This is a genomic window from Stenotrophomonas acidaminiphila, assembly GCA_002951995.1.
GTDB classification, from domain to species: domain Bacteria; phylum Pseudomonadota; class Gammaproteobacteria; order Xanthomonadales; family Xanthomonadaceae; genus Stenotrophomonas; species Stenotrophomonas acidaminiphila_A.
Genome location: CP019797.1, coordinates 542501 through 773186 on the forward strand (window position 1 = coordinate 542501; position 230686 = coordinate 773186).

A 230686-nucleotide genomic window follows, 5' to 3' on the forward strand; every position below is an offset into this window, starting at 1 on the left:
TTGGGGCCTTAGCTCAGCTGGGAGAGCACCTGCTTTGCAAGCAGGGGGTCGTCGGTTCGATCCCGACAGGCTCCACCACTAAGCTTCGACAGAACTTGGGTCTGTAGCTCAGGTGGTTAGAGCGCACCCCTGATAAGGGTGAGGTCGGTGGTTCGAGTCCTCCCAGACCCACCACTCTGAATGATTGGCGCATACGAAAGAATTGATTGGATACGGCATTGTGGCCGTTTCCTGTTCTTTTAAAACTTGTGACGTAGCGAGCGTTTGAGATGTCTATCTCGACGTGTCGTGAGGCTAAGGCGAGAGACGCAAGTCTCTTTATTGATTGAGTCGTTATATTCGTGCGTGGGCTTTGTACCCCCATGCGCATATGATCCAAGGCAACTTGCGGTTATATGGTCAAGCGAATAAGCGCACACGGTGGATGCCTTGGCGGTCAGAGGCGATGAAGGACGTGGCAGCCTGCGAAAAGTATCGGGGAGCTGGCAACAAGCTTTGATCCGGTAATGTCCGAATGGGGAAACCCACCGCTCCGGCGGTATCCTGCAGTGAATACATAGCTGCTGGAAGCGAACCTGGTGAACTGAAATATCTAAGTAACCAGAGGAAAAGAAATCAACCGAGATTCCCTGAGTAGCGACGAGCGAACGGGGAACAGCCCTTAAGCTGGTATGGTTCTAGAAAAACGGTCTGGAAAGGCCGGCCATAGAAGGTGATAGCCCTGTATTTGAAAGGGCCATTCCAGTGAAGACGAGTAGGGCGGGGCACGTGAAACCCTGTCTGAACATGGGGGGACCATCCTCCAAGGCTAAATACTACTGACCGACCGATAGTGAACCAGTACCGTGAGGGAAAGGCGAAAAGAACCCCGGAGAGGGGAGTGAAATAGAACCTGAAACCGTGTGCGTACAAGCAGTAGGAGCTCGAAAGAGTGACTGCGTACCTTTTGTATAATGGGTCAGCGACTTACTGTTCGTGGCAAGCTTAACCGTATAGGGGAGGCGAAGGGAAACCGAGTCTGATAAGGGCGCATAGTCGCGGGCAGTAGACCCGAAACCGGGTGATCTAGTCATGCCCAGGGTGAAGGTGCGGTAACACGCACTGGAGGCCCGAACCCACTCCCGTTGCAAAGGTAGGGGATGAGGTGTGATTAGGAGTGAAAAGCTAATCGAACCCGGAGATAGCTGGTTCTCCTCGAAAGCTATTTAGGTAGCGCCTCATATGTATCCTCTCGGGGTAGAGCACTGTTATGGCTAGGGGGTCATCGCGACTTACCAAACCATTGCAAACTCCGAATACCGAGACGGACTGTATGGGAGACACACGGCGGGTGCTAACGTCCGTCGTGAAAAGGGAAACAACCCAGACCCACAGCTAAGGTCCCAAATTTTGTGCTAAGTGGAAAACCATGTGGAAAGGCACAGACAGCCAGGAGGTTGGCTTAGAAGCAGCCACCCTTTAAAGAAAGCGTAATAGCTCACTGGTCGAGTCGGTCTGCGGGGAAGATTTAACGGGGCTAAGCACAGAACCGAAGCTTGGGGTGCATAACTTTGTTATGCGCGGTAGAGGAGCGTTCCGTAAGCCTGTGAAGGTGAGTTGAGAAGCTTGCTGGAGGTATCGGAAGTGCGAATGCTGACATGAGTAACGATAATGCGGGTGAAAAACCCGCACGCCGAAAGCCCAAGGTTTCCTTGCGCAACGTTAATCGGCGCAGGGTGAGTCGGCCCCTAAGGCGAGGCAGAAATGCGTAGTCGATGGGAAGCAGGTTAATATTCCTGCACCTCGCGTAAGTGCGATGGAGGGACGGAGAAGGTTAGGTGTACCAGGCGTTGGTTGTCCTGGGGAAAGGCGGTAGGTTTGGATCTTTGGCAAATCCGGGATCCTTCAAGACCGAGCACCGAGACGAGTCTTTAAGACGAAGTCACTGATACCACGCTTCCAGGAAAAGCTCCTAAGCTTCAGCTTACGCAGACCGTACCGTAAACCGACACAGGTGGGTAGGATGAGAATTCTCAGGCGCTTGAGAGAACTCGGGTGAAGGAACTAGGCAACATGGCACCGTAACTTCGGGAGAAGGTGCACCATTGCCGGTGGCCCATGCGGGCTATAGCTGGCGATGGTCGAAGTGACCAGGCCGCTGCGACTGTTTATCAAAAACACAGCACTCTGCAAACACGAAAGTGGACGTATAGGGTGTGACGCCTGCCCGGTGCTGGAAGGTTAATTGATGGGGTCAGCCGCAAGGCGAAGCTCTTGATCGAAGCCCCAGTAAACGGCGGCCGTAACTATAACGGTCCTAAGGTAGCGAAATTCCTTGTCGGGTAAGTTCCGACCTGCACGAATGGCGTAACGACAGCGGCGCTGTCTCCACCCGAGACTCAGTGAAATTGAAATCGCTGTGAAGATGCAGCGTTCCCGTGGCAAGACGGAAAGACCCCGTGAACCTTTACTATAGCTTTACACTGAACGTTGAGTTCGTCTGTGTAGGATAGGTGGGAGGCTATGAAACTGTGGCGCCAGCTGCAGTGGAGCCATCCTTGAAATACCACCCTGTCGTGCTTGACGTTCTAACCTAGGCCCGTTATCCGGGTCGGGGACCGTGTATGGTGGGTAGTTTGACTGGGGCGGTCTCCTCCTAAAGAGTAACGGAGGAGCTCGAAGGTACGCTCAGCGCGGTCGGACATCGCGCACTGTGTGCAAAGGCATAAGCGTGCTTGACTGCAAGATCGACGGATCAAGCAGGTACGAAAGTAGGACTTAGTGATCCGGTGGTTCTGTATGGAAGGGCCATCGCTCAACGGATAAAAGGTACTCCGGGGATAACAGGCTGATACCGCCCAAGAGTTCATATCGACGGCGGTGTTTGGCACCTCGATGTCGGCTCATCACATCCTGGGGCTGTAGTCGGTCCCAAGGGTATGGCTGTTCGCCATTTAAAGTGGTACGCGAGCTGGGTTCAGAACGTCGTGAGACAGTTCGGTCCCTATCTGCCATGGGCGTTGGAAGTTTGAGAGGGGCTGCTCCTAGTACGAGAGGACCGGAGTGGACGAACCTCTGGTGTTCCGGTTGTCACGCCAGTGGCATTGCCGGGTAGCTATGTTCGGAAGCGATAACCGCTGAAAGCATCTAAGCGGGAAGCGCGCCTCAAGATGAGACTTCCCGGGGCACAAGCCCCCTGAAGGAACCATGTAGACTACGTGGTTGATAGGTCAGGTGTGTAAGCGCGGCAACGCGTTGAGCTAACTGATACTAATGATCCGTGTGGCTTGACCATATAACCTCAAGTTGCCTTGGCCGACATGACATGTCGATAGACCCAAGTGCACGCTACGTCACAAGACCTACGAGAGGCTGGCGCTTTATCCTGCTCCAACGGATAGCGACCCTCCAACCCTCTCCCTGGTGAAATTAGCGCTGTGGAACCACCCGATCCCATCCCGAACTCGGAAGTGAAACGCAGCTGCGCCGATGGTAGTGTGGCTCAAGCCATGCGAGAGTAGGTCATCGCCAGGGGCTTTACCCCCAAACCCCCGCTGCTCACGCAGCGGGGGTTTGCTTTTGCGCGCAGGAAAACATCCGGCACCGCGTCCGGCTCGCGGTGCCGTTGCTGCCTGCGGCGCCCTGAAGATCAGCGTTGCTCCGAGCGCTGCCGCGCCGCAATGGCCCAGCGGGCGGCCAGATTGGGCGCGGTGATACACTCCGCCTTGTCCGTCACCGTGGTCACCGCCCGCTCCAGCAACTGGATGTCCGCCTCGTGCTGACGCGCCACGTGCGGGTCCTCGAAGAAGATCGCACGCTGGCAACGGCCTTCCAGGACACGGTCGGCGATCTGCGCATCGCCCCCCAATGGGCCGCTCTGGAAGCGCTGGATCCAATCCTGGTCGCGCGGCCAGCCCCGGCTCCAGGCCAGCTCGTTCAAGTGCTGCCCTGTCGTTCCCGTGCCGATGCGCTCCCCGAACCGCGACAGTACGTCCGGCACCAAGAGGGGAGAGGTTTCATGCCTCCCGCCTAGGCGGGAGAGGCTCTTCGGTGTGCCCGAAAAGTACAGGGTGCAGTGACACCGCGCTTAGATGTCGCAGATGACGCTCCCGTCACTCTGATCTGGCGTCCGACCCAGAGGCTTGGAAAGCGCTACCGTCCGCAGGCATGCGCCGGCAGAGATGCACGCCGGTGGATCTGGTCGTTGCTGGGTCGAGGCAGCAGCTTTGCTGGCGGTTGCCTCGGAGAACGCGCGCCACTTGCCGTGGATGAACCACGTTGACCGGCCTTCCGCGCATACGACAACGGCGCCCATAGGCGCCGTTGCTTCAATCGCTGTCGCTGGAACGCGAAGATCACACCCGGCCGAATACCAGCGTTGCGTTCGTGCCGCCGAAGCCGAAGCTGTTGGACATCACCGTCTCCAGCGCCGCCTCCTGCGTCTGACGCAAGATCGGGAAGCCCTCGGCGCGCGCGTCCAGCGTCTCGATGTTGGCAGAGCCGGCCATGAAGCCGTCACGCATCATCAGCAGGCAGAAGATCGCCTCGTGCACGCTGGCCGCGCCCAGCGAGTGACCGGACAGCGCCTTGGTCGAGGAGATCGGCGGCACCTGCTCGCCGAAGACCTCGCGTACCGCGCCCAGCTCGGTGATGTCGCCCAGCGGGGTGGAGGTGCCATGGGTATTGAGGTAATCGATCGGGCGGTCGATGCCGGCCAGCGCCATGTTCATGCAGCGCACCGCGCCTTCGCCGGACGGGGCGACCATGTCGGCGCCGTCGGACGTCACGCCGTAGCCGATCAGCTCGGCATGGATGTGTGCGCCGCGCGCGATGGCGTGGTCGTAGTCTTCCAGTACCAGCATGCCGGCGCCGCCGGCGATGACGAAGCCGTCGCGGTTGGCGTCATAGGGGCGCGATGCCGACGCCGGGGTATCGTTGAAGCCGGTGGACAGCGCGCCCATGGCATCGAACATCACGCTCATCGACCAGTGCAGGTCCTCGCCGCCACCGGCGAACACGATGTCCTGGGCGCCGTGGCGGATCAGGTCGGCGGCCGCGCCGATGCAGTGCGCCGAGGTGGCGCAGGCAGCGGACAGTGAGTAGCTCAGCCCCTTGATGCTGAAGGCGGTGGCCAGGTTGGCCGAGACCGTCGAGCACATCGTGCGCGGCACCATGTACGGGCCGACCTTGCGCACGCCGCGGTTGCGCAGCAGGTCGGCGGCTTCCACCTGCCACTGGCTGGAGCCGCCGCCGGAGCCGGCGATCAGGCCGGTACGGACGCTGCTGACCAGGGCCTGGTCCAAGCCGGCGTCGGCGATGGCGTCGCGCAGGGCGATGTAGCTGTAGGCCGCCGCGTCGCTCATGAAGCGCTTGAGCTTGCGGTCGATCTGCGCGTCCAGGTCGATGTCGACGCGGCCGCCGATCTGGCTGCGCAGGCCGGCTTCGGCATGGTCGGGCAGGGCGACGATGCCGGGACGGCCTTCGCGCAGGGCGCTGGAAACGGTATCCAGATCGTTGCCAAGGCAGGAGTTGATCCCCATGCCGGTGATGACGACACGACGCATCAGAAGCTCTCGGTGGAAGTGAACAGGCCCACGCGCAGGTCCTTGGCGGTATAGATCTCGCGCCCGTCGACCAGCATGCGGGCGTCGGCCTGGGCCATGACCAGCTTGCGGTTGATCACGCGCGAGATGTCGATTTCGTACTGCACCAGCTTGGCGCTGGGCAGCACCTGGCCGGTGAACTTGACCTCACCGCAGCCCAGCGCGCGGCCGCGGCCCTCGGCGCCCAGCCAGGTCAGGAAGAAGCCGGTCAGCTGCCACATCGCATCCAGGCCCAGGCAGCCCGGCATCACCGGGTCACCGATGAAGTGGCAGCCGAAGAACCACAGGTCGGGGCGGATATCGAGCTCGGCGCGCACCAGGCCCTTGCCATGTGGACCCCCGTCGTCGCGGATGTCGGTGATGCGGTCGAACATCAGCATCGGGTCGTTGGGGAGGCGGCCCTTGTTGGGCCCGAACAGCTCGCCGCGGGCACTGGCCAGCAGCTGTTCGCGCGAGAACGCATTGAGACGGTTCATCGAAGCGGTAATCCGGAGCACGAAAACGTGGGTTAACGCCCGAGCATGCATGATGCGCGGGCTTTCAATCAACAGTTTTAACCGTACGCATCCGTAGTGTTTCGGACAAAAGGCGGCACGTTCGTCGCAGATCGTACCGGTGCGTATGGGGCGCGGCGCTATGATGGCGGTCCTTCGTTCCGCGGTCGTGTTGCTCGCCATGCGCAAGATCATCCACATCGACATGGACGCGTTCTACGCGTCGGTCGAGCAGCGGGACGATCCGGCGTTGCGGGGCAGGCCGGTGGTGGTGGCCTGGCGCGGGGCCCGCTCGGTGGTGTGCGCGGCGTCCTACGAGGCGCGCAGGTTCGGCGTGCGTTCGGCGATGCCGGCGGTGCGCGCCGAGCGGCTGTGCCCGGACGCGGTGTTCGTGCCGCCGGATTTCGCCCGCTACAAAGCCGTGTCGCGGCAGATCCGCGAGATCTTCCTGCAGCACACCGCGCTGGTCGAGCCGCTGTCGCTGGACGAGGCCTACCTGGACGTGTCTGGGTCGTCGACCTGTGGCGGCATCGCCACCGAGATCGCGCGCACCGTCCGCGCGCAGATCCGCGAGGCGACCTCGCTCACCGCCTCGGCCGGGATCGCGCCGAACAAGTTCCTGGCCAAGATCGCCTCGGACTGGCGCAAACCCGATGGCCAGTTCGTGGTGCCGCCGGCGCGGGTGGAGCAGTTCCTCACGCCGCTGCCGGTCAACCGCGTACCGGGCGTGGGCAAGGTCATGGAAGGGCGCCTGGCGGCGCTGGGCATCGCTACCGTCGGCGACCTGCGCCGGCTGCCGCTGGAGCAGCTTGAGGCGCTGTTCGGCACGTTCGGGCAACGTCTGTACCGGCGCGCACGCGGCATCGACGAGCGCCCGGTGGAGCCCGACCAGCCGGTGCAGTCGATCTCCTCGGAGGATACGTTCGCCGAGGACCTGCGGCTGGGCGAGTTCGACGAGCTGATCGCCCAGCTGGCGGCGCGGACGTGGCGCGCGACCGGACGCACCGAACGCATCGGCCATACCGTGGTGCTCAAGCTCAAGACCGCCCAGTTCCGGATCCTCACCCGCAGCTTCACGCCGGATGCGCCGCCGGCCTCGGAGGAGGAGCTGCGCGACATCGCGCTGGCGCTGTGCCAGCGCGTGCAGCTGCCGCCGGACACGCGCTACCGGCTGGTGGGCGTGGGCCTGTCCGGCTTCCGCGACCGCGAGGATACGGCGCTGCAGGGCGACCTGTTCCGCGATGTCGTCGTGGACTGACGGGTTTCCGCGCCCCGGTACAATCGACGGTTCACCGTCATGGAGTGGGTGCGTGGGCATCGCAGCGCTGGTATTCGATCTGGACGGCACGCTGGTGGACAGCGCCGGGGACATCGCCGAGGCAGTCAACCGTTCGCTGGAGGAGTTGTCGCTGCCGCGCGTGCCCGAGGCGACCGTCCGCAGCTGGATCGGCGAAGGCGTGCGCCGCCTGGTCGCCATCGCCCTGGCGCACGCCGGCAGCGGACATGCGGCGGACGAGGTGATGCCGATGTTCATGCGCCACTACCATGACTGCCTGCTGCGCAGCCCGCAGCTGTACGACGGCGTGGCCGACGCCCTGCAGCTCCTGCAGGCGCGTGGGCTGCCGATGGCGATCTGCACCAACAAGCCGTCGGCCCTGGTGCCGCCATTGCTGGAGCATCTGGGCATCGCCGGGTACTTCGCGCACATCGTCGGCGGCGACACCCTGCCGCAGCGCAAACCCGCGCCCGAGCCGGTGCTGCATGCGGCGCGGCTGCTGGGCCACGCGCCGGCACGGTGCCTGATGGTCGGCGACTCGGCCACCGACCTGGAGGCGGCCAACGCCGCGGGCATGCCGATCGCCCTGGTGCGCTACGGCTACCCGCGCGATCTGGATCTGGACGCGGCCGGTGCGGTCGCGGTGATCGACGACCTGCGGGAACTGACGGCACGCTGCTGAGTGGCGACCGGCCGCTCCGCGCGGCGCGGGGATGTTGCGTCTGTCGCTGCCCGGGCCACGCCCGGACATGCCACGGCCATGAAGTCGCTGAGCCGCGGTCGGCATGCAATGACGCCCCGGCGGGAGGCCGGGGCGTCGATGGAGCGGTCGTGCTGGGGCTTCAGCGCGAGCGGTAGCGCAGCGTCAGCTGGTACTCGCGGCCAGGCTGGTTGTACCAGGCCACGGTTTCGTACGCGCGATCGAACACGTTGGCCGCCCGGGCCTGCAGGCTCCATGCCTCGTTGAGGGCGTACTCCACGCGCAGGTCCACGGTGCCGTAGCCGGCCAGGCGCAGGCTGTTGGCGGCGTTGTCGAAGCGGTGGCCGGTGGCGCTGGCGGTCACGCCCACGCGCAGCGGCCCGAAGCCACGGTCCACGTCGAGCCGGCCGCTGCTGCGTGCACGGCGCGGCAGCCAGTTGTCGTGGCTGGCCGCACCGCGGGTGTGGTCGCGCGGATCGGTGAAGCTGGCCTGGGCGTTGATGTCGAACCCGGCCAGCGATGCGAAGCCGGTCAGCTCGGCACCGCGGATGCGCGCCTTGGCGATGTTGTACGGCGTGTAGGTGCTGTCCAGCGCGATCAGCTGGTCGATGCGGCTTTCGTAAGCGTTGAAGGTCCAGTTCCAGCCCTCGCCGTACTGCGCGATGCCGACGTTCACGCTGGTGGATTCCTCCGGCTTCAATGCCGGGTTGCTCGACCACGGGTAGTACAGGTCGTTGAAGGTCGGTGCCTTGAAGCCGGTGCCGGCACTGGCGGTCAGGCGCAGGCCGTGGCCGAGCGCCAGGCCGTAGCCGAGGCTGCCGGTGGTGTGGTTGCCGAACTGCTCGTTGTCGTCGTTGCGCACGCTGGCCTGCAGCGAATGCGCGCCGAAGCGGCCCTGGTATTCGGCGAACACGCCGGTGTTGTCGCGGTTGTCGATCGAATAGGCGGTGGTGCTGGTCACCTGGTCCTTCTGCCAGTCGCCGCCGACGCTCAGCTGCTGGCCTTCGGCGAACAGGAAATCGCCCTGCACGCTGGCGGTGTCGCGGCGTGTGTCGAAGGTGGACACGAAGCTGCGCGTGCCGGCCTGGACGTAGTAGCTGTCGGCCTGGTCGTCGTTGCGTCCGATCTGCGCGGACAGGCGGAATGCATCGCCCGGGGCCCAGCGCAGCTTGCCGCCGTATACCCGTTGCTGGTTGTCGGCCTCGTTGCCGCTGTAGATGCTGCCGTCGTACTGGTTGCGGCTGGCGGCATCGAGCATGTGGCCTTCCACGTCCAGGGTCTCGGACAGCGCATAGCCGCCGCGCACGTTGAGCGAGGCGTTGCGGTAACCGTCGCGGTCGGGCTCGTCGACATAGCAGCCCTGGAACAGCGTGGCCGAGCCGTTGCACGCGTTGATGCCGTCGGTCTTCTGCCAGGCGCCCTGCGCCGATACCCAGCCGCGCTCGCCGCGGTTGCTGAAGCCGGCGCTGGCCTGGCGCAGGTTGTGGCTGCCGGCGGTCAGCGCCAGGTTCTGCTGCAGGCCCTGGCCGGCGGCGCGGGTGAAGATCTGGATGACGCCGCCGATCGCCTCGGAGCCGTACAGGCTCGAACGCGGCCCGCGCACGATCTCCACGCGCTCGATCTGGTCGATGGGCAGGTCCTGCAGCGCCGGCATGCCGCTGGAGGCGGCGCCGATGCGCACGCCGTCGACCAGCACCAGCACCTGGCTGGAGGCGCTGCCACGCATGAACAGCGAAGTGATCTTGCCGGCGCCGCCCTGGTTGACGAAGTCCAGGCCGGCGCGGCCGCGCAGCAGGTCCAGCAGCGAGGCGGCCTGGCTGCGATCGATCTGCTCGCGGTCGATGACCTGCACCGGCACGACGCTGTCGGCGATGGAGACCGGCGTGCGGGTGGCGGTGACCACCACGTCGTCGAGCTCGGTCGGTGCCTGTTCGGCACTGGCAAGGCCCGGCAGTGCGAGCGCAAGGGCGAGGGAAAGGGTGTTGTAAGGCAATTTCATGGGAACTCCTGGATCCGCGCGCTCCCGCGCGGATGGACGGTGGAGGCTGCCAGGAGAGGGACACGACGGAGTGCGCGCACGGCGCTACTGCCGCCGCCATGCCCTCCGCATCGCAACCAGTCGGCTTCCGGGCCGGTCTCCGGGCTTGCAGGCGAAGCGCGTCGACGCTTCCGGCCAGGCGCCTTCCCGTGCGATGGATGCACAGTGGCGGTATGCCTGGCCTTGTCCTGCTTACCGTTGCGGGGGCAGCGCCGGACTGGCGCGGGCCAGGATGTCCCTGGCAGGCGCGGCACCGGCTTCCCGTTTCAACCGGCCGGAGCGAGTCCGGCCAGTCACCCGAAAGTGCGGGCATTCTATGCCATCGCCCGCGGCGCTGCCCGGCGTGCCGCGCGATGGGCGGCCCACGGCGTCGTGGCGCCCGCCACGGCACATCGTGCGGGCGGCACGCGCCCTACAATGCGCGATTGCAACGCGGTATCGGAACACACGTGACAGACGCATGGTTCACCCGGGCCTGCCCGGCGCCCTCGCAGCCGCAACGGCAGCACGCCATCGCCCGCCAGCGGCAACTGACCAAACCCGAGGGGGCGCTGGGGCGCCTGGAAACCCTCGCCATCGAACTGGCCGCGCTGCAGGGGCGCGAGCAGCCGCAGGCCACGCGCGTGCCGGTGCTGGTGTTCGCCGGCGACCATGGCATCGCCGCGCAGGGCGTGTCGGCGTATCCGGCCGAAGTGACGGTGCAGATGCTGCGCAACTTCGCCGCCGGTGGCGCCGCCATTGCGGTGCTGGCGCGCGAACTGGGCGTGCCGCTGCATGTCTGGGACGTCGGCAGCCTGGCCGATGCGCCGGTCAGTGGCGTGACCTGGGACAAGCCGCGCCGCGGCACCGACGATTTCAGTACCGGCCCGGCGATGGCGCCGGCTGACCTCGACGCGGCGTTCGCCGCCGGCCAGCGCGCGGTGGCCGCCGCCTGCGCAGAGGGTGCCGACCTGCTGCTGCTGGGCGAGATGGGTATCGGCAACACCACCTCGGCCAGTGCGCTTGCGGCGGTGCTGGGGCCGTTGCCGCTGGCCGAACTGGTGGGCGCCGGCACCGGCCTGGATGCGGCGCGGATCGCCCACAAGCAGGCCGTGACCGCGCAGGCGTTGGCCCTGCATGGCGCGTCCATCGCCGCCGCCGCCGACCCGGGCCGCGAAGCCCTGCGCCGCGTCGGCGGGCTGGAGATCGCGGCGCTGGCCGCGGCCATGATCGCCGCCGCCCAGCGCGGCGTGCCGGTGCTGGTGGATGGCTTCATCGTCTCGGCCGCCGCGTTGGCGGCAGTGCGCATCAATCCCTCGCTGCGGCCGTGGCTGCTGTTCTCGCACCGCTCCGCCGAGCGCGGTCATGCGCGGGTACTGGAGAAACTGCAGGCCGACCCGCTGCTGCAGCTCGACCTGCGGCTGGGCGAGGGTTCCGGCGCGGCGCTGGCGCTGCCACTGCTGCGCCTGGCCTGCGCGCTGCACAACGGCATGGCCACGTTCGCCGAAGCCGCGGTTGCCGGGCGGAGCACCGCGCCGTGATCCTGGACCTGATGCGCCATGCCTCCACCGGCCGCCAGGGCCACCTGGACGGCCGCAGCGATCCGCCGCTGCTCGATGGCGCGGTGGACGCGCTGCTGCAGCGCCACGCCGACGGCCAGTGGAGCCGGGTGATCGCCTCGCCGCGGCGCCGTGCGCTGGATACCGCCACCGCGCTGCTCGCCGGCCGCGAACTGTTCTGCGAAATCCATCCGGACTGGGCCGAACTCGATTTCGGCGACTGGGACGGCCGCCATTACGATGAAATCCCCGCCGAACTGCTGGCCGGGCTGTACGACGCGCCGCATGCGGTGGTGCCGCCCAACGGCGAGAGCTGGCAACAGTTCCAGCAGCGCATCGATGCCCAGCTGCAGCGGCTGCTGGACGAGGACGAGGGCGACGGGCCGGTGCTGGTGGTCAGCCACGCCGGGGTGCTGCGGTTGGCGGTGTCGCGCGTGTGCGGCATTCCGCTGGCGGCCCTGTGGGCGATGCGCATCGACTACGGCACCCGCGTGCGCCTGCGCGTGGAGCGCGCGCAGGACGGGCAGGTGTGGGGTGAGCTGCTGGAGCTGTGCCAGCCGTGAGCGTGCGCCGCCTGATCCTGGCCATCCAGTTCCTGACCCGGCTGCCGACGCCGCAGGTGAAGGACTTCCGCGACGACGACCTCAGCCGTGCGGCGGTGTATTACCCGCTGGTCGGCGGGATCATCGGCGCGCTGCTGGCCGCGCCGCTGTACCTGCTCGGCGACCGGCCGTGGCTCGCCGGCGTGCTTGCCCTGCTGGCGTGGGTGTGGGTGACCGGCGCGCTGCACCTGGATGGACTGGGCGACGTCGCCGATGCCTTCGGTGCCGCGCACCGCGACCCGCAGCGTTTCCTCGAAGTGCTCAAGGATCCGCACCTGGGCGTGTTCGGCGTGGTCACCCTGGCGATGCAGCTGCTGCTCAAGTTCGTGCTGCTGTCCGAACTGTCCGCCAGCCCGCTGTGGTACGGCATCGTGCTGGTGCCGGCGTGGGCGCGCTGGGGCACGCTGTGGTGGAGCCGGTTGTTGCCGTCGCTGCACGCTGCGGGCATGGCCGAACGCTTTTCATGGCAGCTGAGCCTGCGCTCGATGTGGGTATGGGCGCTGCTGCTGGCCGTGGTCACCGCCTTCGTGGCCTGGCCGCTGCTGCTGGCGCTGCCGCTGGTGGCGCTGGTCGCGGCCTGGTGGCGGCGCCGGCTGGGCGGTATTTCCGGCGACTGCCTGGGCGCCAGCGTCGAGGTCACCGAAAGCCTGCTGCTGCTGGCGCTGGTGCTGCTGGGGGAATCGCCTTGCCGGTGCCGTAGCGGCCCGGCTGCGGGCGTCAGTCCTCGCTGAAACGGATCTCGCCGACCTCGTCGTCGCCGTCGTCAGCGGCCGCGTGCGGCTGCATGTGGGTTTCATGGACCGGACCGGCCATCTGCCCGGCACGCGTGGCCGGCAGGCCGCCGGCCGCGGCTTCGTACTCGGAGACCAGTTGCTGGCGGCGGGCATCGGGCACGTCCTGCCAATGGCAGCCGACCAGCGCGCCTTCCAGCGAGTACAGCAGGTTGAGGCTGGGCTTGAAGCCGGCGCGGCGGACCTTGACGAAGGCGCCGACGGCGCCCACCGCGGCCAGGTCCTCGGCGCTGCGCAACCCGACCTGGCGCAGCCACGCCGCGCTCTTCGGGCCGATGTTGCGCAGCTTCAGCGCGCTCACGCCAGCGCCTCGACGAACACCCGGGCGATGGCCTCCAGCCCCGCCTGGTCGTCGGCGTCGAAGCGCGAGGTGACCGGGCTGTCCAGGTCGAACACGCCGACCAGCGCACCGTCGTGGACCAGCGGCACCACCAGTTCCGAGCGCGAGGCCGAGTCACAGGCGATGTGGCCCGGGAACGCATCCACGTCGTCCACGCGCTGGGTCTGGCGGGTGCTGGCCGCCGCACCGCACACGCCCTTGTGCAGCGGGATGCGCACGCAGGCCGGCAGGCCCTGGAACGGGCCGACCACCAGTTCGGTGCCGTCGAAGAAATAGAAACCCACCCAATTGAGCTGCGGCAGCGCGTGGTACACCAGTGCCGACAGGTTGGCGGCATTGGCGGTGCGGTCGGTTTCGCCGTGGACCAGCGCGCGGGCCTGGGCCAGCAGCTGGGCGTACTGTTCCGGCTTGCTGCCGGTGAGCGTGGTGGAACTGAACATGGGGCGAAGTCTAACCGCTGCGCCCGATGTCCGCGCGGCACCGCCGCCGGCATCGCCCCGGGCGTGTGCACGGGGTGCTGAAAAAGAAAGACCCGGCAACGGGAGAGAGCGCGTTGCCGGGTCCGGACAGGGCGCGGGGGAGGGGGATCCGCGCGCTGTTGAGGGGGAGTCAGCCGTTCCTGGCGCGCTGGCGCTCGCCGGTGCCCTTCTGGAAGGGCTGCCGTGCCAGTTCGGCCAGCGCCTGTCCGCTCTGCAGCCCGAGCCCGGCGATCTCCTGCCCGGCCGAGGCCAGCCGCTGCAGGTTCTCCCGGGCCACCTGCAGGCCCTTGGGCAGCAGCGCTGGTAGGTCGGCCTGCGGGGTGGGGCGGGCCAGTGCGTCGAGGAAACCGGCGGTCGCGCTGGCATTGCGCTCGAAGGTGCGCAGCTGCACCCCGAATGCGCTCTCCGCGGTCTCCAGTGCCAGCCGGTTGGCGCGATGCGCCAGCGCGGTGAACTGCCGGGTGTAAGCGCCGAAACCTTCGTCGAACCGGGCGGACATGCCGTGCTCCGTCGTTTGTTGCGACGCAGCATAGCGTTCGCCATGGCGGCGTGGAAGTCCGGCGCCTGCGGCCGCCGGGGAATCGTTCAGCTCAGACGCCGCGGTAGCGGCAGCCGGAGGTGCAGGTCTCGTGCACGGTCACCGCGCTGAGCTGCGGCAGGGCGGGGCGCAGCCGATCCCAGATCCACATCGCCAGGCGCTCGCTGGTGGGGTTCTCCAGCCCGGGGATGTCGTTGAGATAGTGATGGTCGAGCTGTTCGTAGAGTGGCTGGAAGGCGGCCTTGATGTCGCCGAAGTCCATTACCCAGCCGGTCTCGGCGCCGGGCTCGCCGCTCACTTCCAGGCGCACCCGGAACGAGTGCCCGTGCAGGCGCGCGCATTTGTGGCCGGCGGGGACGTTGGGCAGCCGGTGGGCGGCCTCGAGGGTGAAATCTTTGAAGATGTCCATGCCGCGATTGTAGCGCCGGGGCGGGAAATCCTTTGGTGGATCAATACATCCTTTTATCAAGATGGAGGGATGTTGTTTCTTTTTCGTTATATGCGCATGAAGGGACGTAATTGGCCCGAATCGCGCTGGACTGGCTGAATGCGGGTTGCTTCCTCCCCCTCGCTTCCGTATCCCGATGTCCAACTTCTCCCCGCTCGTGGTGGCCCTGGCCACCGCCATGGCCGCGCCTTTGTCCGTCGCCGCCGAATCCGCCGATGCACCCGTCGGTCCCACCCTTTCCGCCGTGCAGGTCACCGGTTCCAACATCAAGCGCAGCGACACCGAAACCGCCAACCCGGTGCAGGTGATCGAACGCCAGCAGCTGGAGGAATCGGGCAAGGCCACGGTGGCCGACCTGCTGCGCTCGATCTCGGCCAATACCGGCAACGCCGCCAACGAAACCAGCAACAGTGGCTGGGCTTCCGGTTCGGCGGGCATCGGCCTGCGTGGCCTGTCGCAGAAGAACACGCTGGTGCTGCTCAATGGCCGCCGGCTGGCCAACTACGGCTTCCCGTCCGGCGGCCTGTCGGACACGTTCGTCAACCTCAATGCACTGCCGCTGGTGGCGGTGGAACGCATCGAAGTGCTCAAGGACGGCGCTTCTGCCGTGTACGGCTCCGATGCGGTGGCCGGCGTGGTCAACATCATCACCCGCCAGGGCTTCGAGGGCGCGGAGGTGGGCGCCAGCGGCGGTACCTCAGACGCCGGCGGCCTGGACCAGCAGAACGTCAAGTTTGTCGGCGGTATCGGCGACCTGGAGAACGATGGTTACACCCTCCTGGTGTCGCTGGAAGGCTACAACCGCGACCGGCTGGACCAGAACCAGCGTGACCTGACCCGCTCGGGCATCTACACCGACAAGGCCGGTGGGCGCTGGAACGGGTGGTCGGCGAAGGGCGCGCGCTTCCTGGTCAATGACAGGTCCGTGCCGATGCTCGACGCTGCCGGCAACTGCCCGGAGGGCACCGTGCTCACCGCCAGCGCGCCGATCGATGGGCTGGCCGGCGACACCTGCGCCTTCAACCAGGCGCCGTACACCACCCTGATCCCCTCGACCAGGCGCTGGCAGGCCTACCTCAACGGCACGCTGCGCCTGAACGATTCGGTCGATGCCTTCGCCGAGGTGCTCTACAGCGACATCAAGGGCGTGTCCTGGTTCGGCTCCAGTCCATTCTTCACCCTGGAAAACGGGCGCTTCGCACTCAACGCCGATACCGGCCTTGCCGAGCCGGTGCGTTCCACCCTGCCGGCGGCCAGCCCCTACAACCCATATGGCGTGGACGTGCCGATCGAGTACACCTTCTTCAATCTTGGCGGCACCATCAAGACCAACCGCTCGCAGGCCTATCGTGGTCTGGTCGGCCTGCGCGGGCAGGGTGAGAAATGGGACTGGGAAGTGGGCGCGTTCCAGGCGGCGAGCAAGGAGCGCGAAACGGTCTCCGGTGGCTTCGCCAACCGCTGGGCACTGTACGACGCGCTGGCCACGGGCAGCTACAACCTGCTCAAGCCGTCGGCCACCGATCCGGCGGTGCTCAAGGCCATCGGCCTGAGCACGTTGCGCCCGGCCGATTCGATCCTCAAGGGGCTGGACGCCAAGGTGTCCGGCACGTTGGGCGAAACCCGGGCGGGGCAGGTCGGCTTTGCCGCCGGCGTGGAATGGCGGCAGGAAAAGCTGGATTCGGACAATCCGTGGCAGATCGACGCCGGCCTGCAGGTACGCCCGGCCATCGCCGAGGTGCATGGCGAGCGCAAGGTCACCGCCGCCTATGCCGAAGTGAACGTGCCGCTGCATGGCACGCTGGAATTGCAGGCCGCCGCGCGCGGCGACCATTACAGCGATTTCGGCAATGCGTTCTCGCCCAAGCTGGGCCTGCGCTGGCAGCCTCTGGACGGGCTGCTGGTACGCGCCGCCGCTTCGCGCGGCTTCCGCGCGCCGTCGCTGTCGGAAAACTCGGCCTCGACCAACATCGCCTACGGCTCGGTGGTGGACCCGCACGACCCGGACGTGCCCGGCTCGCGCCAGACCCCGACCTTCTTCACCGTCGGCAACCGCACTCTCGACCCGGAGCGCACGCGCAGCTTCAATGCCGGCGTGGTGCTGTCGCCGTGGGCCAACACCAGCCTGAGCGTGGACTACTACCGCGTCAGGCTCGACAACCTGATCGGCAGCGGCAACACCACCACGCTGGTGGCCGAGAACGACCCGGCCAGCGTGCTGCGCGATGCGCGCGGCAAGCTGCTGGCCGTCTACAACCGCTACCAGAACCTGAGCGAGCTGCAGACCTCGGGCATCGACGTGGAACTGCGCCAGCGCTGGTCCAGCGCCAGTGCCGGCGATTTCGGCCTGTCCTCCGCGTTGACCTACGTCATCGACTACAGGCGCCCACAGGTGATTGACGGTCCGCTGGTGGATTACGCCGGTTCCAACCTCGGGCCATCGCTGCCGGACATCAAGGCCACCACCACCCTGGACTGGACCCTGGGTGACTGGCGCACGGCGCTGACCTGGTACTACACCGAGGGTTACGACCAGGAAGGCAGCGTCGCCGCCAAGGCCGTGCAGAAGGACGTGGCCAGCTACAGCCAGTTCGACCTGTACCTGGGCTACACCGGCATCGACAGGCTCTCGCTGTACGCCAAGGTGCAGAATATCGGCAACCGCCAGCCGCCGCACGATGCCACCTTCCCCGGTGTGCGCGCGCCGTACGACTTCAGCCAGTACGACCTGCGCGGGCGCTACTACACGGTGGGCTTCGACTACCGCTTCTGACCTTGGAGCCCCGCTCCTGTGCCAAGGAGCGGGGCCAGGCCCATCCGTCGAATGGGCACATCACGAAGAGTCCGCAACGGCGGCCCGTCGGCAGGCCGTGCAACGGGAGTTCCGATCCATGTCATTCCGTTTTCTCGCCCTGGCCCTGCTGCTGGCAATCGGTGCCATGCCCGCCTTCGCCCAGAACAGCTACTACTTTCCCGCCGCGCGGCAGTTCGATGCACGGGTGCCATCGCCGCAGCAGTTCCTTGGCTACGACATCGGCAGCCATTACACGCGGCATGACCGGCTGGTGGCGTACTTCAACGAACTGGCGCGCGTCTCCGACCGGGTCAGGGTGGAGGTGATCGGCCAGAGCTACGAACAGCGCCCGCTGCTGCTGGTGACCATTACCTCGCCGCGAAACCACGCACGCAGCGCGCAGATCGCCGCGCAGTGGCAGGCGCTGGTCGACCCTGCGCAACCGCTGCCCGGCGATGACGCGCCTTCGGTGGTGTGGCTGGGCTACAGCGTGCATGGCAATGAAACCTCCAGTGGAGAGGCGGCAATGCTCACCGCCTACTACCTTGCCGCCAACCAGGATGCCGAAACCGCGGGCTGGCTGGAGAATGCGGTGGTGGTGATCGACCCGGCGCAGAACCCGGACGGCCGCGACCGCGCCGGCAACTGGCACAACGCCTGGGGTTCGCGCCCGCCCTCGGCGGACCCCGCCGACAGGGAGCATGTCGAACCGTTCCCCACGGGGCGGGTCAATCACTACTTCACCGATCTCAACCGCGACTGGCTGGCGCTGGCGCAGGCCGACAGCTGGCCCAAGGTGGCGCAGTTCCATCGCTGGTACCCAAACATCCAGATCGACTTCCACGAGATGGGCAAGGACAGCACCTATTACTTCGAGCCCTCGCCGAAGAGCATGGAAAGCCCCCTGCTGCCCAGGTCCTCGTACGAGGCCAACCACTGGCTGGCGCGCTTCCACGCGCAGGCGCTGGACGCGCTGGGTTCGCTGTACTACACCGGCGAGAACTTCGACAACTTCTCGCCGATCTATGGCTCCACGTACCCGGACTTCCATGGCGCGGTCGGCGTGACCGTGGAGCAGGCCAGCTCGCGTGGACGTGTGCAGGAGTCGGTGAACGGGCCGCTGCATTTCGACTTCACCATCCGCAACCAGGTGGCCACCGGCCTTGCCAGCGTGCGCGGCGCGGTGGAGGACCGCATGCGCCTGTTCGTCCTGCAGAAGGCGTTCTTCCGCAGTGCCCTGGCCCAGGCGGCCGCCTACCCGGTACGCGACTGGGTGTTCGGCGATGCCGCCGATGCGACCCTCACCCGCAGGCTGCTTGCCCTGTTGTTGCAGCACCGCATCCAGGTGCATGCGCTGGCGCGTGATGTCGAAGTCGATGGCAAGCGCTTCCGCGCCGGTTCGGCCTATGTGGTGCCGGTGCGGCAGCCGCAGTTCCGTCTTGCCCATGCGATTTTCGAATTCACCCCGCCGGTGAAGGGGGATGTGTTCTACAGCGGCACCTCCTACGCGGTCGCGCCGGCCTATGGCCTGCGTTATGCCGCCAGTCGCGGGGCGTTGCCGACGGGCGCGAAAGTGGAAGCGGCGCCGGCGGCACAGGGCGGTATCCATGGCGGACGTGCCGGCTTCGCCTATGTGGCCGATCCGCGCGACTTCGGCAGTTACCGCCTGCTGGGTGGCCTGCTGCGGGACGACGTGCGCGTGCGCACCGCGCACCAGCCGTTTACCGCCGCCACCGCTGCCGGTGAGGTGGCGTTCGGCCATGGCGCGGTGGTGATCCCGGTTGCCGGGCAGGCGCTGGATGCCGGGGCGTTGCAGGCCCGGGTGCTGGCGCGTGCGCAGGAGGCGGGCGTCACCGTGCATGCACTGGACAGCGGCCGTACCGCCAGTGGCATCGACCTGGGCAGCGACAACGTGCGTGTGCTGCGTGCGCCGAGCATCGCGCTGGTGATGGGCGAGGGGGTCTCGGCCACCGAGATCGGCTCGGCCTGGTTTGCACTGGATACCGCGCTGGGCCTGCCTGCGAGCAAGCTCGATCCCGCACAACTGGCGAGCGTGGACCTGTCGCGCTACACCTCCATCGTGCTGTCCGCTGGCAGCTACGGCACGGTCGGCGAGGCGGGCGTGACGGCGCTCAAGCGCTGGATCGCCGCCGGCGGCTCGCTGGTGGTGTACGGCAGCGGCGCGCGCTGGGCGATCGACAAGGGCCTGGTCGAGGCCAAGCTGCGCGGGGACGGCAAGGGTGAGGAAGGCCAGCGGCTGGATTTGGGCACGGTGCGCGACGTGTTCGCGCTGGGCCGGGTCAGCGGCAACATCCTCAGTGCCGATATCGATCCCACCCATCCGCTGGGGTTCGGCGTGCAGCAGCGGCGGATCTGGGTGAACAAGGAGAGCGGGCTGGTGTTCGAGCCGGGGAAGAACGCTTTTCTCAATGTGGTCAACATCGACCGCCAGCCGGTGGTGAACGGCTACCTGTCCGATGCCAACCGCGCCCGCGTGGCCGGCTCCAGCTATCTGCAGGTGGTGCCGAGCGGCAGCGGCAACGTGGTGCTGTTCGCCGACGACCCGGCGCACCGCAAGTACTGGCATGGCACCGAGCGCCTGCTGCTCAATGCGCTGCTGCAGGGCAACCACCTCAACACGCCGAAACAGCGCGGGGAGTGACGCGGCGGGGAGGTTGGCGTCCAGAACACCGCAGCAAAGAAAAAGCCGACGCAGCGCGTCGGCTTTTCAGTTACCTCAAACCGGCAGCCCGGAATCAGGCCGTGGTACGGCTCTGCCCCGGCCACCACCGCGCCGCTGGCCACCGCCGGGGTGTCCGTCGCGCCGCTGCTGGCCGCTGCCCGCATTGCGCTGGCCGCCCGGCTTCTGCTGGCCGCCGCGGCCACCACGCGGTGCATCGCCATTGGACCGGCGCGGGCCATGGCCGCCACTGCCACGGCGCGGCGGACGCTCGCCGCCGGGCTGCTCGGCCTTGCCCGGGGCGCTGTTGCCCCAGCGGATCGGCGTGTTCGGCTCGAAGCCCGGCACGTCGCGGATATCCATGTCGCGGTCCAGCAGGCGCACGATCTGGCGCAGGTACTTGGCATCTTCCTGCGCCACCAGCGAAACCGCCTGGCCGCTGGCACCGTTGCGGCCGGTGCGGCCGATGCGGTGCACGTAATCCTCGGCCACCATCGGCAGGTCGTAGTTGATGACCTTGGGCAGCTCGTTGATGTCGATGCCGCGCGCGGCGATGTCGGTGGCCACCAGCACGGTGACGCGGCCGGCCTTGAAGTCGCCCAGTGCGCGCAGGCGCTGGCTCTGGCTCTTGTTGCCGTGGATCGCCGCGGTCTTGATGCCGGACTTGTCCAGGAACGTGGCCAGCTTGTCGCTGCCGTGCTTGGTCTTGGCGAACACCAGGGTCTGCTCGCGCGAATCGGCGCTCAACAGGTGCAGCAGCAGTTCGCGCTTGCGCCCGGCGTCGACCGGGTGCACGCGGTGGGCGATGGTTTCGGCCACGGTGTTGCGCGGGGTCACCATGACTTCGCGCGGATTGCGCATGAACTCCAGCGCCAGCTGCTTGATCGGGTCGGCGAAGGTGGCCGAGAACAGCAGGGTCTGCCGGTTCTGCTTGGGCAGCTTGGCCAGGATGCGCTTGATCGAGGGCAGGAAGCCCATGTCGAGCATGCGGTCGGCCTCGTCCAGCACCAGCACCTCGATGCCGGACAGATCGATGCTGCGGCGCTCCAGGTGGTCGATCAGGCGGCCCGGGCAGGCCACCAGCAGGTCCACGCCACGGCGCAGGACGTCCAACTGGTTGCCCATGCCGACGCCGCCGTAGATGCAGGTGCTGGGGATGCGCAGGTACTTGCTGTAGCCGCGCAGGCTGTCATGCACCTGGGTGGCCAGTTCGCGGGTGGGGGTCAGGATCAGCGCGCGCGGCCGGCGCGGGCCGCTGCGCACTTCCTGCGCCGAGGTGGCCAGGTGCTGCAGCAGCGGCAGGCCGAACGCGGCGGTCTTGCCGGTACCGGTCTGCGCGCCGGCCAGCAGGTCGTGGCCCTGCAGCACAAGGGGGATGGCCTGCTGCTGGATCGGGGTGGGGTTTTCGTAACCCTGCTCGGCGAGCGCGCGCAGCAGGAAGGGCGCAAGGCCCAGATCTTCGAACGACATGGAAACTCCGCAATATGGGGAAGCGCCGGCCCGGATGGGCCTGCGCTGCCGGTCGTGGCGACCGGTCGGCTCGGAGCGTTCCCGTAAAACCGCGCTGCGAGATCATGGGTGCGACCAGCGCAAGGCGCGCTGGCCGGAATGCGAGACGAAAGGCGTCGGAATGGGGGCGGGCGGGCGGACCGGGCGACGAGGCCTGCGGTCCTGCGCCGCCGGCGGTCCCGGAAGGGAAACGGACGGCCGCTGGCAGACCGCGATAGTCTAAGGGATGTTCGGGAACGGCACAAAAATCCCTGTTCAGGTACGGTCGGGTGACGCGGGCTCCCGGTCGGCTGGCAGGGCGCGGTACCGTCTCCGGTCGCGGCGGCGCCCTCGCGGCGCGTGATCGGGTGGATTGCCGGCGCCGCCCGCGCGGCGCTGGTCGCCGCCGGACTATTCGTTACAATCGAAACTTGTTTCCCGCCCCTGGACTGGACGCTCCGATGAAGCTTGGTTCCCTGAAGGAAGGTGGCCGCGACGGCACCCTGATCGTGGTCTCGCGTGACCTGGCCCGCGCCGTGCGCGCCACCGGCATCGCCGCCACCCTGCAGCAGGCGCTGGAGGACTGGTCCAACGTCGCGCCGCGGTTGAACGCGCTGTCCGAGTCGCTCAACCATGGCGATGCCGATGGCGTGTTCGACCTGGACATGCAGGCGCTGGCCGCGCCGCTGCCGCGCGCCTACGAGTTCGTCGATGGCAGCGCCTACCTGCCGCACGTGGCGCGGGTACGCAAGGCGCGTGGCGCCGAGGTTCCGGAGACCTTCTACACCGATCCGCTGATGTACCAGGCGACCAGTGCCGGCTTCTACGGCCCGCGCGATGCGGTCAAGGTGGTCAGCGAGGACTACGGCATCGACCTGGAGGCCGAAATCGTGGTCATCACCGACGACGTGCCGATGGCGGTGACGCCGGAGCAGGCCGCCGGCCACATCCAGCTGGTCGGCCTGGTCAACGACGTCAGCCTGCGCAACCTGATCCCGGCCGAACTGGCCAAGGGCTTCGGCTTCCTGCAGTCCAAGCCGCGTTCGGCACTGAGCCCGGTATTCGTCACCCCCGATGAGCTCGGCGAGGCGTGGCAGGGCAGCAAGGTCCACCTGCCGCTGGTGACCCACATCAACGGCGAATGGTTCGGCGCCCCGGAAGCCGGCGTGGACATGCAGTTCGATTTCGCCCAGCTGATCGCGCACGCGGCCAAGACCCGTCCGCTGTCGGCCGGCGCCATCGTCGGCTCGGGCACCATCGCCAACGAGGACACCGCGCTGGGCGCGTCCTGCTTCGCCGAGCGCCGTACCGTGGAGACGCTGCGCGACGGCAAGCCGTCGACGCCGTTCATGCGCTTCGGCGACGTGGTGCGGATCGAAATGTTCGACCGCGCCGGCAACAGCATCTTCGGCGCCATCGAGCAGCGCATCGAGCAGGCCGCGCGGCCCTGACGGCGGCACGGCCCGTCGGTCCGCGGAAAGACGCCCACGGCAGCGGCGGCGGCTTCCCGGCCGGCGGCACGATGGACCGACCGGCGGCGCGGGCGCTCCCGTCGCCGCCGGGTATGGTGGCCTGCAGGCACAAGGAAACGGACATGCAACAGGGATTGACGCTCTACAGCTACTGGCGCTCCAGCGCCGCCTACCGGGTACGCATCGGCCTGAACCTGAAAGGGCTGGAGTACGCGACCGTGCCGGTCCACCTGGTGCGCGACGGCGGCCAGCAGCACGCCCCGGCCTACGCCGCGCTCAACCCGCAGGAGCTGGTGCCGACGCTGTGCGATGGCGAACGCGTGCTGACGCAGTCGCTGGCGATCCTCGAGTACCTGGAAGAAACCCACCCGCAGCCGGCGCTGTTGCCGGCGGCAGCGGGCGACCGCGCCCGGGTGCGCGCGCTGGCGCAGCTGGTGGCCTGCGACATCCATCCGCTCAACAACCTGCGCGTGCTGCAGTTCTTCGACCAGGAATGGCACGTACCGCAGTCCGAGCGCGACGACTGGATCCTGCACTGGATGCGCACCGGCCTTTCGGCGCTGGAAACGACCCTGGCGGGCGCGGCGCAGACCGGCCGCTTCTGCCATGGCGACGCGCCCGGGCTGGCCGATTGCTGCCTGGTGCCGCAGCTGTACAACGCGCGCCGCTTCCGCCTGGACCTGGACGCCTTCCCGACCCTGCGGCGGATCGAAGCCGCCTGCCTGGCGCTGCCGGCCTTCGATGCCGCCCGGCCGGAGAACCAGCCGGACGCGGCCTGACACCGCTTCACGGCAACAGCGGAAGCACGAAAAAGCCCCGCCGCGGCGGGGCTTCGTGGAGGGCCAGTGCTGCGCCGCGCCTCAGAACCCGTGGGTGATCGACGCCGGTGCCGCCGCCGAGAAATCCGCATAGGGGTCGTGCTCGCCGCTGGCGCCCTCGGACAGCCGGAACTTGAGCGCCAGGCCATCGCGCGAATCGGCCGCGCGCAGCGCCTCCTCCTGCTCGATCACGCCGTCCTTGGCCAGCCGGAACAGGCACTGGTCGAAGCTGTGCATGCCCTCTTCGAGCGACTGCTCCATGGCCTGCTTGATCTCGTGCACCTGGCCGCGGCGCAGCAGGTCGCGGATCATCGGGGTGTTGATCAGCACCTCGGTCGCGGGCCGGCGGCGGCCGTCGGTGCCCTTGACCAGGCGCTGGCTGATCACCGCGCGCAGGTTCAGCGACAGGTTCATCAGCACGTTGCGGTGCGCGCTCTCGGGGAAGAAGTTGAGGATGCGCTCGATGGTCTGGTCGGCGTTGTTGGAGTGCAGCGTGGCCAGGCACAGGTGGCCGGTCTCGGCGAAGGCGATGGCCGCCTCCATGGTCTCGGCGTCGAGGATCTCGCCGATCAGGATCACGTCCGGCGCCTCGCGCATCGCGTTCTTCAGCGCGTTGTGGAAGGCGTGGGTGTCCAGCCCGACCTCGCGCTGGTTGACGATGGACTGCTTGTGCCGGTGCAGGAATTCGATCGGATCCTCGATGGTGAGGATGTGCCCGGTGGTGGTGGCGTTGCGGTGGTCGATCATCGACGCCAGCGAGGTGGACTTGCCCGAACCGGTGGAGCCGACCACCAGCACCAGCCCGCGCGGGGTCATGATCACGTCCTTGAGCACGTCCGGCAGCTTCAGCTCCTCGATCGAGGGGATCCGGTTCTTGATCGCGCGGATGACCATGCCCACTTCGCCGCGCTGCTTGAACACGTTCACCCGGAACCGCCCCACATCGGCCAGTGCGATGGCCATGTTCAGCTCCAGGTCGCGCTCGAACTGCGGCACCTGGCCCTCGTCCATCAGCGAGTAGGCGATCTTCTTGACCATGCCCGGCGGCAGCCCGGTATTGCCCAGGGGGTACAGCTTGCCCTCGATCTTGATGTGCACCGGCGCCCCCGTGGTCAGGAACATGTCCGATGCGTTCTTTTCGGTCATCAGCTTCAGGAAATAGCCGATATCCATGGATGATTCCCCAGGCATTCGCCGCCCAACGTTGCAAGCACGCGGCGGCCTTGACGACAATGGCCGTGCTCAACTTTCCGCGACGGCTCCCCAATGAAACCTAGCTTCGCACACTTACGACGTCTCCTGTATGTGACCGCGTGCGCATCTGCGCTCTGCGCCAGCGCCATGGCGCAGGATCCGGCCGCGGCCGACCTGCTTGCCGCGCAGCAGGCGCTGGAACGCGCCGACCGCGCCGATGCCGACCAGTACGCACCGGACACCATCGCCCTGGCGCGGCAGCAGCTGGAACAGGCCCAGCGCGCGGCCGGCGACCGCCGCGAGCGCAAGCAGGCGCCCCTGCTGGCGCAGCGTGCCGCGGTCGACGCCGACCTGGCGCGGGCCCAGAGCGAGGAGGCGGTGGCGCTGGCCATGCTCGCCCAGCGCAGGGCCGAGGTGGAGCGCCTGCAACGCCAGCTGGCGACCGGGGAGGGACACTGATGGGCATCCGCATCCTGCTCGTGGCCGGCCTGCTGGCCGCGCCGCTGCTCGTCGCCGCGGCCGAGGATCCGGCGGTGGCGATGTTGAACCAGCGCCTGGTCAGCCTGCAGGCCGACGCGCGCACCACCGACCTGGCGGCGTTGGAGCGCCTGCAGGCGCAGCAGGCGATCGCCGTGCTGGCCAAGGCCAAGCGCAAGGAACTGGACCAGGCGCGCTACCTGGCCGAGCGCCGGGTGGCGATCGCCGAGGCCAGCGCCCGCGCTGAAGCCGCCCGCCGCGAGGTCGACCAGCTCGAACGCACCCGCAGCGAGCTGCTGGTCGAGGCCAGCCGGCGCGAGGCCGCCCGTGCCCGCCAGGAGGCGGAGCGGCTGCGGGTGCAGGCGCAGATCCAGGCCGAGGAAGCCGAGCGCCTGCGCCAGGCGGCCGAGGCCGAGACCCTGGCCCGCCAGGACGCCGAAGCAGCGCTGACCAGCGTGGCCGGCAAGCAGGCCGCGCGGGTCAGCTCGGCCCAGCAGAACGCCGCCAGGCTGGCCCGCGAGGAAGCCGAACTGGTCTCCGGCAAGAAGCTGCCGCCGTCCAGGTTCGACAATCGCGGCGAGGTGTTCACCCTGGCCGGCGACGCCTTCGCCGCCGGCCAGGCGACCCCGTCGGCTGCCGCGCGCGACCAGCTCAAGGCATTGGCCGAGTACCTGAACATCGGCAGGAAGGGGCGGGTGACCATCGAGGGGTACGACAGCGCCAACGGGGTCGGCCAGCGCCGCGCGCAGGCGCTGAAGGACGCCCTGGTGGCGGCCGGTGTCGGCGCCAACCGCATCCAGGCCAGCGGCAAGAAGGCGGCCGCCACCCGCGCCCGCTCCGCCGAGGTGATCGTCGCGCCGTGATGTCCTGACGGCGCCGCCGGCACCCATGGAGTGGGGTCCCACCCCGCTCCGGCACTACTGCTTGTGGTCCCCCGGTATCCGCTACCGGCCACGGCGCGGCGCCGCCGTCGCCGCTGAATGTGCGCCCGTTGCTGAACCTTTTCAGACTCCATCCAGCGCGCTTGCCGGAACTATTTTTCAGGCGTAGGGTCAATTGTCCGGGCGGCATTTTCGTCGCCCGGACAGCGGAGGACCGGGCCAGTGCAACCGTGGCGCGAACCAGTAGCAGACAGCTTCCGGGCAGTGCGCCGGAATGCGGCCTCGGGTTCGGCCGTGCCCCGTCCGGACCTCCATCCCAGAGCGCCCCGTGCCGCAAGGCCGGGGCGTTCGTGTTTCCGCATGTAGGAGGTAGTCATGTTCGAAGGGCAGCCGCAGAGTGAGATCGACGCGTTGATCAAGGTCAACCCCGAGTTCAAGCAGCTCTATCAGCAGCACCAGAAGCTGAACAAGAAATGCATGGATGCGGAACTGGGAGTACTTCCCATCGACGATGTGACCCTGGGGCAGATGAAACGCGAAAAGCTGCTGGCCAAGCAGAAACTGCTGCGGATGTATGAAAACCGGCTCAACTGAACCTTCCCCACGCTGAAAACTTTCCGTCGCGGGCAAGGGCGGCCTCCTCGTCGGCCGCCCTTGCCCGCGTCGCTTGCGCAAAGGCGCGCTGGCAATGATCCAACAACCGATCGTCGCCTGACTTTCGCGCATATCCATCGGATAATCGGGCTCCGGCCGCGGCGCGGCGCGATCCCAAGCATATCGATGGCAATCCACTCCTCCGTACTCGAACTCATCGGGCGCACGCCGATCATCAAGGCCCAGCGCCTGGATGCCGGTGTCTGCGAGCTCTATCTCAAGCTCGAAAGCGCCAACCCGGGCGGCTCCATCAAGGACCGCATCGGCCTGTCGATGATCGAGGCGGCGGAGAAGCGCGGCGACCTCAAGCCGGGCGCGACACTGGTGGAAGGCACCGCCGGCAATACCGGGCTGGGCCTGGCGCTGGTGGCCCAGCAGAAGGGCTACAAGCTGATCCTGGTGGTCCCGGACAAGATGAGCCGGGAGAAGATCTTCAACCTCAAGGCGATGGGCGCCGAAGTGGTGCTGACCCGCTCGGACGTGGCCAAGGGCCACCCCGAGTACTACCAGGACCTGGCCAAGACCATCGCCGAGCGCACCCCGGGTGCCTATTTCGTCAACCAGTTCGGCAACCCCGACAATCCGGCCGCGCACGAATTCGGCACCGGCCCGGAGATCCTCGAACAGATGGACGGCGACCTGGACGCCATCGTGTTCGGCTGCGGCAGTTCCGGCACCATGACCGGGCTGTCGCGCGCCTTCGCCCGGCTGTCGCCGAAGACCGAACTGGTGCTGGCCGACCCGGTCGGCTCGATCCTGGCCGAGTACATCAACGAGGGCACGCTCAACGAGAAGTCGGGCTCGTGGCTGGTGGAAGGCATCGGCGAGGATTTCCTGCCGTCGATCTCCGATTTCAGCCGGGTCAGCAAGGCCTATGCAATCAGCGACGCGGAGAGCTTCCACACCGCACGCGAACTGCTGGGCAAGGAAGGCATCCTCGGCGGTTCCTCCACCGGCACCCTGCTGGCGGCGGCGCTGAAGTACTGCCGCGAGCAGACCACCCCGAAGAAGGTGCTGGTGCTGGTATGCGATACCGGCAACAAGTACCTGTCGAAGATGTACAACGACTACTGGATGCTGGACAACGGTTTCCTCGAGCGCCCGCGCTACGGCGACCTGCGCGACCTGATCCTGCGCCCGTACAGCCAGCGCGACACCGTGGTGGTCGGCCCCAACGACCTGCTGACCACCGCCTACCAGCGCATGAAGCTGTACGACGTCTCGCAGCTGCCGGTGATGGATGGCGACCGCCTGGTCGGCATCATCGACGAGAGCGACGTGCTGCTGCATGTCTACGGCGACGAAGCGCGGTTCCGCGATCCGGTGGCCATCGCCATGGTCAGCAAGCTCGACCGGCTGGACGTGAAGTCGCCGATCGAGGCGCTGCTGCCGGTATTCGACCGTGGCCAGGTCGCCATCATCATGGACGGCAACGACTTCCTCGGCCTGATCACCCGCATCGACCTGCTGAACTACCTGCGGCGGCGGGTGCAGTGAGCGCGGCAGCCGGAACGGCCGGTTCAGGTCGTCCCCGTAGAATTTCCCCCCTTACCAGCCGGAAAGCACCATGACGGATCAGCACCCACGCGGCGATGGCGGCGAGCGCAGCCTGTCGCTCGCCACCCTGGCCATCCACGGCGGCCAGTCGCCGGACCCGAGTACCGGCGCGGTGATGCCGCCGATCTATGCGACCTCGACCTACGCGCAGTCCAGCCCGGGCGTGCACCAGGGCTTCGAATACTCGCGCACCCACAATCCCACCCGTTTCGCCTATGAGCGCTGCGTGGCCGCGCTGGAAGGCGGCAGCCGCGGCTACGCGTTCGCCTCGGGCATGGCCGCGACCTCGACGGTGATCGAGCTGCTCGATGCCGGCAGCCACGTGGTGGCGATGGATGACATCTACGGCGGCAGCTTCCGCCTGTTCGAGCGCGTGCGCCGGCGCACGGCAGGGCTGGATTTCAGCTTCGTCGACCTGACCGACCCGGCCGCGCTGGCGGCGGCGATCACGCCGAAGACGAAAATGGTGTGGATCGAGACGCCGACCAACCCGATGCTGAAGATCGTGGACATCGCCGCGGTCGCGGCCATCGCACGGCGTCATGGGCTGATCGTGGTGGTCGACAACACCTTCGCCTCGCCGATGCTGCAGCGCCCGCTGCAGTTGGGTGCGGACATCGTGGTGCACTCGGCCACCAAGTACCTCAACGGCCACTCGGACATGGTCGGTGGCATGGTCGTGGTCGGTGACAACGCCGAACTGGCCGAGCAGATGGCCTTCCTGCAGAACTCGGTGGGTGGCGTGCAGGGCCCGTTCGACAGCTTCCTGGCGCTGCGCGGGCTGAAGACGCTGCCGCTGCGGATGAAGGCCCACTGCGCCAACGCACTGGCGCTGGCCCAATGGCTGGAAACGCACCCGGCCGTGGAGAAGGTCATCTATCCGGGCCTGGCGTCGCACCCGCAGCATGCGCTGGCGTCGGCGCAGATGAGCGGCTTCGGCGGCATTGTCTCGGTCGTGCTCAAGGGCGGCTTCGAGACGGCGAAGCGCTTCTGCGAGCGCACCCAGCTGTTCACCCTGGCCGAATCCCTCGGTGGCGTGGAAAGCCTGGTCAACCATCCCGCGGTAATGACCCATGCCTCGATCCCGCCGGTCCGCCGCCAGCAGCTGGGCATCAGTGACGCGCTGGTGCGCCTGAGCGTCGGCGTGGAGGATGTCGAGGACCTGCGCGCGGATCTGGAAGCCGCTCTTGCGGCATAGGCAACCACGCCATTGCCGGAAAAGGAAAAGGGGCTCGCAGGAGCCCCTTTTTCATGTCCGGGTGGCGTGCCGACCGCGGATTATTGCTGCACTTCGGACAGCGCCTTGCAGGCGATCTGCACCTTTTCCTGGCTGGCTTCGGCCAACGTCTTCCAGTAGAACGGACAGGCGAGAAGATTGTCCGGCGTCGAGGTCTTGGAAGACGTGACGTTCACGGTCAGCTGTACCTCGCCGACGATGAATTCCAGACGCGACTTGTCGATCACGTCGTCCTGGAAGGTAATCGAGCCGGCGCCATCGAGGGTCTGCTTGTTCTCGCCGAGCTTGATCATGCCGGACGCATCCGCCATCTTCTGGGCCTGTTCCGAGGCGCTCGGGTCACCCGAGTAGGTCGCCACCACCAGTACCTTCTCGGATTTTGCCTTGAGCACGGCTTCGGCCTGCGGGCTCAGGGTGACCTGCACGTTCACCGGGGCGATGGTGGCCTTGGGGACCAGCTTCTCGGCCTCGGCTTCCGAGATCGGGGCGGGGGTCTCGTTTGCCGGGGTTTCCGGCTCTTCCTCGCGACGGGCGCAGCCGGTCACCACCAAGGCTGCGATAAATGCGGCTGTGAGAGTCTTCTTGTTCATGGCTGGGATGCCGTGGGTTGTGGGGAAGTGGTGTTCTGGGGCGGCGGCAGGACGGCGGGGGCGGGGGCAGGGGTCGGAACTGGCGCCGGCACCGGCGGCGTCCTCGGGGCTTGTTCCAGATCCAGGTACTGCAGGCGATCGATGATGGCCTGGCTCACCGCCGTGGCCTGGTCGTCGTTCTCGACGATATAGGGAACGATGACCAGCACCAGTTCCTTCTTTTCCGTCACCTTTTTCCTGCTCTTGAACAGGTTGCCGAGCAGCGGGATGTCCTTGACCAGGGGCACGCCGGTGTTGCCGTCACTGTCGTCGCTGCTCATCAGTCCGCCCATGACGACCGTCTGGCCGTCCTTGAGCGTCAACGAGGTGTTGATCACCCGGTTCCGGATTGTGGGCGAAGCCGCCGAGGCCGCGGTGGACTGCGAGGGGGCTTCGTCACTGGCCTTGCTTACTTCCTGGGTCAGGTCGATGTCGACGCGGTTGTCCGAATAGACCGTCGGCTTGATCTTCAGCAGCACGCCGGTCTTGCGGTACTGGATGGACTGCAGCAGGTTGGTGCTGCCGCCCGTCTGCTGGCCGGATGTCGTGGTCATCGAGACGGTGGGAATCTCGTCGCCGACATCCATCGACGCCTCGCTGCCGCTCTTCACCAGCAGGCGCGGGGTGGACAGGATGTTGACCCGGCTGTCCTGCGCCATCGCCTTGAGCATGACCCGGTTCTGGCCGGCCACGTCCAGCAGCCAGGTCAGGCCCGTGCCGACCGACGGCGCGCCGGTTCTGCCCGATCCGGCACCGGACCAGATGCTTCCGTCGAACCGTCCGAAACCGTGGGTGGCGAACCAGTTGAAGCCGACGTCGGTCGTGTTGCTCAAGGTGATTTCGGCGATCGTCACTTCGATCATCACCTGGCGCGGGGCCTTGTCCATCTGCCGCACCAGGGTCAGCATGCGCTCCCACTGCGCCGGCTCGCCCTGGTAGATGAGGGCGTTGCGCGGCTCATCCACCTGCAGCGAACCCGTGCTCTGCGCATGCCCGCGCGCTGCCGCGGCGGGTTGTCCGGTGGCGCCGGCGGCCGGTGGCTCGACCGGTGCGGGTGCGGCACTGTTCCCCGCGCCCAGGATCTTGGCCAGGTCGGCGGCCTTGGTGTTCTTTACCTGGTAGTAGAACAGGGACTGGGTGCCGGCCTGCCGGCTGGGCTTGTCCAGTTCGCGTGCCCACGAAACCGCGTAGTCCAGTGCTTCCTGGGTGTTGGCGAAGACCAGCACCGAATTGACCGCGGTGATCGGCAGCACGATGACGCTGGAGGGCGAGCCGATCGAACGGTTCGCGCCGTACCCCTGGACGTTCATCACGTCCACCAGGCGGTCGGTCAGCTGCTCGGCGCTCATGAAGGCCGGTTCCAGGCGCGTGCTCACGCGCCCGCGCATCAGCGGCCTGTCGAACACGCGCAGCGCCTCCACCGCCTGCTGTACCTGTGCCGGTTTGCCGCTGACGATGATCGAGTTGCGGCCGGCTTCGTCCAGCACCTTGATGTCCTGGCCGAACAGCGTACCCAGCCAGCGCACCGCGTCACCGCTGCGCACCACTTCCAGTTCGATCAGCTGGAACACCGGGCGGTGCGAGGCGGGGACCTGCGGAGAGGCGCGGCCGCTGATGATCAGCGGGGGCGCGACCGAACTGCCAGTGGCGCCGGTGGCGAGCTTGACCAGCTTGCCTTCGACCGCCACCGACACGCCATACTCAGCCAGCAACTGGCGGGTCAATACGAACAGATCCTCCGGCTTCTGCCTGGCCTCGGTACGGAGCGTCACCAGATCCTGCAGCTTGGAAACATCCGGGGTCATCGTCATGTTGAGACCCAGCAGGTTTCCAAACACCTCGTTGGCGAATACCGGCACGGGGACGTTCTGCACATTGACGCTCACCGGCGTGCTGCTCATGGCCGGCAGCGTGTCCCGGATCTGCGTTCCCGCGGTCGCCGGGCCGAGGTCGCCGATGCGCGGCGTATCGGTCTGCGTCAGGGACTGCGGACGTTCGATATGGGGGCTGATTTCATGCTCGGCACTGATCGACTCCTTGGGGGGCACGTCCAGTCCAGTGGTCACCCGCACCGGCGGCGGCGTGGCGCAGCCGGCCAACAGCGTGATGCCGAATGCGGCAAGGCCAATCAGAGGGCGGCGATGGGACATCATTTACGGATTCCTTGATCGGGTGCTTCCGGTTCCTCGCAGCCTTCGGACATGTCCACGGCCTCGCTCTGGAACAATTGATACGTGACGATGCAGGCATCGCGCTTGGTCATGGCCCTGTCGCCATCCACCTTGTGCAGCACGCTGCCGTCGGGCAGCGCCTGGCCCAGCTCGATGCGCTTCACCTTGTCGGGGCTGTCGGGCGTCATCACCAGGATCGCAGGGGTGGCTTCATCGACGGTGCCCGCCAGGCGCCAGGCGGCGCGTTCGCCGGGCGTTCCGCCAACATCGCCCTTCCAGCGCATGCCGCTGGTGACCACGGCCAGGTCCTGGGGTACGTGACGGGCGATATCCGCCATTGCCGGCAGGCTCCAGGCATTGCCCTGTTCGCTCGCCTTGGGCAGCGGAGGCGGCGGCCACGCCGCGCCTATCGACACGCCGGCCAGCAGCGCACCTGCCAGATAGAGATAGGGCCAGTGACGGCGGGCGATCATGGCGTACCCCCCTCGGTGACCCGGTAATAGGCGTTCAGGGTCAGGTGCAGGGTATTGCTGTCGTCGCTCTGCAGGGTGAGCGTTTCCAGGGTGACCAGGTTGCTCGAGCTTTCGATCTGGCGCAGCAGGTTGAGCGATTGCCGCGGTGAAGCGGCGACGTTCAGCGAAGCATTGATCCTCAGTACGCCGGGTACGGTTTCCACGGTGCCGGAGCGGTTGATCCGGATGTTGGCGTTCTGCTCGTTGCCGAATCCCGAAGTAAGCCCGCGCAGCCAGTTCTGCAGGGCGGCCTGGGCCATGCCCGGCGTGGATACTTCCGGCAACTGCGCCTTGAGCGTGTCACGCAGTTCGACGGCGTTTTTTTGCCGCTCGAACCAGACGTCCTGGCCTTTGAGCGACATGATCCGGCGCAGGTCCAGCTCGGCGTCCATGGCAGCCTTCTGCCGCTCCACGCGCACCGCGTCCAGGGCCTGCAGGCAGAACAATGCCAGCAGCAGGACGATGGCCAGCCCAGCCCACTTCAGCCAGGGCGCGGCTTCGACCTGTCGCTTGAGATTCTGCAGTTGGCTGTCGAATGCCTTCATGGCGTGTCGTTTCCTGCGTTCGAGGCGGCGGTGATCGTCGCCTTGATCGTCAGTTCATTGTTGCGTCCCAGCTCTGCGGTGACGCCCTTGAACATCGGGGAGTCCTCCAGCGAGGAAACCAGCGTCTCGGGATTGCTCCCGGGCGCAATCACGTTCACCTCAAGCGTATCAGGCGTCGGCTGGCTCCATTTCCGGACCTGCCATTCCTTGCCCGGCAACAGCCGGACCAGTTCGGCCATCAGCGAGGTGCTCGGGCGCAGCCCATGAAGCGAAAGGAGGCTGTCGATCTCGGCGACAGCCTGGTCGGCGGCGTCGCGTGCGTCGAGGATGCGCTGGAGCGGGGCGTCGAGGTCGGTGGCCGTGGACTGGGCGCGCCAGATGTCCGCCTGCGCGCGCGCGATGCTGCCGAGCTGGGCGCCCGCAACCAGCACAAACACCGCGACCAGCGCAAAAGCGGCCTTGGGCAGGTATTGTTCGAGACCAGACAGCTGCAGCTTGTCGGTTCCTGTTGCCTGGCGGTTCCAGGGCGCCTCGGCCAGTGCGACTGCCTGCGGCTCGGGGAGCGGCAGCGCGGGCTCCAGCGCCTGGCCGGTACCGCGCACGAAGTCGCGCCATTGCCCCGCTGACGGCAAGCCCTGCCACCACCGGCTGGCGCAAAGCCGCCCGGCTTTCCAGGCGCGCGCCTCGAACCCGTCGTCGAGCTGCAGCAGTTCGATGCCCTGCTCCAGAGGGGACCCGGCATACAGTGCCTCGGCCACGAACCGCTTGCGCCGGCCGGGCTCGGCGGCCGCGAGCGCATGGACCCGGGCCCGCGACCAGTACCAGAGTGCGGCGCTGCCGTCCGGTGACCAGGCGATATCGAAATCCGGATCGGGGAACGGCGCGGCCCGGCGTACCGAGAGCGCTGCGAACTCCTTGCGCTGCTTGGCTGGCGCCTTGCCCGCGTCCAGGGTCATGAAAAGGCAGAGCTCGCGTCCGACGAAAAAAAGCGTGGTATCGCTGCCGCCACCGCTCAGTGGCGCATTACCCTTGCTTCCCAAGCGTATCCGGCGTGGAGAAAAGCGGTGTCGAAGGCGAGCCAACCACGGCCTGATCGGATTCGTTGCCACGTGGAAGGATGACCTCGTAATCAATACGCCATGGGGGGCCCTTGGGCTCCAGAGGCGTTAGCGTCCAATGCAGGAGCTGGCGAGCGCCGGAATGTCGATCCCATAGGATAAGGTTGCCGGAGGGCTTTGCAAAGAGGGTCAGTCCGTCCTCGAACCCCGTCCCCATGCCCATTCCAAAGGTCTGCTGTACCTGCCACAGCGACACGAACGGCGTGGTGCGGCGCAGTTCAACCATGCGTCTGGCGTTCTCCGCGGTCAGCCCTGGTGCCAGTTCCAGTACCTGCAGGGGGGCGGTGTTGACGTTCAGGTCCACGCCGCGGGTCATGGTGAACATGGAAAGCAGCTGTGCGTCGTCCATCTTGGCCAGCAGCTTGTCCCAGACCAGGATGCGCCGCAGTTCCAGCGGGGTCGCCAGCGTGCGATTGGTCGGCGGAGGGAGCCCGGCGCGTTCGTAATGGCCCTTTTCGGCGCCATTGAGGCGGTGCAGGTCGTCCTGGTCCTGGTAGTCCAGCCGCTTGGCGTCCAGCCCGTCCCATTGGTCGGCGGGTACCCCCAGCGCGCGGTAGAGGGCTTGCCGCATCACCGGGGCTGCCCAGTTCACGCTGAGCAGGCCGCGGTCGTCCTGCAGCGAGAAGCGCGTATTGCCCAGACCCTGGTAAGCGGTGCCATCAAGCCGGATCTCGTTGCCGACCGGCAGGGCCATGAAGCCATCCGGATCATCGGGAGGGACGGGCGCGGCCGCGCTGTCCGAATCATTGACGGTCAGGCCGGCCACGGTCTGCCGTTGCGTTGCCAGCAGGTACAGCAGGGTTTCCCGGGTTCCGGCCATGGCCAGCTCGCTTTCGAACCGGTCGGCGTCGGCCTGTGCGGCCTGGATCGCGCGCTCGGCCGAGGTTGCCGTCGCGGCGGCGAGCAGTGCCAGGACCACCAGCAATGTCAGCACGATCACCAGCACGAAGCCGGCGTCGGTCTTGGGGCGACGGTCAGTCAAACTCGGCCTCGAACGGGTTGACATAGGGGTTGTGGGCACCGGCGACCGCGGCCGCCCACAGGCGTTGGCTGCCGTCGTCCATTTCCTGCTCGAGCACGATCATCGCTGGCAGGTGGTCGTGCAGGCCGAGCTTCGGCGGCCATTGCTCGTACATGCGTCCCTCCTTGTCCATGTAGCCGAACGTGGCCTTCGTGACCCCGGGCAATGGCAGCTCGAGCTCCTTGCCGGCCTCGACCAGCTTCAGGCGACGCTGTGCCCCGTCCTCCTGGATCGACCATTCGATCGCCACCGCCCCACCCTGGTGTGACTGGACCGCTTGCGTGGCAATCCCGGCCAGGTGTTGCGACGTCCCTCGAACGCCTCTTCCTTCACCGGGTAAAGGCTGCGCAACGAGCTCTCCACCCAGCTTTCGGTGAGCGTGGCCTGCTGCGTGGCGCCGCTGATGCCGGCAATGGCGGCATTGGCCCGCCGCCATTGTCCCAGTGACTGGAAGCCCAGGGCGATGGCCATGCCTGTGATCAGCAGGACCACCATCATTTCCAGCAGGGTGAGGCCGCGCTGGCGCTGGCGCAGGTGCGGGTGGTCACTCATCGTCGATTGACCTGGGGCGGGCGATTTCCCAGCCGGCCTTGCGCAGGCTGAAGTCGCGTACCCGCTGCCCGTTGCGCAATATCTCGACGTCCAGCTCGTAAAGGCGGAAATCGAACGGCGTTGCGCCCCCGGCCGGACTCATGCCTGCGCGGCGTTCGGTCAATGGACGTGCCTTCCAGCGGATCTCCAGCGGCGGCAGGTCCCGCTTGCCGTCCGGCTCCATCATCGGGTTGACCGTCTCCAGTGCCGCCATCGCCACGCGCGCATCCTGCAGCGCCCGGGAATTCGCGCCAACGCGGCCCAGCGCGAACGTGCTGGTGGACAGCCAAGCGTAGAGCGCGAGCAGGCACGTGGCCATGATCGTCAGGGCCACGATCGCTTCCAGCAACGAGAAGCCGTGCTGCCTGTGGCGGGGCCGGTAACGGGGATTCATGGGCTGGGCCGCTGTATGCGGCAGAAGGGGGCATGTATGCGCAGGTCGATCGTCTGGTGCGCGGTGACAAGTGTTGCCTCGCCGTCGGTACAGGCGCCATTTGCCTGTACCTGCAGCGGGGTTTTCGCGCGCAGCGCCCAGCCATCGGGCACCGTGACCAGTGGGATGGATTCCTTCCCTTCGACGTTCAGGGGGCTGCCGGTGGCACGGACGCGACTGGGAAGGCGCTCGAGCTGCTGCAGGACGTCATCGACCTGGGTGGCCTCCTGCCAGGAGCGCACCATGCGGTAGCTCGGGGGCGCTGCAACAGCGGTGGCCATGGCAAGAATTGCCATGACGACGATCATCTCAAGCAGGGTGTAACCCGCTTGGGGACGGTTCATTGCTGTTGGGGCAACTGCCCGATGTCGGCATCGTAGCCGCTGCCGCCATCCTTGCCGTCGGCACCGAAGGAATACAGGGTGAATGCGCGGGTACCGGAGGGCTGCGGCGAGTACTGGTAGGCATTGCCCCATGGGTCATCGGGCAGGCCGTCTTCCAGGTACGGGCCCTTCCAGCGCTGCGCCAGTTTGCTGTCGCCCGGGGGCTGCACGAGCAGTTTCAGGCCCTCTTCCTGCGAGGGGAAGCGGCCGATGTCCAGGCGCATGGTCTCGAGCGCACCCTTGAGCATCTTGGCCTGCGTCTCCGCGGTCTGGACCTTGGCTTTATCGGCCTGGCTGAACAGGCGCGGGCCAACGAGGCCCATGATCAGCCCGATGATGACCAGTACCACGATCATCTCCAGCAGAGTGAAGCCCTGGATGGAATTGCGGCGCAGGCGGCGGCTGGAACGGAAGCGTGGGGGAGTCATCACGGACCATGCAGGCAAATCGAAAGGCGGCCAGCAGTCTACGGCTTGCCGGCGATGGCCGGCAACCGGCGCCCCGGGCAGCGGTCTGGGTCTGGCCGGGGTTGCCCACGGCTTCGGTGCCGGCGCGTTGGCGGCGCAATACGGCTTGTGATGGCTGTTAATCTACGTGTCGTCCGCCAACCGCTGGTGTTCTACCTGTTTCGTCCATGAGTTCCCAATTCCTTTCCCGCGGCGCCGGGTACATCGCCCTGTGGCGGACCCTGGTGGCCCAGGAGCTGGCGGTCCGCTACCGGGGCACCCTGCTGGGGCGGGCGTGGCCGTTCCTGATGCCGCTGACCATGCTGGCCGTGTACGGATTTGTGTTCGGCGCGGTGTTCCGCGCCCGCTGGCCGGGCATGGCCGAGAATGATCACCTGGGGTTCGCGCTGAACCTGTTCGTCGGCCTGCTGGTGCATGGGCTGCTGGCCGAGGCAGTCGGCCAGGCGCCGTCGCTTCTGCTGCGCAACAGCAATTTCGTCCGCAAGATCGTGTTCCCGCTGCCGGTGCTGGTCGCCGTGCCACTCGGTGCGGCCCTGTTCCACATGCTCCTTGGCCTGCTGCTGGTCTGGGGCGTCAATGCGCTCTGGGGGTCGGGCCTGGGCTGGGAGGTGCTTGCGCTTCCGCTCGTTCTGGTGCCCTACCTGGTCATGCTGTATGGCATTGCATTGGCGTTCGCGGCGCTCGGTGCATACCTGCGCGATCTCGCCCAGGTGGTGTCGGTGCTGGTCACCGTCGCCTTGTTCACAGGTGCAGTGCTTTACCCGCGCAGCATGGTGCCGCCGATGCTGGCCGGCGCCGTGGCGGTCAATCCGATCAGTTGGCCGGCCGAGGCGCTGCGCGGGGTCATCCTGCACGGGCAGTGGCCCGACCTGGCGGCCGCGGCCGCTTATTCCCTCGCGGCTCTGGTGGTGTTGGCGTTGGGGGGGCGTTGTTCAAGGCGCTTCGTCCGGGCTTCGCCGATGTGTTGTGATGCCGTGTCGTTTCCTCCTTTTCTTTTGTCCCTGCGCCCATGACCGCTGCCAGTTCGTTGCCTGTATCCCCTGAGGCCGAGGTCGCCTCCCCCTTGCTGGGCCAGATCCTGGTCGCCCGTGGCGTCATTGGGCCATCCGATCTGGAGCGGGCCCTGGAATTGCAGGGCAGCATGGGAGGGCGCCTGGGCAGCCTGCTGGTGCGCATCGGTGCGCTGTCAGAGGAGCAACTGCTGGCCGCGCTGTCCGACCAGCTGGGCCTTCCGTTGGCAGGGCGCGACGTGGTCCTGCCCGAGGTCGAGGCATGGGTCGTTCCCGGCGAGGAGCCGGTATCGGTGGACTGGATGCAGGACCAGGGGGTGCTGATCTGGCAGGATCCCGAGGGTGGCCTCTGGTGTGCCAGCCGTGATCCGCTGGATCCGGTGTTGCAGGAAACGCTGGCTTATCTGTACCCGGCGCAGGACGTGCAGCGGGTGCTGGCCGCGACCCAGTTGATGGAAGGCACCCTGGACAAGCTCGGGCGTGGGTTGCTGGCTTCGGGGTACGGTGGCGATGACGTCCGCCACCTGCGTGAACTGGCCGAAGAGGCGCCGGTGGTCGAGCTGGTCAACAGCCTGCTGGCACAGGCGGTGGAGCAGCGGGCCTCCGACATCCATCTCGAGCCCGACGAACACCAGTTCGTCGTCCGCTTCCGCATCGATGGCGTGCTGTATGCCCGGCTGCAGCTGCCGCGCGAACGTTTCAATGCCGTCGCTTCGCGCCTGAAGCTGATCTCCGGCATGGACATCGCCGAGCGCCGGCTGCCGCAGGATGGCCGCCTGAGCGTACGTGCCAGTGGCCAGGCCATGGATGTGCGTGCCTCGGCATTGCCGGGGGTGCATGGCGAATCCATCGTGCTGCGTCTGCTGCCCAAGGAGCGCAAGGACCTGGGGCTGGAGCGGCTGGGCATGGCGCCGGACCATCTGGCCCTGCTGGGCGCCTGGAGCCGGGAGGCCCACGGCATCCTGCTGGTCACCGGGCCCACCGGTTCGGGCAAGTCCACGACCCTGTACGCCACGCTGGCCGCCGCCGATGACGGCATGAAGAAGATCATTACCGTCGAAGACCCGGTCGAGTTCCAGCTGCCGCGCATTACCCAGATCCAGACCCACGCCGACATCGGGCTCACGTTCGCCAGTGCGCTGCGCTCGATACTGCGCCAGGATCCGGACGTGATCATGGTGGGCGAGATCCGCGACCGTGAAACCGCGGAGATCGCGATCCAGTCGGCGCTCACCGGCCACCTGGTGCTGTCCACGGTGCATACCAATGACGCGATCGGCGCCTTCACCCGCCTGATCGACATGGGGGTGGAGCCGTTCCTGGTCGCGACGCCGGTCAAGGGACTGCAGGCCCAGCGCCTCGTGCGGCGGCTGTGCCCGCATTGTGCGCGGCCGGCCGGTCACGTGCTGCCGGCCATCGCGGCCGAAGCCGCGCAGTGGGCGGCCCGGGTATTGGGCGACGTGCCTGCGCAATGGCGCGAGGCGGTGGGCTGCGAACGCTGCCAGCATTCCGGCTACCGTGGCCGCGTGGGTATCTACGAGCTGATCCCGGTGGACGAGGAAATGCAGCAGGCGGTAGTGGCCGGCGCCAGCCACGCCGAGCTCAAGGCCATGGCCCGCGCCCGTGGCTGCCGCTTCCTGCGTGAGGACGGCCTGCTGAAGGCCTGGCAGGGCGTGACCTCGGTCGAAGAAGTGCTGCGCGTGACGGCGGTCTGACCCCATGGCCCAGTACCGATACAAGGCCTTCAATGCCGAAGGCGCTGCGTTGGAGGGGGTGGTTTCGGCCCAGTCCGAACGCGAGGCCGCGCGCCAGCTGGAACGGCGTGGGCTGTCCGTCGTCGCGGTGCGGGCGGTGGAGGCAGGCGCGGCGCGCAAGGCCCGCGGGCGTGCCTCGCCCCTGCGGCAGCGCGATCTGATCCTGGCCTTCCACGAGCTTGCCACCCTTCTCGGAGCGGGGGTCGGGCTGGCTGAAGCCGTCGCCGCCCAGGTGCGCTCGGTCCGGCATCCGCAGCTGCTGGCTGCCTTCGAAGGCATCGCCGCGGGTCTGCGCCAGGGCCAGGCTTTCTCCACGGCGCTCGAGGCGGCGGGGCTGCCACTTCCCCGTTACGTGGCCACGGTGGTCCGGAGTGGCGAGAAATCGGGCCTGTTGGGGCGCGCCCTGCACGACGTGGTCGAGCAGATGGAGTACGACCAGTCAGTACGCGCCGAGATCCGCCAGGCATTGACCTATCCCGCCGTGCTGGTCTGCGCCGGATTGGGCGCGGTGGTGATGATGTTCACTTTCGTCGTTCCCAAGTTCGCCACGCTGCTCAAACGTGCGGACGACCTGCCCTGGCTCGCCGCGGCGGTGCTCAATACCGGCATGTTCCTGCGCCAGTGGTTCCCGGCGGTACTGGTGCTGGTGGCCGCCCTGATCGCGGGGTTGTTCGTGCGGCTGCGCAATCCCGGTACCCGTGCCCGCTGGTTCGAGGCGCTGGAACGGCTGCCGGTGCTGGGGCCTGGCGGGTCGAGTCGGAAACCGCGACCTGGGCGCGGGTGCTGTCCACGCTGCTGACCAACCGGGTGCCGCTGATGGATGCGCTGGGCCTGGCCCGGGCCAGCGTCATCGCCCCGGGTCGCAGGGCGCGCCTGGAGGAAGTGTCGCGCAACGTGCGCAATGGCATCCCGCTGGCCGATGCCCTGGAGGAGCAGCAGACGCTGACGGCCACCGGTTACAACCTGATCCGGGTCGGCGAGCGTTCCGGTGAGCTGCCGTCCATGCTGCAGTCGCTGGCGCGGCTGTGCGAGGACTCCGGCCGCACCCGCATGAAGCAGTTCCTGGCCCTGCTGGAGCCGGTCGCCATCCTGCTGATCGGCGGCGCCATCGGCGTGATCATGATCGGTATCATCCTGGCCATCACCAGCGCTAATGACATCGCTGTCTGAGGCGGGTTGTGCCGCCGGCGGGCAACCGCGACCGCCCCGGGAGGGAGGCGCATGGAGGACTGGGGGGCTCATGCCACGGAGCGTCGGACGTGGCAAGGCAATTCAGCTGGATTAACCCGCACACCCGCATGGCATTCCCTGACTACGCCTGTCAGTCGTTGCGGTTCACCACTGAATGCGCGCGCCATCCCACAATGAGTGGGACACGCGCCCGCGCATGTGGCATGGGGCGGGTCGCAGGCTTGACGGCCAAGTAAGGCTTGGTTAACGTTCCCCGGTAGCTTGCTCCATGGGGACTATGGGGAAGGAATCTTTTTCCACATCCGCCCAGCAGCGACCGGTATGCCAACGGGCTGGCCCGACGGTACCGGGGTAGGTCAGGCGACCGGTAACAGCTACTGCAGTACCTAGGAAGTTTCATTTTTAGTTAACTAAAAAATCTCAACGGAGTTGATTCACATGAAGAAGTTCAACAAGAGCCTGCTGACCGCAGCCGTGGTGGGTGCCCTGGCACTCCCGGCGCTGGCGTCGGCTGCTTCGCTGTCCTACCCGGCCGGCAAGCAGATCTGGTTCGCCAAGGACCTGATCGTCAACAACGGCACCACCATCAACACCCCGTCCCAGCTGACGCTGGCCGCCACCACCGACGATGCTGCGCGCATCGCCACCGTTGCTGGCGACAACGTGACCGTCAAGGTCACCCTGACCAACGGTGCCAAGTTCGACGCGACTGCCGATGCCAAGACGCTGGTCGAGAACTTCAAGATCGGTGACGAGCTGGGCGGCACCGGCGCCGTCATCGGCGCTGCTCTGGTGGGCACCCCGTACTACTCGGCTTCCGGCCAGGAACTGAACTTCACCTTCACCGCTCCGGGCAATGGCGCCGACACGCTGAACGGCTACGCGATCGAGCTGAACAGCGTGCAGATCACCAACCTGGTGCAGGGCCTGTTCGACGGCAACAGCGTCGGCGCCGAAATCACCGTGCAGAACTCGGTCGGCCAGCAGATCCTGGCGTCCAAGGCTGTCATCGCGCGCTCCAAGTGGGGCCTGGTGACCGAGGCCGTTGCCTCGACCGAAACCACCAAGAAGATCGACGTTGGCAGCACCCCGGATCCGAAGACCTGGTTCGCGGCCAATGGTCAGGTCGGCGGCAGCGGCAACAACGGCGCGACCCCGGGTTCGGATTACTTCCACCTGGGCGGCATCACCATCGACATCGCCGAAGGCGCTCTGGTCGGTGGCGGCACCGGCTACGTCAACAACTACAGCGCCGTTGCTCCGAACCCGGAGTACAACGTTGTCAGCACCGCTGAGTTCAAGATCAAGCTGAACGGCCTGGCTGCCTACGGCAACAACATCAAGTTCTCGACCAGCAACACCTGCTCGGCTCCGGTTGGCACCTCGGCCCCGGCCGCTGACGGCAGCATCACCGTGACCCTGCCGGCTTCCTCGCCGCTGCTGGCCAACGTGACCGCCGCCAGCCCGTCGCCGTCGACCCTGCACGTCTGCGCCTTTGCTACCGGCGCTTACGAGCTGGCCAAGGTTGACCAGATCACCGGTGAAGTCACCGTTGACTACAACCTGTCGACCCAGCGCGTGAACCCGGTCCTGGATCCGGCCCAGTTCGGCGCCATCGACTTCAACGGCACCACGCTGATCTTCCAGAACGTGAACCCGGGCGGCAACGCCACCGCTCAGTCCATGCTGCGCCTGACCAACAACAACGCCACCTCGTGCGCTGTTGAGATCGACGCGAAGGACGACGCTGGCCTGCACAGCAACAGCGCCAAGATCACCCTGGGCGCCCACAAGTCGGTGCAGCTGTACGGTGAAGACCTGGAAGGCGGCAACGCCGGCAAGGGCCTGACCGGCGGCTTCGGCGACGGCACCGGCAAGTGGTACGTCCGCGTGACCGCGCAGTGCACCAACTTCAAGGCTTCGGCCCTGAACCGCAACGTCAACACCGGCACCGTGACCGACCTGACCGCTGAGAAGTGGAACGGTAGCGAGTGGAACACCCCGGCTGCCAAGCTGAACCCGTAATCGATCCGATTGCGGCGAAAGCCTGAAAAGCAGTAGAGCGGGCGGCGAAAGCCGCCCGCTTTTTTTGTGCGCATGTCTCTGGCGCTTTTGCCGGTAACCGCCGGAAGGTGCAGGGGTGCGTAGTTGTTCCGGTCGGCGGCGGACTCGTATGGGCACGATGCCTACCCGGGGCTATGCTATGCAGCGATTTTCCGTCGGCTGCACCATGACCATTGATCCAGATGTTCCCGCTCTGCAGGTGTGCGGGATCAGCAAGACCTATCGACTATGGGCCACGCCGGGCAGCCGCTTATGGGTGCCGATGCTGCATCGCTTGTCGGGACTGGCGCGTGCCCTGCCGTGGCTTTCGGCATGGTTGCTGCGGAATGCGCAGCGGCGCGTGCACTACCACCAGGCGCTGCAGACGGTCAGTTTTTCGTTGGGCCGCGGCGAAGCACTGGGCATCATCGGCCATAACGGCAGCGGCAAGAGCACCCTGCTGCAGATCGTGGCGGGCGTACTGGAGCCCACCGCCGGCAGCGTGCGGGTCAATGGCCGGGTCGCGGCGCTGCTGGAGCTTGGATCCGGTTTCAATCCCGAGCTGACCGGTCGTGAGAACGTGCGCGTCAATGCCGCCATTCTGGGTCTGAGCCCGGCGCAGGTGCGCGAACGCATGGGCAGCATCGTCGAGTTCGCCGACATCGGCGACTTCATCGATGAGCCGGTGAAGACCTACAGTTCCGGCATGGCCCTGCGCCTGGCCTTCGCGGTGCAGGTGCATACCGATCCGGACATCCTGATCGTGGACGAGGCGCTGGCCGTCGGCGATGCGGCGTTCCAGGCCAAGGCGATGGCCAAGATCAGCGAGATCCTGGCGACCGGCACGACCCTGCTGTTCGTCAGCCATGATCCGGCGATGGTGAGGGCCTTCTGCCGGCGCGCGATCCTGATGGACCATGGACAGATGGTGATGGAGGGGAGCCCCGAGGACGTCATCATCGAATACACCCGCCGCATCCACGATGCCAACCTGAAGCGGCTGGGGTATCAGCAGCAGAGCCGGCTCAAGCGCCTCGACGATGGGTTCGGCTTCGATGACGTGCGGGTCACCGCGGCTTCGGTGAATGGCGTCGAACATGCGACGGTCGGCTATGGCGAGCCGCTGCATTTCACGCTGACGCTGCGGCTGCGTCCCGACATTGCCAACCCGCTGCTGATATTCGATCTGATGGACGAGCGCAGCACCCAGTTGTGCGGGCGGCGCATCCGCCTGCCGAAGGTCGAGAGCGTGCGTGACATCGCCCTGTCGGTGAAGATGGAAGCGACGCTGCAACGCGGCATCTACCGCGTGCGCATGCGGGTGCTGGATTCGGCGCATGTACACGAGCACACGGTGCTGGCGCGGCAGGAAGGCGCCCCGTCCTTCGAGGTGCTTGACGACAGCCAGGAGCGTTTCACCGGCCTGTTCCCCGTGCCGATGGACGTGGTGGTGGAGAAATGAGCGCACCCAGGGTGCGTTTTGTGGTCGGCGGGGTGCAGAAGGGCGGGACCACGGCACTGGCCGCGTTCCTGCAGCGGCACCCCGGCGTGGCATTGCCCGCGGACAAGGAAGCGCATGTATTCGATGCGCCCGACTTCGATGATGGGTGGAGCACGGAACAGGTGGATGCGCGCTTCGCGGCGCACTTCAGCGAGTCGGCGGACGCTTCGGTTGCGAAGCTGCACGGTGACGCTACGCCCATCTACCTGATGCATGCGCGGCTGATCGGCCGTATTGCCCGCTACAACCCGCAGATGCGCTGGGTCATCCTGCTGCGCCACCCGGTGGAGCGCGCCCTGTCGCAGTACCACATGGAACGTGCCCGCGGCGATGAGCGTTGGCCACTGTGGCTGGCGCTGCTGGCCGAGCGCTGGCGCCTGCGAGGGCATGAGGACGATTTCTCGACCGGGTCGCCACTGCGGCATCACAGCTATCGCCTGCGCGGCGACTATGCCCGCCAGCTGGATGCGCTGTACGCCGCTTTCCCGCGTGATCAGATCCTGTTGCTGCGCAACGAGCAACTGCGCGACGACCCGGCGGCGACCGTTGATGCGGTCTGCCGCTTCCTCGGGCTGGAGGCCGCCGGCCACGAGCAGGGCTACGGGACGGTCTTCTCGGGCCAGTACGAGCGTTGGCCCACGGGGAGCTGGCGCTGGAAGTTGCTGCGTTGGTGGTGGCGCCGGCAGCTGACCGAACAGGCGCGGCACGGATTGCACTGGCGTTAGGCGCGATACCTCCGCTCAGCTGTGAGCGGAGGGGGTTCGACTACAATGCGCGGACTTTCCCAAGTTACCGGGGTACAGGTGAAGTCCGCTGAAAAATCCAGTCCGCCCCATGTGATCGTCGTGCTCGGCATGCATCGCAGTGGCACCTCGGCTCTGGCCGGAACCTTCAGCCAGCTGGGCTTGAACCTCGGCGATGAATTGATGCCGGCCACGGCCGATGCCAACCCGAAGGGATACTTCGAGCACGTGCGCATCGTCCAGGCGCATGACCGGCTGCTGGCGGCGTTTGGCATGGACTGGGCCGATCCCAGGCCCCTGCCCGAGAGCTGGATGCGGCATCCGGCCACCATGCAGGTGCGTCGTGAACTGGCGGAGCTGCTGTCGGAGCTGGTGGCCAACGGCGATACGGTGGTGATCAAGGATCCACGCCTGTGCCGTTTCGTCCCCTTGTGGCAGGCCCTGTTCGAGGAGCTGGGCATCGACGCGCATTTCGCGTTCATCGCGCGCCACCCGGTGGAGGTGGCGGCGTCGTTGCGGCGCCGCGACGGCATGTCCGAGTACCGGGCCGGACTCCTGTCGCTGGCCTACCAGCTCGAAGCCGAGCTGGCCACGCGCGGCGCGAACCGGGTGCTCATGACCTACGAAGCGCTGATAACCGACTGGCGGGCGCAGCTCGGGCGTTGCAGGCGCGCCTTTGGCGACCGTGTGTTGCCGGGTGGTGAGGGACATGCCGCGGCGGTGGAAGGCTTCCTCGATGCGCAGCTGCGCAATCATCGCGCCGCCGATGTCTCCGCGCTCGATCCAGTGGTGGTGGACGCCTACCGGTGCTTCCAGGCAGCCAGTGACGGTGAGCTGGAAGCGCTGCCCGCCGCCATGGATGCACTGCGCGAGCGCTTCGAGGCGGGACGTCGCGGCTATGCCGGGGCCATGGAGGCGGTGCTTTCCGCGCTCGACCAGGACCACGCGCGCCACGTTCCCGAATGGAGTCGTGGCCTTGAGCTCGCAAGTGCATGGAACGCGCCGCCATTGGACATGGCACCAGTCGTCGCGCCCAAGGTCTACCTGCGCACGGCGATGGAGGGTTACTCGGAAGCGCAGTCCGCCGAGGGGCCGGCCCGCATTGCGCCGGACGGAACCTGCCTGCTGGCGATCGACATTCCGGTCGCCCGGGCGCCGGAACGCCTGCGCTTCGATCCTGATGCCCGTGCAGGCGCCTACGAACTGCTGGCGCTCTCGCTCGATGGCCGGCCCGTTGCTGACCTCGCGGGCCGGGTGAAGGTGATGCACGAGTACCGGCTTGCCACCGCCGACCCCGGGCTGGTCGCGTGGGTCGCGGCGGGCGACGATCCCTGGTTGGAGCTGGACATCGCCGACGGTGCGCGGTACTGCCGTGGCGATACCATGCGCATCGAACTGCATTTCCGGCGCCTCACCGCAAGCATGCTGGCCGAGCGCAACCTCACGGCCCGTCACGGGGAACAGGTTGCCAGGCTGGATACGTTGCATGACGCGCTCCTGCAGGTACAGGCCGTACAGCACGGTGCCATGGAGCAGACGCATGCACACGTCACCCGGATGCAGGCCGAGCAGAGAATCCTGATCGAGCACGCGCGCTCCACCCAGGAGGTGCAGCTGGCCGCGCTGGCCGGGCAGGTGCACATGCTGTCGGACATCGTGCAGGAGCTGAAACAGCGCTCCGACAGGCCGGTGTTGTACCGTCTCGGCAGGAAATGGCGGGCGCGCCAGCAGCGCCGCGAGGACGGCTGGAAGGCCCGGCTCGAGCCCCTGGCCAACGTGTCCGCCTGTGAGCCGCAGGGCTGGCGTGGTACCCGCTGCGACCCCCAGTTCCTGCTCAGGATGGGGGCTGGGCCCGAAACCGGCTGCACGCCTGGCTGGCATGTCCTCACGATCGCGCGCCAGGTCTACGAAGGCCGTTTGGACAATCCCTGCCTCTATCTCGATTACGGAACCGGGATGCAGGCCGCCGGCAGGATCGACCTGCTTCCGTACGATGCGGCCGGCTGCAGCGCGACGGTGATCTATCTCGGTCCCGGGTTGCAGGCCCTGCGACTGGACCCGGGCGATGACGACGCGCGGTTCGATATCCAGGTCCGGCTGCAGCACGTGAGCCGGGCACGGGCGTGGATGCGGATCATGCATGCGACGGCACGCGCGCGCGGCGGTGGCTTCCTGTCCGCCGCCGGCGTCATCGGAACTGCGTTGCGCAGGGCGCTGGTGGCTGGCCCCGGCGCGATGTTCCGGCAGGGGCTGGAGGACTACCGGGAGCTGGTCCCGCCGGTACCCAGCGACTACCGGCGTTGGCTGTTGCGCAACGAGCCGGCCCTGGCCGCGGACGACATCGCTGCACGCCTCGCCGCGTTGCCGCGCAGGCCGCTGCTGTCGGTGGTGATGCCGGTCTACCAGGCACCCGAACGCTGGCTGCGCCGCGCGCTGGACAGCGTGATCGGGCAGCACTATCCGGAGTGGGAGCTGTGCATCTGCGATGACGCCTCGCCGTCACCGCACGTGCGCGCGGTGCTGGAGGAGTACCAGCGTCGCGACCACCGGATCAAGGTGGTTTACCGTCAGGAGAACGGGCATATCTCCGCGTCGTCAAATTCGGCGCTGGACGTGGCCACCGGCGAGTACATGGTGCTGCTGGACCATGATGATGAGCTGCACCGCGACGCCCTGTTGCTGGTCGCAGAGGCGGTCTGCCGTGCACCGGATGCCAAGCTGATCTACAGCGACGAGGACAAGATCGACGAAGACGGCAACCGCTTCGATCCCTACTTCAAGCCCGACTGGAACTACGACCTGTTCCTGGGGCAGAACTGCATCTCGCATCTCGGCGTCTACTGGTTGCCGCTGGTGCGTGAGCTGGGTGGCTTCCGCAAGGGGCTGGAAGGCTCGCAGGACTGGGATCTGGCGCTACGCTGCGTCGAGCGCATAACGCCGGACCAGATCGTGCACATCCCACGCGTCCTTTACCACTGGCGCGCGATCCAGGGATCGACGGCCTTGGCCGCCGGCGAAAAGAACTATGCGGTGGTGGCTGGCCGTCGCGCGGTCGAGGAGCATCTTCAGCGCACCGGGCAGGCGGGCGAGGTAAGCATTCTTCCGGCCAGCATGATGCGGGTGAAGCGCCCCGTGCCGGTACCCGCGCCCAAGGTGAGCCTGGTGATTCCCACCCGCGATCGCGTGGATCTGCTGCGCCTGTGCGTGGACAGCATCCTCGAGCGGAGTACCTACCCGGACTACGAGATCCTGGTGGTCGACAACGGCTCGGTCGAGCAGGAGACGCTCGACTATTTCGAGCGCATTTCCGCGATGCCGGACGTGCGGGTCCTGTCGTATCCAGGCGAGTTCAACTATTCGGCGATCAACAACTTCGCCGTGGCCCAGGCGCGCGGTGAGGTCATCGGGCTGGTCAACAATGACATCGAGGTGATCTCCCCCGGCTGGATGGAGGAGATGGTCGCCCATGCGCTGCGACCGGACGTGGGCGCGGTGGGGGCGATGCTCTACTACCCGGACGACACTATCCAGCATGCCGGTGTGCTGGTGGGCCTGTGCGGCGTGGCAGGCCATGTGGGCAGCCGCCACCCGCGTGGCAGCGAAGGCTATTTCGGTCGCCTGTTGCTTGTCCAGGAGCTGTCCGCGGTCACAGCCGCCTGCCTGCTGGTGCGCCGCTCGGTCTACGAGGAAGTCGGTGGGCTGGACGAGCGCCTGCGCGTGGCCTTCAACGACGTCGACCTGTGCCTGCGCATCCGCGAAAAGGGCTACCGCAACGTGTGGACGCCGTTTGCCGAGCTGTACCACCATGAATCGGCATCGCGTGGCCTCGAGGACAACCCGGTGAAGCAGGCCAGGTTCATGTCCGAAGTGGCGTTCATGCAGGAGCGCTGGAGCCAGGCACTGCGGCATGACCCGGCCTACAACCCCAATCTTTCCCTGACCCAGCCGTTCGCACTGGAGTCCTGACACAGGCGCAGGCGCCGCGCCTGTGCCTTCGCTTCCTGCCGGCGTTCGCGCTGGCAGGCCGGCAGTGTCGGCGCTCGCCGCGGCGAGCGCGCATGCCGGGGCACTGGCGCCGGCACCCTCCCGTCAGGTGAGGTGCGGCAATGCGATGCGGGTGAACGAGGCAGCCGACAGCAGGAAAAGCAGCAGCGTGGCAGTGGTGAAAAGCCACCTGGCGCGGGGGGAATCCGCTGTCCTCAGGAAGAACGGCACCATCATCACCAGGATACCCAGCACATACCGCCCCTGTGGCTGGAAGTCGTACACCCAGCTGTGCAGGAACGAGGCGAGCACCAGTGCGGCGGCGCAGCCGGCGCTGGCGATGGCCTCCGCGACGGTCAGTGTGCGTGTTGCCAGGCCAAGGCCCAAGGCCAGCAGCAGCAGCGCGGACACGCCCCAGCCCATGGCCTTGTAGACGATGTCGGCATCGTAATACTCCATATAGCCGTACACGCCGAAGAAGCTGCGGAACGTCGTGGCATGCCATGTCCTCGGTGCTTCCAGCAGGCCGCCCAGGGTCACGCCCTTCTGCTGCAGGCGCAGACCGGGATAGAGTTCGGACAGGTCCGTGGCCATTGACGGCTTGAAGGCGGGGGCGGCGTAGCGTTCGCGTTGCTGCTCGACCAGCGCCGATTTGCCCGGTTCGCCGCGGTGCTTGTATGCGTCGATGCTGATCCATGGCAATGCCACGGCAGCCGACAGCGCGAGCACGATTGCGATCCGGCCGACGCCGCGCCGACTGTCCGGCTCGCGCAGCAGTCTCCAGGCCGAATACAGGCAATGGCCCAGCGCCACCGCCGCCAGCACGCCCGCCAGGCCAAGCATGGACGGACCTACGGCCGCGGCGAGCGCGGCGCCGGCACCATTGGCCGCGACTCCCAGCAACAGGAGCGTGACCAGTGCCAGCACGACGCCGGCACGCAGGCGCAGGGCCACCACCGCCATCGACAGCGCAATGAACGCGGCAACCGGCCAGTAGTTCTTCTTGGATAGCAGCAACAGCCCGAAGCAGGTGCAGAACAGCAGCATGTGCCCCAGTGTCGCCGTGTCGAACGGCCCCCGCCGCTGCAGGAAGCGCTGCAGTGGGCCATCCGGCATCAGTGCGACCACGCAGGCCAGCATGCCCAGCGCGAAGGGCAGGGCGTCGCCGTTGAAATAGGAAAAGACGTACCAGAGCTGCGGCGTAATCAGCAGCGGGATATAGCTTCCCCGCGGTGCGCCGACCGCGACCAGGCCCACCAGCATGAGCGCGAACACGGCCACGTTGAAGGCGCGGAAGGAGAGTCTCTCGTTCATGCCCAGCTCGCGGAACAGGCGCGACGCTTTTCCGGCGAACAGATACACCACGTTCCACTCTGACAGATAGGTCACGCCATAGGGGCTGGTGGTGAAGCTGGGAGCCAGGTCGGGAGCATCCATCCTCGGTGGTGTCCAATGCCGCTGGAAATAGCGGGCATCGGCCTCATGCAGGCGTTCATCCGGATGCAGGGAGCGACCGTTGGTAGGCGAGAACATGGCCATGGCCGAGCACAGGCCCAGTGCGACCAGCGCCAACGCCAGGGTCGGCCTGGCAAGGCGAAGGAAGCGCACGGCAATCACGCCCAGCAGGCACAGCCAGAAGCCCCACCACAAGGCTCTCCAGACGACCGGGGAGATGCCGGTATTGCTGGGCAGCGGAATCTCCAGCGCGAGAGGAAGCTGGGGATCATTGGCGCCCTCGGCGACCAGGAAACGCGCGTGGCCGTGTTCGTCGGTTCCGTCGCGTGCGATCTGCGTGCCCGTCAGTTGCAGTGGATCGGCCAGCACGCGCACCTCGCCCCCCGACTCCGCGGCAGCCGCTACGCGTGCCAACACCAGCGGTGCGGCGCCGGGGGCAGGGTCCAGGCGCAGGCCGCGGATGTTGCCGCGGGGTAGTCTGTAGCGAAGTTCGGTCTGTCCGGCCGCGTAGGCCTGGGTGGCCGACAGTGACTCGGACAGCCCGCTGCCCCGGTCGAAATAGACCTGCAACTGGCCAGGCTCGGCACTTTCCACCGTGATCAACAGCGATTGCCGGTCGTACTTCACGGCCAGCAGCAACAGCAGCAACACGCCTGCGGCCAGCAGCAGGATGCCCTGCATCCGCTGACGCAGCGTGGACGTGGCCACCCGGACACGCAGGGACTGCAGGTATGCCCTGAACGAACCCGCGCCCGGAACCGTTGCCGCGTTCATGCCAGCACGTCGTCGGCCGCGGCGAATATCGCATCGAGATGCTCTTCCACCCCGATCCACAATGGCATCCGCACCAGGCACTCGCTGAGCGTGTCGGTATTGCGCAGTTCGCCATGGCTGCGCGCGGTCTGCAGGCCCGCCGGCGCCGAATGCAGCGGGATGTAGTGGAACACCGTCTGCACGCCGCGGGCCTTCATTTCCGCGATGAAGCGGGTCCGCGTCTCGAGGTCGGGCAACAGCATGTAGTACATGTGCGCGTTGTGTTCGCAGTCGGTCGGCACGACCGGGCGACGCAGCCGGCCCGCCTTCTCGTGCGGCTCCGCCCACTGGTGGTAGCGTTCCCAGATGGCCAGGCGCCGCGCGGTGATCTGCTCGGCCTCCTCGATCTGCGCGCACAGGAATGCCGCGGTGATCTCACCGGGCAGGAACGACGAGCCCACGTCTACCCAGGTGTACTTGTCGACCTGGCCGCGGAAGAAGCGGCTGCGGTTGGTGCCCTTCTCGCGCAGGATCTCGGCACGCTCGCCGAAGCGCGCGTCGCGGCACAGCAGTGCACCGCCTTCGCCGGAGATGATGTTCTTGGTCTCGTGGAAACTCAGCGCGCCCAGTTCGCCGATGGTGCCCAGCGGGCGTCCCCTGTAGGTGGACATGATGGCCTGTGCCGCATCCTCGACCACCACCAGGCCGTGGCGGGCGGCGATGTCCATCAGCGTATCCATCTCGCACGCCACGCCTGCATAGTGGACCACGCAGATGGCGCGGGTACGCGGGGTGATCGCGGCCTCGACCAGGCGCTCGTCCAGGTTCAGGGTGTCCTCGCGCACGTCCACGAACACCGGGACCGCACCGCGCAGCACGAAGGCATTGGCGGTGGAGACGAAGGTGTAGGACGGCATGATCACTTCATCACCGGGTTGCAGGTCGAGCAACAGTGCCGCCATCTCCAGCGCCGCGGTGCAGCTGTGGGTGAGCAGCGCGCGCTGCGCACCGGTACGTTGCTCCAGCCATGCATGGCTGCGCTTGGTGAACTGGCCGTCGCCGGACAGATGGCCGTTGGCATGCGCCTGGGCGATGTGCCACAGCTCGCGGCCGGTCATGAAAGGCTTGTTGAAGGGAATCAAGGGTGGCCTCGCGGAGTGCGTTGAGGTGGTTCAGGCGACCGATCGCGAAAGTACGACCACGCCAAGCATGATGATCAGCGTGCCGGCGATCTTGTAGCCATCCAGTTGCTCATGGAAGATCGCCACCGCCAGCAGCGCGACCAGGAAGAAGTTGATCGCCATGTACGGATAGGCGCGGCTGATCGGCAGCTTGCTGATCGCCGCCATCCAGCACAACGAGGCGCCGAACGCCGCGGCGAAGGCGGAAATCACCCACGGCTTGAGCAGCAGCTGCACCAGGTTCAATGGCTGCAGCGGGGCCGCCAGCAGGTGCCCATGCACGCCGACCTGCCATTTCAGGATCAGTTGGCCGTAGACGGTCAACATGATGGTCAGGGCGATGAATACATAGCTCATCGGGTCAGTTTCCAGGCAGGGTGATCTTGCGGGTGAGCACGTCCAGCAGGTCGGTCCCGTCCCAGACCGGATGGAAATCCAATGCCCGGCCGAACGGCACGATGCGGTCCAGCGCGCGGTTGCCAAGCTGGTCCAGCAGGGCCACCAGGGCGTCGCGGGAGAAGCCGTGCTGGGCCAGGGTCTGGTCGCGGTCGTCCAGCTGCGGGGCGAGCTCCGGGAGTGAATCGAGCCGGACTTCCACCACCAGCCCGTGCCCGCTCTGCAGTTCGCGCAGCCGTCCATCGGCGTGCCCGGCCTCCAGGGTCAGCGGGTAGTTGCCCAGCGCGCCACTGGCGTGCAGGCCCGGGGTGAGCGCCGCCATCAGGTGTGCGTCGGTGACCCGTGCCATCAGCGCGGCAGGCTCATCGGCGACCTGTCCGGACTGCGCACGCACGGCTGGCCAGAAGCGCGCCCGTGCGGCTTCCACCGTGCCTGGCGCGCCGACCCAGTACAGCGTGCGCGGCGAGGAACATGCCTGTTGGCCGAACCAGAGCACGTCGTTGATGAAGCGGTGCGCGAGCTGTGCGAGCTCGGCGTCGTCGCTGGCCGCGAGCGTGGCCGCATCGATGGCCGCCACCCCGAAGCGGTCGGGGAACGCAAGCTCCAGCGCCAGCGGGGCCAGCGGCAGCGAGCGGATCTTGGCCACGGTGGCGTCGCCGCCCCAGATGATGCGCGCGTGGCAGTGGCGCGACAGCAGCGTGGTCGTCGTATCGTCGTGCGGATAGGTCAGCAGCACGCTGCGCTGCAGTACGTCGCCGTGCAGGCCTTCGGCCTGCATCGCGTGCAGGATCGAGACGAGCGCCTCGCGCTGTGCACTGGGCTTCTGCGACAGGCGCGCGACGTTGCGGTTGCCGGTAAGCACCGACATCAGCCAGGCGTAGGCGAACAGCACGTCGACATTGGCCGGCGCAAGATGGAACACCAGGCCGCGCGCGAGCAGGTGCTCGTTGGCCGGCGCCTGCAGGCGGCGGGAAAGATGTTCCTGCGCCGCCGGCCGGAACCAGTGGGCCAGGGTGGCGAGTTCCGGATGGTCGCGCAGTACCGGCAGGGCGAATACCCGGCGCACGAAGTCGGCCACGAAGGCGCGCGCCTGCGTGCTGAACGGGGGCAATGGCGCCAGGCCGGCAATACGTGCCAGCTGCGCATCGAGCGGCGCGGTGGCGTCGACGGAGAACAGGATGCGGGTCATGCGTCAGGTACCGTCCGAGTATCGCTGCAGCCACGTACTTCGACGTTCCTGATGCGGCCGAGCACGCCGAAATGCTTGCCCGGGCGCCCACAGGGGCAGTCGTCCTCGCCATGGATCACGCCCAGGTCCTCGGTGAGCAGGCTGTGCCCGGGATAGCTGCCAGGCAGCAGGCTCAGCACCTGTATCGCGCCCTCGGTGCCATCGGCGACGGGAGCAAGGTCCTTCAGGTCGCGGACGATGACGTCGGCGTAGGCCGGTGCGTGCAGGTGCCCGTGCTCGCATTCGAAGAAGATCGATCCGACCTGCTCGACCATGCCGTAGTAGTTGTGCACCCGCTCGATGCCGAACGTGGCGCTCAGCGCGGCCTTGTAGGCGGCGTTGTCCACTTTCTGTTCGTCCATCTTCTTCCAGCCGCCACCGTGCACCAGCATGCTGCCCGCGGGAAAGCGCAGTTCGATCCCGTCGCGCCGCGCGGCCTGGACAAAGGACTGCCAGACGATGAAGGTGAATCCGAACAGCAGCACCGGTTCCTCCGGCGCCTTGGACAGCCATCGTGCCAGCGCATCCCAGTCGGGCTGCAGCTGTTCGTCGAGCAGGTAGAGATGATCGCGGCCGAAGTTGGAGAAGCCCAAGATCCCGGCCGCGCGCGCGTTGAAGCGGCTGCGGTCGCGCAGGAAGCTGTCGTCGTCCACCACCAGCATGCGCAGGCGCCGGTTGCCGGCGAAATGCGAGAAAATCCGTGCCAGCGCGCGGGTCTGTGCACGCGCGGTGTCCGCGTCCAGGAAAATGCGCGACACCGCCGCGCCGGTCGTGCCGCTGGAAACCAGGGTGCGCAGCACCTGGTCGTCAGGCACGCTTTTCAGGTCCAGCTGCTTGAACAGGCGCACCGGCAACCATGGCAGCGCCTCCAGGCTGTCGGCCGCGCCACCGCGCCACAGCGCATCGAGCATAGCAGCATACGCAGCGCACCGTGCATGATGGTGGCGGGTGAGCGACTGCAATCCATGCAGCAGCCACTCACGCTTGGCCTGGCGCTCGAGGCCGAAGACATCGACGTCCAGTGCGGCCGCGGCCAGTGGCGTCGTGGGTGCCATGTTCACTTTCCGGCTCCTTCCCCGGCCAGTTGCCGGAGCGACGGGTAATCGGTCTTGCCATTGGACAGCAGTGGCAGGGCCTGCAGATGGATACAGCGCACCAATCCGCCAAACAGTTTGTAGCGCGCCTGTACCAAGCGGCGGACCTCCTCCTGCGGCGCGGCGTCGCCCCCGTGGCTGAATACCACCAGGTCGTCATCGCTGCCGGAGCAGGCGATCTGCCGGCCCAGCGCCGCCGACAACATTGCTTCGACTTCGTCCAGGTTGACGCGGTTGCCGGAGATCTTCAGGAAGCGCTTGGCACGGCCGGTGATGTAGTGGAAGCCGTCGGCGTCGACCCGGGCCAGGTCGCCGGTGCGCAGCACGCCGTGCTGTTCATCGGCAGCGGCCAGTTCGCCGCGCGAAGTGGCATAGCCCATCATCACGTTGGGACCCTCGTACACCAGCTCGCCGCTGTCGCCGTCGATGCGCATGCGCCCGCCGGGAATCGGGATGCCGATGCTGCCGACCTTGTCCAGCAGGCGGTCCGGTGGCACGTAGCTGATCCGCGGGGAGGCCTCGGTCTGCCCGTACATCACGAAGAATCGCAGGCCGTGGTCGCGGGCGGACTCGGCGAAATGCCGCACCAGTTCGTCGCGCAGTCGCCCGCCGGCCTGGGTCAGCATGCGCAGGCTCGGCAGCTGCAGTCGCGCCAGGCCCATGCGCCGCAGGATTTCGTAGGTGGCCGGCACCCCGAGAGCGAGGTGACGGCGTTGCCACGCGCGGCTTCCCAGAACTCGCGCGTCATCAGGCTGTCCTCGCTGAGCACCACGCAGCCGCCGCATGCGAGGTGGCTGTTGAGGATCGACATGCCGAAGGAGTAGGCCAGCGGCAAGGTGGTGATGGCGCGGTCGTCGGCGCTCAGGCCGAGGTAGGCGACGATCGAGGCGGCGTTGCTGGCCAGCCCCTGTGCGGACAGCCGTACCAGCTTCGACGAGCCGGTGCTGCCGGATGTGCTCAACAACACGGCCAGGTCCGGGTGCGGCGCGGCGGCGGCGGTGTCTGCGTCGCGGATATGGAGGCACAGGCGCTGGCCGGCATGCACGGTCGTGTAGCCATACGGGGCCGGGCCGGGCAATGCGAGCCACTCGGGCGCGTAACGCGCGACCAGCGCCGCCAGCAGTTCCGGATCGGTATCTGCCTGCACCAGCAACGGAACCTGGCGCCCGCTGCGCAGCGCACCCAGGTACATTGCCACGGCCTCGGTCGTGCTGGGCATCGCCAGAATGCCCATGCCGCGGCCGGGCGGGAGCAGGCTGGCCAGGTCGTCGGCCAGTCCGGCCAGCTCACGGTAACTGAGGGTGCGCGCCCCTTCGACCAGGGCCGTGCGTTCTCCGTGGGGCAACTGCCAGAAGCGCACTCAGACCACCATCTGCCCGTCGATGCCGATGATCTGGCCAGTGACGTAGGTCGATTGATCGCCGAGCAGGAACGCGACCAGTTCCGCCACCTCCTGCGGTGTGCCGGCGCGGCCCATGCCGATCGACGCCACGCGCCGGGCATGGGCGGCTTCGGCCATGGTGCGGGTCATGTCGGTGTCGATGAACCCGGGCGAAACCGCGTTGACGCGGATCCCCTTGGCGGCCAGTTCCTTGGCGGCCGAACGCGTCGCCCCGACCAGGGCGGCCTTGCTGGCGGCATAGAGGCTCAGGCCCGCGGCGCCGTTGACGCCCATGATCGACACCAGGTTGACGATGCTGCCGCGCTGCGTACGCGACATCAGCCGCGCCGCGTACTGCATCGCCATCAGTGGTGCCTTCACGTTTACCGCCAGCACGCGGTCGATATCGTCGGCGCGGATCATGCCGAGCAGGCCTTCGTGCAAGACGCCGGCATTGTTGACCAGGCCGTCGAGGCGGGCGAAACGGCTGAACACCTGCTTGAACAGCCCCGCCACCGCGTCGGCGTCGGCCAGGTCGAGCGCTGCGCTCATGGGCTCCGGCGCGCCGTGGGCGGCCAGCTCCGTCGCCAGCGTCTGCAGCGCTTCGCCATCGCGCGCCACCATCACCAGCTGCGCGCCCTGTGCCGCGAGCCGTTCGCAGATGGCCCTGCCTATGCCGCGCGAAGCGCCGGTGACCAGGGTGACGGGGGCATCGGCGGTACCCATCGTCAGAGCGCGGCGCCGTGCTTGCGCAGGATCTCGCGCGCTTTCCCGACCGAGCTCATGTCGATCACGTCGTCCATGTCGATCATCACGCCGAAGGCCTCTTCCAGCGCGGCGACCACCGACATGTGGGCGATCGAATCCCACTGCGGGATGGTGTTGTAGCGCAGCTCGTCGGTGACCCGGGCGGCATCGATGCCCAGCACGCGGGCGAAAACGGCGACGACCTGGTCTTCGTGGGAGGGGTTGTTCATAGGAATTTCCGGAAACCAGTGAGGGAAGTGTTGAACTGGAAGCCAAGCCGCGCATACAGGTTGATGATGCCGGTGTTGGCGGCAGACACCAGCGTGGTGCAGCGCTGGACATCGCGCGCGGCCAGTGATTCGAGCGCCGTTACCCAAAGCGGCATCGCAAGCATCGCATAGGGGGCTGCCGCGCCCGTGAGCAGCAGTTCGGCGCGATGCTCGCTGGCGTGCACGCGTTCGGCGTGGAAGCCGATGACGCGGCCGCGCGACTCGGCGGTGTAGGCGAGGCCGCCGTTGACCAGGTCTTCGATCCAGTTGGCGGTGCGTTGCCGCGCGTGCGCCGGGTCGATCGCCGGATCCTCGAGGAAGCGGCCATGGCCGAAATCGTCGTGGGCGATGCCGCGCAGCAGCGGGATGTCGTCGGCGACGGCGGGGCGCAACGTCGGCAGCATGCCGCGCGGAACCGGCGGCAGGTTGCCCATGCCACTGCGCGAGACCGTCAATGACGTTTCCACGAACTGGAAGTCACCCGCGAGCAACACGCCGCGCAGCAGATGCGCATTGCCATCGACGCGGCCGAACAGGTAGCGCACGCCCAGGTCATGGGCCCATTGTTCCGCCTGGGCGAGCAGACGCGACGCACTATGGGCGCTGCGCGCCTCGAAGCTGGTGATCTCGGCGGTGGCAAAGCCCAGTGCACGCTCGTCCCATGGGGTCAGCCGCGCCTGCAGGCATGCGTCCTCGTGCCGGAGTGAAAGCTCAGTCACGCCCGGTCTCCGCGGTGGTATCGGCGACGATGTAATAGGGTCGCCGCTGCACGTTGCGGAACACCTGGCCGACATACAGCCCGACCACCCCCATGGAGAACATCATCAGGCCACCGATCAGCCAGATGGCGGCGATGATGGAGGTGTATCCCGCCACCTGGATGTCGCCGTCCCACCAGCGCAGCACGCTGATGGCCACCATCACGAAGGCGACCAGCGCGCAGAATATGCCCGTGCCGGCCACCATGCGCAGCGGTTTTTCGGAATAGCCCAGCGCGATGTTCATGGCCAGTCGCAGCAGCCGGCGCAGGGTGTAGGACGACTCGCCCTGCGCGCGCTGCTGGTGGCGGACGGGCAGCTTGGCGGTGCGGAAGCCGGCCCACTTCACCATCAACGGGAACGAACGGTCGCGCTCGGGCATCGTGCAGACCGCATCGATCACCTTGCGGTGGAAAATGCCGAAATTGGCGGTGGATGGATCCTGTGGCACGCCCGTGAGCCAGCCCAGCGTGGCGAAGAAGCCCCACGACGACAGCCGCTTGAGCGGCGTGTCCTGGCGTTCCACGCGCTGCGCGAACACGACTTCGTAGTTCTCTTCCAGCGCCTTGCGGTACAGCCGCGGGATTTCCGCCGGCACGTCCTGCAGGTCGCAGTCCATCACCACGGTCCAGTGTCCGCGTGCATGCTCGATGCCGGCGGAGATGGCCGAATGCTGGCCGAAGTTGCGCGACAACCGCAGACCGGTGAGCCATGTCCTGGTGGCCGCCAGTTCCTGGATGCGCCGCCAGGCGCCATCCGGGCTGGCGTCGTCGACCAGGATCAGCTCGAACGCGATATCCATGCCTCCCACCGCCGCCTGGACCTGGTCGGCCAGTTCCTCCAGGCAGCCCACGCAGCCATAGACGGGAACCACGACCGACAGTTCGATTGGCGGCGTGATGGGGACTGGGGCAGCGGTCATGGAATATAAGGCCTCGGCGCCATCTATCAGGGAGGTCGGACCTGGGGGCGCGATGCCCTCGTCCGTGCGCAGACGGACCCAGCGACGCGAAAGTATAGGCGCCCGCGCGATCCGACGGCATGACGGTGGCGGCAACCGCTTCCGGTTGCCGCCACGCGCGGCGTCAGAGCGCCGCTTCCAGCTCCGGCAGGAGGGTGAACAGGTCGCCCACCAGGCCGATGTCGGCCACTTCGAAGATCGGCGCGTCGCCGTCCTTGTTGATCGCCACGATGGTGCCGGCATCCTTGATGCCGGTCAGGTGCTGGATCGCGCCGGAGATGCCCACGGCGATGTACAGCTCGGGAGCGATGATCTTGCCGGTCTGGCCGACCTGCATGTCGCTGGGCACGTAGCCGGCATCGACCGCGGCACGCGAGGCACCGACGGCGGCACCGAGCTTGTCGGCCAGCTGGTAGATGACCTTGAAGTTCTCTTCCGAACCCACGCCGCGGCCACCGGATACCACGCGCTTGGCGCTCTGCAGGTCCGGGCGGTCGCTCTTGCCGGCAGCCAGGCCGACGAAACGGGTGTGCGCGGGCAGCGCGACATCGACGCTGATCGCTTCGACCGGCGCGCTGTTGCCCCGCGCCGCTTCCGGCCACGAGGCGGCGCGCACGGTGGCCACGACCACCTGGTCGGCCGGCACCTCGACGGTGATGATGGCGTTGCCGGCGTAGATCGGGCGCTTGAAGGTATGCGGGCCGTCGACGGCCATCAGGTCCGAAACCTGGTTGACACCCAGCAAGGCGGCCACGGCCGGCATCAGGTCCTTGCCGGTGGTGGTGGACGGGCCGAGCACGTGGCTGTAGCCGGCGGCGGCCTTGGCGATCTGCGGGGCCTGGACCTGGGCCACGGCGTGTTCGTTGGCCGGGTTGGCGAGGGTAAGCACCTTGCCGACGCCGGCGATCTGCGCGGCTTCGGCGGCGATGGCGGCCGGATCGGCGGCCAGTACCAGCACGTCGATGTCGCCGCCGATGGCGGCCGCGGCCGACACGGTCTTGGCGACGGCGCTGTTGAGCTTGCCGTCCAGGTGTTCGGCGATCACAAGAATTTTAGACATCGGAACTTCCTTCAAATGGGGCGCAAGGCTTCGGCATTGGAAAGTCCGGCCACGGATGGCCGGGCTCTTGATCAGGGATGATCACAAGAGCCCCTTCTGCTTGAGTGCGGCCACCAGTTCGGCGGCATCCTTCACCATCACGCCCTTGCTGCGCTTGGCCGGGGCGGCGTAATGGGTGGTCTTGAACGTATCGGCGGCTTCGACGCCCAGGTCGGCCAACTGCAGGGTCTCCAGCGGCTTGGCCTTGGCTTTCATGATGTCCGGCAGCTTGATGAAGCGCGGCTCGTTCAGGCGCAGGTCGGTGGTGATCACCGCCGGCAGGTCCACTTCCAGCGTTTCCAGGCCGGCGTCGACTTCACGGGTAACCGTGGCCTTGCCGTCGGCGATCTCCACCTTGGAGGCAAAGGTGGCCTGCGGGCGCGCCCACAGCGTGGCCAGCATCTGCCCGGTCTGGTTGGCGTCGTCGTCGATGGCCTGCTTGCCGAGAATGACCAGGTCCGGCTGTTCCTTTTCCACCAGCTTGAGCAGGGTGCGGGCGGCGGTCAGCGGCTGGATCGCCTGGTCGGTGACCACGTGGATGGCGCGGTTGGCGCCCATGGCCAGGCCGTTGCGCAGGTGCGCCTGGGCGTCGGCCGGGGCGATGGTGGCCACCACCACTTCGCTGGCGATGCCCTTGTCACGCAGGCGCAGGGCTTCTTCCAGCGCGATTTCGTCGAACGGGTTGGGCGAAAGCTTGACGCCGTCGGTGACCACGCCGGAACCATCCGGCTTGACCTGAATGCGGACGTTGTAGTCCACCACGCGCTTGTACGCGACGAGGATTTTCATGTGCTGCGGGATCCTTCGGTTGCAGGGGGCCGGCGCCAGTGCCGGACAGATGAGGGCCCGATTCTAGCGGCTGGGGGAGTCCCGTGCGAATGCGTATGGATGTGTGTCCACGCCGGGACGCCGGCGGCGGCTGCCAACGTGACCGGTGCCGCACGTTTCAGTGGCGGCAAGGCAGCAGGGGTGGGGCTGCCTGTATCCTGTGCCGCCTGGAGCAAGCTTCGGATCGCGGGGATCCGGGCGAATGGACGTCACAGGAGACAAGAATAGTGCCCACCTGGCTAGTGACCGGCGGTGCCGGCTTCATCGGCGGCAATTTCGTGCTGGAGGCGGTCGCCCGCGGCATCAAGGTCGTCAACCTCGATGCCCTCACCTACGCGGGAAACCTGCGCACCCTGGCGAGCCTGGAAGGCAACCCGGCCCATGTTTTCGTCCAGGGCGACATCGGTGACCGCGCCCTGGTCGAGCGCCTGCTGGCCGAGCACCGGCCCGACGCGGTGCTGAACTTCGCCGCCGAGAGCCATGTCGACCGCTCGATCGACGGCCCCGGCGCCTTCATCCAGACCAACGTGGTCGGCACCCTGGGCCTGCTCGAAGCGGTGCGCGACTACTGGAAGGGGCTCCCGGCCACCGAGGCCGAGGCGTTCCGGTTCCTGCACGTGTCCACCGACGAGGTCTACGGCACGCTGGGCGAGACCGGCAAGTTCACCGAGACCACCCCGTATGCGCCGAATTCGCCGTACTCGGCGTCCAAGGCCGCCTCGGACCACCTGGTGCGCGCGTTCCACCACACCTACGGGCTGCCGGTGCTGACCACCAATTGTTCCAACAACTACGGCCCGTACCACTTCCCGGAAAAGCTCATCCCGCTGGTGATCGCCAAGGCGCTGGCCGGCGAGCCGCTGCCGGTGTACGGCGACGGCAAGCAGGTGCGCGACTGGCTGTTCGTCACCGACCACTGCGAAGCGATCCGCACGGTACTGGCCAAGGGCAGGGTGGGCGAGACCTACAACGTCGGCGGCAACTCGGAGAAGCAGAACATCGAAGTGGTGCAGGCGATCTGCGCACTGCTCGATGCGCGCCGCCCGCGCGAGGACGGCAAGCCGCGCAGCAGCCAGATCACCTACGTGGCCGACCGCCCGGGCCACGACCGCCGCTACGCCATCGATGCGTCCAAGCTGAAGGACGAACTGGGCTGGGAGCCGACCTACACTTTCGAACAGGGCATCGCCTTCACCGTGGACTGGTACCTGGACAACCAGGCGTGGGTCAACGGCGTGCTCGACGGCAGCTACCGCCTGCAGCGCATCGGCACCGCCGCCTGACACCGGAGACGACATGACCCAACGCAAAGGCATCATCCTCGCCGGCGGTTCCGGCACGCGCCTGTATCCGATCACCAAGGGCGTCAGCAAGCAGCTGCTGCCGGTGTACGACAAGCCGATGATCTACTACCCGCTGAGCGTGTTGATGATGGCCGGCATCCGCGAGGTGCTGATCATCAACACCCCGCACGAGCAGGCGTTGTTCCAGGCATTGCTGGGCGACGGCTCGCAGTGGGGCATGGACATCCGCTACGCGGTGCAGCCGAGCCCCGACGGGCTGGCGCAGGCCTACCTGATCGGCCGCGATTTCGTCGGCGGCAAGCCGAGCTGCCTGGTGCTGGGCGACAACATCTTCCACGGCCACGGCCTGCGCCAGCTGCTGCGCAGCGCCGATGCGCGCGAGGCCGGGGCGACCGTGTTCGGTTACTGGGTCAATGACCCGGAGCGTTATGGCGTGGCCGAGTTCGATCGCGACGGCAAGGTCGTCGGCCTGGTCGAGAAGCCGCAGAACCCGCGCTCCAACTACGCGGTCACCGGGCTTTATTTCTATGACGGCAATGCCAGCGACTACGCGGCCGCGCTCAGGCCCTCGCCGCGCGGGGAGCTGGAGATCACCGACCTGAACAAGTGCTACCTGGACGCGGGCACGCTGTACCTGGAGCAGCTCGGGCGTGGCTATGCCTGGCTCGACACCGGCACCCACCAGTCGCTGCTGGAGGCGTCCAACTTCATCGAGACCATCCAGACCCGGCAGGGCCTGCAGGTCTGCTGCCCCGAGGAAATCGCCTATGGGCAGGGCTGGATCGGCGCGGCCGAACTGGAGGCGCTGGCCGCGCCGCTGCTCAAGAACGGCTATGGCCAGTACCTGCAGAAGCTGCTGCAGCGCGGGGTGGTGCCATGAAGGTCATCGAGACCGCACTGCCGGGCTGCGTGGTGATCGAGCCCGCCGTGTTCGGCGACGCCCGCGGCATGTTCTTCGAGACCTGGAACGCCGAGCGCTTCGCCGCGCACGGGCTGCCCACCAAGTTCGTGCAGAGCAACGTTTCCACCTCGGTCAAGGGCGTGCTGCGCGGCCTGCATTACCAGTGGCCGCGGCCGCAGGGCAAGCTGGTCAGCGTGCTCGAGGGCGAGGTCTATGACGTGGCGGTGGACATCCGCCGCGGCTCGCCGACCTTCGGGCGCTGGGAAGCGGTGCTGCTCAGCGCCGACAACCATCGCCAGTTCTGGATCCCGAAGGCTTCGCGCATGGCTTTGCGGTGCTGTCCGAGCGCGCCGTGTTCAGCTATCTGTGCACCGACGTCTACGTCAGGGAAGCCGACGCCGGCGTGCGCTGGAACGATGCCGGTATCGCCGTCGACTGGCCGGTCAGCGCGCCGACGCTGTCGGCCAAGGATGAAGCGGCGCCGTTCCTGGCGGATATCCCCGAGGACCGGCTGCCGGTGTACCAGCCATGACGATCCTGGTGTTCGGCGGCAACGGCCAGGTCGGCCGCGAACTGCTGCGCGCGCTGGCGCCGCTGGGCACGGTGGTCGCCACCACCCGCAGCGGCACGCTGGCTGACGGCAGCGCCTGCGAAGTGGCCGATTTCGACCGGCCCGACAGCCTGCCGGCGCTGCTGGACCGGCTGCGGCCGGCGCTGGTGGTCAATGCCGCGGCCTATACCGCGGTGGATCGTGCCGAACAGGAGCCGGAGGCCGCGTTCCGCGCCAACGCGCAGGCCCCGGGCGTGATCGCGCGCTGGTGCGCCGCGCAAGGCGTGCCGCTGGTGCATTACTCGACCGATTACGTGTTCGACGGGCAGGGCCGCGCGCCTTACCGCGAGGACGCGCCGACCGCACCGCTGGGGGTCTACGGCACCAGCAAGCGCGATGGCGAGGACGCGGTGCGCGCCGCCGGCGGGCGCCACCTGATCTTCCGCACCGCATGGGTGTATGCCGCGCATGGCGGCAATTTCCTGCGCACCATGCTGCGCCTGGGCGCCGAGCGCGACGAACTGCGCGTGGTCGCCGACCAGATCGGCACGCCGACCCCGGCTGCCCTGATCGCCGACGTCACCGCGCACGCGTTGCGGCATCCGGGCGGCCTGTCCGGCACCTGGCACCTGACCGCATCGGGGCAGACCAGCTGGCACGGTTTCGCCGAGGCGCTCTTTGCCGAAGCGCTGGTCGCCGGCGTGCTGGCGAAAGCGCCGCTGGTGGAAGCCATCCCCAGTTCGCAGTACCCGACGCCGGCCAGGCGCCCGGCCTGGTCGGTGCTGGACAACCGCCGGCTGCAGCAGGATTTCGGCATCGTGCTGCCGGCCTGGCAGGACGGGCTGAAGCGGGTGATGGCGGAGATCGCTGCGGCCTGACCTGGGTCGCGGCGAATACAGGCCGGAAGCCCGGCCACCGGCCGGGCTTCCAGTCAGCGCCAGGGCGCCTCAGCTGCGCCCGTAGGTATCTTCGAAGCGCACGATGTCGTCCTCGCCGAGATAGCTGCCGGACTGCACCTCGATCAGTTCCAGCGGCAGCTTGCCGGGATTGCGCAGCCGGTGCGTGACTCCCAGCGGGATATAAGTGCTCTGGTTCTCGCCGAGCAGCAGCACCTCGTCGCCGCGGGTGACCTCGGCCGTGCCGCTGACCACCACCCAGTGCTCGGCGCGGTGGTGGTGCATCTGCAGGCTCAGGGTGCCACCGGGCTTGACCGTGATGCGCTTGACCTGGAACCGCTCGCCGTTGTCGATGGAGTCGTAGGCGCCCCACGGGCGGTAGACCTTGCGGTGCCAGGTGGCCTCGCTGCGGCCGTCGGCCTTCAGTCGCGCCACCACGTCTTTGACCTCCTGCATGCGGTCGGCCTTGCCGACCAGCACCGCGTCATCGGTCTGCACCACGATCACGTCATCCAGGCCTACCAGCGCCACCAGCCGTTCGCTGTAGGCGTAGGTGTTGCGGCAATCGATGGCGATCACATCGCCGCGGTGGGCGTTGCCGTTGCCGTCCTGGGTGGAAACGTCACGCAGTGCGGTCCACGAACCGACGTCGTTCCAGCCCGCGTCCAGCGCCACCACCACTGCATCGGCGGTCTTTTCCATCACCGCGTAGTCGATCGAGTCCGACGGCACCGCCGCGAACGCGTCGGCATCGAGTCGGGTGAAGTCGGTATCGCGGCGCGCGCTTTCCCAGGCGGTACGGCTGCGCTCGAGCATGGCCGGATTGAAACGGGCCAGTTCTTCCAGGTAGCGCGAGGCGCGGAACAGGAACATGCCGCTGTTCCACAGGTACTGGCCGCTGGCGACATAGCCGGTGGCGGTGTCCAGGTCGGGCTTCTCGACGAAGCGCTCGACCGGGCGGGCGCCGTCACCGGGTGCGGCCTTGATGTAGCCGTAGCCGGTTTCCGGGCCGGTCGGGACGATGCCGAAGGTCACCAGCTTGCCGGCTTCGGCGGCGGTCGCGGCCTGGCGCACGGCGGCGTGGAAGGCGGCCTCGTCGGCGATCACATGGTCCGACGGCAGCACCAGCAGCAGCGGGTCATCGCCCTGGCGCGTGGCTTCCAGCGCGGCCACCGCGATCGCCGGCGCGGTATTGCGTCCCACCGGCTCGAGGATGATCGCCTGCGGCTCGGCGCCGACCTGCTGCAGCTGCTCGGCGGCGACGAAGCGATGCGCCTCGTTGGCGATCACCAGCGGCCCGCGAGCGGCGATGTCCGCGACCCGTCGCCAGGTGGCCTGCAGCATGGTCTGCTCGCCGGCCAGTGGCAGGAATTGCTTGGGATAGGCCTCGCGCGAGAGCGGCCACAGGCGGGTGCCGGAGCCGCCGGACAGGATGACGGGCGTGATGTTGCTCATGCTGGACCCTCAGGCCGAAAGCAGGGTGGAAATCTCGTCGGTGCGCGCCTGCAGCAGCGCCGCGTCGCCGCGCGTCTCGACATTGAGCCGCAGCAGCGGTTCGGTGTTGGAACTGCGCAGGTTGAAGCGCCAGTCGCCGAAATCGGCGCTGACGCCGTCGGTGTGGTCCAAGGTGGGCGACTGCGCGGCGAAGTGGCGGATCACGCGTTCGACCGCGGCCTTGGCATCGGCCACCTTGAAATTGATCTCGCCGCTGCACGGATACGCGGCCATGCGGTCCTCGACCAGTTCGGCCAGCGACTGGCCGCTGGTGGACACCAGCTGCGCGATCAGCAGCCACGGGATCATGCCCGAATCGGCATAGGCGAATTCGCGGAAATAGTGGTGCGCGCTCATCTCGCCGCCGTAGACGGCGTTCTCCGCGCGCATCTTTTCCTTGATGAAGGCGTGCCCGCTCTTGCACAGCACCGGCACGCCGCCGGCCGCCTCCACCATCTCCACCGTGTTCCACACCAGGCGTGGGTCATGCACGACCTTGCCGCCGGGATTGCGCGCCAGGATCGCCTTGGCGAGCAGGCCCACCAGGTAGTAACCCTCGATGAAGCGGCCGTTGTGGTCGAAGAAGAAGCAGCGGTCGAAGTCGCCGTCCCAGGCGATCCCAAAATCGGCGCCGTGCGCGCGCACCGCGTCCGCGGTGGCGGCGCGGTTCTCCGGCAGCAGCGGATTGGGGATGCCGTTGGGGAAGCTGCCATCGGGTTCGTGGCAGATGCGCACGAATTCCAGCGGCAGGTGCGGGGCAAGCAGGTCGATGATCGCGCCGGCGCCGCCGTTGCCGGCATTGACCACCACTTTCAGCGGCCGCAACGTGGGCACGTCCACATAGGACAGCAGGTGGGCGATGTAGGCGCCCTTGTCGTGCCGCTGCACCTGGCCGGCGCGCGGCGGCTGCGCCGGCGCGTCATCCGCGGCCACCGCGTCGGAAATGGCGAACAGGCCGGTGTCCGAGCTGATCGGCCGCGCCTGCGCCTTGACCAGCTTCATGCCGTTGTAGTCCATCGGGTTGTGGCTGGCGGTGACCATGACCCCGCCGGCCGCGCCCAGGTGGTCGGTCTGGAAGTAGACCTCCTCGGTGCCGCACAGGCCGATGTCGATCACCTCGCGGCCCTCGCCGCGCAGCCCGGCGGCCAGGGCCTCCTGCAGGCCGGGGCTGGTCAGGCGCACGTCGTGGCCGAGCACCACCGGACCGTCGTCGAGGCGGGCCGCCAAGGCCTTGCCGATCCTGCGCGCGAGGTCCTCGTTGAGTTCCTCGGGCACGCGGCCGCGGATGTCGTAGGCCTTGAACGCGGGTAGTGGCATGCGGGCAACCTGTCGAAACGTGGAAAGACGCCCAGTTTAGTCGCTTGGCGGTGAGCGGGCCGTTCGCGGCTGGACGAAGGTCCAAGAGGGCCGCTGCCCGACTGCGGCTAGAATGCCGCCATCCTTATGACTGTGGGCATGATGCGATGAGCGATCCTTCAACCCTGGACGGGCGGCGCGGCAAGGTGGTGGCCAGCGCGGCCCAGGCGCTGGACGGCGTGGTCGCCGACGGCCAGACCCTGGCGGTCGGCGGCTTCGGCCTGTGCGGCATTCCCGAAGCGCTGATCGCGGCGCTGCGCGATTCCGGCGTGACCGGCCTGACCGTGATCTCCAACAATGCCGGCGTCGATGGCTTCGGCCTCGGCCAGCTGCTGGAAACCCGCCAGATCCGCAAGATGATTTCGTCCTACGTGGGCGAAAACAAGGAGTTCGAGCGGCAGTTCCTGGCCGGCGAGCTGGAGCTGGAGTTCAACCCGCAGGGCACCCTGGCCGAGCGCCTGCGCGCCGGCGGCGCGGGCATCCCGGCGTTCTTCACCGCCACCGGCTACGGCACCGTGGTGGCCGAAGGCAAGGAAACCCGCGAGTTCGACGGCAAGCATTACGTGATGGAGACCGCGCTCAAGGCGGACGTCTCGCTGGTCAAGGCATGGAAGGCCGACGCGGCCGGCAACCTGGTGTTCCGCAAGACCGCGCGCAACTTCAATCCGGCCTGCGCCATGGCCGGCAAGGTCTGCGTGGTGGAAGTGGAGGAGATCGTGCCGGTGGGCGCCATCGACCCCGACCAGGTGCACCTGCCGGGCATCTATGTCGACCGCATCGTGTTGAACGCGACGCCGGAAAAGCGCATCGAACAGCGCACCGTGCGTCAGGAGGAGAACTGAGATGGCCTGGACCCGTGACGAGATGGCGCAGCGCGCCGCGCGCGAGCTGACCGATGGCGCCTACGTGAACCTGGGCATCGGCCTGCCGACGCTGGTGGCCAACCACATCCCGAGGGCATGGACGTGTGGCTGCAGTCGGAGAACGGGCTGCTGGGCATCGGCCCGTTCCCGACCGACGCCGAAGTCGATGCCGACCTGATCAACGCCGGCAAGCAGACCGTGACCGCCCGCGCCGGCGCCAGCTATTTCGGCAGCCACGATTCGTTCGCGATGATCCGCGGCGGCCATATCAACCTGGCCATCCTCGGCGCGATGCAGGTCACCGCCAAGGGCGACCTGGCCAACTGGATGGTGCCCGGCAAGATGGTCAAGGGCATGGGCGGCGCGATGGACCTGGTGGCCGGCGTGCAGCGCGTGGTGGTGCTGATGGAGCACACCGCAAAGAACGGCGAGCACAAGATCCTGCCCGAGTGCACGCTGCCGCTGACCGGCGTGGGCGTGGTCGACCGCATCATCACCGACCTGGCCGTGTTCGATGTCACCGATGACGGCCTGGTGCTGGTGGAAGCCGCCCCGGGCGTGGACATGGACACGCTGAAGGCGCGCACCGGCGTGCCGTTCGCGCACGCCTGAAGCAAGTCGCGGGGCCGCATCGCGGCCCCGCCTGCTCACCGGCGCCGCGCGTAGGCGTAAGGCGCAGACGCGTCCGCCGACAGCCCCAGCAGCTCGGCGGCGGTGGCCTGCCGGAAGCCGGCTTCGCGCGCAGCCAGGGCGAATACCCGCTCGATCGCATGCGCCAGGGTGCCATCCACCTGGCCCACCTCGGCCTCGAACTGCGACGGCTGCAGGTGCCCGTCCAGCAGCGGGCGCAGCGCCGGCAGGCGTGCCCAGAACATGCTCCCGGCAATGAATGTGTCGTGTTCGAGGTCCGGCTGCGCGATGCCCAGGCGGCTGAGCAGGACACGCACGTTGCGCTCGTTGGCGCCCCAGTAGAAATGCAGCGGCTGGACGTGGCCTTCCGGCGCGACCAGCCCCAGTCCGGGCTCCGCGGCGAAGGCCTGCGCGATCGCCGCCGCCCTGTCCGGGGCCAGCAGGCGCGCGACCAGCTCGTTGCGCCACTGCTCGCCGTCCACGCGATGCGTGGAGCGCTTGGTATGCAGCTTGAGCACCAGGTCCTCGCCCTCGTCCAGCAGGCGCCCGGCGACGTGCAGGAACGGCAGGATGTCGCGGCCGTGGTTGGCGAACGCATGCACCTCTGCCTGCAGCCCGCGCGCACGCGCGATGCGCTCGACCTCGTCCCGTCGCTCCGGCGACGTGGTGACCACGATCCGCCATGCCAGCCCGCTGTGCTGCAGCGCCTGCAGCAATTCGTCGAAGACGTCCGGGTACCAGGCGTGGATGACCGCGCACGGGCGTGCGGCGGCCGGCCGTGCCGGCAGCGGCGCCAGCGCCTGCCGGGTGGCGTCCAGCCAGGCATGGCCCAGCCGCGCGTCGGGTTCCAGGACCGCCCCCTCGGCCCATTCGTTCCAGGCGTTGATGAATACCAGGCGCCGCCCGGCGGGGACCGCCGCCAGCCGTTCGTGCACGGTCGCGTGCAGCCAGTCGCGATAACCGCGCGGCGAGGCATGCAGGAAGATGCGGCCGCCGCCGGGACGCCGCGGTTCGTTGTCCCAGCCGGGGTTCACCCCGGGATACAGCGTGTAGCCGGGCAGCGGCCGTGCCGCCGCCTCGCGCGCTAGTTCACGCCAGTCGCGTACATCGCCGACGAAGTCCGGGTTGATCAGCCATTGTTCCGTGGCCAGCGAGCGCGGGTTGCTCATGTTCGGCGGGAACTCGACGGCCGCGTCGAAGCCGATGTCCCGCGGGTCGGGGCGTTCGAAGCCCTGTACGTAGGCCAGGTGCAGCTCGCCGACGCCGTTGTCGCGGCACCACTGGCGCCAGCGCTGCGCGGTGGCGCGCGGGTCGGGCAGCAGGTGCGGGCGGTAGACCAGCAGCATCGGCCGGCCGTCGACCTTCAGCGCGCGGCGGTCGCGCAGGTAAGGGGCGACGTGGGCGATGAAGGCCAGGTCGTCCGCGGCGCTGTGCTGCTGTCCGATCAGGATCTCGCCGTCGCGCCCGTCCCAGCGCCGGGTCCAGTTCTCGTTGGCCCAGCACAGGCAGAACGGCAGGTCGATGCCATCGTCGGCCAGCCACTGCCGCAGCGGATCCTCCATCAGGGTGCGACCGCTGAACCAGTAGTAGTAGAAGCAGAACGCGCCGATGCCGTACTCGGCGGCCAGGCGCGCCTGGTCGCGCATCACCTGCGGGTTGCGCAGGTCGTAGAAGCCCAGATCCGCAGGCAGCCGCGGCTGCGCATGGCCTTCGAACTGCGGCAGTGCGCGGGTGACGTTGCGCCATTCGGTGAAGCCCTTGCCCCACCAGGCGTCGTTCTCGGCGAACGCATGGAACTGCGGCAGGTAGAACGCCACCAGCGTGGCGGGCAGGGGCTGGGCAGGGCTGCCCGGGTGTAGGGCACATGGCCGATCGCCGGTTCATCGGCGCGGTGCAGGGGCCGGACGATGCGCGCCGCGGTTCCCGCTTCGGGCGCATGCCCGCGCGGCGGCGGCGGCAGCAGCCCGCCGAAGCGCTCCAGCAGGCGGTTGCGCCACCTGTCGCGGCGGGCGTCGGAGATAGGAAGGGCGCGGAACGCCTGTCGCAGCAGCTGGTGAAGCGCCTGGTGCAGGGAGGGGAAAGGCATCGATCGAGGCATCGCCGGCGACGGGAACGGGGCGCGGTGGTCCGGGAGCGCAGCGCATGCCGGCCCCCACCGCCGTCGTGGATTCTAGGCCAATGCGCCATCGGCCCGCCGCCACGCCACTCCGGCGCACCCGCCAGCCGCTGCCATCGGCGCATCGCCTACAATCCGCGTCCTTCCGTTCATGACCCCGTGCCGATGCCCGCCAACCCGATGTCCGCCGCTGGAAAGCTGTTCGCCGTCGCCGCCCTGGTCGAGGGCGCTACCTGGGCCGGGCTGCTGGTCGGCATGCTGCTCAAGTACGGCACGCAGACGACCGAGATGGGGGTATGGCTGTTCGGGCGCCTGCACGGGCTGGCGTTCCTGTTCTACGTGGTCGCCAGCGTGTATGTCGGCGTGCGCCAGCGCTGGCCGTCGTGGGCGCTGCTGCTGGCGTTGCTGGCCGCGGTACCGCCGCTGGTCACGGTGCCGCTGGAATGGTGGTTCCGCCGCCGCGGCCTGTTGTCGCCGCCGCGCTGACCGCATGCCGGGTCGTGGCGACCCGCGGCGGGGTGGCCGGGACATGCACTACGATGAGGCTGGGCCGGCGCCGGGCATCGGGCAGGCCCCGGGCCTGGCCACGGCGAGCGGTCCGCCTGCATCGGGCATGTTCGCAGCCTGTTTAGGTTCGATCTTCTAGCTTTGGCGCCCTGTCTGCCCCCGGAGAGCCCCGTGCACCACGGAACCCCTGCTGCCGCCGTATCCGCCCGCCTGCCGGCGGCGGCACCTGCCTGCCGCCCCGCGCGTCCTGGCGCGAGGGGGCGCGCATGACCGCTGCGCCGGGTCCGGCGCGCGATGCCGGCATCGCCGTGCTGCCGGCGGAGAGCCCGCTGTCCATGCCGGTGCAGTCGCTGCGCGAGGGGCGTCTGCAGGGGCGCCGGCAGGACACGTCGCCGCCGAACATCGTGCTGCGCCGCCTGTATGTGTTCGGCACTACCGCGGCGATGACGGCGGTAGCCACCTGGATGATGGCGCGGGTCCTGGCCAACGGCGGCGTCAACGTACTCGAAGCCTGCCTGCTGGGCCTGTTCGTGCTGCTGTTCGCCTGGATCGCGTTCTCTTTCGTCAGCAGCCTGGCCGGCCTGCAGGCGCTGCTGCGCGGGCGGCGCAAGCTGGGCATCCACCCGCACGCGCCGCTGCCGGAACTGCACAGCCGCACCGCGCTGCTGATGCCCACCTACAACGAGGACCCGCGGCGGATGATGGCCGGGCTGCAGGCCATCTACGAATCGGTGGCGGCCACCGGCCAGCTCGACCGCTTCGACTTCTTCGTGCTCAGCGACACCACCCGCGAGGCCATCGGCCGCGCCGAGGAACAGGTGTTCGCGCGGCTGGTCGAGGCCACCGGCGGCCACGGCCGGCTGTTCTACCGGCGCCGCGCCGACAACGCCGGGCGCAAGGCGGGCAACATCGCCGACTGGGTGCGCCGCTTCGGTGGCGCGTACCCGCAGATGCTGATCCTGGACGCGGACAGCCTGATGACCGGCGAGGTGATCGTGCGCCTGGCCTCGGCCATGGAAAGACACCCCGGCGTCGGCCTGATCCAGTCGCTGCCGGCGGTGGTCGGCGGACGTACCGCGTTCGCGCGCATGCAGCAGTTCGGCGGCCGCGTCTACGGGCCGGTGATGGCCTACGGCGTGGCCTGGTGGCACGGTGCCGAGAGCAATTACTGGGGCCACAACGCGGTGATCCGCACCCGCGCCTTCGCCGAGCAGGCCGGGCTGCCGGAACTGCCCGGGCGCAAGCCGTTCGGCGGGCATGTGCTCAGCCACGATTTCGTCGAGGCCGCGCTCATGCGCCGCGGTGGCTGGGCGGCGCACATGGTGCCGTACCTGCAGGGCAGCTACGAGGAGGGCCCGCCGACGCTGACCGACCTGCTGATCCGCGACCGCCGCTGGTGCCAGGGCAACCTGCAGCACTCCAAGGTGGTCACCGCCGCCGGGCTGCACTGGATCAGCCGCGTGCACATGCTGGTCGGCATCGGTCACTACTTCACCGCGCCGATGTGGGCGATGCTGATGCTGATCGGCATGGCCATCCCGCTGATCCATGGCGGCATCGACGTGGCCGAGGAGCTGCACCTGCGGCTGTCACCCGCGCATTACTGGCGCGGGCTGGACGAGCAGGGCGTGCTGTGGGTGTTCGGCGTGACCATGGCCGTGCTGCTCGCGCCCAAGGCGATGGGCTACGTGGCCATGCTCAGTTCGCGCAGCGAGCGGCGCGGCTGCGGCGGCGCGCTGCGCGCATTCGTCTCGATGCTGCTGGAAACGCTGCTGGCGGCGCTGATGGCGCCGGTGGTGATGTACGTGCAGTCGCGTGGCGTGGCCGAGGTGCTGGCCGGCAAAGACTCGGGCTGGGACGCACAGCAGCGCGACGACGGCCGGGTCTCCTGGACCGCGCTGCTGCGCAGCTATGGCGGGCTGAGTGTGTTCGGCCTGGCGATGGGGGCGATGGCCTATGCGGTGTCGCCGTCGCTGGCGGCATGGATGGCGCCGGTGGTGATCGGCATGGTGCTGGCGGTACCGGTGGTGGGGCTGACCTCGTCGCGCCAGATTGGCGACTGGTTGCACCGGCACCGGTTGTTGACCATTCCCGAGGAAAGCGCGCCGCCACCGGTGCTTGTGCGCGCGGCCGAGCTGCGCGCGGCGGCGATGCAGGCGCCGCTTTCCGTGGAGTAGCAGGGCGGGTCTCTGTGTTGCCGACGGCCGGGGCGTCGGGTTTCGTGGCTAAAAAACGGATCGGATGTGAAACGGGGCGAGGGGGAAGGTGCTTCGCCTTCGCCTTCGCCGTTGCCGTGATTTTTCCCTGCTCTTTGCTTTTGCTTTCAGGGTCCCCTTCTGTAGCGACGGAGCCGGCGGGAAAAACCCGAAGGGCGACGTGCATGGGTTCGGCGGAAACAGGCGAAGCACTGCTTCGCCCCGGTGAGCGGGCTGGCGCCGTGAGGCGACTGCCCCGACCCCAGCTGCATCGCAGCTGGGCCAAAAATCCCGGCGGCGGAGTGGACCCGCGGCACGCAGTGCCGTGGGCGCGTAGGCAGGAGCGTGTTTCTCTTGGTTACTTCTCTTTGCACGAGCAAAGAGAAGTAACTCGCTCCTGCGAAGCAGGGGCGAAAGCTCTGCTTTCAAGCTTTCGCTTCTCGCTTTGCCTCTGGATTGCTTGATTTACTAACTTTTGGTTGTCGCTTTGGCGCAGATACCCGGGTCTTTCGCTTTTGGCGATCAGGGGGCCACAGCAAGGACAGAATCAGGATCAAAGGCTTTCGCCCCCCTTCGGGGTGCGAGCTACTTTTCTTTGCTCGTGCAAAGAAAAGGTAGCCAAAAGAAACACGGGCCGGGACGCGATCCGTCGGGCTGCGCCCGCCGGTTCCCTGCGCTCCTCGCGTGCCAGGGGGACGGCGCACAACTCGCTTCGCTCAGACACGTGCGCCTCTTCGCCCCCTGTCCCGCTGCGGTGCTCGGCTCGCTCTACGGCCGGGGAAGTCAAAGCTGGGAACAGCAACAGCAACAGCAACAGCAACAGCAACAGTGAGCGAGGGCGGCCATCGGCCTGGGCTCCCGCCCGCAGGCATAATGCGCCCCGGTCCCTTGGAGTCGCATGCAATGCTGGAAACGGTGGAACAGGAAACCGGCGCTTCGCCGGAATGGTCGGTGATCTGGCTGCACGGGCTGGGCGCCGATGGCCATGACTTCGCGCCGATCGTGCCGGAGCTGGTGCGGCCGCACTGGCCGGCGATCCGCTTCGTGTTCCCGCATGCGCCCAAGCGCCCGGTCAGCATCAACAACGGCATGCCGATGCGTGCGTGGTACGACATCGTCAGCCTGGATTTCCGCAGCCGTGCCGATGCGGCCGGCGTGGCCGAGTCCGTGGCCCAGGTCGAGGCGCTGATCGCGCGCGAGCAGGCGCGTGGCATCGCCCGCGAGCGCATCCTGCTGGCCGGGTTCTCGCAGGGCGGCGCCATCACCCTGTCCGCCGGCCTGCGCCAGCAGGCGCCGCTGGCCGGGCTGGTCGCGCTGTCGACCTACCTGCCGGAGGTGGATGCCGCCGCCGCGCAGCTTGTGCAAGGCGCCACCGCGCAGCCGGTATTCATGGCCCACGGCAGCGCCGACCCGGTGATCCCGGTGCAGGTCGCCGAACACAGCCTGCAGGTGCTCCAGGGGTTGGGGTTCGGGGTGGAATGGCATCGCTATGCGATGGCCCACCAGGTCTGCGCCGAGGAAATCCAGGCCTTGGGCGACTGGCTGCAGGCGCGGTTCGCACGCGGCTGAGGCCCGGCGCGGTGCGCTTGGCCGGTGACTGCCGGTCCGTGCCGGGGTTGGCTACCATGCGTCATCCGGGGAGCAATGCAGGGCAGGGGAGTGGCGATGAAAGTGCTCATTGCCGATGACGAGCCGCTGGCGCGCGAACGGCTGCGGATGCTGCTGTCCGCGCACGCCGGGGTGGCGGTGGTGGCCGAGGCCGGCGACGGCCAGGCGACGCTGGAGGCCTGCGCGCGGGCGCAGCCGGACGTTGTGCTGCTGGACATCGCCATGCCCGGCATGGATGGCCTGGACGTGGCGCGGCAACTGGCGCGGCTGGAACCGCGCCCGGCGGTGGTGTTCTGCACCGCCTACGAGTCGCACGCGCTGTCGGCCTTCGAGGCGGCGGCCATCGATTACCTGATGAAACCGGTGCGCGCCGAGCGGCTGGCGGCCGCGCTGGAGCGTGCGCGTACCTTCCTGGCCGGGCGTGGCGGCGCGGCGACGGCCGCTGCCGCGGGCGGGCGCCGGGTGCTGTGCGCGCGGCTGCGCGGCAACCTGCGGGTGATCCCGCTGGAGGACGTGCTCTACCTGCAGGCCGAGGAGAAGTACGTGGTGGTCCACCACGCGCATGGCGAGGACCTGATCGAGGAATCGCTGCGTTCGCTGGAGGAGGAGTTCGGCACCCGCTTCGTGCGTATCCACCGCAACTGCCTGGTCTCGCGCCAACGCCTGCAGGAACTGCGGCGGACCGCGGCCGGGCAGGTGCAGGCGGTGCTGCGCGGGGTGGCGCAGCCGCTGGAGGTCAGCCGTCGCTGCGTGGCGGCGCTGAAGGCGGAACTGGCCGGCACGTGAGTCCTGCGCCGATAATGGCGCCATGAACATGCTGCGCATCGCCACCCGCAAGAGCCCGCTCGCCCTGTGGCAGAGCGAACACGTCGCCGCCCGCCTGCGCCAGGCGCACCCCGGCCTGGTGGTCGAACTGGTGCCGATGAGCACCCGCGGCGACGAGGTTCTGGACCGCTCGCTGGCCGCCATCGGCGGCAAGGGCCTGTTCCTGAAGGAACTGGAGCTGGCGATGCTGCGCGGCGAGGCCGACTGCGCGGTGCATTCGCTCAAGGACGTGCCGATGGAGCTGGATGCGCCGTTCGCGCTGCCGGCGATCCTGGAACGCGCCGATCCGGCCGATGCCTTCGTCTCCAACCGCCATGCCAGCCTGGACGCGCTGCCGCATGGCGCGGTGGTGGGCACCTCGTCGTTGCGCCGCCAGGCGCAGCTGCGCGCGCTGCGCCCGGACCTGCAGGCGCGCGACCTGCGCGGCAACGTCAACACCCGCCTGGCCAAGCTCGACGCCGGCGATTACGACGCCATCATCCTGGCCTGTGCCGGGCTCGAGCGCCTGGAGCTGGGGGCGCGGATCCGCGACCGGCTGCGCCCGCCGCAGTGGCTGCCGGCGCCGGCGCAGGCGGCGGTGGCGGTGGAGTGCCGCGCCGATGCCGCCGACGTGATCGCATTGCTGGCGGTGCTGGACCACGCCGCCACCCGCGCCTGCGTGGAAGCCGAGCGGGCGATGAACCGCGCGCTGGACGGCAGTTGCCATGTGCCGGTGGCCGGGCTGGCGCAATGGCGCGGCGAGGACCTGTGGCTGCAGGGGCTGGTCGGCGGTGTCGCCGACGGGCGCGCGGTGCGCGCGCAGGGGCAGGGCCCGGGCAACGATCCGGAAGCGCTGGGCCGGGATGTCGCGCGCCAGCTGCTGGACGGCGGCGCCGGCGACCTGCTGCGCTGAGGCGGGAAACAGGAAAAGGGAACGGGGAATGGACGGGTGGCGCGTGGCCGTGGCGCGCCGCAGGCGCTCATCCCGCGGCCGCTGCCCGTCTTCCTGTTCCCCGTTCCCGGCTTCTTACTTGAAGCTGTAGACCACGTTCATCGTGGCCAGGGTGTCGGTCTTGCGCTTGTCCTCGGCCACGTCGCTGTTGTAGCGGGCCTGCCAGCCGGCCTTGAGCGCGAAATGGCGGTTCATCGCCACCGAAACGCCGAAATCGTTCTGCGCGAAGGTGTTGTACGAACCGGACTCGACCAGCAGGGTGTTCACCAGGTCGGTGTTGTCGGTGAGGCCGAACTTGAGGTCGAACAGGCCGCGGCCGATCAGCCCGGTGCGGTTCTCGTCGGTCTCGGAGTTGTGCGAGCGGCGTACGCCGGGGCCGATCTGGGTATCGAGCACCAGGCGTTCGCCGTCGATCAGCCGGGTGCCATAGCCCAGACCGAAGCTGCCCTGGCGGTCATAGGTGGCGAAATCATCGCTTTCGTAGCGCACCGTGGCGGTCAGCTGGCGGTGTTCGCCCAGTTGCAGCGCGCTGCCGGCGCCGGCGGTATAGCGGTTGGCGGTGGTCTGGCGCTTGCGGTAGGTGCTGCCGTCGTCGGCGGTTTGCTTGTACTCGGCGCTGGAGCGCAGCCCGAACAGGTCCATGCTGTGCACCCAGTCATCGTCGGTGTAGCGCAGCTTCAGGCGGCCGTTGAGGCTTTCGGTGGTGCTGTTGCCGCGCGCCGAGGCGAACCCGAGTTCGCCGCCGCTGCCGCTCCACGGCGAGGTCATCGCGGCGGGGTCGGAGGCATCGTCCGCCCACGCCATGGGGGCGCACAGCAGCAACGGCAGGAGCAGGGAAACGCGCAGGGACATCGGGAAGTCTCCAGGGAGGGCGGGAACGGGAACCGTTTTCATGATACCGGATGGCCCCGCCGCCCCCGCCCGCCGCCCGGGGGCGCTTGACCCGCGGTTAAGCCTGGCGCCGCGCCCGCCGCGCGCCATTCACCTCCGAGTCGGACATAATCGGGCCATGGACCGCTACGAACGCATCAACGCACTGCATCGCCTGCTCAAGTCCGCGCGCTATCCGATCACGGTGGCGCGCCTGCAGGAAGAACTGGGCTGTTCACGGGCCACGGTCTACCGCGACCTGGCCTTCCTGCGCGATGCGCTGATGGCGCCGGTGGAGGGCGATGGCGAGGCCGGTTTCCGCTACCAGAGCGGGGAAAGCGACCGGTTCGAGCTGCCGGGGTTGTGGCTGAGCTCGGAGGAACTGCACGCGCTGCTGGCGTCCCAGCACCTGCTGGCGCGTACCGGCGGCGGCGTGCTGTCCTCGGTGCTGGCACCGCTGCAGCAGCGCATCGAGGGCCTGCTGGCGGCCCAGGCCGGTGCCTCGTCGTGGCCGGTGGAGCGGGTGCGGGTGATCCCGCACCGTGGCCGCAAGCTCGACGAGGCCAGCTTCCGCACGGTGGCTTCGGGTGTGCTCGAGCGCCGCCAGCTGTCCTTCGATTACCGCGCCCGTTCCACCGACGAGGTCACCCGGCGCACGGTTTCGCCGCAGCGCATCACCCACTACCGCGACAACTGGTACCTGGATGCCTGGGACCATGGCCGCGAGGCGCTGCGCAGCTTCGCCGTGGACCGCATCCACAAGGCGCGGGTGATCGACCAGGCCGCGCGCGACATCGACGATGGCGAACTGGACGCGCAGCTGGGTGCCGGCTACGGCATCTTCTCCGGTGCGCCCAAGGGCTGGGCGACGATCCTGTTCAGCGCCAAGGCCGCGCGCTGGGTGGCCGACGAACACTGGCACTCGAAGCAGCAGGGCCGGTTCCTGGCCGATGGGCGCTACGAGCTGAAGGTGCCGTACAGCGTGTCGCGCGAGCTGCTGATGGACGTGCTGCATTACGGCTCGGACGCCGAGATCGTCGAGCCGCAGTCGCTGCGCGAGCAGGCCAAGGCACTGCTGTCGCTGGCGCTGAGCAACTACGACTGACGCCGCCCGCGCCGCAACGCCGGCGCGCTTGACCCCGTCATGGCGCCGGCGTACCGCGGCGCTGCAGCTGCGCGTTCATCGCCGCCGCGCCGGCCGGGGAGCGCAAGGACGGGCAGGGGCATTGGGCATGGCGTTGTCCCGGTCGAAGGACCGCCATGCTAGGCCGCGGCCGGCGCGCGGCGATTGACGCAGGTCAAAGCCGCCGGCTCCGGCGGCGCCGCTCAGTCGCGGTTGGGCACCTCGAAGCCGAGCCTGCCGACCTGCGACGGATGCTGCGGCACCCGCTTGAGCTTGTCGGTATTGACCTCGTAGCGGTCGCGCAGGCGCAACGCCAGCTGCCGGTACAGCGCGGCGTCCATGTCCGGCTCGCGGGCGAAGATCCACGCCATTTCGCGGCCCGGGTAGCCGATCAGCGCCCAGGAATAGTCCGGCGCCACTTCCAGCACGCGGGTGTGGGTGGGCACCACCTTGTAGAACCAGGTGCGCCAGCGGCGGTTGCCGCTGTCCTCGTCCACCCGCGCGCGCAGGTCGAGCTCCTCCTCGGGCGCGGTGAACCCATCGCGGTACTGGTAACGGATCGAGACCCGGTCGTCGCCGCGCAGGGTGTAGGTGTTGACGCTGGCCACATGCCCGCGCTCGACGAAGTTCGGCACCCGTCCGATCACGTACCAGCGCCCCATGAACCGCTGCAGGTCGATCGGGCCGTCGGCAATGCCCTCGGCCTGGGGGGCGGCCGCCGCGGCGTCCTGTGCGAGGGCCGGCGCCAGCGGCAGGGTCAGGCTCAGCAACAAGGCAGACAGGAACGCGGGAATGGGTCGCATTGCGGAGTGGAGCGCCGTGGTGGATGACGCCAGCATGTTCGATGGGCGGCGATGGATGCGTCAATGCCCGGTCGCACCCCCTGAGATGGATGCCTGGCAGCATGCGCCCGAACCCGTTACCGGAGCATGTCATGGCCGTCTCGTCCCGCCGTACTTCCGTCGAACATCCCGATCCGCGCGTGTTGCGCTGCGTCAGGCAGGCCGCGCTCGCGGGGCTGGCCCTGGTGCTGGTGTGGCCGGCCATGCGCGGCAGCAATGCCTGGATCGGCTGGCTGCCGCTGTGGCTGCTGGGCATGCCGTTGAGCGCATGGTGGGCGCTGTACCGGTTCCGCCTGCCCGCGGCCTGGCGCAACCGGCGGCAACGCAGCGGCAGCCGGCAGCGGCCGCAGGCGCGGCGCCTGCGCCGGGCGCGCCCGGCCGCCGCGGTACGCGCGGCCTGACCTTCGACAGGGGAAGCCCGCAGGGCGGCTGTGCTAGCGTGCGCGGCCTATGACCGCATGGAGCCATCATGTCCCGACTCTCTTCCGCCTGCCTTGCCGCGGGCCTGTTCACCGCCAGCCTGTCCGGAGCCGCCATGGCCGCCGATGATGGCCAGGACAAATACGCCTGGCTGGAAGACGTCACCGGCGACAAGCCGCTGGCGTGGGTGAAGGAGCAGAACGCCAAGGCCGAGGCGCGGCTGGCGCAGAGCCCGCAGTTCAAGGAGATGGAGGCCGGCATCCGCGCGGTGCTGGATTCGGACGCCAAGATCCCCGGCGTCGAGAAGATCGGCGACTACTACTACAACTTCTGGAAGGACAAGCAGCATGAGCGCGGCGTGTGGCGCCGCACCACGCTGGTCGAGTACCGCAAGGCCGAGCCGCTGTGGGAAACCGTCCTGGACCTGGACGCGCTGAACAAGGCCGAAGGCGAGAACTGGGTATGGCACGGCGCCAACTGCCTGCGCCCGCAGTACACCCGCTGCCTGATCGCGCTGTCGCGCGGCGGTGCCGACGCCGACGTCACCCGCGAGTTCGACCTGTCGAAGAAGGAGTGGATCAAGGACGGCTTCTTCCGCCCGGAGGCCAAGGGCGGCCTGGGTTGGATCGACCAGGACACCGTGTTCGTCTACACCGATTTCGGCGACGGCTCGATGACCACGTCCGGCTACCCGCGCGTGGTCAAGCGCTGGAAGCGCGGCACGCCGATGTCGGCGGCCACCCCGGTGTACGAAGGCACGCCGCAGGACATGTACATCGCGGCGATGCATGACGACACCCCGGGCTTCGAGCGCGACTTCGTCAGCCGCACCATCGCCTTCTACAACAACGAGCTGTTCCTGCTTGGTGCCGACGGCAAGCTGGCCAAGATCGATGCGCCCAATTCGGCCGAGAAGGGCGTGCGCCGCGAGTGGCTGACCCTGGAACTGCGCGAGCCGTGGACCGTGGGCGGCAAGACTTACGCCGCCGGCTCGCTGCTGGCGACGAAGTTCGACGACTTCATGGCCGGCAAGCGCGAGTTCGACGTGCTGTTCGCGCCCACCGACAGCACCTCGCTGGCCGGCGCCGCCTGGACCCGCAACCATGTCGTCCTGAATGTGCTCGATGACGTCAAGAACCGGCTGCAGGTGCTGACCCACGGCAAGGATGGCTGGACCCGCAGCGATTTCGTCGGCGCCCCGGCGTTCGGCACCATCGGCGTCGGCGCGGTGGATCCGGATGAAAGCGACGCGGTGTGGATGACCGTCACCGATTACCTGACCCCGACCACGCTGTCGCTGGCGCAGATCGGCCAGCAGCCGGAAGTGCTCAAGACCATGCCGGCGTTCTTCGACGCCAGCGGCAAGGTGATCGAACAGCACTTCGCCACCAGCAAGGACGGCACCCGCGTGCCGTACTTCGTGGTGCACGGCAAGGACATGAAGCGCGACGGCTCCAACCCGACCCTGCTGTACGGCTACGGCGGTTTCGAGATCTCGCTGACCCCGTCCTATTCCGGCGGCATGGGCCGCGCGTGGCTGGACAAGGGCGGCGTGTACGTGGTGGCCAACATCCGTGGCGGCGGCGAATACGGCCCGCGCTGGCACCAGGCCGCGCTGAAGCAGAACCGGCACAAGGCCTACGAGGACATGGCAGCCGTGGCCAGGGACCTGGTCGCGCGCGGGATCACCAGCGCCAGGCACCTGGGCGTGCAGGGCGGCAGCAATGGCGGCCTGCTGACCGGCAACATGCTCACCCAGTATCCGGAGCTGTTCGGTGCGGTGGTGGTGCAGGTGCCGCTGCTGGACATGAAGCGCTACAGCCACCTGCTGGCCGGTGCCTCGTGGATGGCCGAGTACGGCAACCCGGACACCGCGGACTGGGAGTTCATCAAGACCTTCTCGCCGTACCACCTGTTCGACCCGGCGAAGAACTACCCGCCGGTGCTGTTCACCACATCGACCCGCGATGACCGCGTGCACCCGGGCCATGCCCGCAAGATGGCGGCCATGATGATCGACGCCGGCAAGAACGTGACCTACTACGAGAACATCGAAGGCGGCCACGGCGGCGCGGCCAACAACGCGCAGGCCGCGCACATGTCGGCGCTGGCCTACAGCTTCCTGTGGGAGCAGTTGGGCGGTAAATGAGGCGTCGCGGCGGGACCGCGGCACCGGATTGAAACGACAACGCCACCGCAAGGTGGCGTTGTCGTGTGCGGGCCTCGTCCGTCGCCGTGCGTCATGCGCGTGCCCCGCGCCGGTGGCGGGCGCAGTGCATCACGGCCGCCGGGCACCGCAGCGCTGTTCCGCCGCGTCCGCCGCGGATGCGCGCCGGATGGGTCAGCCCGCCTGGGTTCCGCGCCAGTGTTCCAGCCCGCGTGCGATCCGCGTCACCGCCTCCTGCAGCCGCGCCACGTCCTGGGTATAGGCGATGCGCACGTGCTGGCGGGCGCGGTGGTGGCCGAAGTCCAGGCCCGGGGTGAACGCCACGTGCTCGGTCTCCAGGAAGTGCGCACAGAACGCCTGCGCATCGTCGGTGAATGCGCTTACGTCGCAATACAGGTAGAACGCGCCCTGCGGCTCCACGTCGATGCGGAAGCCGAGGCTGCGCAGCGCCGGCAGCAGGTAGTCGCGGCGCTGGCGGAACTGTTCGCGGCGCTGCTCGAAGATGGCGATGGTTTCCGGCTCGAAGCAGGCCAGCGCCGCGTGCTGGGCCATCGACGGCGCACTGATGTACAGGTTCTGCGCCAGCTTCTCCAGCTCGGGCACCGCCGCCGCTGGCGCCACCAGCCAGCCCAGGCGCCAGCCGGTCATGCCGAAGTACTTGGAGAAGCTGTTCAGCACGAACGCCTCGTCGTCCACTTGCAGCACGCTGGGCGCGTCGAAACCGTAGGTCAGGCCGTGGTAGATCTCGTCCACCACCAGGTGTCCGCCGCGTGCCTTCAGCGTGGCGGACAGTGCGGCCAGTTGCGCGGCATCGAGCGTGGTGCCGGTGGGATTGGCCGGTGAGGCGACCAGCGCGCCGACGCTGTCATCGTTCCAGTGCCGCTCGACCAGCGCCGGGGTCAGCTGGTAGCCGCTGTCCGGGCCGGCCGGCACCAGCTGCGCGGCACCCTCGACCAGGCGCAGGAAATGGCGGTTGCACGGATAGCCCGGGTCGGCCAGCAGCCAGTGCCGGCCCGGGTCGACCAGCAGGCTGGAGGCCAGCAGCAGCGCGCCCGAGCCGCCCGGGGTCACCAGGATCCGTTCCGGGTCGATCTCCAGGCCGTAGCGGCCGCGGTAGAAGCCGGCGATGGCCTCGCGCAGCGCCGGCAGGCCGCGCGCGGCGGTGTAGCGGGTATGACCGGCGCCGAGCGCGGCCTGGCCGGCGCGGATGATCGGCGCGGCGGTGGTGAAATCGGGTTCGCCGATCTCCAGGTGGATCACGTCGTGGCCGGCCTGCTCCAGCGCATTGGCGCGGGCCAGCAGGGACATGACATGGAACGGGGCGATCTCGTGGCTGCGCCGGCTGTAGCCGGACGGGGTGGGGGCGGCGGTGTTCATCGCCGCCATCATAGGCCGCCGCGCGCAGGCCGTGCCCGCGGCGACGTCCATGGCACACTGTCGGCCATCGCCCGGGCGGCAACGTGTCCGTCCATGGAGCCCGTGCCGTGAAACCTGTCCTTTGCCTGTTGGTCGCAAGCCTGATGATGAATACCGCCGCCGCTTCCCCGCCCGTCCCCCCGATGCCGAAAAGCGTCCCCACCAGGTCAGGGCGCCGTTCGGCGCGGTCCGCGAGGACGTCTACTACTGGCTGCGCGACGACGCACGCAAGGACCCGGCGATGCTGGCCTACCTCAACGCCGAGAATGCCTACACCGATGCGCTGATGGCGCCGCTCAAGCCGCTGCAGGACGCGCTCTACGCCGAGATCGTCGGCCGCATCAAGCAGGACGACGCCAGCGTGCCGTACCGCGAGCGCGGCTACTGGTATTACACCCGCTACGAGACCGGCAAGGACTACCCGGTCCACGCCCGCCGCAAGGGCGACATGCAGGCGCCGGAAGAAGTGCTGCTGGACCTGAACGCCATGGCCGAGGGCAAGGGCTACTTCGCCGTCGACGACATGGAAGTCAGCCAGGACAACCGCCTGCTGGCCTGGGCCGAGGATGACGTCGGCCGCCGCCAGTACGTGATCCGGTTCAAGGACCTTGCCACCGGGCAGCTGCTGCCGGACGTGATCCACGGGGTGTCGCCGAACGTGGTGTGGGCCGACGACAACCGCACCCTGTTCTACGTCGAGAACGACCCGGAGACCCTGCTCACGGTGCGCGTGAAGAAGCACGTGCTCGGCACCCCGGCCAGCAGCGACGCGCTGGTCTACGAGGAAGACGACGACAGCTTCTACATGGGCGTGGGCCGCACCCGCGACGACCGCTACATCACCATCGGCGTGGACAGCACCGTGTCCTCCGAGCTGCGCTACGCGCCGGCCGCCGACCCGGCGGTGTTCACCGTGCTGGCGCCGCGCGAGCGCGACGTGGAGTACGACGCCGACCATTTCGACGGCCGCTGGGTGATCCGGACCAATGCCGACGGCGCCAAGAACTTCAAGCTGGTCACCGCGGCGGACGGCGCCACCTCGCGCGCGCAATGGCGCGACTGGGTGAAGCACGACCCGCAGGTGCTGGTGGAAGGCTTCGAGCTGTTCGACGGCTTCACCGCCATCGCCGAACGCGCCGAGGCGCTGGAGCGGGTGCGCCTGCTGTTCGCCGACGGCCGCAGCGAACTGGTCAGGGCCGACGAGCCGGCGTATTCGATGGGCCTGTCGGTCAACGCCGAGCCGGACACCGACTGGCTGCGCTACAGCTACACCTCGCTGACCACGCCGGCCACCACCTACGAACTGAACGTGAAGACCGGCGAGCGGCGCCAGCTCAAGCAGCAGCCGGTGATCGGCTACGACCCGTCGCTGTACCAGACCGAGCGGGTGTGGGTGACCGCGCGCGACGGCGCCCGGGTGCCGGTGTCGCTGGTCTACCGCAAGGGCTTCCGCAAGGACGGCACCGCCGCGCTGTACCAGTACGCCTATGGCAGCTACGGCATGTCGATGGATCCGCATTTCAACCAGAGCGTGGTCAGCCTGCTGGACCGCGGCGTGGTCTATGCCATCGCCCACATCCGCGGTGGCGAGGAAATGGGCCGCCACTGGTACGAGGACGGCAAGCTGCTGCGCAAGCAGAACACCTTCAACGACTTCATCGACGTCACCCGCGCGCTGGTGGCGCAGGGCTACGCGGCGAAGGACCGGGTGGCCGCGGCCGGCGGCAGCGCCGGCGGCCTGCTGATGGGCGCGGTCGCCAACCAGGCGCCGGCTGACTACCGGGTGATGGTGGCGCAGGTGCCGTTCGTGGACGTGGTCACGACCATGCTCGACGCCAGCATCCCGCTGACCACCAACGAGTATGACGAGTGGGGCAACCCCGAGCAGAAGCCGTATTACGACTACATGCTCGGCTACTCGCCCTATGACAACGTGCGGGCGCAGGCCTATCCGGCGCTGTTCGTCGGTACCGGGCTGTGGGATTCGCAGGTGCAGTACTGGGAGCCGGCCAAATGGGTGGCGCGCCTGCGCGACGTCAACACCGGCACCCATCCCATCGTGTTCCGCACCAACATGGAAGCCGGCCATGGCGGCAAGTCCGGCCGCTTCCAGCGCTACCACGAGCTGGCCGAGGCCTACGCGTTCGTGCTGTCGCAGCTGGACGTGGCGCACTGACGGCAGCGGCGTACGTGCCGGAGCCGCCCACCCCGCGCGGACCGCGCCCGCCACGCCTGCGCTGGGCGTGGTGGCTGCTGGCCTATGCCAGCCTCGGGGTGGGCATCGTCGGCATCTTCGTGCCGGGGTTGCCGACCACGGTGTTCGTGCTGATCGCGGCCTGGGCCGCCTCGCGCGGCTCCGCCCGGCTGCACCGCTGGCTGCTGTCGCATCCGCGCTTCGGCAAGGCCATCGCCGACTGGCAGGCGCACGGCGCGGTCAGCCGCAGGGGCAAATGGATGGCCACCCTCACCATGCTGGCCTGCGCGTTGATCATGTTGTGGTGCGTGCCGCTGGCCTGGGTGAAGGCGATATCGATCGGCAGCATGGCCTGCGTCTGCACCTGGCTGTGGACGCGCCCGCTGCCGCCGGCGGAGTGAGCCCGGGTGCGTGGGCGCGCGGCTGTGTTGACCGCCGAGTGGATATACTCGGGCCATGAACAAGACGTCCCGCCTTCCGATGCTCGTTGCAGCCGCCTGTGCGCTGCTGGTCCTCACCGCCTGCGGCAACAAGGGGCCGCTGGTGATGCCGCAGAAGCCGGTGCCGGTGGAAGAGCAGGAAGTGAAGCCCGCCCCGCAGCCGCCGGCCGACGGCCCCGCACAGGACGCGAAGGCCGACGGCCACGATCATGAATAGGGCGGCCACGCCGCGCCTGCGTTTCAGCAAGATGCACGGTGCCGGCAACGATTTCGTGGTGCTGGACCTGCGTGACGGCACCCCACCGCCCGATGCCGGGCTGGCCGCGCGCCTGGCCGACCGCCACCGTGGCGTCGGCTGCGACCAGATCCTGACCATCGAGCCGCCGCGCGCCGCCGGCTCGGTGGCCTCATACCGGATCTGGAACTCCGACGGCTCCACCTCCCAGCAGTGCGGCAACGGCGCGCGCTGCGTGGGCGCCTGGCTGGTACGCGACGGCGCGGCGCAGGGGGAGGAATTCCTGATCGACAGCCCGCTGCGCACGCATGTCGTGCAGCGGCTGGACGCCGGGCATTACGCGGTGGCGATGGGCCGGCCCGAGTTCGCGCCGGCGTCGATTCCGCTGATCGGTTTCCCGCGCGCGCGCGAGGAATACGTGGTGCCGCTGCAGGGCGAGAACGTGCGCTTCGGCGCGGTGTCGATGGGCAACCCGCACGCGGTGCTGGAAGTGGGCCTGATCGACGCCGCACCGGTGGAGCGGATCGGTCCGCTGCTGCAGCAGCATGCCTCGTTCCCGGAGTCGGTGAACGTCGGCTTCGCCCAGGTGCTGGACCGCGGGCATATCCGCCTGCGGGTGTTCGAGCGCGGCGTCGGCGAGACCCTGGCCTGTGGCAGCGGCGCCTGCGCCGCGGCGGTGGTGCTGATGCAGCGCGGCCGGCTGGCGCGCGATGCCGTGGTGTCGCTGCCCGGCGGTGACCTGCGCATCCAGTGGCCGGCCGATGACGCGCAGATCGTGATGTCCGGCCCGGCGGCCTTCGTATTCGATGGAGAGTGGATGGGATGAACGAAACCCTGGAGAAGATCGGCGCGCATGAAGTCGCGGCCTGGCTGCGGCGTCATCCAACCTTCCTCAAGCAGTTCCCCGACCTGGCGCTGACCCTGGTGGTGCCGCGCGACGACGGCCCGACCGCGTCGCTGGCCAGCTACCAGCTGGAAGTGCTGCGCGACAAGAACCGCGAGTTGTCGCGGCGGCTGGTCGAGCTGGGCACCAACGCGCAGGTCAACGAGCGCCTGGCGGTGCGCACCCACCAGCTGACCCTGGCGCTGATGCGCCAAGGCAGCGCCGCCGACACCCTGCGCGCGATGGCCGCGTCGCTGGAGGAGGACTTCGCCGGCGACCTGGTGCGCATCGTCAGCCTGCAGCCGGTGGCGGAACTGGAACAGGCGCCATGGCTGCAGGTCATCGCCGCCGGCGACGCGCGGCTGGCGCCGTTCCACGACTGCCTGCAGGATGGCGAGCCGATCTGCGGCCGCCTGCAGCCGGAGAAGAACGAAGTGCTGTATGGCGAGCGGGTCGGCGAGGTGATGTCCACCGCGCTGCTGCCGCTGCCGGGCGTCGGCCTGATCGCCGTCGGCAGCCACGACCCCAACCGCTTCTATCCCGGCATGGGCACGCTGTTCCTGCGCATGATGGGCGAATCGCTGGTGGTGGCGCTGCAGCGGTTCCGCGCCGGCTGAGGTGGCCGCGGCGATGGACGCCGTCGAAGCTTTCCTGTCCTACCTGCAGGTCGAGCGGCGCATGTCCGCGCACACCCTCGATGCGTACCGGCGCGACCTCGCGGCGCTGGCGCAGTGGTGCGATGCGCAGGGGGCCGGCGAACCGCTGGCGCTGGCAACCGACCAGCTGCGCGCATTCATCGCCGCCGGGCACCGCCGCGGCCTGTCGCCGCGCAGCCTGCAGCGGCGCCTGTCGGCGATCCGCAGCTTCTACGCCTGGCTGCTCAAGCGCGGCGCGATCGGCAGCAGCCCGGCGGCCGGGCTGCGCGCGCCCAGGGCGCCGCGCAAGCTGCCGCAGGTGCTCGATGCCGACGAGGCGGTGCGCCTGGTCGAGCTGCCGACCGACGCGCCGCTGGGCCTGCGCGACCGCGCGCTGCTGGAACTGTTCTATTCCTCGGGCCTGCGCCTGAGCGAGCTGTGCGCGCTGCGCTGGCGCGATATCGACCTGGCCAGCGCGATGGTGCTGGTGCACGGCAAGGGCAACCGCGAGCGCACCGTGCCGGTCGGCTCGCACGCGCTGGCGGCACTGCTGGCGTGGCGCAAGGACAGTGGCGGCGGCAACGACGGCCCGGTGTTCCCCGGCCGCGGTGGCGGCGCGATCAGCCAGCGCGCGGTGCAGATCCGGATCAAGCAGCTGGCGCAGCGCCAGGGGCTGTTCAAGCACGTGCATCCGCACATGCTGCGGCACAGCTTCGCCAGCCACATCCTGGAGTCGTCCGGCGACCTGCGCGGCGTGCAGGAACTGCTTGGCCATGCTGACATCGCCACCACCCAGATCTACACCCACCTGGATTTCCAGCACCTGGCCAAGGTCTACGACGCGACGCATCCGCGCGCCAAGCGGCGCAGCTCTCCGTCGGACTGAGCAGCGCTTCCGCACGGACGCAATCCCGCGTCTGGAGATGGCCGGCCGGCGTGCCATCGCGGCGGCATCCTGCATGCCTGTCCCGCTTCCCGTTGAGCGCCATGGCCGCCTCCGTGCTGTCCGGCATCGATCCCGCATCGCTGCAGCCCCTGTTCGATCCCGATGACGCCGGGCTGGCGGCGCGCTATGCCGTGCGCCGCATCGCCGACAGCGCGCGCGGCTTCCCCTGTCGCGTCAGCCTGCGCGATGCCGCGGCCGGCGAGGAATTGCTGCTGGTGCCGTACTGGCACCCGCCCGCGGCGTCGCCATACCGCGCCGGCGGGCCGGTGTTCATCCGCCGCGGCGCGATGCCGGCGCGGTTGGCGGCCAACGAGGTGCCGCCGTATGTCGCGCACCGGCTGTTGTCGGTGCGCGCCTGCGACCCCGCCGGTTGCCGGGTGGCCGCCGAGGTGAGGGAGGGCGTGCAGGTGGGGGCGTGGCTGGGCAGCCAGCTGGACCATCCGGGCATCGCGCAGGCGCACCTGCACAGCGTCCGGCATGGCGGCTACCTGTGCCATGCCCGGCGTGCCGGCGCGGATCCGCGCACTCAGCTGAGATGGAACATCGCCTTGGCCAGCAGCACGATGCCGAGCATGTGGCAGAACACGCTGAGGTGGATGCGCCGGAAGCGGCGTTCGATGCGCGGACCGTCGCCGCGCGTGGCCATCGCCACGGCGAAGTGGCCGAGCACGCTCAGCGCCAGTGCGATCTTCAGCGTGAGCAGCAACGCGAAACGGCTGGCCAGCGGCTGCGCCAGCGCCATGCGGTAATGCCAGGACATGCCCAGGCCACTGGCGTACAGCACCGCCAGTACCCACGGCATCACCCGGCGCGCGCGGCGGGCGATGGCCGCCTCGATGCGCTGCCGGGTCGCCGCCGATACCTGGGCCAGGGCGCTGCCGAGGATCAGCACCTCGAAGAACACCGCGCCGACGAACATCAGTGCGGCGAACAGGTGCGCGGTGAGCAGCAGCGGGTAGGGAATCACGGTGTTCCTCGGGTGGCCGGGCCACGCTGCCATGATGGTGGGGCCGCAGCGGCCGCCACTTGACCTGAATCAAGCTGTGCTGCCCGCGGGCGGCTGCTTGAACCGTCGGCCACTGCCCCCATTGTTGCCGGGACACCCCGGAGGCCCCAATGGATCCCAGCCAGAACCCGAATGTTTTCCACGCCACCACCATCTGCTGCGTGCGTCGCGGCGAGCACGTGGCGATCGCCGGCGATGGCCAGGTCACGCTGGGCCATACGGTGATGAAAGGCAATGCGCGCAAGGTGCGCCGGCTCGGCCGCGACGGCCAGGTGCTGGCCGGCTTCGCCGGTGCCGCCGCCGACGCCTTCACCCTGTTCGAGCTGTTCGAGGCCAAGCTGGAGAAGCACGGCCAGCTGACCCGCGCGGCGGTGGAACTGGCCAAGGACTGGCGCACCGAACGCCGCCTGGGCAAGCTCGAGGCGCTGCTGGCCGTGGCCGACCGGGAAACCTCGCTGATCATCAGCGGCACCGGCGACGTGATCGAACCGGAAGACGGCATCATCGCCATCGGCTCCGGCGGCTCCTACGCCCTGAGCGCGGCGCGCGCGCTGCTGGCGCATACCCAGATGGACGCGCGCGCGGTGGCCACCGAGGCGATCAACATCGCCGGCGGCATCTGCATCTATACCAATACCAACGTGGTGGTCGAAGAACTCTGAGGCACGTGCCGCATGCACCCATGAAGCCGGTGGGGCCGATGCGCGGCATCCCCGCGCTCATCGGTTCCGGCGTTCCGTGCAGCCCGCGACTTCCGCCACCCCCGGCGCCATCGTTTCCCAGGTAAAGCCATGAACCACAAGATCGAAGTTTCCTCCGCCACCATGACCCCGCGCGAGATCGTGCAGGAGCTGGACCGGCACATCGTCGGCCAGCACGACGCCAAGCGCGCGGTCGCCATTGCCCTGCGCAACCGCTGGCGGCGCATGCAGCTGCCGGCCGAGCTGCGCAACGAGGTGATGCCCAAGAACATCCTGATGATCGGCCCCACCGGCGTCGGCAAGACCGAGATCGCGCGGCGCCTGGCGACGCTGGCCAATGCGCCGTTCGTCAAGGTCGAGGCGACCCGCTTCACCGAAGTCGGTTACGTCGGCAAGGACGTGGAGCAGATCATCCGCGACCTGGCCGACACCGCGGTCAAGCTGTACCGCGAGCAGGCCAAGGTGCGGGTGCGCACCCAGGCCGAGGAGAAGGCCGAGGACCGCATCCTTGACGCGCTGCTGCCACGGCGCAGCGTCGGCATCGGCTTCGATGCGGAGGCCGCGCGCAACGAGCCGTCGGCGGCCGACAGCGAGACCCGCATCAAGTTCCGGCGCATGCTGCGCAACGGCGAGCTGGACGAGCGCGAGATCGAGCTGGAGATGTCCGCCAACGTGAGCATGGACATCATGACCCCGCCGGGCATGGAGGAAATGGGCCAGCAGCTGCGTTCGATGTTCGCCAATCTGGGCGGCGCCAAGTCGAACAAGCGCACGCTGACGATCAAGGCCGCACGCCCGCTGCTGGTCGAAGAGGAGGCCGGCAAGCTGGTCAACGAGGACGACATCCGCACGGCCGCGATCGAGGCCTGCGAGCAGCACGGCATCGTGTTCATCGACGAGATCGACAAGGTCGCCAAGCGTGGCGACAACGTGGGTGGGGGCGATGTTTCGCGCGAAGGCGTGCAGCGCGATCTGTTGCCGCTGGTGGAAGGCTCCAACGTGTCCACCAAGTACGGCACGGTCAAGACCGACCACATCCTGTTCATCGCTTCCGGCGCGTTCCACCTGGCCAAGCCCAGCGACCTGATCCCGGAGCTGCAGGGGCGCTTCCCGATCCGCGTCGAGCTGGGCGCGCTCAGCAAGAACGACTTCGTGCGCATCCTTACCGAGCCGAAGGCGGCGCTGACCAAGCAGTACGAAGCACTGCTGGCCACCGAGGGGGTCAAGGTGAGCTTCACCGCCGACGCCATCGAGCGCCTGGCCGAGATCGCGTTCCAGGTCAACGAGCGGCAGGAGAACATCGGTGCCCGCCGCCTGCACACGGTGCTGGAACGGCTGCTGGACACGCTCAGCTACGAGGCGCCGGACCGCGACGGTGAAACCCTGGCCATCGACACCGCTTACGTCGACCGGCACCTGGGCGAACTGGTGCAGGACCCGGACCTGAGCCGCTACATCCTGTAACCCCATCGCCTGTGCGATGACGGCGCCCCCTGTGGGCGCCGTCGTCGTTCCGGGCGCCGCCAGGGCGGGGCGTCAGGCATCCCAGCCCGCGCTGTCGTCGTGCGCCGGAAACACGCCCGGCTGGAACACCCCCTCGCGGACGTAGGCCTGCAGCACCACGTCCATCACCATCAGCCCGTCGCGCTCCAGGTCGTACTCTTCCGGCTGCGCCATGGCGTTGTACAGCGCGCCGGTCAGGCTGATGTGCAGCATGCGGCTGGCGGTGGCCGCGTCGACCCCGGGGCGCAGCTGCCCCAGTTCGCGCGCGCGCTCCAGGGTGCGGGTGACCATGTCCAGCTCCTCCTGCGAGTTCTGGCGCTGCATCGCCTGGATGCTCAGGCTTTCGCTGGACTGCTCGCTGCGCAGCAGGATCTCCATCAGGCTGCGTTGCCGCGGGTCGCCGGCCAGTTCGGCGAGCGAAACGCGGATGACCTCGCGCAGGTCCAGGATCGGCGTCTGCCGCTGCGGCGCGTAGGTGCGCTGCAGGCGCTGCACGAACGGCATGCGGTCGCGCTCGATCATCGCCTCCAGCACTTCGGTCTTGTTCCGGAAATGCCAGTACACCGCGCCGCGGGTATAGCCGGCGCGGGTGGCGATCATCGCCAGCGTGGTGCCGACCACCCCGTGTTCGTGGAAACAGGCGATCGCCGCGTCGAGGATGCCCTCGCGGGTCGCCTGTGCGTCCTCTTTGCTCTTACGCGCCATCGCAGTGCCGTTGCACACAACTGACATGAAACATGTCTGAATTCTACCAATTTACAAACAGACATGCATGTATGTATTCTTCCGCGCTCTTTTGCCGTCATTCGATCGCGGTAACGTGCGCAGGCCCTTCCTGTGCGCCGCCGCGGGTGGCCGCCGTCCAGGGCGGGCCGGCCCGGTCGCATGGCTTCCTTCCTTACTGCCGAGTTTCCCCGCCATGAGTCGATCGATTCTCCGCCCCGTCCTCCTGTCGCTGCTGGTCGCCGGCGCACTGGCCGCCTGTGGCGGGCAGCCGCCGCAGCAGGGTGGTGGCCCCGGGCAGGTCACCGTCGTCACCCTGAAGGCCGAGCCGGTCACCCTGACCCGCGAACTGGTCGGCCGGGCCACCGGCTACCAGGTGGCCGAAGTGCGGCCGCAGGTCAGCGGCATCGTCGCCCGGCGCCTGTTCACCGAGGGCAGCGTGGTCAAGCAGGGCCAGCCGCTGTACCAGCTCGACGACGCCGCCTACCGTGCCCAGGCCAACAGCGCGCGGGCGCAGCTGGCGCGCGCCGAAGCCAGCGCCAACGCCGCGCGGCTGGCCGCGCGGCGCAGTACCGAGCTGGTCAAGAGCCGGGTGATCAGCGTGCAGGACGACGAGAACGCGCAGGCCGCCTGGAAGCAGGCCGAGGCCGACGTCGGTGCCGCCCGCGCCGCGCTGGACGCGGCCAACGTCACCCTGGGCTATGCCCGCATCACCGCGCCGATCAGCGGCCAGATCGGCAAGTCCAGCGTCACCCAGGGCGCGCTGGTCAGTGCCGGCCAGGCCGAAGCGCTGGCCACCATCAACCAGCTGGACCCGATCTACATCGACGTCAGCCAGTCCTCGGCCGAGCTGCTGCAGCTGCGCCGCGAGCTGGCCGCCGGGCGCCTGCAGGGCGCGACCGGGCTGCCGGTGGACATCGTGCTGGAAGACGGCAGCACGTACGCGCACAAGGGCACGCTGGAGTTCTCCGAGGTCAGTGTCGACCCCAGCACCGGCAGCTATGGCCTGCGGGTGCGGGTGGACAATCCCGAGCAGGTGCTGATGCCGGGCATGTTCGTGCGCGCGGTGCTGGGCAGCGGCGTGCGCCAGGACGCGCTGCTGGTGCCGATGCAGGGCATCACCCGCGACCCCAAGGGCAATGCGAGCGCGATGGTGGTCGATGGCGAGGGCAAGGTCGCCCAGCGCGCGGTCACCGTCAGCCGTGCCATCGGCGACAAGTGGCTGGTCGAGGACGGCCTGAAGGCCGGCGACAAGGTCATCGTCGAGGGCCTGCAGAAGATCGGCCCGGGCATGCCGGTGCAGGCCACCGAGAAGGGTGCCGAGCCCGCCAAGCCCGCGGCGCCCGCCGCGCCGGCCGCCCAGCAGTAAGCGGAGACATCCATGGCTCGCTTCTTCATTGATCGGCCCATCTTCGCGTGGGTCATCGCCATCATCATCATGCTCGCCGGCGCGCTGGCGATGCTCAAGCTGCCGGTCTCGATGTACCCGGAGGTCGCGCCGCCGGCGGTATCGATCTCGGCCAGTTACCCGGGTGCGTCGGCCAAGGTGGTCGAGGACTCGGTGACGCAGATCATCGAGCAGAACATGAAGGGCCTGGACGGGCTGATCTACTTCTCGTCGAACAGCTCTTCCAACGGCCAGGCCAGCATCACCCTGACCTTCGAGAGCGGCACCAACCCGGACATCGCCCAGGTGCAGGTGCAGAACAAGCTGCAGCTGGCGATGCCGCTGCTGCCGCAGGAAGTGCAGCGCCAGGGCATCAACGTCGCCAAGTCCAGCTCGGGCTTCCTCAACGTCGTCGGCTTCGTGTCCGAGGACGGCAGCATGGACGAGCACGACATCTCCGATTACGTCGGCTCCAACGTTCTGGACCCGCTCAGCCGGGTGCCGGGCGTGGGCTCGATCGAGGTGTTCGGCGGCAAGTACGCCATGCGCATCTGGCTGGACCCGAACAAGCTGCAGACCTACCGGGTCTCGGTGGACGAGGTGAGCGCGGCGGTACGCGCGCAGAACGCGCAGGTGGCCGTGGGCCAGCTGGGCGGCGCGCCGGCGGTGAAGGGCCAGCAGCTCAACGCCACCATCAACGCGCAGGACCGGCTGCAGACCCCGCAGCAGTTCCGCGACATCGTGCTGCGCACCGAGGCCGACGGCTCGACGCTGCGGCTGGGCGACGTGGCGCGGGTGGAGCTGGGCGCGGAAACCTACGACTTCGTGACCCGCTACAACGGCAAGCCGGCCTCCGGCCTGGCCGTCACCCTGGCCACCGGCGCCAACGCGCTGGACACCGCCGAAGGCGTGCGCAAGACCCTGGACGAGCTGGCGGCCAATTTCCCGCACGGGCTCAAGGCGGTGATCCCGTACGACACCACGCCGTTCGTGAAGGTGTCGATCAAGGGCGTGGTCAAGACCCTGCTCGAGGCGATCGTGCTGGTGTTCCTGGTCATGTACCTGTTCCTGCAGAACTTCCGCGCCACGCTGATCCCGACGATCGCGGTGCCGGTGGTGCTGCTGGGCACGTTCGGCATCCTCGCCGCGCTGGGCTTCTCGATCAACATGCTGACCATGTTCGCCATGGTGCTGGCGATCGGCCTGCTGGTGGACGACGCCATCGTGGTGGTGGAGAACGTCGAGCGCATCATGTCCGAGGAAGGGCTGTCGCCGCTGGAGGCCACGCGCAAGTCGATGGGGCAGATCACCGGCGCGCTGGTCGGCATCGGCCTGGTGCTGTCGGCGGTGTTCGTGCCGATGGCGTTCATGAGCGGCTCCACCGGCGTGATCTACCGCCAGTTCTCGGCGACCATCGTCTCGGCGATGGCGCTGTCGGTGCTGGTGGCGATCGTGCTGACCCCGGCGCTGTGCGCGACCATGCTCAAGCCGCTGAAGAAGGGCGAGCACCATGTCGCCCACCGCGGCCTGGCCGGGCGCTTCTTCAACGGCTTCAACAATGGCTTCGACCGCACCAGCGCGACCTACCAGCGCGGCGTGCGCGGGATCCTGGCGCGGCCGTGGCGGTTCATGGCGGTGTTCGCGGCGCTGGCGGTGGCCATGGCGGTGTTGTTCATGCGCCTGCCCAGCTCGTTCCTGCCCAACGAGGACCAGGGCATCCTGATGGCGCTGGTGCAGGCGCCGGTGGGCGCCACCCAGGAGCGCACGCTGGAGTCGATCTACAAGCTGGAGGACCACTTCCTGCAGAACGAGAAGGACGCGGTGGAATCGGTGTTCTCGGTGCAGGGCTTCAGCTTCTCCGGCATGGGCCAGAACTCGGGCATGGCGTTCGTCAAGCTCAAGGACTGGGACGAGCGCACCGCCGACCAGGGCGTGGGCCCGGTCACCGGGCGCGCGATGGCCGCGCTGGGGCAGATCAAGGACGCCTTCATCTTTGCCTTCCCGCCGCCGGCGATGCCGGAGCTGGGTACCGCCTCGGGCTACACCTTCTTCCTGAAGGACAACACCGGGCAGGGCCATGAGGCGCTGGTCAATGCGCGCAACCAGCTGCTGGGCATGGCCGCCAGGAGCAGCAAGCTGGCCAACGTCCGCCCCAACGGCCTGGACGATACCCCGCAGCTGCGGCTGGACATCGACGTGGCCAAGGCCGGCGCCCACGGGCTGTCGCTGGATGCGATCAACAGCACCCTGGCCACCGCGTGGGGCTCGAGCTACGTCGACGATTTCATCGACCGCGGCCGGGTCAAGCGCGTGTACATGCAGGCCGACGACGGCTTCCGCATGAACCCGGAGGACTTCAACCTGTGGACGGTGAAGAACAGCGCCGGGCAGATGGTGCCGTTCTCGGCCTTCGCCAGCCAGCGTTGGGACTACGGTTCGCCGCGGCTGGAGCGCTACAACGGCGTGTCCGCGCTGGAAATCCAGGGTGAGGCCGCGCCGGGCGTGGCCTCGGGCGACGCCATGGCCGAAGTGGAGAAGCTGGCCAGCCAGCTGCCGCCGGGCTTCAGCATCGAGTGGACCGCGGTGTCCTACCAGGAGCGCGAGGCCGGTGCGCAGACGCCGCTGCTGTACACCCTGTCGCTGCTGATCGTGTTCCTGTGCCTGGCCGCGCTGTACGAGAGCTGGAGCGTGCCGACCGCGGTGCTGCTGGTGGCGCCGCTGGGCATCCTCGGCGCGGTGCTGGCCAACACCTTCCGCGGCATGGAGCGCGACGTCTACTTCCAGGTGGCGATGCTGACCACGGTGGGCCTGACCTCGAAGAACGCGATCCTGATCGTCGAGTTCGCCAAGGAGCACCTGGAGAAGGGCGCGGGCGTGATCGAGGCGACGATGCATGCGGTACGCGACCGCCTGCGCCCGATCGTGATGACCTCGCTGGCGTTCGGCCTGGGCGTGCTGCCGCTGGCCATCGCTTCGGGCGCCGGTTCCGGCGCGCAGCGCGCCATCGGCACCGGCGTGCTGGGCGGCATGATCGCCGGCACCGTGCTTGGCCTGTTCTTCATCCCGCTGTTCTTCGTGGTGGTGCAGCGTCTGTTCAATCGCCGCCGCCTGGCCGCGAACGGGGAACCGCCGCAGGCCTGACCGCTGCGCGGCGCTGGTCGCCGCGCCGGCATGGCGCCGCCGGGGCATGCCCCGGCGGCGTCGTCATGCGCCCTGGGGGTCAGTCCGGGTGGACCGCCGCATCCACCAGCTGCGCTTCCTCCACCGCCCCCAGGCGCTGGGCGAAGGTGGCCATGCGGTTGCATAGCTCGGCGCGGTGCTCGGGGAAGGCGGCGGCCAGCTCGTTCTGGATCTGCTGGTAGGCGTCCCAGAAGGCGGCGGAGCGGCGATGGCGGGCATAGTGGGCGCGCAGGCGTTCGCCGGCCTGGCGCAGCGATTCCCGATGGCGTCCGTGTACGGGCGGAAGATGCATCGCGTCACCTTGATGGCAGTGCCCCCTGCACGACCGAGCATAGCCGGTGTCGACGACACCGGGGTGGCGGTGCGATGGCGGAACTGCCTGGATGTGGACTGCGTCACACCCGGCGCGATGGCGGCCGAACGGAGCAGCCGCCCGCGGCGCGGCCGCGGTCCTGCGCGGGCGCTGCGGCACCTTACTCGCCGATATCCTCGTTCCAGACCTCGGGGTTGTCGGCGATGAAGTCGCGCATCATCGCGATGCAGCCGGCATCGTTCAGGTCGATGACCCTGACCCCGTTCTCGCGCAGCCAGTCGATGCCGCCGGCGAAGGTGACCGATTCGCCGACCACCACGGTGCCGATGTTGAACTGGCGCACCAGCCCGGAGCAGTACCAGCACGGGGCCAGGGTGGTGACCATGATGGTGTCGCGGTAGCCGCGCTGGCGGCCGGCCTTGCGGAAGGCGTCGGTTTCGCCGTGGATGGAGGGGTCGCCCTCCTGCACCCGGCGGTTGTGGCCGCAGCCGAGCAGGCGGCCGTCGTTGTGGTACAGCGCCGCGCCGATCGGGATGCCGCCCTCGGCCAGGCCCTGGCGGGCCTCGGCGATGGCGGTGTCGAGCAGGGCGCGGTAGTCGGGCGTGGCGATCATCGGGGCAGGGATCCGTCGGGTGGCCGGCCATGATAACGGCGCCTTCCCGGGGCCCGCCGCGCCGCCGCCGCGGGAGTGCGATAATCGGCCGCATGAGCGAATCCCCCTACAAGAGCGGCACCACCCACTTCGGCTTCCGCGACGTGCCGGCCAAGGACAAGCAGAAGCTTGTCGGCCAGGTGTTCACGTCGGTGGCCGACAACTACGACCTGATGAACGACCTGATGAGCCTGGGCATCCATCGGTTGTGGAAGCGCTACTTCGTGGCCACCGCCCAGGTGAAGCCGGGCGACCGCGTGCTCGACCTGGCCGGCGGCACCGGCGACATCGCCGTGCTGCTCAAGGAGCGGCTCGGCGCCGAGGGCAGCGTGGTGCTGGGCGACATCAATGCCGGCATGCTGTCGGTGGGCCGCGACCGCCTGACCAACCGCGGCCACGTGTCCGGCTTCGAGTGGGTGCAGCTCAACGCCGAGGCGTTGCCATTCCCGGACCAGAGCTTCGACCTGGTGACCATTTCCTTCGGCCTGCGCAACGTCACCGACAAGGACGCCGCGCTGCGCGAGATGTACCGCGTGCTCAAGGTCGGCGGCCAGGCGCGCGTGCTGGAGTTCTCCGAAGTCACCGCCGACTGGTTCAAGCCGATCTACGACTTCCACTCGTTCAAGGTGCTGCCGCGGCTGGGCAAGCTGTTCGCGCGCGGCGACGGCGACAGCTACCAGTACCTGGCCGAGAGCATCCGCAAGCATCCGCCGCAGGAAGAACTCAAGGCGATGATGGCCGAGGCCGGCTTCGCGCGCTGCCATTACAAGAACCTCAGCGGCGGCATCGTCGCCATCCACTCCGGCTACAAGATCTAGGAGTGAGTGAAGAGGAGTGAGTAGCAAGAGACAGCGGATTTGCCCGCGCTCCTGCTTCTGCCTTCTCTCACTTCTCACTCCTCTCCACTCACTCCTCAGCTCCCTAGGAATCCCATGCGTTCACCCTTCCTGATGCTGCCCCTGGCCGTCGCGCTCGCCGCCGGCTGCGCCAAGGACCCCGCCGCCCCCGTCGCCGCCCCGTCGCCGAGAAGCCCGCCGCCGCCGTGAACACCGTCAGCCGCAGCCACGATGAAAGCTCCTACGCCGAGCCGGACAAGGTCGTCATCAAGGACCTGGCGCTGGACCTGAAGGTCGATTTCGAGCAGAAGCAGATCGGCGGCACCGCCACCTATGCGCTGGAGTGGAAGGACAAGGCCGCCAGGCAGCTGGTGCTGGACACCCGCGAACTGAGCATCGCCAAGGTCGAGGCGCTGGCCGCCGACGGCGCCGCCACGCCGCTGCAGTTCGAGCTGGCGCCGGCGGACAAGGTGTTCGGCAGCAAGCTGACCATCCAGGCCCCGGAGCAGCCGGCCAGCGTGCGCATCACCTACCACACCGCGCCGACCGCCTCGGGCCTGCAGTGGCTGGAGCCGTCGATGACCGAGGGCAAGAAGCTGCCCTTCATGTTCAGCCAGTCGCAGGCCATCCACGCGCGCTCGTGGGTGCCGCTGCAGGACACCCGAGCGTGCGCTTCACCTACAGCGCGCACGTGGCCAGCCGCCCGGACGTGATGGTGCTGATGAGCGCCGACAACGACCCGAAGGCGGCCCGTGACGGCGACTACACCTTCAAGATGCCGCAGCCGATCCCGTCCTACCTGCTGGCCATCGCCGCCGGCGACCTGGTGTTCGAGCCGATCTCGCCGCGCTCGGGCGTGTGGGCCGAGCCGGCCATGGTCAACAAGGCGGCCAAGGAGTTCGAGGACACCGAGAAGATGATCGGTGCCGCCGAGAAGCTGTACGGCGAATACCGCTGGGGCCGCTACGACATGCTGGTGCTGCCGCCGTCGTTCCCGTTCGGTGGCATGGAGAACCCGCGCCTGACCTTCGCCACCCCGACCGTGATCGTCGGCGACAAGTCGCTGGTCTCGCTGGTCGCCCATGAGCTGGCGCACAGCTGGTCGGGCAACCTGGTGACCAACGCCAGCTGGAAGGACATCTGGCTCAACGAAGGCTTCACCACCTACGTGCAGGCGCGCATCACCGAAGCGCTGTACGGCCAGGAGGCGGCCGAGATGGAGCGCGAGATCGACCAGACCGACCTGCTCAACGAAGTGAAGGACATGAGCCCGGCCGACCAGGCGCTGGCGCTGCCGCCGCTGACCGAGCGCGACCCGGACGACGCGCTGAGCCAGGTGGCCTACGTCAAGGGTGCGTGGTTCCTGCAGTTCCTGGAGCAGCGCTTCGGCCGCGAGGTGTTCGATCCGTTCCTGCGCGGCTGGTTCGATGACCATGCCTTCCAGAGCGCCAACACCGACCAGTTCGTCGAGTACCTGAAGAAGAACCTGCTGCCGAAGAACCCGACCGCGGTGAGCGACGCCGAACTGCACGCGTGGCTGGAAGAACCGGGCATCCCGTCGTTCGCACCGAAGGCGCGCTCGCGCGGCTTCGCCGTGGTCGATACCGCGCGCATCGCCTGGCTGGGCAGCGAGCAGCTGCCGAGCAACCAGGTGACCAGCCAGTGGACCACCCAGGAGTGGGTGCGCTTCATCGACGGCCTGGGCAAGACCGTGCCGGTGGCCAAGCTCGAGCAGCTGGACAAGGGCTACCACTTCACCGGCACCCCGAACGGCGAGATCGCCATGCGCTGGTATCCGCTGGCCATCCGCAGCGGTTATACCCAGGCCCAGCCGGCCGCCGGCGAGTTCATCCAGAAGGTCGGCCGTCGCAAGCTGATCCTGCCGATCTACGCCGAGCTGCTGAAGACGCCGGAAGGCCTGGCCTTCGCCAAGGAAGTATTCGCCAGGGCCAAGCCGGGCTATCACCCGATCACCACCGCCTCGGTGGCCGACATGATCGCCAAGGCCGAGGCCGCGCCCAAGCCGTAACCGGCGTGTAGCAGCAGAACCGACAACGGCGGGCCCCCGGGCCCGCCGTTTCTGTCTGGGCCAGGGCGGGCACCGCAGCGGCAGGGCTGGGGTTCGCGGCAGCGGATGTTTAAAGTGGGCGCCACCGCGCGGCATTGCCGCGCCTGTCCACGCGGAGTCGCTCGATGAAACCCCTGATCCTTGGCGCCCTGTGCGTCGTCGCCCTGGCCGCCTGCAGCAACCCGGAAGCGGAGCGCCAGCAGCAGGCCGCCGCCGCCGCCCAGGAGCGTGCCCGGCGCGAGGCCGATGCCGACGGCATCGCTAGGCTCTACGACGCGGCGGTGACCGCCACCGAATGGGAGAAGGCGCGCGTCCATGGCGCCGCGCTGCTCGACCAGTTCCCCGACTCGGACGCCGCCCGGCGCATCGAACCCGGCTTCGCCGAAGTGAAGGAAAAGGCCGAGGCCGCGCGCGAGCTGCGCCGCATGCAGGGCCTGTGGAGCTACAACCAGGTATCGGTGGGCAGCAAGGGCGTGCAGCGCTCGGCGATGATCCAGGGCAAGGAGCGGGTCGATGTCGACGGCAGCGGCCCGAAGGTGGTGCAGCTGGTGTTCCGCGACCATCCCGAATGGAAGCGGCACGCCTACCTGGTGCTGCAGGCCGGCGATTTCGCCAAGGCCTGCTACGGCAGCTGCCAGGTCACGGTGACGGTGGACGACCAGGCGCCGCGGCGGATGGCCGCCTACCGCCCGGACACCGACGAGGCCATCGCCATGTTCATCACCGACAACCGCGGCCTGTGGCGGCTGGCGCGCAAGGCCACGGTGGTGCGCATCGAGTTCCCGGTGAAGGCCGGCGGCACCCGCACCGCGGTGTTCGAGACCGGCGGCCTGGATGGCAGCCAGATGCCCGCAGGCTGGGATTGAGCGGCATGCGCAGGGATGCCGGCTGCATGCCGCGACGCCGTGGCGCGCCGCGCGCGTACTGGCCATGCGTGCTGATCGCGCTGCTGTGGCTGCCGCAGGCGCCGGCGTTCGCCTGCGGCAGCCTGCCCGCCGACATGCAGCGCCGGCTCGTGGCCGGGGACCTGCGACAGCAACAGGCGTTGGCCGCCGCGCTGGCCGCCGAGGCCGACGCCATCGTGATCGCCGACGTCGTGGCGCTCACTCCGGACGATGCCCGGGTGCATGTACGCCAGTGGATCAAGGGGGCGGGGGATGCGGCGCTGCAGGTGGCGCCGGCGAACCGGCTCGACGCCATCGGCTGCCTGCCGTCGGCGGAGTTCCGCAACGTCGCACTGCGCTCCGGGGAGGCCTACCTGCTCTACCTGGCCGGCGGCAGCGTACTGCGTGCGGGCCACCTGCGGCGCGGGCCTCGGGAGCTCACCCTGGAACAGGAGCTGGCGCAGGTGCGTGGGGCGAGGGTGTTGCCAGCAACGACGGAGGTGCGGTGATGGATCTGGCGATCGTGCTCGTGGTCAGTCTGCTGGCCATTGCCCTGCACGTGGCGTTGTACCTGCTGTTCCGGCGCTGGATGGACCGTGACCTGGCGTTGTCGCTGGCCGGCGACGACGCCGGCAAGCGGCGCTACATGCTCGATTGCCTGCAGCGGGCCAGGCGCGACGGCGTGCGCAGGCGTGACCTGCCGGCCTGGCTGGAGCATGAGGCCGCCCGCTACGAACCGCGCGCATGAGTCCCGGCCGCGCGGCCAGAACGCGGGCCCGGAGGTGATCCGTAGCTGCGGGGCTTGCCCCGCATGATGGCTTTGCGGGTAACGGCCCCGTGCCGGGCAAGCCCGGCACCTACACGAAGAGCGGGGCCCTTTCCGCAGGTGTGTCCCGGCCGCGCGGTCAAAACGCGGGCCCGGAGGTGATCCGTAGGTGCGGGGCTTGCCCCGCACGGGGACTTTGCGGGTAAACGGCCCCGTGCCGGGCAAGCCCGGCACCTACAACGAAAAACGGCGCCTTCCGGCGCCGTTTCCGCAGGTGGCCTGGCGGCCGGGTCAGAGCGCGTAGCCGAACTGCTGCTTGAACTGCTCGTTGAACTCGTCGAAGTCGAAACGCTGGTTCTGGGTGCCCGGGTGCTCCACCTTCAGCGCGCCCATCAGGTTGCCCATGCGGCCGATGGTCAGCCAGTCGTAGCCCTTCTGGATGCCGAAGATCAGGCCGGCGCGGAAGGCGTCGCCGCAGCCGGTCGGGTCGACCACGCGGCGCTCGTGCGCCGGCGGGATGTCGTAGCTCCTGTCCGGGGTGTGGATCACCGCGCCCTTGGGGCCGCGGGTGGTGATGTAGGCCTTGACCCGGCCGACGATCTCCTTCTCGTTCCAGCCGGTGCGCTCCTGCAGCAGGTTGGACTCGTAGTCGTTGACCACCACGTAGTCGGCCTGCTCGATGAAGGTGCGCAGTTCCGGGCCATTGAACAGCGGCATGGCCTGGCCCGGGTCGAAGATGAACGGCACGCCCATCTCCTTGAATTCGATGGCGTTCTGGATCATGCCTTCGCGGCCGTCGGGGCCGACCAGGCCCAGGGTCACGCCCGGCACGTCCTTCACGTGGTTCTCGTAGGAGCGCATCATCGCGCCCGGGTGGAAGGCGGTGATCTGGTTGTTGTCGTGGTCGGTGGTGATGAACGCCTGCGGGGTGAACAGCTCCTCGATCACCCGCACCCGGCTCAGGTCGATGCCCAGCGCGTCGAAATGCTCGCGGTACGGGCCGAAGTCCGAGCCCACGGTGCCCATCGGGATCGGGTTGCCGCCGAGCAGGTGCAGGTTGTAGGCGATGTTGCCGGCGCAGCCGCCGAACTCGCGGCGCATGCGCGGCACCAGGAAGGACACGTTCAGGATGTGCACCTTGTCCGGCAGGATGTGGTTCTTGAACTGGTCCGGGAACACCATGATGGTGTCGAAGGCAAGGGAACCACAGATCAGAGCGGACATCGCGAACGGGCCTATACGGGTAAAGGGGAACCGCCGCCGTGCGGGCGCAGGCGGGGTGGCGCGGGCGCGCGCCAAAGTGCATAAGGGTACCGGCTGCGGCGGCGCGCGACCAGAAGCACGTGTCGCCGGCGAACCCCGGCGAGTGCCTCCAAACCCGCTACGGACATGGATTTTCCTTGCCCGTGCCGGGGTGGGTTGATAGGCTAGCCAACCTCGTTTTCTGCCCATTTTTTCGCCATCCGGCGTGGGCACGCGCCCTCAGGATCACTCCCCAGATGTTCAAGAAGCTCCGCGGCATGTTCTCCAATGACCTGTCCATCGACCTGGGCACGGCCAACACCCTCATCTACGTGCGCGGGCAGGGGATCGTGCTGAACGAGCCGTCGGTCGTGGCCGTGCGCCAGGACCGCGCCATCGGCGGTACCCGCTCGGTGGCCGCCGTCGGCGCCGAGGCCAAGCAGATGCTCGGCCGTACCCCGGGGCACATCACCACCATCCGCCCGATGAAGGACGGTGTCATCGCCGACTTCACCTACACCGAGGCGATGCTCAAGCACTTCATCAAGAAGGTGCACAAGTCGCGCGTGCTGCGCCCGAGCCCGCGCGTGCTGGTGTGCGTGCCGGCCGGCTCGACCCAGGTCGAGCGCCGCGCCATCAAGGAATCGGCCGAGGAGGCCGGCGCGCGCGACGTGTACCTGATCGAGGAGCCGATGGCGGCAGCCATCGGCGCCGGCATGCCGGTCACCGAGGCGCGCGGCTCGATGGTCATCGACATCGGTGGCGGCACCACCGAGGTGGCGGTGATCTCGCTCAACGGCATCGTCTATTCGGCCTCGGTCCGCATCGGCGGCGACCGCTTCGACGAGTCGATCACCAACTACGTGCGCCGCAACCACGGCATGCTGATCGGCGAAGCCACCGCCGAGCGCATCAAGGTGGAACTGGGCTGCGCCTACCCGCAGGCCGAGGTGCAGGAGATGGAAATCTCCGGCCGCAACCTTGCCGAGGGCGTGCCGAAGATGATCAAGATCAGCTCCAACGAGGTGCTCGAGGCCCTGCACGAACCGCTGTCCGGGATCGTCTCGGCGGTCAAGCTGGCGCTGGAGCAGACCCCGCCGGAGCTGTGCGCCGACGTCGCCGAGCGCGGCATCGTGCTCACCGGCGGTGGCGCCCTGCTGCGCGACCTGGACCGGCTGATCTCCGAGGAAACCGGCCTGCACGTGCAGGTGGCCGACGACCCGCTGACCTGCGTGGCGCGTGGCGGTGGCCGCGCGCTGGAGCTGGTCGACATGCACGGCAACGAGTTCTTTGCGCCGGAATAAGCCGCACCGGCCCGCTACCGCGCCCGCGCCTCTGCGGCGCGGTGCCCTTGGCGCGCAGGCGCCGGGCATCGCACCGCCGGGGCGTCGTCGCATCCTTCTCCCATATTTTTCCAGCTGAAGTCCGTCGTGCCGCCCTATGCCGGTCCCCCCGTAGCCTCCCGACAGGGCGACGCCAGCAGCACCCTGCGGTTGCTGGCCTACCTGGCCCTGGCGATCACCCTGATCGTGCTGGACGACCAGGGCGGCTGGCTGTCGCGCCTGCGCACCCAGGCCGCGGTGGCGGTGCAGCCGGTGTGGGCGCTGGCCGGCCTGCCCGGGCGCCTGGGCGCCTCGGTGCGCGACAACGCCGCCAGCCACAACCAGTTGGTCGCCGAGAACCGCGAACTGCGCAACCAGCTGCTGCTGGCCAACGCGCGCCTGACCCGGCTGCAGACCGCGGCGCTGGACAACGCCCAGTTGCGCGAGCTGCTGAACGTGGCCGAGCGCGCCGGGCTGGACGTGCAGCTGGCGCCGATCCTGGACATCGACCTGGACCCGGTGAAGCAGCGCTTGGTGCTGGACGCCGGCAGCCGCGAAGGCGTGCACATCGGCCAGGCGGTGATCGATGCCGGTGGCCTGATGGGGCAGGTGATCGCGGTGACCCCGCTGCATTCGACCGTGCTGCTGCTGACCGACCCCGACCACGCGGTGCCGGTGACGGTCGCGCGCAACGGCGTGCGCCTGATCGCCTATGGCCGCGGCGACCGCCTCGAACTGCGTGACATCCCGCTCAGCGCCGGGGTCGAGGTGGGCGACGAGATCGTCACCTCCGGGCTGGGCGGGCGTTTCCCGGCCGGTTTCCCGGTGGGCAGGATCGTGGAACTGCGGCCGGACGATACCCATGCCTTCCTGGTCGGCGCGCTGGAGCCGGCGGCCAAGCTGGACCGCGGCCGCGACGTGTTGCTGCTGCGCTCGGTGCCGCAGATCCCGCGCATGCCGGTGACCAGCGGCCTGGAGCCGCCGGGCGGCGGCGACACGGTGCCCGGCCCGCGTCCGGCGCCGGACAACGGGACGTCCGGGGTAGCGGCCCGCGTCCCGCGGCCGCGGCAACGCAGGGCGGCGCGGCCGATGCGCCGCGCCCGACCCCGCCGGCGCCGGCACCGGAAAACGCCCCGCCCGCCGCCAACCCGCCTTCGCCCCGCCCCGCGACCTCCGGCCGCGCGCCCACGCTTCCACAGGAGACCCGGCCATGAGCCGCCTGCGCAACCGCGGCTGGGTACTGCCCGCCAGCATCGCGCTGGCCCTGCTGCTGGGGCTGGTGCCGTTGCCGGAACTGCTGCAGCCCATCCGCCCGTACTGGCTGGCGCTGGTGCTGGGCTACTGGGTGATCGAGACCCCGGAGCGGGTCGGGCTGGGCTTTGCCTTCATCATCGGCCTGCTGGCCGACCTGCTGTACGGCGGGATCCTCGGCGAGCAGGCGCTGCGGCTGGTGGTGTTCGCCTTCATCCTGCAGCGCTTCCGTGCGCGCATCCGCTTCTTCCCGCTGTCGCAGCAGGCGCTGGCGATCGGCGGGCTGCTGCTCAACGACCGCATCATCAGCGCCGCCGTGCACCTGTTCACCGCCGAGCCGCTGCTGCCGTGGAGCTACTGGTGGGCGCCGCTGCCGGGCATGCTGCTGTGGCTGCCGATCTACGTGCTGCTGGACGCCGCGCGGCTGGGCAAGCGCGGGCCCTGAGCCATGTACGGGCGGCGCCAGCACAAGAACCCGCAGGCCGAGGTCGAGCAGTTCCGGCGCCGTGCGGCGGTCGGCTTCCTCGGCGTGCTGCTGGGGCTGGGCGTGCTGGCCGGCTGGTACTTCAAGCTGCAGGTGCTGGACCACGACGTCTACGCCACCCGTTCGGAAGCCAACCGCATCAAGGCGCGGCCGGTGGTGCCCGGGCGCGGCTTGATCTACGACCGCAAGGGCCGCCTGCTGGCCGAGAACGTGCCGGCGTTCCGCCTGGACGTGACCCCGAACAAGGTCCAGGACATGGCCGCCACGCTGGCCGGGCTGCGCGCGATCTTTTCGTTGAGCGACGAGGACATCGAGCGCTTCAACCAGTCGCGTAAGGCGCGGCGCAGCTTCATGCCGGTGACGCTGAAGCTGCGCGTCAGCGACGAGGAAATGGCGCGCTTCGCGGTCGACCGCTGGCGCTACCCGGGGGTGGAGCTGGAGCCGTACCTGACCCGCCGCTACCCCTACGGCGACCTGTTGGCGCACGTCATCGGCTACGTCGGCCGGGTCGACGACAAGGACCTGCAGGAGCTGGGCGAGGGCAATGCGGCGCTGACCCATATCGGCAAGTCCGGGCTGGAGCGCTATTACGAGGACCGGCTGCGCGGCAGGATCGGCTACGAGCGGGTGGAGACCAATGTGCAGGGCCGGGCGATCCGCACGCTCGGCCGGGTACCGGCGCAGTCGGGCGCCGACCTGCGGCTGTCGATCGACGTCGACCTGCAGCAGGCGATGGTGACCGCATTCGGCGAGCAGGAAGGGTCGGCGGTGGCGATCGACCCGCGCACCGGCGAGATCCTGGCCATGGTCAGCCTGCCTTCGTACGACCCCAACCTGTTCGTCAACGGCATTTCCCACGCCGACTTCAAGCGCCTCAACGAAAACCCCTCGCGGCCGCAGTTCAACCGCCTGGTGCTGGGCGGCGTGGCGCCGGGCTCCACGGTCAAGCCGTTCCTGGGCCTGGCCGGGCTCGACAGCGGCCTGCGCCGGCCCGAGGACAAGATCCTCTCGCGCGGCATGTTCTACCTGCCGGGCGTGAGCCGCGGCTGGGGCGACGCCAATCGCGGCGGCCACGGCTGGACCGACCTGCGCAAGTCGATCTCGCAGTCGGTGAACACCTACTACTACCAGCTCGGCGTGGACATGGGCGTGGAGCGCTATGACCAGTACATGGGCGGCCACTACGGCTTCGGCCAGCCCACTGGCATCGACCTGGCCGGCGAGATCGGCGGCATCCTGCCGTCGCCGGCGGCCAAGGCGCGGCTGCGCAACGAGCGCTGGTATCCCGGCGACATGGTCAACGCCAGCATCGGCCAGGGCCTGTGGAAAGTGACCCCGCTGCAGCTGGTGCGCGGCGTCGGCGGGCTGGCCTCCGGGCAGTTGCGCCGGCCGCACCTGGTGGTCGAACAGAAGGTCGGCTTCGACCATGACTGGACGCCGCTGCCGCAGCCCGCACCGCGGCCGATCAGCCCCAATCCTGGCAACCTGCAGGCCGTGCGCGAAGGCATGATGGGCACCATGCAGCCGGGCGGCAGCGGCTGGCGGGTGGCGGCCGGCGCGCCGTACCTGATGGCCGGCAAGACCGGTACCGCGCAGGTGGTCAGCCGCAAGGGCACCGCCGCGGTGAACCCGAAGAGCCTGCCGATGCATCTGCGCCACCGCGCGTTGTTCATCGGCTTCGCCCCGGCCGAGGACCCGCGCATCGCCATCGCGGTCGCGGTCGAGGGCGGCGGCTATGGCGGCGCGGCGGCGGCGCCGATCGCGCGCAAGGTGTTCGATGCCTGGCTGCTCGGGGTGATGCCGGACGTGCAGCAGGCCGTCGATGCCAGCGGCGTGGCCGAAGGGGCGGCCAACACCGGCTCCGCCGCCCCCGCTCCGGCGCCGGCGGGCGAGCCGCTCCCGACACCGGCACCACCGTCGCCGGCATCGTCAGCGGAACCGGTAGCGGAGGAACGGCGATGAGGGATTTCCTGCGCTGGCTGCTGGAGATGGCGCAGCGCCTTACCCGCGGCCTCGACTGGCCGCTGCTGCTGGCGCTGTGCGCGCTGATGGGCATGGGCCTGGCGGTGCTGGACAGCGCCGGCGGCAGCGGCCTGGTGATGGCCCAGGGCGCGCGCTTCGCGGTGGGCCTGGTGGCGATGTGGGCGATCGCGCGGGTGCCGGTGCTGCGCATCCGCGCCTGGACGCCGATGATCTACGCGCTGTCGATGCTGCCGTTGCTGGCGGTGTTCGTGCTGGGCACCGGCAAGTACGGGCGCCAGTGGCTGGACCTGAAGCTGTTCTACCTGCAGCCGGCCGAGCTGCTCAAGGTGAGCATGCCGATGATGGTGGCGTGGTACCTGCACCGGATGCCGTTGCCGCCGCGGATACCGGTGGTGCTGGTCGCCGGCCTGATCATCGGCGTGCCCACCGCGCTGGTGATGCTGCAGCCGGACCTGGGTACCGCCATGCTGATCGCCGCCAGCGGCGTCTTCGTCCTGTACCTGTCGGGCATGCCGTGGTGGTGGTTCATCACCGCCGGCACCGTCGGCGGCAGCGCGCTGGCGGTAGTGCTGTTCGCGCCGATCTCGTGGTTCTCGTTCCTGCGTCCCTACCAGCAGGATCGCATCCTCACTTTCCGCGATCCGGACAACGATCCGCTGGGCGCTGGCTGGAACATCATCCAGTCCAAGATCGCCATCGGCTCGGGCGGATTGACCGGCAAGGGATGGGGGCTGGGGTCGCAGTCGCACCTGAACTTCATCCCCGAGCAGACCACCGACTTCGCGTTCTCGGTGCTGAGCGAGGAATTCGGCTGGCTGGGCGTGGCGATCGTGATCGCGCTGTACATCTTCATCATCGGCCGCTGCCTGTGGATCGCGGCGCAGTCGCGCGATGGCTTCTCGCGGCTGGTCGCCGGCGCCACCGGCCTGTCGTTCTTCGTCTATGCGCTGGTCAACGGCGGCATGATTTCGGGCCTGCTGCCGGTGGTGGGCGTGCCGATGCCGCTGATCAGCTACGGCGGTACCGCCGCGGTGTCGCTGCTGGCCGGGTTCGGCCTGGTGATGGCCGCGCGCAGCTACAACCCGGTGCACGGCGGCCACGGCTGAGCCGGCGGAAACTGCGACGCCGGTCCGGCCGGGGTTGATCACGATCAAACACCGGAATTAACAAAAGCGTCACAATGCTCCCCGCCACCGGACGCGTCGCGCCGTGGCGGCCGGCCTGCGAATCCGCGGGACGGCAAGGCCGGGATCCGCCGGCCGGGCGTGGGGAGACGCCCGGCACGTGTCGCGATCCGGTCCGGGCACCGGCTGCACCCACTGGGATGGGGGGTGCAGCCGGTGCCCAGATTTTTTCTGGCGTCCGCTGGCGTGGTGCGGCGCGTTCCGGCACGCACGTGGCCGGCAGGAAACCTGCGCTCGGTCGCGGCAGCTGCGGACAGGCCGGTGCGTGCAGCGGGCCGTCCTCCGCGCCGGGTGCGGAGGGGAGCGGGCAGGGCGCCGCGCCGGTACTTTCCGCTGGCAGCGCATTCAGTTGACGGGGGTCGCATGGACTACCGCCGGCTCCCGGGCCGCCCGTCCCGGGCACTTCCAATCCCTTTGCGATTCATGGTGTTATTGATGGAAATTCATCAATGACCTGTTAATCTCGGCTGATGATTCGACGTGTTCTGGTCTGCTGTCTCACCCTGGGCATGGTCGCCTGCGCGACCCAGCCCCAGGCGCCTGCTCCCGCTCCGCTCGCGGCGGGCAAACCGATAGGCACCGGCGGTACGCCGGCCGAAGCCGTCCCCGAGCGCAGGTCCGACCTGCCGCCGGTGGACCTGACCCCGGTGTCGTTCGAGACCGCGCGCGCCAACTTCGTACGCGATACCGCCGCGCGCTACCGGCTGGACCCGGCCTACATCGAATCGGTGCTGGCGCAGGCGCAGATCCGCGAACCGATCATCGCCGCCATGGCGCGCCCGGCCGAACGGGTCAAGCCGTGGAACGAGTACCGGCCGATGTTCATCAGCCAGGCGCGCATCGACGGCGGCCGCAGGTTCCTGGCCACGCACCGCGACGCCCTGCAGCGCGTGCAGGCGCGCAGCGGCGTGCCGGCCGAGGTGATCGTGGCGATCATCGGCGTGGAGACCAGTTACGGCGCCAACACCGGCAACCACCGCGTGCTCGATGCGCTGTACACGCTGGCGTTCAAGTACCCGCGCAGCGGCGACCCGGAGAAGCTCGAGCGCGAAGTGCGCCGCGAACTGTTCTTCCGCGACGAACTGGCCAAGCTGTTCGAACTGGCCGCGCAGGAGAAGCTGGACGTCGCCGCGCTCAAGGGCAGCTATGCCGGCGCGATGGGCATGGGCCAGTTCATGCCGTCCAGTTACCTGGACTATGCCGTGGATGGCGACGGCGACGGCCGCCGCGACCTGTTCACCAGCTACGACGACGTGTTCGCCTCCATCGCCAACTACTTCGTGAAGAAGGGCGGCTGGGTGCGCGGCGGCACGGTCGCGGTGCCGGCCACGCTCGACGCCGGCCGCGAGGAACTCAACCCCGTCGACTGGACGCCGACCCTGGGCCTCGACGCCCTGGCCGCCCGCGGCTACCACCCGCGGGTGCCGGTACGCGCGGCCGGGGCCACCGCTACCCCGATCACCCTGGAAGGCAGCGACGGCAAGCAGTACTGGCTGGGCTTCCAGAACTACTACGCGATCACCCGTTACAACCTTTCCAAGATGTACGCGATGGCCGTGTTCCAGTTGTCGCAGGCCATCGCCGGACAGGAGTTGCCGCCGGCATGAACAGCAAGTGGCTGGTCCCTGCGTTGATCGTCCTCGGGCTGGCTGCCTGCAGCAGCGCGCCACCGAAGTCCAAGTCCGCCGGTAGCGGCCATGGCGCCACGCACGGCAGCGTGGTGCAGGGCCGCGGCGGGCGCCCCGCGCATTGCCCCGAGGGTTCGCCCTACGCCAAGGCACAGGAGGATCCCGGCACGCGCGGCCACTACAGTGCCGGCGGCCTGTACCGCCCGGGCGTCAAGGACAGCACCCCCGATTACGTGCCCGACGTGGCCTGCATCCCGGAACCGGTGGTCAGCGACGAGCCGCGCTCGGCCATCGGCAACCGCTCGCCGTACGTGGTGCTCGGCAAGGAATACCGGGTGATGGAGCGGGTCGACGATTACGTCGAGCAGGGCACGGCTTCCTACTACGGCGCCAAGTTCCACGGGCGCCTGACCTCCAACCGCGAGGTCTACGACATGTACCAGTTCACCGCCGCGCACAAGACGTTGCCGCTGCCCAGCTTCGCCCGCGTCACCAACCTGGACAACGGCGAGTCGGTGATCGTGCGGGTCAACGACCGCGGCCCGTTCCATGATGGCCGCGTGATCGACCTCAGTTATGCCGCCGCGGTGCGGCTGGGCATCACCCAGCGTGGCACCGGCCGGGTGGAAGTACGCGGGCTGACGCCCGGCAGCGACAACCTGCTGGCCTCGCGCGAGACGCGCCGCCCGGCGCGCGCGCGCGCCGCGGCGACGGCCGGCAACACCGCCGCCGCGCCGCCGTCGCCCAGCCGTATGGACCAGCTGGTCCAGGCGCTGCCGGCTGCCGCGCCGGCACCGGCAACGCCGCGGCCGGCCGAAGTCCACGCCGCCGGTCCGGCGCCGCAGGCGGTGGCCGTGCAGGCGTTGCCGGCGGCCCCCGGCCCATCGTCATCGGCGGCGCCGGTTGGCGCCGCACCGGTGGCGGCCACGCCCGCGCCCGATGCCGCGGCACGCGCGCTGGGCGCGATCCTGCTGCAGGTCGCCAGTTTTTCCAGCCGCGACAACGCCGCCCGCGCGCTGGGGCAGTTGAGTGCGGCCGGCATCGCCGGCGCCACGCTCAGCGACGTGGTCAGTGGCGGACGCACCCTGTGGCGCCTGCGCGTGCCGGCCGACGACGTGGCCAAGGCGGCGGAACTTGCCGGCCGCATCACCGGTCTGGGCTTCGGCAGGCCACAGATCGTCCGCGACTGACTGCGATACACGGCATGGAAGCCACGCTGATCGGGCGCTGATGCCGGTGCGATGCCGCCACCACGCCCTACAATGACCGCCTGTTTTCCATTCCTTGTCCCGACAGGAACCGCTTTCCGATGAAATTCCGCTTTGCCGCCGCCGCCATGGCCACGACGTTCGCCATCGGCCTGGCCTCCGCCCAGACGCCCACCCCGGCCCCGGCGCCGGCCGCCGCCCCCGCCCAGGTGGCGATCCCGCCCGCGCCGGCGCCGTCCACCTCCACCGCGTGGGTGCTGATGGACTACGCCTCCGGGCAGGTGCTGGCCGGCGAGAACATCCACATGCCGCTGCCGCCGGCCAGCATCACCAAGGTGATGACCTCCTACGTGCTGGCCGCCGAGACCCGCAACGGCAAGATCAAGCCCGACGACCAGGTGATGATGAGCGAGCGCGCCTGGCGCGAGGGCGGCGCCGGTACCGATGGCAGCTACAGCGGGTTCCCGGTCAACCAGACCGCGCGCCTGGAGGACATGGAAAAGGGCATGGCGATCCAGTCGGGCAACGATGCCGCCATCGCCCTGGCCGAGCATGCGGCCGGCAGCCAGGAAGCCTTCGCCGCGCTGATGAACAACTATGCCGCCAAGATCGGCATGAAGGACTCGCACTTCGTCAACGCCCACGGCCTGACCGCCGACGGCCACCAGTCCAGCGCCTACGACCTGGCGCTGCTGGGCCGCGCCTTCGTGCGCGATTACCCGGAAACCTACGCCTACAACAAGATCAAGGAATTCACCGTAGGCAACATCACCCAGCCCAACCGCAACCTGCTGCTGTGGCGCGACCCGAGCGTGGACGGCATCAAGACCGGGCATACCTCGGCGGCCGGCTACTGCCTGCTGAGTTCGGCCCAGCGCGGCGACCAGCGCCTGATCGCGGTGCTGATGGGCGGCGCGTCGGAGAAGCAGCGTGCCGATGACAGCCTGGCGCTGCTGAACTGGGGCTTCCGCTTCTTCGAGACCCACCGCCTGTACGAGACCGGCAAGGCCGTGACCACCCAGCACGTGTGGAAGGGCGCCGCCGACGAGGTGCAGCTGGGCGTGGCGCAGCCGCTGCTGGTCAGCGTGCCGCGCGGCCGCTACGCCGACCTCAAGCCGAGCATGGACGTGCCCAAGCAGCTCGTCGCGCCGATCGCTGCCGGCCAGCAGATCGGCACGGTGAAGGTGACGCTGGACGGCAAGGTGGTCGCCGAGTCGCCGCTGGTGGCGGTGCAGGCGGTGGAAGAGGGCGGCTTCTTCAAGCGCCTGTGGGACGCCTTCATGATGTGGTGGAAGTCCTGACCCTGTCCACGAAAAAGCCGGCGCAAGCCGGCTTTTTTGATGGGCCGGCGCCGGCCGTGGCGATCACAGCGTGCGGCTGATGGTGAAGCTGCCGAACACCGGCCGCTGCTTCTGCCCCGAATTCGCGGCTGCGGTGGTAGCGGGCCAGCGCGAACTTCCACTTGCCGCGCATCAACGCCACGCCGTAGCCGATCTCGCCGACCAGTGCGCGCTTGTCCACGCGGTGGCTGTCGCGGAAGGTGTTGCCGTCCAGGGTGATGTCGCGCAGCACCCAGCGCGCATCGGCGGTCGCGAACAGGTGCCCGGACCAGCCGGCCGCCCTGCCGCCGCGCGTCGGCGCGGTGTTCTCGCCCGCCGGACGCAGCGGCGAGCTGCCGAAATCGTCCGGCAGCTGCCAGCCGAAGCGGACTTCGCCGCCGCCGTTGCCGTAGGTCGCCAGGTTGCCGAGGGCGCCGCCCCAGTGGCTGATCGCGTCCCAGCCCCAGCCGGCGGCGTTGTTCGCCGGCCAGCGCCGCATCCGTTCATGCAGCAGGCGCAGCACCGGCTCGTCGTGCAGTTGGTTCTTCCAGCCCCTGAATTTCTCGTCGCCGAGCACGCCGTGCACGGCATCCTGCACCTGCCTGCCCTGTGCGGACGGGCCGACCATGCCCAGCGCGAGCTGGGTGGTGCGCAGGCGGTCGCCGTTGCGGGCGTTGTAGCCGAAGTTGACCAGCAGCACGCCGGCATAGGGGCGGTCGTCGGCGATCAGGTCGGCGCGGCTGCTGTCGGTCGGCGTGAACAGCCCCTGGCCGACACTGAAGATCATGTTCTGCTGCTCGAACCCGCCCGGCTGCAGCCGCTCCAGGTGGCGGTTGATCCAGCGTGCCGGCGCCGGCAGGCAGGGGTCGTCGGTGTAGTCGGCCAGGTTCGGCGAGACCAGGGTCAGCATGGCCCCGTTGGTATAGCCCTGGTCCTGGTGGGCACCACCGAACAGGTCGTTGTCCACGCGGAAATTGACCGCGGGCGGGTGGTCGTGCAGCGCGCTGCCGCTGCAGGTATCGGGCGGCGGGGGCGCGGCGCTGACGGGGCTGCCGGCCAGCGCCAGGGACAGCGCCAGGGACAGCCGGAGGCGGGTGTGCATGCGCTCGGATCCGGGTCGTTGAAGTGCGCGCAGCTTAACGGCGCGGGCCGGGTGGGCGCAGTGGCGATCGCGGATCACATCGTTGCAGCGCCGCCGGCGGGCGCCGCGAACCGTGACCGGTGCCGGTTGGAAAGCGTCATGGCCCTGCGGTAGCATCGCCGCCGACCACTCCGCGCTTGCCATACTGGCTGCCTGCAAGGACCAGGACCCTGTCGCTGGGTTTTCAGACCAAAGGAACGCGCCCGCCACGCGGCGCAGGTTAACGGGGAATACAACACTATGCGTAATGTCTTTTCGCCGCTGATGGCGGCTGCCCTGACCGTGGGTGTCGCCGCGGTCCTGTCCAGCCAGCCGGCGCAGGCGTCGTTCAAGAACACCGGTACCCAGGCGCAGGAGCAGCGCAAGCAGGCGGCCGCCCAGATCCCGGTGTGCCAGCGCCCGATCGGCACCATTTCGGTGATCGAGCCCGAAGACGCCACCAACTGGTGGACCGGCCAGCAGCTGCCGGCGCCGTCGCGGCTGATCAAGGTGTTCGTCAGCCGCTCGCGCTGCTTCACCCTGGTGGACCGCGGCGCCGGCATGGCCGCCGGCCAGTTCGAGCGTGAGCTGGCCGCCAGCGGCGACCTGCGCGGCCGCTCCAACGTCGGCAAGGGCCAGATCAAGGCCGCCGACTACGTGATGATCCCCGACCTGGTGTCCCAGAACAGCAACGCCGGCGGCAACGCCATCGGCGGCCTGCTGGGCGGCCTGATCGGCGGCAAGGCCGGCGCGATCGTCGGTGGCCTGAACTTCCGCAGCAAGACCGCCGACGTGGTGCTGACCGTGACCGACGTGCGCTCCTCCGAGCAGGTGGCGATCTCCGAGGGCTCGGCGCGCAAGAGCGACATCGGCTTCGGTGCCGGCGGCGGCCTGTTCGGCGGCGGCGGCTTCGGTGCGGCCGGCGTCGGCGGCTATGCCAATACCGAAATCGGCCAGGTCATCACCATGGCCTACCTGCAGGCCTATACCGACATCGTCGCCCAGCTCGGCGGCCTGCCGGAGAACGCCTCGGCGGCCAACGCCCAGCAGGCGGTCACGGTGACCCGCCCGGGCCGCCTGCTGGCCAACGCCAAGGGCACCGGCGCGCCGGTGCGCTCGCTGGATCCGGGCATGATGCTGTACCCCACCGGCAACAAGGAAGGCGTGATGTGGGAAGTCGAGGACGAGCTGGGCAACAAGGGCTGGGTCTCCTCGACCCTGCTGGAGCTGTCCAAATAAGCGAGGGTACCGGCCGCGGCCGGTACGCTTCGGGTAGGTGCCGGCCGTTGGCCGGCACATGCACCGGCGCCAGCGACAACGCAGCTTTCCACGGAAGGGCCGCCCGCAGCGGCCCTTCCGCGTTCCCGGACCTTGGGTTTGCCGGCCCGCGCCCCGATAATGGCGGGCATGGAAATCAAGTCCGACAACCCCGAACACGGCTTCCAGTTTCCCGGCACCTTCGAGTTGAGCGCCATGGGCGCGGCCAACATCGGGCTGGAGCACGAGCTGCCGCGGCTGCTGCTGCAGGCGGGCGTGGATGTGCTCAACGAGCGCATCAGCTGGAAGCACTCGTCCAACGGCAAGTACGTGTCCGTGCGCATCGCCTTCAAGGCCGACAGCCGCGCCCAGTACGACGCCGCGCACGTGGCCCTGCGCAACCACCCGGAAGTGAAGTGGACGCTGTAGGCGCCTGCGCGGCCGCGGCCGCGGCGGCAGGCGGCGGCAGGGTCCGCGTGGCGACGCTGCGCGACCTCGGCCGCCAGGCCTACGCGCCGGTCTGGCACGCGATGCAGCGCTTCACCGACGCCCGCGACGACGCCACCGTCGACGAAGTGTGGGTGGTCGAGCACGACCCGGTGTTCACCCTGGGCCAGGCCGGCAAGGACGAACACGTGCTGGCGCCGGGCGACATCCCGGTGCTGCACGTGGACCGCGGCGGCCAGGTGACCTACCACGGCCCCGGCCAGATCGTGGTCTACCCGCTGCTGGACCTGCGCCGGCTGGGCATCGGCGTGCGCGACTACGTGTGCCGCATCGAGCAGGCCATCATCGACACCCTGGACGAGTGGAACATCGTCGCCGACCGCCTGGAAGGCGCGCCCGGCGTGTACGTCGGCGGCGCCAAGATCGCCGCGCTCGGCATCCGCGTGCGCCGTGGCTGCAGCTTCCACGGGCTGGCGTTCAACGTCAGCCTCGACCTGGAGCCCTTCCACCGCATCAATCCCTGCGGTTATGCCGGGATGCAGGTGACCTCGGTGCTAGACTTGGGCGGTCCTTCGGGCATCGCGGCGGTCAAGCCGGTGCTGCTGTCCCACCTGGCCCGGCAGTTCGGGCTGGACCTGCGCGACGACCCCGGACTGCCCGACCTGACCATGCGGCCCTGACGCCGCCGGAACGCCATGAACGAATCCTCCCACCGCTCCATTCCCCTGCAGGTCCTGCAGGGTGACACCCCGTCCGCGCCGCTGCAGGCCGGCGCCAAGCAGCTCGGTGGCGACAAGATCAACCGTTCGCCGGTGCAGTTCGCCGAGGCCCCGGTGCTGCGCAAGCCGTCGTGGATCCGCGTGCGCATCCCCTCCGGCAACGCCGTCCAGCAGCTCAAGGCCAAGCTGCGCGAGAACCGCCTGGTGACCGTGTGCGAGGAGGCCAGCTGCCCCAACATCCACGAGTGCTTCGGCCACGGCACCGCCACGTTCATGATCCTCGGCGAGGTCTGTACCCGCCGCTGCTCGTTCTGTGACGTCGCCCACGGCCGGCCCAAGCCGCCGGACGCCGCCGAGCCGCTGCACCTGGCGCAGACGGTCAAGGACATGGGCCTGAAGTACGTGGTGGTCACCAGCGTCGACCGTGACGACCTGCGCGATGGCGGCGCCGGCCATTTCGTCGACTGCATCAGCGCCATCCGCGAGTTCAGCCCGGGCACCCGGATCGAGATCCTGACCCGGATTTCCGTGGCAAGGGGCGCATGGAGCGCGCGCTGGAGATCCTGGCGGCCAATCCGCCGGACGTGTTCAACCACAACATCGAGACCGTGCCGGACCTGTACCGCAACGTGCGCCCGGGCGCGGACTACCAGTGGTCGCTGACCCTGCTGCAGAAGTTCAAGGCGCAGCACCCGGGCGTGCCGACCAAGTCCGGCATCATGCTCGGCCTCGGCGAAACCCTGGAGCAGGTGCAGGCCACCCTGCGCGACCTGCGCGCGCACGACGTGGAAATGGTCACCATCGGCCAGTACCTGCAGCCCACCCCGCATCACCACCCGGTGCTGCGCTACTGGACGCCGGACGAATACAAGGCGCTGGAGGAGTACGGTTACGAGCTGGGCTTCCACCACGTGGCGTCCGGGCCGATGGTGCGTTCGTCCTACCACGCCGACCGCCAGGCCGCCGGCGCCGGGGTCGGCTGACCCGCGTCCGGCGCACGCCGTCGGCCATTGATCCGTGCCACCGCAGGGGGGCACGGCGCCGTGCCGCCGCCGGTACCCGCGCGGCCCGGCCACGTGGCACAGGCCTGCTTTTCTGATTCCGCCCCGGCCGCGTCCTGGCCCGGGAGCCTCGCCCTGGCCGCCGGGCGATCGCCGGGCACCGCGCTTGCCCCTGCGGGAACGACCCCTGCGGCCGTCGCCGGGGTGGCCGCCGCCGCGGTGCCCCGGCACGGTTCACGTTGCGCTACGGTCGGGCCGCTAGGCTGTGGGCGGTCCGGATGACAAGCGCTGCAACTTCCGGCACTGTCCCGTTGTCCGAGTCATCCGCAGTCTCATTCCACCGCCCGGTGCCACGAGTATTTTGATGAACTACCGAGTACCCGCTTTCCTGCTGGCCTTCGCGCTGACCGCACCGGCCGCGCTGCTGGCGCGCGCCGACACCTCGGCGCTGCCGTCCGCCGCGACGCTCGACCAGGCCACCACCTCCAAGCTGGTCTACGGGCTGCTGTCCGACAGCCGCTACGCCTACCGCCCGCGTCCGCTGGACGCGGCGACCTCGCAGGATGTGTTCAATCGTTATCTGGAATCGCTGGACAGCGGCAAGCAGTTCTTCACCCGCGAGGACGTGGAGCGCTTCGCGCCGCTGGCCGAGCGGACCGGCGCGGCGATCCGCACGGGCGAACTCGACCCGGCGTTCCAGGTGTTCGCGGTCTACCGCCAGCGCGTGAGCGAACGCGTCGCCTATGCGCGGCGCCTGCTCCGGCAGGAGCCGGACTTCACCAGCAACGAGCGCTTCGACTACGACCGCAAGGACGTACCGTGGGCGACCAGCGCCGAGCTGGACGAGCTGTGGCGCAAGTCGGTGAAGAACGACTGGCTGCGGTTGCGCCTGGCCGGCAAGCCGGCGGCCGACATCCGCAAGACCCTGGACAAGCGCTACGCCACGCTGCTCAAGTCGGTCAACGAAGTGAAGGGGGAGGACGTGTTCTCCTTCTTCATGAACGCCTACACCCGCGCGGTCGACCCGCACACCGATTACTTCACCCGCGCACGGCCGAGAACTTCAACCAGGCCATGTCGCTGTCGCTGGAAGGCATCGGCGCGCAGCTGCAGCGCCAGGACGACGTGGTGGTGATCCGCGAGATCATCGCCGGCGGCCCGGCCTCGGTGGACGGCACGCTCAAGCCGGGCGACCGCATCGTCGGTGTCGGCCAGGGCCGCTCGGGCCCGGTCGAGGACGTGATCGGCTGGCGCATCGACGACGTGGTGGCCAAGATCCGCGGCGCCAAGGACACCCAGGTGCGGCTGGAGTTCATTCCCGCCGCCGAAGGCCTGGACGGCAAGCACCGCATGGTGACCCTGACCCGGCAGAAGGTGCGCCTGGCCGAACAGGCGGCCAAGGGCGAGACCATGACCATCCCCGGCGCGGCCGGCGAACCCGCGCGCCGCATCGGCGTCGTCAAGCTGCCGACCTTCTACCAGGATTTCGAAGGCCGCCGCCGCAACGCCAGCGACTACGCGTCGGCCACCCGCGACGTGGCGCGCCTGTTGGCCGGCTTCAAGGCCGACAAGCTCGACGGCGTGGTGCTGGACCTGCGCAACAACGGCGGCGGTTCGCTGGACGAGGCGATCGAGCTGACCGGCCTGTTCATCGAACAGGGGCCGGTGGTGCAGGTGCGCGAGTCCGGCGGCCGGGTCACCGTCAACAGCGACCGCAACCCGGCCGTGGCCTGGGACGGGCCGCTGGCGGTGCTGATCAACCGCGGCTCGGCCTCGGCGTCGGAGATCTTCGCCGGCGCCATCCAGGACTACGGCCGTGGCCTGGTCATCGGCGAGACCACCTTCGGCAAGGGCACCGTGCAGAACGTGGTGCCGCTGGACCGCTGGCCGGCCAGCGAGAAGGAGCGCTTCGGCCAGGTCAAGCTGACCATCGCCCAGTTCTTCCGCGTCAGCGGTTCGTCCACCCAGCACAAGGGCGTGGTGCCCGACCTGGCGTTCCCGGCCAGCGTCGATGCCAGCGAGTTCGGCGAGAGCACCTACGACAACGCGCTGCCGTGGACCCGCATCGCCGCGGTGCCGCACACCCAGTACGGCAACTTCGCGCCGATCCTGCCGAAGCTGGAAACCCGCCATGCCGCGCGCATCCGCGGCGACCGCGAGTTCCAGTGGTGGGAAGAGGACGTGCAGCAGTTCCGCACCGAAGCGGAAAAGAAGTACGTCTCGCTCAACGAGGCCGAGCGCCGTGCCGAGCGCGACAAGCAGGACGCGCAGCGCAAGCAGCGGCAGGAAGTGCGCCGGCAGCTGGGTCTGCCGCTGGACCCGCTGGCCGACGATGGCAGCGACGACGGCCTGACCGGCAACGAGCGCGACATCGTCAAGGACGCCGCGCGCGAGAAGGCCGCCGAAAAGCGTCCCGATCCGCTGCTCAAGGAGTCGGCGTCGATCCTGGCCGACGCGGTGAACCTGCTGGAAAAGGACCGGCCGCTGTCGGCGCAGGTGCTGCCGCAGTCTACCGGCCCTGGCCGCTGGGCCGACTGAGCGCAGGGCGGGGCGCCCCCGCCCGCGTTCAAGCCGCCGTCAGCGTGCCTGCACGCCGGCGGCGTTATGCTCGGGGCCTTCGGCAAGTGGAGGCGCCATGCACAGGCATCGTTCACGCGTCGTGCTGGTCCTGGCCTGCTGCGCCGCCCTCGGCGGCTGCGGTGGCCGCGCGGCCGACACCACGCTGCTGCGCGAGTCATTCGACTCCGGCGACACCTATACCCGCGACATCAATGCCAGCCCGGCGCAGGCCTGCGAAGCCGCGCGCCGCGCGTTGCTGGGGCAGGGGTATGCGATCACCCGTGCCGGCGCCGACAGCGTCGAGGCCAACAAGAACTTCCAGCCCCGGGAAGAACTCCACGAGCAGCTGGTGCTGCGGGTGTCCTGCGCGGCGCATGGCGATGGCCGCGCGCAGGTGTTCGCCAGCGCGGTCCAGGACCGCTATGCGTTGAAGAAATCGCCGACCTCGGCCAGCGTCGGCGTCGGCGCGCTGGGCTCGGTGTCGCTGCCGTTCGGCGGCAAGGACGATTCGCTGGTGCGGGTGGCCAGCAGCACCGTGCAGGACCCGGTGTTCTACCGCCATTTCTTCGATCGCCTGCAGCAGTATCTGGCCCCGGCGGCTCCCGGGGACGCCGCGCGGTGAGGCGCGTCCGTCGTGTCCCGGCCTGGTTGGGCGGCTGCGCGCTGGCGCTGGGGCTGGCGCCGCCGGCAACGGCCGCCGATGGCGCCGCATGCCTGCCGCCGCTGCTGCAGCGGCTGGGTTGGCAGATACGCGAAAGCGACGTGACCGCACCGGTGGTGCACGGGGGCGAACCCTGCCGGCGCGCCTCGCTGGACGACGCGCGCCGCCATGGCGACCTGCAGGTGCAGGTGCCGCGCGGCTACGCCGGTGCGTCGCGTGAGCGCCTGCAGCGCGACCTGCTCGGGCATCCCGCGACCCTGTGCGCCTACGCCTTCCAACTGGGCGATGCCGCCCGCCGCGCCGCCACGCAGCTGCAGGACAACCGCGGGTATCGCTTCTCCGCGCTGCAGCTGGGCTGGATCGGCTTCGGGCCCGGCGGCGCCCGCGCGCAGGGCTGGCAGCGCTTCCGCAGCTTCGGCCGCGGCTATGCGCCGGCCGGTTCCAATTCCGCAGCGATCGAGGCGTTCTACAGCGGCCGTGTGCGCTCGGAATGCGGCGTCGGCCGCCAGGTCGCGCAGCTGGCCACCCAGCGCGAGCTGTATGGCGACGCCGGCTTCGACCGCGAATTCGCCCCGGGCGAGCTGTCGATCGGCACTTTCCTCACCCTGCACGACACGCCCAGCATCCTGCTGGGGGCCAACGCGGGCGAGTTCTTCGCCGACGGCAAGGCGGTGCGCACCGCGCGCCTGGGGCGGCAGGCGTTCATGGGCGTGCCCGGCTTCATCGAGCACGTGTTCGACAAGCGCTACCTGGACGACATCAACAACCAGGCCGAGAACTTCGTCATCACCGACGTCAGCGCGCAGGCGGCCGACGCATTGGCGCGGCACGGCGGCTTCAGCTACTACGACGGGCAGAACCGGCGCCTGTGGGAACTGTCGCGGCAGCTGCCCCGCGCCGGCCGGCGTTATTTCGAGCGGCTGCTGCACGAACGCGACCCGGCGCTGCGTGCCGCCGTTCCCGAAGCGCAGCGGCCGTTGCTGGCGCAGATGGACCAGGTGCTGGCCGACCCGGTCTACGCCGGGCTGATGCTCTACGTGCACCCCAAGGGCATCCGCCCGCTGGGCTACCACATCGCGCGCCTGCTCGACCGCAACCCACGCACCCCGTACAGCATCGACCTGGCGCTGCACAATCTGCACACCACGCTGTACCACCGCTGGCTGCAGGCGCAGTTGCGCGACTGTGCGCCGGTACCCGCTGACATCGACGAACGAGGTTGAACATGGAACTGGGCATGATCGGGCTGGGGCGCATGGGCGCCAACATGGCGCAGCGCCTGCACCGTGGGGGCATCGGCGTGACCGGGTTCGACCCCGGGCTGGCCGCGCGCGAGCGCATGGCCGGGGCCGGCGTGGCCACGGCCGCCTCGCTCGAAGCGCTGGTGCAGGCAATGCCGGCACCGCGCGCGCTGTGGCTGATGGTGCCGGCGGGCGCGGTCGACGCGCTGCTGGACCAGCTGTTGCCGCTGCTGTCGCCGGGCGACCTGGTCGTGGACGGCGGCAATTCCTGGTATCGCGATTCGCTGCGCCGCGCGCAGCGCTGCCAGCAGGCGCGGGTGGCGTTCGTCGACTGCGGCACCAGTGGCGGCGTCTGGGGCCTGCAGGAAGGCTACTGCCTGATGCTGGGCGGCGAGCCGGCGGCACTGGCGCGGTTGGCGCCGGCGCTGCGGGTGCTGGCGCCGGCAGCGGAGCGTGGCTGGGCGCACGTGGGGCCGGTTGGCGCGGGGCACTTCTGCAAGATGGTCCACAACGGCATCGAGTACGGAATGATGCAGGCCTACGCCGAGGGCTTCGCGCTGATGCAGAAGAAGCGCGAGTTCGACCTGGACCTGGCGCAGGTGGCCGAGACTTGGCGGCACGGCAGCGTGGTCCGCTCGTGGTTGCTGGACCTTGCCGCCGATGCGCTGCGGCACAACCCGCTGCTGGAAGGCATCGCGCCCTATGTCCAGGATTCCGGCGAGGGCCGCTGGACGGTCAGCGAGGCGATCGAGCTGGACGTGTCGGCGCCGGTCATCACGCTCTCGCTGCTGGAGCGGCTGCGCTCGCGCGAAGCCAATTCCTTCGCCGACCGGATGCTGGCGCAGATGCGCAGCGGGTTCGGCGGGCATGCGGTGAAGGCGGCCAACGATGCTGAATGAATGCGGAGGGGCGGGACGATGAGCACGCACGCGCGCACATGGATGCTGTTGGCCGCATTCGGGTGCGGCCTGTCGCTGGCATTGCCACTGCAGGCGCTGCCAGCGCCGGGGCCGTTGCCGCTACCGCCAGCGCCGGAAACCGACCCGATGAGCGATGCCTGGATCACCACGCGGATCCGTGCGGCGCTGGTGCCGCTGCAGCGCGATGCCGCGGTCGACGTGCGGGTGAACACGACGGCGGGCATCGTCACGTTGGAAGGCGTGGTCGACAGCCCACTGGCCCGCGAACGCGTGCTCGAGCGGGTGGCCGCGGTCAGGGGCGTGCGCGGCGTCGAGGCGCAGGCGCTGCGGATTGCTGGGGCAGCGCCGTATCCGTGACGACCACCGCGTGCGCCGCGTTCACTCCGGCGCCGAATCATGCAATGCTTGCGTACCGGTTCGCATGCACTCGGCCGGCTCCAGTCCCAGGGGAGCCGTGCCCGCGGCACTGCCTGCCAACGGCCTGGCGTCCCTGGGAAACCGTTCACGCTGATCCCGGTTTTCGTACCGGCCACAGGCTTAAGGAATGAGGATGGCTTATCGATTCACCGACGAGGGCTGGGACCGCTGGCGCTTCGCCGGCCTGGCGCTCGCCGCGCTGCTGATCGTCGTGGTGCCCTCGTTGTTGCTGCTGCAGCTTTCGCGCGACAGCGTCAATGCCGCCAACTGGGTGGCGCACACCCAGGCGGTGAGCGCGCGGCTGTACGTGCTGCAGGCCGACATTCGCGACGTGGAGTCGGCCGCGCTGACCATGTCCAAGGGCGTGTCGTCGGACGCGCTGCGGCAACGCCTGCGGCGGGCCGACGATGTCGGGCAGACCGTCGGCGAGCTGTCGAGCCTGGTCAGCGACAGCCCGAGCAGCTGGTGCGCATCGGCCGCATCACCTCCATGCTGGAACGGCGCATGGCGCTGGCCAAGCAGATCGCCGACAGCGTCGATTCGCCGCGCCAGCGGCAGTTGATCGAGGAAATGACGTTCAGTTATCCGATCCGCGACATCGTGGTGGAGCTGCAGCGCCACGAGGAGCAGCTGCTGGCCAAGCGCGTGGCCGCGGCGCAGCGCCAGCAACGCCTGTCCACCCTGGTGACCTGGAGCACGCTGGCCGCGCAGCTGCTGCTGCTGGGGCTGGTGTTGTGGCTGCTGAAGCGGCAGATCGGCCGCCGCACCCGCGCCGAGCAGCGGTTGCTGCAGGCCAGCGCCCGCGCCAGCGCGGTGCTGCAGACGGTGCGCGAGCCCATCGTGCTGCTCAACGCCGAGCAGCGCATCGTGCTGCACAACGCCGCGTTCGCCGAGCTGTACGGCGTCGAGGGCCGCGATGCCAACGGCCAGCTGCTGCAGTCGATCGGCGATGGCGCCTGGGCCGACCCCATCATCCACCAGCGCCTGGCCGACGTGCTGCTGCGCGGCCGCGAGCTGTGGGACTACGAGCATGAACAGCGGGGCGTCGACGGCCTGGTGCGGATCATGCTGGTCAATGCCAGGCGCATGCCGCTGCCCGACAGCGACGACGAAGTGGTGCTGATGACGGTCAGCGACATCACCCTGCAGCGTGCCGTGCAGCTGCGGGTGGAGGAACTGAACCGGCAGCTGGAAGGCAAGGTCGAGCAGATGGCCGAGGTCAACCGCGAGCTGGAGGCGTTCAGCTATTCGGTGTCGCACGACCTGCGCGCGCCGCTGCGGCACGTGGCCGGCTTCTCCGACAAGCTGGCGCGGCACCTGGGCGAGGACGCGGACGAACGCTCGCGCCACTACCTGCAGGTGATCGGCGACTCGGCGCGGCGCATGGCGGCGCTGATCGACGACCTGCTGGTCTATTCGCGGCTGGGCCGTGGCGCGATGCGCCTGCAGGCGGTGGACATGCAGTCGCTGGTCGCCGACACCCGCGCGCTGCTGGATTCCAACCTGCGCGCCGAAGCCGGTGCCGACGGCGCGGTGCGCGACGTGCAGTGGAACATCGGCCCGCTGCCGGTGCTGGTGGCCGACGAGAACATGATGCGGCAGGTGTGGCTGAACCTGCTCGGCAACGCGGTGAAATACACCGCCGGCCGCGAACATGCGCTGATCGAGGTGTCCGCGCAGCAGTTGCCCGACGGCAGCCACCAGTTCACGGTGCGCGACAATGGCACCGGCTTCGACATGCAGTACGCCGGCAAGCTGTTCGGCGTGTTCCAGCGCCTGCACAAGGCCAGCGACTATCCCGGCACGGGCATCGGCCTGGCCAGCGTGCGCCGCGTGCTCACCCGCCATGGTGGCCGCATCTGGGCCGAGGCCCAGGTCGACCAGGGCGCCACCTTCCATTTCATCCTGCCACCCCCTGCGCCCGACGCGCACAGCTGAGGTCCACCCGAATGAGTCCCCTGCGTACCATCCTCATTGCCGAAGACAGCCCCGCCGACGCCGAAATGGCGATCGACGCGCTGCGCGACGCGCGCCTGGCCAATCCCATCGTGCACGTGGAGGACGGCGTGGAGACGCTGGATTTCCTGATGCGCCGCGGGGCGTATGCCAACCGCGAGGAGGGCCTGCCGGCGGTCCTGCTGCTGGACATCAAGATGCCGCGCATGGACGGGCTGGAAGTGCTGCAGCGCATCCGCGCCGAGGACGAGCTCAAGCGCCTGCCGGTGGTGATCCTGTCGTCCTCGCGCGAGGAAAGCGACCTGGCGCGCAGTTGGGACCTGGGCGTCAATGCCTACGTGGTCAAGCCGGTGGACGTCGACCAGTTCTTCAACGCGGTCAAGACGCTCGGCACCTTCTGGGCGGTCATCAACCAGGCCCCGGAGCTGGAGTAAGCCGCCATGCCCAACAAAGGGACGCCGTTGGGTCCATTGCGCATCCTGCTGGTCGAGGATTCGGCCGAGGACGCTGAACTGTTGTGCGACCAGATGCTCGAAGCCGGGCTGGAATGCAGCTTCGAGCGGGTCGACAACGAGCCGGAGCTGCGCACGCTGCTGGCGCAGTGGACCCCGGACATCGTGCTGTCGGACCTGAGCATGCCGGGTTTTTCCGGCTACCAGGCGCTGCGCATCCTGCGCGAGACGCATCCGCTGGTGCCCTTCATCTTCGTCTCCGGGACGATGGGCGAGGAAACCGCGGTCCAGGCGCTGCACGAAGGCGCCAACGACTACATCATCAAGCACCAGCCGGCACGGCTGCCCTCGGCGGTGGCGCGCGCCATCCGCGAGGCGCGGCGCGAGATGGAACGGCTGCGGGTCGAGGACGAGCTGATGCGCGCGCAGCGGCTGGAAAGCCTGGCGCTGCTGGCGGCCGGGCTCAGCCACGACCTGCGCAACATCCTGCAGCCGCTGCTGATCGTGCCGGACCTGATCCGCGACCGCAGCGACGACCCCAAGGTGGTGCGGCTGGCCGATGTCATCGCCGAGTGCGGGCGGCGCGGCCACGAGATGGTCGAGTCGATGCTGTCGTTCGTGCGCGGCTCGCGGCTGCCCAGCGAGCGCATCGTCCTGCAACGCCTGTTCCAGGGGGTCGGCATGCTGCTCAAGAGCAGCCTGCCGGGCAACATCGACCTGCACCTGGAGGTGCGCGACGAGCGCCTGGCGGTGGAGGGCAACTACACCGAACTGCAGCAGGTGCTGCTCAACCTGGCGCTCAACGCGATCCAGGCCATGCCCGACGGTGGCCGCCTGAGCCTGGTGGCCGAACGCGTGGCCACCACCGACGGCGAGCGCCTGTGCATCCGCGTGCAGGACCAGGGCATCGGCATGGACGCGGCGACCGTGGAGCGGCTGTTCAGCCCGTTCTTCACCACCAAGGCCAGCGGTACCGGGCTGGGGCTGGTGTCGTGCAAGCGCATCGTAGAGAGCCTGGACGGCACCATTGCGGTGTCCAGCCGCCCGGGCGAGGGCACCCGCTTCGACCTGCTGCTGCCACTGCATGGCGCGGTGGTGGAGCGCGAGGAGAGCGCCATGCCGGTGGTCCCGGCCGGCCGTGGCCAGCGGATACTGGTGGTGGACGACGAGGCCACGCGCCTGTCGCTGCTGGGCAACGCGCTGGCCAGCCAGGGCTACCGGCTGCGGCTGGCCGCCGACGGTGCCGCGGCGATGCGCCACCTGCAGGAGGCCGGCATGCCGGACGCGGTACTGGTCGACAGCGGCATCCCGCTGCTGTCCGCCGGGCAGCTGCTCACCGAGATGCACGGCATGGGCTACCGCGGGCCGGCCATCGTGCTGGAGGAAAGCGGCAATGCCGCGTTTGCCGATGGCGGTGCGCCCACTGGCATCAGCGTGCACGTGCTGCCGCGCCCGCTGGAGATGCGGCGCGTGTTCCGGGTCGTGGCCGACGCACTGGGCACGGGGTAGGAAGCCGGGACAAGCCAGGAACCCGTGGGGAAGGCGGGAGCGGGTCACAGCCGCGGCAACCGCCCGTGCTTGCGCCCTCCCTGGTTCCTGCTTCCGCTGCAGTGGTTCCTGGCCCGAAGCCCTATCATGTGCGTCCCGATTCCGACCGTTTGGCGCAACACCGCGCCTCCCCTTCGATGACGACCGTCCTACTGAGCCTGGGCAGCAACGTGCGCCCGCACCATCACCTGCAGGCGGCGCTGCGGGTGCTGCGCGGGCGCTTCGGGCAGATCACCGTTTCCCCGGCCTACCGCACCCCGGCGGTGGGCTTCGACGGCCCGGATTTCCTCAACAACGCGGTCATGCTCGACACCGGCATGCCGCTGCTGGAGCTGGACGACTGGCTGCATGCGGTCGAGGACGCGCACGGCCGCGACCGCAGCGGGCCGCGCTTCAGCGACCGCACCCTGGACATCGACGTGGTGTACTACGGCGACCTGGTGGTGGCAGGCCCCGGGCACCTGCGCATTCCCCGGCCCGAGCTCAAGCACGCCTTCGTGCTCAAACCACTGGCCGACATCGCGCCGGATTTCATCGACCCGGTCCGCGGCCTCAGCCTGCGGCAGATGTGGCAGGCACACCCGCAGCATGGCGACGTGTTCGATACGGTCGAACTGGCGGACTGAGCGCGCCGTCCGACGGCCGGTGGCCCGCTTTCCGCGGCACCGCGGAAAGCCAGGTGGTGCGCCGCCGGGGCCGCGGCGGCGGTTCTGGCCAGGCGTCGCCCGCATCTGGTTCCTGCCGCTGAACCTGGCCGGCATCGGCGCGACCGCCGCCGCCATCGCTCAGGTCAGCGTGCGCCCACCGTCCAGCCGCAACGTCTGGCCGGTGATGTAACCGGCATCGTCGAGCAGCCAGCGCACCGCCGCGGCGATCTCGTGCGGGGTGCCGGTACGCGCCAGCGGCGTGCGTTCCAGCAGCTTCTGCTTGGCGGCTTCGCTCTTGCCCTGTTCCGGCCACAGGATCGCGCCGGGCGCCACCGCGTTCACCCGCACGTGCGGCGCCAGCTCCAGCGCCAGCGAACGGGTGGTCATTTCCAGCGCGGCCTTGGCCGCCGAATAGGCGGGGTGGTCGCGCAGCGGCTGGCTGGCGTGCAGGTCGGTCAGGTTGACGATGGCCCCGCGTTGGCGGCGCAGGTGCCCGGCGGCGGCCTGGGCCAGGAAGAACGGCGCGCGTGCGTTGACCGCGAACAGCTCGTCCCACTGCTCGACCTCGACCTGGCCCAGCGGCGTGGGGAAGAAGTTGGAGGCATTGTTGACCAGCGCGTCGAGCCGGCCGAAATGCGCCACCACCTCCTCGACCAGCTCCGGCAGCGCCCGTGGGTCGCGCAGGTCGGCCTGCACCGCCAGCACGCTGCCCGGACGCTCGCTCTCCAGGTCGAAGGCCAGCGCCTGCAGCTCCTCGCCCGACTGGTGCGCGTGCAGCGCCAGCCGGTAACCATGGGCGTGCAGGTGACGGGCGATGACCGCGCCGATACGGCGCGCGCTGCCCGTCACCAAAGCCACCCGTTGCGGATCCGTCATCTGCGTTTTCCTCGCTCGGCTATCCTGTGCATTGTCTCCGCAAACCGCCGTCCCATGCATTCCGACCTGCCCCTGCCCGAATCCGACGCGTTGGCCCACAGCGAGCAGCTGGCCGCGCACCTGCGCGCGGAGATCCTCGCCCAGGGCGGCGCGATGCCGTTCTCGCGGTTCATGGAACTGGTGCTGTATGCCCCGGGCTGGGGCTATTACAGCGCCGGCGCCAGCAAGTTCGGCGCCGCCGGCGATTTCGTCACCGCGCCGGAGCTGGGCACGCTGTTCGCCGCGGCCACCGCCAACGCGCTGGCGCCGGTGTTGCGCCAGCTGGGCACGCAGGCACGGGTGCTGGAACTGGGCGGCGGCAGCGGCGCGTTCGCCGAGGCCGCGCTACGCCACCTGGCCGGGCTGGACGCGCTGCCGGCGCGCTACGCCATCCTCGAGCCCAGCGCCGACCTGCGCCAGCGCCAGCGCCAGCGCCTGCAGGACGCGCTCGACCCGGCGGTGTTCGCGCGGGTGGAATGGCTGGATCGCCCGTTCGAGGATGAATGGGACGGGGTGCTGTTCGCCAACGAGGTGATCGACGCGCTGCCCACGCCGCGCTTCCTCATCGACCAGGGCGAGGTCTACGAGGAAACCGTCGAGCTCGACGGCGAAGGCCGCTTCGTGCGCGGCGCGCAGCCGGCGGACATGCTGCTGTCGGCGGCGGTCCGCCACCTCGAGCGCTACCTGGAACGCCCGTTCGCCGACGGCTACCGTTCGGAGCTGCTGCCGCAGCTGCCGTACTGGATCCAGGCGGTGGCCGGCGGCCTGCGCCGCGGCGCCATGCTGTTCGTCGACTACGGCTACACCCGCGCCGAGTTCTACCAGGACGACCGCCGCGACGGCACCCTGCGCGCGTTCTACCGCCACCGCGTGCACAACGACGTGTACCTGTGGCCGGGCCTGCAGGACATCACCGCCTCGGTGGACTTCACCGCGCTGGCCGAGGCCGGCACCGGCGCCGGCTTCGACCTGGCCGGCTACTGCCACCAGGCCGGCTTCCTGTTCGGCAACGGCATCACCGGCCTGCTCGAGGACGCCGACGAACGCACCGACGAGGTCGGGCGCGTGCGTCTGCGCGAACAGTTCAAGCGGCTGACCCTGCCCACCGAAATGGGCGAGCGCTTCCAGGTGATGGGCTTCAGTCGCGACGTGGACCTGTCGGCGGCGTTCGCGATGGGCGACCTGACCTGGCGCCTGTGAACCGCCCGTTGTTCAAGCCGCTGCGCCACCTGCCGTTCTGGATCGGCCTGTGGGCGCTGGCGGTGCTGGGCGTGACCGTGGTGTGCCTGGTCCCGCCGCCGCCGTTGCCGCCGCTGCCGGAGAACGGCGACAAGGCCGAACACTTCATCGCCTATTTCCTGCTGTCGGCCAGCGCCGTGCAGTTGTTCCGCCGCGGCCGCGCGCTGCTGGCCGTCGGCCTGGCGCTGGTGGCGATGGGCGCATGCATCGAATTCGCGCAGGGCGCGTTGACCGACACCCGCAGCGCCGACCCGTTCGACGCGCTGGCCAATACCCTCGGTGTGGCCGCGGGCCTGGCGACGATGTTCACTCCGCTGCGCGATCTGCTGCTGCGGCTGCAGCCGCGTCGCGACGGCGCAGGGGAGCGGTAGGCGCCTGCGTCTGCCCAGGCTGTTCCCGCGCAGCGGCGCCGTCCGCAGGCTCGCGCCAGCGATGGCCGACGCAAAGGCGACGTCGCGATCGGGCGTGCTTGCCGCGGAGGCGTGTGCGCCCGCGCCGTGCATTGAGAGGGTCCGGTGCGGGTGCTACCGTGCCATCCGGGCGATGGCCTGCACGCCGCGTCGGCACGCCGGGGCACCCGGTTGCAGGCGCTGACCGAAAACGGCGATGCAGGGCACGGTGGCCATCCCGCGCCACCGCCGGTCTCTCCCGCCAGATCCCCATGCCGGCGGCCTTTCATCTTTGGACAACAGCGCAATGCACATGCCGGACACCGCCATCAACCTGCAGGAAAAGCTGGCCCGGTTCTCGGAGCATTGGTCGCCCCGGGTCATCGCGGAAATGAACGACTACCAGTTCAAGCTCGCCAAGGTGCTGGGTGAGTTCGTCTGGCATTCGCATGCGGACACCGATGAGGTGTTCATCGTGCTGGCCGGCGAGATGGTGCTCGAGTTCAGGGACAGGACGGTCGCACTGGCCGCCGGCGAAATGTACGTGGTGCCCAGGGGCGTGGAGCACCGCCCGGTGGCGTCCAGCGAGTGCAGCATCATGCTGGTGGAGCCGCGCGGGGTGATCAACACCGGCGACGCCGGCGGCGCCTACACCGCAGCGAACGACGTCTGGGTGTAACCCGCGCGCAGCTGCCGGCGCAGCCGGGCGGCCCCTGCTGCGGCCCGCCCGCGCCCGTGCGCGCCGCTAGCGCAGCGTCACTCTGTCCACCACCCACATGTCCGGACGGAAGTCGCCGCTGAAGCGGATGCACAGCGCTTCGGTCCTGTCGGCGCGGCGCAGCAGCGGTGCGCGCAGGGTGACGAAGCCGTCGGCGTCGGGGTGTGCCGGGAGGGGAGCGGTGGCGATGAGGTCGCCGTCGCAGGAGCCGGCGCGGATGTCGAGTTCGCCGTGCGCGCTGCGCGCCGGCAGGTAGCGGCGGCGGGCGTTCTCTTCCTCGCTCTGGTCGATGATGTAGGGCAGGCGGCCGGCGCGTACTTCGATGCGCTGCGCGCCGGTCATGGGCGCCTGCTCCCAGCGCCAGCACGGCTGCATGAAGGCGACGTTGAACAGGGCGCGCCGGCCGTCGGCCTGCACGGTGTCGTCCTGCATGCGCAGCACCGGGCCTTCGGCGCTGCACGGCTGCAGCTGGGCGTTGCCGCGGCTGCGCAGGCTGGCGGCGGTCACCTCGAAGCGGTCCGCCGGCTGCAGCGCGGCGCCGCCGGCGAAGGCCGCGCCGCGCAGCTGCACCGGCAGCGCGGCCTCGATGGGGCCGGTGTACAGCGGCGAGCGCAGCGTGGGCTCGCTGCCGTCGAGCGTGTAGCGCACCGGATAGCCGAGCGGATTGGACAGTTGCAGCGTCGCCCTGTCGTGGCCGGCGGGCGCATCGGCCAGCAGCACGCGGAACGGAGTGCGTGCGTAACCGACGCCCAACGCGGCGTAGCGCCGGGTCCAGGCCGGCAGCCGCTGCAGGAAGCTGGCGTAGTCCTTGCCGGCCTTGGGCGTCCAGCCGGTCTCGGCCACCGCCAGCAGGCGCGGGAAGGTGTTGTGCTCGACGGCGGCAAAACGCACGTCGTCGGTGGTCCACATGTTCGCCTGCAGGCCAAGGATGTGCTGGCGCCGGTCCGCGTCCAGCGCCTCGGGCACCGGCTCGAAGCGGTAGAACCGCTCCATCGGGATCAGCTTCGGCCGCGGGCGCCCGCCGGGCTCGTCCGGCGAGTCGGTCTGCAGGTAGTCCAGGTACAGGTCGGCGTTGGGCGACATCACCACGTCGTGGCCCTGGCGCGCCGCGGCCAGGCCGCCTTCGATGCCGCGCCAGGACATCACCGTGGCGTCGGGCGCCAGGCCGCCGTCGAGGATCTCGTCCCAGCCGATCAGGCGCTTGCCGTGCGCGTGCACGAGCGCTTCCAGGCGGTGGATGAACCAGCTCTGCAGCGCATCCTCGTCGGCCAGCCCGAGCGTGCGCATGCGCGCCTGCACGCGCGGCGATGCCCGCCATTGCGTCTTGATGGCCTCGTCGCCGCCGACATGGATGTAGCGGCCGGGGAACAGCTGCGCGACTTCGGCGAACACGCCGTCGAGGAAGTCGAATGTGGCGTCGTCCACGTTGAACAGGTTGGCGTGGATGCCGCGGTGCGCCGAGACCGGGATCTGCCGGCCCTCGGTGCCCAGCGCCGGGTAGGCGGCGATGGCGGCGGTGGCATGGCCGGGCATGTCGATCTCCGGCACCACGCTGATGTGCAGCGCGGCGGCGTGGGCGACGATGTCGCGGATCTCGTCCTGCGAGTACCAGCCGCAGTATGGCGCGGGTTTGCCGCTGGCCGGATCGATGCCGGCGTCGCCGGCGGGGATGCGGCATCCGCCGACCTGGGTCAATCGCGGATGGCGCTTGATCTCGATGCGCCAGCCCTGGTCGTCGGTCAGGTGCCAATGGAACACGTTGAGCTTGTGCAGCGCCATCGTATCGAGCAGCTGCCTGACCTGGGCCGGGGTCTGGAAATGCCGGGCCGAATCCAGCATGTAACCGCGCCACGGGAAGCGCGGCGCATCCTCGATGCGCATCGCCGGCAGCAGCACCCGCGCCGCGTCGCTCTGGGTGAGCAGCTGCCACAGGGTCATCGCGCCATGGAACAGGCCCGCCTCGCTGCTGGCGCGGATCGTGATGCCGTCGTCGCCGACGCTGAGCGCATAGCCTTCCGCCGGGATGCCGCTGGCCGGGTCGACAGCCAGGCGGATGCCGCGTGCACCTTGGCCGCGCGCGGCGATGGGCAGCGGCGTGCGCCCGGCCTTTGCGAGGAACCCGTTGAGCTGGCCCGCAACCCGCATCGCGGCGTCGCCCTCGGCCTGCACGACGGTGCTGGCATCCACGGCGAAGGCCGCGGCACCGGCATCGACCCGCATCGAGGCCGGTTGTGGAATGAGCGAGGGGACGATGGCGTCGCCGCCGGCGCGGGCCGGCTGGCACAGCGCCAGCAGGCAGAGGGACAGCCACGCGGATCGACGCATCAGGGGTTCCGGTTGGACCAAGGCCAGGCCGGATTATCCGACGATCGGCTATCGTTGCGCATCGCCGATACCGTTGCGGACGCACGCATGCATGGATACATGAGAAACCTTTTCCTGTGCGCCCTGTTGCTGGCGGCGACGCCCGTGCAGGCGGCCACGGCGCCCGGCAACGGGCCCGAACCCGGCATCGAGGTATTGCTGCGCGAACGCGCCGGCGGGTTGCACGGCAAGCGCATCGGCCTGGTCACCAACATGACCGGCGTCGACCGCGCGCTGCGCAGCGACATCGACCTGCTGGCCGCGCGCGACGACGTCGAGCTGGTGGCGCTGTTCGGCCCCGAACATGGCGTGCGCGGCGACGTGCAGGCCGGTGGGCACGTGGATTCGTCGCGCGACGCGGCCACCGGATTGCCGGTGCACAGCCTCTATGGCGAGCACCGCGAACCGACGCCGGAGATGCTGCGCGGCATCGACCTGCTGTTGTTCGATATCCAGGATGTCGGCGCGCGTTTCTACACCTACCCGTACACCCTGGCCAACGTGCTGCGCGCGGCGCGGCGCGATGGCATCCCGGTGTGGGTGCTGGACCGGCCCAATCCGGTGGGCGGGCTGCAGGTGGAAGGCCCGGTGCTGGAGCCGGCGCAGGCCTCGTTCGTCGGCATGTTCCCGATCCCGGTGCGTCACGGCATGACCATCGGCGAGCTGGCGCGGCTGTTCAACACCGCGTTCGGCATCGGCGCCGATCTGACCGTGGTGCCGATGCGCGGCTGGCGGCGCGGCGATGCCGAGCCGGGCGGGGCGATGCCGTGGGTGCCGCCGTCGCCGAACATGCCCACGCGCGACACCGCGCTGGTCTACCTGGGCACGGCGCTGCTGGAGGGCACCAACGTGTCCGAGGGCCGCGGCACCACGCGCCCGTTCGAGACCCTCGGCGCGCCGTTCGTCGATGCGCGGCAACTGGCCGATGCGCTCAACGCGCTCGACCTGCCGGGCGTGCGTTTCCGCCCGACCGCGTTCACCCCGAGCTTCTCCAAGCACGCCGGCAAGGCCTGCGGCGGGGTGCAGATCCACGTCACCGACCGCGACGCCTTCCTGCCGTTCCGCACCGGGCTGGCGGTGGTCAAGACCCTGCACGACCTGTATCCGGACGCGTTCCGCTTCCAGTCCGATGCGCCGGGCGCGACGCCCGGCTTCTTCGACAAGCTGGCCGGCAATGCCTGGCTGCGCGAGGCGATCGGGCGCGGCGACACGCTCGATGCGATGCAGGCGCGCTGGCAGCCGGCGCTGCAGCGTTTCGAGGCGCTGCGCACGCGCTATCTGCTGTACCCGTGAGCCGACCCGCGCGCGGCCGCCGGCTGTCCACCGGCGGCCATGCGGGCTCAGTCGCGCGTGCGCAGGGTCGCCTGCTGCAACACCCACATCTGCGGCCGGGTGTCGCCGCTGAAGGTCATGCACAGGTCGGCGCGACCGCTGGCCGGGACGCGCAGCGGCGCCTCCAGGGTGATGAAGCCATCGGCGTCCGCGGCCTGCGGCAACGGCTGGGACGCCAGCACCGGGCCCTCGCAGCCATCGCGCACCTCGAACTCGCCATGTGCCGCCACCGCCTTGCGGAAGCCGCGCTTGGCTTCTTCCTCGCGCAGCAGGCCGAAGTTGTAGGGGATGCGGCCGGCGCGCACCTGGATGGACGCCACGTCCTGCAGTTGCGCGTCCTCCCACAACCAGCACGGATTGAAGATGGTCACGTCGAAGCTCGCGCGCGGGCCTTCGGCGGGGGTGTCATCCTCCAGCCGCAGCAGCAGGCGGCCGCCCTGCGGGCACTGCGCCAGGGTCTTGTCGGTGCGGGTCAGCAGCGCGGCGGCGTCCAGCGTCCATTGGCTCGCGCGGTCGGCCAGCGGCTTGCCGTCGAAGAACGCCGCGGCCTGCAGCTCGGTGGGCACCGGAACGTCCAGCGGCGCGGTGTAGGCAGGCGACCGCGAGGTCGGCACGCTGCCATCGGTGGTGTAGCGGATGTCGCCATAACCCAGCGGATTGGACAGCTCGACCCGCGCCCGGTTGCCGGCGCGGTCGTCCTGGCGCTGCATCGCCACCGACAGTGCGGTCTGCCCGTAGGCGATGCCAAGCGCGCGGTAGCGGTGCAGCTGTACCGGCAGGCGTGCGAGGAAGCCGTCGTAGTCCTTGCGCTCCAGCGGCGTCCACGCGATTTCCGCCAGCGCCGCCATGCGCGGGAACAGGTTGTGCTGCAGCCGCTCCCAGGTGCGGGTGTGTTCGGTCCACATGTTGGCCTGCACACCGATCACGTGCCGGCGCTGCGCCGCCGGCAACTGCGCCGGCACCGGGTCGAACGCGTAGATCTTCTGCATCGAGGTGAACTTCGGCCGGCCCGGCGGCTCGTCCGGCAGGTTGGTCTGCAGGAAGTCCAGGTACAGGGTGTTGCCGGGCGACATCACCACGTCGTGGCCATGGGTGGCGGCCTCGATGCCGCCTTCGATGCCACGCCAGGACATCACCGTGGCCTGCGGCGGCAGCCCGCCCTCGATGATCTCGTCCCAGCCGATCAGCTTGCGGTCGCGCGCCTCCAGGAACGCTTCCAGCCGCTTGAGCATGTGCGACTGCAGCGCTTCCTCGTCCTTCAGCCCGAGCCGGCGCATGTGCGCCTGCACCGCGGGCGATGCCTGCCACTGGTACTTCACCGCCTCGTCGCCGCCGATATGCACGTACGGGCCCGGGAACAGGTCGATCACCTCGGCCAGGATGCCTTCCAGGAACTGCAGCGTTTCCTCGCGCGGATTGAACAGGTAGGGATTCACGCCCCAGTTGTGCGACGGTTCGGTGGGGCCATCGACCACGCCATGCTCGGGATAGGCCGCCACCGCCGCCTGGGCGTGGCCGGGTACGTCGATTTCCGGAACGATGGTGATGTGGCGGGCGGCGGCATAGGCCACCACGTCGCGGATCTGCGCCTGCGTGTAGTGGCCGCAGTAGCGGTTGGGGGAGCCGTCGGCCCTGCGCCCGGCCTCGCCCGGCGGCACGCGGCAGCCGCCGACTTCGGTGAGGCGCGGGTAGCGCTTGATCTCGATGCGCCAGCCCTGGTCGTCGGTGAGGTGCCAGTGGAAGGTGTTGAGCTTGTGCGTGGCCATCGCGTCGAGCACCGCCTTGATCTGCTCCACGCTCCAGAAATGCCGCGCCGAATCGAGCATCAGCCCACGCCAGGCGAAACGCGGGGTGTCCTCGATCCGCATCGCCGGCAGCGCCACCGCACTGGACTGCGGCCCGGCGAGCAGTTGCCACAGCGTCATCGCGCCATTGAACAGCCCGTGTTCGTCACCGGCCTGGACGCTGATGCCGTCGTCGCCGATGTGCAGCGTGTAGGCCTCCGGCGAGGTGCCGGCGGCTGCGGGCACGATGCGGAACTCGATGCCCGGGCCCTGATCCTGGCCGTCGGCCAGCCGCAGCGGCGTGGTCCTGGCCAGCAGTTCGGTGAATTGCGTGGCGACGCGACCGGCGGCATCGCCCGGTGCGCGGACCGCGGTGGTCGCATCGACGACGAAGCGGCCCTCGGCCGGCTGCACCACGGCCGGCAATGGAATCACCGGCGCGCCCTGCACGTCGGCGGCGGCCACGGCCAGTGCGGGCGCGGGGAGGCGCTGGGCGTGCAGCCGGTGGCAATGGCGGCCGCGGCGAGCAGGGCGGCCGCCATCAGTGTGGCGGCGGTTCGGTTTCGGATCATCGTGACTCCCTGGAACTGGATGGCGGCGTGGCGGCCCGCGCCGGTGTCCGGGCGGTGGGGCCTGCGACGCGGGCCGCCGGCCGCCACTGTAAAAAAAGCGGGCCTGGAAAAGCTCCAGGCCCGTTGGAGGAGAAAGAACGCAATCGGTATTCCTGCAGCTCCGCCCTTAGAAGGCGAAGCGCAGCGAGGCCATGTAACGGCGGCCGCTCAGGTAGGCACCGCGGGTGAGCTGTTCCACGCCCGAGTAGGAGTGGTACTGCTCGTCCAGCAGGTTCATGCCTTCCAGGCCGACGGACAGGTTTTCGTTGATCCGGAAGGCGATGGACGCATCCAGCGAGGCATAGTCCATGGTCCACAGCTGGCGGCCGGCGCTGACGTTGGTGAAGTACTTGTCACGCCAGCCGTAGGTGACGCGCGCGGTCCAGGTGTCGTTCTCGAAGAACGGGCTGATGTTGAACTGGTTCTTCGAGTTGAACGGCAGCGGGCGGCCGCCGGTGGCTTCGCCGTCGGAGTAGGTGTAGTTGGCGACGATGCCGAAGCCAAGGCCGAAGTTCTGCTGCCAGGCCAGCGAATAACCCTTGATCTTCGCGTCGCCGGCATTGCGCGGACGGTCCACCAGGTAGGTGTCGTTCTTGTTCTGGTTCTGGTTCCAGTGCGTCTCCGGGGTGGACTCGGTGAGGATGTAGTCGGCCACGTCGCGGTAGAAGATCGAGCCGGCGACGATGGCGTTCTCCGAGAAGTACCACTCGGCCGAGAAATCCACGTTGGTGGACTGGTACGGCTTGAGGTTCGGGTTGCCGCCGCCGCCGGTCAGCGCGGTGTCGGACAGCCACAGGTAGGAGGAGATGTCCGTGTAGTTCGGGCGGGCGATGGTCTTGGCCACGGACGCACGCAGCACCAGCGACTCGGTGGCGTCGTACACCAGGTTCAGGTTCGGCAGCACGTTGTTGTACTTGTTCTTCTTCACCACCGGGTCGTACGACGCCGCCAGCTTCTCGGCCGACCATTCCGGCTTGGTACAGCCGGCCAGGCCGGTGTTGCATTCGTAGCTGCCCGACTCCAGGTCGGTGCGCACGTAGCGCACGCCGACGTTGCCGCGCAGCTTGTCGAAGCTGAAATCGGCCTGCACGTACGCCGCGCCGATGTCCTCGTTGATCGACCAGTTGTTGCGCGCGAACTCCTCGGCGCTGAACGGCGAGACGACCGGCATGGTCTGCCACGGTGCCAGCCACTTGCCGCTGCTGATGTACTCGGCCAGCTTCCAGCCATCGATGGTGAAGCGCTTGCCCAGGTCACCGTAGCCGCTGAACCCGTTGAGGTAGTTGCCGGGCAGCTCGCGCGGATCGAACTGCGAGGCCTTGGCGTCGCCATAGGTGGCTACCGCGGCCAGGCCGATGCCCTGCTGGACCTGGCTGGTCTCGTGCTTGCGCTGCTTGTAGCCGAAGCGGACCAGGTAGACCGGCGAGTCGAGCTTGATGCCGAAGTCGACCTGGCCGTAGGTTTCCTTGTCGACGGTCGGCTTCTCGACCAGGTTGCCGCCCCAGCCGGTATTCCAGCCGGGCTTGGACGGGTCACCGCCCCAGCCGCCGTCCATCTGGAACTGGTCCGGGTTCAGGAACGGATTGCTGCCGGTGAAGGTGACGCTGCCGGGATTGCCCGGGGCGTCGGCGATGGACCAGGTGTAGTCGGTGCGCGCCAGAAACTCGCCGAACACCTGCTTCGGGCCGCCGTCGGCCTTGGTGCGGCCGATATGGGTGGACGCGAACCAGCGCTCGTCGTTCCAGTCGAGCTTGACGTCGTAGGTCGACGACTCGACGTTGGCGCGGCGGTTCTGCAGGTCGAACACCACCAGCCCGTTCTTGTGGCTGGCACTGGTGATCAGCCCGTCCTTGACGGTGATGTCGCTCAGCGTCTTCAGGCTGTTCCAGGTGTTGCCCTGGTGGGTGAACATCGACTGCGCCATGTGGTCGAAGTTGGCGTCGATCTTCAGCGCGTTCAACTCGATGTTCATCTGTTCCACCGGCTTGAACTGCAGCGCCAGCGAGTAGGTCTTGCGCTCGCGCTGCTGCTCGAAGAAGTGCGCGCTGGTGGAGTTGGGGCCGACCGCGTTCGGGTTGGCGTACAGGGTTTCGGCGCAGGTGCCGGTACAGGTGGCCGGCAGCGTCGGCTGCACGCCGTTGACCGGCGGCTTGGACCAGTCCGGCGGCAGGTTGGTCACCGAGCCCGGGGCACCGCCGACGCCGGCGATGTAGTCCTTGGCCCGCACGATGCCGTAGGACTCGATGCCGTCGCGGCGGATGCTCTCGTTGGAGGCCTGGGCCGAGACGATCACGCCGAAGCTGCCGGCGTCGTTCTTCCACGCGAACGCGGCCGAGGCGTTGGGATCGGTCTTCTCGACGCGGTCGTTGCGGCCATAGCTGACGCGGCCGGACAGGCTGACCTTCTCCGGCATGTCCAGCGGCTTGCGGGTGGAGACGATCACGGTGCCGCCGATCGAGCCTTCATCGATGCGCGCTTCCGGCGACTTGAACACTTCCACCTTGCCGACCAGCTCGGGCGCCAGCAGCGAGTAGTTGAAGGTGCGGGTCGGGAAGTCGGACATGTTCCAGTCGCCGGAGGCGATGGACTGGCCGTTGAGCAGGGTGCGGTTCAACGCCGGATCGGTGCCGAGGATCGAGACCTTCTCGCCCTGGCCGTAGGCGCGGTCGATGGTCACGCCGGGGATGATGGTCATCGCCTCGGCCACGTTGGTGGCCGGGAACTTGCCCACGTCCTCGGCGGTGATGACGTCGACGATGGCGTCGGCATTGCGCTTGGTCTCCAGCGACTGCTGCAGGCTGGCGCGGATGCCGGTGACGACGACGCGGTCGAGGTCGGTGGCCTCCTTCTTGCCGGCCTCCTGCGCGTGCGCGGAAAAGCTCAGGCAGGTGACGATGGCGGCGGACAGTACGGACTTGCGGTACCTCATGATGTCTCTCCTCATCATTGGCGTGATTGTGGGTTGAACCGCGGTTGCTGGGGGTGCCGGTGCGCGGGCGCGTGCCCGTGCGGCGGTGTCGTGGCTGCGTGGGTGGGAGCGTGCTCAGGTGCTGCGGTGCTGCAGGTACCAACTGGCTGCGCCGATGACGCCCAGTTGCCCGTGCTCGACCAGTTTCACGGGGATGCGCTGCAGCGCCTTGGCCATGGGCCCCTTGTTGAGGAACCGCTCGACGAAGGTGCTGCCGATGAGGAACGGGCCGAGCTTGGGCAGGATGCCGCCGGCCAGGTAGATGCCGCCCTGCACGCCGTAGAGCAGGGCCATGTCGCCGATGGTGGAGCCGAGGATTCCGCAGAACAGCTCCAGGGTCTGGACCGCGAGCGGGTCGCTGCCCTCGCAGGCGGCGGCGCTGACCGCGTCGGGGGTGGCGTGCACGGGCGCGGTGCCGCGCACCGCGCACAGGGCGTTGTAGAGGTTGAGCAGGCCGGGCCCGGACAGCGCGCCGTGCTCGATGGAGACATGGCTGCGGTTGCGCAGCATGTGCTGCAGCACGGCCATTTCCAGTTCGGTGCCGGCGGCCAGCGCGGCCTGCCCGGCTTCGGTGGCGAGCACGACCGAGCGCTCGCCGACGGGGATCCAGAGCGCGGCGCCCAGGCCGGTGCCGGGGCCGACGACGAGGGTGGGGCCGCGCGGCGCCTGCGCCGGGCCGGTGAGCTGCAGCACCTGGCTGCCGTCGATATGGGCGGCGGCGTGGGCGACGGCCTCGAAATCGTTGACCAGGTGCACGGCCTCGAAGCCGAGGTCGTCGCGGATGCGGCTGGCCGACAGCGGCCACGGCAGGTTGGCCGAGATCACGCTGCCGTCGGCCAGCGCGTAGCCGGCGCTGGCGATGACGCATTCGCGCGCGCCGGGGGCGTGGGCGTGGAAGTCGGCCAGGATCTGGCCCAGCCCGGCGTGGTCGGCGCAGCGGTAGCGGCGGTAGGCGATCACGTCGACGGCCTGGCCCGGCGTGGCACGGACCAGCCCCACCCGCACATGGGTGCCGCCGACATCGGCGGCGATCAGCGGCACGGCCGGCGCGGCGATGGGCTGGTGCTGGGTTGGACTGAAGCTGGCGACCACGCGGTTCCCCGGAGTGTCTGCAGTTCCATGGGGAGCTGCGGCATCCGGAGTTTCGGCGTTGCCTGACAACGATGTCAAGCTGTTCTGCAAAAAATTTTCAGATCAACAATGCCGCCAGAATTTCAAATAACCCAATGATTGCAATGGCAAAAATTATTTCATTCGAAACGATGCTTCAAATTTGGAGGGTGCGTAGGACCAGTCTGTTGTATTCGTGAAATTTTTTCGCATCGCCCGGGCCTGGATCGTTGTCCGCGCCGGGGGCCGGCACCGCAGCGGCCTGCGTGGTCCGTCCCCATGAAGAAAAGGGCCACCGTTTCCGGTGGCCCCTGGGGCGTGCTCAGTGCGTGGTTTCCAGTTGTATCCAGTCCAGCGTCCACAGCGCCGGTCGGGTGTCGCCGGTGAAACGGATGCACAGGTCGGCGCGCGGCGGCACCGCGTGCAGTGGCGCGCGCAGCTCCACGAACCCGTCGGCGCCCGGCGCCGCCGGCAGCGGCACCGACACCAGCGGCGTGCCCTTGCAGTCGGCCAGGATCTCCAGCTCGCCATGCGCGGTGCGGGCGGGCGCGAAGCGGCGGCTGGGTTCGTCGTGGGCGAGCTGGAAGTTGTACGGGATGCGCCCGGCGCGGACCTTCACCGCGCTCACCCCCGCCAGGTCCGCGTCCTGCCACAGCCAGCACGGGCTGAAGATGTTGACGTTGAACACCGCGCGCTCGCCGTCGGCGGGGCCGTCGTCCTCCAGGCGCAACAGCAGCTTGCCGTCGCCGGGGCAGAGGCCGAGCCGGGTGTCGTCGCGGGTAAGCAGCGAATCGGCGGTGACTGCGAAGCGGCTGGCCGCGGCAAGCGGCTTGCCGTCGAAGAACGCCGCGGCGCGCACCTCGGCCGGCAGCCTGACCTGCAGCGGCTGTACGTAGCGCGGCGACGCGGCGCTCACCGCGCTGCCGTCCAGCGTGTAATGCACCGCGTAGCCGAGCGGATTGTCGAGCGTGACCGTGGCGGTGCCGGCGCTGCGGTCGCCCTGGTCGTGCATGTCCACCTGGAACGGCGTCTGCGCGTAGTGGATGCCCATCGCGCGGTAGCGCTGCAGATGGCGCGGCAGGCGCTGCAGGAACCCATCGAAATCGCGCTTGTCCGCCGGACTCCAGCCGGTTTCGGCCACCGCGGCCAGGCGCGGGAACAGGTTGTGCTCCAGATTGCGGTCGTTGCGCGTGTGCTCGGTGAACATGTTGGCCTGCAGGCCGAGGATGTGCTGGCGCTTGTCGGCGGCCAGTTCCGCGGGCACCGGCTCGAACCCGTAGGCCTTGCGCAGCTCGATGGTCGTCGGCCGGCCCGGCGGCTCGTCCGGCGAGGACGTCTGCAGGTAGTCCATGTACATGTGGGTGACCGGCGACATGATCACGTCGTGGCCTTCGCTGGCCGCCTTCAGGCCGCCTTCGGTGCCGCGCCAGGACATCACCGTGGCTTCGGGCGGCAGGCCGCCCTCGAGGATTTCGTCCCAGCCGATCAGGCGGCGGTCGTGCTGCTCCAGGAACTTCTCCAGGCGCTTGATCATGTGGCTCTGCATTTCCATCTCGTCCTTCAGGCCGAGCCGGCGCATGTGCTCCTGCACGCGGGGGGAAGCGATCCACTGGTCCTTGACCGCCTCGTCGCCACCGACGTGCACGTACCTGGCCGGGAACATGTCGATCACTTCCAGCAGCACGTTTTCCAGGAACTGCAGGGTGCTCTCTTCGGTGTTGAACAGGTTGGGGAACACCCCCCACTGGTTGTCGATGGCCAGCTTCCGGCCGGTCACGCCCAGCTCGGGGTAGGCGGCGATGGCCGCGGTGGCGTGGCCGGGGACGTCGATCTCCGGGATCACCTGGATGTGGCGCTCGGCGGCGTACGCCACGATCTCGCGGATCTGCGCCTGCGTGTAGTAACCGCAGTAGCGGCGTGGCTCGCCGGTGGCCGGGTCGCGGCCGGCGTCGCCCAGCGACACCCGGCAGCTGCCCACCTCGGTGAGCTTCGGGTAGCGCTTGATCTCCATGCGCCAGCCCTGGTCGTCGGTGAGGTGCCAGTGGAAGGTGTTGAGCTTGTGCTGGGCCATGGCATCGAGCAGTTTCCTGATCTCGTCCATGCTCTGGAAATGGCGGGCCGAATCCAGCATCAGCCCGCGCCAGACGAAGCGCGGCGCATCGGTGATGGTGGCGGCGGCGACCTCGCCGGGGGTCTGGTCGGTCAGCAGCTGCGCGGCGGTGACGGCGCCGTAGAACAGGCCGCGGTCATCGCTGGCACTGACATCGATGCCGGTATTGGAGACCTTCAGCGTGTAGGCCTCGGCCGGCTTGGTCGCCGACGGGTCCAGGCGGAAGCGGATCTGCGCCTTGCTGGCGTTCTCGGCCACCGCCAGCGTGGGCCCGCCGTTCTGCCTGAGCAGCTCGACGAACTGGGCGGCGACGCGGCGCGAGGCTTCGTCATTGCCGCCGACCCGGGCGGCATCCTTCAGTACGAAGTCCTTGCCCCCGTCGGCCTGGTAACTGGCGGGCAGCGGGATCAGCGACGGTGCGCCGGCGGCGTGGACCTGCACGGCGGTGAGGCCGAGCAGCAGGCAACTGCCGAGCAGGGTTGCGCGACGACGCGCACGGAGGGACTTCGTCATCGGGGCGGAGCTCCTGTGTTTTCTGGAGGGTACTCAAAAAAACGCCGGGCCCGGAATGCTCCAGGCCCGGCGCGTCATGCTGCCCGGCGGTGCGGCGTGCCGGGATGGATCAGTACTTGAAGCGGAAGTTCAGGTAGTACTGGCGGCCGTTGCTGTAGAACGCGCTGGGAATGCTCGCGCTCTGGTAGTACTTCAGCGACGGGTTGTTGAGGTTCAGCGCATCGAAGCTGACGCTCATCCAGTCGGTGGCCTTGTAGCTCAGCGACAGCGACAGGGTGCCGAAATCGTCCTGGTAGTACGGGTTGGCACCCTTCAGGCCGATCAGGAACGCCGAGCGGTAGGTGTAGCTCACCCGCGCGCCGAAGGAGTCGTTCTCGAAGTAGCCACCGACGTTGTAGGTGTTCTTCGAGGTGCCGAGCAGGTTGTTGCTGCCGTCCGCCCAGGTGTGCGAGGTGCTGCCGTCGGCGTAGGTGTAGTTGGCGTTGACGCCGAAGTTGTCGCCGATCGGCTGTTCGTAGGCGAGTTCGACGCCGGTCACCTTGCCGTTGGAGTTGACCGGCACCGCGACCTGGTATTCCTCCAGCTTGTTGGTCAGCTCGCTGAACAGCATCTGCTTCTCGGTGCCGAAGGCGACATAGTCCTTCAGGTTCATCGAGTAGGCGCCGACCGACAGCAGGCCGCGCGGCATGAAGTACCACTCGAGGTTGGCGTCGAAGTTGGTCGAGACCACCGGGTTGAGCTTCGGGTTGCCGCCGCTGCCGGTGCGGCTCAGGTCCGAGCCGCTCGACGCGGCGCCCAGCGCCGAGTAGTCCGGCAGCGTCTGGGTCTGCGAGGCGGCGAAGCGGAACACCAGGTCGTCGGACAGATCGAACTTCAGGTTCGCGCTCGGCAGCACGCGGTCGTGCTTGTTGTTGAAGGACAGGGCCTTCCAGGCGCCGAACAGGCTGCTGACGTCGGCATTGGCCGGGTTGCTGACGGCCTGGTAGGTGTCGATGTCCTGGTCGATGTTGACGTAACGCAGGCCGACGTTGCCGCTCCAGCGGTCACCGGAGAAATTGGCCTGCACGTAGCCGGCGAAGTTCTTTTCCTCGACCTTCCACTCGGCGCCATAGTTGTGGCGGCCGGTGGGGCCGTCATTGCCCGACAGCCAGGTGGAGTTGTTGAGGATGGCTTCCTTCAGCGCCGCCGGGGTGAAGTACCACAGGTTGCGCGGGAAGCTGCCGCCGATGTTGCTGGCGAAACCGCCCGGATACGACGCGGTGGCGCCGTTCTTGAGCGCGCTCCAGATATCGCCCGGCGACGCACCTTCCGGCGACAGCGCTTCGCGCTTGTGGTCGGCGTAGCGGATGCCGAAGTCGATCGAGTTCAGCGTGCCGTTGTCGAAGTACTGGTTGAAGTCGGCGGTGAACCACTTCTCCTTGTCCAGCGCGGTGACCTCCTGGTTGCCCCAGGTGCCGAAGCTGGTCACGTCGCTCGGGTCGGTGCCGCCGCCCAGGCTCCAGTCGACCGGCGAGCCGTTGCCATGGGTGGCCCAGCTTGCGCCTCCATTGGCGGCCAGCGTCACCTCGGCGATGAACTGGCGCGGGGTCGAGCCTTCGCCCTTGGTGGAGCCGGCCTGGAACTTGGCGCCGAGCCGGTCGTTGACCTGCCAGTCGGCGTCGAGCGTGACGTAGTTGCTCTTTGCCGTGGCCTCGCGGTAGATCATGTCGTACACGGCATAGTTGGTGCCGGGCTTGCCCGCGTACGTCGCGTTGGTCAGCACGCCGTCCTTGACCACGTAGCCGGGCTTGGGCGACTCGCTGTTGGCGAAGTTGCCGCCCCACAGCATGAAGTTGCGGTTGTAGTTGTTGGCGTCCATCTTCGAGCTGAAGCCTTCCACGCCCAGGGTCAGGTTGTCCGCCGGCTTGAACTGCAGCGAAAGCAGGCCGCCCTTGCGCTCGCGGGTCTGCTCGAACAGGGTCGAGCCGAGCAGCGCCGGCGCGTAGACGCCGATCAGGTCCGGGTTGTTCAGGCCCACTTCGTTGAGGTTGCCGTTGCCGTCCCTGCCGGTGATCTGGAAGAAGCCGGAGGGCAGCTCCTGGGCTTCGCGGCGCAGTTCACGCTTCTGGCTGAACGCCTGCACCATGACGCCGAAGGTGTTGTCGTCGTTCTTGTAGTTGAACAGGCCGGCCAGCTGCGGGTCGTTGGACTTGGCCTGGTCCGAGCGCACCGCGCCGATCGAGGCCTCGGCGGTGATCTGCTTGGCGAATTCCAGCGGCTTGCGGGTGATGATGTTGACCGTGCCGGTGGTGCCGCCGTCCTGCAGCTTGGCCTGCGAGGACTTGTTCACTTCCACCGAGCGCACCAGTTCCGACGGCAGCAGGGTGTAGCTGACGCTGCGGCCGACGTTGCTGCCCTGGCTGAGCACGAACCAGTCGGCCGAGCCGACGCTGTGGCCGTTGATCAGGGTTTGGGTCAGGCTCGGGCTGGTGCCGCGCAGGCTGACGCGGTCGGCTTCGTCGAAGCCGCCTTCGTCGGCGCTGGACGAGCTGATGTTCACGCCCGGCAGGCGCTGCAGGGTGTCGGCGACGTTGTGCGCCGGCAGCTTGCCGACATCTTCGGCGGTGACGACCTCGACGCGTGCGTTGGCTTCGCGCTTGGTGTCCAGCGACTTTTCCATCGAGCCGCGGATGCCGGTGACGGTGACGGTGTCCAGGTCGGTCGCCTTGGGCTGCGCTTCCTGCGCGTGGGCGCTGAAGGCAAGGCAGCCGGCGATGGCTGCCGAAAGCAGGGTCTTGCGGTGCATGTTGTCTCTCCTCAACATCGGAATGAAAGGCACGGGCGTGCCGCTTTACGTCTGGTCTTGCTATTGCATCTGTTGCTTATGCTGCGAGGCTTGCGTGGCCAACTTTTCCAGATACCAACTGGCTGCGCCGATGACGCCCAGTTGCCCGTGCTCGACCAGTTTCACGGGGATGCGCTGCAGCGCCCTGGCCATGGGTCCCTTGTTGAGGAACCGCTCGACGAAGGTGCTGCCGATGAGGAACGGGCCGAGCTTGGGCAGGATGCCGCCGGCCAGGTAGATGCCGCCCTGCACGCCGTAGAGCAGGGCCATGTCGCCGATGGTGGAGCCAAGGATTCCGCAGAACAGCTCCAGGGTCTGGACCGCGAGCGGGTCGCTGCCCTCGCAGGCGGCGGCGCTGACCGCGTCGGGGGTGGCGTGCACGGGCGCGGTGCCGCGCACCGCGCACAGGGCGTTGTAGAGGTTGAGCAGGCCGGGCCCGGACAGCGCGCCGTGCTCGATGGAGACATGGCTGCGGTTGCGCAGCATGTGCTGCAGCACGGCCATTTCCAGTTCGGTGCCGGCGGCCAGCGCGGCCTGCCCGGCTTCGGTGGCGAGCACGACCGAGCGCTCGCCGACGGGGATCCAGAGCGCGGCGCCCAGGCCGGTGCCGGGGCCGACGACGAGGGTGGGGCCGCGCGGCGCCTGCGCCGGGCCGGTGAGCTGCAGCACCAGGCTGCCGTCGATGTGGGCGGCGGCGTGGGCGACGGCCTCGAAATCGTTGACCAGGTGCACGGCCTCGAAGCCGAGGTCGTCGCGGATGCGGCTGGCCGACAGCGGCCACGGCAGATTGGCCGAGATCACGTTGCCGTCGGCCAACGCGTAGCCGGCGCTGGCGATGACGCAGTGCGCCACCTGCGGGTGGTGGCTGGCGAAGTCGGACAGGATCGCGCTCAGGCTCGGATGGTCGCCGCAGCGGTACTTGCGGTAGGACAGGATCTCGATGGTCCCGCCATCGCTGCCGCCGGCGCGGATCAGGCCGACGCGGACATGGGTGCCGCCGACGTCGGCGGCCATGAAAGGTAGAGACGCGCTGTCGAGCGGAAAGGTCTGCAGTGTGGGGGCGGCAGCGGTCACTCGGTTTCCCTATGGCGTTGGGGGAGCGCCCGTCAGGCGCCATCGGGAGCCGAGTCTGTAATCGTTCTGACAACGATGTCAACGAATAGTTGAAACTTTCGATGCTGCGCCGCAGCGCCGTTCTGCGCGGCGGCGACGGCTGCGGTTCGGTTGCATTCGAAAGCAGGCGGCCGGCAAACCCTGCGTTTTCAAGCGCGCGAGCACTGGCTGCATGCCGTGCGGCGCGCTGCCAGCGTGGGCGGCAGGCGGGTCACGCGTACACGCGTTGTTGACAAACGCGTCGGCACCCAACCATAAATGTGACAACGTTGTTCCCAGTTACCACCGGTCGGCGTGAGCCGTCCCTCTCGCAGCTGCAGGAGCCTTGACCAATGTCCGCTGTTCCCGCTTCCACGCCGCGCACCGGCATGGCGTCGTCGATCGCCATCGTCGGCGGCCTGTTCTTCATCCTTGGATTCTGTACCTGGATCAACGGGCCGCTGATCACCTTCGTCAAGCTCGCCTTCGAGGTCAGCGAGGTGTCAGCGTTCCTGGTGCTGATGGTGTTCTACCTGTCCTACTTCTTCCTGGCGCTGCCGGCGTCGCTGATCCTCAACCGCACCGGCATGAAGAAGGGCCTGGCGCTGAGCCTGGCGGTGATGGCGGTGGGGGCCATGATGTTCGGCCAGTTCGCGACGCAGCGCTGGTTCGCCGGTGCGCTGGGCGGCCTGTTCGTGATCGGCGGCGGCATGGCGCTGCTGCAGACCGCGGTGAACCCCTACATCTCGATCCTCGGTCCGATCGAGGGCGCGGCCCAGCGCATCGCGCTGATGGGCATCTGCAACAAGGTCGCGGGCATCCTGGCGCCGATCGTGATCGGTTCGCTGGTGCTGCACGGCATCGGTGATCTCGACGCCCAGGTGCAGGTCGCGGACGCGGCCACCAAGGCGCAGCTGCTCAGCGATTTCGCCGCCAAGATCCATACCCCGTACATGGTGATCGCCGGGGTGCTGCTGCTGGTGGCGGTGGGCGTGCTGTTCTCGCCGCTGCCGGAAGTGCGCGCGGCCGAGGCCAACGCCGTGGCCGCCGACGGCGCCGCGGAAAAGCACAGCATCTTCCAGTTCCCGCACCTGTGGCTGGGCGTACTGTGTCTGTTCGTCTACGTCGGCGCCGAGGTGATGGCCGGCGACGCCATCGGCACCTACGGCCATGGCTTCGACCTGCCGCTGGACCAGACCAAGCTGTTCACCTCGTATACGCTGACGGCGATGCTGGTCGGCTATCTGGTCGGCCTGGTGCTGATCCCGCGCTTCATCTCGCAGGAGCGCTGGCTGGCGGTCTCGGCGGCGCTCGGCGTGCTGTTCAGCGTGGGCGCGTACGTCACCCACGGCTACGTCTCGGTAGGCTTCGTGGCCGCGCTGGGCTTCGCCAACGCGATGATGTGGCCGGCGATCTTCCCGCTGGCGATCCGCGGCCTGGGCCGCTTCACCCAGACCGGCTCGGCGCTGCTGGTGATGGGCATCGCCGGCGGCGCGATCATTCCGCAGGCGTTCGCGGTGCTCAAGCAGCATTTCGACTTCCAGCTGGTGTTCGCCGCGCTGATGGTGCCGTGCTACCTGTACATCCTCTATTTCGCTGTCCGCGGGCAGCGTGCGGGCCGCGCGCATGGCGGCTGAATCGAGCATCATGGCGGCCAGTCAGTCCAGCCAGGAAACCGTCATGCGCAGGCCCACCATCAAGGACGTCGCCGAGCGGGCAAAGGTGTCGCTCAAGACCGTGTCGCGGGTCATCAACAACGAACCGTCGGTGATGCAGGCCACCCGCGCGCGGGTGCTGCGCGCGGTCGCCGAGCTGGATTACGAGCCGGATCCGTCGGCGCGCAACCTGCGCAGCAACACCACGTTCGTGATCGGGCTGGTCTACGACAACCCGAACCCGTACCACATCATCGGCGTGCAGAACGGCGTGCTGTCGGCCTGCCGCGAGACCGGCTTCGGCCTGCAGATCCATCCGTGCGACTCGACCTCGCCGATGCTGGCCGAGGAACTGGCCGACTGGGTGCAGCGTTCGCGCCTGGCCGGGCTGGTGCTGACCGCGCCGATGTCCGAGCGCCCGGAGCTGGTGGCCGCGCTCAACGCGCGCGGGATCAAGACGGTGCGGATCATCGCCGCCACCGAAGACCCGGCCGACGGCGCCTGCGTGTTCGTCGACGACCGCGATGCCGCCTACGAGATCACCGAGCACCTGATCCAGCTCGGGCACCAGCGCATCGGCTTCCTGTGGGGCGGGCCGGAGCACCGCTCCAGCGGCGAGCGCTATGCCGGCTACGAGGCCGCGCTCAAGGACTACGGCATCCCGCTGGACAAGCACCTGGTGATCCCGGGCGACTACACCTTCGACGATGGCTTCCGCGGTGCGCGCCGGCTGCTGGCGCTGCGCGAGCCGCCCACCGCGATCTTCGGCTCCAACGACGAGATCGCCGCCGGGGTGCTGGCGGCGGCCAACTCGGCCGGGCTCAACGTGCCCTACGACCTGTCCATCGCCGGTTTCGAGGACAGCCCGTTCTCGCGCCAGTCGTGGCCGGCGCTGACCACCGCCAAGCAGGCCACCGGCGACATCGCCCGGCATGCCGCGCGGCTGCTGATCAGCCAGCTGCGCACCGACGCCTACGAGGACAACCCGGTGCAGCTGCAGAACCAGGGCTTCGTGCCGCAGCTGGTGGTGCGCGGCTCCACCGCGCCGCTGCGCCAGCAGCCGTTGCGGCCGCCTTCCCCTTCCCCGATCTTTCCGAGTAGAACCATGTTGCCCAGCGAGACCGAAACCCTGATGTTCAACGAGGCCGCGTCCAGCGCCTCGGTGATCGCCGCCCAGTTCGCCCGCAACCACGAGCGCGTGCGCGCGCTGGCCGCGGACCTGCGCCAGAACCCGCCGCCGTTCGTGGTCACCTGCGCGCGCGGCAGTTCCGATCATGCCGCGACCTACGCCAAGTACCTGTTCGAGACCCGGCTGGGGCTGGTGACCGCCTCGGCCTCGCCGTCGGTGGGGTCGGTCTACGAGGCCCGGCAGCAGCTGCAGGGCGCGCTGTACCTGGTGATCTCGCAGTCCGGCAAGAGCCCGGACCTGCTGCGCAACGCCGAGGCGGCCAAGGCCGCCGGCTCGCGCGTGGTGGCGCTGGTCAACGTCGAGGATTCGCCGCTGGCGCAGCTGGCCGATACGGTGATCCCGCTCGGTGCCGGTGCCGAGCGCAGCGTGGCCGCGACCAAGAGTTACCTGGCCTCGCTGGCCGCGATCCTGCAGTTGTGCGCCTACTGGCGCGATGACCCGACCCTGATCGCCGCGCTCGACGCCCTGCCTGCGGCCCTGGCCCAGGCCTGGCAGTGCGACTGGAGCGCGCTCACCGAAGGCCTGGTCGATGCCCACAACCTGTTCGTGGTCGGCCGCGGCCCCGGCCTGGCCGCGGCGCAGGAGGCGGCGCTCAAGTTCAAGGAAACCTGTGGCCTGCATGCCGAAGGCTACAGCTCGGCGGAGGTCAAGCACGGGCCGATGGCGCTGGTCGGCCGCGATTTCCCGGTGCTGGCCTTCGCCCAGCCGGACGAGACCGGCGCCGGTACCCGCGCCCTGGCCGACGAGTTCGCCGCGCGTGGCGCACGCGTGTGGCTGGCGGGCGAGGGCGGCGACCTGCCGGTGGCGGCCGCGCCGCACCCGCTGTGCGCGCCGCTGCTGACGGTGCAGAGCTTCTACCGCGCGATCAACGCGCTGGCGCTGCGCCGGGGCCATAATCCGGACCTGCCGCCGCACCTGAACAAGGTGACCGAAACCGTCTGAGCGCCGGTCCCCGGCCTGCGCGGCGGGCCGCGCGTCGCAGGGGGCGGCACAGGCCGCCGCCGGCTCACCGCGCAGGCGCGCGCGACCTGCCGCCGCCGCCATCGAACGGGCAGGGACGCTGCCGTTGTTCATCCTCCCGGCGCAGGGCTGCGGGAGGGCATCCGGAACCAAGAAGATGACCAGCTACGCATTGACCCACGCCCGCATCCTGGGCAACGACGACTTCCACTCCGGCCACGCGGTACTGGTGCAGGACGGCAAGGTGGCGGCGGTACTGCCCGAGGCCTCGCTGCCGGCAGGCGTGCCGCGGCACGATCTGGGCGGCGGCTGGCTGCTGCCGGGCTTCATCGACGTGCAGGTCAACGGCGGTGGTGGCGCGCTGCTCAACAACGCCCCGGACGTGGCGTCGCTGCGCACGATGATGCGCGGGCACCGCCGCTTCGGCACCACCGGCATGATGCCGACCCTGATCAGCGACGATGCGGCGGTGATGGCCCAGGCCATCGCCGCGGTGCGCCAGGCCATCGCCGAAGGCGTCCCCGGCATCCTCGGCATCCATCTGGAAGGCCCGTACATCGCGCCGGCGCGCAAGGGCACCCACGATGCCGGCAAGTTCCGCGTGCCGGGGCCGGACGAGGTGGCGATGGCGACCGCGCTCGACAACGGTGTCACCGTGATCACGCTGGCACCCGAGCGGGTGCCGGTGGAGACCATCCGCGCGATGGTCGGCAACGGCGCCATCGTCTGCGCCGGCCACACCGCCGGCAGTTACGAGGAAACCCGCGCCGGCCTGGAGGCCGGCATCAGCGGCTTCACCCACCTCTACAACGCGATGACGCCGCTGCAGGGGCGCGAACCCGGCGTGGTCGGCGCCGCGCTGGAGGACCCGCACAGCTGGTGCGGGGTGATCGTCGATGGCGTGCACGTGCACCCGGCCAGCCTGCGCGTGGCGCTGGCGGCCAAGCCGCGCGGCAAGGTGATGCTGGTGACCGATGCCATGCCGATGGTCGGCGCCGACGATCCGTCGTTCGCGCTGTATGGCGAGGTCATCACCGCCGTCGATGGCGTGGTGCGCAACGCCGCCGGCTCGCTCGCCGGCTCGGCGCTGGACATGGCCACCGCGGTGCGCAACACGGTCAGGCTGCTGGGGCTGCCGTTGGCCGAAGCCGCGCGCATGGCCTCGACGTATCCGGCGCAGTTCCTGCGCGTGGACGACCGTTACGGGCATATCGCCGCGGGTTACCAGGCGGATTTCGTGCTGCTGGATGAAAGGCTGCAGGTGCAGGCGACGTGGATCGCCGGGCAGCGCGAGTGAGGGAGCCGCTCTCCCTTCGTGGCGGGAGGGCACGGTTTGCGCGCCGCTGGCGCGCGCGTGCGTTCGAGCGCCCACGCCATTGGCGTGGGCCGGGACGCGGAGCGGGAGGGTACGGGCGGAGCCTCACAGCGTTCGATCGTGCGAAGCCCCGTTTTGATCGGCCCTGGGCAACGGCAGCGGCTTTCGCTCCCGCTTCGCGTGAGCGGGTTACTCATCTTTGGCTCGTGCAAAGAGAAGGTAGCCAAGAGCAAGCACGCCTGCCTTCGCGCCCACGGCAGTGACGTGCCGTGGGTCCACTCCGCCGCCGGGATTTTTTTGACGAGACATCCCTGTCTCGTCGAAGAACGACGTGCATCCCAGCACGTCGCCGCTTGCGGGGACTTGTCCGTCGGCGCCGTCGCTGCGGAAGGGGACCCGGCAAGTCAAATCACGAGCAACAGCAACAGCAACAGCAACAGCAACAGCAACAGCAGGCCTCTGCTTGTGGTTCCGGCAAAGGTGGCAGTTCTTTTCAACAGACCGAAGGGCTGGTCAATCGCTTCTCGATGCGGTGTCTGCCGGCCTCCGCTACCTGACCGCACGGGATACCCTCCATGAGCAGTTCCCCATCCAGCCAGACACCCACCCGCTTTGCATCGGTCGATGCGCTGCGCGGCATCACCGTCGCGGCCATGCTGCTGGTCAACAACCCGGGCACCTGGAGCCACGTGTACGCGCCGCTGGAACACGCGGAGTGGAACGGCTGCACGCCCACCGACCTGGTGTTCCCGTTCTTCCTGGTGATTGTCGGCGTGTCGATCGCGCTGGGCGTGGTGCCGCGGGTCGAGCAGGGTGCCGACCGCGCCGCGCTGAGCCGTACGGTGCTGGTGCGGGCGGCACGCATCGTCGGTCTGGGCCTGCTGCTGCACCTGCTGGCGTGGTGGTGGCTGGACCTGGCGCATTACCGTCCGCTGGGGGTGCTGCAGCGTATCGGCGTGTGTTTCGCCGCCGTCGGCGCGCTGGCGATCTGGTCGCGCGCGACCACGCAGTGGGCCTGCCTGCTGTTGTTGCTGTCCGGCTACGCGGCGCTGCTGGCCGCGGGGGGCACGCTCGAGCCGTGGCACAACCTGCCCAGTCGCGTGGACACCGTCGTGTTCGGCGACCTGGCTTACCGCTACGACGCCGCCACCGGGCTGGGGCATGATCCGGAAGGGCTGCTGTCGACGCTCGGCGCCCTGGCCTCGACCCTGCTCGGCCTGCGCGCCGGCGCGCTGCTGCGCCAGGGCCGTGCGGCGCGGCTGCTCCCGGCCGCGCTGGTGCTGTTGCTGCTGGGGGCGCTGTGGTCCAGCTGGCAGCCGCTCAACAAGAACCTGTGGACGCCGTCCTACGTGCTGTGGACGTCCGGTTGGGCACTGGCTGCGCTGTGGCTGGCGCACGTGCTCATCGACCGCGTGCAGTGGCCGCCGCTGGGCCGGCGCTTCGGCGTCAATGCGATCACCGCCTACGCCGGCTCCGGGGTGACGGTGCTGGCATTGCTGGGCACCGGCAGCTGGGGGTGGCTGTACAGCCACGTGTTCGATCGCTGGATCACCCCGCTGGCCGGTGCCGAAGCCGCCTCGCTGGCGATGGCCATCGCCTTCGTCGCGGCCTGGTGGCTGCCGATGTGGTGGCTGGACCGGCGCCGGATCTACCTGAAGATCTAGCCCCCAAAGCCGGGTCCGCGCCCATTCCCCGGGCAACGGACGTTGACCTGGGCCTGTTCCCGGCGCTGTTCTATCCTGCATCGGTAGCGATTAGCGATGTGCCATGGGATGGAACCACGATGTGCAGGAAGCGGAAACGCGCGCTGGCGGTGATGCTGTGGATGGCGATGCTGCCGGCGTGGGCGCTATCGGCCACCCCGGTGCCCTCGTTGCCTGCGCGGGAGCAGATGCTGGGCCTGCTGGAGCAACGGGCGCTGCATCGGAACCTGGTGGACTGGAGGGCGTTGCGTCGCGAGCTTGCCGCGACCACCGATGCCGAACGGCAACGCGCGCTGCTGGCCGACGCCATCCACCGCGCGACCGCCGGTCATGGCGGGTGGATGGCGGCCGCGGAGCTGCGCGACAGGTACCGCGCGGCGGCGCCCGCGGCCGCGCTGCCCGCGGCTGTGGAAGCGTCTGCTGCGCCGGAGGCCGGGCGGATCGACCCGCGGCTAGGTCGGATCACGATCGGGCCCTATCTGCCCGATCCGGGGCTCACCCGCGCGCAGCAGCGGGAAGCCGAGCAGCAGCACGCGCAGCGTCTGCGGGACACGCTCTGGGGCCTGGACGATGGCAGCCGTTGCGGCTGGATCGTGGACCTGGCCGACAACACCGGCGGCAACATGTGGCCGATGCTGCTGGGGGTGGGGCCGCTGCTGCGCGGCCGCGTCGGTGGCACGGACGTGGTCGGGCATTTCCAGGATGCAGGCGGGCTGCAGCCATGGCGCTACCGCGACGGTGCGGTCTGGGTGGGCCAGGCCCTGCGGCTGGCGGCGGACGACGCGGGCCGGCGCCTGCGCCATCCCGAGGCACCGCTCGCGGTGCTCCAGTCCGGGCGTACCGCCAGTTCCGGCGAGGCCATCGTGCTGGCGCTGCGCGGACGTCGCGGCAGCCGCAGTTTCGGCACGCCGACGATGGGCTACTCCACTGGCAACGTTCCGGTGACACTGGTCGACGGCAGCACGCTGCTGCTCACCACCACGGTGATGAAGGACCGCAACGGCATGGGCGATGGCAGCCGCATCGTTGCGGATGTTCCGGCGGCGCTGCCGGCCGATGCGCTGCGCCTGGCGCAGGCATGGCTGCTGGCGCAGCCGGCCTGTGGCGGAAAACCCACGGGAAGTGCAGGGGCAGGCGCGCCATCCTGGAAAACCGCCCCCTGACTGGTTCTCCCTATGCCCGGCGTGCCGCGCCGATGGCGTTGATCCGGGCCTTGTTCAAGGCTTCGCCCACCGCCGGGCCGCTGAGGCCTTCGGCGGCGAGGTCGCGCGCATTGATCGCCAGCGCCGCGGCATGCAGGCGCAGCAGCGTGGCGCGTTGCGGGTACTCGCTGTCCTCGAAACCGAGCCGGCCGCGCTTGTCGCATTCGCAGGCCAGCGCCATCTGCGCGATGCGCTCCGGGCGCCTGAAGCCGTCGCAGCGCTGCAGCAGGTCCAGTACGGTGGCGTCGCGCAGTTCGTCGATCCGGTGCACGTTGAGATGCTCGCGGCACACCGCCGCGGCCAGCTGGCGGTGGTCGGCGGGGATGCGCAGGCGGTCGCACAGCGCCGCCAGCGGCTTCAGCCCGCGCTGTTCGTGCATGACATGGCGTGGCAGCTGGTCGGCCGGGGTGAGTGCCTTGCCGAGATCATGGGTGAGCGCGGCGAAGCCGATGAGGTCGTCGCCCGGCGCCAGCCGCGCGGCCATGTCGCTGACCATTTCCTGGTGCACCCCGGTGTCCACTTCCGGGTGGAATTCGACGCGCTGCGGGATGCCGTACAGCGCGGCCACTTCCGGCAGGATCGGCGCCAGTGCGCCGGTATCGTGCAGGGTGCGCAGGAATGCCGAAGGGCGCGCCGCGCGCAGCGCCTTGCGCAGTTCCTGCCAGATGCGTTCGGGTACCAGCGCGTCCAGTTCGCCGCTGGCGGCGATCTCCCGCATCAGCGCGGCGGTTTCCGGGGCCAGGGTGAAACCCAGCGGCGCGAAGCGCGCCATGAACCGTGCCGCGCGCAGTACCCGCAGCGGATCCTCGACGAAGGCCGGGCCGACGTGGCGCAGCACGCGCGCCTGGAGGTCGCGCGCGCCGCCCCAGGGGTCGACCAGCGTGCCGCTGTCCTCGTCGCAGGCGATGGCATTGATGGTGAAGTCGCGGCGTTGCAGGTCCTGCTCCAGCGTCACCGACGGGTCGGCGTCGACCACGAAGCCGCGGTAGCCGCGTCCGCTCTTGCGCTCGGTGCGCGCCAGCGCGTGTTCCTCGCCGGTATGCGGGTGCAGGAACACCGGGAAGTCGCGGCCCACGGCCTTGAAGCCACGCGCCTCCATCTGCTGCTGGGTGGCGCCGACCACCACCCAGTCGCGGTCGCCCGCATCCAGCCCCAGCAGCCGGTCGCGGACCGCGCCGCCGACCAGGTAGGTCTTCATGCGCCGTCCTTGGCCGCCGGGCAGGCGAAGCCGCGCGACGCCGGGACGTTGCGGCCGGCGATGCGGTCGCCCAGCGGCACCGCCTTGCCGTTGAGGCGCCAGTCGTAGATCACGCTGAACGCAAGCACGCGCGCGACGTACTCGCGCGTCTCCTTGTAGCTGATGGTCTCGATCCAGAAGTCGGGGTCGTAGCCCGGCCGCTGCGACTGCCAGCGCGCCGTCGGCGTGGGCCCGGCGTTGTAGGCGGCGATGGTGACGTAGGGCAGGCCGCCGTAGGTGTCCAGCAGCTGCCGCAGGTAGGCGGTGCCGATGGCGATGTTGGTGTCCGGATCGTAAAGGCTGGCCGCGCCGCCGTAGCCGTCGAGCCCGATGCGCCGGGCGACGCTGGCGCCGGTGGCGGGCAGCACCTGCATCAGCCCCAGGGCGTTGGCCGGCGAGCGCGCGTTCGGGTTGAAGATGCTCTCGGCGCGGATCTCGGCGGCGACCCACGCCGGATCCAGCGCGTTGCGCGCCGCTTCGCGGCGGATGGTGTCGTCGTGGTACAGCGGGAACCGCAGCGCGTACAGGCGCATCTCCTGCGGCCCCTTGAGGGCGAACACGGCGCGGTCGAACCAGCCCGCCTCACCCGCCACTTCGACGGCCAGCCGGCGCCGGGTGTCGTCGAACCGCGACAGCGCGTCGGCCCATTCGCGCGCGGCCCAGGTGGCGCGGTCGATGCGGAACAGTTCCAGCGCGCGCACCAGCGCCGGGTCGCGCGCCACCGCCGCGCGCGCCTGCGCGTCGCTGCCGGGGTTCCACGGACACAGCGCGTAGGGCTGGCGCAGCTTGTCGGCGGCAAGGAAGCCATGGAAGGTCGGCTCGGTGGCGACGGCGCGGTACAGCGGCATGGCCTCGGCGGCCCTGCCGGTCTTTTCCAGCAGCCGTGCCTCGAACCAGCGCCAGCGCGAGTCACCGCGCTGGTTCGCGGGCATCGCCCGGATCGCGGCCAGCGCCGCGGGCCAGTCGCCGCGCGCCATCGCTTCGCGCGCGCGCCATTCGTGCAGGCGCTCGTCGTACGCCGATTCCGGGACCGCGGCCAACCGCCGCGCCGAATCCGGCAGGTAGGACGCCACCGTCCACAACGCGATCTGGTAGCGCACCTGCGCCTGCTGCGCGGCGTCCAGCCGCAGCGCCTGCGCATACTGCGGCAACTGCCGTTCGGCGGCGTCGGGGTCGGTCCGCGCCAGCTTTGCCAGGCCGTCGCTGGCGATGCGCCGGCTGCGTTCGTTCTGCGGCCACTTCAACGCGCGCACGTCCGGTTTGTCGACGAACGCGGCGTAATTATTGGCCAGGGCCAGCTCGGCGGCCGGCAGACCGCGCGCGGCCGCGCGCATCACCCCGGGCTGCTGGGCGTCGGCCGCGGCGTCGATGCGCTCCCAGCGCAGTGCCGGGGTCAGCCCGCCGCGCTCGGCCAGGCCGGCGAACACCGGATCGCACGCATCGGGCAGCGACTTGCCGCTGCTGCGCCACAGCGCCTGCGCGTCGCGGATCCAGCCGGCATCGGCCTTGCCGGTGGCCAGGCGTGCGTTGAGCTCGGCGCACTGCAGCCCGGGGTCGTTGCTGGGCCGCCAGTTGGCGAGCAGGGTCGGCCAGTCCTGGCGCCGCGCCAGCGCCGGCAGCCACGCGGCGCGGAATGCCTCGGCCACGGCCTGGCCCTGGTAGCGCTTGAGGAAGTCCAGCGCCTGCGGCGTGTCCACGGTGTCGATGCCACGGCGCAGCGCGCTGTATTCGAGCCAGCCGTACAGCGGGTGGTCGCGCAGGCCCGCGCTCGCGGCGGCATCGAACTGGCCGCGTTCGGCGTTGTCGATGGCCACGCGCATGGCCGCGCGCCGGGCGTCGAGGGTCTGTGCGCCGGTGCCGGTACAGGCCAGCAGCAGGGACGCGGCGAAAGGCAGCAGGCAGGTCGTTCGTTTCATCGGCAAAGCATAGCCGGGGCATCGTCAACAGCGCCGCGGCGATTCCGGCTCGCGCATGAACATCGCCGTCGCGCGGCCGCTGAACCGAAACGCGGGCTGAACGTGACCGGCCGCGCCGCTGCCGTGCGCCGCTGTGGCCGGCGTAGTGTCGACACCGGGGCGCTACGCCTCGCCGAAGGAGCGGAGCATGGCATTCAGTGCAGCTGGCAGTTCCGGACCGATCGCCGACATCAATGTCACCCCGCTGGTGGACGTGATGCTGGTGTTGCTGATCATCTTCATCGTCACCGCGCCGCTGGTGTCCTGGCCGATCCCGGTGGATCTGCCGCAGCCCACCACCCGCCAGGTCCCCCGCGTGGATCCGCCGCCGCCGATCGAATTGCGGGTGGACGCGGCCAACCAGCTCACGTGGAATGGCCAGGCGCTGCCGGTCGCTTCGCTGCAGGCGCGGCTGCAGGAGCAGGCGCGTCTGCATGCCGGCAACCTGCCGGAGCTGCGCATCGACGCCAGCCCGGACGCCGAGTACGACACGATGGCCAAGGTGCTGGCGGCGGCCGACAACGCACGGATGGAGCGCATCGCCTTCCTGCGATGAAGGGGTGCCCGGGCCGTGCGCGAAGGCGGGCGGCCCGGGACAGGCGCGCGGCGGCGGACGATGAGCCGCGCGCGGCGGCCGGGGGCGCCCGCCGCACTACACTACGCGCATGCAGACTTCACGATTCGCGCCGCTGTTGCCGGCGCTGGCGGTGCTCGGCTCGGTGACTTCGCTGGCCATCGGCACGTCCTACGCCAAGCACCTGTTCCCGCTGATCGGCGCCCAGGGTACCAGCGCGCTGCGCGTGGGCTTTTCGGCGCTGTTCCTGCTGCTGCTGTGGCGGCCGTGGCGCTGGCATACCCGCCGCGCCGACGGCGCCGCGATCCTGCGCTACGGGCTGGCGCTGGGGCTGATGAACCTGCTGTTCTACATGGCGCTGCGCACGATTCCGTTCGGCATCGCGGTGGCCATCGAGTTCATCGGGCCGCTGGCGGTGGCGATGTTCTCCTCGCGGCGGGCGATCGATTTCCTGTGGGTCGGCTGCGCGCTGGCCGGGCTGCTGCTGTTGCTGCCGCTGGGCGGCGGGCCGGCGCTGGACGTGGCCGGCGTGCTGTACGCGCTGGGCGCCGCGGCCTGCTGGGCGCTGTACATCGTGTTCGGCAAGCGCGCCGGGCACCTGCATGCCGGGCACTCGGTATCGCTGGGCGTGGCGGTCGCGGCGCTGGTGGTGGTGCCGGTGGGCGTGGCCCATGCCGGAACGGCACTGCTGCAGCCGTCGATCCTGCTGGCCGGGCTGCTGGTGGCGGTGGTGTCCAGCGCGATCCCGATGTCGCTGGAGATGATGGCGCTCAAGCGCCTGCCGAAGGAGACCTTCGGCATCCTGATCAGCATGGAACCGGCGGTGGCCGCGCTGTGGGCGCTGCTGCTGCTGCACGAACAGCTGTCCGGCCTGCAGTGGCTGGCGATCGGCTGCACGGTATTGGCCTCGGTGGGGAGCGCGGCGACCGCGCGGCGCCGGCCACCGCCCGCGGCTGCCGTGGTGACATGAGCCGGTGCCGGGCGTAGCCCCTTGTGCCGGGGATGCGCCGCAGGGACACCCGGGTCCAGGGGCGCGGCTGCGTCGCTGCGGGGAATCGGGACAGTGGCCGCGTCGGCGCTGCGGCCCTTGGCGCGGCCGCGTGCGGCGACGCTAGCGCAGGCTGTTGGCGGGGACTTCGACCTGCATCTCCACCGCCAGATGGTCCGAATGGGCCGCGGCGACGGCGCCGGTTTCGAGCGCGCGCAGGCTGTCGCTGACCAGGATATGGTCGATCGCCCGTTCCGGGCGCCAGCTGGGGAAGGTGGGCACCAGGCAGCCGGGCGGCTGCAGCCGGGTCTTGCGGTACAGCACCTGCATTTCCGGGCGCTCGGCCTTGCAGTTGAAATCGCCCATCAGCACCGCGTTGGGGTAGTCGGACATCAGGTCGGCGATGAAATCCAGCTGCGACAGGCGCGAACCCACGCCCAGCGACAGGTGCGCGACGGCGACCGCCAGCCCTTCGCGGCCGTCGCCGAAGCGCGCCAGCAGCACGCCGCGTCCGCCGATGCGGCCGGGCAGGGCGTGATCCTGCACTTCCACCGGTTCCAGCCGGCTGAGCAGGCCATTGGCGCTGGACGCGACCCCGCCCATGCGCCGGTTGGGCTGGTGGCTCCAGTAGTTGAAGCCGGCGCGCTGGGCCAGGTAGTGGGTCTGGTTGGTGAAACCCGAGCGCAGGCTGCCGGGGTCGGCCTCCTGCAGGCCGACGATGTCGCGGCCGCTGGCGAGCCTGGCGATCGCATCCAGGCTGGAGCGCTTGCTGCCCGACGGCAGCGCGTGCGACCAGCTGCGGGTCACGTAGTCGCTGTAGCGGCGCGTGCTGGAGCCGGCCTGGATGTTGGCCGTGAGCAGGCGCAGGGTGTGGGTGGAGGAATTCACGGCGGTGGAACCAGGGCCTCGTGTCGACGAGGCCCTTGATACCTTACTTGGCGTTGGCGGCGCGTTCGCGTGCGATCAGGTGGTCGGCGATGCGCAGCATGTCCTCGTAGCTCTTGCCCTTGACCAGGTACTTGCCGTTGACGATCAGCGACGGCGTGCCGGTGATCTTGCTGCGCTGGGCGAACTGCTTGGCGCGATTGGTCTTGGCCACCACCGAGAAGCTGCCCATGGTGTCGGCGAAGGTCTTCGGGTTGACGCCGAACTTGGCGTAGAAGTTGGCGATGTCCTCGACCGAATCGCGGCCCAGCTCGCCCTTGAGCGACTGCTCGACATGGATGGCCGAGTACAGCGCCTCATGGGTCTTCTCCTGCACGCCCAGTGCCTCGGCGGCATAGAAGGCGCGGCCGTAGTCGTCCCACATGCTGCCGAACATGGCCGGCACGTAGACGAAGTTGACGTCCGACGGCAGGCCGGCCTTCCACGGCCCGATCAGCGGCTGGAAGCGCGCGCAGGCCGGGCAGACGTAGCCGAACACCTCGGCCACTTCGATCTTGCCGGTCGCCGGCTGGATCGGCTGGCCGCCGTCGATGACCAGGTAGTCGGTGCCGGCCACCGGTTCGGGGCCGACCAGGCGCGCCTGCGCCGGCACCGGGGTGTTCTCCGCGCTCTGCGCGGCGGCCTGCCCGCTGGCCGCTTCCGGCGTGGCGGCGGCTTCGGCAGCAGCGTCGGCGGCGGGGCGGCCGGGGCGTTGGCGGCGGCCGGTTGTTCGGCGGCCGGGGCGACGGCGTCGGCCGAGCCGTCCTGGGCCTTGCAGGCCACCATCAGCGGCAGCAGGGCGGCCAAGGCGAGTACGAAACGGATCTTCATGGGTGGATCTCCAGCAGGGATTCGTCGGGTCGTCGGGCCGCCAGCGGCGACCGCGGGGCGCATGATGACATTATCTGCGGCGGCGGCTGAACCGGTTGCCGGAGCACGCCGGCATGGGCTCAGCGGCGCCGGGCGGCAGCGCGCTCGCGTTCCACCAGGGCACTGGCGATGCGCAACTGGTCCTCGAAGCTGCGGCCCTTGACCAGGTATTTGCCGTTGACCACCAGTGCCGGCGTACCGGGCACCCGCACGCGCAGGGCGAAGGCGCGCGCGGCCTTCACCCTGGCGTCGGTCTGGTCGCTGCGCAGCGCATCGACATAGCGCTCCGGCTGCACCCCGTAGGCGGCATAGAACGTCGCCAGTTCCTGTGGCGACACGTTCTGCATCGGCAGGCTGCGCCGTTCGTGCAGGGCCTTGAACACATCGGCGTGGCTGCGCTTGAGCACGCCGGTCTGCTCGGCGGCGTAGAAGGCGCGCGCATAGGCGTCCCAATGGCCGCCGAAGGCAGCCGGCACCGCGGTGAAGCGCACGTCGCCCGGCAGCCTGGCGACCCAGGCTTCGAGCAGCGGTTCGAAATGGGCGCAGTGGATGCAGGGGTAGCCGAACACTTCGACCACCTCGATCTTGCCGGCCAGGGGGGCGAACGGGCCGGGTTCTGCGATCAGCTCATAGTCCTGGCCTTCCACCGGTGCGGCGGCGTCGGCGGCACAGGCGGCCAGCGGCAGCAGGGCCAGCAACAGCAGGGACAAGCGCGCGAAATACGTCATCGGGATCTCCAACTGGAAAAAGAGACGCCGACCGCAGGGGTCGGCGTATCCGGAACACGACTGCCCGTCGCCGTGGCGACCGCGACCGTCAGGCGGTCAACGCGCGGTGGCCACGGCCACGTCGTCGGCGCGCGCGTGCAGGCCCTGCACGTAGCTGGCCAGCGCCTGGATTTCCTGCTCGGTGAGCTTGCCGGCCACCTGGGCCATGATCCGGAACTGCGACGGATCGGTTTCCTGGGTCTGGCCCGCCTGGTAGTGCTGCAGGCGCTGGGTGACGTACATGGCGTGCTGGCCGCCGATGTGCGGGTAGGCCGGGCCGGGATTGCCGGCGCCGGTCGGGCCGTGGCAGGCCATGCAGGCCGGGATCTCGCGGCTGGCGTCGCCGTTGCGGTACAGCTTCTGGCCGACCTCGTAGAACTTCATGCCGGCGTACGGGCCGTCGGCGATGGCGGTGTCGTCGGCCACGCCGGCGCCGGACTTCTGGCGGGCGAAGAAGGCGCCGATGTCGCGCATGTCCTGCGCGGTCATGCCCTGCACGAACGGCAGCATGGCGGCGACCGCGCCCTCGGTGCGCTGGCCGCCGGCGATCAGCGCCAGCTGGCGGGCGATGTAGCGCTCGCTCTGGCCGGCCAGCCGCGGATACATCTCCACCGCGGAGTTGCCGTCGGCGCCATGGCAGGCGGCGCAGGCCTGTGCCTTGCCTTCGCCGGCCTCGGCATCGCCGGGCAGGGTCTTGCTGAGGTCGATCTCCAGCGGTGCGGTCTGCACCGGCGCGTTGTCGGGCACCGGCGTGACCGAACTCTGTGCGAACGCGACGACCGCGATCAGCGGGATGACAAGGGCGGAAACGGCTAAGACACGAGCGTGGCGCATGCAGAAGCTCCGTGTGGAACGGGCCGGGCGGGTCCGCGCCGGCATCGACCGGATTATCCACGCCGTTTCATGGCAGGGTCAACGCACGGGCGCCAGCGGGACCCGCGGCGTGCGATCCTATGGGCATGTCACAGCTCCTAGAACGCGCCCGATATCTGCTTTCGGCCCACAATGCCCGGCAATTGCCGCCGGACGAGGGCGCCGAGGTGGCCTTCGCCGGTCGCTCCAACGCCGGAAAATCCAGCGCGCTCAACGCGCTGACCCGGCAGAACGCGCTGGCCCGGGTCTCCAAGACGCCGGGCCGCACCCAGCAGCTGGTGTTCTTCCAGGTCACCCCGCAGGCGCACCTGGTCGACCTGCCCGGCTATGGCTACGCCAAGGTCCCGCAGGAACTGCAGGCGCACTGGCAGGCCTTCATCGACAACTATTTCCGCACCCGCGACGCGCTCAAGGGACTGGTGGTGGTGATGGACATCCGCCACCCGCTCAAGGACTACGACCGGCAGATGCTGGCCTACGCGGTGCAGCGCGGCCTGCCGGCGCATGCGCTGTTGACCAAGGCCGACAAGCTCGGCCGTGGCCAGCAGGCGCAGACGCTGCAGAAGGTGCGCAGGGAACTGGCCGATGCGTTCGGCGATTCGGTGAGCGTGCAGGCGTTCTCCGGCGAGTCCAAGCAGGGCGTGGACGAGGCCCGCGCTGTGATCGGCGGCTGGCTGGGCCTGTAACGCCGGCACCAGGCGGGCACTCCAGCCCCTTCCCACGCGCCGCGCACCCGCCCGCTGGCGGCTGCTCCCATCCCCCGGCCAAGCTGGAACGTGACGGGAGCAAAGTCCCCTGAGTCAGGGGGCGCGCCGAAGGCGGGGGTGTGGCAAACGGAAGACGGGGCCCACGGTCTGCGGTGCGGACCGTGGGGCGCCAGCGCGCGGCGCGGGCGGTCGCTCACAGCGGTGAGAACTCGCCCGGCACCCAGGCGAAGGCTTCACCCGCGCGGCGCACGTGCCCCAGGCCGGGGAACGGCAGGTGCGCGCCAGCCACCCACCACCGCCCTGCCGCGGCCTCGGCCATCAGCCGGCGGCGGCTGGCAATGGCGGCCGTGCGGTCGCTGTCGGCTTCGTAGCTGGCGTCGGGCCGCGCGAACTGGACCGCGTGGAAGTGCACGATGTCGCCCCATACCAGCAGCTGCTGGCCGTTGCCGCCGTCGATCCGCCAGGAGACATGGCCCGGGGTGTGGCCGTGGCTGTCCAGCGCGGTGATGCCGGCGGGCAGGGTATCGCCTGTGACAAAACGTCGCAGGCGTCCGGCCGCGGCGTACGGCGCCACCGCACTGCGCGCCATCGGGAAGGCGAAGCGCAGCGACTGCGGCGCGCCGGCTTCACTGGCCGGGTCCAGCCAGTAACCGGCATCGGCCTGTGACAGCCACACGCGGGCGTTGGCGAACGCCGGCTTGCCGTCGGCGTCGAGCAGCCCGCACAGGTGATCGGGATGGGCGTGGGTCAACAGCACGTCGTCCACCTCGGCTGGGTCGTAGCCGGCGGCGCGCAGGTTGACCAGTACCTGGCCCAGGCCGGGGCCGAAGCACTGCGCGGCCCCGGTATCGACCAGCGCCAAGTGTGTGCCGCGCTGCACCAGATAGGCGTTGACCGCGGTCTGCAGGCCCTTGCCGTCTTCGGGCACGTAGCCGTGTTCGAGCAGGCGGGTGACCGCGCCCGGGTCAATGCCGCTCAGTGCCTGCCGCGGCAGCGCGACGGTGCCGTCAAACAGCGCGGTGACCTGCACCTCGCCGATCTGCTGGTGATACACGCCGGGTACCTGCGCGCGCGGGACATGGGCGGTGCCGGCGTGGGCGCCGCCGGCGGCCAGCAGCAGGGCCAGGGCAAGGGGACGAAGGGCAGCGTGGGACATGGGCAGTTCCGTCAGGGGCGGCATCGCGCCGCGGAGCCGCCATGTTGCGCCCGGCCCCGCCTGCGATGCGCTCGCAATGCCGCGCGATCCGCTCACCGCCGCCGCGCCGTCACTGGTTGCCGATCGCGGACGGCTCCATGCCATAGCGTTCGTGGAAGCGCCGGTTGAAGCTGGACAGCGAGCGGTAGCCGACGCGCGCGGCCACGGTCTTCAGCGGCAGGCGGGTGGTGTAGAGCAGCTGCATCGCGTGCGCCAGCCGCGCATCGCCGATCAGCTCGCGCAGGCCGAGCCGTTCGCTGGCCAGGCGCCGGCGCAGGGTGGCGCCACTGATGCCCAGGTGCTGTTCGAAATCGCACGACTGCCAGTTGCGTCCGGGCTGGGCGGCGACCAGGTCGCGGATGCGCTCGCCCAGGCCGGGTTCGGGCGCGACCAGCAGGCTGCCATGGCCGGACGCGCAGAACGCCACGGCCAGGCTGGCCAGCGCCAGCCGGGCCGCGGTGTAGTCGCCGTGTTCCAGTGCCTGCCGCCACTGCAGCAGCGGCGCGCCGTGCGCGGCCAGCGGCAGCCGCGCCAGCGGCGGGCCGGCTTCGGGCAACGGCCCGCTCCACAAGGTGCGGGTGGCGTGCAGCACTTCGGCGCACAGCGGCACGATGGCGCTGAGATAGAGGCCACTGTCGGGGTCGGGGACGTTGACCACGTCGATCCGGCAGCGGCGGGTGATCAGGAACAGGTCGCCGGGTGCCAGGTCCAGCACCTGCTGCGCGGTGCGCACGTGCTTGCGTCCCTGCAGCAGGATCGCGAACTGCGGGCGCGGGATCTCCACCGAGGACGCGCCGTGCTCGCGGCGCGCGGTGATACAGGCATAGTCCCCGGCGTTCTGGCAGTCGGCCAGCGTCGCCAGCTGTTGCAGCAGCGGGCCGGGCGTCGTCGCCAGGGCCACCATCAACCGGCCAGGTGGGTGTCGAACAGATTGCCGATGGCCGCCGCCGCGCCCATCGCCAGTGCGCCCCAGAACACCACCCGCAGCGCACCGCGCAGGCGCGAGGCGCCGCCGGCGTGGGCGGCCATCGCGCCGGTGATGCACAACCCGACCAGGGTGGACGCGGTGGTGATCTGCGCGACGTAGGCGTAGGGGGCCAGCAGTGCGGTGAGTACCGGCAGGATCGCGCCGACGACGAACGCGCCGGCCGAGGCCAGCGCCGCCTGCAGCGGCCGCGCCCGCAGTTCCTCGGTGATGCCCAGCTCGTCGCGCGCATGCGCAGCCAGCGCATCGTGCGCGGTCAGCTGCACGGCCACCTCGTGCGCCAGTTCCGGGGTCAGCCCGCGCCGCCGGTAGATGCCGGCCAGTTCCTCCAGCTCGGTATGCGGGTCTTCGCGCAGTTCACGGCGTTCCAGCGCCAGGTCGGCATGCTCGGTGTCGGCCTGCGACTGCACCGACACGTATTCGCCGGCGGCCATCGACATGGCGCCGGCCACGGTGCCGGCGACGCCGGTGGCCAGGATGGTGGAGGCCGGCGCGCCGCTGGCGGCGATGCCGACCACCAGGCCGGCGACGGAGACGATGCCGTCGTTGGCCCGAGCACGGCCGCGCGCAGCCAGCCGACACGTTCGGAGCGGTGGGATTCGGTGTGTCGGGTCGGTTTCATGGCCGCAGTGTAGGACGGCACGTGGACCGTTGGTGAAAACGACTCGCAGCCGCGGCGCCGGACCGGTCAAGTCGCCGCCGGTGGGATGCTGAAAACCGCCACCGCGACATGCCGGCAATAGGGGCCGCGATATAGTGCGCGCTCGGGAGCTGTTCGCGGTCCATCGCGGGCGAGGGCCGGTGGCCCGTGGCGGAGCCGGGCAGGCGCAGCGTGCGTGGATGCGCGCCTTGCCGGCGCTGGACGGGACGCGGTGACGCGCGCGACGGACTGCGGGCCGGTTCTTGTGATGCCGGGGGCAGGCCCCCATTTCCCCGCCCAGCCAGAACACTGCGAGCCAGCCCTTGTCGAGCCCCAGCCACGTTGCCGATACGCCCATTACCGACCGCTCGCAGCTGGTGGAGGTGCTCGCTTCCGGCGAGAAGCCGCGCCCGCAGTGGCGCATCGGCACCGAGCACGAGAAGTTCGGGTTCCGCCTGGACGACCTGCGCCCGCCGACGTTCGAGGGCGAGCGCGGCATCCAGGCGCTGCTGACCGGGCTGACCCGTTTCGGCTGGGAGCCGGTGCAGGAGCGTATCGATCAGGGGCCGGGCAACACCATCGCGCTGCTGCGCGACGGCGCCTCGGTGACGCTGGAGCCGGCCGGGCAGCTGGAGCTGTCCGGCGCCGCGCTGGAGAGCATCCACCAGACCTGCGTGGAAACCGGCACCCACCTCAACGAGGTGGCGCAGGTGGCCGGCGAGCTGCAGCTGGGTTTCCTCGGCATGGGCTTCCAGCCGAAGTGGACCCGCGCCGACATGCCGTGGATGCCCAAGGGCCGCTACCGCATCATGCGTGACTACATGCCCAGGGTCGGCTCGCTCGGCCTGGACATGATGACCCGCACCTGCACGGTCCAGGTCAACCTCGACTACGCCAGCGAAGCGGACATGGTGAAGAAGTTCCGCGTGTCGCTGGCGCTGCAGCCCATCGCCACCGCGCTGTTCGCCGATTCGCCGTTCACCGAGGGCCGGCCCAACGGTTACCTGAGCTACCGCTCGCACATCTGGACCGACACCGATGCCGACCGCACCGGCATGCTCGACTTCGTGTTCGAGGACGGCTTCGGCTACGAGCGCTACGTCGACTACCTGCTCGACGTGCCGATGTATTTCTCCTACCGCGACGGCGTCTACCACGATGCCAGCGGCAAGTCGTTCCGGCGCTTCCTCAAGGGCGAACTGGACGTGCTGCCGGGTGCGCTGCCGACGCTGCGCGACTGGTCCGACCACATGACCACCGCCTTCCCGAGGTGCGGCTGAAGAAGTACCTGGAAATGCGCGGCGCCGACAGCGGCCCGTGGAGCCGGATCTGTGCGCTGCCGGCGTTCTGGGTGGGCCTGCTGTACGACGACACGGCGCTGGATGCGGCCTGGGACCTGGTCAGGGATTTCAGCCTCGCCGAGCGCCACGCGCTGCGCGACGGCGTGCCGCGGCAGGCGCTGCACCTGCCGTTCCGCGGCGGCAGCGTGCGCGACCTGGCGCGGCGCGCGCTGGAGATCGCGCGCGAGGGCCTGCGCCGCCGCGCGGCGCTCAACGCCGACGGCCAGGACGAGACCCGCTTCCTCGACGTGCTGCAGGAAATCGTGGACTCGGGCAAGACCGCCGCCGAGCGCAAGCTGGAGCTGTTCCATGGGGCATGGAACGGCAGCGTCGACCCGGTGTTCCGCGAGTTCGCCTACTGATCCGGCACCCTGGCGCGTTGCTAGACTGCCGGCTTCCTTGACGGAGGCAGGCGCATGGGCAACACGACGGACGAGATCGTCTTCTACACCCACCCGCAATCGCGCGGCCGCATCGTGCGCTGGATGCTGGAGGAGGTCGGGCAGCCGTACCGCACCGAGGTGCTGGGTTACGGCGAGGACATGAAGTCGCCGGCCTACCTGGCCATCAATCCGATGGGCAAGGTGCCGGCCATCGTCCACCGCGGGGTGGTGGTGACCGAGGCCGCGGCCATCTGCGGCTACCTGGCCGATGCGTTCCCGCAGGCCGGGCTGGCGCCGGCGCAGGACGACCCGCTGCGCGGCAGTTATTTCCGCTGGCTGTTCTTCGCCGCCGGGCCGGTGGAGGCCGCGGTCAGCGCCAAGGCGTTCGGCCTGCTGGCGCCGCCGGACAAGGCCGGCATGGTCGGCTATGGCAGTTTCGAGCGGATGGCCGACACCCTGGAGAAGGCCGCTGCCGGCGCCGCGCCGTGGCTGCTGGGCGAGCGGTTCAGCGCCGCCGACGTCTACCTGGGCAGCCAGGTGCTGTGGGGCACGATGTTCAAGACCCTGCCCGAGCGCCCGGCGTTCGCCGAATACGCCGCGCGCCTGCGTGCGCGTCCGGCCTGGCAGCGCGCGTCCGCGCTGGACGACGCGCTGGCGGCGCCGCAGTGAGCGGCGCCGGCGGCGATCACGCCGCGGCTTGACCCCGGTCAGGGCGGCCCGCGTCGCGGGCACGCAGTATCCGGCCGGCGGGCACGGTCGCCCGCCGCCGGAACGGCCACGGGGCGGGTCGCCGGTCGCGTGCTGCGCCCCGGGAGTATGTCGATGACGCAATTCAGGATTCCCCTGTCCGGCCCGGCGCCGGACCTGCAGCTGCTGGAAGACGCGCTGCAGGACGCCGATCCTTCCGTGCTGCTGGATATCGAACCGCTCAGCCGGGTGCTGCGCATTTCCACCCTGCTCGACGAACACAGCCTGCTGCCGGCGCTGGACCGCGGCGGCCTGGCGGTTTCCGCCGCGCAGCTGGAACGGGTGCCTTCGGAATGCTGCGGCGGCTGCGGCGGCTGAGCCGTCGCGGCGCGCAGTCCCGGCTGGACGCCGGCACGTGGGCGCCCCGCGTGCCGGCCTTCCCCCCGCCAGGCGCGACGATGCGGAGGGGATGGCCTGTTGGGAAAGCCACCGGCCGGCGTGGCGGATGCGCCGCCGGCCGCCGCGTGATGTTTTCCATGCAGTGCGCCCTGCATCGGCCAGCGTATGCTCCCGCGACCCGACCGTGGAGCTTCCCGTGAAGACGTCGTCCCTGCTCGCCGCGACCGCCTTGCTCGCGCTGCCTTGCGCCTTGCAGGCGCGGGCCGCCCTCCCGATGCTCAACGGCACCAGCCCCGGTGCACGCGAGGTGCATGCCGACGACGGCGGGCCGGTCTATGTCAACGGCAGGGAAACCCGGCTGAAGCGCTTCAATGACGATTACGTCGAGGCGCACGACCCGGCCCGCGGCGTGACCCTGTCGATCACCACGTCCGCCGGCGGCGTGCAGATGTCCCATACCGGCCAGGGCGACGCGAACGGGGTGTGTTCGATCGGCCGCCATGAAGGGCGGCCGATCGCACGACGCGCCCGCCGGTCTGCCGCGGGAAGTGACCTGCGAATCGCAGGGCAACACCCTGGCCGGGTGCGACATGGACACCCGCGGTGATGTCGAGCTCGTGCGCCGGCTGAGCCGCACCGAATGCGTGGAGGGCCGGAACGGGGGCCGTTGCGCAGTTCCGTCCGGGTCAAGGACGGGTGCCGCGCGGTGTTCCGCAACACGCCGGGGGACGGCGGGCACCAGGCCGACCACGGCCAGCACCGCGGTTACGTGGCGCCCGTGGCCGCCGCCGACGGTGCCGGGCTGCTGGGCGCCTGCAATCGGCGTGCGCGCGCATCCGGCGCGCTGGTCACGCGCGTGCCGGTGAACGACGAGGCCGCCGAACTGATCGTCGATCATCCGGACGGCCGCTACCTGTGCATGGCGCGCAACGATGCCCAGGTGGTGTCCTTGACCCGGTTGCTGCGCCAGCCGAAGTGATCGTCTGGGCGGCGTGGTGCCGCCCTGGCGATGGGATGGCGCAGGTGGCGGCGACAGGATGCCCCCGCGCCTGCGCGGTGTATTGCCCGGGCGGCGCGTTGTCATGTGCCGTTCCGGTGGATGCCATGGCCGCTGGCGCCGCGTCGTCGGACGCTGCGGCCGGCATCGCCATGGCGGCGGGCGGGATCGCCGCGCAAGCCGCCGGGGAACGCCAGCGGCACTGCCCGGGACAAAGAAAAAGGCGCGTCGACAGACGCGCCTTTTTCCTTCACCGGCCCGCCGTCATTCCGGCTGGCGGATGGGACAGCGCACCTCCTCCAGGGACGTGCAGGCGTCGCTGGCCGGGGCGATGGCCGCATCGGCCAGGCGGTACAAGCCGGCGGCGGACGAAGCGGTGGGCGGGCGGGTTGCGGGCGTGCGCACGCTGGCGGCCACTTCACGGCCCACCTGCAGGTTCTGCGCGACGGACAGGCCCTTTACCTCCAGCGTTCCTTCGCGGTAGGTAATGTCGTAGTTGCCCAGCCGTGCCCCCTGCGCATCGCTGGCGACGATGGCGTAGCTGCCAGGCTGCGCGCTCACGCCACTGCCGTCGCTGAACAGCCTGACCGCGTCGATGGTGTCATCGTTGACCAGGCCCTGCGCCGTGTAGCCGTTGAGCGGTGAGCGCTGGCCAATGGTCTTGCTGGCGTTGTTGGCGGTGATGATCAGGCCGGCCTTGCCGATGCTCAGGGTGCCGTTGACGTAGGTGATGTCGTAGTTGGACAGGCCGCTGCCATCGGCATTGCTCGCGGTGATGGTGTACTCACCGACGTTGGCGGTGGCCGCGCTGCCGGTCGAGGCCAGCTGGACCGAGGACACCGTGTCGCCGTCGGCCAGGCCGCTGACGGTGAAGCCGTTGATGCCGCCGGTCTGGCCATAGGTCTTGCTGCCGTTGTTGGCGGTGATGGTCAGCCCGGCCTTGCCGATGGTCAGGGTGCCGTTGACGTAGGTGATGTCGTAGTTGGACAGGCCGCTGCCGTCGGCGTTGCTGGCGGTGATGGTGTAGTTGCCGACGCTGGCGGTGGCCGCGGTGCCGGCCGAGGCCAGCTCGACCGAGGACACCGTGTCGCCGTTGACCAGGCCGCTGGCGGTGAAGCCGTTGATGCCGCCGGTCTGGCCATAGGCCTTGTTGCCGTTGTTGGCGGTGATGGTCAGCCCGGCCTTGCCGATGCTCAGGGTGCCGTTGACGTAGCGGATGTCGTAGTTGGACAGGCCGCTGCCGTCGGCATTGCTCGCGGTGATGGTGTAGTTGCCGACGTTGGCGGTGGCCGCGGTGCCGGCCGAGGCCAGCTGGACCGAAGACACGGTGTCGCCGTTGACCAGGCCGCTGGCGGTGAAGCCGTTGGTACCGCCTGCCTGGCCGTAGGTCTTGTTGCCGTTGTTGGCGGTGATGGTCAGCCCGGCCTTGCCGATGGTCAGGGTGCCGTTGACGTAGGTGATGTCGTAGTTGGACAGGCCGTTGCCCGCGGCATTGCTGGCGGTGATGGTGTAGTTGCCGACGTTGGCGGTGGCCGCGGTGCCGGCCGAGGCCAGCTGGACCGAGGACACGGTGTCGCCGTTGACCAGGCCGCTGGCGCTGAAGCCATTGACACCACCCGCCTGGCCGTAGGTCTTGCTGCCGTTGTTGGCGGCGATGGTCAGGCCGGCCTTGCCGATGGTCAGGGTGCCGGCGAGCAGCTCGATGTCATAGCCGAACTGGCTGGAATAGAGCCCGCTGGCACGCAGGTTGGCGCCGGTGTAGGTGCCGGCGTTGGCGCTGCTGGCGGTGTAGACGGCGCTGCCGGACACCAGCGCCGGATCGTAGCCGATGGGGAACACCAGGGCGCCGACGCTGCTGCTGGCGCTGCCGTCGTAGGTCTTGCTGGCGTTGCCGACGTTGACGCTGAGCGTGGTCATGAAGCTGCGCAGCAGCGGCGCGCTGTGGCCCTCGTACATGCGCCAGGTGGCGCCCGTGCCACCGGCGTCGTCGATGCTCCAGCCGGCCGCCACGAAGGGCGCCAGCCCGGTGAGCTGGGCGCTGGTCAACCCGGAGATGCCGCTGCCGTTGCCGGCGCCGACGCCCTGGGCCAGGCCGCTGCTGCTGGTGTTCCAGAAGCTGCCGGTGGCGGTGCCGACATTGCTGCCCACCAGGCCGCCGACCGCGCCCGCGCTGGAACTGGCCGTGCCGGTGGCATAGACACGCAGCAGGCTGCCGTCGTTGAACCCGACCAGGCCGCCCGCGGTGGCGCTGCCCTGGGCGCTGCCGGTGGCGTAGCTGTCGCGGATGACGCCGGTGCTGGCGTTGCTGCCGGCCAGGCCGCCACCATTGAGGCCGCCGCCGGCGCTGCCCGTGGCCAGCGACTCGCTGAGGGTCCCGGCGTTGCTGCCGACCAGGGCGCCGACATTGCCCGTGCCGGTGACGGTGGTGTCGCTGCTGACCCGCTCGATAACCCCGCCGGCGGCGTTGTAGCCCACCACGGCGCCGCTGTAGCTGCCGCCGGCCACGCTGCCGCCCACCAGGTTGAGGTTGCCGACGTAGCCGGCGTTGTAGCCGAACAGGCCGCTGTAGGTACTGCCGGGACGGTTGATGACCAGGCCGCTGATGCGATGCCCCTGCCCGTCGAGCCGGCCGCTGAAGGGGGTGGCCAGGCTGCCGATGGAGAGGAAGCCGGTGCCGCTGTTCCACAGCGCGCTGCTGGAGGCGTTGATGTCGTTGGCCAGGACGAAGCGGCTGCCCGCCAAGCTGGTCGACGCCAGGCCCTGCAGGCCGTAGACATCGGTGATGCGGTACGGCGTGGCGGTGCTGCCATCGCCACCCAGCGCGCGCACGAAGGTGGCGCCGGCGCCGAGGCGGAAGTCGGTGACGCTGAAGCCGGGCAGGCTGGCCGCCACCTGGCGCCAGGTGCCGCCGGTGAGATCCAGCACGCCGAGGTTGACGCCCCCGTTGCTGGTTACGGTGCCGGCAGCGGACAGGGCCAGGCTGCCGTTGGCCGCATCGATGCCATCGCCCAGCACGACGTTGCCGCCGTTGCTGGTGCTGAGGGTCAGGCCGGCGTTGTCGCCCCAGGTCAGGCGGTCGGCGACGCTGAGGTTGCCGCCTGCCGACAACTGGCGGGTGCCGCTGATGCCGAAGGTGCCGCCGCTGTCCAGGCTGAGCAGGCCGCCGGAGCCGAGGTTGGTGTCCAGGCGGTAGCTGGCCGCGCTGGCCGCCAGGTAGAGGCCGTAGCCGCTGCTGGTGAGGTTCGCAAAGTCGCCGTACGAGAGGAAGGCGAGGTCGCTGTCGGCATGGCTGCCGCGTGCGGCCAGGTAGCGGCTGCGGGTCGCCGAGAGGCTGCCCTGGCCGGTGAACAGTCGCATGGCGGCGCTGTAGACGTCCAGCCCCTGGATGCCGTTGGTGCCGATCACGTCGCCGAAGCCGGCACCGGTGTCGAGGTTGCCGTCCAGGTAGGCGATGGCGCCATTGGCGTCCAGACTGCTGGCATCGCCGAGGATGTAGTAGTAGCCGTCCGCCCCGCTGCTGGCGCTGCCGATGGCCACGCCGCCGGACACGGCGGTCAGCGTCGCGCCCGCCAGGGCGGCGGCACCGGCATTGCCGAAGGCCTTGCCGCTGATGGCGATGGGCGTGGTGCCGTAGCGCCAGCTGAAATACGGGTAGAGGTTGGCGCCGGTGCCCCAGATGGACGAGGAGAAACCGGCCGGCAAGCCACCCTGGAGCTGGGCGGTGGTGCGCCCGGTGATCCCGTTTACCAGGCCACCGGCTGCGGCCAGCGGCTGGCCGCTGGTCTGGGTGTTCCAGTAGGCGTTGCTGATGGCGCCATTGGTGCCGTTGTTGTAGCCGACGAACCCGCCTGTCTGGGTGCCGCCCGCGACGTAGCCGGTGGAGTAGCTGTTGCTGATGGTGCCGTTGATGAAATTGACCCCGGCAAAGCCGCCGATGTTGCTCGCAGAGCCCTGGCCGATCACCGCGCCGGTGGCGTAGGAGTCGGTGATGTTGCCTTCGTTGTGGCCGACGAAGCCGCCGACCGGCCCCGACGACGCCCTCACCGTGCCGGTGGCGTAGGACTGGCTGATGGAGCCGCCATCGCCGCTGTAGCCGTTGGCGCCCACCAGGCCACCGACATAGCCGAGGTTGGCGGTCGTGTTGGTGCCGGTGACGTTGCCGGTGGCATGGGAGCGGGTGATGCTGCCGCCGTTGACGTTGAAGCCGACCAGACCACCGACCTGGTAGCCGGCGCCGGTGACATTGCCGGTGGCGGAGGCATCGGCGATGGCGCCGCCGTCGTTGGTGCCGACCAGCCCGCCGGTGTTGGCTTCGCTGGTGCTGGTGCCGCTGACCGTGGTGCTGGCCGACGCGTTGCCGAGGGTGCCGCCCAGCATGTAGCCGACCAGGGCACCGACGTTGTCTCTGCCGGTGACGTTGCCGCCCACCAGCCTGACGTTGGCCAGGGTCGCGCCGGAGGTGTAGCCGAACAGGCCGACATAGTCGGTGGCCGCGCGGTTGATGACCAGGCCGCTGATGCTGTGGCCCTGTCCGTTGAAGCTGCCGGTGAACTGCTGTGCGTTGCTGCCGACCGGGCGGAAGCCCGACGCGCCCCACACCTCGCCGTAGTAGCCGCCACTGGCGGCCATGGCGCTGGCCAGGCTCAGGTCGGTGCCCAGCCGGTAATTGGCATTAAGGTCCAGCCCCATCAGTTGCAGGGCGTGGGGGGTGAAGATGGTCGTGGAGTATTCGTTGCGCAGCATCGGCCGGGTATCGCCTTCGAACATCACCCACATGTTGGTGAAGTCGAAGCCGGTGTAGGCCGACTGGTTGCGCACGGCGCTGGTCAGGCCGGTACCCCCCCCAGCGAGCTGGACTGGCCGGTGCTGTTGATGTCCCAATAGCTGTTGTTGACGGTGATGGTCGGCAGGTAGCCGCCACCGATCAGGCCGCCGGTGGTGGTGTAGCCGGTGACCTTGCCGCTGGCGTAGGTGTTGGTCAGCGTCGCGCTGGAGATCACCTCGCCCAGCAGCCCGCCCGCAAACGCGCTGGTGTTGCTGACCGTGGCGGTGACCGAGCCGGTGGCATAGGAGTCGGCCATGGCAATGCTCTGCACGCTGCCCGCCAGCCCACCCACCACGGTCAGGCCGGTCACGTCGGCGGCAGAGGACGAGTAGCGGATGATGCCGTTGTTGACCGTGCCGGCCAGGCCGCCGACGAAGGCGCTGGAGCCGGACACGCTGCCGGTCATGTGAACGTTGCTGAGGGTGCCGCCGAGGGTGGCGGCGATGCCGCCGACGTTCATCTGGCCGGTGATGCGGGCATTGGACAGGGTCAGGTCACGAACGTTGCCGCTCACGGTGCGGAACAGCCCGACGTCGTTCTCCAGCCCGCGGTTGATGGTCAGCTTGTCGATGCTGTGGCCAAGGCCGGCGAAGTTGGTGCTCGCCCCGTCCAGCGGGTTGAAGCCGGCACCGCCGTTCCAGCTGGCGGTGGCGCTGGCGTCGATGTCGTTGCCCAGGGCGTAGAAGCCGGTGCTGGTGATGTTCTGCAACGCACCGATGTCATGGATCAGGACGTAGCCGGTGCCCGCCAGGCTGAGGCTGGCATTGCTGCCGGACAGGGTCACACGGGCGCCCTTGTTCAGGCTGTAGCTGCCGCTGTAGGACAGCGACAGCCCGGCGTTGTTGCCGGTGGCGGTGATGTCCTTGTTGATGATGATGCTGCCGGCGGCGTTGAGCGCCAGCACGGTGTTGGCGCTCCAGCTGATGGGCGCGTCCACGGTGATGTTGCCGGCCTGGCTGCCGCCGACGCCGGTGGTCACCGTCACCCCGGTGCTGGCCAGGGCGTTGCTGAGGGTGGTGACGTTGAGCACGCTGTCGTTGGCGTTGCCGTTGAAACCGCCCATGCCGGAGCTTGTGCCGTTGGAAATGGTCACGTTGTACGGGTCGATCAGCCACTCGCCGGTCTTGCCGTTGGGCGCCAGGGTGGTGATCCTGACGTCGTCGGCGATCTTCACGTGGGCGCCGCTGGTCTCGATGAAGCCGCCATCACCGCCGTCCGGGGCACTGGCATCGAGGGTGCCGGCGACGTTCACGACGCCGCCGTCGAAGTCGCCCATCAGCAGGATCCTGCCGTCCTTCTCGCCCACCGTGCGGGCTTCGATCACCCCGGTATTGTTGACCACGGTCTTGAGCAGGGCATCGCCGGCGTGGGCGGTCAGCAGCACCTGGCCGCCACCGGCCTTGATCAGCTGGTGGTTCTCCACCAGGGCATCGACCATGGCCTCATCGACCCGCAGGTTGAGCAGGCCGTTGCCGGCGAAGTCCAGGGTCATGGCATCGCCGGCGGCCAGCGCCACGCTGCCCTGGTTGGCGACGATCACGCCGTGGTTGCTGACCCTGCCGCCGAGCAGGGCGATGGCGCCGCCTGCGCGGGTGTTGAGCGAGCCGTGGTTGATCACCGCCGCATTGCGGCCGTCGCCCTTGAAGCGGTAGTTGCCGGCGGCGAAGTCGGCGTCGCTGATGCCCAGGGTGGAGGCGACCAGGCCGCCGACGTTCACCTGGGCGCTGGCGCCGAACAGTACGCCGTTGGGATTGACCAGGAAGACCCGGCCATTGGCGTCCAGCTGGCCCATGATCAGGGAGCCGTCGACGCCGAGTACGCGGTTGAGCGCGATCGCGTTCGCGCCGGGCTGGTTGAAGGTGACCTTCTGCCCGGCACCGATGTTGAAGCTCTGCCAGTTGATCGCCAGTTTGTCGCTGGCCTGGTTGATGACCAGCTGGTTGCCGCCGGGCGCGCCGATCTGGCCGCTGCCGGACACGATGTTGCCGCCGGTCGGCAGCGATTGCGCCATCAGCCCCTGGCTGCTGATGGACACCAGCAGGCCCAGCGCCAATGGCGTCAGCCGCGGGCCGGCCGGCAGGCGGCGCGTGGCGCCGCTCGTCGCGCCGGGAGAGGCACCCAGTTCGGAGGCCACCTGGACCTGGCCCAGGGCGCGGTTGAACACGAGACGGTAGATGCGATTCATGGCCGGTGTCCTTAGAAAGTGGTGCTGATGCGTGCCCAGTACTGGGTGCTGTGTCCATCGGCGGCGCGGTAGCTGCCCGTAGGGCGGGCGCCGCTCACTTCCAGCCGCAGTTCCGGCTTCCAGGGCAGCCGCAGGCCGATCGCGACACCGGCGCCTTCCAGCGTCGTGGGCTGGAAGCCGATGCGGCGGTTGTCGGCTGCCGGGGAGGTGCGGCCCCAGTCGTAGAACAGGTTCAGTTCGACCAGGTCGCCCCAGCGACGGCCATTGAACGGCGAGGGCGTGTCGGCAAAGCCCGGCGCGCTGACCTGGTACTCGAAGGTCGCCTGCACGCCACGGTCACCCAGTGCCGTGGACAGCGGATAGGCGCGCACGCTGGTCGGTCCGCCGACGCTGAACTGCTCCACCGGGGTCAGCGCATCATCGCTGAACTGGGCGTTGCCGCGCAGCAGCAGGCGCTGGTTGCCGGGCAGGGCCTGCAGGCGCGCCAGCGCCAGCCGGCTCACCCAGAAGTAGGAGTCGTGCGCGGCATACAGCCAGTTGAAGGCCGGGGAACCATCCTTGACGGATTTGCGCACCGACAGCTGCGCCAGGTTCATGCCACGCCAGCGGCGGTCCGTATGGCGCAGGCTCATTCCGGCCTCGACCACGTCGAAGGTGTGGCGCGAGAGTTCGATGTCCAGGCCCTCGAGCCTGGATTCCTCATGGACCCAGCGCGCCGACGCCTGGACCTGCAGGTCCGGGCGCTGGATGAACTTCCAGTCGCTGCCCGCGTAGAAGAGCGTGGTCGGGCCCTTGATGCCGATGGCGGCGAACGGCCCGGAGTTGAGCTCGATCTCGCTACGGCTGGCGCCGGCAATGGCGCTCAGCCCATCGACCGTTGCCAGCGGAGCGCTCAGGGACAGCGCCGCCTGCCAGCTGTTGGCCGGGTCCAGCCCGTAGCCGACGCTTGCGGCGAGCACGTCGCCCAGGCCCAGTGCATTGAACGCGCTCACGCCCAGCTCGGCGCGGTACTGGCCGGTGCTGTCGGTGCCGTGGTTGCTCAGGCCGGCGGTGATTTCATAGGGGCGTTCACTGTCGCGGGCGACCAGGATGATGTCGGTCTCGCCTTCGTTCTGGCCCGGCTGCAGCACCGAGGTGACCGACACCCCGGGCAGGTCGCGTGCGTAGAGAAGGGCGCGTTCCAGCTCCGCCTGGCGCAGCGGGCGGCCGATCAGGCCCAGGCTGCTGGCGCTGAGCTGGTCGTCGCGATAGCGCCGGCTGCCCTGTACCAGCACCCGCCCGACCCGGCCTTCCATCACCTTCAGCGTCAGTGTCTGGCTGTCATCGATCTGCTGCGGCGGCACGTAGGCCACCGAAACCAGGAAGCCGGCCTCACGGTAGGCCTGGGTGATGCGCGCGGTGATCTGTTTGATCTGCTCGAAGGTCAGCGCTGCCGGCAGCGTGGGGCTGATGTCGCGCAGGGCCTGGTTGGCGACGGCATCGATCGCCGCGCGGCTGATGCCGCTGTCCGGGTGCTCGCCGACGCCTTCGACCGCGATGCGGGCGATATGCACGGTGGCAGGCGCCGTGGTGGGCGCGGCATCCTGCGCCCATGCGCAGGGGCTGAGGACGCACGCCAGCGCGGCGGCCAGTACGGCGCAACGCAGTGGGTGGATACGGGGGACGCGAATCGGGGTGTTGCTGCCATTGAGAGGCATCAGCGTGGTATCCGTCAGTGGTTTTGAGAGCGCTTGCCTGGGAACGCGACCGGCTTACTTTCTAACCGGGAAAAGTGCCCCGATGGCATCACCCGATTTGCAGGTGGGCGGGATCATATGTGACCCCTATCGCAATTTGAATTACCCGCTTCGCGGCAGGGTCGGGACCGGCCCTGAAAACGGCCAGCGTCCGCGGTCCATGCGGCCGCAGGGCCCGTCGCCCGGGGGCCATCGGACCCGCCCTGCAGGTGTCATTGCGGGCGCGGAACTCCACGGGGCATTGCCGCCCCCGGGAGCGGCCCGGGGTACCCGGGCGTTGCGTCCCCGGCGATGCGGAGGGAGCGCCCGGGGCCGCTCGTTCACGCCGGCACCGGCGCGCGGCCCGGCGTGGATCGGGCACTGCGGACCAGCGCATCCGGCGGCCGCAGCGATGGCCGGATGCGCCGCCCATCGCTGCGGCTGCACCCCATGTGTTTGCGCGCTGGCGCCTGCCGTCCGCGTCCGCGCCCTCCGGGTGCCAGGAGCGGCATTGGTCCTGCTCCGTGCCGCCCGCTGGACCCGCTCCGCAGGTCAGCCCCGGGCCAGGCCGGGCCGCACGCGTGCGCAGCAGCGCTGACAGCCGGGCCTTCGTCCAATATACTGTCCCCCAGTACAGGATAGGAGCCCGCGCGTGCCGCATTCACCCGAGGAAAAGAAAAAGGTCCTGGCGCGGGTGCGGCGGATCCGCGGGCAATGCGATGCGCTGGAGCGCGCGCTGCAGGCCGGAGCCGACTGCGGGCCGGTGCTGCAGCAGATCGCGGCCATCCGCGGTGCCGTCAACGGGCTGATGTCCGAAGTGATGGAAGCGCACCTGCGCGAGGAATTCGGCCAGCCGGCGCAGTCGGACGCGCAACGCGCCGCGCGCGTGGCCGAGATGTCCGGCCTGATCCGTTCCTACCTCAAGTAGGAGCAGCGCCGGCGACGACGGCGCTGCCTGCGCAGCTGCGCACCGGCCGCATGGCGGCCGCGCATGGATGCGCCGCATCGCCCCCGGCAGCCCACTGCAACCGCCGAACCCGAACAACCGCTACAGGAGAAAACCATGAAGTCACGTGCCGCCGTCGCTTTCGGCCCCGGCCAGCCGCTGCAGATCGTCGAGATCGACGTCGCCCCGCCGAAGGCGGGCGAGGTGCTGGTCCGGATCACCCACACCGGCGTCTGCCACACCGACGCGTTCACCCTGTCAGGCGATGATCCCGAAGGCCTGTTCCCGTGCGTGCTCGGCCATGAAGGGGCGGGCATCGTGGTCGAGGTCGGCGAGGGCGTGACCTCGGTGAAGCCGGGCGACCACGTCATCCCGCTGTACACCGCCGAGTGCGGGCAGTGCCTGTTCTGCAAGAGCGGCAAGACCAACCTGTGCACCGCCGTGCGCGCCACCCAGGGCAAGGGCGTGATGCCCGACGGCACCAGCCGCTTCTCGTACAACGGCCAGCCGATCTACCACTACATGGGCTGCTCGACCTTCTCCGAGTACACCGTGGTGGCCGAGGTGTCGCTGGCCAAGGTCAACCCGCAGGCCAACCCGGAGCATGTGTGCCTGCTGGGCTGCGGCGTCACCACCGGCATCGGTGCCGTGCACAACACCGCCAAGGTGGCCGAAGGCGACAGCGTGGCCGTGTTCGGCCTGGGCGGCATCGGCCTTGCGGTGATCCAGGGCGCGCGCCAGGCCAGGGCCGGGCGCATCATCGCCATCGACACCAATCCCTCCAAGTTCGCACTGGCCCGGCAGTTCGGCGCCACCGACTGCGTCAACCCGAAGGAGCACGACAAGCCGATCCAGCAGGTGATCGTGGAGATGACCGGCTGGGGCGTGGACCACAGCTTCGAGTGCATCGGCAACGTCAACGTGATGCGCGCGGCGCTGGAGTGCGCGCACCGCGGCTGGGGCCAGAGCGTGATCATCGGCGTGGCCGGCGCCGGCCAGGAGATCTCCACCCGTCCGTTCCAGCTGGTCACCGGGCGCAAGTGGATGGGTACCGCCTTCGGCGGTGTGAAGGGCCGCAGCCAGCTGCCGGGCATGGTCGAGGACGCGATGAAGGGCGATATCGAACTGGCACCGTTCGTCACCCACACCATGGGCCTGGAGCAGATCAACGACGCCTTCGACCTGATGCACGAAGGCAAGTCGATCCGCAGCGTCGTCCACTTCTGACGGGCGGCCGGGGCACGCCCCGGCCATGCCTCCGCGCGACTGGAGAGAACCATGCAACGAATCGAACACCGCGCCTGCTTCGGCGGCTGGCAGGACGTGTACCGGCACCGCTCCCAGGTGCTGGGCTGCGACATGACGCTGGGCGTCTACCTGCCGCCGCAGGCGCAGGACGGGGCCCGGCTGCCGGTGCTGTACTGGCTGTCCGGGCTGACCTGCACCGAGCAGAACTTCATCACCAAGGCCGGCGCGCAGCGCTACGCCGCCGAGCACGGCATCATCCTGGTGGCGCCCGACACCAGCCCGCGCGGCGACGACGTTGCCGATGCCGAAGGCTACGACCTGGGCAAGGGCGCGGGGTTCTACCTCAATGCCACGCAGCCGCCGTGGGCGCCGCACTACCGCATGTACGACTACGTCGTCAGCGAGCTGCCGGCGCTGGTCCAGGCGCAGTTTCCGGCCAGCGATGCGCGCGCGATCAGCGGCCATTCGATGGGCGGGCACGGTGCGCTGGTGATCGCGCTGCGCAACCCGGGGCGCTACCGCAGCGTGTCGGCGTTCGCGCCGATCGTGGCGCCGTCGCAGGTGCCGTGGGGCGAGAAGGCGTTTGCCGCCTATCTCGGCCAGGACCGCGATGCGTGGCGGCAGTACGACGCCACCGCGCTGGTGGCCGGGGCCGCGGAGCGGCTGCCGCTGCTGGTGGACCAGGGCGGCGCCGACGAGTTCCTCGAGCCGCAGCTGCGCCCGCAGCTGCTGGCCGATGCCTGCGCGGCCGCCGGCCATCCGCTGCAGCTGCGGATGCAGCCCGGTTACGACCACAGCTACTACTTCATCGCCAGCTTCATCGGCGAGCACATCGCCCATCACGCCCGCGCGCTGGCCTGAGCGGCCGCGGGAGCGGGGCGTCGGTGTGGTCGCGGCAGTCCGCTGCGGCCGCATCGCGCCGCGGCGGAATCCCCGCTGCGGCGCCTGATCCGCGGCTTCCGGGCTGTCCCTGGCTGTGGCCGCGGCGCGATTCGCCGCATTCCCCGCCTGCCCATCGCCGCCGTCGCTGTCGCAGGCGGAGCCGTGGACGAGGTTGCAGTGGCCGCAGGCAGTCGCGGCAACAGCTGCCGGAGCAGGTGCGGGACGCATGTGACGGCCGCCAGCGCGACCCAGCGGCCACGTATTCCTGCGCGGTGCCTGCGGACGACGTAGCCGCAGCGACCGGGCCTGCGGGAGCGGTTGGCCGGTGATGCGCGACCGTTGCGCCGCCCGTGCCCTGTGGGCGCGTGCGTGGGCCCCGGGTACCGGCGCGGCCGGTTCGTTCGTCCGGCAGCGCTGCCAGCTGCGGGGCGAGGACCGCGCGCCTGTGCGTCCGCCGCCGGCCGCTCCGTGCGTGTCTGCGCCGACGTTCCTGTCGGCCTGGCGGGATGCGGCCGGGTCAGGCGCCGCGGTGGCCGTGATGGCCGCGATCACGGTGCTGTCTCGTCCACCACGAAGTCGGTGTAGGCGTAGCGCGCATCGCGCAGCACGGTATCGCCCTGCCGCAACTGCAGCGGCGCGGCGAACATCGGGCCGGCGCTGACGCAGGTGTGGAACTCGCCGTTCTCGCCGCAGGCGTCGATGGCGTCCGGCAGCGCGTCGAGCAGGGCGTGGTCGAAGTCACGGCCGGCGAAGGCGGCGTCCAGTACCCGGGTATCCACGCAGCACAACTGCGCGCGCAGGCCGCCGTCGATCATCTGCCGCGCCAGGGTGGCGGTATCGCGCCCGAACAGCGGGAACAGGCAGTCCCAGTCCAGCGCGGCGTACTGCTGCTGGCGCCAGTGGCGGATGTCCTCCAGCAGCAGGTCGCCGAAGGCCAGGGTACGCAGTGCCGGCCAGCGCAGGCGGGCGGCTTCAAGCGCCTGGCCCATGCGCTGCAGGTAGCCGGCATTGTCGCAGTCCTGCGCGATCCAGGCGCGCAGCAGCGGCAGGCCGGCGGCGTGCGCCTGCTGTCGCAGCACTTCCTCGCGTATGCCCTGCATCGACGCGCGCTCATAGCCCTCGGTGAGGGTGCTCAGCAGGGCGACTACTTCGATGTCCGGGCGCTGGCGCAGGGCGTGCAGCGCCCAGGCGGCATCCTTGCCGCCGCTCCAGGAAAGCAGGACCGGGGTGGCCACTCAGCGTACGTCGCGCAGTTCCCAGTGGCTGCCCGCCAGCCAGCGCAGGCGCTGCTTGAGCACGTCGCCGGGAATGCGGGTAATGGCGACCAGGTCGATGCGCAGGTCCGATTGCCTGCCGCTGACCGTCGCCTCGGGATCGGTCACGCCCCAGCTCGGGTCGACGTCGTCGGGATCCTCCTGGGTGGCGCGCCAGCGCTCGAACAGCGCCGGCGTGCGCAGGGCGTCCTGCAACTGCTCGGCGAACGTGTCGGCACCGTTGGCGGTGAACGACAGGCGCGGGTCGCTGCCGCGCGCGGCGGCGGGATCGGGCAACGAAATCGAATAGTGCACGGGCATGCGGGGTCTCCTTGGGTGGGGGCCAGTGTGCCGCAACGGGCGTGGTGCCGGCGTACACGCCGGCGCCGATCAGCTCTCGAACGCGTGCGGCTGGTCGGCAAAGCCAACCGTCACCGCGCCCTTGCCGACGTTGACCATGCCGGTCAGGCTCATCACCGTTTCGAGCAGGGTCACGCCGTGCGCCAGGCAGGTTTCGCGCAGGGTGGCATGGCCGGGCAGGGCGCGCAGTTCGTCGAGCGGGCCGCCGTAGCTCACGCACACCACCGGGGTCAGCAGGCCCGCGGCCACGCGCTGGCCGACGAAGCCGAACAGCCGCTGCACCGCGTTGTCGAAGCCCTTGATCTTGGCCACCGGCGCGGTCTCGCCGCGGTAGCCGTGCAGCACCGGCTTGATGTCCAGCGCGCTGCCCAGCGCGGCGGTGAGCAGGCCGACGCTGCGGTCGCCCTTGTGGCGGGCGCGGGCGCGCATGTAGTACAGGTCGCGGGTGACCATGTAGCCGTGCACGTTGCCGGCCAGTTCTTCCAGCCGCTCGCGCATCTGCGCCACGCCGGCGCCGGCATCGCGCAGCCGTACCGCCTCCACCGCGGTCACCGCCTGGGCGGCGAACAGGTTCTGGGTGTCGAGCACGCGCAGGGCGAACGGCGAGTTGTGCCCGGCGGCCTGGCGGATCGGCCGGTACTCGTTGAGGATGGCGAAACTGGCCTGCAGCGCGTTGTCGTGGATCGGGCTGCGGGTCTTGGTGATGGTCAGGCAGAACACGTGGTCGTAGTCGATCACCAGGTGCTGCAGGAACAGGTCGCGGATCTGGTTGACGCTGAACGGGATGGTCTCGGCCTCGGCGCCGCGTTCGGCGACGTGGGTATCGAGGAAGTTGAGGGTGGCGTCTTCCTCGCGGTGGTCGGCCAGCACCGCCTCACCGATGCGCACGGTGATCGGCAGCAGGACCAGCTTGTGTTCGCGGATGAAGTCGGCCGGCAGGTCGCAGGCCGAATCCACGACGATTCCGATGCGCATGCTCGAGTCCCCCGGGGCGTTGTGTGGCTGCGGTCACACTAACCCAAAACCGGCGTCGCGGCAGGTGCCACCCTGCCGCGACGCCGGATGCTGTGACCTCAGCGGCGGTAGGCCGGCGGGGTGGTGCTGCCGCGCAGGTAGCGGTCGCGCAGTTCGGTCTGGCGCGAGCGCATCGGCACCGCGCGCCCGCCCAGCCACATGCGCTCGGCATAGTGGCCCACGTCCAGCGGGTCGCCTTCCCACAGCACCAGGTCGGCCTGCTGGCCCACCGCGATGCTGCCGATGCGGTCGGCCACCCCGAACGCCTGCGCCGGGACCCGGGTCAGCCCGGCCAGCGCCGCCTCCCAGGGCAGGCCGTGGGCCACCGCGTTGCCGGCCAGCTGGCGGATTTTGCGCGCGTTGTGCGAGGCGTCGCCGTCCTGGCTGAAGGCCACCGGCACCCCGGCCGCGTGCAGCCGTGCGGCGTTCTCCAGGGTGGCGCCGATCTGGTCGAAGCTGGCCGGCAGGTTGGCCAGCGCGTCGACAAACACCGGCACCCCGGCCGCGGCCAGCTGCGGCGCCAGCCGCCAGGCCTCGGCGCCGCCGGCGATGGCCACGCGCACCTGCTCGCGCCCGGCCCAGCGCAGCAGCTGGCGGATGTCCGCGGCGCGGTCCACGCGCACCACGATGCGCCCGTTGCCGGCGAGATAGCGCGCCAGCACCGCGCGCCCGGCGGGGGTCAGCAGCGCATGCGGCGAATCGGCGGCGACGCGGCCGCGCGCTTCGGCCACCATCTGGTCGAGCAGCATCCACTGCGCGGCACGCGAGCTGCCGGACAGTTCCGCGCCGGCCGCGCCCAGGCGCACGAACAGCATGCGCGGGCCGATGGGGTCGGCGCTGCCGTCCAGCCGCATCACCCCGCCCTGGCCGGCGATGAAGCCGCCGCCGCTGTTGGCGCCCAGCGCGGTGAAGCCGATGCCTTCCACCCGCGCCACCGGCACCAGCACCGAGTCCGGGTTGTAGGCCAGGGTGACGTCGAACTCGGGGCGCTGCGGCTGGTCCTCCAGCTTGACCGCGCTGTCCACGGTCGCGGCCTCGCCGGAGATCTCCTCCACGCCGATGTCGGTGATGCCGCCGAACAGCGCCGGGGTCAGCGGGCGGCCGCCGGCATCGACCACCTCCACCCCGGCCGGCGCGGCCAGCCCCGGGCCGATGGCACGGATCACCCCGCCCTGCACCAGCACGTCGCTGGCATTGAGCGTGCCGCGCGCGGTGGCGGTGTGCACGGTGGCATTGCGGACCAGCACGTCCTGGGCGCAGGCGATGCCCGGCACGGCCGCGGCCAACAGCGCCAGGCGGCGCAGGAACACGAGGGACGCGCTCATGGCTGCACCTCCTGGCCGAGCATGAAATCACTCAGTGGCTGCTGCGCGCGGTTGCCGCGGTCGTAGGCCTGGAAGCCGTCGACATAGACCTTTTCGGCCAGCGCGTAGGAACTGAAGGGGTTGCCGTTCCAGACCACCACGTCGGCCATCTTGCCCGGCTCCAGGGTGCCGGTGCGCTGTTCGATGCCGAGTGCGCGCGCGGCGTTGGCGGTGAGCCAGCGGATGGCGTGTTCCGGCGCGATCTCGCCCATGCCGGCGCGGCGTGCGCTGGCGATGACCTTGGCCGCTTCCTGGTTCAGGCGCTGGATCCCCTCCGGCGAATCCGAGTGCACGATGGCGCAGCTGTTGGCCGGGCGGTCGACCAGCGCGATGTTCTCCTGGATGCCGTCGAAGGCTTCCATCTTGAAGCCCCACCAGTCGGCCCACAGCGCGCCGCACACGCCTTCGGCGGCGAGCCGGTCGGCGAGCTTGTAGGCTTCCACGCCGTGATGGAACGCGGCCACCTTGAAGCCGAATTCCCTGGCCAGGTCGAGCATGGTCGCCATCTCATCGGCGCGGTAGCAGTGGATGTGCACGCGGATGTCGCCCTGGATGGCGCCGGCCAGGGTGTCCAGCTTGAGGTCGCGCTTGCCGCCGCTGTCGCCGGCGCTGTCGCCGTTGTCGTCGCGGCCGAAGCGACGCTTGCGCTTGACCGGCGCGGCGGTGTTCTTGGCGATGTACTCGCTGGCGTCGATGAAGGCGGCGCGGTAGCCGGCGACGTTGCCCATGCGCGTGGCCGGCGCGGTGCCCTTGCCGCCATACACGCGCTTGGGGTTCTCGCCACAGGCCATCTTCAGGCCCCACGGCGCGTCGGGGAACTTCATCGCCTGGTAGGTGGTGGCCGGCAGGTTCTTCAACGTCACCCCGCGGCCGCCGACCAGGTTGGCCGAGCCGGGCAGTACCTGCATCGCGGTCACGCCGCCGGCCAGCGCCGCGGCGAAGCCCGGGTCCTGCGGCCACACCGAATGTTCGGCCCAGACGTTGGCGGTCACCGGCGCGGTCATCTCGTTGCCATCGCCATGCGCCTGCACGCCGGGGCTGGGATACACGCCCAGGTGCGAATGCACGTCGATGATGCCCGGCGTGACCCACTTGCCGCGGCCGTCCACGCGCACCGCGTCGGCCGGTGCCTGCAGCGCGTTGCCGACCGCGACCACGCGGCCATCGGCCAGCAGCACGTCGGCGTCGTCCAGGCGCCGCCCGGTGCCGTCGAGCACGGTGGCGTGGCTGATCAGCACCGGCGCGGCGGGCAGTGGCCGATAGGTGCTGGGGTAGGGGTCCTGCACGAAGCGCGAGGTGGCGTCGGCAGGCGCGGGTTGCGCGCAGGCCAGCGCCAGGCCGAGCCCGGCCAGCAGTCGGTGTCGCATGGGTTCTCCATAGGCGGCGTGGAAGGTGCCCGCACGCTAGCCGTGGCCCCGGGATTTGCCAAGTGCATGGACTGGCGGGGTTGCAGGCGCGATCCGGCGCGCGGCCGTGGTGGTATCCAGAGCGGTGCGGGCCGCTTAAGCTGCACCGTCGCGGGCCAGCGTCGCCCCGCGGGCGGCCGAACGATCAGGGACTGGAGTGATGGAAGCAGTACAGACAGTGGTGGATTTCTGGCGTTCGGCGGGGCCGCGGCGGTGGTTCGCGCGCGACGACGCCTTCGACGAGGAGTTCCGCCGGCGCTTCCTGGACCTGCATTACCTGGCCGCGCGCCGCGGCTGCGAGGAGTGGCTGCACAGCGCTGACGGCGCGCTGGCGCTGCAGATCCTGCTCGACCAGTTCCCGCGCAACTGTTTCCGCGGCACTGCCCATTCCTTCGCCACCGACGGACTGGCGCGGCACTACGCCATGCGCACCATCGAGGAAGGACTGGACCGCGAACTGACGCCGCAGCTGCGCGCCTTCATCTATCTGCCGTTCGAACACTCGGAAGACCCGCAGGACCAGGAGCGCTCGGTGGCGATGTTCGAGGTGCTCGGCGACCTGGAGTACCTGCGCTTCGCCGAGCTGCACCGCGACATCATCCGCCGCTTCGGCCGGTTCCCGCACCGCAACGCGGTACTGGGCCGGATTCCGACGCCGGAGGAACTGCACTTCCTGGCCGAGGGCGGTTTCGCCGGCTGACGGCGGCGCGGCGGGTGCTGTCGTCGCGGGCGCCCCTCCAGTCGCGAACGCGGCGTTGGTGCGAATGCTCCCTGCGCATGGCCCCTCGCGACTGACCCCGCTCCTGCAGGCGTTGCCACCGGCTCGGTTGCGGCCACCGGAAACGCAGACACCGGCTTGCGCCGGTGTCTGCCTGCCTGCATGGTCGCTGCCGCGCGGTCAGTAGCGCGGCACGCTGTTGTCCACGTCCTGCGCCCAGGCGTCGATGCCGCCGGTGACGTTGTAGACGCGGGTGAAGCCCAGCGCGCGGAACTGCTCGGCCGCCTGCGCGCTGCGTCCGCCGCGGTGGCACAGGAACGCCAGCGCGGTGTCCTTGGGCAGCGCCTCCAGGCGGGCACGGTTGTCGCCGTCGAAGGTCTCGAACGGGGCGTTGATGGCGGCGATGGCGCGCTCGTCGGCCGGGCGCACGTCCACCAGGGTCAGGCTGCCGGCGCGCAGCTGGTCGTCGGCGCTGCGCACGTCCAGTTCCTGCACCGGCCTGGGCGCGTTGGGGTTGTCGATGGCCAGGCCCTGGCCGCGGATGTCGTCCACCCAGTCGATGGTGATGCCGTTGGCGCGGCGCGCGCTGGCCGCGTCGAACTGCACGCGCAGGCCGTTGGATTCGGCGGCGATGGCGTTGGCGTCGAGCGGGGCCAGCTGGAAATTCGGCTGGAAGCGCGCGTCGATGCTCAGCTGCAGCGCGGCGCCCGGGGCGTCGGCCAGCGCGCCCTTGAGCATTTCCACCGCGGCCGGGGTGATGGTGATCGACGGCGGGGTGCGGTCCGGCGGCGCCACCCCGAGCAGGGCGCTGAGTTCGCCGCTGTTGGCCATCTGCAGCATGATGTCGCTGCCGCCGACCAGTTCGCCGTCCACGTACAGCTGCGGGATGGTCGGCCAGTCGCCGTAGGCCTTGATGCCCTCGCGGATCTCCGCGTCGGCCAGCACGTTGACGTGGGCGAAATCGACACCCAGGTCCTGCAGCACGCCGACGGCCTTGGCCGAGAAGCCGCACTGCGGCATGGCCGGCTGGCCCTTCATGAACAGGACGACGCGGTTGGCGCCGAGGAGGGATTCGATGCGTTCGCGCAGGGCGGGATCCAGGGACATCGTGAACTCGTGAAGTTGGTCTGTGACAAGGGCGATTCTACGCCGCATGGCATCATGGGACATGACCGCCACGGGAACCCTGCATCGCACGCCCAGCCATCCCTGGCGCTGGGTCGGCTGGCTGCTGCTGTCGCAGGCGCTGGTGGCGCTGGCCTGGGCCGCGCTGGGCTGGACCACCGGCCTGCCGCTGCTGCTGGCCAGCCACGCGCTGTTCGTGGTGCCGGTGTTCCTGCCCAACAGTCGCTTCTACGCGCCGGTGTTGTCGCGGCTGCCCGGCCCGGCGGTGTGGTTGACCATCGACGATGGTCCGTCCGACGACACCCTGGCGATCCTCGACCTGCTCGACCGCTACGACGCCCGCGCCACCTTTTTCATGGTCGGCGAGCGCGCGGCGGCACGCCCGGAACTGGTGCGCGAGGTGCTGCGCCGCGGCCACGGGCTGGGCAACCACAGCCATTCGCATCCGCAGGCTTGGTTCTGGCGCCTGGGGCCGCGGCGCATGGCCAGCGAGATCGGGGATTGCCAGCAGGTGTTGACGGCGATCGCCGGGACGCCGCCGCGCTGGTACCGCTCGGTGGTGGGCATGACCAACCCGTTCGTCGCCGCGGCGCTGCGCCGGCACGGGCTGGCGCGGGTGGGCTGGAGCGCGCGCGGCTTCGACGGCGTCCACTGCCAGCCGCAGACGGTGGTGGCGCGCATCGTCCGCGACCTGGCGCCGGGCGCGATCGTGCTGCTGCACGAAGGCGCCGCGCATGGCCACAATGCCGCCATCGTCGAATCGGTGCTGCAGCAGCTGCAGATGCGCGGGTTGCCCGCGCGGCTGCCGGAAACCCCGTAGACTCGCCGCCCGCCCTGCCGGCGGCGCCTGGACCCACCGCATGCCCTTTTCCCGACTCGGCCTGTCTCCCTACGTGTTGCCCGCACTGGCGCGCGCGCTGAAGCAGGCGGGCTACGCCGCGCCCACGCCGATCCAGCAGCAGGCGCTGCCGGTGCTGCTGAAGGGGCAGGACGTGCTGGCGCTGGCACCGACCGGCTCGGGCAAGACCGCCGCCTATGTGCTGCCGGCCCTGCAGCAGTTGTTCCTGGCACCGCCGCGCAGGCCGCGGGTGCTGCGGCAACTGGTGCTGGTGCCCACGCGCGAGCTGGCGCTGCAGGTGGCCGACGTGTTCGCGACGCTGGGCCGCGAACTGCCGCGGCAGCCGCGGGTGGTGTGCGCGGTGGGCGGGGTGTCGATCAACCCGCAGATGATGGCGCTGCGCGGGGGCGCCGACGTGGTGGTGGCCACCCCCGGGCGCCTGCTCGATCTGCTGGCGCACAACGCGCTGTCGCTGCGCCAGGTGCAGCTGCTGGTGCTGGACGAGGCCGATCGGCTGCTGGAACTGGGCTTCGGCGACGAGCTGCGCCGGATCCTTGCCGAACTGCCCGTGCAGCGGCAGACGGCGTTGTTCTCGGCCACCTTCGCCGAGCCGATCGCGGCACTGGCGGACGCCGGCCTGCGTGCGCCCGCGCGCCTGCAGGTCGATGCGCAGGCCCCCGCGCGGATCGAGCAGCGCGCGTTGCGGGTCGATGGCGCGCGCCGCGTCGAGTTGCTGCTGGCGCTGCTGGCCGATCCGCGCTGGCGGCAGGTGCTGGTGTTCGTCGCCAGCATCCGCGAGGGCGACCGTCTGGCCGGCGCGCTGCGCGGGCACGGCATCGCCGCGCAGGCACTGCATGGCGACCTGTCGCAGGGCCGCCGGGTGCGCACCCTGCAGGCGTTCAAGGAGGGGCAGCTGCAGGTGCTGGTGGCGACCGACGTGGCCGCGCGCGGCATCGACATCGCCGGCCTGCCGGTGGTGGTGAATTACGCATTGCCGCGCTCGCCGGCCGATTACCTGCACCGCATCGGCCGCACCGGCCGTGCCGGCGCCACCGGACTGGCGGTGAGCCTGGTCGAGGCTGCGGCGCTGGCGCACTGGCGGGTGATCTGCCGGCGCCATGGCCTGCGCCTGGAGCCGGAAGTGGTGCCGGGTTTCGAGCCGGCCGAGGCGGCGCCGGCCGCCGTGCCGGCCGGCGACGGCAATGGCGGCATCAAGGGCCGCCGGCCCAGCCGGAAGGACCGGCTGCGCGCCGCGGCGGCTGCGGACAAGACCGCCGGCTGAACTGCGCGGGGCCGGGCAGGGCCCGGCAGCGCAGGCGCGGTCAATCCTCGAAGTCGCTTTCCGGCGGCAGGTCCGCGGCGGCCGCCGGGCGCGGCGTGCGCTTGCCGGGCTTGCGCAGCACTTCCACGTAGAACTGGCGGTTGCCAGCGGCCACCAGCGCGTCCACCGCACGGATCAGCTCGGGAAACGGCACCGGCTGCGCGCTGGCCTCGTCGACGCCGGCCTTGCTGTCGAAATCCCAGAAATCGGCGCCGGCCGGCAGCGGCTTGCCGCGCTCGCGCCTGACGTACTTGCGGATGTCGTGCTTGCTGGCTTCCAGCAGGCGCTCGGGATGCTTGCCTTCGATATCGAGGCGGTAGGTTCTTCTCACGGGACTCTCGTCAGGGTGCCGGCCCGGGACGGGCGGGGCAATGGCACGATTATCCGCGCAAACGGTGCCGCCGTGGTTCAGGCGCGGCGCGCGACCAGCAGCCAGTTGTTGAAGGGCGTGTTGCCGTACAGCGGCGACAGGCTGACCTGCAGGCCGGCCTGCTCGAGCAGCGCGCGCAGGCTGGCGGCGTCGGGGTAGTGGCGCGGGCGGAACTGCATCCAGCCGATCCAGTTGGCGGCGCGGTCGCCGATGCGCGAGATGCGGCCGCGGCGGCTGTCGTCGGCCAGGGCCATGCGCAGGACCAGCCGGCCATCGCCATCGAGCATCGCCGCGGCGCGCCGCAGCAGCGCCGATTGCGCCTCGGCCGGCAGGTACTGGAGGACGTCGAGGATGGCCACGCTGCCGCGGTGCTCGGGCAGGGTGGTGGCCAGGTCCATCACCTCGAAAGCGCTGGCGGCCAGGCCGGCACGGCGGGCGACGGCATCGGCGCGGCGGATCTTGGCGGCATCGTTGTCCACCCCGCGGTAGCGCTGCGGCTGGCCGTCGTGGCGCAGCGCATGCGCCAGCAGGCCCAGCCCGCAGCCCATGTCCAGCAGCGGCGCGTGGCTGCCGCGCAGCGCCTCCAGCACGCCGGGGTAGAGCGGATCGCTGCGCAGCTTGGACAGCACGTAGCAGTAGTCCCAGCGGTTGCCCAGCGGGTGGCGCGGGGCGAACGCGCGGGCGATGGCCCGGGCATCCTGGGCGGCCATGGCCGCGGTCCCGGATGGCCTGCTCACGCGGCGGTCGTGCCGGTCAGCAGGTCGGCCGCCACCGGCAGCGCCTGCTCCACCCACAGCCGGTACATCGCCGCCGAAGGGTGCAGGCCGTCGTCGACCAGCATCGCCGCCTCGGCACCCTGCGCGCGGCTGGCCGGGGTGATGTCGACGAACGCCACGCCGTAATCGCCGCAGCAGGCGCGCGCGGCGGCGTTGAAGTCGTCGATCTCGCAGGCGATGACGGCCGCGTCGCGGCCGTGCGCGGCCGCATACGGGGTCACCCCCCAATCGGGAATGGACAGCACCAGTACCCGCCGCGGGTCTTCGGCGGCAAGCCCCACCGCGCGTTGCAGCAACTGCTCGAACTGCTGGCGGTATTCGGCGAGCGGGCGCCCGCGGTACTGGTTGTTGACCCGATCAGCAGGCTCGCCAGCGCGTACGGGCCACGTGGCGCGGCCGCGTCGATGGCGGCGGCCAGTTCGTCGGTGGTCCAGCCGGTGGTGGCGATGACCTCCGGGTCGGCCAGTGCCAGGCCACGCGCGCGCAGCGCCGCGGCCAGCTGGAACGGCCAGGTGCCTGCGGCGGGCACGCCTTCGCCGATGGTGTAGGAATCGCCCAGCGCCAGGTAGCGCGCGCTGCTGGCCGTGGCCGGTCCGCTGTTGCCCATCGCCGCGCCTCAGGCCACCGCGCTGCGGGTCTTCAGCGGCACCACCTTGGTGATCCGCTCGGCACGGCGCGCCAGCACCCGGTCGATGCGGCCGAATACCTCGCGCATGGTCGCGGCCTCGGGCAGCAGGGTCACCCGGAAGTGGTGGCGGTAGGGCACGTTGAAGCTGGAGCCGGGCACCACCAGCACGCCCTCGTCGTTCATCAGCTCCAGCGCGAATTCGTGGTCGTCGAACCCCTGCGCGGCGGGGCCGACCACCGCCGGGAACGCGTACAGCGCGCCGGCCGGCGCCACCAGCTGCAGGTGCTCGCTGGCGGCGCAGGCCTCGATCACCGCGCGCCGGGTTTCGTACAGGCGGCCGCCGGGCGCGCACAGCGCGGAGATGGTGTCCGGGCCGTTGACCGCCGCCTCGATGGCGTACTGGCCCGGCACGTTGGCGCACAACCGCAGCGCGCTGAGCAGGTCCAGCGCGGCACGGAACTCGCCCAGCCGCGCGGCGTCGCCGGACAGCAGCATCCAGCCCACGCGCCAGCCGCAGGCGCGGTGCACCTTGCTCAGGCCGCTGAAGGTCAGGCACGGGTGGTCCCCGGCCAGCGGCGCGACCGGCTGGAACTGCGCGCCGTCGTAGAGGATCTGGTCGTAGATCTCGTCCACCAGCAGCAGCAGGTTGTGCCTGCGGGCCACGGCGACGATCTTTTCCAGCAGCTCGCGCGGGTAGCTGGCGCCGCTGGGGTTGTTGGGGTTGATCAGCACGATGGCGCGGGTCCGCGAGGACACCAGCGTCTCGATCTCCACCGGGTCGGGCTGGAAGCCGTTCTCCGGCCGGCAGCGGTAATACACCGGGCGGCCGTCGTTGAGGATGGTGGCCGCCGACCACAGCGGGTAATCGGGCGAGGGCACCAGTACTTCGTCGCCGGGGTTGAGCAGCGCGCGCAGCGACAGGTCGATCAGTTCGGACACGCCATTGCCGAGGAACACGCGGTCGGCGTGGGCATCGGGCGCGCCGCGCCACGCATACGCCGCGGCGATGGCCTCGCGCGCCACCGGCAGGCCCTGCTGGTGGGTGTAGGGGTCGGTGCGGCCCATGTCGTCGGCGATGGCGTGCTGCAGGTGCTCGGGCGCGCGGAAGCCGAAGTTGCCCGGGTTGCCGATGTTGAGCTTGATCAGCCTGCGGCCCTGGGCCTCCAGCTCGCGGGCTCGCCGGGCCAGTTCGCCACGGATCTCGTAGCGCACTTCGGACAGGCGTTCGCGGGTGGGCAGCGGCTTGGCAGGGCTTGACATGCGTGGGGCCATCATGGGCGGGAAACCGCATGGTAGCGGAATTGCTGCGATGCGGGGCGATGGTTCCGGGCGGAACGGAAATCGGCCCCGGCAGGCGGCCGCGAACGCCGCGCCGCTTAGAATTGGCCGATGACCGACACCATCGATTTCAGCGCGCTGCGCGCCATCGGCTGGCCCTGGCCGGGCCCACCCGAAGCCCCGGCCTGGCAGGCCGCCTTCGCCGCACATCCGCGGGCGCGGCCGGCGCGGGTGATCGAGCAGCACCGTTCCGGTTACGTGGTGGCCGACGCGCCCGACGCCGCGCTCAAGGCCGAGTCGCTGCCGGAGTGGCAGCGCCCGCGCTTCCCCAGCCACGAGCGCGCGGCGGTCGGCGACTGGGTGTTGCTGGAGGACGCGCGCATCGTCGCGCTGCTGCCGCGGCGGACTTCGATCAAGCGCGGCGCGGCCGGCGAGCACTACCACCAGCAGGTGATCGCCGCCAACATCGATACGGTGTTCATCGTCTGCGGGCTGGACGCGGACTTCAATCCGCGCCGGATCGAGCGCTACCTGATGCTGGCCGGCAGCGGTGGCGCGGCGCCGGTGGTGGTGCTGACCAAGGCCGACCAGACCGAGTACGGCGCCGACGCGCTGGCGGTGCTGGAAGACCTGGCCGCGCAGGACATCCCGCTGCTGGCGATCAACGGCAGGGACCCGGCCAGCGTCGCCGCGCTGGCGCCGTGGCTGGGGCCGGGCCGCACCGTGGTGCTGGTCGGCTCCTCCGGCGCCGGCAAGTCCACGCTCACCAACACCCTGCTGGGCGAGGACCGGATGAAGACCGGCGCGGTGCGCGACAGCGATTCGCGCGGCCGCCACACCACCACCCACCGCGCGCTGCTGCCGCTGCCCGGCGGCGCCTGCCTGATCGACACCCCGGGCATGCGCGAACTCAAACCCACCGGCGAGGAAACCCTGGCCGAAGGCGGCTTCGCCGACATCGAGGCGCTGACCACGCAGTGCCGCTTCCGCGACTGTTCGCACCAGCACGAGCCCGGCTGCGCGGTGCGCGCGGCGATCGAGCGTGGCGAGATCGACGAAAGCCGCCTGCTCAACTACCTCAAGCTGCGCGAGGAAGTGGCCGCGGCCGCGGCCAAGCTGGCGCAGCGCCAGGCCGAGCAGGCCACCGAACGCAGGAGCAGCGGCCGCGGCGCGCAGTGGCGGCCGGCGGGGAAACCGAAGCGGCGCTGAGGCGACGGCGGCCGCGGGCAGCGGGGCATTGCTGGAAAGCCGTCCGCGGTGCCATGCACCATCATCGCTTCGCGCCGAGCCGGCCGGCATGGCCGGGGAGCAGGCGCCCCGGCGCGGGTGACGGCCACCGGCCCGGGTGTCACGCGGCCGGCGTCGTCCGCTGCCGGTACCGGGCCGGCGGTGCGGCGCCTGTTGCCACTTCCCACCGAGTACCCGGTGCGGGCGGATTGCTATGGTGTACGCATGAGCCTGTCCCGCGCCCCTTCCGATCCGGCCATCGCCCACCATGCCGCGCTCGACGCGCGGCTGGTCGCGGCGGTACGTGGCATCCGGTTGCTGACCCTGGCCAGCTGGCCAGCATCGACGCGGGCGCCGTTCCTGGACAGCGTGGCCCGCGGCGCGCCACAGCTGCCGCAGGTGGTCTACCCGCGGCACGATTTCAGCGCGGCGCGGCGCGAACTGGCGGCGATCGCCACCGCCGCCGACCCGGCGCATCCGCTGGGCCGCTACCTGCGCGATTCGGTCGCCAGCTGGGACCTGGCCGCGCGCCTGCTGGAAGCGCTGGGCACGCCCGAGGTGGATGCGCTGTCGGCGCAGCTGTTCGGTACCCCGGAACAGCCAATGCCCGGCCACGGGCCGACCGTGCGCGAGGCGGCGCGGCACTTCATCCAGATCGCCAACGAGCTGGACCACGAACTGCTGGCGCCCGAGGAGCAGGTGCCGGTGTCGGCTACCGCGCTGCAGCTGCAGTTGCAGAACGACCTGGACGGCTTCTTCGAGTCGCGCGTGATCAACGTGGTGCTGGACCCGGACCTGATCGCCAAGGCCGCGGCCGGCGCCACCCAGATCCGGCTGCGCAGCGGTGCCTGCTTCAGCGTGTATGACCGCGCGCAGCTGTTCCACCACGAGGCGCTGGTGCATTCGCTGACCGCGCTCAACGGGCGCCGGCAGGCGCTGCTGCCGAGCCTGGCGCTGGCGTCGCCGCGGGTCACCGCCACCCAGGAGGGGCTGGCGACGTTCGCCGAGCAGATCACCGGCAGCATCGACATCCAGCGGCTCAAGCGCATCAGCCTGCGCATCGAGGCGGTCGCGATGGCGCGCGACGGTGCCGATTTCATCGAGGTGTTCCGGTATTTCCGTGATGCCGGGCAGGCCGCGGAGGAAAGCTTCGCCTCGGCCCAGCGGGTGTTCCGCGGGGTGCCGGTGAGCGGCGGCGGCGCCTTCACCAAGGACACCGTGTACCTGCGCGGGCTGGTGTCGGTGCATACCTTCTTCCGGCAGATGCTGCGCGACGAGAAGCTGCGTTACTGCCACTGGCTGTTCGCCGGCAAGATGACGCTGGGCGACGCGCAGGCGCTGGCGCCGTTGTTCGAGAGCGGCGTGCTGGCGCCACCGCGCTGGCTGCCGCCGTGGCTGCAGCGCGCCAACCGGCTGGCCGGCACGCTGGCGTTCTCGCTGTTCGCCAACCGCATCCGCATGGACCGCATCGGCGAATAGCACGCGCGCAGATATTGGTTGCCACTGCAACGGCCTCGCCCTCGCATTGATTGCGTGAACCACAGCCACAGGCTATGGGTCGGGGGGCGTACGCGCATGCCGCGCTGCTGGCTGGCGCCGTGGTGCGGGTAGTGCTGGCCATCGCCAAGTCGCGGATTCAGCGGGTGTTTTTGCCGGCACCGGGGCGCTCGCGGGCGGCCGCGGCGCCGGCCCGTGGCGTTGCCTGTGGGTATGGGCGCAGGCGGTCCGCGGGGATGTGTCCGGCGTTGACGCTGCGGGTTGCCACGCGCCAAGGTGAAGACGCGACGGGCGGTACGGCGGGGAGGCCGCACCGGGGGAGCCGGCGCAGACGCAGGGAGGCGGAAGGCAGGCATGCCGGGGTTCCGGCCCGCCGGCCCGCGGGCCCGCCATCGGTGGCATCCCATCATTCCTGCCTTCTTCGTCCGGGGGACGCATGCGCAACCGTTTTTGCCCGCGGTGGATTCCTGTGGTGTGGCATGTGGCGCTGCTGCTGGCATGCCTGGCGCTGCCATTGCTGGCAAGCGCGGCCGATGCCGCCAGCCGCCAGGCCGCGATCGACCAGCTGATGCAGCCCTATGACGGCGACGTTCCGGGCGCCTCGTTGCTGGTGCTCAAGGATGGCAAGGCGCTGGTCCGGCGCGGCTACGGGCGTGCCGACCTGGAGCGCGGCATCGCCGCCGGCACCGACACCAATTACCGGCTGGCCTCGGTGAGCAAGCAGTTCACCGCCGCGGCCATCCTGCTGCTGGCGCAGGACGGCACGCTGTCCATCGACGACCCGGTCAAGCGCTGGCTGCCTTCGCTGCCGGCCGTGGCCGACGCCATCAGCCTGCGCCAGCTGCTCGCGCATACTTCCGGCGTACTCGATTACGAGGACCTGATGGGGGCCTCCTGGCAGGGGCAGATCCGCGATGCCGGCGTGCTGGCGCTGCTGGAGCGCGAGAACCGGCTGTACTTCCCGCCGGGCACCGCCTACCGCTACAGCAACAGCGGCTATGCGCTGCTGGCGCTGGTGGTCGAGCGCGCCTCGGGGATGGACTTCCCCGCGTTCCTGCACGCCCGCATCTTCGCCCCGCTGGGCATGCGCGACAGCCTGGCCTACGTTGCCGGCGGCCGCGACGTGCCGCATCGCGCCTGGGGCTACAGCCAGGCCGCGCAGGGCTGGGAACGCACCGACCAGAACAGCTACAGCGCCGTGCTCGGCGATGGCGGCATCTATTCGAGCATCGACGACCTGGCGCGCTGGGACGCGGCCTGGTACGACGGCCGCCTGTTCGATGACGCCACCCGCGCGCTGGCGCTCGGCCGCCAGGTGCAGGTGGATACCACCCCGGAAGCGACCTGGTACGGCTTCGGCTGGCGTATCGCCGAGGGCCGGCAATGGCACAACGGCGAGAGCATCGGCTTCCGCAACACCCTGGTGCGCTGGCCGCAGCAGCACCTGACGGTGGTGCTGCTGAGCAACCGCAACGACCCGACGCCGTATGCGACCGCGCAGGCGATCGGCGCACTGTTCCTCGACGAGATTCCACCAGCGCGGCCCTGACCGCGCTGCCCGCTCCGCCGCTGTACCTGCTGGGTTGTCCGTCCCCGTCGTTCCCCTGGAGAGATCATGCGTAGCCAGCCAGACCCTCGATTGAAACTCCTGTGCAGTGCGCTGCTGGCGGCCATGGCCGTGCCGGCCATGGCGCAGGAGCCCGCCCCGGCCGCCACCACCCTGGACAAGGTCAACGTCACCGGCTCGCGCATCAAGCGCGTGGACGTGGAAGCCGCGCTGCCGGTCACCATCGTGCAGAAGGCCGAGATCGAGGCGCAGGGCATCACCTCGGCCGAGCAGCTGTTGTCCTTCCTCAACATCGCCGGCAACGGTGCCGACGGCATGGTCTCGGCGTCGGTGGACATGGACCTGGGCGAGCTGCGCGGCACCGCCGGCGTGTCCGGCGCCAACCTGCGCGGGCAGGGCAGCGACGCCACGCTGGTGCTGCTCAATGGGCGCCGCGTCGCCACCCATGGCCTGCGCGGGCAGGCGGTGGACCTGAACTCGATCCCGTTCGCGGCGATCGACCGGGTGGAAGTGCTGCGCGACGGCGCCTCGGCCATGTACGGCACCGACGCCATCGGCGGCGTGATCAACTTCATCACCCGCACCGACTACCAGGGCATCGCCGTCAACGCCGGCTTCGACGTGACCCAGCACGGCGGCGGCGACATCTACAACTATAGCCTGCTGGGCGGCACCGGCGACCTGGACAGCGACCGCTGGAACGTGTGGGGCACGATCAACTGGCGGCGCAGCGAGTTCCTGCGCAGCCACCAGCGCGATTTCGCCAACAGCTTCCAGCCCGACCGCGGGGTGTCGCCGGACACGCGCGGCACCCCGTTCGCCACCGTGACCAACGCCAGCGGCGGCATCATCAACGGCTCGCTCATCGACCCTGATGGCGGCAGCAGGCAGAACTACGTCAACATCCTCAACCTGCCCGGCGGCGCCGGCTGCGAGAACGGCGGCCCGGCGATGGGGCCCTACGACTACCGGCTGTGGGACAGCGGCAGCTCCAAGTACGCCTGCGCCTGGGACTATCCCGCCGCGCAGGCGCTGCAGCAGCCGCAGGACAGCCTGCAGTTCCTCGGCCGTGCCACCCTCCGCATCGGCGACAACCACCGCTTCTACGCCGAGGCGATGGGCTCGCGGGTGAAGTCCGAGCGCGAGTACGAGCCGCTGCAGCTGACCTCCAGCGCGTCGCTCACCTCGGTGATGGGCCCCGGCACCTGGTATCCGCTCAACCCCAACACCAAGGACACCTACGACAAGGTGTACAACGCGCTGGCCGCGTACTTCGGCACCGCCAACCTCACCTACGGCAACCCCATTCCCTACCGCTGGCGGTGCATGGCCTGCGGGCCGCGCCAGATCGAGACCACCACCAAGTCCTACCGCCTGCTGGCCGGCCTGGAAGGCAGTATCGGCAGCTGGGACTACGACATCGGCCTGTCGCGCGCCTCGAACAAGGCCGAATCGGTCCTGCGCGGCGGCTACTACTTCTCCAGCGGCCTGCGCGCCGCGCTCGGCAGCGGCCTGCTCAACCCGTTCCTGATGCCGGGGCAGCAGCAGAGCGAGGCGGCCATGGCCGCGCTGCAGAGCGCCTCGGCCAGTGGCGTGCACCTGTACGGCGGCGAATCCACCGTCACCACGGCCGACGCCAGCTTCAGCGGCGGGCTCGGCTTCAGCCTGTGGGGCAGCGAGGCGCAGCTGGCCACCGGCGTCGAGGCGCGGCGCGAGGAGTTCGAGTTCGGCGGCGTGCAGGTGCTCGACGGCGTGCCGTTGAACTACACCACCATCTACCAGGCGCCGTTCGACGAGACCAGCGACCTGCCCAATGTGCGTCGCGACGTCAACGCGGTGTACGCCGAGATGTACCTGCCGATCATCGACAGCCTCGACGTGACCGTGGCGGTGCGCCACGACCGCTACGACACCTTCGGCGGCACCACCAACCCGAAGTACTCGTTCAAGTGGCAACCGATCGAATCGCTGGCGTTCCGCGGCGCCTACAGCACCGGCTTCAAGGTGCCCGAGTTCACCAAGCTGTTCGCCGGCGTCAACCGCCTGGATTATTTCGGCCGCGACCTGGTCGACCCGGCCAGCTGCCCCAGCGGCTCGGTCAACTCGTCGATACCGGGCTGCGACCTGATCCAGCCGGTGATCATCACCGGCGGCAAGACCGACCTGCAGCCGGAGGAGTCCTCGCAGCGGAGCGTCGGCTTCGTGTTCTCGCCGACCGACAACTTCAACCTGAGCCTGGACTGGTGGGAGATCGAACGCACCAACACCATCCGCGTGCCCAACCTGGCGACGCTGACCGCCAACTACGCGCTGTTCGCCGAGAACTGGATCCGCGACAGCAGCGGCAAGGTCACCGCGATCGACCAGCGCTACATCAACTCCGGCGGCACCCTGACCCGCGGCGTGGAGCTGGATGCCAACCTGAGCGGCGAGCTGGCCGGCGGGCGCTGGCACGTCAACCTCAACGGCAGCTACATCGACACCTTCAAGGAGAAGTCGCTGGCCAACGAGCCGTATGGCGACAACAAGGTGGGCGAGTACGTGCGCTTCTACAACCTGCCGCTCAAGTGGAAGCACACGCTGGGCGTCGGCTGGGCCCGCGGCGACTGGGCGCACCTGCTCACCCAGGTCTACCGCTCCGGCTACAAGGACGAGGAGCCGGTCAGCGTCGAGGGTGGCTTCTACACTCCGGTCAACTGGAACCCGGACGTCGATGACTACATCACCTACAACTACAGCCTGACCTGGACCGGGATGGAGAACACGCGGCTGACCCTGGCGGTGCGCAACCTGCTCGACACCGATCCGCCGTTCACCGCGCACCAGGTCGATTTTGCCTCCGGCGCGGCCTGGGAGCCGCGCGTGGCCGATCCGCGCGGGCGTTCGTTCAACCTGCAGGTCGAGTACCGCTTCGACTGATCCTGCCAACCACGCCGCCGGGCCACCGGCGGCATCGGGACCCACCATGACCGATACGGACATCGCCTGCAGCGGCCGCCGCGGCTTCATCGCCGCGACCCTGGGCACGGCACTGGCCGCGGCGCTCGATGCGCGCGCCGCGCCGCTGCTGGGCGTGCCGGGCACGGCGCGGCTGGCCGCGGCCAACACCTGGCTGGAGATCGACCTGGACGTGTTCGACGCCAACCTGCAGCGCGTGCGCGCACTGGCCGGCGATGCGCAGCTGTGCGCGGTGCTCAAGGCCGATGCGTACGGCACCGGCATCGACCTGGTGATGCCGCGCATCATCGCCGCGGGCGTGCCCTGCATCGGCATCGCCAGCACCGAGGAGGCACGCATGGCGCGCGCCTGCGGCTACAAAGGCCGCGTGCTGCGCGTGCGCGCGGCGACGCTGGATGAAGTCGAGGCGGCGCTGCCGTACCGGGTCGAGGAACTGGCGGGCAATCTCGCGGTGGCGCAGGCGATGGCGGCGCTGGCCGTGCGTCGGCGCCGGCCGCTGCCGGTGCACCTGGCCCTGAACTCGGCCGGCATGAGCCGCAACGGGCTGGAACTGGCCACGGCGCAGGGCCGGCGCGACGCGCTGGCGCTGGTCGGCAGCAACGGCCTGCGCGTGGTCGGCCTGATGACCCACTTCCCGGGCGAAGACCCGGACGACGTGCTGGCGGGCGTGCGTGCCTTCCAGCAGCAGGCCGACTGGCTGTTCGCCAACACCGCGCTGCGGCGCGCCGACGTGCAGCTGCATGCGGCCAATTCGTTCGCGCTGCAGCATGTGCCCGAATCGCGGCTGGACATGGTGCGCCCGGGCGGTGCGCTGTACGGATACGGCGGTACGCCGAAGCCGCCGTTCGCGCACGTGGCCGCGTTCAAGACCCGGGTCGCGTCGGTGCAGGCGTTTCCCGCCGGCGACACGGTGAGCTACGACCGCACCTTCACCCTGCAACGCGATTCGCTGCTGGCCAACCTGCCGGTCGGCTATTCCGACGGCTACCGCCGCGCCTATTCCAACAAGGGCAGCGTGCTGGTCCGTGGCCGCCGCGCGCCGGTGCTCGGCAGGGTCACCATGAATACCACCATGGTGGACGTGACCGACATCCCCGGGGTGCAGGCCGGCGACGAGGTGGTGCTGTTCGGGCGCCAGGGCGGGGAGCAGATCACCCAGGCCGAAATCGAGGCCTGGACCGGGGTCATCCTGGCCGACCAGTACAGCGTCTGGGGCGCGTTGAACCCGAAGTTCCCGCGCGCCCGCTAGGGGCGCGGCTACGCTGCGGGCGGCACGCCGCGGGTTTCGGCCAGGCTGCGCTGGAAATGCCGCACGAACTCGGTGGCGGCCTTGGACGGTGGCCGGTCTTCCAGGTAGACGCACTCGACGCGGAAGCCGATTTCCGGTTCCAGCGGCCGCGCCAGCAGGTTGCCGCCGGCATTGGCGCAGGCGGTGAATTCGTCCAGCACGCTCATGCCGGCGCCGCAGCGGGTCAGCGCGGCGGCCAGCGAATAGGTCTGGTTGGACACGACCTCGCGCATGCTCACGCCCTGGCGCTTGAGCTCGTTGGTGAACAGGTCGCCGATCGGGCCGCTGCTGGCCAGGCCGACCATGTCGCGGTCCTGCAGCCAGCGCAGCGGGATCGCCGCCGGCGGGTCGGGCCACTGCGCGGCGTCGAACAGCAGCATCAGCTGCCCGTGCCCCAGCACGCGGCGCTGCATGCGCGGGTGCTGCGGCGGGTTGTAGGCGATGGCGATGTCGCATTCGCGCTCGTACAGCGCCTGGAACAGGTCGCCGTGGTGCAGGGTCTGCACGTCGAACGTGACTTCCGGGTGCTGGCGCCGGTAGTGGGTGATCGCCGCCGGCACCACGTGCTGGCCGAGCGAGGGCACCACCGCCAGGCGGATATGCCCGCCGCCGATATCGCGGATGTGGCTGACCGCCTTCTGCAGTGACAGCAGGCGGTCGTAGATGTCCTTTACCTCGACGAACAGCGCATGCGCCTCGTCGGTGGCGACCAGCCGGCCGCGCACCAGCTTGAACAGCTCGAAACCCAGCTGGTACTGGGTGTGGTGCAGGACCTTGCTGACCGACGGCTGGGAAACGTGCAGCGACCGGGCCGCGGCACTGATCGAGCCGGTGGTGTAGACCGCGTGGAAGACTTCAATCTGGCGCAGACGCATGGCCCGATCCTAGTCGATGCGGAGGTTGCCGGCGACCGCGCGCGGCGCCGCCGCCGTCATGCCTGCGTCGCCAGGGCCACGGCGCGTTCGCCGCTGCCCATCGCCAGGGTCCAGCCGAGCATGCCGTGGCCGAGGTTGCACACCAGTCCGTCGCCGATGGCGCGGATCTCCGGCGAGGACCAGGGGGTGACCGGGCGCAGGCCGGCCCAGCGGCTGTCGATGTTGTCGTAGTCCACCGCCTCGGGCATCGAGGCGCGCGCCATCGCAACCAGCTGCGCCATGCGCGCCGGGTCGGGGCGTGGGTCCCAGTGGTTGAGGTCGGCCAGCCCGGCCACGCGCATGCGCTCGCCCAGGCGGCAGAACACCAGTTTGCGCGAGGTGTCGGTGATGCTTGCGGTGGGGGCGCGCGGGCCGCACGGCGCGGTGAACGAATAGCCCTTGATCGCCATCAGCGGCACGCGCACGCCCAGCGGCCGCAGCAGCGCCGCGCCGTCGATGCCGTTGCACACCACCAGCCGCCGGGCCTGCAGCGCCGCCCCGGCATGCGGCTGCAGGCACCAGCCGTCACCCTGCCGCACCACCCGGCGGATATCGACGCCGAAGCGCGCCTGCACGCCGTACTGCTGTTGCAGCACCTGCAGCAGGCCGACCCCGAAGCGGAACGGATCGCCGGCTTCCTCCTGCGGTGAATGCACCGCGCCGGCCAGGCCCGGCATCGCCGCCAGCGCCGGTTCGGCGGCGATGGCCTGGCGCGCGTCGAGCAGCTGTTGCGCGACCCCGAACGGCTGCTTGAGCGCGATCATCGGCGCCGCGCCCTGCAGCGCGGCGGCGTCGTGGTAGACGTGCAGCTTGCCGGAGACGGCGTGGTCGAAGGCGATGGGGTGGCGCTGCAGCAGCGCATGCAGCGCGTCGCGCGATTCCAGCGCCAGCTCCAGCGTCGCCAGGGTGTTGGCGCGCAGCCGCGCGCTGCCGGCCTGGCGCAGGAAGCCCAGGCCCCAGCGCCAGAAATCGGGGTCGGCCGACCAGCGCGTGCGGAACGGGCCGTTGCGCCCCAGCAGCATGGCCGGCAGCTGGCGCCAGGTGGACGGGCCGGCCATGGCGTCGGTGTAGGCGTAGCTCAGCTGCGCGCCGTTGGCGAACGAGGTGCCCTGCACCGGGCCGTCGGCGCGGTCCAGCAGCAGCACCGACAGGCCGCGGCGTGCGGCGGCGTAGGCGGTGGCGAGGCCGACGACGCCGGCACCGAGGACCACGAGGTCGGCGCGCACGGGTTCGTCATGGGGTTCAACGGGATGCATCGGGGGTCCGGTGGGCAGGAAAGGCGGCGGTGCCGTCGCGGCGCGGATCGGCGGCCCATTGCCAGCGCCCGTCGCGCAGGAACACGCCGTGCAGGCCGGAATCCTCGCCGGCACCGCCGCGGATGTCCACGCCGCGTTCGCGCAGCGCGCTACGCAGCGGCACCGGGAAGCGGTCGGCCTCGCCGTCGAAGCGCGCGCCGCGCGCGACCAGGTTGGGCAGTGCCACGGCCTGGTCCAGCGGCAGGCGCCAGTAGAGCAGCCCGACCAGGGTCTTGCCGATGTAGGCGGGAATGGCCGGGCCACCGGGCGAGCCGAGCGCGCCGGCCAGGCGGCCGTCGCCGTCGAGCATCAGCAGCGGTGCCATCGACGAGCGCGGGCGCTTGCCGGCGGCGATGGCATTGGCCATGCCGGGGCGTCCGTCGACGCGGTCCCAGGCGAAATCGGTGAGCTGGTTGTTGAGGAAGAAGCCGCCGACCATGCGCCCCGAGCCGAAGAACGATTCCACGGTGGTGGTCACCGAGACCGCGTTGCCGTCGTGATCCACGACCACGAAATGGCTGGTGCCGCCGGGCTCGTCGGTGGCGTCCCCGGCCATCGCCGGCGCGCCGGCCGGCACCCCCGGCCGCGGTGGCCGCGGCGCGGCCCGGGGGCCGATCAGCGCGCGGCGTGCGTCCACGTAGCCGGCCGCCAGCAGGCCGTCGACCGGCACGTCGACGAAGCGCGGATCGCCGACGTAGTGGTCGCGGTCGGCGTACATCAGCCGGCTGGCCTCGGCGAACAGCAGCCACGCCTGCGGGTCGCCGGCATCGCGACGGTCGATATCGGTGCCGTCCAGCAGCGCCATCAACTGCAGCAGGCCGACGCCACTGGCCGGCGGCGGCAACGAGCACAGCCGGTAGCCGCGCAGCGGCCGGCACAGCGGGGCCACTTTCTCGGCGCGGTAGCCGGCCAGGTCCTCCACGGTCATCGCCCCGGGCGCGGCGCCGCGGCGGTGCGGTCGACGATCGCCCGCGCCAGCACGCCCTGGTAGAACGCCTGCGCGCCGCCCGCGGCCAGCGTGCGCAGCGTCGCCGCGTAGGCGGGGTTGCGCAGGGTGTCGCCGGCGCGCAGGCGTCCGCCGTGGCCGTCGTCGAACAGCCGCCGCACGTCCTCCGCCGCCGCCTGCGGGAAGCGGCCGTCGATGTGCCGTTGCAGGCGCGCGGTGATGGTGAAGCCCTGCTCGGCGGTGGCGATGGTGTCGTCGAACAGGCGCGCCCAGGGCAGCCGGCCGTGTTCGCGCAGCGCCAGCGCGAACGTGGCCAGCGTGCCGGGCACGCCGGTGGCGCGGCCGGAGAGCATGGCGTCGCTGCGCGCCAGCGGTTGCCCGTCGGCGTCGTCGAACCAGCCGGCACCGGCCGCGGCCGGCGCCTGTTCGCGGCCGATGTAGCCGCTGACCTCGCCGCTGCCGGCGTCATAGGCCAGCAGCACCGTGCCGCCGCCGATGCCCGAACTCTGCGGTTCCACCAGTCCCAGCATCAGCTGCACGGCCAGGGCGGCGTCCATCGCGCTGCCGCCGCGTTCGAGTACCGCGGCGCCGGCCCGCGCGGCCAGCGGGTGCGCGGCCACGACGATGGCGGGCGAGGGCGGTGCGGCAGTTGCCGGCGCACGCGCGTCCGGCGCGGTGCCGCACCCGACCACCGCCAGGCACAGCAGCAGGAGCGCGCCGAGGCGACGCCGGCGCGCTGCGACGGCGGACGCACCGGCCGTGGGGGAGGGCGTGTGGCGGGCGGGCGTCTGCATGGCGGCAGATTACCGTCGGGCCCGGCGCGGCGGGGATCACAATCGCGGTGCAGGCGTTAACCGGCAGCTATGGCATGCCGCGGCCGGCGATCAGCCACGCGGTGGTTGCCGCGGGCTTCCATGCGCGTGGGCTATACCGTCGGCCATCAAAGGTGGGCGACAGCCGCGCCGCTGCCGGCCATGCTCCGGAATGGGCCAGTGCGACCGCCGCCCCCGGTACGGCCGCGGGCGGACGGCCGGCAATGCGCCCGCGAACCGCAAACCGGAGATAGGCATGACCCTGCGACCCCGCGTATCCCTCCCTGGCCGTGGCCTGGCGCTGCTGCTGGGCGCGCTGCTGGCGCTGGCGCCGCCGGCCGGCGCGCGCGAGCTGCTCAACTACCAGGCGATCCAGAAGCCCGAGCACGGCGACCGCGGCATGGTGGTCAGCCAGAACCAGCGCGCCAGCGAGATCGGCGCGCAGGTGCTGCGCGAGGGCGGCAACGCGGTGGACGCGGCGGTGGCCACCGCATTCGCGCTGGCGGTGCTGTTGCCGCGTGCCGGCAACATCGGCGGCGACGGCTACATGCTGCTGCACCTGGCCGGCGAGAACCGCAGCGTCGCCATCGATTACCGCTCGATGGCCCCGGCGGCAGCGACGCTGGAGCGCTTCATCGGCGCCGACGGCCGGATCGAGGGCGAAACCGCCGGCTGGAAGGCGGCCGGGGTGCCGGGCACCGTGGCCGGGCTGGCGCTGGCGCATCGCCGGCATGGGCGCCTGCCGTGGGCGCGACTGCTGCAGCCGGCGATCGAGCTGGCCGACAACGGCGTGGTGCTCAGCCGCGACGAGGCCTTCGCGCTGGACTGGGGGCGCGAGCGGCTGGCGCGCAGCCCCGCCGGCGCCGGCGTGTTCCTGCACCCCGATGGCAGCGCGCTGCGCGCCGGCGAGCGCCTGCGCCAGGCCGACCTGGCGTGGTCGCTGCGGCTGATCGCGCGCGACGGCGCCGATGCGTTCTACCGTGGGCCCATCGCGCAGCGGCTGGTGGCCGCGATGCGCCGTCATGGCGGGCTGATCGCGGCGGACGACCTGGCCCGCTACCGCGCGCTCGAACGCACGCCGCTGCGCACCACTTACCGCGGCCTCGAGGTCGTCAGCATGCCGCCTTCCAGCGGCGGCGGGGCCAGCGTGCTGGAGATGCTCAACCTGCTCGAACACGAGGACCTGGCCGCGCACGGCGCCGGCTCGGCCGCGGCGCTGCATGCCATGGCCGAGGCGATCAAGCTGGCCTGGGCCGACCGCGCGCGCCATGCGGGCGACCCGGCGTTCGTCAACGCGCCGGTAGCCGGGCTGGTGTCCAAGGCCTATGCCGACGTGCGCTGGCGGCAGTTCTCGCCGGACCGCGTGCTTGATGCCACCGCGCTGGCGGCGGGTGATCCGCTGCCCCATGAAAGCCCGCAGACCACGCATTTCTCGGTGGTCGACGCCGACGGCAACGCGGTCAGCAACACCTTCACCCTGGGCTCGGACTTCGGCGCCGGGGTGATGGCCGAAGGCACCGGCTTCCTGCTCGGCAACCTGATCGGCAACTTCTCGCTGCGCGCGCAGCTGGCCGCGCGCAAGGAGCCGGGGCGTGCGGTCGCCAACGCGCTGCAGCCCGGGCGCCGCCCGGTCTCGAGCATGTCGCCGACCCTGGTGCTGCGCGACGGCAAGGCGTGGCTGGTCACCGGCAGCCCGGGCGGCAACACCATCCCCGGCACGGTGATGCAGACGATCGTGGACGTGGTCGATTTCGGCATGAACATCGCCGAGGCCGCCCACCGCCCGCGCATCCACCAGGACATGGGCAGCGGCATGCTGCAGATCGAACCGGGTTTCAGTCCCGATACGCTGCGCCTGCTGCGCGGGCTGGGCCACCGCATCGAAAGCGACGAGACCATCGGCAGCACGCAGACCCTGCTGGTCGACGAGGACGGCGGCGTGCAGGGTGCCGCCGACCCGCGCCGGCCCGGCGCTGGTGCGGCGGCGCAATGATCGGCACCCGGTAGGTGCGGGGCTTGCCCCGCACGAGGCGTTCCCTCCAATGCCCATGCGGGTGTGCATGCGGGGCAAGCCCCGCATCTACGGGATCCCCGCCCCTGACGGCGCGGGGCGGGGGCGCGGAACGCCGGGAACTCGGCGCCGGGCTAGTGCGGCCAGAAGTTGAGGAAGCCGGTGATGATCAGTGCGTTGACGAAGTCGATGAAGAACGCGCCCACCAGCGGCGCCACCAGGAACGCGCGCGGCGCCACCCCGTAGCGCTGCACCAGGCGGCGCATCACCGCCATGGCGTTGGCGGTGGTGCCGAGCATGAAGCCGATGAAGCCGCCGCCCATCACCGCCGCGTCGTAGTCGCGGCCCATCACGTAGAAGATCGGAATCGCGAACAGCGCCACCAGCGCCACCTGGATGGCCAGGTTGACCACCAGCGGCAGGCCCATGCCGGCCAGTTCCCACAGCTTCAGGTCCATCAGCGCTACCGCCAGGAACAGCGCCAGGCAGATGTTGCCGATCAGGTCGGTGGTCGGCACCGACAGCCGGATCAGCCCGGTGTAGTCGTCGATGTTGCGGATCACCGCGCCCACCAGCATCGCGCCGATGTAGGACGGCAGGGTCAGGCCCAGGCCGGCGAAGCCCTGGCTGACCCACGCCCCTAGCCACATCGCCATCAGCAGCACCACGATGCTCTTGAGCGCGTCGAACTCGCGCGCCGATTCGTTGGGGAAATGCACGTGCACGCTTTCATCGTCCACGGCGCCGCCATCGGCCCTGGCGCCGTTGCCGGCCGGGCCGCTGATGCCGAACCGGCGCATCAGCACGGTGATGGTCGGCCCACCGATCACGCCACCGCAGATGATGCCGGCCATCGCCGCGGTGATGGCCAGGGTCTCGGCGCCCTGCAGCCCGGCTTCCTCGAACAGCGGCGCGAACGCCATGCCGGTGGCCGGGCCGCCGGTGAGCGTGGCCGAGCCGGCGAGCACGCCGAACATCGGGTGCAGGTCGAACATCCACGCCACGCCGATGCCGACCAGGTTCTGCAGTACCGCGAACAGGCTGGCCAGCACCAGGAAGATCATCACCTGGCGCCCGCTGACCCGCAGCAGGCGCAGGCTGGCGTTGATGCCCAGGGTGGTGAAGAACGCCACCATCAGCGGCACCTTCAGGCTGGTGTCCAGCTCGAACAGGGTGGTGTCGCGCGCATGCGCGGCCCACACCAGCAACGCCACCAGCAGGCCGCCGACGACCGGTTCGGGCAGGTTGTAGCGGCGCAGCACCGGGATCGCGCGGCACAGCGCGTAGCCGGCGAACAGGGTCAGGCCGCCGAAGGCGATCGTCTGTACGGCATCAAGTTGGATCATCGAATCAGTACCTCGTGCCCTGCCAGTGCAGGGAGCTGGGGCGGTGTCCGGCGCAGGGCCGGCGCCGCCGTGGAAGGACTGCCGCGTGGGGGCGGGCTCCGTGGCACGGGGGAGGGGACGGAGCCATGGGCAGTCCGGCGGGGCCGGCCCGTGCGCATGACGGATGGCAGACGGTTCGATGCCCGGAGGCGGCTTTTCCGCCAGTCGCGGCGGATGGGAAGGGCTGCGGCCGGCAGGGACGCAAGCAGGCAGGCATGGGGATCTCCATGACGAGCGGGCCGGTCTGCTGCGCCGCAGCACGAAACGTGGCGCGGGGCGGCTGCCTGCACAATAGCCGCGGAGCCGCTCCCGGCGCCAGTCGCAAACGCGCGCGGCGGCATAGCCGCGCGTTATGCGCGGCTGCCGCGGTGGCGATGGCCCGGCGCTGCCGCGGCCGCGCCGGGCGGGCCCGGGCTCAGCGCGGCGGGCGCTTCCAGGCGATGCAGTCCACTTCCACCTTGCAGTCCACGACCATGCGGTTCTCCACACAGGCGCGTGCCGGCGGGTGCTCGCCGAAGTAGTGCTTGAACACGCTGTTGAAGGCGTAGAAATCGCGGGCGTCGTCCAGCCAGACGCCACAGCGCACCACGTGCTCCGGCCCGTAACCGGCCTCGGCCAGGATCGCCATCACGTTGCCGATGGCCACATGCGCCTGCTCGGTCACGGTGCCGCCGACCAGTTCGCCATCGCGCATCGGGACCTGGCCGGACACGTACAGCCAGCCGTCGGCCTCGACCGCACGCGAAAACGGCATGTGCTGCCGGCCTTGGCCGACGCCGCCTTCGGCGCCGTAACGCTTGATGTCGCTCATGGGATTCCTTTGTGTTGAAGGGAAATGTTGTCCCCGTCCCGCTCTGGGAGACGGTGCCGCGCAGGCGCGGCGGCAGGTTCCGGCGCAGCCCGGCGCCGTCACCCCGACCGCTCTCCCATCGGGGGAAGGGCCTCAAGTCGGCGCGATGAACTGGCCCGGACGCGCGATTACTTCGTTGCCGTCATAAGCGAGCTTGCCGTTGACCCATACCGCGTCGATGCCTTCGGCCGCGCGCACCGGATCGTGGAAGCTGGCGGTGTCGCGCACGCGCGCCGGGTCGAACAGCACCAGGTCGGCGCAGCCGCCGGCGTGGATGCGGCCACGCGCGCCCAGCGCGAAGCGCGCGGCGGGCAGGCCGGTCATCTTGTGCACGGCGGTATGCAGCGGGAACAGCGCCTGGTCGCGCGCGTAGTGGCCGAGCACGCGCGGAAAGGTGCCCCACAGGCGCGGATGCGGGCGTGGATCGCGCGGCAGGCCGTCCGAGCCGATCATGGTCAGCGGATGCGCCAGGATGCGGCGCACATCTGCCTCGTCCATGCAGTGGTAGACCGCGCCGGCCGGTTGCAGGCGCACCGCGGCCTCGGCCAGCGTCACCCCCCAGTCGGCGGCGATGGCGGCCAGCAGGCGCCCGCCCTGCGCCGGTTCCGGCGCAGACCAGGTGATCAGGATGTCGTAGGCGTCGGTGACCTGTTTCAGGTCGAGGGTGGATGCGCTGGCGGCGTACGGGTAGCAGTCGCAGGCCACGTCCTGGTCGGCGGACGCGGCGTCCAGGCGGTGCAGTACTTCGCGGCTGCGGCCCCAGTTGTCCACGCCGGCGCATTTCAGGTGCGACACGCGCACCGCCGCCCGTGGCGCACGCGCCGCATCGAACGCCTCGTCGAGCGCGCCGAGGATGCCGCCGAACTCGTCGCGCAGGTGGGTGGCGTACACCCCGCCGGACGGCAGTTCGCGCGCCAGTTCGGCCACCTCGCTGGACGGCGCGTGGAACGCCGAGCCATATGCCAGCCCACTGCTCAGGCCCAGCGCGCCCTGCGCCAGGCTGGCGCGCAGCTGCGCGCGCATCGCCGCGATCTCGGCGGCGGTGGCGGCGCGGTCCAGCCGCTCCATGTGGTTCTGGCGCAACGCGGTATGGCCGACCAGCGCGGCCACGTTCACCGCCGGGCACGCCGCTTCCACCGCCTGGCGGTAGCTGGCGAAATCGGCGAAGCGGAAATCGGTGGCCTCGCCGAGCAGGTTCATCGGGTCCGGCACCTCGCCGCGGATGCGCACCGGGCTGGCGCTGATGCCGCAGTTGCCGACCACCACCGTGGTCACGCCCTGCGACAGCTTGCTGGCCATGCCCGGGTTGCGCAGCACTTCCAGGTCGTCGTGGGTGTGCACGTCGATGAAGCCCGGCGCCAGCGCGCGGCCCCCGGCGTCGATCACCTGGCGGGCACCGCCGTCCACGGTGCCGACCGCGACGATGCGGCCATCGCGTACCGCGACGTCGGCATGGCCGCCGGGGCGGTCGCTGCCATCAAGCACCAGCGCGTTGCGGATCAGTACGTCGTGCATCGATCAGTCGCCCAGCGGCAGGCGCGAGTCGCCGCCCCGGTAGCGGTCCAGCGCCAGCTTGATGCGGCGCAGGTGCTCGTGGTTCTCGCTGGCGCCGTTGAGCGCGGTGGTGGTGGCGAGCACGTCGATGGCCAGCATCATCGCGTAGCGCGAGGCGGAGGGTTTGAACACGAAATCGGTTTCCTCGATGCTGATCGGCAGCAGCCAGTCGCTGCGTTCCGCCAACGCAGTGCCGGCGCGGGTAATGGCGCCGACCCGCGCGCCGTAGGTGCGGGCGATCTCCACCGCCGAGATCACTTCCGGGGTGATGCCGCTGACCGACAATGCCAGCACCAGGTCCTGCGGGCCGAGGATGGCGGCGGTCATCTTCATCACCACCGCGTCGCTGCAGGCGGTGATCGGCAGCCCGAAGCGCATCAGCCGGTTCTGCAGTTCCTGGGAGAACACGGTGGAACAGCCGCCGATGCCGAACACGTGGATGCGCCGTGCCTGGCAGATGGCATCGGCCAGTTGCTGCACCACCTCTTCCTGCAGGTTGGCCAGGTTGTGGCGCAGGCTGGCCTGGATGTCGTCGCAGATCTGCGCGAACAGCGCCGATACCGGCGGCGCGTTCTGCTGTTCGAGGAAGCGCTTGCCGACCGCGCTGGCCGACGCCAGCCGCGCGCGCAGCTCGCGCACGTGTTCGCAGCCCAGGGTCTTGGCGAAGCGCGAGATCGCCGCGGCGCTGACCTCGGCGCGCTCGGCCAGCTCGGTCACGCCGTACTGGGCGGCAGCATCGACGTCGGCGAGGATGGTGTTGGCGATGCGGACCTCGACCGGGCTGAATTCGTGCAGCCGTTGGCGCAGTTCGTAGACGATGTCGAACATGGTGGGTTCTTCGGTTCAGAGCACGGCGGCAAGGGCCGCCACCAGCGCCAGCGCGGTGACGGAGATGAGGGTTTCCAGCACGGTCCAGGTCTTGAAGGTCTGGGCCACGGACATGTTGAAGTATTCCTTGACCAGCCAGAAGCCGCCGTCGTTGACGTGCGACAACACCACCGAGCCGGCACCGGTGGCCAGCACCAGCAGTTCCGGGTGCGGGTAGCCCAGCGCGGCGGCGATCGGGGCGACGATGCCCGAGGCGGTGGTCATCGCCACCGTCGCCGAACCGGTGGCGATGCGCATCAGCGCGGCCATGGTCCAGCCCATCAGCAGCGGCGACAGCTGGAACTGGCGCGACAGGTCGATGATCTGGCTGGCCACGCCGGTATGCACCAGGATGCCGTTGAGGCCGCCGCCGGCGCCGACCAGCAGGGTGATGGCGGCGGTCGGCGCCAGGCACTCCTGCGAGAACCTGAGGATTTGCTCGCGGTTGAAGCCGCGCATCCGTCCCAGGGTGACGAAGCTCAGCAGCGTGGCCAGCAGCAGCGCCACCACCGAGTGGCCGATGAAGCGCAGGCCGTGGTTGAGCGCCGATCCCGGCGTGGCGATCTGGTCGGCCCAGCCGCCCAGCAGCATCAGCACCACCGGCAGCAGCACGGTGGCGAGGGTGATGCCGAAGCCGGGCAGCTGGTCGTCGGGAATGCGGCCGTGGCCCTCGTCCAGCAGCGCGGCCTCCATCGGGTTGTGCGCTGGCAGCGCCACCCGCGGCGCCACCACCCTGGCGAACACCGGCCCGGCCAGCGCCGCGGTCGGCAGCCCGACCAGCAGCGCATAGAACACGGTGCGGCCCACGTCCGCGCCATAGGCATGCACGGCCAGCATCGCTGCCGGATGCGGCGGCACCAGCCCATGCACCACCGACAGCCCGGCCACCATCGGCAGGCCGACCAGCAGCAGCGGCACGCCAGTGCGGCGGGCCACGTTGAGCGCGATCGGGATCAGCAGCACGAAGCCGACCTCGAAGAAGATCGGCAGGCCGATGCAGAAGGCGATCAGCATCATCGCCCAGTGCACGTTGCCGGGACCGAAGCGCGCGATCAGCGTGCGCGCGATGCGCTCGGCGCCGCCGGACTCGGCCATCATCTTGCCGAGCATGGTGCCCAGCGCCACGATCAGCGCGATGTGGCCCAGGGTCTTGCCAACGCCCTGTTCGTAGGCGGGCAGGATTTCCGGCGCCGGCATGCCGGCCAGCAGTGCCAGCCCGATCGAGACCAGGGTGACGCTGATGAAGGGATTGAGCCGGTAACGGGCGATCAGCACGATCAGCGCGACGATCGCCAGCACGGCGTAGATCAGCAGCAGGTGTCCATGGCTCATGCGTGTCGGTCCGGCGCCGGCTCAGAACTGCGTGGTGACGGCATCGACCACCACGTGGTCGTCGTCGACCACCAGCAGGTGGCGCCACTTGTCGAAGGTCAGGCAGGGGTGGGAGATGTCGAAGCACAGCATGTCGCCCACGCGCAGGTCGTCGTCGGGCCGTACCTGCAGGAACGCGTGCTGGTCCATCATCGCCGTCACCTGCCAGTGGGCGGCCGCGTCGCCGGGCATGGCATCGCCGGGGCGGTAATGCAGCGCCGGCACCGGGAAGCCTGCATCGAACGCGGCATCGCGCTTGCCCAGCCCGACGATGGCCTTGTCCGGCTCCGGCCGCGACTGCACGTAGGCCCACAGCCGCAGCGCCGGGCGCAGGCTCGTGCCCATCTGCCGCGCGACCGGGTTGCTGGCCTGGATGCGGGCGGCGGCCTGGCGGTAGGCGCCGACGTCATGGGTGAGGTAACAGCCCGGGCGCAGCACGATCTCGGCCGCGGCATCGGCGGACAGCGTTGCGAACTCCTCGGCGACCACGTCGAACCACGCCGAACCGGCGCCGGTCAGCAGCGCCGGCACGCGGCCGAAGGCATGGCCGTCGCGCAGGCGCTGGAAGGTCTCCACGCTGCGGCGCAGGACCGCGCGCACGCCGGCCTCGTCGCCGGCCACGCCTTCGTAGACCTCCACACCGGCCAGCCGCAGCGCCCGCGGCCAGCGTGCGACGGCCGCGGCCACCGCCTGCGCCTGCACCTCGTCGCGCACACCGGTGCGGCCGCCGGCAATGCCGATTTCCAGCAGCACGTCCAGGCGCAGCCCGCGGGCGTCGAACCAGCGCCCCAATGCGTCGGCGTTGGCGGCCGAATCGACCAGGCAGAACACCTCGGTGTCGCCGGTTTCCAGCAGGCCGGCGATGAGCGCCATGTTGGCCGGGCCGACCAGCTGGTTGGCGATCAGGATGCGGCGTGCGCCGGCGTGCCAGGCCTCGCGTGCCTGCGGTGCGGTGGCCACGGTGATGCCCCAGGCGCCGGCGTCGAGCTGCAGCCGGAACAGTTCCGGGCTCATCGTGGTTTTGCCGTGCGGCGCCAGCTGCACGCCGTAGGCGGCAACGAAGCGACGCATCCATTCCAGGTTGTGCCGCAGCGCCGAACGCAGCAGGACCGCGGCGGGCAGGCTCACCTGCTCGTGCAGGATGGACCACCCCTGTTGCCCGGCCGCGGTGGCCGGCAGCATGCCCCCGTTGCCACCCAGGCCCTTGCCCCGGAGCATGGCCGGCATGTCCTGAAATTGTTTTTTATCCATTCCGGATCACTTTGATGATGTCCCCATGTTCCCCGCTGGAGAGCGTTCTATGTAGCAGATAACCGGCGCAATGAAAAATATTTTCGTGAAATGTTGCGGAGCAGCATCCCAAATCGGGCGCCGGGTCCTGAATGCAGTCCCCGATGAAACGGTTCATGTCGTCGCCGAGTCGCTAGAATCGGGCATTCAGCCACAGCAAGTCCCGTCGATGTCCAAAGAAGATTTCAAGCAGGCCGCCCTCGACTACCACCGCATGTCGCCGCCGGGGAAGATCCGGGTCGCCGCCACCAAGCCGATGCTCACCCAGCGCGACCTGTCGCTGGCGTACTCGCCGGGCGTGGCCTATGCCTGCGAAGCGATCGTCGCCGACCCGGCCGCCGCCAGCGAGCTGACCGCGCGCGGCAACCTGGTCGCGGTGATCTCCAACGGCACCGCCGTGCTGGGCCTGGGCAACATCGGCCCGCTGGCCGGCAAGCCGGTGATGGAAGGCAAGGGCGTGCTGTTCCAGAAGTTCGCCGGCATCGACGTGTTCGACATCGAGGTCGACGAGAACGACCCGGACAAGCTGGTCGACATCATCGCCTCGCTGGAACCGACCTTCGGTGGCATCAACCTGGAGGACATCAAGGCGCCGGAGTGCTTCGTGGTCGAGCGCAAGCTGCGCGAGCGCATGAACATCCCGGTGTTCCATGACGACCAGCACGGCACCGCGATCATCGTCGGCGCGGCCATCCTCAACGCGCTGGACATCACCGGCAAGAAGATCGGCGAGGTCAAGGTCGCCACCACCGGCATGGGCGCGGCCGGCATTTCCTGCGTGAATATGCTGGTGGAGCTGGGCGTCAAGCCGGAAAACGTGCTGGCCTTCGACCGCGACGGCGTGATCTACGCCGGGCGCGAAGGGCTGGACCCGGAGAAGGCGCGCTATGCGCGCGACACCGACAAGCGCACCCTGGCCGAGATCGTCGAGGGCGCGGACATCTTCCTGGGCCTGTCGGCCCCGGGCATCCTCACCGCCGAGATGGTCAAGACCATGGCGCCGGACCCGGTGATCTTCGCGCTGGCCAACCCGACCCCGGAAATCATGCCGGAAGTGGCGCGTGCGGCGCGCCCGGACGCCATCATCGGCACCGGCCGTTCGGACTACCCGAACCAGGTCAACAACGCGCTGTGCTTCCCGTACCTGTTCCGCGGCGCGCTCGACGTCGGCGCCACCGGCATCAACGAGGAAATGAAGGTCGCCTGCGTGCGTGCCATCGCCGCGCTGGCGCGCAAGGAGGCGTCCGACCTCGGCGCAGCCTACGGCGGCGACACCCCCAGCTTCGGCCGCGACTACCTGATTCCGCGCCCGTTCGACCGCCGCCTGCTGGTGGAACTGTCCTCGGCGGTGGCGCAGGCGGCGATGGACTCGGGCGTGGCCACGCGGCCGATCGCCGACATGGCCGCCTACCGGCAGAAGCTGGCGCAGTTCGTCTATCGCACCAGCCTGTTCATGAAGCCGGTCTACGACCAGGCGCGCGCCGACAAGCAGCGCGTGGTCTATGCCGAGGGCGAGGAGGAAGTGGTGCTGCGCGCGGTGCAGAACGTGATCGACGAGGGCGTGGCCTTCCCGATCCTGATCGGCCGCCCGGACGTGATCGAATCGCGCATCGAGCGGCTGGGCCTGCGCATGAAGCCGGGCGTGGATTTCGAGATCACCAACATCAACGATGATCCGCGCTTCAACGAGTACTGGCAGTACTACCACGGCCTCACCGGCCGCCGCGGCGTCACCGTGGCCGCGGCCAAGAACCTGCTGCGCTCGCGCCCGACCCTGATCGCCGCGGTGATGGTGGCGCGCGGCGAGGCCGACGCCATGCTCAGCGGCGTGGTCGGCCGCTTCCACAAGAAGCTCGGCTACGTGCGCAGCGTGATCCCGCTGGAGCCGCGGGTCAGCTCGACCTCGGCGATGACCGGGGTGATCAACTCGCAGGGCGTGTTCTTCTTCGTCGATACCCACGTGCAGGAAGACCCCAGCGTGGAGCAGATCGTCGAATCCACGCTGCAGGCGGCCTACCGCATGAAGCTGTTCGGCATCGAGCCGAAGGTGGCGCTGCTGTCGCACTCCAACTTCGGCAGCCATGATTCCAAGGACGCGCTGAAGATGCGCCAGGTGCGCGAGCAGCTGCTCAAGCGCAACCCACGGTTGAACGTGGACGGCGAAATGCAGGGCGACACCGCGTGGGACGAGGCGCTGCGCGAGAAGCTGCTGCCCAACAGCACGCTCAAGGGCCGCGCCAACCTGTTCGTTCTGCCCAACCTGGAGGCGGCCAACATCGCCTACAACCTGGTGCGGGTGTTCACCGACGGCGTGGCGATCGGCCCGATCCTGATGGGCATCTCCAAGCCGGTCCACATCCTCACCAGCAGCGCCAGTTCGCGCCGCGTGCTGAACATGACCGCCATCGCGGCGGTCGATGCGCAGATCCGCAAGCAGATGGAAGCCGAACGCGGCACCTGAGCGGTGTCGCCCAGGTATCCACGACAAGGCCGGCGCATGCCGGCCTTGTCGCATCCGTGGTAGCGGGCGCGGCTACCGGCAGCGCCGGCGCCGGGTCAGGCGATGATGCCCAGTACCACCGCGCGTACCGCCGCGGCGGTGCGGTTGCCGACGTCGAGCTTGGTCATGGCGTTGTTGAGATGGAAGTTGACCGTGCGCTCGGTGATGTTGAAGCGGGCGGCGATCTGGCGGTTGGTTTGGCCCTCGGCGACCCAGCGCAGGATCTCGATCTCGCGCTCGCTCATCGCCTCGCGCGAGGTCGCGCGCCAGCGCGCCAGCATTTCCCGCGCCAGGCCGTGGTGGGCCACCTGGCCCAGCCACAGCAGCTGCGGCCACCGCGCCTGCAGTTCCTGCGCATCCAGGCCATCACCGCCGCGGGTCACGGTCAACATGCCGCGCACGCTGTTGGCGGCCAGGGCCGGCAGCGACACCCCGCAGGTGATGTCGTGCAGGCGTGCGTCCTCCCAGAAGCCGGCGGCCGGATCGAACGGATCCTCGCCATTGGTCCAGGCAAACGGATCCAGCGAGGTGGCGCCCCGGCGGACCGTGGGGTCGACCGACAGGTAGTCGTTGTCCTGGTAGCGCTTCTGCCAGGCTTCCGGGTAATCGTTGAGCATCACGATTTCCGGCTGCGCCAGCGGCAGTGGCGCGCGCACCCCATAGGCACAGTGTTCGAAGCCGAGCGCGCGCACCATTCCGGCGATGGTGCCGAACAGGTCGTCCTGACCCCCGGGGCCAGCAGCGCATTGAGTTGGTCTTCCCGCCACGCCTCCATTTCCGCCCTCGATGAAATCGTGATCCCGGCCGGAGGCCACTGTCAGCACTGACAGTTTCCCGTGCCCGCGACCTGCCTCTAGATTGGCGGCTCCCACCGCCCGGCGCGGCGTACCGCCGCCTGCACTGCCATAGGCCGCATCATAATGACAGACGACGACGGTTACATCCGCCTATCGCGGCGGGCCCTGGGCCAGATCCGGCTCGTGCACCTGGCATCGGGGCTGGACACGGAAGCGGACAGTACCGCCGCGGGCGCGGTCCATACCGACATCAGCGGCTACACCGAATGGGCCACCACCTCGGTGCCGGCCGTCTCGATCGGCTGGGACTGGCACATCGACACACTGGCCCGGCCGCTGTCCGCCGCCTGCCGGGACGCGCCGCGCAGCAACGTGATGCTGGTCGATGAGCAGGGGCGGGACATCGGCCCGCAGCATACCGCGCGCTGCCTGAAGCAACTGGTCGATGCACTGGAATGGAAGCCGGTGGTGCTCGACGCCATCGGATTCCGCTGACGCGCCGCGCGGCAGACGCTCCCGATGCGCTGCATCGCCCGCCCGCGCGGCCGCGCCGGGCCCCCTTGGCGACCTGTCAATCCTGACAGTTATCACGCCATTGCTGCATTGCAAGACTCGTCCCCGTCCTTCAGCAACCGGGGTGCGGGTCATGGAATTCATCCTCGCCAGCGCGGGCGATCTGTCGCCACTGCTCACGCAGGCACTGGGCCGCTACCGCCACCGGGTCTTCATTGAAACCCTGGGCTGGCAGCTGGATACGCCGCCGGGTATCGAGCGCGACCGCTTCGACCGGCCCGAGACCGTGCACGTGATCGTCCGCGACGACCAGCTCGACATCGTCGGTTACGCGCGCCTGCTGCCGACCACCGGTCCGTATCTGTTGGGAGAGATGTTCCCGCAGCTGATGAACGGCCAGCCGCCGCCCTGCTCGGACGACGTGTGGGAGCTGTCGCGCTTCGCGGTGATGGACCTGCGCGGCGCGCGCACCGGCGTCTGCCCACAGCGCCCGTCGGCATTGGCGGTGGACATCCTGCAGCTGGCGGCCGACTACGTGGAACGCCGCGGCGGCAAGCGGCTGATCACCGTTTCGCCGCTGGCGATGGAGCGGTTGCTGCGGCGCACCGGCTTTCATGTCCACCGTGCCGCGCCGCCGCAGATGATCGAAGGCCACCCGACCTTCGCCTGCTGGATCGAACTGGCGGGGCGGCCGCCGTGGACGCCGGGGAACGCGCCGGACCTGTCAATTCTGACAGTTACGGGAAACGGACATCTCGGGTGAAATCGACGTGAGGCTGGAGTGCCTTCGGGAGCCGTGACAATGGGCGCGTCCTCCCGGCCGGCGTGGAACGCCATGCGGAGGGAACAGGGAGGTTGCAGGCGGGCGCGGTCCCGCTTCGTGCGCGTTCGGCGCGCCCCTCCGCGTTCTTTCATATCGGGAGAAGGGGCATGTTCAAGAAGATTTCGGAGCACGATGCCAGGCGCGGCGTCTCCGATTCGTTGCGGATGCAGTTCCTGGCCGGTCTGTTCGTCGGTGCCGTCGTCGGCATCGGTGTCGGGGATTGCTCGGCATCCTGGCCTGAGCCGGGCGTCCGCCGGCGGCACCAGGCGGACCACACCCGCACCGCGGTCAGGGTCCACTCCCGGGCGGTGGCCAATGCCGCGGCACGCGGCCGGGGCCCGTGCGCCGCGGCGCGGCGACAGCGCTGTGATAGTGCGGTGAAGCGACGGTGCGGGCCACGGCGACTCCCCGCCGTCGCGACGGCTGCCGGGCCACCCCGGACGGGTGCGCGGCGCCGGCAGTCGAAAACAGTGGTGCCGGGCAGGGCACCTGGTCATGTCCGGCGAGGTCCATGCCCTGCCTGCGCTGCTAGAATTGGCCGGTCCCGGTTTTCCTGTGTGAATGACGCCATGAGCCATATCGCCGCCGCGCCCGCCAACGCCGAGAAGCGCTACAACGTGCACCGTGCCGACCTGCCGTTGAGCTGCCCGACGCCGGAAATGGCGCTGTGGAACTCGCATCCGCGGGTTTACCTGCCGATCGAGAACGAACCCAACGGCGAAGCCGCCTGCCCGTATTGCGGCGCGGTATTCGTGCTGGTCGACTGAACGCCCGCATGCGCCGCCTGACCGTGGTGCAGCTGCTGCCGGCGCTGCACTCCGGCGGCGTCGAGCGCTCGACCCTGGAGGTCGCCCAGGCGCTGGTGGCGGCAGGGCACCGCGCCATCGTGGTCTCGGCCGGTGGCCGCCTGGTACCGCCGCTGCTGGACAGCGGCGCCGAACACCTGGCGCTGGACATCGGCCGCAAGTCGCTGCTGACCCTGCGCCACGTGGTGGCGCTGCGGCGGCTGTTCGCCGAAACCGGTGCCGACATCGTGCACGCGCGCTCGCGGCTGCCGGCATGGCTGGGCTGGCATGCGCTGCGCGGTCTGCCGCGGGAACGGCGCCCGCACTGGGTGACGACCATGCACGGGCTCAACTCGCCGGGCCGCTACAGCGCCATCATGGCCAGTGGTGAACGCGTGATCTGCGTGTCCAACACCGTGCGCGACTACCTGCTGGCGCATTACCCGGCGACCGACCCGCAGCGCCTGCGGGTGATCCCGCGCGGCGTGGACCCGGCGCAGTTCCCGCAGGTGGCGGCGTCCGACCGGCGCCCGCGGCAGGTGGTGGATGCGCTGCACCCGGCGCTGGCCGGTGACGGGCCGCTGTTGCTGTTGCCGGGCCGTGGCACCCGCCTCAAGGGGCATGCGCACGCGCTGCACCTGCTGGCCGCACTGCGGCGGCAGGGGCTGGCGGCACGGTTGTGGATGCCCGGCGCGCGCGAGCCGGGGCGCGAGGCGTACGTGGGCGAACTCGAGCAGCAGGCCGCGGCGCTGGGCATCGCCGACGCGGTCGCCATCACCGAGCCGACCCCCCGGATCGCGCAGGCCTATGCGGCCAGCGACCTGGTGTTGCAGCTGTCGGACAAGCCCGAGGCATTCGGCCGCACCGTGCTCGAAGCGCTGGCGGTAGGCCGCCCGGTGCTGGGCTGGGACCACGGCGGGGTCGGCGAACTGCTCGCCGAACTGCAGCCCAGCGGGGCGGTGCCGCCGGCTGACGCCACGGCACTGGCGGCGCGCGCGCTGGAGCTGCTGCGGCATCCGCCGTCGCTGCCGCGACGCCTCCCCTACACCCTGCGGGCCATGCAGCGCGCGACGCTGGACGTCTATGGCGAACTCATCGGCTGAATCCTCCGTGCCGTCCGCGACGTTGCTGATGCGGTGGGCCCCGGCCTGGGTGATCGCCTGCGTTGCGGCGTGGCCGGCGCCGGGCATCGCCGAAGCGCTGCTGTCGCTGGGCGCGCTGGCCACCGTGGGAACCCTGCTGCGGCGTCGCTTCACCGGTGACGGCCGCACCCTGCTCAGCGTTCCGGCCTGGGCGCTGACATGCACGCTGTTCCTGGCCTACTGGCTGCCGCAGCTGGTCTCGGCGGTGGATGCCGACGATCCCGGCCGTGCCTGGGGCCGGGTGGCGGCCGGGCTGCGGTACCTGCCTTTCATGTGGCTGGTCGCCATCGCCGTGGCGACCGACGCCCGGCGCCGGGTCACGTTCACCGGATTGGGCGTGGTCGTCGCGCTGTGGGTGGGCGACGCGCTGGTGCAGGCGCTGGTCGGCAGCAGTCCGCTGTTCTGGTCGATGGACCAGGTGAAATGGCTGGCCAGCGGGCATGGCCTGTGCAGCGCGGCGGAAGCGGCGCAGGCGGACCGGCTCAGCGGCGTGTTCGGGCCGTGCAACCTCAAGTTCGGGCCGGTGCTCGCCAGCCTGACGCCGTTCGCGCTGTTCGCCGCGGCCACGCGCTGGGGACGCTGGGGCTGGCTGCTGGTGGCGGTGCCGACCGGGGTGGTGATCGTGCTCGCCGGTTCGCGCGCGTCCTGGATCACTTATGCGCTGGTGCTGCTGTTCTCCGGCTGGCGGCTGCTGGGCAGGAAGGGCATGGCCCTGGTGCTGCTGTCCGGGGTGCTTGGCGCGGTACTGCTGGCGGGGCTGTCCACCCAGGTGCGCGAGCGCGTGGCCCGCACCACCCTGGCCTTGACCGGCGATGCCGCCGGAATGGATGCGGCGCTGTCCGGGCGCGGCCAGATCTGGTCCGCGGCGCTGTGCATGGTGCGCGCCCATCCGCTCAACGGGGTGGGCGCGCGCGAGTTCCGCAACGCCTTCCCGCAGTGCGATCCGGCGCACGGGCAATACGCTGCCTGGGGGGCGGGGCCGGCGCTGCATGCGCACCAGCTGGTGCTCGAGATACTGGCCGAAACCGGCGTGCTGGGCCTGTTGCTGTGGCTGGCCGGTGCGGCGATGGCGTGGCGCGCGTGGCGCTACGCCGGCGAGGAGGCGCGGGCGCGGGCGCGTCCGGCGACGCTGGCACTGGCGGTAACGGTGTTCCCGTTCAACACCCACCTGGCGTTCTACTCGGCCTTCTGGGGGGCGCGACCCTGCTGCTGGCCGCGTTGTTCGTAGGCGCGCTGCTCGCGTACCCGCCGCCGGCGGCCGCGGGCGGCGATCAGTCGCGCTGGTAGAAGCGGCTGCGTCCTTCCGGCTGGCGCTTGAAGCGTCGGTGGATCCACAGGTACTGGGCCGGCGCTTCGCGCACCATCTGCTCGATGGCGGCGTTGACACGCGCCGTGTCGGCGACCGCGTCGCCGGTCGGGAAGTCCGCCAGCGGCGGCGCGATCTTCAGCACGTAGCGCCCGCCTTCGCGGCGGTGGAAGAAGGGCACCACGGCACAGCCGGTCATGCGCGCGAACTGGTGGGTCGCGGTGATGGTGGAGGCCGGCACCCCGAAGAACGGCACGAACACCGACTCCTTGCCGCGCATGTCCTGGTCAGGCGCGTACCACAGCAGGCCGCCTTTCTTGAGGTGGCGCACGGTGGCACGGATGTCCTCGTTGGCGAACATCGCGCTGGCGTAGCGCAGGCGCCCATGCTTGACCGCCCATTCCATCACCGGGTCGCGGTAGCGCCGGTACATGCCGGCCAGCGGCACGTGGTCGCACAGCAGGCGCCCGCACATTTCCAGGGTCATGAAATGCCCCGACACCAGCAACACGCCGCGGCCCTGCGCCCGCAGCGCCTGCAGGTGCTCCAGGCCCTCGATCCGCACCCGCGGGCGGATCGCGTCGATGCTGCCCCACCAGGCGCGGGCGAATTCGAAGATGCCCACGCCCAGCGCGTCGAAGCTGTCGCGCAGCAGTTGCCGGCGCCAGGCGTCGTCCTGCTCGGGAAAGCACAAGCGGATGTTCACTTCGGCGGCATGCCGGCGGGTACCGGCCAGGTGCAGCGCCAGCCAGCCGATGCCGCGGCCGATCGCGCGCTGCAGCAGCCAGGGCAGGCGTGCGCCCAGCATGGCCAGCGCCAGCCAGGCGAACGTCGGCCAATGGCGCGGCTGCCACAGTGACGGGCGGGTGGCGGAGGTGGGGGTGTCGGACATGGGGGGATTCTAATGAGGAACCCGTGGATGGGAACCCGGAACCGGTGAAAGCCACAGCGGCGCAGGCTGGTTTCCACGCGTTTCCATCCACTAATTCCCCGCTCCTAGGTATCCTCGCCGCATGCGCAAGGATCCCGTCGAACTGCTGCTGCGGGGCCTGTACTCGGCCTTGCTGTACCTGCTGCTGCCCATCACCGTCTACCACCTGGTATGGCGTGGCTTCCGCGTGCGCGAGTACTTCAAGCGCTGGGACGAACGCTATGCGTCGTATCCGCAGAGCGGCCGCCGGCCCTGTGTCTGGCTGCACGCGGTCTCGGTGGGCGAGGTCAACGCCGCCGCGCCGGTGGTGGACGCGCTGCGCCGGCAGCGCCCGGACATCCGCTGGGTCATCACCACCATCACCCCGACCGGCTCGCAGCGGGTACGCGCGTTGTGGGGCGACGCGGTGGACCACGTCTACCTGCCCTATGACGTGCCCGGCAGCGCCGGCCGGTTCCTCGATCATTTCCGCCCGAGCCTGGCGTTGATCCTGGAAACCGAGCTGTGGCCGAACCTGCTGTTCGGCTGCCGCGATCGCCGGATCCCGGTCTACATCCTCAACGCGCGGCTGTCGGCACGCTCGTTGAAGGGCTACCGGCTGCTGCGGCCGCTGGTCGGGCGCGCGCTGCGCACGGTGACCTGCGTGGCCGCGCAGTCGCGCGAGGACGCGCGCCGTTTCGTCGTGCTCGGTGCGCGCCAGGAGCAGGTCTGCGCGCTGGGCAACCTGAAGTTCGACATCCATCCGCCGGATCCGGCGCCGCTGCTGGCCGCGTTCCATGCGCATGTGCCGGAAGGACGCGTGACCTGGATCGCCGCCAGTACCCACGAGGGCGAGGAACAGCCGGTCATGGACCTGCACGCGCGGGTGCTGGAGTGCTATCCCGATGCGCTGCTGTTGTGGGCGCCACGGCATCCGGAGCGGTTCGCCAAAGTCGAGGCGTTGGCGCGCGGCCAGGGCTGGCGCGTGGCCACGCGCAGCGTCGAGCAGTGGCCCGCGGCCGATACCCAGGTGTTCGTGCTCAACACCCTGGGCGAACT

Annotated in this window: 169 protein-coding genes, 2 tRNA genes, 2 rRNA genes, 26 pseudogenes and 1 riboswitch (1 of these 200 only partly in view); of the genes and pseudogenes, 113 read left to right on the forward strand and 86 right to left on the reverse strand. The window is 69.6% G+C overall.

The window, feature by feature from the left end; genetic code table 11:
• Nucleotides 1-2 precede the first annotated feature (2 nt).
• The 4 genes from B1L07_02305 (at nt 3) to rrf (ending at nt 3513) form a co-directional block, all read left to right on the forward strand.
• Nucleotides 3-78, forward strand: a tRNA-Ala gene (locus B1L07_02305).
• Nucleotides 79-97: 19 nt separating this feature from the next.
• Nucleotides 98-174: transfer RNA gene (locus B1L07_02310), tRNA-Ile, on the forward strand.
• 216 nt (nt 175-390) lie between these two features.
• Nucleotides 391-3283: ribosomal RNA gene (locus tag B1L07_02315) — 23S ribosomal RNA — on the forward strand.
• A gap of 115 nt (nt 3284-3398) precedes the next feature.
• Nucleotides 3399-3513 (forward strand): 5S ribosomal RNA (gene rrf, locus B1L07_02320).
• Between the two features lie 115 nt (nt 3514-3628).
• Here rrf and B1L07_02325 read toward each other — a convergent pair.
• The 3 genes and pseudogenes from B1L07_02325 to B1L07_02335 all read right to left on the reverse strand — a co-directional run bounded on the left by B1L07_02325 (nt 3629) and on the right by B1L07_02335 (nt 6058).
• A pseudogene (locus B1L07_02325) lies at nt 3629-3973 on the reverse strand (methylglyoxal synthase).
• A 361-nt stretch (nt 3974-4334) separates the two neighbouring features.
• Entirely contained in the window at nt 4335-5543 is a 1209-nt protein-coding gene (locus B1L07_02330) for a beta-ketoacyl-[acyl-carrier-protein] synthase I (protein ID AUZ54153.1), read from the reverse strand.
• Nucleotides 5543-6058, reverse strand: a complete 516-nt coding sequence (locus B1L07_02335; GenBank protein AUZ54154.1) for a 3-hydroxyacyl-[acyl-carrier-protein] dehydratase FabA — start codon at nt 6056-6058, stop codon at nt 5543-5545. The genes B1L07_02330 and B1L07_02335 overlap by 1 nt, the downstream gene beginning before the upstream one ends.
• Before the next feature lie 199 nt (nt 6059-6257).
• Here B1L07_02335 and B1L07_02340 point away from each other — a divergent pair, with 199 nt between their 5' ends.
• Complete coding sequence (locus B1L07_02340; protein ID AUZ54155.1) at nt 6258-7334, forward strand: DNA polymerase IV; 1077 nt, start codon at nt 6258-6260, stop codon at nt 7332-7334.
• 52 nt (nt 7335-7386) lie between these two features.
• Nucleotides 7387-8034 carry a phosphoglycolate phosphatase gene (locus B1L07_02345; GenBank protein ID AUZ54156.1) on the forward strand — a complete coding sequence of 216 codons (648 nt, stop codon included), beginning with the start codon at nt 7387-7389 and terminating at the stop codon, nt 8032-8034.
• Nucleotides 8035-8194: 160 nt separating this feature from the next.
• Here the strand turns inward: B1L07_02345 and B1L07_02350 are convergent, their stop codons facing one another.
• Nucleotides 8195-10051 carry a TonB-dependent vitamin B12 receptor gene (locus B1L07_02350; protein ID AUZ54157.1) on the reverse strand — a complete coding sequence of 619 codons (1857 nt, stop codon included), beginning with the start codon at nt 10049-10051 and terminating at the stop codon, nt 8195-8197.
• Between the two features lie 112 nt (nt 10052-10163).
• A riboswitch (cobalamin riboswitch) is annotated at nt 10164-10406 on the reverse strand.
• 133 nt (nt 10407-10539) lie between these two features.
• On the opposite strand from B1L07_02350, the gene B1L07_02355 reads away from it, so the two are divergent.
• From B1L07_02355 to B1L07_02365, 3 genes are read left to right on the forward strand one after another with little or no spacing between them, the layout of a single operon-like run.
• Entirely contained in the window at nt 10540-11610 is a 1071-nt protein-coding gene (locus B1L07_02355) for a nicotinate-nucleotide--dimethylbenzimidazole phosphoribosyltransferase (GenBank protein AUZ54158.1), read from the forward strand.
• Complete coding sequence (locus tag B1L07_02360; protein AUZ54159.1) at nt 11607-12191, forward strand: phosphoglycerate mutase; 585 nt, start codon at nt 11607-11609, stop codon at nt 12189-12191. Before B1L07_02355 ends, B1L07_02360 begins: the two co-directional genes overlap by 4 nt.
• On the forward strand, nt 12188-12961 hold the full coding sequence (locus B1L07_02365) for an adenosylcobinamide-GDP ribazoletransferase (protein AUZ54160.1): 774 nt from the start codon (nt 12188-12190) through the stop codon (nt 12959-12961). Before B1L07_02360 ends, B1L07_02365 begins: the two co-directional genes overlap by 4 nt.
• Here the strand turns inward: B1L07_02365 and B1L07_02370 are convergent.
• The 4 genes from B1L07_02370 to B1L07_02385 form a co-directional block, all read right to left on the reverse strand.
• On the reverse strand, nt 12948-13322 hold the full coding sequence (locus tag B1L07_02370; protein ID AUZ54161.1) for a transcriptional regulator: 375 nt from the start codon (nt 13320-13322) through the stop codon (nt 12948-12950). The two genes, B1L07_02365 and B1L07_02370, sit on opposite strands and share 14 nt — an antisense overlap.
• A complete protein-coding gene (locus tag B1L07_02375) occupies nt 13319-13801 on the reverse strand; it encodes a diguanylate cyclase (protein AUZ54162.1) in 483 nt (160 codons plus the stop codon). The genes B1L07_02370 and B1L07_02375 overlap by 4 nt, the downstream gene beginning before the upstream one ends.
• A gap of 169 nt (nt 13802-13970) precedes the next feature.
• Nucleotides 13971-14339, reverse strand: coding sequence for a phasin-family protein (locus tag B1L07_02380; protein AUZ54163.1), 369 nt, complete (start codon nt 14337-14339; stop codon nt 13971-13973).
• 91 nt (nt 14340-14430) lie between these two features.
• Nucleotides 14431-14787: a 6-carboxytetrahydropterin synthase QueD gene (locus B1L07_02385; protein AUZ54164.1), complete on the reverse strand. Its 357-nt coding sequence runs from the start codon at nt 14785-14787 to the stop codon at nt 14431-14433.
• A gap of 175 nt (nt 14788-14962) precedes the next feature.
• On the opposite strand from B1L07_02385, the gene B1L07_02390 reads away from it, so the two are divergent.
• The gene (locus tag B1L07_02390; protein ID AUZ54165.1) at nt 14963-17596 is read left to right on the forward strand and encodes a TonB-dependent receptor; all 2634 of its coding nucleotides are present in this window, start codon (nt 14963-14965) and stop codon (nt 17594-17596) included.
• 118 nt (nt 17597-17714) lie between these two features.
• Nucleotides 17715-20279, forward strand: a complete 2565-nt coding sequence (locus tag B1L07_02395; protein AUZ54166.1) for a peptidase M14 — start codon at nt 17715-17717, stop codon at nt 20277-20279.
• A 75-nt stretch (nt 20280-20354) separates the two neighbouring features.
• On the opposite strand, the gene B1L07_02400 is transcribed toward B1L07_02395, so the two are convergent.
• Nucleotides 20355-21767: an RNA helicase gene (locus tag B1L07_02400; protein AUZ54167.1), complete on the reverse strand. Its 1413-nt coding sequence runs from the start codon at nt 21765-21767 to the stop codon at nt 20355-20357.
• Between the two features lie 479 nt (nt 21768-22246).
• Between B1L07_02400 and B1L07_02405 the strand changes: the two genes are divergently transcribed.
• Nucleotides 22247-23236 carry a 2-keto-4-pentenoate hydratase gene (locus B1L07_02405; protein AUZ54168.1) on the forward strand — a complete coding sequence of 330 codons (990 nt, stop codon included), beginning with the start codon at nt 22247-22249 and terminating at the stop codon, nt 23234-23236.
• A 143-nt stretch (nt 23237-23379) separates the two neighbouring features.
• Nucleotides 23380-24036 carry a maleylacetoacetate isomerase gene (locus B1L07_02410; protein AUZ56420.1) on the forward strand — a complete coding sequence of 219 codons (657 nt, stop codon included), beginning with the start codon at nt 23380-23382 and terminating at the stop codon, nt 24034-24036.
• Between the two features lie 81 nt (nt 24037-24117).
• Here the strand turns inward: B1L07_02410 and B1L07_02415 are convergent, their stop codons facing one another.
• Complete coding sequence (locus tag B1L07_02415; protein ID AUZ54169.1) at nt 24118-25248, reverse strand: type IV pili twitching motility protein PilT; 1131 nt, start codon at nt 25246-25248, stop codon at nt 24118-24120.
• Nucleotides 25249-25341: 93 nt separating this feature from the next.
• Between B1L07_02415 and B1L07_02420 the strand changes: the two genes are divergently transcribed.
• The 5 genes from B1L07_02420 (at nt 25342) to B1L07_02440 (ending at nt 30036) form a co-directional block, all read left to right on the forward strand.
• On the forward strand, nt 25342-25728 hold the full coding sequence (locus tag B1L07_02420) for a hypothetical protein (GenBank protein ID AUZ54170.1): 387 nt from the start codon (nt 25342-25344) through the stop codon (nt 25726-25728).
• On the forward strand, nt 25728-26609 hold the full coding sequence (locus tag B1L07_02425; protein ID AUZ54171.1) for a hypothetical protein: 882 nt from the start codon (nt 25728-25730) through the stop codon (nt 26607-26609). Before B1L07_02420 ends, B1L07_02425 begins: the two co-directional genes overlap by 1 nt.
• 393 nt (nt 26610-27002) lie before the next feature.
• Nucleotides 27003-27221, forward strand: a complete 219-nt coding sequence (locus tag B1L07_02430) for a hypothetical protein (GenBank protein AUZ54172.1) — start codon at nt 27003-27005, stop codon at nt 27219-27221.
• A gap of 186 nt (nt 27222-27407) precedes the next feature.
• Complete coding sequence (locus B1L07_02435; protein ID AUZ54173.1) at nt 27408-28778, forward strand: cystathionine beta-synthase; 1371 nt, start codon at nt 27408-27410, stop codon at nt 28776-28778.
• A gap of 70 nt (nt 28779-28848) precedes the next feature.
• Nucleotides 28849-30036, forward strand: a complete 1188-nt coding sequence (locus tag B1L07_02440; GenBank protein ID AUZ54174.1) for a cystathionine beta-lyase — start codon at nt 28849-28851, stop codon at nt 30034-30036.
• Nucleotides 30037-30116: 80 nt separating this feature from the next.
• On the opposite strand, the gene B1L07_02445 is transcribed toward B1L07_02440, so the two are convergent.
• The 11 genes from B1L07_02445 to B1L07_02495 form a co-directional block, all read right to left on the reverse strand.
• Nucleotides 30117-30626 carry a hypothetical protein gene (locus B1L07_02445; protein AUZ54175.1) on the reverse strand — a complete coding sequence of 170 codons (510 nt, stop codon included), beginning with the start codon at nt 30624-30626 and terminating at the stop codon, nt 30117-30119.
• A 35-nt stretch (nt 30627-30661) separates the two neighbouring features.
• Complete coding sequence (locus B1L07_02450) at nt 30662-32857, reverse strand: hypothetical protein (GenBank protein ID AUZ54176.1); 2196 nt, start codon at nt 32855-32857, stop codon at nt 30662-30664.
• Nucleotides 32854-33348: a hypothetical protein gene (locus B1L07_02455; GenBank protein AUZ54177.1), complete on the reverse strand. Its 495-nt coding sequence runs from the start codon at nt 33346-33348 to the stop codon at nt 32854-32856. The genes B1L07_02450 and B1L07_02455 overlap by 4 nt, the downstream gene beginning before the upstream one ends.
• Nucleotides 33345-33932, reverse strand: a complete 588-nt coding sequence (locus tag B1L07_02460; GenBank protein ID AUZ54178.1) for a hypothetical protein — start codon at nt 33930-33932, stop codon at nt 33345-33347. Before B1L07_02460 ends, B1L07_02455 begins: the two co-directional genes overlap by 4 nt.
• Nucleotides 33929-34888, reverse strand: coding sequence for a hypothetical protein (locus B1L07_02465; GenBank protein AUZ54179.1), 960 nt, complete (start codon nt 34886-34888; stop codon nt 33929-33931). Before B1L07_02465 ends, B1L07_02460 begins: the two co-directional genes overlap by 4 nt.
• A gap of 67 nt (nt 34889-34955) precedes the next feature.
• Nucleotides 34956-36032: a hypothetical protein gene (locus B1L07_02470; GenBank protein AUZ54180.1), complete on the reverse strand. Its 1077-nt coding sequence runs from the start codon at nt 36030-36032 to the stop codon at nt 34956-34958.
• Nucleotides 36025-36321, reverse strand: coding sequence for a hypothetical protein (locus B1L07_02475; protein AUZ54181.1), 297 nt, complete (start codon nt 36319-36321; stop codon nt 36025-36027). Before B1L07_02475 ends, B1L07_02470 begins: the two co-directional genes overlap by 8 nt.
• Nucleotides 36273-36623, reverse strand: coding sequence for a hypothetical protein (locus B1L07_02480; protein ID AUZ54182.1), 351 nt, complete (start codon nt 36621-36623; stop codon nt 36273-36275). The genes B1L07_02475 and B1L07_02480 overlap by 49 nt, the downstream gene beginning before the upstream one ends.
• Complete coding sequence (locus B1L07_02485; GenBank protein ID AUZ54183.1) at nt 36616-37056, reverse strand: hypothetical protein; 441 nt, start codon at nt 37054-37056, stop codon at nt 36616-36618. The genes B1L07_02480 and B1L07_02485 overlap by 8 nt, the downstream gene beginning before the upstream one ends.
• Complete coding sequence (locus tag B1L07_02490; GenBank protein ID AUZ54184.1) at nt 37053-37439, reverse strand: prepilin-type cleavage/methylation domain-containing protein; 387 nt, start codon at nt 37437-37439, stop codon at nt 37053-37055. The genes B1L07_02485 and B1L07_02490 overlap by 4 nt, the downstream gene beginning before the upstream one ends.
• Nucleotides 37436-37906, reverse strand: coding sequence for a type II secretion system protein GspG (locus tag B1L07_02495; protein ID AUZ54185.1), 471 nt, complete (start codon nt 37904-37906; stop codon nt 37436-37438). Before B1L07_02495 ends, B1L07_02490 begins: the two co-directional genes overlap by 4 nt.
• Before the next feature lie 206 nt (nt 37907-38112).
• On the opposite strand from B1L07_02495, the pseudogene B1L07_02500 reads away from it, so the two are divergent.
• The 7 genes and pseudogenes from B1L07_02500 (at nt 38113) to B1L07_02530 (ending at nt 50153) form a co-directional block, all read left to right on the forward strand.
• Nucleotides 38113-38915: pseudogene (locus tag B1L07_02500) on the forward strand (hypothetical protein).
• A 39-nt stretch (nt 38916-38954) separates the two neighbouring features.
• A complete protein-coding gene (locus tag B1L07_02505; protein ID AUZ54186.1) occupies nt 38955-40670 on the forward strand; it encodes a type II secretion system protein in 1716 nt (571 codons plus the stop codon).
• Nucleotides 40671-40674: 4 nt separating this feature from the next.
• Nucleotides 40675-41879, forward strand: a pseudogene (locus B1L07_02510) (hypothetical protein).
• Nucleotides 41880-42338: 459 nt separating this feature from the next.
• Complete coding sequence (locus B1L07_02515) at nt 42339-43925, forward strand: hypothetical protein (GenBank protein AUZ54187.1); 1587 nt, start codon at nt 42339-42341, stop codon at nt 43923-43925.
• A 301-nt stretch (nt 43926-44226) separates the two neighbouring features.
• Nucleotides 44227-45405 carry a hypothetical protein gene (locus B1L07_02520; protein ID AUZ54188.1) on the forward strand — a complete coding sequence of 393 codons (1179 nt, stop codon included), beginning with the start codon at nt 44227-44229 and terminating at the stop codon, nt 45403-45405.
• On the forward strand, nt 45402-46169 hold the full coding sequence (locus B1L07_02525; protein ID AUZ54189.1) for a hypothetical protein: 768 nt from the start codon (nt 45402-45404) through the stop codon (nt 46167-46169). Before B1L07_02520 ends, B1L07_02525 begins: the two co-directional genes overlap by 4 nt.
• Before the next feature lie 111 nt (nt 46170-46280).
• A complete protein-coding gene (locus B1L07_02530) occupies nt 46281-50153 on the forward strand; it encodes a hypothetical protein (protein ID AUZ54190.1) in 3873 nt (1290 codons plus the stop codon).
• Nucleotides 50154-50276: 123 nt separating this feature from the next.
• On the opposite strand, the gene B1L07_02535 is transcribed toward B1L07_02530, so the two are convergent.
• The 12 genes and pseudogenes from B1L07_02535 to B1L07_02590 form a co-directional block, all read right to left on the reverse strand.
• Nucleotides 50277-52307 carry a hypothetical protein gene (locus B1L07_02535; protein ID AUZ54191.1) on the reverse strand — a complete coding sequence of 677 codons (2031 nt, stop codon included), beginning with the start codon at nt 52305-52307 and terminating at the stop codon, nt 50277-50279.
• Between the two features lie 89 nt (nt 52308-52396).
• Nucleotides 52397-53521, reverse strand: a complete 1125-nt coding sequence (locus B1L07_02540) for a dTDP-4-amino-4,6-dideoxygalactose transaminase (GenBank protein AUZ54192.1) — start codon at nt 53519-53521, stop codon at nt 52397-52399.
• Between the two features lie 30 nt (nt 53522-53551).
• A complete protein-coding gene (locus tag B1L07_02545; GenBank protein ID AUZ54193.1) occupies nt 53552-53917 on the reverse strand; it encodes a hypothetical protein in 366 nt (121 codons plus the stop codon).
• Between the two features lie 4 nt (nt 53918-53921).
• Nucleotides 53922-55145, reverse strand: a complete 1224-nt coding sequence (locus B1L07_02550; protein ID AUZ54194.1) for a hypothetical protein — start codon at nt 55143-55145, stop codon at nt 53922-53924.
• Entirely contained in the window at nt 55142-56239 is a 1098-nt protein-coding gene (locus tag B1L07_02555) for an acyl-protein synthetase (protein AUZ54195.1), read from the reverse strand. The genes B1L07_02550 and B1L07_02555 overlap by 4 nt, the downstream gene beginning before the upstream one ends.
• Before the next feature lie 2 nt (nt 56240-56241).
• A pseudogene (locus tag B1L07_02560) lies at nt 56242-57638 on the reverse strand (hypothetical protein).
• Nucleotides 57639-58385, reverse strand: a complete 747-nt coding sequence (locus B1L07_02565) for a 3-oxoacyl-ACP reductase (GenBank protein ID AUZ54196.1) — start codon at nt 58383-58385, stop codon at nt 57639-57641. It abuts the pseudogene before it with no gap.
• A 2-nt stretch (nt 58386-58387) separates the two neighbouring features.
• Nucleotides 58388-58636, reverse strand: a complete 249-nt coding sequence (locus B1L07_02570; GenBank protein AUZ54197.1) for an acyl carrier protein — start codon at nt 58634-58636, stop codon at nt 58388-58390.
• Entirely contained in the window at nt 58633-59394 is a 762-nt protein-coding gene (locus tag B1L07_02575; protein ID AUZ54198.1) for a hypothetical protein, read from the reverse strand. Before B1L07_02575 ends, B1L07_02570 begins: the two co-directional genes overlap by 4 nt.
• Complete coding sequence (locus tag B1L07_02580; GenBank protein ID AUZ54199.1) at nt 59387-60355, reverse strand: glycosyltransferase; 969 nt, start codon at nt 60353-60355, stop codon at nt 59387-59389. Before B1L07_02580 ends, B1L07_02575 begins: the two co-directional genes overlap by 8 nt.
• 163 nt (nt 60356-60518) lie before the next feature.
• Nucleotides 60519-61454 carry an electron transfer flavoprotein subunit alpha gene (locus tag B1L07_02585; GenBank protein AUZ56421.1) on the reverse strand — a complete coding sequence of 312 codons (936 nt, stop codon included), beginning with the start codon at nt 61452-61454 and terminating at the stop codon, nt 60519-60521.
• An 81-nt stretch (nt 61455-61535) separates the two neighbouring features.
• A complete protein-coding gene (locus B1L07_02590; protein ID AUZ54200.1) occupies nt 61536-62282 on the reverse strand; it encodes an EtfB protein in 747 nt (248 codons plus the stop codon).
• A gap of 266 nt (nt 62283-62548) precedes the next feature.
• On the opposite strand from B1L07_02590, the gene B1L07_02595 reads away from it, so the two are divergent.
• The 4 genes and pseudogenes from B1L07_02595 (at nt 62549) to B1L07_02610 (ending at nt 65954) form a co-directional block, all read left to right on the forward strand.
• Nucleotides 62549-63604, forward strand: coding sequence for a dTDP-glucose 4,6-dehydratase (locus B1L07_02595; GenBank protein AUZ54201.1), 1056 nt, complete (start codon nt 62549-62551; stop codon nt 63602-63604).
• Nucleotides 63605-63617: 13 nt separating this feature from the next.
• Nucleotides 63618-64505, forward strand: coding sequence for a glucose-1-phosphate thymidylyltransferase (locus B1L07_02600; protein ID AUZ54202.1), 888 nt, complete (start codon nt 63618-63620; stop codon nt 64503-64505).
• Nucleotides 64502-65058: pseudogene (locus B1L07_02605) on the forward strand (dTDP-4-dehydrorhamnose 3,5-epimerase). The gene B1L07_02600 and the pseudogene B1L07_02605 overlap by 4 nt, the downstream one beginning before the upstream one ends.
• On the forward strand, nt 65055-65954 hold the full coding sequence (locus B1L07_02610; protein AUZ54203.1) for a dTDP-4-dehydrorhamnose reductase: 900 nt from the start codon (nt 65055-65057) through the stop codon (nt 65952-65954). The pseudogene B1L07_02605 and the gene B1L07_02610 overlap by 4 nt, the downstream one beginning before the upstream one ends.
• A gap of 69 nt (nt 65955-66023) precedes the next feature.
• On the opposite strand, the gene B1L07_02615 is transcribed toward B1L07_02610, so the two are convergent.
• Both B1L07_02615 and B1L07_02620 read right to left on the reverse strand, forming a co-directional pair.
• On the reverse strand, nt 66024-67427 hold the full coding sequence (locus B1L07_02615) for a mannose-1-phosphate guanylyltransferase/mannose-6-phosphate isomerase (protein ID AUZ54204.1): 1404 nt from the start codon (nt 67425-67427) through the stop codon (nt 66024-66026).
• Between the two features lie 9 nt (nt 67428-67436).
• On the reverse strand, nt 67437-68783 hold the full coding sequence (locus B1L07_02620) for a phosphomannomutase (protein ID AUZ54205.1): 1347 nt from the start codon (nt 68781-68783) through the stop codon (nt 67437-67439).
• A 146-nt stretch (nt 68784-68929) separates the two neighbouring features.
• On the opposite strand from B1L07_02620, the gene B1L07_02625 reads away from it, so the two are divergent.
• Together B1L07_02625 and B1L07_02630 are read left to right on the forward strand one after the other, a co-directional pair.
• Entirely contained in the window at nt 68930-69664 is a 735-nt protein-coding gene (locus B1L07_02625; protein AUZ54206.1) for a succinyl-CoA--3-ketoacid-CoA transferase, read from the forward strand.
• Nucleotide 69665: 1 nt separating this feature from the next.
• Nucleotides 69666-70297: pseudogene (locus B1L07_02630) on the forward strand (succinyl-CoA--3-ketoacid-CoA transferase).
• A gap of 35 nt (nt 70298-70332) precedes the next feature.
• Here B1L07_02630 and B1L07_02635 read toward each other — a convergent pair.
• Nucleotides 70333-72401 (reverse strand): annotated as a pseudogene (locus B1L07_02635) (hypothetical protein).
• A 210-nt stretch (nt 72402-72611) separates the two neighbouring features.
• Between B1L07_02635 and B1L07_02640 the strand changes: the two are divergent.
• The 5 genes from B1L07_02640 (at nt 72612) to B1L07_02660 (ending at nt 78458) form a co-directional block, all read left to right on the forward strand.
• Nucleotides 72612-72917 (forward strand): hypothetical protein, encoded by a 306-nt coding sequence (locus B1L07_02640; GenBank protein AUZ56422.1) that lies wholly within the window; start codon nt 72612-72614, stop codon nt 72915-72917.
• 287 nt (nt 72918-73204) lie between these two features.
• Entirely contained in the window at nt 73205-75115 is a 1911-nt protein-coding gene (locus B1L07_02645) for a glucan biosynthesis glucosyltransferase H (protein AUZ54207.1), read from the forward strand.
• Nucleotides 75116-76036: 921 nt separating this feature from the next.
• Nucleotides 76037-76702: a carboxylesterase gene (locus B1L07_02650; protein AUZ54208.1), complete on the forward strand. Its 666-nt coding sequence runs from the start codon at nt 76037-76039 to the stop codon at nt 76700-76702.
• A gap of 96 nt (nt 76703-76798) precedes the next feature.
• Entirely contained in the window at nt 76799-77527 is a 729-nt protein-coding gene (locus B1L07_02655) for a DNA-binding response regulator (GenBank protein AUZ54209.1), read from the forward strand.
• A 22-nt stretch (nt 77528-77549) separates the two neighbouring features.
• The gene (locus tag B1L07_02660; GenBank protein ID AUZ54210.1) at nt 77550-78458 is read left to right on the forward strand and encodes a hydroxymethylbilane synthase; all 909 of its coding nucleotides are present in this window, start codon (nt 77550-77552) and stop codon (nt 78456-78458) included.
• Nucleotides 78459-78572: 114 nt separating this feature from the next.
• Here B1L07_02660 and B1L07_02665 read toward each other — a convergent pair whose 3' ends face one another.
• A complete protein-coding gene (locus B1L07_02665; GenBank protein ID AUZ54211.1) occupies nt 78573-79349 on the reverse strand; it encodes a hypothetical protein in 777 nt (258 codons plus the stop codon).
• A 157-nt stretch (nt 79350-79506) separates the two neighbouring features.
• On the opposite strand from B1L07_02665, the gene B1L07_02670 reads away from it, so the two are divergent.
• Entirely contained in the window at nt 79507-80472 is a 966-nt protein-coding gene (locus tag B1L07_02670) for a transcriptional regulator (GenBank protein AUZ54212.1), read from the forward strand.
• Between the two features lie 221 nt (nt 80473-80693).
• On the opposite strand, the gene B1L07_02675 is transcribed toward B1L07_02670, so the two are convergent.
• Complete coding sequence (locus tag B1L07_02675; GenBank protein AUZ54213.1) at nt 80694-81293, reverse strand: hypothetical protein; 600 nt, start codon at nt 81291-81293, stop codon at nt 80694-80696.
• A gap of 131 nt (nt 81294-81424) precedes the next feature.
• Here B1L07_02675 and B1L07_02680 point away from each other — a divergent pair, with 131 nt between their 5' ends.
• The gene (locus B1L07_02680; protein ID AUZ54214.1) at nt 81425-81733 is read left to right on the forward strand and encodes a hypothetical protein; all 309 of its coding nucleotides are present in this window, start codon (nt 81425-81427) and stop codon (nt 81731-81733) included.
• Between the two features lie 68 nt (nt 81734-81801).
• Entirely contained in the window at nt 81802-83901 is a 2100-nt protein-coding gene (locus B1L07_02685; protein ID AUZ54215.1) for a S9 family peptidase, read from the forward strand.
• Between the two features lie 192 nt (nt 83902-84093).
• Here B1L07_02685 and B1L07_02690 read toward each other — a convergent pair whose 3' ends face one another.
• Nucleotides 84094-85305, reverse strand: a complete 1212-nt coding sequence (locus tag B1L07_02690; GenBank protein ID AUZ56423.1) for an aminotransferase — start codon at nt 85303-85305, stop codon at nt 84094-84096.
• A gap of 112 nt (nt 85306-85417) precedes the next feature.
• Between B1L07_02690 and B1L07_02695 the strand changes: the two genes are divergently transcribed.
• From B1L07_02695 to B1L07_02725, 7 genes and pseudogenes are all read left to right on the forward strand, one after another.
• Nucleotides 85418-87511: an oligopeptidase B gene (locus tag B1L07_02695; GenBank protein AUZ54216.1), complete on the forward strand. Its 2094-nt coding sequence runs from the start codon at nt 85418-85420 to the stop codon at nt 87509-87511.
• Nucleotides 87512-87525: 14 nt separating this feature from the next.
• Complete coding sequence (locus B1L07_02700) at nt 87526-87930, forward strand: hypothetical protein (protein ID AUZ54217.1); 405 nt, start codon at nt 87526-87528, stop codon at nt 87928-87930.
• Nucleotides 87931-87985: 55 nt separating this feature from the next.
• Nucleotides 87986-88123, forward strand: a pseudogene (locus B1L07_02705) (hypothetical protein).
• 55 nt (nt 88124-88178) lie between these two features.
• Nucleotides 88179-89030, forward strand: a complete 852-nt coding sequence (locus B1L07_02710; GenBank protein ID AUZ54218.1) for a diaminopimelate epimerase — start codon at nt 88179-88181, stop codon at nt 89028-89030.
• On the forward strand, nt 89027-89704 hold the full coding sequence (locus tag B1L07_02715; protein AUZ54219.1) for a hypothetical protein: 678 nt from the start codon (nt 89027-89029) through the stop codon (nt 89702-89704). Before B1L07_02710 ends, B1L07_02715 begins: the two co-directional genes overlap by 4 nt.
• Nucleotides 89705-89717: 13 nt before the next feature.
• Nucleotides 89718-90608 carry a tyrosine recombinase XerC gene (locus tag B1L07_02720; protein AUZ56424.1) on the forward strand — a complete coding sequence of 297 codons (891 nt, stop codon included), beginning with the start codon at nt 89718-89720 and terminating at the stop codon, nt 90606-90608.
• Nucleotides 90609-90709: 101 nt separating this feature from the next.
• Entirely contained in the window at nt 90710-91417 is a 708-nt protein-coding gene (locus B1L07_02725) for a hypothetical protein (GenBank protein AUZ54220.1), read from the forward strand.
• On the opposite strand, the gene B1L07_02730 is transcribed toward B1L07_02725, so the two are convergent.
• Nucleotides 91195-91632 carry a hypothetical protein gene (locus B1L07_02730; GenBank protein ID AUZ56425.1) on the reverse strand — a complete coding sequence of 146 codons (438 nt, stop codon included), beginning with the start codon at nt 91630-91632 and terminating at the stop codon, nt 91195-91197. The two genes, B1L07_02725 and B1L07_02730, sit on opposite strands and share 223 nt — an antisense overlap.
• Nucleotides 91633-91784: 152 nt before the next feature.
• Between B1L07_02730 and B1L07_02735 the strand changes: the two genes are divergently transcribed.
• Nucleotides 91785-92336: an HslU--HslV peptidase proteolytic subunit gene (locus B1L07_02735; GenBank protein AUZ54221.1), complete on the forward strand. Its 552-nt coding sequence runs from the start codon at nt 91785-91787 to the stop codon at nt 92334-92336.
• A gap of 129 nt (nt 92337-92465) precedes the next feature.
• Nucleotides 92466-93839: an HslU--HslV peptidase ATPase subunit gene (locus tag B1L07_02740; protein ID AUZ54222.1), complete on the forward strand. Its 1374-nt coding sequence runs from the start codon at nt 92466-92468 to the stop codon at nt 93837-93839.
• A 72-nt stretch (nt 93840-93911) separates the two neighbouring features.
• On the opposite strand, the gene B1L07_02745 is transcribed toward B1L07_02740, so the two are convergent.
• Nucleotides 93912-94583 carry a TetR family transcriptional regulator gene (locus B1L07_02745; GenBank protein ID AUZ54223.1) on the reverse strand — a complete coding sequence of 224 codons (672 nt, stop codon included), beginning with the start codon at nt 94581-94583 and terminating at the stop codon, nt 93912-93914.
• Between the two features lie 214 nt (nt 94584-94797).
• On the opposite strand from B1L07_02745, the gene B1L07_02750 reads away from it, so the two are divergent.
• Both B1L07_02750 and B1L07_02755 read left to right on the forward strand, forming a co-directional pair.
• Nucleotides 94798-95970: an efflux transporter periplasmic adaptor subunit gene (locus tag B1L07_02750; GenBank protein AUZ54224.1), complete on the forward strand. Its 1173-nt coding sequence runs from the start codon at nt 94798-94800 to the stop codon at nt 95968-95970.
• A 12-nt stretch (nt 95971-95982) separates the two neighbouring features.
• Nucleotides 95983-99129 carry a multidrug efflux RND transporter permease gene (locus B1L07_02755; GenBank protein AUZ54225.1) on the forward strand — a complete coding sequence of 1049 codons (3147 nt, stop codon included), beginning with the start codon at nt 95983-95985 and terminating at the stop codon, nt 99127-99129.
• A gap of 79 nt (nt 99130-99208) precedes the next feature.
• Here B1L07_02755 and B1L07_02760 read toward each other — a convergent pair whose 3' ends face one another.
• Together B1L07_02760 and B1L07_02765 are read right to left on the reverse strand one after the other, a co-directional pair.
• Nucleotides 99209-99460 carry a hypothetical protein gene (locus tag B1L07_02760; protein AUZ54226.1) on the reverse strand — a complete coding sequence of 84 codons (252 nt, stop codon included), beginning with the start codon at nt 99458-99460 and terminating at the stop codon, nt 99209-99211.
• A 181-nt stretch (nt 99461-99641) separates the two neighbouring features.
• Entirely contained in the window at nt 99642-100094 is a 453-nt protein-coding gene (locus B1L07_02765; protein AUZ54227.1) for a tRNA-specific adenosine deaminase, read from the reverse strand.
• Between the two features lie 92 nt (nt 100095-100186).
• On the opposite strand from B1L07_02765, the gene B1L07_02770 reads away from it, so the two are divergent.
• The 5 genes and pseudogenes from B1L07_02770 (at nt 100187) to B1L07_02790 (ending at nt 104669) form a co-directional block, all read left to right on the forward strand.
• On the forward strand, nt 100187-100951 hold the full coding sequence (locus B1L07_02770) for a bifunctional demethylmenaquinone methyltransferase/2-methoxy-6-polyprenyl-1,4-benzoquinol methylase (protein AUZ54228.1): 765 nt from the start codon (nt 100187-100189) through the stop codon (nt 100949-100951).
• 224 nt (nt 100952-101175) lie between these two features.
• Nucleotides 101176-102998 (forward strand): annotated as a pseudogene (locus B1L07_02775) (aminopeptidase).
• Between the two features lie 164 nt (nt 102999-103162).
• Nucleotides 103163-103903 carry a hypothetical protein gene (locus tag B1L07_02780; protein AUZ54229.1) on the forward strand — a complete coding sequence of 247 codons (741 nt, stop codon included), beginning with the start codon at nt 103163-103165 and terminating at the stop codon, nt 103901-103903.
• Between the two features lie 5 nt (nt 103904-103908).
• A complete protein-coding gene (locus tag B1L07_02785; protein AUZ54230.1) occupies nt 103909-104430 on the forward strand; it encodes a hypothetical protein in 522 nt (173 codons plus the stop codon).
• Complete coding sequence (locus B1L07_02790; protein ID AUZ54231.1) at nt 104430-104669, forward strand: hypothetical protein; 240 nt, start codon at nt 104430-104432, stop codon at nt 104667-104669. The genes B1L07_02785 and B1L07_02790 overlap by 1 nt, the downstream gene beginning before the upstream one ends.
• A gap of 309 nt (nt 104670-104978) precedes the next feature.
• Here the strand turns inward: B1L07_02790 and B1L07_02795 are convergent, their stop codons facing one another.
• Nucleotides 104979-105911, reverse strand: a complete 933-nt coding sequence (locus tag B1L07_02795; GenBank protein AUZ54232.1) for a carbohydrate kinase family protein — start codon at nt 105909-105911, stop codon at nt 104979-104981.
• 275 nt (nt 105912-106186) lie between these two features.
• On the opposite strand from B1L07_02795, the gene B1L07_02800 reads away from it, so the two are divergent.
• The 8 genes and pseudogenes from B1L07_02800 to B1L07_02835 all read left to right on the forward strand — a co-directional run bounded on the left by B1L07_02800 (nt 106187) and on the right by B1L07_02835 (nt 116290).
• Complete coding sequence (locus tag B1L07_02800) at nt 106187-107233, forward strand: rod shape-determining protein (protein AUZ54233.1); 1047 nt, start codon at nt 106187-106189, stop codon at nt 107231-107233.
• A 126-nt stretch (nt 107234-107359) separates the two neighbouring features.
• Nucleotides 107360-108465, forward strand: a pseudogene (locus tag B1L07_02805) (rod shape-determining protein MreC).
• The gene (locus B1L07_02810; GenBank protein AUZ54234.1) at nt 108462-108947 is read left to right on the forward strand and encodes a rod shape-determining protein MreD; all 486 of its coding nucleotides are present in this window, start codon (nt 108462-108464) and stop codon (nt 108945-108947) included. Before B1L07_02805 ends, B1L07_02810 begins: the two are co-directional and overlap by 4 nt.
• 3 nt (nt 108948-108950) lie before the next feature.
• Complete coding sequence (locus B1L07_02815; protein ID AUZ54235.1) at nt 108951-110948, forward strand: penicillin-binding protein 2; 1998 nt, start codon at nt 108951-108953, stop codon at nt 110946-110948.
• Complete coding sequence (locus tag B1L07_02820) at nt 110945-112075, forward strand: rod shape-determining protein RodA (protein AUZ54236.1); 1131 nt, start codon at nt 110945-110947, stop codon at nt 112073-112075. The genes B1L07_02815 and B1L07_02820 overlap by 4 nt, the downstream gene beginning before the upstream one ends.
• Nucleotides 112076-112623: 548 nt before the next feature.
• The gene (locus B1L07_02825; GenBank protein AUZ54237.1) at nt 112624-113760 is read left to right on the forward strand and encodes a lytic murein transglycosylase B; all 1137 of its coding nucleotides are present in this window, start codon (nt 112624-112626) and stop codon (nt 113758-113760) included.
• Complete coding sequence (locus B1L07_02830) at nt 113757-114971, forward strand: hypothetical protein (GenBank protein ID AUZ54238.1); 1215 nt, start codon at nt 113757-113759, stop codon at nt 114969-114971. The genes B1L07_02825 and B1L07_02830 overlap by 4 nt, the downstream gene beginning before the upstream one ends.
• Before the next feature lie 119 nt (nt 114972-115090).
• Entirely contained in the window at nt 115091-116290 is a 1200-nt protein-coding gene (locus B1L07_02835; GenBank protein ID AUZ54239.1) for a serine-type D-Ala-D-Ala carboxypeptidase, read from the forward strand.
• Between the two features lie 63 nt (nt 116291-116353).
• Here B1L07_02835 and B1L07_02840 read toward each other — a convergent pair.
• Nucleotides 116354-117410 (reverse strand): annotated as a pseudogene (locus tag B1L07_02840) (hypothetical protein).
• Between the two features lie 303 nt (nt 117411-117713).
• Here B1L07_02840 and B1L07_02845 point away from each other — a divergent pair.
• The 13 genes and pseudogenes from B1L07_02845 (at nt 117714) to B1L07_02905 (ending at nt 131232) form a co-directional block, all read left to right on the forward strand.
• Entirely contained in the window at nt 117714-118667 is a 954-nt protein-coding gene (locus B1L07_02845; GenBank protein AUZ54240.1) for a peptidoglycan-binding protein, read from the forward strand.
• Nucleotides 118668-118835: 168 nt separating this feature from the next.
• A complete protein-coding gene (locus tag B1L07_02850) occupies nt 118836-119114 on the forward strand; it encodes a hypothetical protein (protein AUZ56426.1) in 279 nt (92 codons plus the stop codon).
• Entirely contained in the window at nt 119102-119812 is a 711-nt protein-coding gene (locus tag B1L07_02855; protein ID AUZ54241.1) for an octanoyltransferase, read from the forward strand. The genes B1L07_02850 and B1L07_02855 overlap by 13 nt, the downstream gene beginning before the upstream one ends.
• A 15-nt stretch (nt 119813-119827) precedes the next feature.
• Nucleotides 119828-120834, forward strand: a pseudogene (locus B1L07_02860) (lipoyl synthase).
• A 382-nt stretch (nt 120835-121216) separates the two neighbouring features.
• Nucleotides 121217-123390, forward strand: a pseudogene (locus B1L07_02865) (tail-specific protease).
• Between the two features lie 97 nt (nt 123391-123487).
• Entirely contained in the window at nt 123488-124033 is a 546-nt protein-coding gene (locus tag B1L07_02870) for a hypothetical protein (protein AUZ54242.1), read from the forward strand.
• 41 nt (nt 124034-124074) lie between these two features.
• The gene (locus B1L07_02875) at nt 124075-125295 is read left to right on the forward strand and encodes a hypothetical protein (protein AUZ56427.1); all 1221 of its coding nucleotides are present in this window, start codon (nt 124075-124077) and stop codon (nt 125293-125295) included.
• Between the two features lie 2 nt (nt 125296-125297).
• Nucleotides 125298-126212, forward strand: coding sequence for a 6-phosphogluconate dehydrogenase (decarboxylating) (locus tag B1L07_02880; protein ID AUZ54243.1), 915 nt, complete (start codon nt 125298-125300; stop codon nt 126210-126212).
• 147 nt (nt 126213-126359) lie between these two features.
• A complete protein-coding gene (locus tag B1L07_02885; GenBank protein AUZ54244.1) occupies nt 126360-126590 on the forward strand; it encodes a hypothetical protein in 231 nt (76 codons plus the stop codon).
• Between the two features lie 193 nt (nt 126591-126783).
• Nucleotides 126784-128588 (forward strand): annotated as a pseudogene (locus tag B1L07_02890) (histidine kinase).
• A gap of 11 nt (nt 128589-128599) precedes the next feature.
• Nucleotides 128600-129040 (forward strand): response regulator, encoded by a 441-nt coding sequence (locus tag B1L07_02895; protein AUZ54245.1) that lies wholly within the window; start codon nt 128600-128602, stop codon nt 129038-129040.
• Between the two features lie 6 nt (nt 129041-129046).
• The gene (locus tag B1L07_02900) at nt 129047-130567 is read left to right on the forward strand and encodes a hybrid sensor histidine kinase/response regulator (protein AUZ54246.1); all 1521 of its coding nucleotides are present in this window, start codon (nt 129047-129049) and stop codon (nt 130565-130567) included.
• Between the two features lie 176 nt (nt 130568-130743).
• Nucleotides 130744-131232 carry a 2-amino-4-hydroxy-6-hydroxymethyldihydropteridine diphosphokinase gene (locus tag B1L07_02905; GenBank protein AUZ54247.1) on the forward strand — a complete coding sequence of 163 codons (489 nt, stop codon included), beginning with the start codon at nt 130744-130746 and terminating at the stop codon, nt 131230-131232.
• A gap of 159 nt (nt 131233-131391) precedes the next feature.
• On the opposite strand, the gene B1L07_02910 is transcribed toward B1L07_02905, so the two are convergent.
• Nucleotides 131392-132129 (reverse strand): pteridine reductase, encoded by a 738-nt coding sequence (locus B1L07_02910; protein AUZ54248.1) that lies wholly within the window; start codon nt 132127-132129, stop codon nt 131392-131394.
• A gap of 54 nt (nt 132130-132183) precedes the next feature.
• Between B1L07_02910 and B1L07_02915 the strand changes: the two genes are divergently transcribed.
• The 3 genes from B1L07_02915 to B1L07_02925 all read left to right on the forward strand — a co-directional run bounded on the left by B1L07_02915 (nt 132184) and on the right by B1L07_02925 (nt 134475).
• Nucleotides 132184-133368: a hypothetical protein gene (locus B1L07_02915; GenBank protein ID AUZ54249.1), complete on the forward strand. Its 1185-nt coding sequence runs from the start codon at nt 132184-132186 to the stop codon at nt 133366-133368.
• On the forward strand, nt 133356-133778 hold the full coding sequence (locus B1L07_02920; GenBank protein ID AUZ56428.1) for a hypothetical protein: 423 nt from the start codon (nt 133356-133358) through the stop codon (nt 133776-133778). Before B1L07_02915 ends, B1L07_02920 begins: the two co-directional genes overlap by 13 nt.
• 331 nt (nt 133779-134109) lie before the next feature.
• A complete protein-coding gene (locus tag B1L07_02925; GenBank protein ID AUZ56429.1) occupies nt 134110-134475 on the forward strand; it encodes a cupin in 366 nt (121 codons plus the stop codon).
• A 66-nt stretch (nt 134476-134541) separates the two neighbouring features.
• Here B1L07_02925 and B1L07_02930 read toward each other — a convergent pair whose 3' ends face one another.
• Nucleotides 134542-136839 (reverse strand): beta-hexosaminidase, encoded by a 2298-nt coding sequence (locus B1L07_02930; protein AUZ54250.1) that lies wholly within the window; start codon nt 136837-136839, stop codon nt 134542-134544.
• Between the two features lie 99 nt (nt 136840-136938).
• Here B1L07_02930 and B1L07_02935 point away from each other — a divergent pair, with 99 nt between their 5' ends.
• Nucleotides 136939-138171 (forward strand): hypothetical protein, encoded by a 1233-nt coding sequence (locus B1L07_02935; GenBank protein AUZ54251.1) that lies wholly within the window; start codon nt 136939-136941, stop codon nt 138169-138171.
• A 47-nt stretch (nt 138172-138218) separates the two neighbouring features.
• Here the strand turns inward: B1L07_02935 and B1L07_02940 are convergent.
• From B1L07_02940 to B1L07_02965, 6 genes and pseudogenes are all read right to left on the reverse strand, one after another.
• Nucleotides 138219-140566 (reverse strand): annotated as a pseudogene (locus tag B1L07_02940) (beta-hexosaminidase).
• A gap of 166 nt (nt 140567-140732) precedes the next feature.
• Nucleotides 140733-143534: a TonB-dependent receptor gene (locus B1L07_02945; protein ID AUZ54252.1), complete on the reverse strand. Its 2802-nt coding sequence runs from the start codon at nt 143532-143534 to the stop codon at nt 140733-140735.
• Between the two features lie 114 nt (nt 143535-143648).
• Complete coding sequence (locus tag B1L07_02950; protein AUZ56430.1) at nt 143649-144629, reverse strand: glucokinase; 981 nt, start codon at nt 144627-144629, stop codon at nt 143649-143651.
• A 376-nt stretch (nt 144630-145005) separates the two neighbouring features.
• On the reverse strand, nt 145006-147306 hold the full coding sequence (locus B1L07_02955; protein AUZ54253.1) for a beta-hexosaminidase: 2301 nt from the start codon (nt 147304-147306) through the stop codon (nt 145006-145008).
• A gap of 109 nt (nt 147307-147415) precedes the next feature.
• Nucleotides 147416-150091, reverse strand: coding sequence for a TonB-dependent receptor (locus tag B1L07_02960; protein AUZ54254.1), 2676 nt, complete (start codon nt 150089-150091; stop codon nt 147416-147418).
• A gap of 60 nt (nt 150092-150151) precedes the next feature.
• Nucleotides 150152-151144, reverse strand: a complete 993-nt coding sequence (locus B1L07_02965; protein ID AUZ54255.1) for a glucokinase — start codon at nt 151142-151144, stop codon at nt 150152-150154.
• Nucleotides 151145-151575: 431 nt separating this feature from the next.
• Here B1L07_02965 and B1L07_02970 point away from each other — a divergent pair, with 431 nt between their 5' ends.
• From B1L07_02970 to B1L07_03000, 7 genes and pseudogenes are all read left to right on the forward strand, one after another.
• A complete protein-coding gene (locus tag B1L07_02970; protein ID AUZ54256.1) occupies nt 151576-152859 on the forward strand; it encodes a glucose/galactose MFS transporter in 1284 nt (427 codons plus the stop codon).
• Between the two features lie 43 nt (nt 152860-152902).
• A pseudogene (locus B1L07_02975) lies at nt 152903-153925 on the forward strand (LacI family transcriptional regulator).
• A gap of 198 nt (nt 153926-154123) precedes the next feature.
• Nucleotides 154124-154483 (forward strand): annotated as a pseudogene (locus B1L07_02980) (iron dicitrate transport regulator FecR).
• 105 nt (nt 154484-154588) lie between these two features.
• Nucleotides 154589-154837 (forward strand): annotated as a pseudogene (locus tag B1L07_02985) (iron dicitrate transport regulator FecR).
• A gap of 346 nt (nt 154838-155183) precedes the next feature.
• Nucleotides 155184-156323 carry an N-acetylglucosamine-6-phosphate deacetylase gene (locus tag B1L07_02990; protein AUZ54257.1) on the forward strand — a complete coding sequence of 380 codons (1140 nt, stop codon included), beginning with the start codon at nt 155184-155186 and terminating at the stop codon, nt 156321-156323.
• Between the two features lie 593 nt (nt 156324-156916).
• A complete protein-coding gene (locus B1L07_02995) occupies nt 156917-158005 on the forward strand; it encodes a DUF5009 domain-containing protein (GenBank protein ID AUZ54258.1) in 1089 nt (362 codons plus the stop codon).
• Nucleotides 158006-158124: 119 nt separating this feature from the next.
• Nucleotides 158125-159207, forward strand: a complete 1083-nt coding sequence (locus tag B1L07_03000; protein AUZ54259.1) for a hypothetical protein — start codon at nt 158125-158127, stop codon at nt 159205-159207.
• A 10-nt stretch (nt 159208-159217) separates the two neighbouring features.
• On the opposite strand, the gene B1L07_03005 is transcribed toward B1L07_03000, so the two are convergent.
• Together B1L07_03005 and B1L07_03010 are read right to left on the reverse strand one after the other, a co-directional pair.
• Complete coding sequence (locus B1L07_03005; GenBank protein AUZ54260.1) at nt 159218-160444, reverse strand: multifunctional CCA tRNA nucleotidyl transferase/2'3'-cyclic phosphodiesterase/2'nucleotidase/phosphatase; 1227 nt, start codon at nt 160442-160444, stop codon at nt 159218-159220.
• Complete coding sequence (locus B1L07_03010) at nt 160441-162399, reverse strand: lytic murein transglycosylase (GenBank protein AUZ54261.1); 1959 nt, start codon at nt 162397-162399, stop codon at nt 160441-160443. Before B1L07_03010 ends, B1L07_03005 begins: the two co-directional genes overlap by 4 nt.
• A 187-nt stretch (nt 162400-162586) precedes the next feature.
• Between B1L07_03010 and B1L07_03015 the strand changes: the two genes are divergently transcribed.
• Both B1L07_03015 and B1L07_03020 read left to right on the forward strand, forming a co-directional pair.
• Complete coding sequence (locus B1L07_03015) at nt 162587-162994, forward strand: biopolymer transporter ExbD (protein AUZ54262.1); 408 nt, start codon at nt 162587-162589, stop codon at nt 162992-162994.
• A 109-nt stretch (nt 162995-163103) separates the two neighbouring features.
• Nucleotides 163104-163982, forward strand: a complete 879-nt coding sequence (locus tag B1L07_03020; GenBank protein ID AUZ54263.1) for an EamA family transporter — start codon at nt 163104-163106, stop codon at nt 163980-163982.
• A gap of 141 nt (nt 163983-164123) precedes the next feature.
• Here the strand turns inward: B1L07_03020 and B1L07_03025 are convergent, their stop codons facing one another.
• From B1L07_03025 to B1L07_03040, 4 genes and pseudogenes are all read right to left on the reverse strand, one after another.
• Nucleotides 164124-164861: an endonuclease gene (locus B1L07_03025; protein ID AUZ56431.1), complete on the reverse strand. Its 738-nt coding sequence runs from the start codon at nt 164859-164861 to the stop codon at nt 164124-164126.
• Nucleotides 164862-164931: 70 nt separating this feature from the next.
• Nucleotides 164932-165755, reverse strand: a pseudogene (locus B1L07_03030) (thiol:disulfide interchange protein).
• Between the two features lie 119 nt (nt 165756-165874).
• Nucleotides 165875-166522, reverse strand: coding sequence for a dihydroneopterin aldolase (locus B1L07_03035; GenBank protein ID AUZ54264.1), 648 nt, complete (start codon nt 166520-166522; stop codon nt 165875-165877).
• Between the two features lie 96 nt (nt 166523-166618).
• Complete coding sequence (locus B1L07_03040; GenBank protein ID AUZ54265.1) at nt 166619-167395, reverse strand: cytochrome C; 777 nt, start codon at nt 167393-167395, stop codon at nt 166619-166621.
• 125 nt (nt 167396-167520) lie between these two features.
• Here B1L07_03040 and B1L07_03045 point away from each other — a divergent pair, with 125 nt between their 5' ends.
• Nucleotides 167521-168120: a YihA family ribosome biogenesis GTP-binding protein gene (locus B1L07_03045; GenBank protein AUZ56432.1), complete on the forward strand. Its 600-nt coding sequence runs from the start codon at nt 167521-167523 to the stop codon at nt 168118-168120.
• Nucleotides 168121-168334: 214 nt separating this feature from the next.
• Here B1L07_03045 and B1L07_03050 read toward each other — a convergent pair whose 3' ends face one another.
• The 3 genes and pseudogenes from B1L07_03050 to B1L07_03060 form a co-directional block, all read right to left on the reverse strand.
• Entirely contained in the window at nt 168335-169297 is a 963-nt protein-coding gene (locus B1L07_03050) for an MBL fold metallo-hydrolase (GenBank protein ID AUZ56433.1), read from the reverse strand.
• A 109-nt stretch (nt 169298-169406) separates the two neighbouring features.
• Nucleotides 169407-170240: an AraC family transcriptional regulator gene (locus B1L07_03055; GenBank protein ID AUZ54266.1), complete on the reverse strand. Its 834-nt coding sequence runs from the start codon at nt 170238-170240 to the stop codon at nt 169407-169409.
• Nucleotides 170240-170943: pseudogene (locus B1L07_03060) on the reverse strand (nodulin 21). Before B1L07_03060 ends, B1L07_03055 begins: the two are co-directional and overlap by 1 nt.
• A gap of 341 nt (nt 170944-171284) precedes the next feature.
• Here B1L07_03060 and B1L07_03065 point away from each other — a divergent pair.
• The 4 genes and pseudogenes from B1L07_03065 (at nt 171285) to B1L07_03080 (ending at nt 174749) form a co-directional block, all read left to right on the forward strand.
• Nucleotides 171285-172663: pseudogene (locus B1L07_03065) on the forward strand (glutamate--cysteine ligase).
• A gap of 54 nt (nt 172664-172717) precedes the next feature.
• Nucleotides 172718-173353, forward strand: coding sequence for a glutathione S-transferase (locus tag B1L07_03070; protein AUZ54267.1), 636 nt, complete (start codon nt 172718-172720; stop codon nt 173351-173353).
• Nucleotides 173354-173506: 153 nt separating this feature from the next.
• A complete protein-coding gene (locus tag B1L07_03075) occupies nt 173507-173749 on the forward strand; it encodes a hypothetical protein (protein ID AUZ54268.1) in 243 nt (80 codons plus the stop codon).
• 217 nt (nt 173750-173966) lie between these two features.
• Nucleotides 173967-174749 (forward strand): annotated as a pseudogene (locus tag B1L07_03080) (hypothetical protein).
• Nucleotides 174750-175031: 282 nt separating this feature from the next.
• Here B1L07_03080 and B1L07_03085 read toward each other — a convergent pair.
• Genes B1L07_03085 through B1L07_03095 form a run of 3 tightly spaced genes read right to left on the reverse strand, consistent with a single transcriptional unit; the run spans nt 175032 to nt 183423 of the window.
• Nucleotides 175032-179585, reverse strand: a complete 4554-nt coding sequence (locus B1L07_03085; protein AUZ54269.1) for a hypothetical protein — start codon at nt 179583-179585, stop codon at nt 175032-175034.
• Nucleotides 179586-179593: 8 nt separating this feature from the next.
• Nucleotides 179594-181777: a hypothetical protein gene (locus B1L07_03090; protein AUZ54270.1), complete on the reverse strand. Its 2184-nt coding sequence runs from the start codon at nt 181775-181777 to the stop codon at nt 179594-179596.
• Between the two features lie 11 nt (nt 181778-181788).
• Complete coding sequence (locus B1L07_03095) at nt 181789-183423, reverse strand: hypothetical protein (GenBank protein AUZ56434.1); 1635 nt, start codon at nt 183421-183423, stop codon at nt 181789-181791.
• Nucleotides 183424-184144: 721 nt separating this feature from the next.
• On the opposite strand from B1L07_03095, the gene B1L07_03100 reads away from it, so the two are divergent.
• From B1L07_03100 to B1L07_03110, 3 genes are all read left to right on the forward strand, one after another.
• Nucleotides 184145-184420: a regulator gene (locus B1L07_03100; GenBank protein ID AUZ54271.1), complete on the forward strand. Its 276-nt coding sequence runs from the start codon at nt 184145-184147 to the stop codon at nt 184418-184420.
• 135 nt (nt 184421-184555) lie between these two features.
• Complete coding sequence (locus tag B1L07_03105; protein ID AUZ54272.1) at nt 184556-185665, forward strand: S-(hydroxymethyl)glutathione dehydrogenase/class III alcohol dehydrogenase; 1110 nt, start codon at nt 184556-184558, stop codon at nt 185663-185665.
• A gap of 51 nt (nt 185666-185716) precedes the next feature.
• Nucleotides 185717-186547: an S-formylglutathione hydrolase gene (locus B1L07_03110; GenBank protein AUZ54273.1), complete on the forward strand. Its 831-nt coding sequence runs from the start codon at nt 185717-185719 to the stop codon at nt 186545-186547.
• 569 nt (nt 186548-187116) lie between these two features.
• On the opposite strand, the gene B1L07_03115 is transcribed toward B1L07_03110, so the two are convergent.
• The 5 genes from B1L07_03115 to B1L07_03135 all read right to left on the reverse strand — a co-directional run bounded on the left by B1L07_03115 (nt 187117) and on the right by B1L07_03135 (nt 191926).
• Entirely contained in the window at nt 187117-187803 is a 687-nt protein-coding gene (locus tag B1L07_03115; GenBank protein ID AUZ54274.1) for an ATP-binding protein, read from the reverse strand.
• On the reverse strand, nt 187804-188142 hold the full coding sequence (locus B1L07_03120; protein AUZ54275.1) for a hypothetical protein: 339 nt from the start codon (nt 188140-188142) through the stop codon (nt 187804-187806).
• Nucleotides 188143-188211: 69 nt separating this feature from the next.
• On the reverse strand, nt 188212-189156 hold the full coding sequence (locus B1L07_03125; GenBank protein ID AUZ54276.1) for a fatty acid-binding protein DegV: 945 nt from the start codon (nt 189154-189156) through the stop codon (nt 188212-188214).
• A 98-nt stretch (nt 189157-189254) separates the two neighbouring features.
• Nucleotides 189255-190520, reverse strand: a complete 1266-nt coding sequence (locus B1L07_03130) for an amidohydrolase (protein ID AUZ54277.1) — start codon at nt 190518-190520, stop codon at nt 189255-189257.
• Complete coding sequence (locus B1L07_03135; GenBank protein ID AUZ54278.1) at nt 190517-191926, reverse strand: amidohydrolase; 1410 nt, start codon at nt 191924-191926, stop codon at nt 190517-190519. Before B1L07_03135 ends, B1L07_03130 begins: the two co-directional genes overlap by 4 nt.
• Nucleotides 191927-192125: 199 nt before the next feature.
• On the opposite strand from B1L07_03135, the gene B1L07_03140 reads away from it, so the two are divergent.
• Nucleotides 192126-192665: a hypothetical protein gene (locus B1L07_03140; GenBank protein AUZ54279.1), complete on the forward strand. Its 540-nt coding sequence runs from the start codon at nt 192126-192128 to the stop codon at nt 192663-192665.
• Nucleotides 192666-192863: 198 nt separating this feature from the next.
• Here B1L07_03140 and B1L07_03145 read toward each other — a convergent pair whose 3' ends face one another.
• A complete protein-coding gene (locus B1L07_03145; protein ID AUZ54280.1) occupies nt 192864-193790 on the reverse strand; it encodes a monothiol glutaredoxin, Grx4 family in 927 nt (308 codons plus the stop codon).
• 61 nt (nt 193791-193851) lie between these two features.
• Here B1L07_03145 and B1L07_03150 point away from each other — a divergent pair, with 61 nt between their 5' ends.
• Both B1L07_03150 and B1L07_03155 read left to right on the forward strand, forming a co-directional pair.
• A complete protein-coding gene (locus B1L07_03150; GenBank protein ID AUZ54281.1) occupies nt 193852-194628 on the forward strand; it encodes an acetyl xylan esterase in 777 nt (258 codons plus the stop codon).
• Between the two features lie 40 nt (nt 194629-194668).
• On the forward strand, nt 194669-195928 hold the full coding sequence (locus B1L07_03155; GenBank protein ID AUZ54282.1) for an RNA helicase: 1260 nt from the start codon (nt 194669-194671) through the stop codon (nt 195926-195928).
• A 40-nt stretch (nt 195929-195968) separates the two neighbouring features.
• Here the strand turns inward: B1L07_03155 and B1L07_03160 are convergent, their stop codons facing one another.
• The 4 genes and pseudogenes from B1L07_03160 to B1L07_03175 all read right to left on the reverse strand — a co-directional run bounded on the left by B1L07_03160 (nt 195969) and on the right by B1L07_03175 (nt 199001).
• Nucleotides 195969-196298 (reverse strand): hypothetical protein, encoded by a 330-nt coding sequence (locus B1L07_03160; protein AUZ54283.1) that lies wholly within the window; start codon nt 196296-196298, stop codon nt 195969-195971.
• 77 nt (nt 196299-196375) lie between these two features.
• A complete protein-coding gene (locus B1L07_03165) occupies nt 196376-197047 on the reverse strand; it encodes an SAM-dependent methyltransferase (GenBank protein AUZ54284.1) in 672 nt (223 codons plus the stop codon).
• 23 nt (nt 197048-197070) lie between these two features.
• Nucleotides 197071-197720 (reverse strand): annotated as a pseudogene (locus tag B1L07_03170) (lysophospholipase).
• Between the two features lie 9 nt (nt 197721-197729).
• Nucleotides 197730-199001, reverse strand: a complete 1272-nt coding sequence (locus tag B1L07_03175; protein ID AUZ56435.1) for an aminotransferase — start codon at nt 198999-199001, stop codon at nt 197730-197732.
• A gap of 129 nt (nt 199002-199130) precedes the next feature.
• Here B1L07_03175 and B1L07_03180 point away from each other — a divergent pair, with 129 nt between their 5' ends.
• From B1L07_03180 to B1L07_03200, 5 genes are all read left to right on the forward strand, one after another.
• Nucleotides 199131-200228, forward strand: coding sequence for a ribosome small subunit-dependent GTPase A (locus B1L07_03180; GenBank protein AUZ54285.1), 1098 nt, complete (start codon nt 199131-199133; stop codon nt 200226-200228).
• A 243-nt stretch (nt 200229-200471) separates the two neighbouring features.
• Nucleotides 200472-201725 (forward strand): hypothetical protein, encoded by a 1254-nt coding sequence (locus B1L07_03185; protein ID AUZ54286.1) that lies wholly within the window; start codon nt 200472-200474, stop codon nt 201723-201725.
• Nucleotides 201726-202179: 454 nt separating this feature from the next.
• Nucleotides 202180-203292: a serine hydrolase gene (locus B1L07_03190; GenBank protein ID AUZ54287.1), complete on the forward strand. Its 1113-nt coding sequence runs from the start codon at nt 202180-202182 to the stop codon at nt 203290-203292.
• A gap of 66 nt (nt 203293-203358) precedes the next feature.
• Nucleotides 203359-206229, forward strand: coding sequence for a TonB-dependent receptor (locus tag B1L07_03195; GenBank protein AUZ54288.1), 2871 nt, complete (start codon nt 203359-203361; stop codon nt 206227-206229).
• 46 nt (nt 206230-206275) lie between these two features.
• A complete protein-coding gene (locus B1L07_03200; GenBank protein AUZ54289.1) occupies nt 206276-207517 on the forward strand; it encodes an alanine racemase in 1242 nt (413 codons plus the stop codon).
• Between the two features lie 8 nt (nt 207518-207525).
• Here B1L07_03200 and B1L07_03205 read toward each other — a convergent pair whose 3' ends face one another.
• The 3 genes and pseudogenes from B1L07_03205 to B1L07_03215 form a co-directional block, all read right to left on the reverse strand.
• Nucleotides 207526-208431, reverse strand: a complete 906-nt coding sequence (locus B1L07_03205; GenBank protein ID AUZ54290.1) for a hypothetical protein — start codon at nt 208429-208431, stop codon at nt 207526-207528.
• Between the two features lie 56 nt (nt 208432-208487).
• Nucleotides 208488-209726 (reverse strand): hypothetical protein, encoded by a 1239-nt coding sequence (locus B1L07_03210; GenBank protein ID AUZ54291.1) that lies wholly within the window; start codon nt 209724-209726, stop codon nt 208488-208490.
• Nucleotides 209713-211421 (reverse strand): annotated as a pseudogene (locus B1L07_03215) (gamma-glutamyltransferase). The gene B1L07_03210 and the pseudogene B1L07_03215 overlap by 14 nt, the downstream one beginning before the upstream one ends.
• Before the next feature lie 358 nt (nt 211422-211779).
• Between B1L07_03215 and B1L07_03220 the strand changes: the two are divergent.
• Nucleotides 211780-213516, forward strand: a complete 1737-nt coding sequence (locus B1L07_03220) for a gamma-glutamyltransferase (protein AUZ54292.1) — start codon at nt 211780-211782, stop codon at nt 213514-213516.
• A gap of 152 nt (nt 213517-213668) precedes the next feature.
• Here the strand turns inward: B1L07_03220 and B1L07_03225 are convergent, their stop codons facing one another.
• The 6 genes from B1L07_03225 to B1L07_03250 all read right to left on the reverse strand — a co-directional run bounded on the left by B1L07_03225 (nt 213669) and on the right by B1L07_03250 (nt 220812).
• Nucleotides 213669-214877: a sodium/glutamate symporter gene (locus B1L07_03225; protein AUZ56436.1), complete on the reverse strand. Its 1209-nt coding sequence runs from the start codon at nt 214875-214877 to the stop codon at nt 213669-213671.
• A gap of 457 nt (nt 214878-215334) precedes the next feature.
• A complete protein-coding gene (locus B1L07_03230; protein ID AUZ54293.1) occupies nt 215335-215730 on the reverse strand; it encodes a reactive intermediate/imine deaminase in 396 nt (131 codons plus the stop codon).
• 132 nt (nt 215731-215862) lie between these two features.
• The gene (locus B1L07_03235; protein ID AUZ54294.1) at nt 215863-217284 is read right to left on the reverse strand and encodes a D-aminoacylase; all 1422 of its coding nucleotides are present in this window, start codon (nt 217282-217284) and stop codon (nt 215863-215865) included.
• 3 nt (nt 217285-217287) lie between these two features.
• Nucleotides 217288-218151 carry a MurR/RpiR family transcriptional regulator gene (locus B1L07_03240; protein AUZ54295.1) on the reverse strand — a complete coding sequence of 288 codons (864 nt, stop codon included), beginning with the start codon at nt 218149-218151 and terminating at the stop codon, nt 217288-217290.
• Between the two features lie 15 nt (nt 218152-218166).
• Entirely contained in the window at nt 218167-219522 is a 1356-nt protein-coding gene (locus B1L07_03245; GenBank protein AUZ54296.1) for a permease DsdX, read from the reverse strand.
• 21 nt (nt 219523-219543) lie between these two features.
• Entirely contained in the window at nt 219544-220812 is a 1269-nt protein-coding gene (locus B1L07_03250; GenBank protein AUZ54297.1) for an amino acid deaminase, read from the reverse strand.
• A 208-nt stretch (nt 220813-221020) separates the two neighbouring features.
• Between B1L07_03250 and B1L07_03255 the strand changes: the two genes are divergently transcribed.
• Nucleotides 221021-223312: an NADP-dependent malic enzyme gene (locus B1L07_03255; protein AUZ54298.1), complete on the forward strand. Its 2292-nt coding sequence runs from the start codon at nt 221021-221023 to the stop codon at nt 223310-223312.
• A 95-nt stretch (nt 223313-223407) separates the two neighbouring features.
• Here the strand turns inward: B1L07_03255 and B1L07_03260 are convergent.
• A pseudogene (locus tag B1L07_03260) lies at nt 223408-224126 on the reverse strand (hypothetical protein).
• 145 nt (nt 224127-224271) lie between these two features.
• Between B1L07_03260 and B1L07_03265 the strand changes: the two are divergent.
• The 5 genes and pseudogenes from B1L07_03265 (at nt 224272) to B1L07_03285 (ending at nt 228698) form a co-directional block, all read left to right on the forward strand.
• The gene (locus B1L07_03265; protein ID AUZ54299.1) at nt 224272-224643 is read left to right on the forward strand and encodes a hypothetical protein; all 372 of its coding nucleotides are present in this window, start codon (nt 224272-224274) and stop codon (nt 224641-224643) included.
• 142 nt (nt 224644-224785) lie between these two features.
• Nucleotides 224786-225424: a hypothetical protein gene (locus tag B1L07_03270; GenBank protein AUZ54300.1), complete on the forward strand. Its 639-nt coding sequence runs from the start codon at nt 224786-224788 to the stop codon at nt 225422-225424.
• A 629-nt stretch (nt 225425-226053) separates the two neighbouring features.
• Nucleotides 226054-226251: a hypothetical protein gene (locus B1L07_03275; GenBank protein AUZ54301.1), complete on the forward strand. Its 198-nt coding sequence runs from the start codon at nt 226054-226056 to the stop codon at nt 226249-226251.
• A gap of 8 nt (nt 226252-226259) precedes the next feature.
• Nucleotides 226260-227372, forward strand: a complete 1113-nt coding sequence (locus B1L07_03280; protein ID AUZ54302.1) for a glycosyl transferase — start codon at nt 226260-226262, stop codon at nt 227370-227372.
• Nucleotides 227353-228698 (forward strand): annotated as a pseudogene (locus B1L07_03285) (hypothetical protein). Before B1L07_03280 ends, B1L07_03285 begins: the two are co-directional and overlap by 20 nt.
• On the opposite strand, the gene B1L07_03290 reads toward B1L07_03285, so the two are convergent.
• Nucleotides 228683-229609 (reverse strand): lipid A biosynthesis lauroyl acyltransferase, encoded by a 927-nt coding sequence (locus B1L07_03290; GenBank protein AUZ54303.1) that lies wholly within the window; start codon nt 229607-229609, stop codon nt 228683-228685. The pseudogene B1L07_03285 and the gene B1L07_03290 sit on opposite strands and share 16 nt — an antisense overlap.
• 121 nt (nt 229610-229730) lie before the next feature.
• On the opposite strand from B1L07_03290, the gene B1L07_03295 reads away from it, so the two are divergent.
• On the forward strand, nt 229731-230686 hold the 5' portion of the coding sequence (locus B1L07_03295; protein AUZ54304.1) for a 3-deoxy-D-manno-octulosonic acid transferase. Its footprint extends 340 nt past the window's final position; 956 of the gene's 1296 nt are visible here — the first part of the coding sequence; the start codon lies at nt 229731-229733; its stop codon lies off the right edge, out of view.

Excerpts from the sequence above, each read along its gene's own strand:
- B1L07_02330 (AUZ54153.1), bottom strand. The coding sequence starts at position 5,543 with ATGCGTCGTGTCGTCATCACCGGCATGGGGATCAACTCCTGCCTTGGC.
- B1L07_02335 (AUZ54154.1), bottom strand. The coding sequence starts at position 6,058 with ATGAACCGTCTCAATGCGTTCTCGCGCGAACAGCTGCTGGCCAGTGCC.
- B1L07_02340 (AUZ54155.1), top strand. The coding sequence starts at position 6,258 with ATGCGCAAGATCATCCACATCGACATGGACGCGTTCTACGCGTCGGTC.
- B1L07_02350 (AUZ54157.1), bottom strand. The coding sequence starts at position 10,051 with ATGAAATTGCCTTACAACACCCTTTCCCTCGCCCTTGCGCTCGCACTG.
- B1L07_02375 (AUZ54162.1), bottom strand. The coding sequence starts at position 13,801 with ATGTTCAGTTCCACCACGCTCACCGGCAGCAAGCCGGAACAGTACGCC.
- B1L07_02380 (AUZ54163.1), bottom strand. The coding sequence starts at position 14,339 with ATGTCCGCCCGGTTCGACGAAGGTTTCGGCGCTTACACCCGGCAGTTC.
- B1L07_02385 (AUZ54164.1), bottom strand. The coding sequence starts at position 14,787 with ATGGACATCTTCAAAGATTTCACCCTCGAGGCCGCCCACCGGCTGCCC.
- B1L07_02390 (AUZ54165.1), top strand. The coding sequence starts at position 14,963 with ATGTCCAACTTCTCCCCGCTCGTGGTGGCCCTGGCCACCGCCATGGCC.
- B1L07_02395 (AUZ54166.1), top strand. The coding sequence starts at position 17,715 with ATGTCATTCCGTTTTCTCGCCCTGGCCCTGCTGCTGGCAATCGGTGCC.
- B1L07_02400 (AUZ54167.1), bottom strand. The coding sequence starts at position 21,767 with ATGTCGTTCGAAGATCTGGGCCTTGCGCCCTTCCTGCTGCGCGCGCTC.
- B1L07_02405 (AUZ54168.1), top strand. The coding sequence starts at position 22,247 with ATGAAGCTTGGTTCCCTGAAGGAAGGTGGCCGCGACGGCACCCTGATC.
- B1L07_02410 (AUZ56420.1), top strand. The coding sequence starts at position 23,380 with ATGCAACAGGGATTGACGCTCTACAGCTACTGGCGCTCCAGCGCCGCC.
- B1L07_02415 (AUZ54169.1), bottom strand. The coding sequence starts at position 25,248 with ATGGATATCGGCTATTTCCTGAAGCTGATGACCGAAAAGAACGCATCG.
- B1L07_02420 (AUZ54170.1), top strand. The coding sequence starts at position 25,342 with ATGAAACCTAGCTTCGCACACTTACGACGTCTCCTGTATGTGACCGCG.
- B1L07_02425 (AUZ54171.1), top strand. The coding sequence starts at position 25,728 with ATGGGCATCCGCATCCTGCTCGTGGCCGGCCTGCTGGCCGCGCCGCTG.
- B1L07_02430 (AUZ54172.1), top strand. The coding sequence starts at position 27,003 with ATGTTCGAAGGGCAGCCGCAGAGTGAGATCGACGCGTTGATCAAGGTC.
- B1L07_02435 (AUZ54173.1), top strand. The coding sequence starts at position 27,408 with ATGGCAATCCACTCCTCCGTACTCGAACTCATCGGGCGCACGCCGATC.
- B1L07_02440 (AUZ54174.1), top strand. The coding sequence starts at position 28,849 with ATGACGGATCAGCACCCACGCGGCGATGGCGGCGAGCGCAGCCTGTCG.
- B1L07_02450 (AUZ54176.1), bottom strand. The coding sequence starts at position 32,857 with ATGATGTCCCATCGCCGCCCTCTGATTGGCCTTGCCGCATTCGGCATC.
- B1L07_02455 (AUZ54177.1), bottom strand. The coding sequence starts at position 33,348 with ATGATCGCCCGCCGTCACTGGCCCTATCTCTATCTGGCAGGTGCGCTG.
- B1L07_02460 (AUZ54178.1), bottom strand. The coding sequence starts at position 33,932 with ATGAAGGCATTCGACAGCCAACTGCAGAATCTCAAGCGACAGGTCGAA.
- B1L07_02465 (AUZ54179.1), bottom strand. The coding sequence starts at position 34,888 with ATGACCCTGGACGCGGGCAAGGCGCCAGCCAAGCAGCGCAAGGAGTTC.
- B1L07_02480 (AUZ54182.1), bottom strand. The coding sequence starts at position 36,623 with ATGAGTGACCACCCGCACCTGCGCCAGCGCCAGCGCGGCCTCACCCTG.
- B1L07_02485 (AUZ54183.1), bottom strand. The coding sequence starts at position 37,056 with ATGAATCCCCGTTACCGGCCCCGCCACAGGCAGCACGGCTTCTCGTTG.
- B1L07_02490 (AUZ54184.1), bottom strand. The coding sequence starts at position 37,439 with ATGAACCGTCCCCAAGCGGGTTACACCCTGCTTGAGATGATCGTCGTC.
- B1L07_02495 (AUZ54185.1), bottom strand. The coding sequence starts at position 37,906 with ATGACTCCCCCACGCTTCCGTTCCAGCCGCCGCCTGCGCCGCAATTCC.
- B1L07_02505 (AUZ54186.1), top strand. The coding sequence starts at position 38,955 with ATGACCGCTGCCAGTTCGTTGCCTGTATCCCCTGAGGCCGAGGTCGCC.
- B1L07_02515 (AUZ54187.1), top strand. The coding sequence starts at position 42,339 with ATGAAGAAGTTCAACAAGAGCCTGCTGACCGCAGCCGTGGTGGGTGCC.
- B1L07_02520 (AUZ54188.1), top strand. The coding sequence starts at position 44,227 with ATGCTGCATCGCTTGTCGGGACTGGCGCGTGCCCTGCCGTGGCTTTCG.
- B1L07_02525 (AUZ54189.1), top strand. The coding sequence starts at position 45,402 with ATGAGCGCACCCAGGGTGCGTTTTGTGGTCGGCGGGGTGCAGAAGGGC.
- B1L07_02535 (AUZ54191.1), bottom strand. The coding sequence starts at position 52,307 with ATGCAGGGCATCCTGCTGCTGGCCGCAGGCGTGTTGCTGCTGTTGCTG.
- B1L07_02545 (AUZ54193.1), bottom strand. The coding sequence starts at position 53,917 with ATGAGCTATGTATTCATCGCCCTGACCATCATGTTGACCGTCTACGGC.
- B1L07_02550 (AUZ54194.1), bottom strand. The coding sequence starts at position 55,145 with ATGACCCGCATCCTGTTCTCCGTCGACGCCACCGCGCCGCTCGATGCG.
- B1L07_02555 (AUZ54195.1), bottom strand. The coding sequence starts at position 56,239 with ATGGCACCCACGACGCCACTGGCCGCGGCCGCACTGGACGTCGATGTC.
- B1L07_02565 (AUZ54196.1), bottom strand. The coding sequence starts at position 58,385 with ATGGGTACCGCCGATGCCCCCGTCACCCTGGTCACCGGCGCTTCGCGC.
- B1L07_02570 (AUZ54197.1), bottom strand. The coding sequence starts at position 58,636 with ATGAACAACCCCTCCCACGAAGACCAGGTCGTCGCCGTTTTCGCCCGC.
- B1L07_02580 (AUZ54199.1), bottom strand. The coding sequence starts at position 60,355 with ATGACCGCTGCCCCAGTCCCCATCACGCCGCCAATCGAACTGTCGGTC.
- B1L07_02585 (AUZ56421.1), bottom strand. The coding sequence starts at position 61,454 with ATGTCTAAAATTCTTGTGATCGCCGAACACCTGGACGGCAAGCTCAAC.
- B1L07_02590 (AUZ54200.1), bottom strand. The coding sequence starts at position 62,282 with ATGAAAATCCTCGTCGCGTACAAGCGCGTGGTGGACTACAACGTCCGC.
- B1L07_02600 (AUZ54202.1), top strand. The coding sequence starts at position 63,618 with ATGACCCAACGCAAAGGCATCATCCTCGCCGGCGGTTCCGGCACGCGC.
- B1L07_02610 (AUZ54203.1), top strand. The coding sequence starts at position 65,055 with ATGACGATCCTGGTGTTCGGCGGCAACGGCCAGGTCGGCCGCGAACTG.
- B1L07_02615 (AUZ54204.1), bottom strand. The coding sequence starts at position 67,427 with ATGAGCAACATCACGCCCGTCATCCTGTCCGGCGGCTCCGGCACCCGC.
- B1L07_02620 (AUZ54205.1), bottom strand. The coding sequence starts at position 68,783 with ATGCCACTACCCGCGTTCAAGGCCTACGACATCCGCGGCCGCGTGCCC.
- B1L07_02625 (AUZ54206.1), top strand. The coding sequence starts at position 68,930 with ATGAGCGATCCTTCAACCCTGGACGGGCGGCGCGGCAAGGTGGTGGCC.
- B1L07_02640 (AUZ56422.1), top strand. The coding sequence starts at position 72,612 with ATGTCCGCCGCTGGAAAGCTGTTCGCCGTCGCCGCCCTGGTCGAGGGC.
- B1L07_02645 (AUZ54207.1), top strand. The coding sequence starts at position 73,205 with ATGACCGCTGCGCCGGGTCCGGCGCGCGATGCCGGCATCGCCGTGCTG.
- B1L07_02650 (AUZ54208.1), top strand. The coding sequence starts at position 76,037 with ATGCTGGAAACGGTGGAACAGGAAACCGGCGCTTCGCCGGAATGGTCG.
- B1L07_02655 (AUZ54209.1), top strand. The coding sequence starts at position 76,799 with ATGAAAGTGCTCATTGCCGATGACGAGCCGCTGGCGCGCGAACGGCTG.
- B1L07_02660 (AUZ54210.1), top strand. The coding sequence starts at position 77,550 with ATGAACATGCTGCGCATCGCCACCCGCAAGAGCCCGCTCGCCCTGTGG.
- B1L07_02665 (AUZ54211.1), bottom strand. The coding sequence starts at position 79,349 with ATGTCCCTGCGCGTTTCCCTGCTCCTGCCGTTGCTGCTGTGCGCCCCC.
- B1L07_02670 (AUZ54212.1), top strand. The coding sequence starts at position 79,507 with ATGGACCGCTACGAACGCATCAACGCACTGCATCGCCTGCTCAAGTCC.
- B1L07_02675 (AUZ54213.1), bottom strand. The coding sequence starts at position 81,293 with ATGCGACCCATTCCCGCGTTCCTGTCTGCCTTGTTGCTGAGCCTGACC.
- B1L07_02680 (AUZ54214.1), top strand. The coding sequence starts at position 81,425 with ATGGCCGTCTCGTCCCGCCGTACTTCCGTCGAACATCCCGATCCGCGC.
- B1L07_02685 (AUZ54215.1), top strand. The coding sequence starts at position 81,802 with ATGTCCCGACTCTCTTCCGCCTGCCTTGCCGCGGGCCTGTTCACCGCC.
- B1L07_02690 (AUZ56423.1), bottom strand. The coding sequence starts at position 85,305 with ATGGCGGCGATGAACACCGCCGCCCCCACCCCGTCCGGCTACAGCCGG.
- B1L07_02710 (AUZ54218.1), top strand. The coding sequence starts at position 88,179 with ATGAATAGGGCGGCCACGCCGCGCCTGCGTTTCAGCAAGATGCACGGT.
- B1L07_02715 (AUZ54219.1), top strand. The coding sequence starts at position 89,027 with ATGAACGAAACCCTGGAGAAGATCGGCGCGCATGAAGTCGCGGCCTGG.
- B1L07_02720 (AUZ56424.1), top strand. The coding sequence starts at position 89,718 with ATGGACGCCGTCGAAGCTTTCCTGTCCTACCTGCAGGTCGAGCGGCGC.
- B1L07_02725 (AUZ54220.1), top strand. The coding sequence starts at position 90,710 with ATGGCCGCCTCCGTGCTGTCCGGCATCGATCCCGCATCGCTGCAGCCC.
- B1L07_02735 (AUZ54221.1), top strand. The coding sequence starts at position 91,785 with ATGGATCCCAGCCAGAACCCGAATGTTTTCCACGCCACCACCATCTGC.
- B1L07_02740 (AUZ54222.1), top strand. The coding sequence starts at position 92,466 with ATGAACCACAAGATCGAAGTTTCCTCCGCCACCATGACCCCGCGCGAG.
- B1L07_02745 (AUZ54223.1), bottom strand. The coding sequence starts at position 94,583 with ATGGCGCGTAAGAGCAAAGAGGACGCACAGGCGACCCGCGAGGGCATC.
- B1L07_02750 (AUZ54224.1), top strand. The coding sequence starts at position 94,798 with ATGAGTCGATCGATTCTCCGCCCCGTCCTCCTGTCGCTGCTGGTCGCC.
- B1L07_02755 (AUZ54225.1), top strand. The coding sequence starts at position 95,983 with ATGGCTCGCTTCTTCATTGATCGGCCCATCTTCGCGTGGGTCATCGCC.
- B1L07_02760 (AUZ54226.1), bottom strand. The coding sequence starts at position 99,460 with ATGCATCTTCCGCCCGTACACGGACGCCATCGGGAATCGCTGCGCCAG.
- B1L07_02765 (AUZ54227.1), bottom strand. The coding sequence starts at position 100,094 with ATGATCGCCACGCCCGACTACCGCGCCCTGCTCGACACCGCCATCGCC.
- B1L07_02770 (AUZ54228.1), top strand. The coding sequence starts at position 100,187 with ATGAGCGAATCCCCCTACAAGAGCGGCACCACCCACTTCGGCTTCCGC.
- B1L07_02780 (AUZ54229.1), top strand. The coding sequence starts at position 103,163 with ATGAAACCCCTGATCCTTGGCGCCCTGTGCGTCGTCGCCCTGGCCGCC.
- B1L07_02785 (AUZ54230.1), top strand. The coding sequence starts at position 103,909 with ATGCGCAGGGATGCCGGCTGCATGCCGCGACGCCGTGGCGCGCCGCGC.
- B1L07_02790 (AUZ54231.1), top strand. The coding sequence starts at position 104,430 with ATGGATCTGGCGATCGTGCTCGTGGTCAGTCTGCTGGCCATTGCCCTG.
- B1L07_02795 (AUZ54232.1), bottom strand. The coding sequence starts at position 105,911 with ATGTCCGCTCTGATCTGTGGTTCCCTTGCCTTCGACACCATCATGGTG.
- B1L07_02800 (AUZ54233.1), top strand. The coding sequence starts at position 106,187 with ATGTTCAAGAAGCTCCGCGGCATGTTCTCCAATGACCTGTCCATCGAC.
- B1L07_02810 (AUZ54234.1), top strand. The coding sequence starts at position 108,462 with ATGAGCCGCCTGCGCAACCGCGGCTGGGTACTGCCCGCCAGCATCGCG.
- B1L07_02815 (AUZ54235.1), top strand. The coding sequence starts at position 108,951 with ATGTACGGGCGGCGCCAGCACAAGAACCCGCAGGCCGAGGTCGAGCAG.
- B1L07_02820 (AUZ54236.1), top strand. The coding sequence starts at position 110,945 with ATGAGGGATTTCCTGCGCTGGCTGCTGGAGATGGCGCAGCGCCTTACC.
- B1L07_02825 (AUZ54237.1), top strand. The coding sequence starts at position 112,624 with ATGATTCGACGTGTTCTGGTCTGCTGTCTCACCCTGGGCATGGTCGCC.
- B1L07_02830 (AUZ54238.1), top strand. The coding sequence starts at position 113,757 with ATGAACAGCAAGTGGCTGGTCCCTGCGTTGATCGTCCTCGGGCTGGCT.
- B1L07_02835 (AUZ54239.1), top strand. The coding sequence starts at position 115,091 with ATGAAATTCCGCTTTGCCGCCGCCGCCATGGCCACGACGTTCGCCATC.
- B1L07_02845 (AUZ54240.1), top strand. The coding sequence starts at position 117,714 with ATGGCGGCTGCCCTGACCGTGGGTGTCGCCGCGGTCCTGTCCAGCCAG.
- B1L07_02850 (AUZ56426.1), top strand. The coding sequence starts at position 118,836 with ATGGAAATCAAGTCCGACAACCCCGAACACGGCTTCCAGTTTCCCGGC.
- B1L07_02870 (AUZ54242.1), top strand. The coding sequence starts at position 123,488 with ATGCACAGGCATCGTTCACGCGTCGTGCTGGTCCTGGCCTGCTGCGCC.
- B1L07_02880 (AUZ54243.1), top strand. The coding sequence starts at position 125,298 with ATGGAACTGGGCATGATCGGGCTGGGGCGCATGGGCGCCAACATGGCG.
- B1L07_02885 (AUZ54244.1), top strand. The coding sequence starts at position 126,360 with ATGAGCGATGCCTGGATCACCACGCGGATCCGTGCGGCGCTGGTGCCG.
- B1L07_02895 (AUZ54245.1), top strand. The coding sequence starts at position 128,600 with ATGAGTCCCCTGCGTACCATCCTCATTGCCGAAGACAGCCCCGCCGAC.
- B1L07_02900 (AUZ54246.1), top strand. The coding sequence starts at position 129,047 with ATGCCCAACAAAGGGACGCCGTTGGGTCCATTGCGCATCCTGCTGGTC.
- B1L07_02905 (AUZ54247.1), top strand. The coding sequence starts at position 130,744 with ATGACGACCGTCCTACTGAGCCTGGGCAGCAACGTGCGCCCGCACCAT.
- B1L07_02910 (AUZ54248.1), bottom strand. The coding sequence starts at position 132,129 with ATGACGGATCCGCAACGGGTGGCTTTGGTGACGGGCAGCGCGCGCCGT.
- B1L07_02915 (AUZ54249.1), top strand. The coding sequence starts at position 132,184 with ATGCATTCCGACCTGCCCCTGCCCGAATCCGACGCGTTGGCCCACAGC.
- B1L07_02925 (AUZ56429.1), top strand. The coding sequence starts at position 134,110 with ATGCCGGACACCGCCATCAACCTGCAGGAAAAGCTGGCCCGGTTCTCG.
- B1L07_02930 (AUZ54250.1), bottom strand. The coding sequence starts at position 136,839 with ATGCGTCGATCCGCGTGGCTGTCCCTCTGCCTGCTGGCGCTGTGCCAG.
- B1L07_02935 (AUZ54251.1), top strand. The coding sequence starts at position 136,939 with ATGAGAAACCTTTTCCTGTGCGCCCTGTTGCTGGCGGCGACGCCCGTG.
- B1L07_02945 (AUZ54252.1), bottom strand. The coding sequence starts at position 143,534 with ATGAGGTACCGCAAGTCCGTACTGTCCGCCGCCATCGTCACCTGCCTG.
- B1L07_02955 (AUZ54253.1), bottom strand. The coding sequence starts at position 147,306 with ATGACGAAGTCCCTCCGTGCGCGTCGTCGCGCAACCCTGCTCGGCAGT.
- B1L07_02960 (AUZ54254.1), bottom strand. The coding sequence starts at position 150,091 with ATGCACCGCAAGACCCTGCTTTCGGCAGCCATCGCCGGCTGCCTTGCC.
- B1L07_02965 (AUZ54255.1), bottom strand. The coding sequence starts at position 151,144 with ATGGCCGCCGACGTCGGCGGCACCCATGTCCGCGTCGGCCTGATCCGC.
- B1L07_02970 (AUZ54256.1), top strand. The coding sequence starts at position 151,576 with ATGTCCGCTGTTCCCGCTTCCACGCCGCGCACCGGCATGGCGTCGTCG.
- B1L07_02990 (AUZ54257.1), top strand. The coding sequence starts at position 155,184 with ATGACCAGCTACGCATTGACCCACGCCCGCATCCTGGGCAACGACGAC.
- B1L07_02995 (AUZ54258.1), top strand. The coding sequence starts at position 156,917 with ATGAGCAGTTCCCCATCCAGCCAGACACCCACCCGCTTTGCATCGGTC.
- B1L07_03000 (AUZ54259.1), top strand. The coding sequence starts at position 158,125 with ATGTGCAGGAAGCGGAAACGCGCGCTGGCGGTGATGCTGTGGATGGCG.
- B1L07_03005 (AUZ54260.1), bottom strand. The coding sequence starts at position 160,444 with ATGAAGACCTACCTGGTCGGCGGCGCGGTCCGCGACCGGCTGCTGGGG.
- B1L07_03010 (AUZ54261.1), bottom strand. The coding sequence starts at position 162,399 with ATGAAACGAACGACCTGCCTGCTGCCTTTCGCCGCGTCCCTGCTGCTG.
- B1L07_03015 (AUZ54262.1), top strand. The coding sequence starts at position 162,587 with ATGGCATTCAGTGCAGCTGGCAGTTCCGGACCGATCGCCGACATCAAT.
- B1L07_03020 (AUZ54263.1), top strand. The coding sequence starts at position 163,104 with ATGCAGACTTCACGATTCGCGCCGCTGTTGCCGGCGCTGGCGGTGCTC.
- B1L07_03035 (AUZ54264.1), bottom strand. The coding sequence starts at position 166,522 with ATGACGTATTTCGCGCGCTTGTCCCTGCTGTTGCTGGCCCTGCTGCCG.
- B1L07_03040 (AUZ54265.1), bottom strand. The coding sequence starts at position 167,395 with ATGCGCCACGCTCGTGTCTTAGCCGTTTCCGCCCTTGTCATCCCGCTG.
- B1L07_03045 (AUZ56432.1), top strand. The coding sequence starts at position 167,521 with ATGTCACAGCTCCTAGAACGCGCCCGATATCTGCTTTCGGCCCACAAT.
- B1L07_03050 (AUZ56433.1), bottom strand. The coding sequence starts at position 169,297 with ATGTCCCACGCTGCCCTTCGTCCCCTTGCCCTGGCCCTGCTGCTGGCC.
- B1L07_03055 (AUZ54266.1), bottom strand. The coding sequence starts at position 170,240 with ATGGTGGCCCTGGCGACGACGCCCGGCCCGCTGCTGCAACAGCTGGCG.
- B1L07_03070 (AUZ54267.1), top strand. The coding sequence starts at position 172,718 with ATGGGCAACACGACGGACGAGATCGTCTTCTACACCCACCCGCAATCG.
- B1L07_03075 (AUZ54268.1), top strand. The coding sequence starts at position 173,507 with ATGACGCAATTCAGGATTCCCCTGTCCGGCCCGGCGCCGGACCTGCAG.
- B1L07_03090 (AUZ54270.1), bottom strand. The coding sequence starts at position 181,777 with ATGAATCGCATCTACCGTCTCGTGTTCAACCGCGCCCTGGGCCAGGTC.
- B1L07_03105 (AUZ54272.1), top strand. The coding sequence starts at position 184,556 with ATGAAGTCACGTGCCGCCGTCGCTTTCGGCCCCGGCCAGCCGCTGCAG.
- B1L07_03110 (AUZ54273.1), top strand. The coding sequence starts at position 185,717 with ATGCAACGAATCGAACACCGCGCCTGCTTCGGCGGCTGGCAGGACGTG.
- B1L07_03120 (AUZ54275.1), bottom strand. The coding sequence starts at position 188,142 with ATGCCCGTGCACTATTCGATTTCGTTGCCCGATCCCGCCGCCGCGCGC.
- B1L07_03125 (AUZ54276.1), bottom strand. The coding sequence starts at position 189,156 with ATGCGCATCGGAATCGTCGTGGATTCGGCCTGCGACCTGCCGGCCGAC.
- B1L07_03130 (AUZ54277.1), bottom strand. The coding sequence starts at position 190,520 with ATGAGCGCGTCCCTCGTGTTCCTGCGCCGCCTGGCGCTGTTGGCCGCG.
- B1L07_03135 (AUZ54278.1), bottom strand. The coding sequence starts at position 191,926 with ATGCGACACCGACTGCTGGCCGGGCTCGGCCTGGCGCTGGCCTGCGCG.
- B1L07_03140 (AUZ54279.1), top strand. The coding sequence starts at position 192,126 with ATGGAAGCAGTACAGACAGTGGTGGATTTCTGGCGTTCGGCGGGGCCG.
- B1L07_03145 (AUZ54280.1), bottom strand. The coding sequence starts at position 193,790 with ATGTCCCTGGATCCCGCCCTGCGCGAACGCATCGAATCCCTCCTCGGC.
- B1L07_03150 (AUZ54281.1), top strand. The coding sequence starts at position 193,852 with ATGACCGCCACGGGAACCCTGCATCGCACGCCCAGCCATCCCTGGCGC.
- B1L07_03155 (AUZ54282.1), top strand. The coding sequence starts at position 194,669 with ATGCCCTTTTCCCGACTCGGCCTGTCTCCCTACGTGTTGCCCGCACTG.
- B1L07_03165 (AUZ54284.1), bottom strand. The coding sequence starts at position 197,047 with ATGGCCGCCCAGGATGCCCGGGCCATCGCCCGCGCGTTCGCCCCGCGC.
- B1L07_03175 (AUZ56435.1), bottom strand. The coding sequence starts at position 199,001 with ATGTCAAGCCCTGCCAAGCCGCTGCCCACCCGCGAACGCCTGTCCGAA.
- B1L07_03180 (AUZ54285.1), top strand. The coding sequence starts at position 199,131 with ATGACCGACACCATCGATTTCAGCGCGCTGCGCGCCATCGGCTGGCCC.
- B1L07_03185 (AUZ54286.1), top strand. The coding sequence starts at position 200,472 with ATGAGCCTGTCCCGCGCCCCTTCCGATCCGGCCATCGCCCACCATGCC.
- B1L07_03190 (AUZ54287.1), top strand. The coding sequence starts at position 202,180 with ATGCGCAACCGTTTTTGCCCGCGGTGGATTCCTGTGGTGTGGCATGTG.
- B1L07_03195 (AUZ54288.1), top strand. The coding sequence starts at position 203,359 with ATGCGTAGCCAGCCAGACCCTCGATTGAAACTCCTGTGCAGTGCGCTG.
- B1L07_03200 (AUZ54289.1), top strand. The coding sequence starts at position 206,276 with ATGACCGATACGGACATCGCCTGCAGCGGCCGCCGCGGCTTCATCGCC.
- B1L07_03205 (AUZ54290.1), bottom strand. The coding sequence starts at position 208,431 with ATGCGTCTGCGCCAGATTGAAGTCTTCCACGCGGTCTACACCACCGGC.
- B1L07_03210 (AUZ54291.1), bottom strand. The coding sequence starts at position 209,726 with ATGCATCCCGTTGAACCCCATGACGAACCCGTGCGCGCCGACCTCGTG.
- B1L07_03220 (AUZ54292.1), top strand. The coding sequence starts at position 211,780 with ATGACCCTGCGACCCCGCGTATCCCTCCCTGGCCGTGGCCTGGCGCTG.
- B1L07_03230 (AUZ54293.1), bottom strand. The coding sequence starts at position 215,730 with ATGAGCGACATCAAGCGTTACGGCGCCGAAGGCGGCGTCGGCCAAGGC.
- B1L07_03235 (AUZ54294.1), bottom strand. The coding sequence starts at position 217,284 with ATGCACGACGTACTGATCCGCAACGCGCTGGTGCTTGATGGCAGCGAC.
- B1L07_03240 (AUZ54295.1), bottom strand. The coding sequence starts at position 218,151 with ATGTTCGACATCGTCTACGAACTGCGCCAACGGCTGCACGAATTCAGC.
- B1L07_03245 (AUZ54296.1), bottom strand. The coding sequence starts at position 219,522 with ATGAGCCATGGACACCTGCTGCTGATCTACGCCGTGCTGGCGATCGTC.
- B1L07_03250 (AUZ54297.1), bottom strand. The coding sequence starts at position 220,812 with ATGGATAAAAAACAATTTCAGGACATGCCGGCCATGCTCCGGGGCAAG.
- B1L07_03255 (AUZ54298.1), top strand. The coding sequence starts at position 221,021 with ATGTCCAAAGAAGATTTCAAGCAGGCCGCCCTCGACTACCACCGCATG.
- B1L07_03265 (AUZ54299.1), top strand. The coding sequence starts at position 224,272 with ATGACAGACGACGACGGTTACATCCGCCTATCGCGGCGGGCCCTGGGC.
- B1L07_03275 (AUZ54301.1), top strand. The coding sequence starts at position 226,054 with ATGAGCCATATCGCCGCCGCGCCCGCCAACGCCGAGAAGCGCTACAAC.
- B1L07_03280 (AUZ54302.1), top strand. The coding sequence starts at position 226,260 with ATGCGCCGCCTGACCGTGGTGCAGCTGCTGCCGGCGCTGCACTCCGGC.
- B1L07_03290 (AUZ54303.1), bottom strand. The coding sequence starts at position 229,609 with ATGTCCGACACCCCCACCTCCGCCACCCGCCCGTCACTGTGGCAGCCG.